Consider the following 176643-nt stretch of genomic DNA (forward strand, 5'->3'; position numbering starts at 1 on the left):
TGGCTGGTATTGTTGAACATGTCACTTTAGTTGAGTTTGATACTAAGCTGCGTGCTGACCAAGTATTACAAGACAAACTTAACAGCTTGCCTAACACGACTGTCATCAAAAATGCGTTGTCTACAGAAGTAGTCGGTGATGGCAAACAAGTGACTGCACTGAAATACAAAGACCGTGCGACGGATGAAGAACACACAGTCGAATTGGCGGGGATCTTCGTACAAATCGGTTTGTTACCCAACACGGATTTCTTAAAAGAAACTCAAGTTGAATTAACCAACCGTGGTGAGATTGTGATTAACGATCGCAACGAAACCAATGTAAAAGGTGTATTTGCTGCGGGTGACTGTACAACAGTACCTTATAAACAAATCATCATTGCCACTGGTGAAGGCGCGAAAGCATCACTGTCAGCGTTTGATTACATCATTCGTTCTGGACAGTAATTTCAGCCTTAATATACCGCATTAAAGTGTAGCCCTGAGAAAACTCTTTCTCGGGGCGTTTTTATAAGCCAATATTATCTTTACAATTTTTGAATAAAACTTTATTTAAAATCTGCTTATATTGTTCTCATCCATGCTACTTGGATACTCATTGAATTAAAAAAGGAAGATAAAATGAATAAGATTCTTGTTGCTTTAGGTCTTGCTGCTACAGTTGCTTTGGTTGGGTGTAATAAGGATAAAGCTCCTGAAACTGGCGCGACAACTGGTGAACATTTAGAAAATGCCGCTGAACAAGCAGGTGCAGATATTCAGAATGCGACTGAAGATGCAGCTCAATCAACTGCAACTGCAGTCGACAATGCTGCTGATGCGACAGCGCAAGCTGCAGATAATGCTGCTGCACATGCTGAAAATGCTGCGCACAACGCTTCAGAAGCGGCTAAAGAAGCAACTGCTAATGCAGCAGCAGCTGTAGAAGAAGGTGCAGCGAATGTAAAAGAAAAAGCTCAACAATAATTTGAGTTCTACCAATTAAAGCCTCTTTAGAGGCTTTAATTTTTTCTCTAACAGAGCAATTTTACAGCCCCAAGATACGAATCAAGCCTATACTGTATGAATAACAACTCTTTTTTGAATAACATTTTCAGATAATAAGACAAAATCCTATGAGCTATTCACATCATACAGAACCACATTATATACATCGCACAGGTTGGTTAAGAGCTGCTGTTCTTGGTGCCAACGACGGTATAATTTCAGTCACTAGTTTAATCATGGGGATGGCAGCAAGTGGCGCGAATCAACATACCCTTTTAATCACTTGTATTGCTGGTTTGATTGCAGGCGCAACGTCCATGGCAGCTGGTGAATATATTTCGGTAAAATCTCAGTCTGATATTGAAGAAGCTGATCTAAAGTTTGAAGCAAGTGAGTTAGCACGCAATCCACAAATCGAACTGAAAGAATTAACGCATATTTATGTACAAAGAGGATTATCACCCGAACTTGCTCATCAAGTTGCTATACAACTGAGCGAGCATGATGCGTTAGCTGCACATGCACGCGATGAAATTGGTATTCATGAAAATACAACAGCTCAACCTTTTCAAGCCGCTTGGTCTTCTGCCACCGCCTTTTCAATAGGTGCAGCTTGCCCTATGATCGCTATACTGATCAGTCCTCCTGCATATCTAGAATACAGTGTTGCCTTTTTTTGCATTTTAGCGTTATTTATTCTAGGGGCTTTATCTGGATATTTTGCTGGAACGTCTAAAGTAAAATCTGCATTGCGAATTACGCTTTGGGGAATCGCAGCGATGGCATTTTCAAGTTGGATTGGCTCACTGTTTAATGTACATGTCGGCTAACATATAAGAATTACAAATATATAAAATCAATATTACTCAGCAGCATTTAATGCATAAATGCAGTGTAGGACTATCAACCCACAATCAATCAATTAAAATACTGATGTGTTTTATCAGCTTTTCTTATCTTCATGTCCATTATTGCAGCTCAATCTGACCGATCACACTCATCGGTCTGGATCGCTATTGTTTTATTGATTGTAGGCACCCTTGGTGCTTATCAAATTGTGGGAATTAATCAAGCCCTGTTATTCCTTATTGGTGGTGCGTTTGGTATGACGCTCTACCATGCATCATTTGGTTTTACATCGAGCTGGCGCGTTTTTATTAAAGAACGCAAAGGTCGTGGTTTACGTGCACAAATGATTATGCTCGCACTGGCAGTGCTGCTCTTCTTCCCAGCTTTAGGTGCAGGTGAATTATTTGGTCAACCCGTTAAAGGCAACGTCAATCCCGTATCGATGTCCGTGATGATTGGTGCATTTATTTTCGGAATTGGCATGCAACTGGGTGGTGGTTGCGCATCTGGGACACTCTATACAGTCGGTGGTGGTAGCTCACGTATGCTGATCACTCTATTCTTTTTCTGTTTAGGCTCACTGATCGCTACTTCACATATTGAATGGTGGTTTGCACTGCCACACTTAGCCCCTATTTCAGTAGTACAAAGCTTTGGTGTTATTCCAGCGCTAATACTCAATTTCGTGCTATTTGGTTTGATCGCATTAGCAACAGTCTACTTCGAGAAAAAACGCCACGGTCAGCTTGAACAAGAACCTGTTGCAGCACATCAAGGCTGGAAACGTTTCTTAAAGGGACCATGGCCTTTAATTTGGGGTGGTATTATTCTCACCCTGCTTAATTTCGCCACGCTTGCATTGGCTGGTCGCCCATGGGGTGTCACATCTGCACTCGCAGTATGGGCAGCGAAAGGTGCAACATTAGTCGGAATTGATGTAACAGCTTGGGACTATTGGCAACAACCTGGAAATGCTAAAGCTTTAGCAAATTCGTTGTGGTTTGATATCACCTCTATGATGAATTTTGGCATCATACTCGGCGCTTTACTTGCAGCAGGTCTCGCTGGAAAATTTGCACCGAATCTCAATATCCCTAAACGCTCAATTCTAGCAGCTGTCATTGGGGGGATCATGTTGGGTTATGGCGCTCGATTAGCATACGGTTGTAACATCGGTGCTTATTTCAGCGGCATTGCATCAGGCAGTCTACATGGGTGGTTATGGCTGATTTTCGCTTTTATTGGTAATGGTATAGGTGTGAAACTTCGTCCACTATTTTTCCCGAATGAAAAGCCTCAGCCTGAAAAAATTACAGGTTGCTAATCAGCAAATATCGATATTTGAGAACGCCTAATTTCAATTGGGCGTTTTTATCTTTCTATAGTGCAATTACAACCACTTAATAGAATAAGAAAAAGAAAGGAGTATTAAATTTCAGCCGATTGAAATCAGCTAAGTCACCAAAGTTTGTTCTTATAATAAGTCTTTATGTGCTTACTTTGAGTTTGTTAAATGCTGCATCATCTATATAAAAACCCATCCTAAGATGGGCTTAAGATTTAGATATTAAAAGTGAAGTCAAGCCTCTACTTTCTTTTTCAAAGTTGCATCTAATTGTTCTTTATCTAATGCATTATCCCAACGTGCTACAACGATTGCTGCACAAGCATTGCCAACAAGATTAGTTAATGCGCGGCATTCAGACATGAAACGATCGATACCTAAAATAAGTGCCATCCCTGCAACAGGTAATGCTGGAACGACGGATAATGTAGCTGCCAGAGTAATAAAGCCCGCACCCGTTACACCTGCAGCCCCTTTTGAACTAATCATCGCAACCAACAAAATTGTGATCTGTTCCCAAATGGTCAAATCGATATTACAGGCTTGAGCAATAAAAAGAGCAGCCATCGTCATATAGATATTTGTACCATCTAAATTAAATGAATATCCAGTTGGAATGACCAAACCAACGACCGACTTTTCACAACCCGCTTTTTCCATTTTATTCATCAGCGTTGGCAGTGCAGCTTCAGAAGAGCTCGTGCCTAATACTAACCATAATTCATCTTTGATATAGCGGATGAGATCAATGATAGAAAATCCATTGTATCGTGCAACTGCTCCCAGAATAAGCAGAACAAATAAAAGTGAAGTAATATAGAACGTTACGATTAATAATAGTAAATTTCCAATACTCGAAATACCGAAAGCACCAATCGTATACGCCATCGCACCAAATGCACCAATTGGAGCTAGTTTCATCAACATACCGACAAGGTAAAATACCGGAGCGGTCAGTGTCGTTAAGAAGTCTGTAACTGGTTTCCCTTTTTCACCCACCGCTGCAAGCGCTAAACCAAATAGAACAGCAACAAATAAAACCTGAAGAATCTCACCACCCGCCAAAGGACTGATTAAAGTCTTTGGTATGATATTCATGAAGAAGTCAACAATAGAGGCATCCTGAGCTTTTTCAACATAAGTTGAAACTTTGTCACCTTCTAAAGCAGCAGGATCGATATTAAGACCTTTACCCGGCTGAATAAGATTGGCAACAATCATGCCCACAATCAGCGCAAGCGTAGAGAAAGTTAAAAAGTAAGCCATTGCTTTACCCGTCACTCGCCCCACTGCGCCCATATTCGTCATACCAGCAATACCCGTGACCACAGTCAAGAAAATAACGGGTGCAATGATCATTTTGACGATTTTAATAAAAGCATCGCCAAGAGGTTTTAAACTTGCCCCCAACTCCGGCATAAAATGTCCAAGTGTGACACCCGCAATAATTGCAAAGATGACTTGAACATATAAAATTTGATAAAACTTTTGCTTCTTAGGTGGTTGAGATTGCTCATCAACGTGAATATCCATGGAAGACCCTTCTAATTCAAAAAAGTGAATCCATTGTTAAATGCAATAAATTTCACACTCAAAAATGAATTGCGCGTTAAATAATTTCAAAGGTCGAAATTCTAGTGACATTCACTTTTTGAATGAAAAAGTCGGGCTTAACTATTAGTCTAAGAAAAAAAGATCTATAGAGTTCAATTGGGCTGAGATGACTAAATATGAATCGTCATAAAAATTAACTCATATAAAATTAAGTTTTGATATTTTTAGAAAAAAAATGAAAATTAAAAATTCATAAGTTAATTTTGAATATTAAAAATACAAATAATTTTATTTTATGACCCAATATATACCTATAAAGTATAATTAAATTTCAATGCAATCTAAGAACAATATATATAAATATATAATTCAGTATCTTATGTAAATAACCCTTAAAGAAATATAATCAAAAAATATTAATCATTTTAGTAGTATAAATTTAAAACACTCTTACAAAATTGTTTTTATTATATTTTATCAAATAAATTCAATAACTTATTTTTAAAAAATCGTACTAAACCTGCTTTTCATTCATATATCTCCAATACCTTTTAGGTACGTATTGAACATGCAACTTAGGATTATCACGTGCCACTATATTTACACTCTTAAAATAATCCTTCCAAAGTTGATCATATAGCTCTTCTTGATCATCGAGTTCAATCATGAATGATTGACTAGAACCTATATGGATATTTTGATCAATTTCGGCTGCATTCAAATTAACTTGATGGACTTGCTTCAAATCATAGTAAATTCCGTAGCGTCGCTTTTCATCATAAATTAACCAACGCTGGTCTTGATAACGTGCTTTGAAATGCTTAGAGATTAAAGGCAGAACATTAAAATCTGGTCTTACTAATGATAAAAATAAACCATCCTTACACTTTTTAAAGCGAACAAATGCCTCCATTCGGTGCTTTTCACGACCAACTTGTTTAGCCCATTGTGCAAGCGCTAAAACATCACGATGACCGAAATTTTTTTCAACGGCATATTGGTGCTTAAAGATATAAATGGAATAATCAAATAGATGTTGATATGCCACTTCCTGCTCAGACAAAAAAGTAAAATACCAATTACGCAAACTTGAAGCAGAAATTTTAGATTTTAAACCTTGCCAGACTCGTTCAGCTTGCTTTTCTTCACTGTAAACTCGGACTGACTCATCAAATAAATTCTGGTGAGCGTTTCCTTCAGTTTGAACTTTTACGTCGAACTCTTTGAATTGAAAAGCTCTAAAAACACAGCACAGCAACCCAGTCCTGGTACCATCAAAAACATACACAGCCATTTAAAACCCAAATCCTAGTTGAGGTGACAGTTGTTTCACATATTTTGATTGCCCACTTTGTAAAATTTGCTGGCGGATCTGATGAGCGTGCTGTTCTCTTTTAAACTTAGGTGTATCAGCACATCGAATAAAATGTTGAGCACGATTATAAGCAACGCCTAAGCGCTTTAACTGATCGATATGAATTTTTCCAAAACGGCGAGCCTGTACAATTTTCTTAGCAGATCTCACACCAATGCCAGGAACACGTAAAATCATTTTATATTCAGCAGTATTAATATCCACTGGAAACTGCTCTGGATGTCTTAAAGCCCAACCTAATTTAGGATCAACCTCTAAATCTAAATTGGGATGTGCTTCATCCACAATTTCGTTGGCTTCAAATCCATAAAAACGCATTAACCAATCTGATTGATATAAGCGATTTTCTCGCAATAACGGCGGTGCAGAACCTACAGCAGGTAAAGCAGACTCTTCTGGATTGATAGGTATATATCCTGAGTAATACACCCGTTTTAATTTAAAATCTTTATAGTGCTTGTCAGCCATCAAGATTACATCACGATCTGTTTCGTGATGCGCACCGACCACCATTTGTGTTGTCTGACCAGCAGGCACAAATTTAGGAACCGACTTGATTAGTTTTCTCTCATCTTTCAATTCAATCAAACGGTCTCTCACAATACCTAAATCTTTCTGCACTTCTGCATGCGACTTTTCAGGTGCAAATTTCACCAAGCCTTCTTCTGTCGGCATTTCTAAGTTAATGCTCATCCGATCGACATACAGTCCAGCCTCATGAATAATTTCTTGCGAAGCGCCCGGAATAGTTTTGAGATGAATGTACCCATTAAAATTTTCTTCCAGTCTTAATTTTTTTACGACTTGAAGCATTCTCTCCATGGTGTAATCCGCGGATTTAAAAATTCCTGAACTTAAAAATAACCCTTCTATATAGTTTCGACGATAAAAATTAATGGTCAGATCTACCACTTCTTGGACGGTAAATGCTGCTCGCTTTACGTCATTTGAACGGCGAGAGATACAATACGCACAATCATAAATACAGACATTTGAGAATAAAATTTTTAATAATGAAACACAGCGACCATCTTCGGTATAACTATGGCAAATTCCGGAACCTGTATTACCAAGACCTTTATCTTTGTTCTTGCGGTTACTACCACTTGAGGAACAAGAAACATCATATTTGGCAGCATCAGCTAAAATCTGTAATTTTTCACGGATACGATCAGACATATATGTATGGGGAAGCAATGAGATTTCGAATATTATAATTGTTTATTTATTCTACTAAATGTCGCTGATCATTCATGCGACACAGTTTGACGCTTTGCATTTTCGCACTAAATAATGAATATAATTTGATTCTCCGATCATGATTGTGCAAAGTGAAATTAAATCATGGAGCTTGATTATGTCTTTACTCGAACAATTATCCATTCAGCATCCCATTTTTTTGGCGCCAATGGCTGGGGTATCCACACCAGAACTGGCAGCTGAAGTATCCAATCAAGGTGGTTTAGGGTCTCTTGGTTTAGGTGCTGCCAGTATCGAAAGTGCTCGACAACAAATTTTTGCAACTCAAAAATTAACAGATTTACCCTTTCAGGTGAATTTCTTTTGCCACAAACCAGCTCAACTTGATTCTGAACGTAATCAAAACTGGATAAATTATCTAAAACCCCACTTTGATAACTTTAATACTGAACCCCCCAAAGAATTAAAATGTATTTACCCCAGTTTTTTAGATAATGATGATTTTTTAGATTTAGTCTTAGAAACTCGACCTAAGGCGGTGAGTTTTCACTTTGGGATACCTCATGCACATCAAATAGCTGCCCTCAAAGAGGCTGGTATTATTACGATGGTATCAGCAACGAACTTAGCGGAAGCTAGAGCAATTGAAGACGCTGGGATTGATATCATCATTGCACAAGGTATTGAAGCGGGAGGACACCGTGGTATTTTTAATGAGCATTTTGACAGTGCAATCAAAACAGCAGATTTAATAAAATTACTTGTTCCTACCTGCAAGATACCTGTCGTAGCAGCTGGTGGAATCATGAATGGCTTTCAATCTAAATATATGATGAATCTCGGAGCTTCAGCCGTACAACTCGGTACTGCATTTGTACAATGCAAGAGTTCAGCTGCAAATGCAGCTTATCGTAATGCATTATTAAGTAAGCCTTTAACTCAAATTACATCAAGCATTTCTGGGCGACCAGCGAGAGGGATAATCAACAGTTGGTCAACTCTCGTAGATTTACCTCGGCGTGAGTTAGTTGCTCCCTACCCTTATGCATATGATTTAGGTAAACAACTAAATGCAGCAGCATTAACCAACAAAGATGAAAGTTTTGGTGCATTCTGGGCAGGAAGTAATGTAAATCAAATCAGAGTTTTAGAAGCACCTGATTTAATCAATCAAATCATATTAGAAATTGATCAATATGATGCTTAAATAATCGATAAAACCCATACCGAGCTGAAGTTTTTTTATTTACAATGAATTGTTAAATTATGTAGCGAAAAGTATGGGTTTTGTATTATTAGCACTTGTGGCGATTGGATTTGGAATAGACAGCTATTCACATGCTCAAGATAAAGATCAGTCCACTCAACATAATGTTGAGCAGTTAGATGCTCAAATTTTAAATCAAGATCAATAACAATCTCCTGAAGAGAAAAAATCGGATTCTCAAGTAAATTTACAACCTCTTGAATCTCAACAGTAGAATGTATGAATAACTTATCTCAGTTGAGTGCTGACATATTGAAACTCAACCTGATTTTAATAAATCCACAGATTCCACTTGAACATCACTCATAATTTGCCCTTCTGACAAAAGTAAATCGAAATAATTGGCTACGACTTTGGCTTGTTCCACTGTACTTTCTACTTTGTACATATTCTGACGAAATTCATTACTTGAGTGGAGACCTTTGGTGTACCACGCGATATGTTTACGTGCAATGCGACAGCCTGAATACTCACCGTAAAATTCATATAGCTCATTCAGATGTCCCAATAGAACTTCTTTCACTTCAGCAATCGATGGCGCTGCAAGTGGCTGTCCCGTTTTTAAATAATGAGCAATTTCTCTAAAAATCCATGGACGACCTTGTGCTGCTCGACCAATCATCACGGCATCAGCACCAGTATGATCTAATACATACTTGGCTTTTTCTGGGCTATCAATATCTCCATTTGCAATGACTGGAATAGAGATATTTTGCTTCACTTCTTTAATTAGATCATAACGTGCAGTATTTAAATACATATCTTCCCGTGTACGACCATGCAATGCTAAAGCTGCAATACCCGCTTGTTCTGCGCGCTTCGACACACGCATAATATTTTCATGTCCGTTTAAAAATCCTAAGCGCGTTTTAAGTGTTACAGGGACATCTACTGCCTCGACCACCGCATCTAAAATTCTGGCTACCAAGTCTTCATCTTGTAAGAGTGCAGAACCTGCTAATTTATTGCACACCTTTTTCGCTGGACAGCCCATATTGATGTCAACGATTTGAGCACCATTTGACACTTGATATCGTGCAGCTTCAGCTAAATCCCGTGGGTCTGATCCTGCTATTTGTGCTGAAATTGGAGCAATTTCACCATCAAAGTTGGCTCGGTAGAGACTTTTCTTGCTCATACGCAGCGTTTTGTCAGAAGTCATCATTTCACTAACTGCATGTCCTGCACCAAAATATTTACACAAGGTTCTAAATGGTCGATCCGTTACACCTGCCATGGGTGCTACAAAAACAGGAGTTGTTTTTTCGCGATCAAATAAATCACGGATCACAGGATGTTGAGACATGAATAATACCAATGATGATGAAACAGTTTCAGAATGCTTAACTTTTTAAATCTGCACTCATTGAGAGATTGAAATTAGATACAAGCATTAAATTATATAACGTTTGAAACTAAAAATATGTTTTATCTCATTTTGCTTGAATGTTAATGGATGAACTTAAGCTCAACACTTAGATTTATATTTGAAGCATGCTGCCATTATCTTGTATACATATAAGTTCTCACAAATCGTGAATGAAATAGTATACTTCGCTAGAATCTTTATCCCTGATACTTTGCATTTATGAAAAATAGCTTTCGCTCTAATGTAATTTTTAAAGCCTGTAGTGTTGCTACATTAAGTTTATTCATGAGTGCTTGTGGTGACTCATCATGGTGGAACACACAAGATAAAACGATTGATGCAGAACAAATCTCAAAACTCATTCCTGGCCGCGTTAATAATCGTGGTTCATGGGCCGAGGATATTTATAAAATAACCGAGCAACTCGGTATACCCCAAACGAAAGAAAATGTGTGTACCATTATTGCTGTAGTCGATCAAGAATCTAATTTTGTTGCAGATCCCCATGTACCCGGACTAGGTGCCAAAGCAGTTAAAGAAATTGAAGATCGTTTAGATGAAAAATTTAAAGATAAATTAGGAGATAGTATCGGAGGCACCGTTGCGGGGTATTTCCAAGAAGTCTTAAAAAATCAACCAACACCTGAAGACAATTATCTAAAACAAATGCGAAAAGTCTCCACCGAACGAGAATTAGATGAATTGTATCGTGAGATTTTTGCTCACATGGCAAAACACTACCATGTCAGTGCACTCACTGGTGCAGCTAAACTCGTTGGTCAAGATATTGGTGAAAAACTAAATCCCATTACCACTTTAGGCTCTATGCAAGTTCATATTAGCTATGCAAAAGATCATAAGCGCCAAGGTGGAAGTATCGCAGATCTAAGATCAGACCTTTATAGTCAATATGGCGGACTCTATTATGGTATTCACCGCCTGATGATGTATCCAGCAGATTATGATCAACCCATATATCGCTTTGCAGACTACAATTCAGGCATGTATTCAAGTCGTAACGCCGCTTTCCAAAGCATGCTCAATGAATTAACAGCAGCGGAGTTAACGCTTGATGGAGACTTATTACTGTACAATAAAAATGGCAATCCAAAAGCTGAAAAGAGTCAATCTGAACAAGAACTTATCAATGTATTTGCCGCAAATAATGTATTTATTACACCTCGTCAAATTCGAGCTGATTTAAAGAAAGAAAAAGAGAAAAAGTTTGAAGATACGCAAACCTATAAAGCTGTGACTGAGCTTTACGAAAAGAAAATTGGAAAAGAAAAATTTTATGCCATTATGCCTGAAGTGGTTATTTCAGGTCCTAAGCTTAGTCGCGACTACAATACCAACTGGTTTGCTACGCGAGTTAACGGTCGATATCAAACATGTATGCAGAAAGCAAAAAGAATCAAAACCTAGCGTTATTTGATTTTGATGGAACACTGTGTGAAAAAGATAGTTTTACGAGCTTTATCTTTTACGCCTTATCAAAACGACATATTGTTAAGCAAGGACTAAAAACCCTGCCTTGGATTCAAGCCTATTTTTTAAATATTTACCCCGCGCACGCAATGCGCCCTAAGCTATTCAAGGCAATGTTTACTGGATTTTCTAGGTCTGATGCAGATCCGATTGCACTTGAATACGCCCATTCATTACAACAACACTTAAACTCACCCATTTATGAACAATTGATCAAGCATCAACTCCGTGGTGACCGCATTGCGATTGTCTCTGCATCCATTGATATTTATTTAAAACCCATTTCTCAGATTTTAAATGTAGATTTGATTTGTACTGAAACTGAAGTGCTCAATCAGTTTTATACGGGTCATTATTCTTCTCCTGATTGTAGTGGCGAAGAAAAAAGACAGCGCATACTCAAGCAATATGATGTAGACCAATTTCAATCAATTTATGCTTATGGAAATTCTTATGAGGATCAAGCGATGTTGGATATGGCTGATTATCCTTATATGGTCGGATCATCTCATCAATTACCCGATCTTGACCCACAAAAAAAGCTCGCCTAAGCGAGCTTTTATTAAATAAGAAATTAATAGATCGCCATATGATTGCGATGGATCATTTCTAATGAACGTGCTTCACCTAGAACTTGGTGTACCTTATCTGAGGGTAAGCCTTTGACAATTTCAGCGCTACGTGAACTAAAGTTGACACGACCAACTGCGACGCGATGCCGTTGCTGATCCACACACTCCACCACATCACCACGCTCGAAATGCCCTTCAACTGCTTTCACACCTACAGGCAATAAACTCCGATGATTTTCTTTGATCGCTTTCACAGCACCATCATCAATCACCAATCGCCCTGCAGTCTGCAAATGCGCAGCTAACCATTGTTGGTGAGCAGTGATTCGATCATTATCAGTGATAAACAATGTACCTAGCATCTCACCCGACATTAATCGAGTTAACACATGATTACTGTCTCCACTGGCAATCAGTGTAGGACATCCTGATTTCGCAGCTAAACGAGCAGCACGTACTTTGGTCAGCATTCCACCTCGACCAAACTTACCACCACCACCTGCCATATCAAACAAACTTTCATCTAATGCGCGAACTGTATGAAACAACTTCGCATTAGGATTTGAGCGAGGATCTGAATCAAACATCCCCTCTTGGTCTGTCAAAATAATCAATAAATCAGCATGAACTTGGCCTGCAACCATTGCAGCTAAAGTATCATTGTCTCCGAATCGAATCTCATCAGTAGATACAGTGTCATTTTCATTAATCACTGGAATCACTTTCCAATCGATTAAATGTTGTAAAGCATCACAAGAATTCAAATAACGGCGACGGTCAGCCAAGTCATCATGAGTCAATAAAACTTGTGCAGACTGAATATTGTGATTCAACAATACACTAGACCAAGTTTGTATCAGCCCCATTTGACCAATGGCAGCACAAGCTTGAAGACTGGGTAGATCCGTGGGTCGATTCTCAAGTTTCATTCGAACCATACCTTCAGCCACAGCACCGGAAGACACGAGAATAATCTCATGCCCTGCATTGTGTAGATCTGCAATTTGCCCCGCCCAATGCGAGATTGCATCTATATCTAAACCTTTTCCGTTTGCTGTGAGTAAAGATGATCCGATTTTAACAACGATTCTTTTGCAACCCTTGAGCTGACGTTGCCCATCTACCACTTCTATCATCTTGTCCTCTGTCTCTTATATAAAGAGATTAACGTACGTAGTACACTTCCATTTCGCCATCATCTTCATCATCGTCAAAATCGTCATCCTCTTGACTGGCAAGACGTTGTTTACGACGCATTTCACGATAAGCCTCTTTAGCTGCAATGGTTTGTTCACGTGTTTCAGCTTCAAGCTGATCACGGAATGCTTGCATTTCTGCTGCATACTCTGGATCTTCAACTTCGCGTTCGCGCTGTTGTTCAATTTGATCCATTAAATAATAAACGACTTCTTTGGTTCCATCAGACATCAAGCCTGAAGTCTTAAATACTGGACCCTCCCATTTCAACTCTTCAAGGATGTGATTGCACCACTCATCTCTTGAGTCTTCAGGCAACTGATCTACTTTATTTAAAACCAACACCACTGGGAGTTTTGACAATGTTGGAGAGAACTTTAAAAGTTCATTTAAAATTGCCTTAGCATTATAAGCTGGATCTGATCCATCAATTGGCTGTACATCCACGATATGTAGAAGAATACGAGTACGCGCCAAATGTTTTAAGAAGCGAATACCAAGACCTGCACCTTCTGCAGCACCTTCGATCAAACCTGGAATATCAGCCATTACAAATGAACGGTGACGATCTGCATCTACAACACCAAGATTAGGTACCATAGTTGTAAATGGGTAATCAGCTACTTTTGGTTTTGCTGCAGAGACAGCACGAATAAATGTTGATTTGCCCGCATTTGGCATACCTAATAAGCCAACATCTGCCAAAACTTTCAGCTCTAGGCGAATTTCGCGGAACTCACCTTTGTTACCATGTGTACATTTACGTGGAGCACGGTTCGTTGATGACTTAAAGTGAGTGTTACCTAAACCACCGTCACCACCTTGAGCAACAAGAACACGTTGACCATTTTCAATTAAATCACCAATGATGTCGCCAGACTCAGTATCTACAATTGTTGTTCCTACTGGAACATATAGTGTTACGGATTCACCACCGCGACCTGCACAGTTTGCGCCAGCACCATTTTTACCACGTTCAGCACGAAATCTACGGGTATAACGATAATCTACAAGCGTACTGGTGTTGTCATCAGCTTGAATATATACGCTGCCACCACGACCACCATCACCACCATCTGGACCACCAAATGGTACGAATTTTTCACGGCGAAAACTGGCTACGCCATTGCCACCGTCGCCAGCCTCTACGGTAATGACTGCTTCATCAACAAAGCGCATAATGCCAATCCTCTAAAAACTTTAAAACCGCCTATTCTGCCATATTTTAAAGTATTTCTCGACTATATTTATGCTGGTTGAGAATAAGTTAGCGACTTTTTTCATAAATTGAGTCTTTAATATTTTGGTGTATCACTGCATTAAATTTGATTTATTCATTACTCATTGTTTTATCAAATAACATCATTGGTTTTATTTATTTCTGAAACCACAAAATAATGCCTATAGTGCATTAAATTGCACTCTAAGATTTTGACATGGATCGCTCTGCTACTCCTTTATCCTCACAATTCGTGCTTATTATGGCTTTGGCCTGTGGTGTCTGTGCAGGTTCAGCCTATTTCAATCAACCACTGATTTATTCAATCGAAAGAAGTTTAGAAATTTCGACCAGCCAAGCTGGATTTACCGTGGTTATCGCTCAAGTGGGTTATATGCTCGGACTCATGCTTTTGGTACCCCTTGGAGATTTTTTTAATAAACGAAAACTCATTGTGAGTTTAATGATATTTGCGGCAATTTCGCAGATCCTTTTGTCTTTCAGCTCAGATATTAGCACTTTATATATCTTTACCCTTTGTGCAACATTTGGAGCCATATCAGCACAAGTATTAATTCCATTTGCTTCTTCCATTAGCCCACCGGAATTAAGCTCGGCAGTTGTAGGTAAACTCATGAGCGGATTGGTCATGGGGATTATTTTATCTAGGACATTTGCCGGCTTTGTTTCAACTTATTGGTCTTGGGAAGGCGTTTATTTCATTAGTGGTATTTTGACTTTATGTTTTGCATATTTAATGTGGAAAAAACTCCCCAACACTCAACCTGCTTCGCATTTACAAGTCACCGATATTTACAAATCACTTTGGAGCATCGCAAAGCATAATCCGCATCTCATACGCCGTGCCTGCGCGGGTGCCCTAGGATTTGGCATTCTCTCAATGGTGTTTACATCGATGACTTTTGTTTTAGGGAGTGCCCCATATCAATTTACTGATTTTCAAATTGGTCTATTTGGTCTGCTAGGTATTATCGGAATTTATTCCTCGAGTTGGTCTGGTAAAACAGTTGGCAAAGGGAAAGAAGAATTTGTCGCTCAATTATGTATCACCTTGATGCTGTTCTCTTGTATTCCATTATATTTCGCGCAACAGAACATCTTCATTTATGCACTTGGCGTATTGATGAGCTATTTTGGTCTCACTGCATTTCATGTTTTAAATCAAAATCTAGTTTATCGTATTGATGGTCAAGCACGCTCACGAATTAATGCTGTATATATGACCATTTACTTTTCAGGCGCTGCATTAGGTTCTTTAGGTGCTGTCTATGCTTGGGAACATTATGCATGGATTGGTTGCGTTGCTTTGGGACTGTTTTTCTCAATTTTAATTTTATGTATTGATCGTTATGATTTTAAGATCATGAAAACCATATAAACATCTCGCTCAGTACACACTTTAAACTGAGCGATAACGAAATGATGAAATATAACTATCGCGTAATAATTGCCTTACTTTCCAAAATCTCGGGTAAATTTCGCTCAACCCAATGGATCAACTCATTTAATTTCATCGCTGCATTTGAACCCAATACAGTGAGTTGATACTCCACCTTTGGAGGAACTACTGGATAGACAGTGCGCAAAATAAAACCATCTTTTTCTAAGGTTTTTAGTGTCTGAGCCAACATTTTTTCGCTCACCCCCTCAATTCTTTGTTTTAGCTCACTAAAACGATGCACACCATCACTCAAGCAACTTAGGACGAGAACTGACCATTTACTGGTGAGATGCTCCAAAATTTCACGAGAAGGACATTCACTGGATAAAACTTGACCTAATAAATCACTATGCGCATATGTATTCATCATTTTTCTCTTAACAGTTAATAACTTACTTTTAGGTACGTACTTTCATTAAGTAAGTTAACAGATTAATATGCCTTCATCAAGTTTATTTTTTAGCCACAATGAGAGGAAATTAAAATGAAAATTGCGATTACAGGTGCAACTGGTGAATTAGGTCGTTTAGTTGTTCAAGAACTTAAAAAACTTCATAGCAAGCATGAAATTATTGCTTTAGTTCGCAACCCAGAAAAAGCTAAAATTTTATTTTCTGAAGATATTCAAGTACGCAAATTTGATTATGATCAGCCAGATGATCTCGCAAATTCCCTTCAGGATGTTGATAAACTCCTGCTCATTTCTGCCAATGAAATTGGTCGTCGCACTCCACAACACAAGGCTGTTATTGATGCTGCAATTAAAGCTAGAGTTCCTCACTTAATCTATACCAGCTTACTGAACGCAGATCATTCTCCGCTTGGCTTAGCCAATGAACATCGAGAAACGGAAAAATTAATACGTGAAAGTTCTATTACCTACACCTTTTTAAGAAATAATTGGTATAGCGAAAACTATTTATCTGCGCTCACCCATCAAATCGAGACAGGCATTGTGTACGGAGCGGCTCAAGATGGTTTAATTAGTTCAGCTTCTCGTTTGGATTATGCCACTGCTGCAGCTCAAGTATTAAATGATGAATCAGCTCAACATTTGAACAAAATTTACGAGCTTGCAGGTAGCGAAAGCTTTAGCTTAAATGATTTTGCGACCTTACTTTCTGAGTTTTCACAACAGCCTGTGAAATATCAAAACTTATCTCCAGAAGATTATCGTCAAGGATTAATTCAAGCTGGTTTACCACTAGGTCTCATTGACGTCATTGTAGATGCAGATCTTCACACCGCCCATGGTGCGATGTACAGTGAACACAAAGATCTTGAACATTTAATTGGTCGAAAAACCACATCGATTCGTGAAAGCATTCAGCAAGCCCTGAATGCTTAGAGGATAGACTCCCCTTAAAGGGGAGTTTTTACTTTTTAATATTGCGCAGAGGTAAATCCAAGTTCATATCTAAATTCGCCTTTGTTTCTCGCTCCAAGTTATACATTGTTGCTCTAAAACTAGATACATCCTTCATCAAAATTGGATCATTTAAATGCAATACCGGTGTGAAAACATGATCAATATCCACATCAAGCTGCTCATGCAAATCTAAATAGACAGGACCATCAAAATCAATCGTAATCGGAACCTGATAAGTACGCTTTAAATGAAATGGAACTTCAAGCTGAATAGGCAAATCTAAATTTAACGGAAATTTAGGTAAAAGTCGTGTTTTATACACCAAATCTGTTGTTGCACTAATTGGAATCGTTTGATCGATTTTTACTTTCGTTTGATAATCCACACTCACAGAAACAGGGACTTCGACTTTAAACTTGAGATTGGTTTTGTATTTACCCTGCAAATCTAAATCAATATTTTCCTGCACTTTAATTTGTGTATTTAGCGCACCAATCGCTTGTACCTCAAGATAATTCCCAACATCAATTTTTGTCGGCAATGATTCTGATAATTGTACACTTGCATTCTTCGCAGTGACTTGAATGGATGCTTGAATATTGAGATATAGCCAAAAACCTACGGCGACAATGCTTGCCACGATAATAAACAAGAGCGAACCATATCCCACGATTTTTTTAGCACTCATGCTTCTCGAGCTCACTGGGCTTTCACCGATTCAGCAGATTGATCATCCTTCTGAACTTTAATGGGTGATGCTGCTTCCACTTTTTGATTTTTTTGTAATGTTAAGGTATTGAGTGGGATAACCAACTCACCTTTTTGTATTTTAATTGGCAAAGTATTTTGTACGTTGACTGAAGCCTCTAACGCAGTTTTAATTGGTGCATTCAAATGACCTTGTACTGGTATATCCACATCTAAATCCTTATTTAATGGGATGCGTAGATTCTCTTTTAAATCCGCTTGAACAGGTGCTTGAAATTTCAAGTGAACCATTTGATCTAAGGGAACATCCATTTCAACAGGTACATCAAGTTTAATTGGAATCGTCCCTTTCAATGGCAGTGTAATATCTTTGCCCAAAATGCGAACCTTAACTTTAGTATCTACTGCTAAATTTTGATCCACAATCAAATTTTCACGGACTGGAATAACCGTTTTAATTGGTACTTGATTGTCGAAATGAACCATAGGATTCAATGTTTGTTGTACAGGAATAGAAAGATTTTCACGTATAGGAATGGTCGTTTTCACACGACCTGTCACATTCACATCCAAAGCATCATGGATTTGAACTTTCGCTTGCAATGGCTCTTGAAGATCAATATTCACGGCTTGATCTTCAAGTGGAATGTAAATTTTAAAATGTTGAAAAACCCATAAGGCAATTGCTATACCACTCGCGGCAGCCAAAGCAATCAGCACGAAGCCAATGACAAGATATTTGATGCGCAAAAATATAATCCTTTAACACTTATTTTTTTAATCACCTGCTCACAATCCATATTTTATGTGAACAAATACACAATTTTTCAATATTAAACCACTTATTTTGAAGAAACCATATTGCTCTAAAGTCTTAATTACGTAAATTTAGGCAAATAAAAAAGAGCCTCGAAAGAGGCTCTTTTTATGTCTTACAAATTATGCATTTGTTTCAGCAGGAACTTTTGGATAGCTTACGCCGCCCATTTGTTCAGCAATACGCAGAACTTGGCAGCTATAACCTACTTCGTTGTCGTACCATACATATGCTGTTAAACGGTTACCAGACGTAATTGTTGCTTGCGCATCAAAAACACCTGCAGTGCGTGAACCGATAAAGTCAGATGATACAACTTCAGTAGAGTTTGTATAACCAATTTGACCTTGTAGATTAGAGTTGATAGAAATTTGACGAATATATTCGTTCACTTCATCACGATCAACTTCTTTATCTAAAGTCAGATTAAGGATTGCTAAAGACACGTTAGGTGTTGGAACACGTACAGAGTTACCAGTTAATTTGCCTTTAAGCGCTGGAAGTGCTTTAGCAACTGCTTTAGCAGCACCCGTTTCAGTGATCACCATGTTCAACGTTGCAGCACGGCCACGACGGTCAGCTTTATGGTAGTTGTCGATCAAGTTTTGGTCATTCGTGAATGAGTGAACTGTTTCAACGTGACCATTAATCACTGTATATTTGTCATGAAGTACTTTCAACGTCGGTGTAATCGCGTTTGTAGTACAGCTTGCAGCAGAGATGATTGTATCTTCATCAAGAATGTCAGCTTGGTTAACACCAAACACAACGTTCTTCATATCACCTTTACCAGGTGCAGTTAAAATTACACGTGCAGCGCCTGGGCATTTAAGGTGCTGAGCAAGACCTTCAGCGTCACGCCATTTACCAGTGTTGTCAATCACCAATGCATTTTCAATACCATATGCAGTGTAATCCACTTCTGATGGATTAGATGCATAGATCACTTTGATGAATTGACCATTCGCAATAATTGCTTCGTTCTCTTCATCTACAGAAATCGTACCTGCAAATGGACCATGAATAGAGTCACGACGAAGTAAAGAAGCACGTTTCTCTAAATCACCATCAGATGATTTACGAACAACAATCGCTTTAAGATTTAGACCACGACCAAGACCAGACTGACCAATCATAAGACGTGCAAGGATACGACCAATACGACCAAAACCATAAAGCACAACATCTTTATGCTCAACAGATGCAGCATTGCCTTGTAGTGATTTAACAGCGTCAGCAACGAATGCATCTACATCGCCACCTTTTGCTTTAAATTCTACAGCAAGTTTGCCTAAATCGATTTCAGCTGTGCCGATATTTTGTACTTTAACCAATGCTTCGAGGATTGGGAAAGTATCTACAGCAGAAAGTTCAACGTCTAAAACACGTGTACGACGATGAGCTTTAAGAATTTGGATAACCGAGCGGTTAATTAAAGAGCGACCGTATACTGTAGCTACGATGTTTTTTTCACGGTATAACTGACCAACAAGGGCAATCATACGTTCCGCGAGTTCTTCACGGTTTTTCCAGCGACCTTGGTGCTCTGCATGTAGGGCAACGATAGTGTCTTTGCTCACAGATACGTCCTCTAATTAATTGTAAATCTAAGCATAAATTTCAAAACCCCATAATTGTAAAGGAATTAACTCAGAGTTGAAATGAAAACTCGTTTTATTTTTTACTAAAGCAATTTTCTCTTTGTAAAAAATATATTTTAGCAATTGAATTACAAAATAATTTTTTGGGTATATGATTTCATTTAGATATCAAATACTGATCATTAAGCCTACAAATCCAATTTCGTCACTGAGTTACATCCTGTTCAACTAAATACTGGTGAAGCCGAAATATCCTGACTCAACATCATATTTAAATCTTCTAAATTAAAATCTTCTAAGTTTTCTGGGAGTTTGACCAATACTGGAAGCTTAGTTAAACCATTTTGCCCCGAAGGGAATGCATAATGTCGTTCAAACTCACTTGTAGCTGAAAAACTTTCAAATTCAATAAATACACTATATTTTCGATAGTTTTTAGGCACACTTAAAATATCTAGATAAGCCTGCTTCTTGATTTTCACCATGGCCAATGAAGTTTGTTGAAGTTCTTTTTCTAACTTTTCTCCAGCCACCATTCTTTTTAAAAATGAGCCTTGAACTTCAGCATAATCTCGTTTCAAACGCATCGTATGAGACAGCATTTCTCGGTAATCTTGAATATGTTGGCTTAAATCTTCTTGTAATGCATTTAACGGTTTCTTGGAGCGCTCATGCATGACTCCACGCTCATACATATTCAATGGTACAAATATTTCATCTTTACGCTTTTCAAGTAGTTTTAAATAGGCTAACAACTTGTATTCAAACAATTGAACTGAGGAATTAAAAAATAAAGAAGGCTGTTGTTTAAAATCTTTATAATTCGCCAGAATATCTGAAAATATGCGATGCACACTTTTAAACAGATGCTCATATTCTTCAATATGTGATAAATGCTGTTCTAAAGCCACCACGAGAGGTTGTAGCAATTCGACAGTCAATGCTTGCTCAATCTTCCGTAAATGCTGTTTGGCTACAAAATCACTATTACTTCCAGCCATCCCTAAATTTTGTGTCAAAAGCGGTAATATCTTCTGTTCAGCAACATCTTCAAATTCTTGCACAATTTGAATGACATCTTTATGGACTTGATGCTGAATAGTAACCATCATCTGCACGTGTTCCATAAACTGTTTGATATACCCCTCTTCATTGTAACGGCGCATATCCAAAACCAACCCATTGAGATAAATTTGCTGGTTGTATTCCATTCGATCTTCAAATAAAAAACGACGAATCGAAAATGGATTTTGTTCAAACTGACTGGTTGGTGCGATGACGAATAGAAATTCAGAGGTTTTAACAATATCAAAGTGTCGAATGGACTGTTCTTTCAGCAACCATTGTGCAAAAAAAGGATGCTCCATGATCGATGAGCTTCTAGGTAGAAGGGGTTTAAACCAATACCCCAATAATTGTTGCTTAATAAATACCTCTATCATAAAGCTCTTAATCTGAGCTGAAGTTAACTGACGAGCTCCAACTGGTGTTTCAAGATTTAATTCACGAATTAACTTAGCAACATCTTGCAAAAAAACCCGACGCATTAACATTTTTTCGCGTTGTAATTTTAAATTGTCCTCAACAGCAATTAGGTCAATTTGATACAGCGCATTTTCTAAATAGTCTGCCACTTGTACGCAATCCGTCATCACCTTCAACCATTGGATAGATTGACATAACTTTGCTGCAATGGAGCGCATTCTTTCACTAGAAAAACTATGCTTTAAAATTCCCAGCGACGTCGTGACTTTATATTCGAATGTGTTATTCACACGATTCCAAAATATATCTTTAGGTTTGAGAATTTGACGATCAATTTCTTCGCGAACGTCACTATCTGAATGTTGAAATATACGCTCTAAGAGTCTTTGCCAGTTTAAATCCAGACTAGGCTCCATCTGTAATAATGCTGCTCTTGTTTGGTACTGAATCATGATTGTTAAATTAGAATTATTATTGATTTAACAAATTTACCACATTTTTATATTTTAGTTAATTGTGTCACAAATATTTTTAAAGAGTAAGTAATTATTCTTATCATTCAGTCAAAAACTCTTATGTACAACTCATGCTTATGTAACGATATGAAACTTAGTGCTCATCTTTTTGGGCTAGACGCGATTGTAGTTTATTATGTTGATATTGAAGTAACTTTTCATTTCTTCTTTGACGATAGAGATAAATTGTACCTTCCAAAATAAGGAGCAATACAGCAAACCAAATTGGAATATAAGTCAACCATTCTCCTGCTTCCACGCGTTCACCCATTGCTATTGATGCTCCTGCCAACAAAATTGGCTCTAAATAACTCAATAACCCAAAAATCACAAATGGAAGATATCTGCTCGCCAAGATGTAACTTCCAAGCCCTAAGGCACTTAAGCAACCTAGACCTAGTACGGCTAAAATGAGATATTTAAACTCAATAATCAGGGGCAATGTGTTTGAATAAAAAAATGCTAGAAAAATAGCAACTGGAATCACCAGCAATAAATCCCACCAGAATCCACCTAAATGATCTGTTCCAAATTTTCTTCTTAAAAAAAAGTAGATCGGATAAGCCACAGCAACATACATGGTCTCCCATGCCACAGTACCGATGCGCCAGATTTCATGGCTGACACCAAGAATTGCAAAAAACACTGCTGCAATTTGCCACTTTGAGAGCTTTTCTTTGTAAAGAACGCAACCAAAGAGAACCATCACCAGAGGCAACAAAAAATATCCTAAAGAAACCTCAAGCCCACGACCATTGATTGGTCCCCACAAAAATAACCAGAGTTGAGTTGTACACAAAAATGAACTGATCAAGAGCCAAATTAAAATAGAGGGTTGTTTGCAAATTTTATTATAAATTTCTCGAACATATTTTAGATCACCCGACCACCACATAAACAGCGTTAAGAAAGGTAACGTGGCTAACATTCGCCAAGCAAAGGTTTGCTCGCTGTCTAGTGGTCTAAGAAAATACGTATAAAAATATAGCACCCCAAATGTCACTGATGCCATAACTGACAATGCTATACCTTTTAACATATCTGAACCTAAATTTTACCAAACGATATTATAGCTAGAATTCGTAGTAATAGATGTTGATGCATAAAAAAACCACGCCTTAGCGTGGTTCTCATCATTTTCAACATTATTTTGTTGAACCAGGTGCTTGACCCGTTTGCTTTGTACGTATCACATCGCTTAAGTCATAACCAACGGATTTAGCATAATCAAGATACTCATTCACAACTGCTTGATCAGGATTATGCGTGCGAGAAAGCACCCACATATACTTACGTTTAGGCTCACCCACAAGTACAGTTTGATAATCCTCATCCAGTTTCAGCACCCAATAATCGCCACGACCAACTGGTAACCATCGAATAGCACTCGGCAAGAAACTAACTTTCAATTTTGTATTAAATGGCTGATTTTGTACAAATGCCTCACCCACTGACTGGGTAACTTTACCGTCAGCGGTAAAACAACGGTTATCAACAGTCACATTACCATTTTCATTTAATGTATATGTCGCAGTTACATCACGATCACACTTGTTTTGGAAATAAAGTGGCTTACGTGCTACTTCATACCAAACACCTAAGTATTTATCGAGTTCAACTTTTTCAACAGTATTGAGTGGCTTGTCCTGAGCATAAACCATCGTTGCTGCCCCTAAACCAACCAATAAGGCACCACCCAATACAATCTTGCTAACATTGAAACCAGCAGATGGGAGACTCTTGATCATCTAAATAACCCCTATTTATTGAATTTGTTTGTGAGTATTCATTTACTCTTCAACAATAACGGTTATTTTTCGGCTTAATGTTACGTTATGTGATGATTTTACAGTGTTTTCTGTAAATTAAATCACTGAATTAACTGTGCTTTTAAACGCACGATCTCATCACGGAAACGCGCTGCTTGCTCAAACTGAAGCTCTTTCGAAGCTTTGAGCATTTCCTTCTCTAATTTAGCCAAATGTTTTGCCAATAGTTTTGGATCGGAAACTATATGGCGCTCATCCGCACTTAATGCACGTGCTTGTCCCGATACACTCTCATCAATTGACTCATCATCATACTCTTCACCAGTATCAATTTCTTTGATGACTTGGCGGACTGCTGAACGCGGAGTGATGCCATGTTCTAAGTTAAAATTAATTTGTTTGGTACGGCGACGCTCCGTTTCATCAATTGCTTTTTGCATTGAATCCGTAATCCGATCTGCATATAAAATAGCCTTTCCTTCAACATTTCGAGCAGCACGACCAATGGTTTGGATAAGTGAACGTTCTGAGCGTAAAAAGCCTTCTTTGTCGGCATCTAAAATTGCGACTAAAGATACCTCAGGCATGTCTAAACCTTCACGGAGTAAGTTAATTCCAATCAATGCATCGTAGACACCTGTTCGTAATTCATGAATGATCTTCACACGTTCAACAGTATCGATATCAGAGTGCAGATAAGCCACTTTGATCCCGTACTCTTTTAAATATGACGTCAAATCTTCAGCCATGCGTTTGGTTAACGTTGTGACCAAGACACGTTCATTTTTATCTTTACGTTGATTAATCTCCGAAAGGACATCGTCCACCTGAGTCAATACTGGACGAATCTCAATAACGGGGTCAATCAAACCTGTTGGACGCACCACCTGCTCGGCAATTTGTTCTGATTTTTCTAATTCATAATTGGCAGGCGTCGCACTGACATAAATTGTAGTAGGAATAATACGTTCCCACTCTTCAAACTTCATTGGTCGATTATCCAATGCACTTGGCAAGCGGAAACCATAATTCACTAGATTTTCTTTACGTGATCGATCTCCTTTATACATCGCACCAATTTGAGGAACCGTAACATGCGATTCATCAATAATAAGTAATGCATCCTCAGGCAGGTAGTCGAAAAGCGTTGGCGGGGCCTCTCCAGCTGGTCGACCTGATAAATGTCTCGAGTAATTCTCAATACCATTGGTATAACCAAGCTGTTGCATCATCTCAAGGTCATATCGAGTACGCTGTTCGATACGTTGAGCTTCAAGCAATTTATCTTCAGCTCTGAAATATGCCAAGCGCTCTTTGAGTTCTTCACGAATCGTTTCGATGGCACGCTGTAAGTTATCTTTAGGCGTCACATAGTGACTTTTTGGATAAATCGTGATTCGTGGGACTTTACGAATCATTTTTCCAGTCAAAGGATCAAACCAGCGGATCGAATCCACTTCATCATCAAATAGCTCAATCCGCACTGCATTTTGTTCTGACTCTGCGGGGAAAATATCAAGAATTTCTCCACGAATTCGATAAGTACCTCGTAAAAATTCGAGTTCATTACGCGTATATTGCATTTCTACCAATCGACGAATCAACTCATCACGGCTGACTCGATCACCTGTCACAATATGTAAGAGCATATTCATATATGCGTTAGGATCACCTAAACCATAAATGGCGGACACCGAAGCAACGATAATGGCATCCTTACGCTCAAGCAAAGCACGCGTTGCGGACAACCGCATCTGATCGATGTGATCATTAATAGCAGAATCCTTTTCAATAAAAGTATCAGATGACGGTACGTATGCTTCTGGCTGATAGTAATCGTAATAACTTACAAAATACTCAACAGCATTATGTGGAAAAAAAGCTTTAAATTCTCCATAGAGTTGAGCCGCAAGGGTTTTGTTGTGTGCCATTACAATAGTAGGACGTTGTAATTGCATAATCACATTCGCCATCGTATAGGTCTTACCAGAGCCTGTTACCCCTAATAACAATTGATCCTTAAAACCTTGTTCTACTCCTTTAACAAGTTTCTCAATCGCTTGAGGTTGATCACCTGCAGGCTCGTAATTAGTTACTAATTCAAATGGACGACTGTCACTCACTCGATAATTCTCGCTATACAGATGATGAAAATATGCAATAACACTGGTAATGCATGGCTTGCTTGCTCAAATCTTTATGATTTACTCATCTGATGATGAGGGTGAAAACCATAAATTCAATCAATTTTACTTGACCCTTACAGCAATCAATTGCACCATGAACTTAAATTGCATGTTGATGTAAAAAACTATGACTTACCAATATCACGATGAAACGATTATCAACAGTTTAAATGAAGATACAGTATTTGTATTTGGTAGTAATTTAGCAGGCACTCATGCAGGTGGTGCTGCAAAAATTGCACTTCAACATTTCGGTGCGATTAAAGGTGCTGGCCGCGGATGGGCTGGACAGAGCTATGCAATACCCACCATGAATGAGCATTTGCAACAAATGCCTCTATCCCAGATTGAACACTACATCAATGATTTTAAGATCTATACAAAAAACCACCCCAAGATTAAGTATTTTATTACAGCCGTTGGTTGTGGTGTAGCAGGTTACAAAGTTGCTGAAATAGCCCCCATGTTCAAAGGTATATCAAAAAATGTGATTTTCCCGATTTCGTTTAAACCTTTCGTTGAACGAACCTTTCCTAAATTAAACCAACCTTTATTACATGCCATTTTTTCTTCCGAACTACTGTTCGCGGATTCTTTAGAAACGGCATTTGAGCAACTTAATTTAAATGAATCTGAAAAGAAACTAGCCAATATTTTGATTGAAACGCCGATGTTCCCCGTGGATAGTAATGGACGTGAACGCATATTTGAAATCGAAGATATCCTCTATCATCTAAAAGATCAAACCTTCCAATATGAACCGAAGTCCGATCGTGCATTCATGATGGGTGGTGTGGTATTGGCTTTACTTGAACTCTACCAAATTAATGAACAAGATTTTGTTGATGTTTGGCAAGGGCTTAAGTCAATTTCTGCGCCAAAACCTGAGCATCGAGCAAAAAAATCAGTTTAATAAGATGTTGATTTTATAAGATTCATTCACTTATATTGTATAAATGAATGAATTTTAAACACCAAGGCTCGCATCTATGGATCATTTAGATCTGACCATCTTTGATTTATCTCCAATTGCGATGTGGCTACAAGACTTCAGCGGTGTTAAACAAATTTTCGAACAATGGACTGCTGAAGGTATTGAAGATATTGAAGCATATTTAATGGAGGATCACAGTCGTCTCCACCTTTGCTTGAGTACGATTCATACCTTACGTGTTAACCAAAGTACGCTTAAACTGTATGAAGCAAAAAACTTAGAAGAAATTTTAGAAAGTTTTCAGAAGTTCCTTCATCCTGAAGTCAGCACTTTCCAAATCCAATTTTTTGTATCACTTTGGAAGAATACTGAACATCATATTCCAGTGATCAATTATACGACCAATGGAAAGCGTTTAGATGTTCAATTACGCGGTATGAAATTAAAAGGTTATGAGGATAATTGGAAATGCCTACTCATGACCACCGAAGATATTTCCCAATATCAAAAAGCACGTCATTTTGCCGAATCTTTATTTACTTATAATCCAACAGCACTATGGATCATGGATTTTAGCCAAATTAAAAAAAGATTTGAGCTGCTCCGTTTGCAAAACATTGAGAATTTAGACCAACACATTCATCAACATCCAGAATTTGTTGTGGAATGCTTTGAGCAAATAAATTTCATTGATGTCAATGAAGCGGCGCTCAAACTTTTTGCTGTGAAAGATAAATCTCAATTTTTACATCATTCTCATGATTTATTTGATATTAAACGTTTGGAAAATTTTAAAAGCCAGTTACTACAATTGTGGAATCATGAAGAATATCAACAGCGAGAAAGTAGTTTCTACAACGCGAATGGAGAACAAATCTTCGTTTTAGAACAATTAAATATTTTTCCACATAATTTAGATGATTGGGCGGTGATACAAGTCGCCCTTACAGATATCACTGAGCGAAAAAAATTAGAAAATCACTTACATTATTTGGGTCAACATGACATTTTAACTGATTTACATAACAGAACTTATTTTAATGAAGAAATTGAACGGATTGAGCAACTTGATCTCTATCCAGTGTCTTGTATTTACATTGACATGAACGGTTTAAAAATCATCAATGATCAGTTCGGACATGATGTCGGTGATCAGTATCTAAAAAACTTTGCCGAAATTCTTCAATTTGTCACTCACAAAAAAGATTTTTCAATTTCTAGAATAGGTGGCGATGAATTTGTATTATTGATGCCTCATGCCGATGTTGAGCAAGTTAAAATCCTTGTTCATGATCTTGAAACTCAAATACATCAACATAATCTAGATCACCCTCATCTTTCTATCAGCGTTTCACTCGGACATGCCACAAGACTTAAAGGCGAAACCTTAGAAGATATGTTACGCCGTGCAGATAAATGCATGTATATTAACAAGCATCATTTTTATCAAAATAAAAATCTAACGAATTGAGCTCAACGTTAGCTTAGCTTAGCTTAAAAAAGTGTCTTAAATCACGTAAATAATAAAAAATTTGAATTTTATATCAAAATAATTTAGTGCTATATTATCCACAATTTATTGTTTTAAAAGAAAAGTTCAAGGATAGTTATGGAGATACTTGATTCATCAATTTTTGATTTATCTCCTATCCCAATGTGGTTGGAAGATTTTAGTGCCATTCAAACCATCTTTAACCAATGGCGTAGTGATGGGGTTACTGATTTAGCTTTACATCTGCAGCAAAATCCAGATCTTGTGACTTTATGCGCACATCAAATTAAGATTGTTAAAGTAAATCAAAAAACACTCGATCTTTTTGAAGCACAAAGCCTTAAACATCTCACCCAAAATTTAAGCACCATTTTCCAACATCAAATGTTTGATGCACATGTAGCGGAATTAGTTGCACTTTGGAAGGGTGAATTAGAGTTTACAAGTACAACCACTAATTTCACCTTGAGTGGTCAACCCTTAGACATAAAACTGCGAGCTGTCGTTTTACCTGGTTCAGAACAAAGTTTAGACCGTATTTTGCTTACTACAGAAGATATTAGTGGTTATATGCAAGCTCGGCGTTTAGAAGAAAAAAATCGTCGATTAGCTGAAGCAAGATTTAGTTATTCACCCACATCATTATGGGTTGAAGACTTTAGTCGCATTAAATTAAGACTCGATCATCTTAAATCAATTGGTATTGATGATTTCAGAACTTTTTTAGATGTGCATCAAGATTTCGTACAACAATGCATTGAAGACATTGTATTACTAGATGTCAATCAAGCAACATTGGATTTATTCAAGGCATCGACTAAATCTGATTTATTTCAAAATCTAAAAAAGGTTTTCTCAAAAGAAATGCATCAAACTTTTAAGGAACAATTAATCGAACTATGGAATGGGAAAATTCATCATAGTCGTGAAGCAATCAACTACGCTTTGGATGGTTCAATTCGTTATGTTTTACTTCAATTCACTGTGTTTCCAGGTTATGAAGAAGATTGGGGACTTGTACAACTTGCCCTAACGGACATTACAGCGCGAAAAAAAGCTGAGAGCTATTTAGAATATTTAGGTAAACACGACGTTTTAACCAAACTCAAAAATCGCTCGTTCTACACTGAAGAAATCCACCGATTAGAACGCGCACTTATTCGCCCAGTTTCTGCAATTTTTCTTGATATGAATGGCCTTAAACCGATTAATGATCACTTTGGTCATGATGCAGGTGATGAGATTTTACGCAGAATGGGTAATATCTTAAGTAGAACGATTCACAATACCAGTTATACAGCCTCTCGAATTGGAGGTGATGAATTTGTTATCTTGATGCAAGGTGCAAATGAAACTACCGTTCAGTCGACGATTTTGACCATTCAAGAATTATTGAATATCGATAATCAATATTATTCTAACCATATCATCAGTGCATCAATGGGATTTGCTACAAGCCTTGAGAATGAAACAATTGAGGATATGTTAAAGCGTGCAGATCAATCCATGTATGATCATAAGAGACAATACTACAAATATTTATCCAATAAAAATCAATAGTTTATAATATTTATATTTTTAGATCATACATTTTATTTGCTCTTGAAACACTAGTCATTGCACTGGTGTTTTTTTTTTGAAAAAATCAATCTTATTCAGTTCTCATATAAGCTTTACTATATTTTTCATTAAATTATGACAAAAAATTCATGATCTTGTCTAACAAAAGCAATTGATTTTAAATTAATAAAATGTGATTCTCATCACACTTTAATCACGAATAATGATTAAAAACACTTTATTTTTATAAGAGACTATAACAATGGCTTTGTTCAATTATAAATCATTCGATTACTTACCTAACTTTAAATTAAGTTCAGTTCTCTCAATTCCAGCTCAACTCGTTGGTAATGGTCTAATCGCTGCCACCAATGCTGTGAATACTGTTCTTGATGTAGTTTCTCCTATTGGTTTAGCAGGTAATGCTTTACTTGGCAAACCCTTCGAAGCAGTGCACGAACTTGGTGATAAAATTATTGATGCAGCTTCAGATGCAGTGAATTCAGTGGGTAAAGCACTTGGTGCAACCATCGAACCGAATGACACTCATCATAAAAATGAGTGGGAAGACAAAGAACTCAGCTTAGATAACATTTTAAGCCTTCCTGGGGATTTAATTGGAAACACCATTATCGGTGCAACCAATATTGCCAATGATATTCTTGATGCTGCTGCACCGATTGCTATTGCAGGAAATGCGCTAATCCCTGGTTTTGATGTTGTTCATAAAGCAGGTGATACGATTATTGATGCTGTCTCTGATGTGGCTCATGACATTGGCTCAGCGATTGGCGGGACTATTGAACCTAAAGATACGCATTATGATAATGAATGGTCTCAAGAGCTTCCATCAGCTACTGAAAACCTAAAATCAATTGTGAATACAGTTGCAAATCAAGTTGAAAATGCACTTGAACCTATTTTCGATTATGTTCCTGATTTCAAATTTAGCTCAGTACTTTCTATTCCAGCTCAGTTACTAGGTAATGGTTTAGTCACAACAGCAAATTTAGTCAATACAGTTTTAGATGTGGCTTCTCCTATTGGCCTTGCAGGTAATGCTCTACTTGGTAAACCATTTGAAGTTGTTCATGAGTTAGGTGACCGCATTATCAATGCAGCATCGAATTTACTCAGTGGTGCTGGTGAAGCCCTCGGCTCAAATGTAGAAGCAAAAGATACACACCACAAAAATGAATGGAAAGATGGCGAACTTAGCCTTGATTCAATTTTAAAAATTCCAAGTGAGCTGGTTGGAAATTTGATTATCGGCAAAGATGGCATCGTGAATGATTTATTAGATAGCGTTGCGCCATTGGTTAAAGTTGGTGATAAATTCATTCCTGGTTTCGAAGAAATTCATAAAGCCGGTGATGCAATCATTGATCAAATTTCAGACATTATCGTAAATATTGGTAAGGATATTGGTGCCACTCTTCCACCTTCAGACTCACATTTTGATCGAGAATGGGGGCAACCAAAACAACCAGATCAATCTAATCCATCAGATGACGGTCGTCCTAAATTCTACAAAATTGACAATCAATTCAGTTACCGCGTAAGTGAATCTGCATTTAAACAAGTTCAAGAACTATATAACAAGTTTATCTCATCTGGTTCTTTACAAGGTAAAAATTTCTGGCGCCCTATTTATACCGTGATCAAAGAAGATTTAGCATCAAATGACGCAGTTGATCAGGGTACTAAAAACTGGTTAAAAGTTGCTGAAGCTGTTGCAATAGCTGATCCTCAGAGCTTCCTTTATCAATATGTTCGCTTAGGAACAGGTAAATCACTTGCAGATAAAGGCATCTATATTACGGATGAACAATTCTGGCAAGCATCAAATGTATTGATCAAAACTTTAGCTGACAATTTCTTGAATGGCGTTAAAAATGCTGATGGCGAGACTGTTGTTCCAGCAGGATATTTACCAAGCTCTGATGGTAAGTTTGGATTGGTACTTATGGATGCAACGCAAGCTCTTGAAAACTTGGGTGGCGAGCTAGGTGATTGGACAGGTATCACACCATTAAGTATTCTTGATCACTATTTAGGTGTTGATACTTCACAATTGAATGGTGGTGATAGCCGTCCGTTTACTTGGTATTTAGAGCTATTGGGTGATGTAGTTAAAGCCAACTTAAAAGCTGGTGCGAGTATCTTTGATGTTGTGAATCAGATCGTGACTGAGGGCTTAAACTTCGTTGGACAATTCATCAAAGGTGAAATATTTGATGATGGCTTCTCTTCACGTGATCAACTTGTAAATACATTGACTCAACTTGCTTACGCATATGCAGGTGATTTGGCTGGTTCTGTAGCTGTAGCGACAAACTTATTTAATCCTAACACCAACATTATTACCACTTACTCAGTTTTCGGACGTACCTTAAACGGTAAAGATGGTAATGACATCATAAAAGGCGGTGTCGGCAACGATACGCTTGTAGGTGGTAAAGGTGATGACTTGCTCTTTGGTGGTTGGGGCAATGACATTCTAAAAGGTGGTGAAGGTATCAATGTCCTCGTAGGTGGTCGTGGTGACGATACCTATTATGTACAATCAAAATATGACTTCGTACTTGAACACAACTATGAAGGTACAGACACTGTCATTAGTTCTGCAGATCAGTATCAATTAACCGAAAATATTGAAAACCTTACGCTGATCAATCCAATCAAAGAACTTTTGATTGCTGGATCAGAAATTCAACAAAGTGGTACGGGTAACCAATCTGACAACATTATCACAGGTAGCAAATTCGTAAATAACGAATTAAAAGGCCTCGCTGGAGATGACACCTTAATCGCAAACGGGGGTCTAATTAACATCTTAAATGGTGGTATTGGTAACGACAAATTGTATGGCGATCTTGGTAACGAGACATACTATTTTGATCAAGGCTTTGGAGTAGATACAATCTATGAAAAAGGTGGTCAAAATACCATTCAATTTGGTGCTGGTATCTCAATTGATGATTTACTCGTTCAAGACTCTGGGAATGATCGTATCATCAAACTTAAAGATTCAGCTGATCAAATCACTATTAAAGATTGGGCAAAAGGTGAAGCACATCAAGTTGAATCAATCGTATTTAAAGACGGTTCTACATTCAACTTACTGACTCTAGATCAAAACTTAAGTTACGTGTAATTCTTAACCGCAAAAAAATAGGTGCTTAAAGCACCTATTTTTTATCTTTTACCCATTGAGCGACGTGTACCACGTGGCGGCATCCATGTGCGATCAGCATAGCGCTGAGGCTTTGGACGTAGATCTTCGATTTCTTCATCAGCTTGCTTTGCGTCATTCACTTGCTTGATAGGAAATGGAAGATTCACTACAGGCTTCTTTTTGGGAGAATTTTCCGAACTCATTTGAGACTACTCATTTCAATCTAACGCTATTGTACGGAAATTTGTTTTTTTATGCGACCCACGTTGTTTAATGTGGATATGTATCATTGCATTAAAATTCGGTGAATTTCGTGATTTTTTGCTAATTTGCCTAGATATTGGACGACTAAAACATTCAATTTAAGCTAAGATAGTGTGCTTTTTATTTTTTAATCCCTATAAGAAGGAATACTGCCGTGGACGTACGTCTCTCTGATCGTGTCAATGCCATCAAACCGTCCCCAACGCTTGCTGTGACCAATAAAGCTGCAGAACTTAAAGCTGCTGGTAAAAACGTTATTGGTTTAGGTGCAGGCGAACCGGATTTCGATACACCACAACACATCAAAGATGCAGCAATTGCAGCGATTAACAACGGTTTTACTAAATACACCGCAGTTGACGGTACGCCAGGTCTTAAAAAAGCAATTATCGCTAAATTAAAACGTGATAATAACCTTGATTATGCTGCTAACCAGATTCTCGTTTCTTGTGGCGGTAAGCAATCATTCTTTAACCTTGCGCTTGCATTGTTAAATAAAGGCGATGAAGTAATCATCCCTGCTCCATTCTGGGTAAGCTATCCAGATATGGTGATCATCGCAGAAGGTGTGCCAGTTATTGTTAAATGTGGTGAAGAACAACGTTTCAAAATCACACCAGCTCAATTAGAAGCTGCAATTACTGATAAAACTCGCCTAGTTGTTTTAAACAGCCCTTCTAACCCAACAGGTATGATTTATACCAAAGAAGAATTAGAAGCATTAGCTGAAGTTCTTCGTAAATATCCTGAAGTATATGTTGCTTCTGATGATATGTACGAACCAATTCGTTGGGACGACGAGTTTTATAACATTGCTACAGTTGCACCAGATCTTTACGATCGCGTAATCGTTCTCAACGGTGTATCTAAAGCTTATGCAATGACAGGTTGGCGTATCGGCTATGCAGCAGGTCCTGCTAAATTAATCGGCGCAATGAAGAAAATTCAATCACAATCTACTTCTAACCCAACTTCAATTTCGCAAGTTGCGGCAGAAGCTGCATTGAATGGTCCTCAAGACGTACTTAAACCAATGATTGAAGCTTTCAAACGCCGTCATGATTTGGTTGTTAATGGCTTGAATGATATCAAAGGCATTACATGTTTACCTGCTGACGGTGCATTCTATGCTTATGCAAACATTCGTCCATTGATCCGTGCAAAAGGTTTAAAATCTTGCACAGAATTCTCTGCATGGTTATTGGAAGAAACTGGTGTTGCGGTTGTTCCTGGTGATGCATTCGGCTTAGGCGGTTATATGCGTATTTCATATGCAACAGCAGATGAAGTATTAGTTGATGCGCTTGCACGTATCAAAAAAGCGGCTGACTCAATCGAAGGCGTAGATGCAGCAATTGCCTCTATCGCAGCTGAAAAATAATCTGATAAATTAATCAGTTCAAAAACCCGCGATTTTCGCGGGTTTTTTTTGCTTAAATCTAAACCCCTTCATGCACCTACATAACCCAATACTCAACATAAAACCTTTTGGTTAATACGCTCGTTCACTGAATCGAACAAAGTGTGCTTTTAGGATTGGATAAACGTCGGAGGTTTTTTTAAAGCTATCCAAACATGATCCATCAGTGATCCAAATAGAATATTGAAAATATTGAAATTTAAACACTATTCATAGTATCGATAGCTCATTCTGAAAGATCATATTTATCACTGAAAAATCCCATTTATAGATATGCTTTGCACCATCATATAGAAGATAAAACCGATCTAAGCAACCACAATATAGGATTTAATTAATAAAAAAAACTTCTAGAAACACCAATTCACCCTACTAAAGAAGATAAAATGACACAGGCTAACTTGGACTATATTTAAAAAAAATCAATTCATTCAACAATTTCAGATTTGACTTGTGAAAATTTGCCTAAACTGCAAGCTGTTTATTAAACAAATGCTTTGAAGGACGAGAACAACTTAGGCATTCAACATAATATTTAAGTGGTGACTTTAATAAAATCTCGCTCACCGCATTCGACTCATTTACCCAAGCAAACGATTTATTCGTGCCAAGAATGGCATTCCCTTTTATGGAATAGATATAGAGTTTATTTACGTTAGGTGTTAAGTCATTTGCTGCCAAATCTTGTTCAAGCGTGCATGGTTGATCGTAATCAACAGACCATTTTTCAGAAAACCACAGCTGTAATAGCTCCCCCAAAACCAGATGAAGTTTTTTAAAAGGAAATACATCAATTACCGCGCCCTCTACTTCAATGAAATAAGAACTAGGCGAATTTAAGATAGACAGGTAATTTTGTTTATAAAATTCAAGATTAGAAAAGATCTGAGAAATGGTAAGCGTATTCATTCGCTTTCTCCTATTTTAGCCATTTAGTGCTGGCAAGTTGGTATAAATCCACACTGCTTAAAACTCTGTTTCAAGCGCTCTGTTGTTAAATAAATCTAACAAGCTCATTCTAAATTAGCAAGTAAATTAAAAAAAAACATTTTATTTGAGCAAATAAACAACATGCGGCTCAAAAGTGACAATTGTATGGCAATTTACACTTGACCCAATCTTAAATCCCCTTATAATCGCATTCAGATTCTCCAATAGCTCAGTCGGTAGAGCGACGGACTGTTAATCCGCAGGTCCCTGGTTCGAGCCCAGGTTGGAGAGCCAAATACTAAAAAGCCCAAGCATTTAAGATTTGGGCTTTTTTTTATGCCAAAAAAATCCCCCATTTGGGAGGATTTTCTCAACCATATTTTAAGCTGCTTTTACTGGAACTCCACTGTGAAAACGGAAGGTTTCATCAGGTGTTAAGATGAGTTGCTTTTCAACTTCACGAATGTGCTCTATACGACTTTGAATATCCTCCTCAGGATCTTTCAATTTCGCAGTCTTAGCCACATCTAGAGCTAGAGCCAAATAATCCTCGTAATGGCGTGATTCAGATTTTAGTAAGTAGCGATAATAGCGCCCTAATTCCTCATCGACTCTAGGCGCTAATGCATAAAAACGTTCACATGAGCGTGCTTCCACAAACGCACCAATAATTAAAACATCAATCAACGCTTCTGGTTCATACGTTCGAATTTCTTTGCGTAAGCCACCCGCATAACGCCCAGCACTTAAACCAACCCATTGCTGCCCGCGCTTATTCATAAACTCTAAAACCTGCTCATAATGCAGCATTTCCTCACGCACTAATTGAGCGAGCTTGACTTGTAAATCTACAAAAAAGCTGTATCTAAACATGAGATTCATGGCTGTACTGGCTGCTTTCTTTTCACAGTTTGCATGATCTTGCATCAAAATATCAAGATTATTTACAGCCTCATCTAACCAAGCTTGTGGAGTTTCACAACCAAGGAAGCCTATGACAGGCTTCATTAATTCATCATAATCAATATTTGACATAGTACTCATCAATCTTATCGTGCAGCTTTAATTGCTACTTTCATATCTTGAACTGCTTGCGTAAGTCCTTTAAAAACAGCATCGGCAATCAGAGCATGTCCAATATTCAATTCGTGTATTTGAGGAATTGCTGCAATAGGAGCAACATTGTCAAGATTGAGTCCATGTCCAGCATTTACAACTAAGCCTTTAGCAGCAGCGTATTCTGCTCCACGGATAATACGTTGTAACTCTACCTGCTGTGCTTCTTCTGTTTCAGCATCTGCATAAGCACCTGTATGAATCTCAATAGTTGGCGCACCACAGGCAATTGCAGCATCAATTTGTTCAATATCAGCATCGATAAATAACGATACATCACATCCAATCGCTGCTAATTCCTGTGTAGCAGACTTAACAGCCTCAAAATTACCAACAACATCTAAGCCACCTTCGGTCGTGACTTCTTGACGCTTTTCAGGCACAAAACACACGTGATGCGGCTTTATTTCTTTAGCAAATGCCACCATCTCATCTGTCACTGCCATTTCAAGGTTCATGCGTGTTTTAAGTACAGGGCGCATGCGACGGACATCATCATCATGAATATGACGACGATCCTCACGTAAATGTAATGTAATGCCTTCAGCCCCTGCCTCTTCACAAATTAGTGCTGCCTGTACTGGATCCGGGTAGCGTGTGCCTCGAGCCTGTCTTAGAGTTGCAACATGATCAATGTTCACACCAAGCAATGCAGCCATAACATTTTCCTAATTTGATTTTGATTGAGCGTTTTGAATCCACAATTGACGACTTTTTAGTGGGCGATCACCCAATAATGAAGTAATCATTTGACGATATAATTTATTCAGTAATTGTAACTGTTCAGCGTTGAAATCTGTACCATTTTCATAATTTAACATGCTTCGAATTTGCTCACCTGTCAGTGTAGCGGCACTTGAATACTGAACTGGTATGAAGCCTTCGTTTAATTGAAATTGATATTTTTGTGAAGTTAAAATTTCATTTTGGTGTGCGTCTATCGAGTAATCAATCGCATAACCAAGCTCTTCTAGAAGTACATATTCAAATTGACGAAGAATTTGCTTCAAGAATTCGTTAGGATTTGAATGTTGAGCTAATTTTTGTAAACTTTCTAATGTCTTGTGGTACTGTGCAAAAGTATCTGGCATTACCTCTTCTAATGGGCATAATCTCAATAAGATTTCATTTAAATAAAATCCTGAAAAGAATGCATCACCATGAAAAAAAATGGGATGATTAACAATTTCTAATTTTGTGAAATTTTTTAATTCAGACTTTCCTGTCGCTTGAAGTGCGATAGGCTGATACTGCGGTGGTGGAGGTTGTCTTAGTATGCCGTCAACTCGTCCATACTCTTCAGTGAATAAATGGACAATATGACTCCGCTCTCGATACTTTCGATGATGGATTAAGTATCCATGCAAAAGTTCATTTCGCATCGACTAATCTTATTATTTATCTTTCTTTAGTTCTTCTTCTTCATCATCATTACCATCGGGAATAACGGCCCCAACTACTGCTGCAGTACCTTTGACGACTCCTTTGGTGGTTTTATACGCAACTTTTACAGGAACTGTGACAACTTTATGAATGCAACCTTGTAAAACCAAAGCACATACAATTATCGCAACCATCTTCATCATCATCAGCTCCTATAACCGTTTAATCCTTAGATATCACTATACCCTAGGCTTTTTAATGCACGCTCATCATCAGACCAACCGCCTTTGACTTTAACCCAAAGGGTGAGCATGATCTTTTCTTCGAACATTTTTTCCATATCAGCACGAGCATCCATACCAATTTTTTTCAACTTTGATCCTTTTTCACCGATGACAATGGCTTTTTGCCCAGGGCGATCAACAAAAATCGTAGCATCAATATAGGTACAAGCAGGCTTCATACGACCAGTTTTCTCATTTAAAGTCGCTTCTTCTGTTTTAAACGATTCAATTTGAACCGTTAAATCATATGGAAGCTCTTCACCCAGTTGACGCATGATTTTTTCACGAATAATTTCAGAAGCTAAGAAGCGTTCAGAACGATCTGTGAGTTGATCTAGTGCATACAATGGTGGTTGAAACGGTAAGTATTTTTCGATCGTATCTCGAAGATGATCAAGGTTAGCGCCACGCAATGCCGATACCGGAACGATCTCAGCAAAATTCATTAATTTAGTACGTTCTTGAATTAGTGGTAATGCCTGGTTTTTATTCTCAAATGTGTCCAATTTATTAATGACCAAGATGACAGGCATTTCGGCATTTTTGAGCTTCTCAAGGACTAATTCATCATTTTGAGTCCATTTGTCAGCGTCTACAACAAACAGTACAAGATTTACATCACGCAAGGCTGAATGAGCTGCACGATTCATCATTTTATTGATAGCACGGACTTCTTTCTTATGCATTCCAGGGGTGTCAACAAATACTGCCTGAGATTTCTCACGCGTATCAATACCCACAATCTTGTGTCGAGTTGTTTGAGGCTTACGAGACGTAATCGAAAGCTTCTGACCCAAAATATGGTTCATTAATGTAGATTTACCTACATTCGGACGACCTACAATTGCTACAAAGCCACTTTTGTAGTCTGAGGGAATTGTAGTTCCTTGAGAACTAAAAAATTGATTGATTAAATCATTGCCGCTGTCTTGCGACTCGTGATCAGCATCGATGTGATCGGAATGAGTAGTCATGAAGACTTTTGCTCCAAAAATTTTAAAATTTCCGCCGCTACTGCTTGCTCAGCAAAACGACGACTTGAACCCTCACCCATACATTTTGGCAAGCCTTCAACCATACATTCCACTTTAAAATGTTGGTTTGGTGCATCACCCTGAATATCAACAACCTCATACACTGGGAGAGGTTTTTTACGAGCTTGAAGATACTCTTGTAAACGGGACTTAGGATCTTTCAATTGATCTGTTGGTTCAATATGATCTAAATAAGGTTCATACCATTTCAACACAATTGATTCTAACAACTTTAAATCTTGGCTATCAGTATAGATTGCACCAATAATCGCTTCGACTGTGTCAGCGAGTATCGACTCTCTATGATGACCACCAGATTTTAATTCACCAGTACTGAGTATTAAACTCTGACTAAGTTTCAAATCTGTTGCAATTTTGCCTAACGCTTCTTGTCGAACCAAAGTAGCTCGCATACGTGTCAGACGACCTTCGTTTTCATGTGGATAAGCATGATAAAGGTAATTGGCAATAATCATACCTAACAATGAATCGCCTAGAAACTCTAGGCGTTCATAGTTATGTTTATGGCTAACCGATCGGTGTGTCAACGCAAGTTGAAGTAATTCAATTTTCTTAAACTGATAACCGATGCGACTCAGTAAGCGAGAATCACTTACTTTGAACTGACCTTTGATCAAAACTTTTCTCGAATGTGAGGACTAAATCAATATTAAATAAGAATGGCTTTCTTACTTCATATTTCTTTGTCACTTGTAAACCTTGTTTAGATTTGACAGTCGCAATATCTTTGAACTCAATGTCACGGATATTGTTCATGCTAAACTTCTGCCCCATTGTTGAAGCAAACTGTTGTGGTGTTGTCGCCTTTGAGCTGATTGCAACTTGTTCTTCAATCAATTGATTGATTAGTCGGTCATCCCAATAAGGCTGCCACAATGTTACGAGCACTTTAAGTCCAAATGCCGCAACAATTACCCCTAATAAAATCGCTGTATACGATGCACCACGTTGAGTGTTACGCATTTTTTATTATCCATATATTTAAAGATTACTGAATTTGACCATTACGACTGAATGATGGCAATTTCAAACCAGCTTCTTTATGCATCCATACATAAATTGCTTGTCCTGTTAAATTTGCCTCAGGTACGAATCCCCAGATTCGACTATCAGCACTCTGATCACGGTTGTCACCCATGGCAAAGTAATATCCTTTCGGAACAGTTACTTCCCAGCTTTGACCATTTGTTCTCACAAAGCGATCATTCGCAGTGGCAACATAAGGAAGATCTTGTTTGGTTTGTGCATAATTGAAATGCGCAATAATCGGGTTTTGACCTTCCAAATTACGAACCAAATACTTATGATCACCTAAAGTTTCATAATGATAAATTGAATTTGGCGTGTCTGAAACATCTTTTTCACGATTAAATTCAGCCGATTCCGTTACAACTTTTTCACCATTGATGGTTAATTGATTATTCTCAAAAACGATATGATCACCAGGTAAACCAATAATACGCTTAATATAGCTAATTGATGGGTTTGGTGGATATCTAAATACCGCCACATCACCACGTTCAGGCTCATTGACATTCAACACTTTGGTGTTGCTAATCGGTAAACGAACACCATATTGATATTTGTTCACCAAGATATAATCACCCGTTTCCAATGCCGGAACCATGGATTCAGATGGAATATTATAAGGTTCAAAGAAGAATGAACGCAGCACTAACACAACTGCAAGTACAGGCCAAAAATCATATGCCCATGTAATAATGAAATTTTCATTCCCTTTTCCTTTGGTTGCTCTTTGTTTGAGCACCAATTTATCCAGCAACCACAATCCAAAAAAGATTAGGGTTGCAGGTACGAGAATGAGGTTAAAATCAAAATCCATGGGATATTCCTTGTTGTTATCGCTCTACTTTTAACACAGCTAAGAACGCTTCTTGTGGGATTTCTACACTACCCACCTGCTTCATACGTTTCTTACCTTCTTTCTGTTTAGCGAGAAGTTTCTTCTTACGTGAAACGTCACCACCATAACATTTTGCCAATACGTTCTTACGCATTGCTTTTACTGTTGAGCGCGCGATAATTTGAGCACCAATCGCAGCTTGAATTGCCACATCAAACATTTGGCGCGGAATCAAATCTTTCATTTTTTCTACAAGTGCAATACCACGATGTCGCGCATCTTGACGGTGACAAATCATTGCCAATGCATCGACTTTTTCACCATTGATCAAGACATCTACTTTTACAAGAGAAGAAGACTCAAAACGGACGAAGTTGTAATCTAATGATGCAAAACCACGTGAACATGATTTCAATTTATCGAAGAAATCCATCACGACTTCAGCCATTGGTATCTCAAATGTAATGGCTACTTGGTTTGCCATAAACTTCATATCTTTTTGAACACCGCGTCGTTCAACACACAACGTCATTACATTACCAAGATATTCTTGTGGCACAAGGATATTACATTCTGCGATCGGTTCACGAAGATCTTCTACAGTAGATCCATCTGGCATTTTTGATGGACTGTCGATATAAACTGTCTCACCACTCTTCATGACAGCTTCGTAAATTACAGTCGGTGCCGATGAAATCAGGTCTAGATCATATTCACGCTCTAAACGCTCTTGAACAATCTCCATGTGCAGCATACCCAAGAAACCGCAACGGAAACCAAATCCTAATGCATCTGAACTTTCAGGTTCAAAGAATAATGCTGAATCGTTAATTTGCAGTTTTTGTAATGCTTCACGGAAAGGTTCAAATTCACTCGAATCAATTGGGAATAAACCAGCATATACCTGTGGTTTAACTTTTTTGAATCCAGGTAAAGTTTCTACTTCTGGCGTTGTAGCAAGTGTAATCGTATCTCCAACTGGCGCACCAAAAATATCCTTGATACCAGCAATCACAAAGCCAACTTCACCTGCTTCTAAAATATCAGTTTCTGTATGTTTAGGATTAAAAATACCGACAGAGGTAATGATGTGCGTTTGACCTGTTGATTTCATCAACATTTTATCACCTTTACGCACCCGACCTTGCTTAATACGAACTAAGGATACAACACCTAAATAGTTGTCAAACCATGAGTCAATAATTAAAGCTTGAAGCGGCGCTTCACGATCACCCGTCGGAGCAGGAATGGTATTCACAAGTGTTTCTAAAACACCTTCGATTCCTAATCCAGTTTTAGCTGAACACGTAGGTGCTTCAGTTGCTTCAATTCCGATAATGTCTTCAATTTCTTGAATAACACGCTCTGGTTCAGCTTGAGGTAAATCAATTTTATTAAGTACTGGAAGAACCTCAAGACCTTGCTCAATAGCTGTATAACAGTTTGCAACTGACTGAGCTTCAACACCCTGAGCTGCGTCAACAACTAAAAGTGCACCTTCACAAGCAGCAAGCGAGCGCGAAACCTCATATGAGAAGTCAACGTGCCCAGGTGTATCAATAAAGTTCAGTTGATATTCTTCGCCATTAGGGTGTGTATAATAAAGCGTCACAGATGCAGCTTTAATGGTAATCCCGCGCTCACGCTCAAGCTCCATTGAGTCTAGAACTTGCGCTTGCATTTCGCGATCTTGCAAACCACCACAGGTCTGAATAAAACGGTCAGCTAAAGTTGACTTCCCGTGATCAATGTGAGCAATGATCGAAAAGTTACGTATATTTTTGATATTTACGGATTTTTTAGCTTGCGCCATGGGTTACCTTGAACAATAAATTGCGCTATGCATGAAATAAAAACTACATAGCAAAAGCTGTTTAACAAATTGCGGACGATTATAGCAGATGGATTTTTCAAAGTATTCATAATAATGAACACCATGTGGTGAAATATTTAATTCGTCCGACTCAAGCAATTCTTTAGTTAGCGGGTAAAGAATAATCTTGAGTGAAATCCAAAGGATTTAATACCTCAGAAATAGGCTGATAAGCTTGAGTAAATGTTGGCGATAATCGTTTAGGTCTGCCTGTCGCAATCTCTACACAGGCCCATTTGGTATTTCCCACAAATAATAATGATTGGTCTGAAGGTCTAAAAAAAGCGTACTGACGGAATGAATACATCGCATTCAAATCATTAAGCCAAGTTCTTAAAATAATTTCATCATTTTCAAAACACGCCTTTCTGTAATTCATGTGATGCTCAACAGCAACCATGGCATGTTTGAGTTCTAGATATTGCTCAACCCCCAAACCCAGTTGTTGAATATGTGCTGTTGCAACATCTTGCATCCATTTTACATACACCACATTATTCACATGACCTAAAATATCAATGTCTTGTGCTGTTGCTTTTATTTTAAGGTCAAAGATTGTACTCACTGTATTCCCTTGTATTGCGTATTCATCATCAACATTCGAAAAGAGTTTAATATAATTTTAGGGTTAAATAAAAAAGACCTTGCTGTCGCAAGGCCTTTTATTCAATTTATGTTTATTTGATTCTTAATCCGATCATGGCATTTCGCCCTTCACGGATGATACCCACTCGTGCAACTGTATTCGTTTTAAGATTAGCCACCGCTTCCACAAAATCTTGTGTTGTACTTACATTCTTACCATTAATCGAGGTGATCACATCACCAGCCATAATACGAGATTGTGCCGCCAAACCTCCGCGTACAACCTCTTGAATGTAGACACCACCTTTAACACCAAGGCGTGTTTTTTCAACAGGTGCAAGTTCGCGTATCGCAACACCTAATGTAGGTCCGCGTTTTTTAGCTTCACTTACATTTTGCGCTTGTGCAGGTGTTTCATCTGGTGCTGATGCAAGTGTTGCTGAAATCGTACGTACACGTTCATCGCGCAAGATTTCTAACTGAATTTTTTGATTTGGCTGTGTTCTATTTAAGTAATTTAATAGCTCACTCGTTCTTGAAATTGCAGTTCCGTTGAATTTCAAAATAATATCATTTTGCTTTAAGCCAGCGCGCTCTGCTGGGGAATTTGGCGCAATTTCTGTGATTAAAGCACCTTCAGGTTTCGGTAACTTATAAGCTTCTGCAAGGTTACGATCAATCTCTTGTAAATGAACACCAAGATATGAGCGACTGACTTTACCATTTTTCTTTAATTGATCCGCCACATCCATGGCTACATCGATTGGAATGGAGAAAGACAATCCCATATATCCGCCAGTACCACTGAAAATACGAGAGTTCACACCAATCACTTGACCTTGTTGATTAAACAATGGCCCGCCAGAGTTACCAGGGTTTAGTGCGACATCAGTTTGAATAAACGGAACTGATGTTTCACCCAACATATTTCTTGATTTGGCACTGACAATCCCCGCAGATGCCGAGTATTCAAAACCAAACGGTGAGCCAATGGCAAGAACAGGTTCTCCAACTCTTAATTGGTCGATATTCCCAGTCGAAAGTGCTGGGTAATTCGTACCTTCAACTTTCAGTAATGCCACATCAGTACGTTCATCACTACCAATAACTTTGGCATCAATCTCGCGACGATCATTTAACATGATGGTGATTTGTGAAGCATTTTCTACAACATGATGATTGGTAATCAGGTAACCATCACGGCTAATAAAAAATGCACTTCCAAAACCCGTTTTCTCTTGAGGAGCTTGGCGCTGCGGAATAATAATTTGATTGCCGAAGAATCGTTTCAGTAGTTCAGGTACTTGTTGTTGAAGAATTTCTTCTTGTGTCATTTTCTTAACAACATTCACGCTGACGACACCCGGACTTACTCGCTCTACAAGATTTGAAAAGTCAACAGTAGCCGCCGCTTGAGTTTGCACTGCCGCAGTAAAGACTGCAGCAAAAAGTCCTGATGCTATAACGCGATTTTTCATGTTAAGTGAACTCTCATTTATGATTCTTGGATAAAATAATTTTTAGCACAATCAAAATTCGCTGTGCGTAAATAAATGTTTCTATATTAATAGAAAACAATACTTTACTTAAAATATGATTAAAAACTAATAGTTCAAGTGCATAAAAAAAAAATTGATCAATCAAACTCTTGAATTTTGCTTTGAAAAAGAGCCATATTAACGCACTTTTAAAATTCAGTTTGCGAATGGAAATGCCGAAAAATACAAGTACACATCAATTTGATGTGATTATTGTGGGCAGTGGCGGTGCGGGTTTAAGTCTAGCACTCTCATTACCTGATCATTTTAATATCGCAGTGTTAGCAAAATCTCATTTGAAAGATGCCAGCACGTATTATGCACAAGGAGGCGTTGCAGCTGTTCTTGATGAGGCTGATTCTATTCAACAACATATTGATGACACGCTCATTGCAGGTGCTTATCTCTGTGAAAAACAAGCTGTTCAACACACGGTTGAAGGAGGAAAACCCTCTGTTGATTTTTTACTGAAACAAGGTGTTAAATTCACACTAGATGATGAAGATAACTTACATCTCACACGTGAAGGTGGGCATTCTCAGCGCCGCATTATTCATTCCGCAGATGCAACAGGGAAAGCAATTTCAACCACTTTAGTTGAACGGGCACAAGAAAAAAACAATATTCACATCTTTGAAAATTACATTGCGATTGACCTCATTACAGCGCATAAGCTGGGGCATTTGAATCAGGAAAATCGTGCTTTGGGCTTATATGCTTTAGATGAGCAAACCGAGCAAGTGCATACTTTCTTAGCACCATTTACTGCACTGGCATGTGGCGGTGCCATGAAAGCATATTTATATACCTCTAACCCTGATATCGCTACAGGCGATGGTATTGCAATGGCATATCGTGCTGGATGCCGCGTCGCCAATATGGAATTTAATCAATTCCACCCAACCTGTTTATATCATCCTCAAGCACGTTCCTTCTTAATTACTGAAGCAATGCGTGGTGAAGGCGCTTATCTTCGTTTACCTGACGGCGAACGCTTCATGCTTCGTTTCGATGAACGTGCAGAGTTAGCACCACGTGATATTGTAGCTCGAGCTATCGACTACGAAATTAAAAGATTGGGTATACGACATGTATGGCTAGATATTACCCACAAAACCCCTGAGTTCATTAAAGAGCACTTCCCCACGTTGTATGCTCGTCTACTCGAGCTGGGTATTGATATTACCAAAGATATGATCCCAGTTGTGCCAGCAGCGCACTACACCTGTGGTGGTGTCGTAGTCGATGAACATAGTCAAACGGACATTCAAGGTCTATATGCGATTGGTGAGACGTCTTATACAGGTTTACACGGCGCTAACCGTATGGCAAGTAACTCACTTTTAGAATGTTTTGTATATGGCATGAGTGCAGCAAAGCATATTCAAGATCAACATCAAAATATTATAGATCACTATGAAGTCCCTGAATGGGATGCTTCTCAAGTCATGAATCCTGATGAAGACGTTGTCATTTTACAAAACTGGGATGAGTTACGTCAGACCATGTGGAACTATGTAGGTATTGTACGAACGACCAAACGTTTAGAACGTGCATTACACCGCGTTGAAATGCTGAAACATGAAATTACCGAATATTATCAAGATTATTATGTCAGTAAAAATCTAATTGAGCTTCGTAACCTTGTGCTCGTTTCTGAAATGATTATTCGTTGTGCGATGCAAAGAAAAGAATCACGCGGATTACATTACACTTTGGACTATCCTGAGCCTTCGCAAGAATTACGAAAAACCGTACTCACCCCACCAAATTTTGAAGTGGAAACACCTTTAGTTGAGGTTTAAGTTCAAAATAAAAAAAGCGAGTTCATACTCGCTTTTTTATGCCCTTTTGGGAGGAATTGAGTAAGTTCCAGTAACGTGAGCTATCGGCTCATCATTCCCAACAGAGTACAAGTAAACCTCTCCGACAACTAGAGTTTTGCCAACTTTCATTAATTTACAAACACCTTTGATGTCACAACCACCTTTCGGTTTTTTAAGAAAGTTTATATTCATATTGGTCGTCACTGTAAGACCTACAATACCAATTTCTCCCAGTATTGCGATATACAATCCATAATCGGCTGCTGTCATCATGGTCGGACCTGAAACTGTCCCTCCAGGTCTTAAATCATTTTCATCAACATGATAAATGACTGTTGCACCACGTGGCTCTACTGACACTATTTCACATTTTTGGAGACTTTGTGGAAATTCGGTTTGTAGGAATTTGAATATTTCTTCTTTATTACTGATCATATTGAGTCTAATCGTTTTTCCATAAACAATGACTCAATATAAATCAAATTTGCTTTTTTAATTAGCATTTATGCTCAGCTTTCCATGAACTAATTCGTTCAATTGCATCATTAAATACTTGCTCAGGACTTCGTGTTGCATCAATACGCTTAACACGATTGGGTTCTAACTGATGTAATTCAGCAAATCCTGCGCGTACTTTTTCAAAAAAAGCTGCTTTTTCTTGTTCAAACCGATCCAATGCTCCACGCGCACGCGCTCGTTGCATTCCGAGTTCAGTCGGAGCATCCAACCAAAATGTCAGGTCAGGCATTTTTAGAACAAAGTTTTGGTTTAAAAGCGCTAATTTTTCACGGCTTAACCCACGACCTGCACACTGATACGCGAAACTGCTATCACAAAAACGGTCGCATAACACGATCGAACTATTTTCAAGTGCAGGCATTATAACTTGTTGCAGATGTTGCGCTCGAGCTGCGTACATTAATAATAGTTCAGTATCATTACTCATTCTTTCTTCATGATTCACTGTCAGAAGTACGGAACGAATTTGCTCAGCGAGCGGAGTACCACCTGGTTCACGAGTTAGAACAACTTGCTTTGATTGCTCAAGGAAGTAGTCACGAATTTTATGAATCAATGTCGTTTTACCAACACCTTCTGTGCCTTCAAAGCTAATAAACACGTCTATTTTACCCCTTACTTTTTAGATCGAATCACAGCAAGATATTCTTGAACAGCGCGATTATGGTCATCTAGATTGGTACTGAATTTGTGACCTCCATTTCCAGTCGCCACAAAATAAATATAGTCAGAATGATCTGGATGCATTGCCGCTTCGATCGCTTTATCACTTGGTAATGCGATCGGTGTTGGTGGCAATCCGTAATTCGTATAAGTGTTATATGGTGTTGGCGTTCTTAAATCTTTACGGGTAATGTTACCCGTATATTTATCGCCCATACCGTAAATGACGGTTGGATCAGTTTGTAAACGCATACCAATTTTTAATCGACGAACGAATACGCCCGAGACTTTATCTAACTCATAATCAACATTGGTTTCTTTCTCAATAATTGATGCCATGATGAGCGCTTCATATTTATTTTTATACGGCAAATCAGAAGCTCGATTTTCCCAGGCTTTATCTAGCGCCTTCATCTGGTGTTGATACAAATCAGTTAAAATTTTACGATCTGTTTCACCCTTTGCAAAAAAATAAGTATTTGGCGCAAACAATCCTTCTGGATGTGAAAATGGAATATTCAATTCCTTTAATATTTCTGCATCGCTCAAATGAACCAGCTCTTTCGTCACCAATTCATCATTCTTAAGTGCATTTTTTAACTGCTTAAATGTTGTACCCTCAATGACCAAAATTCGATTCAATTGTGCATTTTCAGAATTCGAAATCATGTCTAGAACTTGACGGACACTCATTCCCTCTTTAACTTCATAAACTCCAGCTTTCATGCTGTCATGAATCATCAATCGTTGATAAATCTTTAAAATAATGGGAAATGAAACTTGTTTATTTTGAGCTAAACGATCAATAAATTGTGAGTAAGTATCACCATGATTAATCGCGAGCATTTGCTTTTTACCCTCTACAGGATAATCCTTCCATAGACTTGCAGATAGAATCATGGTTGCAAGCAACATTAGGCCTGCAATAATGAGTAAAAGCGCTTTAGGTTTAAAGGATGTCTTGCTGTTCTTTTTCTTTGTTGATTTCTGAGGAGAGGACATAAGCTTTAAATCTGATTAAGTTGAAGGTGGTGAAAAAGATCAATACACGCTTGTGTATCTAATCGACGATCATCAAGGCAAGAGGCGATTTTCATTGGGTGGAGCGCATTACAATAAAATACACTTTGAATGTGAAGAAGTTCATTCAAATCAATTACTCTTTTTTGGAACGTTATACAATAATGATTCATACGCTCCAAAATTTCAGCACGCATCACCCCATGAACGCCATTATAACGAAGTTCAGGACAAATCCACGTATCATTCAATCGTATAAAGCAGTTACTGCTGATTCCTTCAACAATATAGCCTTGAACATCTATAACTAAAGCTTCTTGAAAACCCTTCTCATCGGCTTCCTGCTTTAGTAACACTTGTTCTAACCGATTCAGTGATTTAATTCCCACCAATTGTGGCATGGTTAAACCCATTACTCGCTCAAGTAAACCACTCTCAATGACTTCATAGTGATGATCAGTCACGTTTTGCGGATAATAATACAACCAAAGATCTGCTGAATGATGAGGTAAACTGTATCCTCGTTGCCCCTCGCCTCGACTCAGTACAATTTTAATCGTCCCGTTTAATTGCTCATATTCTTGCTGTAAATACTGGATAGACTCAGCAATATAGTCAAGATTAGCTTGAAGTGACAATCGCTCAATGGCGGTATTCAATCTTTTTAAATGACGTTCAAATAATTCAATTTTATTATTTCGAATTCTTGCCGTGGTAAAACAGCCATCCCCATAATGGAAGCCACGATCCAAAATAGTTATTGCATCCATTGGCTTGGCATTTTTTAAACAGATCATTTCAAGCAACCTCATTCCTTTCTCATAGTGTAAAAAGTCACTCACAAAATGAATAGCTGTTTTGATCATAACTTTTTCATTTCTTCTTATTTTTTTATTTTAAAAAATTTCCCTATGCTCAAATCATCAAAAAACGACAAACACATAGGAATAATGATGCGTTCTTTTAAAATTGGGGTCTTTGCAGCTTTACTTTCAGTCACTTCTGTTTCCACACTCGCAAAAGATTTTTTAAATGTTTCATATGATCCAACTCGCGAACTTTATTACAACTTTAATAAAGAGTTTGGAGCATATTGGAAAAAGCAGACTGGTCAAGATTTGAATTTTAAACAATCTCATGGTGAATCTGGTAAACAAGCCCGTGCGGTCATTGATGGCCTAGATGCAGATGTCGTGACTCTCGCACTCGCAGCAGATATTGATGCGATTGCTGAAAAAACCAATTTATTACCAAAAGACTGGCAGAAAAAATTCCCACAGAACTCTACACCCTATACCTCAACCATCGTGTTTTTAGTCAAAAAAGGCAATCCCAAAGGGATCAAAGACTGGGGAGACTTGATTAAAAAAGATGTTGGAATTATTACGCCAAACCCTAAGACGTCAGGTGGTGCGCGTTGGAATTACTTAGCAGCATGGGCTTGGGCAAAACACCAACCCGGCGGTAACGATGCTAAAGCACAAGAATTTGTACGACAAATTTATAAAAATACTAAAGTGCTAGACTCTGGTGCACGTGGTGCAACAACAACTTTTGCAGAGCGTGGCATTGGAGATGTACTCCTGGCTTGGGAGAATGAAGCACATTTAGCTCTTCGTGAACAACCTGGAAAATTTGAAATCATTACACCAACACTTTCCATTCTTGCTGAGCCCCCTGCAGCAATTGTTGAGAAAAATGCGCAAAAAGATGGCAACCTCAATGTCGCAAAAGCTTATTTGAATTATCTGTATTCTCCAGCTGGTCAAACCATTGCTGCCAAAAACTTTTATCGACCACGAAATGCAACGGTACTTTCAAAATATCAATCCGTGTTTAAACCTTTGAAATTAGTCACGATTGATAAAGAGTTTGGAGGTTGGACAAAAGTCCAAAAACAACATTTTGATAATGGCGGGATATTCGATCAAATTGTCAAAGCAAACAGTAATAAATAAAATTAAGATTTAAGCTTTAACTTATGACGTACCGATCATATTCATGATCGGTATTTTTTTAACAATACATCTAAATCTTTTTTTTTCATATAAAATTCATTTTTAATTATTTTTTATGCATAAAGGTTAGATTTATTCTAGTGCCATGTAACAGAATATTTTCTTTTGAGGTTGCCATGCGCTTTTCAGCTAAATTAAAACTTGGGGTTCTCGCAGCTTTTGTTTCGGCTGCTTCGCTTAGCGCTTCCGCTAAAGATTTATTAAACGTCTCTTACGATCCTACTCGTGAACTCTACGTAGAAGTAAATAAAGAATTTGGTGCGTATTGGAAATCTCGGACTGGGCAAAACGTCAACTTTCGTCAGTCACATGGCGGTTCAGGTAAACAAGCGCGTGCAGTCATTGATGGTTTAAATGCAGATGTCGTGACTCTCGCACTCGCAGCTGACATTGATGCGATTGCTGAAAGAACCAATTTATTACCAAAAGATTGGCAGAAAAAATTCCCTCATAATTCCACACCCTACACTTCCACAATCGTTTTCCTCGTCAAAAAAGGAAATCCAAAAAATATTAAAGACTGGGGTGATTTAGTAAAACCGGGTGTGGAAATTATTACACCAAACCCTAAGACGTCAGGTGGCGCACGTTGGAATTATTTAGCGGCTTGGGCATGGGCTAAACACCAACCAGGTGGAAATGACGCCAAAGCACAACAATTTGTTCAACAAATTTATAAACAAACCAAGGTCTTAGATTCTGGCGCTCGTGGCTCAACTACAACTTTTGCTGAACGCGGTATTGGCGATGTTTTGCTTGCTTGGGAAAATGAAGCTCATTTAGCACTGCGTGAACAACCAGGTAAATTTGAAATTGTGACGCCAACACTTTCTATACTTGCTGAACCACCTGTAGCGATCGTTGAAAAAAATGCAGAAAAATCAGGCAATAAATATTTGGCGCAAGGTTATTTGAATTTCCTTTACTCGCCTAAAGGACAACATATTGCCGCAAAGAATTTCTATCGTCCGCGTAATCAAACTGTATTAAAACAATATTCATCAACATTTAAGCCACTGAAATTGGTCACAATTGATCAAGAGTTTGGTGGCTGGGCGAAAGTACAAAAAGCTCATTTTGAGAATAATGGTATTTTTGACCAAATTACCAAAGCAAATAACACAAAAAAATAACCAATGGAGCATGACATGATACATACACTCATTGTACCCGGCGTCGGCGGAAGTGATGAAAATCATTGGCAATCATGGTTGCAACGTCAAGTCATGCCATGCTCACGTGTTCAACTAGATGATTGGAACTTTCCTTTACTCTCAGATTGGATCCATCGTTTTGTAGAAAAAATTTCGCAGATAGATGCACCCGTACAGATTGTTGCACATAGTTTTGGCTGTTTAACGTCTGTCGCTGCTCTGCATCAGCACCCAGAAATAGCACAGAAAGTTAAACAACTGGTTTTAGTTGCACCAGCCAATCCAAGTCGTTTTGGTGAGAATGGTTTTGCTCGTTTGAGTTTGACTGATTATAGTTTTTACTTTCATCAAATTAAGATTAGCGTTCCCACAAAAATGCTCATCAGTGAAAATGATCCGTGGTTAGGTTTTGAGGATGCAAAAAAACTAGCAAAATCATGGGGTGTAAAACCGATTAACTTAGGTCAAGTTGGTCATATTAATGTTGATTCAGGATTTGGACCATTTCCAGAGATCTTCGATTTTTTGATTCATGATAAGCTGTCGAACTATATCAATAGTATTGATAATGGCAAGTTGTATTACAAATTTGCAATTTAAAGTTCGCCACTTATTCTTGATAAATTTTTTAATTCAATTGCTTATTGATTTCGGTAAGCTTTTTCTCTCATTTGAGGAGTAGTCATGTCGCAGCGATCCCGAGTGCTGCCAGGATTTGGTCTATCTCTAGGCTTTACCCTAGCGTATTTATCTTTAATTGTGCTCATACCCTTGTCGGCTGTTTTTATTAAGTCTTTAGGTATTGGCTGGGAAGGTTTATGGGAGATTTTAAGTTCTGAGCGTATCTTAAAATCATTACAACTAAGTTTCAGTGCTGCACTCATTGCTGCCTTCATTAATGTTGTATTTGGCTTATTACTCGCTTGGTGTCTCGTGCGCTATAGTTTCCCTGGTAAACGAATTGTTGATGCATTGGTTGATTTACCCTTTGCGTTACCAACAGCTGTTGCTGGGATTGCATTAACATCTTTATATGCTCCCACAGGCTGGATTGGTCAATATCTTGAACCCTTAGGAATTCAAGTCGCTTATAGCCCTATTGGGATTACATTAGCCCTGATATTTATTGGCTTACCTTTTGTGGTTCGTACAGTACAACCTGTACTAAGTGACTTAGAGACTGAACTTGAGGAAGCAGCGTCAGCATTGGGTGCAAATCGACTACAAATTGTAGCCAAAGTGATTTTACCGATTCTTTTCCCTGCATTAATCACAGGATTTGCTCTCGCATTTGCCCGTGGCGTGGGTGAATATGGTTCGGTCATCTTTATCGCAGGTAATCAACCCTTCGAAACTGAAATTGCGCCATTAATGATTATTTCTCGATTGGAAGAATATGACTATGCAGGTGCAACGACGATCGCCGTTGTCATGCTCCTTATTTCATTCGCTATCTTGTTCTTGATTAACTTGTTACAAGCATGGGCGAGTCGTCGTACAGGGAGAACTGCACAATGAGTTTGAATACAAATAGCAATGCTTTAGCGGAAAAATTGCAATCTCGTGATGCGACGCGAGAACCGACTTGGGTTCGTTATACACTCATTGTCATTGCCATGATTTTCTTCCTCAATTGCTTAATCCTGCCTTTGATTTTAGTTTTTGTTGAAGCATTCAAACAGGGTATCGGCGTTTATGCGCAAGCTTTAGTTCATCCAGATACATTGTCGGCTGTAAAGCTCACCTTACTGACAGCTACAATTGCTGTACCGCTCAACGTAGTATTTGGTGTGGCGGCAGCTTGGTCTGTTGCGAAATTTAATTTCCGTGGTAAATCCATATTGACCACGATTATTGATATGCCTTTCTCAGTATCTCCCGTAATCGCAGGTCTGATGTTGGTATTGATGTTTGGTACGCAAGGTTGGTTCGGTGGGTGGCTGATGGATAACGACATTAAGATTCTATATGCCGTTCCAGCAATTGTACTAGCAACCATCTTTATTACAGTTCCTTTTGTGGCGCGTGAGCTCATTCCACTGATGGAAGCTCAAGGTACAGAAGAAGAGGAAGCGGCAATCGTTTTAGGAGCTTCAGGCTGGCAAACTTTTTGGAAAATCACGATTCCAAATATTAAATGGGGCTTGATATACGGGGTTATTCTTTGTAACGCACGTGCAATGGGTGAATTCGGGGCAGTCTCTGTAGTATCGGGTCATATTCGTGGAGAGACCAATACATTGCCACTGCATGTAGAGATTCTCTACAACGAATATACCTTTAGTGCAGCATTTGCTGTTTCATCCCTCTTGGCTTTATTGGCGATTGTGACCTTGATTCTTAAAACATGGGTCGAAATTCGCCAAGAGAAATTAAGCAAACGTAACGAAGATTCTACAGTTTAAAGGAAGTATCCGATGAGTATTCAAGTTAAAAATATTGAAAAACACTTTGGTGCTTTCCATGCACTAAACAATATCTCCCTAGATTTTCCTGATGGCCAACTCGTAGCATTATTAGGACCTTCAGGCTGCGGTAAAACAACTCTACTTCGCATTATTGCTGGTCTTGAATCTGCCGACAGCGGTCAAGTGATCCTCGAAGGTCAAGATTCAACGAATGTTCATGTCCGTGAACGTCAAGTTGGCTTCGTATTCCAACATTATGCTTTATTCCGTCATATGACAGTATTTGACAATATTGCTTTTGGTTTACGTGTTCGTCCACGTTCTACACGCCCCTCAGAATCTGAAATAAAAAAACGGGTTACACGACTACTCGATTTAGTTCAATTAGGATTCTTAGCAGATCGTTATCCAGCACAATTGTCTGGTGGACAGCGTCAACGTATTGCACTTGCACGTGCGCTTGCAGTTGAACCTCGTGTACTACTTCTGGATGAGCCATTTGGCGCACTTGATGCAAAAGTTCGTAAAGAGTTACGTCGCTGGCTGAGAACTTTACATGATGAACTCCACATCACCTCGATTTTTGTAACCCACGATCAAGAAGAAGCGCTTGAAGTTGCAGATCAAATCATTGTAATGAATAAAGGTAATGTTGAACAAATTGGCTCACCTCGTGAAGTTTATGAAAAACCAGCAACGCCTTTTGTATTTGACTTCTTAGGTCAAGCCAATAAGTTCGAAGGTCATAATCAAGCGGGAATCGTACAGATAGGAAATGATCGCATTCAACTGCCTTTAGCTAAAGATGCCCCTGAAGGTAAAGTGATTGCCTTCATTCGACCAGATGAGTTCCAAATTCACGCTCAACCTACAGACAATGCAATTCAAGCAACGTTCTTACGTGAAGTTTGGATTGCAGGAAAAGTGGTTGCCGAACTTCAAGGTCAAGATGGCAATCTCATCGAAATTCTACTTACTCCAGATGAAGCTAAACTGCATGAATTCCGCCCAAATCAATCGGTTTGGTTAACGACTAATACATTGCACTTATTTGCACAAGAAAACGCATAAAAATGTGTAGATGGGGCTTTTATATAGCCCCATCATTTTAAAGGTAACAAAGACTATGAACTTTCAACAATTAAGAATTATTCGAGAAACCGTCAGACAAAATTTTAATTTAACGGAAGCTTCCGCTGCCCTTTACACGTCTCAATCAGGCGTAAGTAAACATATTAAAGATTTAGAAGATGAATTAGGTGTTCAACTATTTATCCGAAAAGGTAAACGCTTATTAGGGTTAACTGAACCTGGTCAAGCTTTGCTCGGTATTGTGGAGCGCATGCTGGTCGATGCAGACAATATTAAAAGATTAGCCGATGATTTTAATCGTGTAGATGAAGGTACATTAACCATCGCAACCACTCATACTCAAGCGCGATATGTATTACCACCAATCGTAAATTCATTCAAAAAATTATTTCCGAAAGTCCATTTGATTTTGCAACAAGCAAGTCCAACTGAAATCACTGAAATGTTACTTTTAGGCGATGCAGATATTGGTATTGCTACTGAGAATCTGACTACTGAAGAAAACTTAGCAAGTGTTCCTTTTTATAACTGGAAACACAGTATTATTACGCCTCAAGGTCATCCACTTACTCAAATAGCATCACGAGAGATTAGCTTAGAACATTTGGCAGAGTATCCGATTATTACCTATCACGGTGGTTTTACGGGACGTTCAAAGATTGATAAAGCCTTTGAAGACTCAGGACTTGATGTTGATTTAGTGATGTCTGCGCTTGATGCTGATGTAATCAAAACTTATGTTGAATTAGGTATGGGTGTCGGGATTGTCAACGATGTAGCATACGATACAGAACGAGATCATCGCTTAAAACAAATTGATACTGATTTATTTGGGGTAAATACCACTTGGATTGCTGTTCGTAAAGGTCATTTATTACGTGGATACGGTTACGAGTTTATTTCGCTATGTGCACCTAGTGCTGATATCAAAGCGTTAAAGCGTGTGGCTTATCCTGAAGATTAACAAGCTACAAATAATAAAGGCGCCTATAGCGCCTTTATTATTTGCATTAACTTGCATAAAAAAACGAGCCGAAGCTCGTTTTTTTAATTGGATCTTACCAGTGGAAGCTCACACCCACTTTACCAACTGGAAGCCATTCGTATTTGTCATCATTACGGATTTTATTTTCTTCAGCTCGTAAGTCAGCTGAAGCATTACCACCCGCTGCATTTACGAATGTTCCATCTTTATCCAATTGCACGTTCGGATTACCGGTATAGAACGCACCAACTTCACCAAAGACACCTATATTTTTAGTAATTTTTGGCGCAAAGCCAAAACCTACATAAGGAGCGATATCATTTTGATAATCAAGTTTACCATTTACAGAACCATTGTAAGAATAATTAGTTCCGTTTATTTCAATAGTGCCGTCAGATGAACGTTTAGTTAAATCGTATTTTGTATCGACATAACCTACACCCGCTGCCATATATAACCCTTGAGCCCAAGGATTTTCACTCGCACCCCAAGGACGAATTTCAGCGTTTAAATAAGCAACGTTATTATCCATATCTAGATCATATTTCGTACCATCAATAGACAAATCATCAGTCCAAGAAATATCACCACCGTTGTAACCTAAAGCAAGACCAACGTATGGGTTAGCAGTCCAAAGTAATGCACCACCGTAACCAGTTGTACCAACTTCAGCACGAACACCAGTAGGGATTAATTGATTAGCTTCAAATACATTACCTGTACGTACAACTTGAGTGTCCGCCATAGCGAAGCCTGAAACAGATAATGCTGTTGTAACAGCGAGTAATTTTAACACTTTCATTTTTTTCTCCTCAAAGAAATGAGTTGTTCTTTAATCATTAATGTGTTCGACTCGGAAGCATCTTAATGGAGATTTCAAAGCTGGTTAATATTCAAATTGATGCTTTTTTGTTATTTTTTGATACAATTTTGATTTAGTTGTTGTTTTATAAATAATTTGCACTTAAGTCTTTTATTAACTTTTATTAACATACTTATAAAGAATAGTCATTATTGTCGGACATTTTTTCAGGATTAATTGTAATTTTTATAATCAATTTAGTGTAAAATCTTTGAAATTTTTTTTGGAAGAGAAGATTATGTCTCAGCTTTCGTCAATCATCGAACAAGCGTTTGAAGATCGTGCAAACTTCACAGCTACAGATTGCCCTGCTGAAATTCGCCAAGCAGTCGAGGAAGCAATTGCTGGCTTAGATAATGGTTCATTACGTGTTGCTGAAAAGATTAATGGTGAATGGGTTGTTCATCAATGGTTAAAAAAAGCTGTTCTATTGTCATTCAAACTTAATGATAATAAACCAATCGAATCATGCGATCTCCAATTCTATGACAAAGTAGACACTAAATTTACAGGTTGGACTGAAGAGCAATTTAAAGCAGCTGGTGTACGTGTTGTACCGCCTGCAGTTGCACGCAAAGGTTCTTATCAAGCTAAGAATGTTGTACTTATGCCATCTTATGTCAACATTGGTGCTTATGTTGATGAAGGTACAATGGTTGATACATGGGCGACTGTAGGTTCATGTGCGCAAATTGGTAAAAATGTTCACCTTTCTGGTGGTGTTGGGATTGGCGGTGTACTTGAGCCTCTTCAAGCGAACCCTACGATCATTGAAGACAATTGTTTTATCGGTGCACGTTCTGAAATCGTTGAAGGTGTAATCGTTGAAGAAGGCTCAGTGATTTCAATGGGTGTTTACATTGGTCAATCAACTAAGATTTATGACCGTGAAACAGGTGAAATTCACTACGGTCGTGTTCCAGCAGGTTCAGTGGTAGTTTCTGGTAGCCTTCCTTCTAAATGCGGTAAATACAGCTTGTATGCTGCAATCATTGTGAAAAAAGTCGATGCTCAGACTCGTGCTAAAACAAGTTTGAACGACTTATTACGCGCTGACTAATTTTTTTATACTTTATAGTATTTGGAGTTACACTCCACATCTCTACGGTTAGTAATAATCGTAGAGATTTTTCTTTTATATAATCTCTATTTTAGTTTGGTTTTGTCGATATGAGTAATTTGCGATCTTCCGCTATTCCTGTTTCTGATCCGTCTGCGGGGTTACGTATTACGGAGATCTTCTATTCATTACAAGGTGAAGCCAACACTTCAGGCTTACCTACAGTGTTTATACGCTTAACAGGTTGTCCACTGCGTTGTACTTATTGTGATACCACCTACTCTTTTGAAGGCGGTGAACGTCAGTCTTTAGAGGATATTATCCAGACCACGCTTGATTTTAAAACACCTTATATTTGTGTTACTGGTGGTGAACCATTAGCCCAACCCAATGCATTACCGCTCATGGAGCGTCTAGCAGATTTAGGCTGTGAAGTTTCACTTGAAACGAGTGGAGCGCTAGATGTTTCAAAAGTGGATCGTAGAGTTTCTAAAGTCTTAGATTTAAAAACACCAACTTCAGGTGAAGACTCACGTAATTTAATGAGTAATTTAGACCATTTAACTCAACATGATCAGATTAAATTTGTCATATGCAATCGTGAAGATTATGAATGGTCTAAACAACAAGTGAATCAATATGAATTGCACAAGCGTGTAAGTACCGTTTGGTTCTCACCTGCGTTTGCTGTAGAAAAAGGTGCTGCAAAGTTACCGCAACTTGCGCGTGATTTAGCACAATGGATCTTAGAGGATCACTTACCAGTTCGTTTCCAGCTTCAATTACATAAGTTGCTCTGGAATGACGAAACAGGTCGTTAAAACGTAAAAAAATAGCTCAAATTAAAACAGTACAGCACTTTTCTGTACTGTTGTTTGAGACAAAATGATCTTTTAGTGTGCTGACACTTTAATGGTCGTGCCATTCAAATTAATCCCTTTCATTGAAATATCCCCAATCTTATTATTTATTGTTGATGCATCCCCAACGCCTACCCCCCATAACATGGCATTAAAACCATTTTGATCTCCAAGACGATTTATTTTGAGTTCCAGTCCATCTGTACGTATCGAACCTGCAACATCGAAATCAAGATTATTGATGCCGAAACGCCCTGGTTGAGTATTTTTTAAATTAATAAATTCTATTCCGAATGCGCCACCACCATCATGATCGTGGACTTTGAAGCCCTCTAAACGTAAGCCGTCTTTAAATATTCCATTCAGTTTTAAAAGACTGCCTTGAGGTGCTGAACCGAGCTGAATATTGGTAGAGAGATTGGATACATAAAATTTCATATTATCCATTATTTTAACGGGGTCACTATAGCCTCGTCCTGTTGGACTAACTTGACCCGATTTACCCACCCAAATATCACCGGTATTAATAATAATATCTTCAGGAACAAATACACCTAAATTCAGAAAAGGGCCTGTAGTACTACTCCCTCCTTGAGCATCGATTTTTAAGGTAATACTAATATCTGCCGAACCAGAAGAAAGTGATAATGGATTCTTACTACGACCATTCGCTGTACCGAAAATTAAGGCACCTGCTTTTGTGTTTCCTTCGTTGTAATCTGGCCCGAATCCACTGTTATCGTGCCAAATCAAATCAGCTTGAATGGGTCCACCTGGTAAAAGGCTAATCGTAATACCATCTTGTGCTGCATATGTTGACAATTCTTGATCTGAAAGCTCCTCAAATGCAAAAGAATTTGTACTGATCAACGCAGCAGTGGTTAAAATTAAAGTATTAATTTGATTCATTTTCATTCCGTAAAAATTATTTTTGTAAGTTTTAATCAAGTATTTGTTAAATTATATTTAATATTTAAACAAAAACAACAACTGTTTAAACTTTATTCGACTCAAAAGAGAGTTTTATCTCATCTTCTAAAACGAACATTTCGTGTTCTTTATAATGATCTCATTTAGTTTTGTGACTTATGCAGATCTATATATTCAAAAAATTTATACCCCATTATTCTTTATATAATCAGTTATAATTCATTTTTTATTTACTTTAATTTTTTGGAGTTCTCCTATGCGCCCTCGTGCCATTGTATTGTTATCAGGTGGTTTAGACTCAACGACTTGCTTGGCTTGGGCGCAAGCACGCTATGAATGTATCGCTTTAAGTTTTATGTATGGTCAACGCTCAACAACTGAATTGGATGCTGCACGTAAACTGACACAACAAGCAGGCGTTGAACATCGCGTGATTAATATAGATTTGGGTAATTTAGGTGGTTCTGCATTAACTGATCATTCCATTGATGTTCCTGATCAAGAACAAGAAGGCATCCCTGTCACTTATGTTCCAGCACGTAATACGATTTTCCTGTCTTATGCACTTGCAGCAGCAGAAGTGTTTGACGCAGAAGCCATCGTAATTGGAATTAATGCGGTAGATTATTCGGGTTATCCAGATTGTCGACCAGAATTTATTGAAGCATTTGCCAATATGGCAAGATTAGCGACAAAAGTAGGTGTGGAAGGAAAACCTCTTAAATTTGAAACACCTTTACTACAATTATCCAAAGCAAATATTATTCGCTTAGGCATCGAACATGGCGTAGACTACAGTCAAACGGTGTCATGCTATCAAGCAGATGACCAAGGACGAGCTTGTGGAAAATGCGACAGCTGTCGTTTGCGTAAACAAGGTTTTGCAGATGCAGGTGTTGAAGACCCAACTCGTTATATACCGTAATAACAGGGTGCCATATATGAAAAATTTAAAATCAAACATTATTCTTTCAGCCATTGTTTCTGCTGCAGCACTTTTTGGTTCTGCTGCTCAAGCAAATGAGCCGAATAATAAAATGCAGCAAGCCTACAAAAGTACTAACGTAAAATCTGCACTGATTAATGTTTGTAAGGAAGAAACTGCTAAAGGGAATAAGCTTTCTGCTGCTGAAGTCAGCAAATATTGTACTTGTGCAATTGAAGCAGACGGGAAGCTCACTAATGCTCAAAAATGGGAAATCCAAAGTGCGATTAACCAAAAGAAAAGCCCTTCTACCTTAGCTATCGTGAAGAAACAGAACGCTGATCTTCAAGCATGCTTCGGTCCACAGTTAACGTCTAAGCTACAGTCGTTAACAGAGGAAGCAATGAAAGCAGCACAAGCTAAAAAATAATCGCAGTTAACATAAGATAGCCACCTCGTGTGGCTATTTTTTTTGAATTCCCCTATAAATGTAGTGACAAATTTTGAGGAAAATATAATGTCTACGGAAACGATTAGTTTACCCAATCAAACATTCCCAACGACTACAGGTTCTGTGAATTTAACTGAGTTGAATGCAGATTGGCTCATCATTTATTTTTATCCAAAAGATTCAACGCCTGGGTGTACAACGCAAGCTGTTGGTTTTTCATGTTTGAAAGATCAGTTTGATGCGCTTCATACCACTATTTTCGGTGTTTCTAGAGACTCAGTAAAAGCCCATCAAAACTTCACCGAAAAGCAAGCTTTAACAATCGATTTGATTAGCGATAAAGAAGAAGTGCTTTGCCAACACTTTGATGTGATTAAAGAGAAAAATATGTATGGAAAAAAAGTGATGGGAATTGAGCGTTCAACTTTTATTTTTCATCGAGGCGAACTCGTTAAAGAATATCGTAAAGTCAAAGCTGCAGGGCATGCTGAACAAGTGCTTGAAGATTTAAAAGCTTTGCAAAACTAATAAAAAAACCCACGATTGACGTGGGTTTCATCTACTTATAATTTTTTTTTAACTACAATTAGAAATCAAAGCTTACGCCAAGTTTATAGGTACGTCCTGCACCCAATGTGGTAAAGCCACTGTTAAATACACCCGCCCAATATTTTTCATCTGTGACATTGTCAATATTGGCACGGAAAGTCGTATCTACACCGCCAAGATTGGTTGTGTATTTCGCACCGATATCGAGTAACGTATAGTCAGGAAGTTCGAGCGTATTAGTATTGTTGAGATATTGGCTATCTACATAGTTAGCACGTGCATTCACACTTAAACCATCCACCGGGAGTTTATACTCAATGCCAAGCCCTGCTGTGAACTCAGGTTGACCTTCTACTGTATTTCCCGAAAGCTCAACTTTTCCACTCATACCTTTGGTATATTCAGCATCAATATAAGCCAAGTTACCCCAAATAATCACATCATCTGTGACATTGCCTGAGAATCCATACTCAAGTCCTTTCGAGGTAGTTTCACCACCATCGGTCGTAATCTGAGTCGATCCATTGATCGGGGTGGCATAAACCTCTGTAATTGTACTTGGTTTTTCAATTTGATATGCAGCAAGGGTATGTAACCAAGAACCATGTTGATATTTTGCGCCCACCTCATACTGTTTAGTTTGGAATGGTGTGAATGTTTTTCCAAAATTCACATCTGTTTCCGTCGTTACAGTATTGCCTTGAGACAACCCTTCTACATAACTTGCATAAAGCGAGATATCTTCACCCCAAGGTTTGACAACGATGCCTAAACTTGGCGATAGTTTATTTTCACTATAATTATTCTTCGGATTTGTTGGATTATTAATATCAATCTCTTGATAACGTGCACCTAGAATAAATTGCAGTTTATCATTTAGCATTGAGATCTGATCTGTCAATGAATAACTGATGTAGTCATTATCTGCGGTTTGAGAAATTGCAGGGACGCTGGGCATAAAACCTGCATTACTTGGATTATACAAGTTGGTGACAAACTTAGTTTCACCTGCTTTACTGTGCATATTCGTATCTCGATGCAAATAATCGGCTCTAAGACCGACAGTGTGGTGAATATCTCCTGTATAAAATGCGCCTTCCAAACCTAAGTTTGCAGTAGTATTTCGTTGGTTCATTTTCACATGATAGTACTGAGAATTTGCATTGCCAGTTTCATCTGTAACAACCAAACGCGTCCCAAATAAATGTCCTTGATACTTCTGTTCAGCAGTGCCAATCCCTGCAATAGCTTTTAGATTTTCAAGTAATTTATATTCACTTGATAAGCCCACGTAATTCGCAGATTGTTTACCCCAAAGATTGGGTAAATAGTTACTACGTCCATCAGGTGCATCCAATACTTTACCTAACGTGGCAAATGAGACCATAGCGGGCGAGCCACCTTTACGATCGTCTTTAGTAGAATAAGCATCTAAGTTAATTTTTGCTTTATCGGTTGTCCAATCTAGACCCAAGACCGCTGAAATTGTTTCATCTTCTAGGCCATCCACCACATGCTCACCTTGACCATAATTGGCACTTAGACGTGCGCCAAATTCTTGATCTTGGCCAAAGCGGTGTGCAACATCGAAACCAGACTTATAAAAGCCTTCCTCTTCAAAATTCGCGGTTACACGAGTTAATTCTTTTTCTGCACGCTTAGTATTAGCGATAATCACACCACCGACACTACCGCCCGGTGCCATACCAGCAATTAATGCATTCGGCCCTTTTAGTACCGTAACTGAACTCAAAATATCAGTAGATACTCGACCTGAAGGCGCCATACCATAAGCCCCATTTAAATTCAGATCATCCCAATTGACATTGAAACCACGGATATTAAAGTTTTCATTGAGATGCCCACTATTGGTCGTGGTACGAACACTTGGGTCGATCTTTAGGACATCCATAATGGTATGCGCGTGTGCATCTTGAATGGCTTGATCGCTGTAGTTACGGATGGTAAACGGCGTGTCTAACACATCCTTTTCACCTAAAATATTCAGTGTAGCTTTTTTTTTCAGTTTACCTGTGACATCGGTTTCTTGTGAGTCTGCTTTTACTACAATAGTTGCCAATTGTGTTGGTTCTTGCGCAACTGCAAAACATGGTATAGAAACTAAAGACAAAAATAATAGATTTCTTTTCACGTGGTTGCCCTCTTATATACGGTTTTGGGCACATCATACACAATTTAAATGATAATGATTTTTATTTATAATTATTTTATCATTAATATTTACTTTTGTTTTTAGCTAATTCACAGTTATATTCGATCATATTACAACCTTAGAAAAGTAACTCGTCCAACTTATTCAGAGCGACTTAGTTTGAAAATTTAAGTAAGCATAAATATCAAGTTATCGATCGAAGAACATTGAATCTAGCCATGAATAATCTAAGACAGTATTAATTAAAATTTTAAATATGATCAAAAATTATGAAGTGGTTCTTAGAGTTACAGATGCTGCGATCAAATATTTGGAAAATAAAAGTTGTCTTTTAAAATGTTTTTTGCACAACTCCATGCTTTAATTTCTAGTTAACTAATTAAGTTATAGGCGATGTACCACATAATTAGAGCAATCAAAATATCCAAGACTTGCCATGCGCGGGGATTGTGAAAGTAAGCTGATAGATAATGCGCACCAAAACCCAAACTAAAGAAAAATAACCATGATGCCGTGATCGCACCGATAGCAAACGATAATAAGTGATCTTCAAATTGCGTTGATATCGCACCTACAAGCACGACAGTATCTAGATACACATGGGGATTCAGCCATGTGAATGCCAAGCAAACGAGAATAATTTTAAACCATGAAACAGCCGTATGATGATCAAGACTCATCGTTTTTTTGGGCGAAAATGCTTGATAAAAATGATGGACACCATATATCACTAGAAATGCAGCGCCACCCCATTGTGCATATGTCATCACTTGTGGATGGTCTGAGATAAACTGCCCAAATCCAAATACTCCAGCCAAAATTAAAAGTGAGTCTGAAAAGGCGCAAATGAGGCAAATAGACAGAACATATTCTTTTTTTAAGCCCTGTTTAAGCACAAAAGCATTCTGAGCACCTATCGCCATAATCAAACTTAAACTCGTTACAAAGCCATTAAACAGTACGGATAAAGACATAAAACACCTAATATCTATCATTAGGCGGATTATGAACAATTCAATCTTAAATTGAGTATTATTAAATTAATATTAAGTTCATTAAGTTTTATTAAATCATGATGTTCAATTATAAAGACTGTGTCGCGTTTATCACCGTGGCGGAAACTGGAAGTTTTGATCTGGCTGCTAAAAAGCTTTGTCTCTCTGCGGCTGCAATTACTCTTCGAATCCAACAATTAGAACGGCAGATTGGGCAAACATTAATCCTGAGAGAACGACCTTGTCGTGTGACACATTCAGGTGAAATATTGCTTGAACATTTATTAAGGCAAAAGCGTCAAGAAGAAAATGTTCTGCAGCTTATTCAGGGAAAAAGTCAAAATTCTGAGTTTTATAAAATTAACATTGGAACGAATGCAGATTCATTAGAAACTTGGCTTTTGCCTGCGATTGCTGAAAAGTTAATAGAGCATAAAATCACAATACAACTTCGAATAGATGATCAGGATCATACGCATCAATTAATGGAATCAGGCTATGTAAATGCATGTATAAGCGCTGAATCCCAACCCATGACAGGTTGCCACTCAGAATTTTTGTTCACGATGCGTTATCAAATGGTGTGTACGCCAGAATTCAAATTAGCATGGTTTAAAAACGGACTAAATCGCGATTACTTTCGCCGAGCGCCTGCGGTCATCTTTAATGATAAAGATCATTTACATGAAACTGTTCTACTGAATCAATTTGGATTACCGCAATCTAGTTATCCATATCATTATGTCCCCTCCTCAAAGTCATTTGTCGATGCAATCCAACTCGGCTTAGGCTATGGCATGGTGCCTGAACTGCAAGTTCAAGACTTACTCGACCAAGGACTATTGATTTGTTTGTTGCCTGAGGCAACACAAGACGTTGATCTATATTGGCATCATTGGAAACAGCAGTCCCCACAACTCAAACATATTACTGACATACTCATGACATTAAAAAAGCAGTGAGTGAATCACTGCTTTCTTTTCATCGATTTAGTTGGCTTTCCACTGCCCTTCAAGCTTGATATTCACTTTTTCGCCAATTCCACCAATCGCTTTGCGCATACCGAAATCACTACGGTTGATGACTGTTGAAGATTGTACATTCAACACATTTGGATTCGATGCATTTGGAGTTAAAGTTGTATCAAATGAAACTGGGCGTGTCACACCACGCATGGTGAGTTGTCCATCAAATTTGTATTTATTATTTCCTAAAGCACGAATTTGATTACTTTGAAAGGTCACAGTTTTATATTTGCTTGCATGAAAGAAACTGTCACCAAAGACCATATCCTTTAAAGAGTTTTTGCTCAGTTTAAGGCTATTCACATCCATCACAAATTTAGCTGAACCTTGATTAGGCTGTGCCGGATCAAAATTCATCTGTGATTGATACTTTTGAAATTGCCCATTTACAATCGACATTCCTGCAGATCGGATATCAAAGCTGATCTTACTGCTAGGTGATAGTGTCCATGTTTGCGCTTGAGCAAAAACAGAAGCAGACAATAGCACTGTGGCCAAACTCATTTGTGTAATAGTACGCACGATTTCCCTCGGTTTTCTTGTGTTAAACACAATCATTCAATTGATTCACTCAAACTTGTACTGTCTTGACGTTGGTATTTAGTTTTCAGTTGTTGGTAAATTTCTAAATTTTGAAACGCTTGTAAAAATTGAATGGTTCCGTGGGGAAGTTCTTTTTCCATAATTTCCCCCCGATAGTATGCTTCACGAAGTGGTGTTGCAGAAATTGCACCTTTTAAACTATCGAGTTCCAACATCTCCCATTCTGGGAAAAATTTTAGATAATAGGATGAGTCATCTTTAAAGTGACCGATTAATCCGACTTGATCACTTGGCTGTACTACATCCGCCACTAAAGATTTGACCAATTTTTGCCATTTTTCATCATTATAAACATCAATGACGTGTACAAATTTGATTCTTGCCTGTTGATCAGGAGAAAAGTTAGACAAAATCATCTGTTCACGTTCAATGGCTAAAAATGGATTTTTTATATTCCGCTCTAATTGAGCAGAACCAAGCGCTAAAATAACGTTCTGGCTATGCGTCAGCGCAATTTTAATGGTTTCCATATGTGCCAAATGAAAAGGCTGAAAACGTCCGATATAAACCAAATAATCAAATTTATAATTCATCGCCAAGTCACGTTTATGAACTGATCAGTTATGTCACTCTTCGCCAGAATACGACATAATAGATTTCATAAAATCTATATTAATTGAAAGCAAGGATAGTACGATGTCATTAAGTTGTATTCAACAACCTCATGAGCATTTAAATGCAAAATTAGAAGAAGGTGTGCTGACCTTGGCGATTAATCGTCCTAAAGCCAAAAATGCATTATACGGCGAATTATACCTCTGGATCGCCAAAGCCCTTGATGAAGCAGACAAAGATCAAGCTGTTCGTGTGGTCATTTTACGTGGCGAAGATGCGGATTTCAGTGCTGGTAATGATATGCAAGACTTCATGAAATCTGCGGCGATGAAAGATCAAATTCGTCCAGAAGATGGTCCTCCTTTTGTGCTTTTAAAATCTGCTGCTAAATTTTCTAAACCACTGATTGCTGCGGTACGTGGTGTCGCAATTGGTATTGGCGTAACGATCTTATTGCATTGTGACTTAGTTTATGCAGATAACACTGCTTTGTTCCAAATTCCATTTGTAAGCTTAGGTCTTTCACCTGAAGGCGCATCTAGTAAATTACTAGCACGTCAAGCAGGTCATGTGAAAGCAGCAGAACTTTTATTAACTGCTGATAAATTCGACAGTGAAAAAGCATTGGCTGCAAACTTGATCAACAGTATTGAATCTGACGTTTATGCAATTGCCGCTCAAAAAGCCACTCAACTGGCTTCACTACCACTTGCTTCTCTAGTGCAATCTAAAGCCTTAATGAAACATGATGTTGATGAGATCGTGTCCTGGATTGATCATGAAGCAGTAATCTTTATGGGGCGCGTCGGTTCTCCAGAAATGATGGAAGCTGTACAAGCTTTTATGCAAAAACGTAAACCTGATTTCACACAATTTAATTAAGCTAAAAGATCCGAGTCTCACGACTCGTTGAATACTCTCTATCTAAGGAATGGATCATGACGACTGAAAAAAAACGCTACTACGAACCTGCACCACAAGGCATTGATGTTGAAAATTTCAAAAAGGTCGTGACCAGTCGTCGATCTGTTCGGAAGTTTACAGAAAAACCTATACCGTCTGATATCCTCGATCAATGTTTAGATTTAGCACTCTTGGCCCCTAATTCATCTAACTTACAACCTTGGACTTTTTATGTTGTCCAAAATCCTGAAAAGAAACAAAAGATTGTAAAAGCGTGTCTAAATCAATGGGCTGCGCGCACAGCGGCTGAATTGATTGTCTGTGTCGCACGTACAGATCGAATTAATGAAATGGCAAAGCTGAATATTCAAGAATTTCCATTTCCTGAGATTCCTCCACTCGTCAAAAAATATTACACCTATATTCCACTGAATTATAAAACGGGTTACTTAAATGCAATTGGTAACTTTAAGAAAGTAACTTTCAAAGTAGCACGTACTTTTGACAAACAAATGCCTGTTACCGCTTTTACACCTGCGGATGCCAAACTTTGGGCAGCGAAGACAACAGCTTTAGCCTGCGAAAATCTTGTACTCGCGCTCAGAGCTTATGGATTCGACAGTTGTATGATGGAAGGTTTTGACGAACCTTTAGTATGTAAAACATTGGGGCTCAATGCTAAAGAGTTTCCAATTATGGTCATTGGTGCGGGAGAGCGTGCTGAAGATGGTGTGTTCTTCCCACAATATCGTTTCGATCGAGACTTATTTATTCAAAAAGTTTAAATGTAATATCACACATTTTTGATGACTTATTTTTCGTGTTGACACTTCAAACAATTGCTTACTGTTTGTAGTGTCAATTTTTTTCTTTTATCTCGATTTATATTTTTGATTGTATTTTTCCAAAAATGATTTTAAGCCAAAATATTAATTGAGAATAAGATGAAAATTAAACTTCCCTCAAGCATTGTTAAACATATAGATCATTCAGCTCTAGTAAATGGTCAAGCTTTTGATGCAAACACTGCGATCCACACACCTCTCGGAAAATATACCTGTGTACACTACGGGATCATGATTCCCAATCTACCTGCCCCATTCAACTTCTTAAATATGATTGTGGTTGCAGGACAACCTCTCGTTAAAATATTCAGAAATTCTCATTTAATAAAAACTTCAGATTTAGATACCGCAAATCTATTAATTGGTACTGCTGCAACGCAGCCTAATTTATTTTCTGGATATAGTATACAGCATGAATGTTTACTGGCGACTAATGGTCAATATCTCAAATTCGGTAATGACTTAGTTATAGAGGTTAACTACCCAGACATTAAAGCAACTCGCCAAGGTCATGCTTTCAATTATGAACTTAAATTAAAAGCGACTGATAAAATCGCACATTTCGTTAAACTCGCCGGAAGCATGTATGAACATTGGTCACTGCTTTGTGAGTACCAAGGATATTTAGAACTCGATGGGCAGAAAACTCAGGTTCAAGGTCTATGCACCTTCGAATATGCACGTGGTGTCAATATCAACATTCCCATTCGATTTTTTACTTATCAAATCTTAAATATTAATAACCACACTCAAGTCTTATTTGTGGACACTCATGGTCCAATGGGTTTAGTTTTGCAAAGTCGTGTTTACGTTCGTTCTATAGATCATCATGGAGGAATATACGAACGAGGGCTTAAATCTGTCGTGCATGAATATGAGCCTGAACCTGTAACTACACCAAATGGCATTAAAATGCGTTTACCTCGAGTCTTTGAATGGCAAGTCAATGATGATCAAGGCAATCTTTTGATTTCTATTTATGGCAAGGCCAATGGCGACTTTAAATATGGTATGGCTGGCGGTTATGCAGGTAGTTACCAATATTCAGGTCAATTCAAAGGTCAGCATATTCAGGGTCGAGGTTATATTGAGTATATTGATCCTATAAGCAATTAAGCGCTTCAAAATAAATTTTCAATAATTAAGCCTCATGAGATGGGGCTTTGACATTTAAAGACATGTTCATTCATTCAAATTATTTCTAAACTCATTTCAACATTATAATTTCAGCATTTTAAACTGAGGATAGAGCATCCTTAGTTTTTCCAATGCATGACTTGAGTCTTGAATATCGGTATGAGCGCAAGAAAAAGTAAAATCAGAACCGATGCTGGTATTTTTCCAAGCATGGTATACGAGACACTGCAAAATATGGGCGTTGATGTGGATTTAATATTTTCGCAATTAAATGCGTTACAACATCCAATCGACTATCCTCAACGCGATTTAAGATATGACAATCGTGTTCAAAAAAAATTCTGGGAACTCACAGAAGTTATTACACAAAATTCCAATATTGGTTTAACTGTCGGTCACCATCTCCCCACTTTTCGTGGTCAACTTTTTGAATACATTTTTTTAAGTAGTGCAAATTTTGGTGATGCATTAAAAATAGCAATGAAATACTATCAATATTTCACTACAGGATTGGATATTGAACTTCACATAGAAGATGACACCGTTACCCTAAAAGGTTTTCATCACCCTGTCCGCCATTATTTAGAATGTACGATTACCATTGTTTTATCTTTTTTTGATTATATCAGTCAGGGAAAATTTCAAGCACAAGAAATTTGGCTCAGCTACGACAATACAGAATTTCAGGACTTATATCATGAGCTATGGCATTGCCCAGTTTATTTTAATCAGCCTTATGGTTGTATAAAATTCAAAGCAGAAATTCTAGAATATGCCTCTCCGTCTGCTCAGCCTGATTTATTTCTGTTACATCAAGCTATCATTGAGAAGCACATTGAACTTGTAGATAAACATGAACTAGTCATTCAAATTGAAGAGGCTTTAAGCGAACAACTAAAATTAAGACAATTCGCTCTAGAAGATATCGCAAGAATTCTTAAACTCTCCCCGCGTAAAATCCAAATTTCACTCAAAGATATTGGAACGAATTACGAGAATGTTCTAACGTCATTCAGACAAAAACTTGCTCGTCAGTTACTAGCGAAAACCGCACTCAAACATGATGAAATTGTCTATTTAACAGGGTTTTCAGAGCCATCAGCCTTTTCTCGAGCCTTCAAATATTGGACAGGAGAATCTCCATCCTCGTATCGTCAGCGCATACAAAATTCAACCGATCATGGGTCAATAGAAATAATGTGTAAGAATTCAAAAGCTGGTTCTTCATAAGGATGACTGGCTTTTAATGCACGTGCCACTTCTATGGCTTTATCTTCAGGCACAATAGTTTCTACACGCCACTCTTCAACTTGTTCAAGCTCTCCGACTTGACCTATAAATGGTTGAGCCCCATTGACAGGTTTAAATTGACCTAAGCCCTTGACCTGCCAAGCGCATTGCTCATAATCACCGATCCCGCCTGCACCTGCTTCAAATACTGCCTGTTTCGTCAACTCTAGATGTGATTCTGGTACAAAATAGATCAGTTTAAGCATGAATAACCTCTTCCACTCTTTTCCGCTCTGTTGTCATTTGCATAAGGGCTTCAGTAATCATTTTCAATGCAATATTGTTTGAATGACGATGATAATTCGCATATAGACCAAGCTGTGGTAATTGCTCATCTGTTTTCACAATTTTGATATTATGATTTAAAAACTTCAGGAGGTATTCGGGAGCAAAACTAAAGCCCATTCCCAAATTAATCAGATTGATATGCTGTAATACATTAGTCACCCACAGCATTTGATCATCCATCTTTTCGAAGGGAACTAGAACATTTAATTTGTCATAGAATATTGGTGAAGCATTTTGTTCACACATAATGACTGATGAATTTTTTAATTCTTGTAGTTTCAATGTCCGTTCTGAAGGATGAAGATTGTCTGCAGCCACCAAATAAATTTGTTCTGTCAAAATATGGATATCTTCATAATCTGAATGATCCATTTTGTATCGAGTAAAACATATATCAAGTTCAGCATTTCTAAGTTTTTGTATTTGCTCAGTACAAGTCAAACTGTGTAAATGAATTTTAAGATTAGGAATATTCTTTCTTAACTGCGCCAGAATGCTAGGCATCAGTTTCAGTTCAGCCACATTCAAAAATCCAATGTGAATCTGATTATTCTTTTGCTGAGCGACCTGTCTAGCTGCAGCTACAGCTTGCTTGGCATTGTCCAGCGTCAAAGCTGCGTATTTTAAAAATGCTTCCCCCTCATCAGTCAGTTTGACTTTACGAGTGGTCCGATCAAATAAAGTAACACCGACTTCGTGTTCAAGATCTTTAATTTGCTGACTGAGTGATGGTTGTGCGGTATAGAGCTTTTCGGCAGCTTTAGTAAAGCTTTGCTCTTGAGCAACAGTCATAAAATACCGTAAATGTCGTAATTCCATATCTCAATCAGCCCATCGTGCATAAGTGCACTTTCATTACTTTGAATTTTATATAGATCGATAGTTTATATGAATACGACTATAGATCACTGCACTTTTTTTCTAGACTGACTCAATTCAAAAACTCTCCCCATGTATTCAATTCATTTAGGAAAAAGCATGTCTCAACATTTTGACACTGATGTTCTTGTCATTGGTACTGGTCCTGCTGGTTCAACTCTGGGGCTTGCCCTTACCAATTATGGCGTCAAAGTTCAATTGTTTACCCAGTTTAATTGGTTAGCCAACAGTCCTCGTGCACATATTACTAATCAACGTGCCATGGAAGTCCTCCGTGATTTAGGTATCGAAGAACAGGTGAAGGAAATCGCAACACCTTGGGAACACATGGGTGAAAGCCTGATCACAACCAGTTTAGTCGGAGAAGAAATTGCCCGTATCAGTGCTTGGGGCACAGGTGATGAGCGTCATGGCGATTATATCAAAGGAAGTCCATGCCCTTTAGTGGATCTTATCCAACCTAAAATGGAAGCGCTGCTCGTTAAAAATGCGGCAGAGCGTGGCGCTATTTTTAACTTCAATACTGAATATTTATCTCACGTACAAGATGAACACGGCGTGACTGCAACATTCCTCAATCATATTACCAATACCGAATTTAGTTTACGTGCAAAATACTTGGTGGGAATGGACGGTGCACGTTCAAAAGTTGTCGAACAATTGGGATTACCACTTGAAGGCGTTATGGCGCGAGCTGGTACAGTGTATGTGACCTTTAAGGCGGACTTATCTAAATATGTTCAGCACCGCCCTGCGATTTTGCAATGGATAGTCAATCCTGAAGCAAGTTTTGGTGATTTAGGTATGGGGCTATTGCGTGCCATCACCCCATGGAATGAGTGGATTATGGGTTGGGGCTTCGATATTTCTAAGGGCGAGCCTCAAGTGACTGCAGAGCAAGTTCATGCACGTTTAGATGCTTTCGTTGGTGAGCATGTTGAAGATGTTGAAATTCAAAAATTGTCTTATTGGTACGTGAACCAAACATGGGCAACTGAATATTCGAAAGGTCGTGTATTCTGTGGTGGTGATGCAGTGCATCGTCACCCACCATCAAGTGGTCTAGGCTCAAACACCTGCATGCAAGATGCCTTTAATCTCGGTTGGAAACTTGCATATGCAGTTAAAGGTTGGTCTCAACCTACGCTTCTCGATTCTTATACCGTTGAACGTGCGCCTGTAGGTAAGCAAATTGTTGCACGTGCCAACCAATCACGATTTGATTATAAACACCTCAAAGAAGTTTTTGGTTTTGATCAAGGTGTAACAACCCAAAAGCAAATGCTGGAGCGTATTTTTGCTGAAAATGAACAAGGCGCTGAAATACGTACAAAACTCTACAATGCATTAGCAATTAAAAATTTTGAATTTAATGCTCAAGGTGTTGAACTGAATCAGCGTTATAGCTCAAATGCGGTCATCTCTGAATCAGAACCTGAAGTATTTAAACAAGATGATCAACTTTACCTACAAGCCACTACACGCCCTGGAGCAAAAGTACCGCATACTTGGCTCATCAATGCTAAAGGTCAAAAAGTTTCAACTTTAGATATTACGGGCAAAGGTCGTTTTACCTTACTCACTGGCCTGTCAGGCAAAGGCTGGAAACAAGCTGCTGAACAGCTTAATCTTGAGTATTTAGATGTCATTCAAATCGGTTCAAGAGATTATCGTGATGTCTATGGTACATGGAATGCGAAGTCTGAAATTCATGAATCTGGTGCTGTTTTAGTACGTCCAGATGGCTATGTCGCTTGGCGTTATCAAGACAGTACCAATGAATCTTTTGATTATGAAAATACTCTGAGAGCAGTTCTAAAACAGATTCAACTTACTGTTTAAATAATAAAAGCCACCTTAAGGTGGCTTTTTTTTACGCAGTTAAGAAATAACCTGCAATTAAAAATAGGATTTGAAGACTGGTCACAAAAGCGAATAGCTTCCAGCCTTTATGCCTCAACTCGTGTTTGTTCAGTATCATCATTGTTTTGGTCATATCGTCACCTCATACCTGAGTTAAAAACGAACCGCATTAAATTCTTACTTATTATGGTTAGCTATATGTCCAATAAACACACTTGTCCTAACCTCTATATAAAAGCAAAAACCAAACCAAGTCCAGTGGGAGAAAGATTTTGAAACCAAATCTATAAAAACAAAAAACCACCAAAATGGTGGCTGAATAAGCTCATGTTAGCGAATCTAAATTTATTTTTCCATAAGGTAAATTTAAGATACTATTTAACAATGTTTTTTATTAATAAATTTATTCATTATTTTCTTTTAAGCTCCACGTTGAAAATAAAAAAACTGACATTGTTCCAGCTAAATTGACTGCCAATTCAGCATGACGCGATGCAGGCTTAAAATTCTTTTTGCCCTAACCATGTGCATCCCCTACTTTGTTTCTCAATGATCCTAAGCCTTCAATCACTGTACTACATCTTTCAAGAATCTGTTTAAAAGTTTGTTCTTTGTGTTGAGAAGGCGCTAAATTTAATTTTTTACTGACTAATCTATACAGTTGATTAATATCAGGATCAGTTACTTTCCGCTCTAGTGATTTCTGCCATATTTGATGAATATAATCAGAACTTAATTCTCAACTCCACTACTTGATCTTAGGGAGAAGTATTTCGTCTTTCTAAAACACTCAATAACTCTTTAAATTCTGAATAAATATAATTCTCACGTTCCACATAAGATTTAAAATCCCATTTAATTCTCGCTTCAAACTCATCTAAGGTATTTGTATCTTTAACAATAAATGGAATATATCCATAAAATGTTTTTTTATCATCAATTCTTTTCTAAGCTCTTTAAATGCCTCTGAGGCACCTTTTTCATAACTATCTGTAGCCCTAGCTATTAGCAATTCACGCAAGTGTAATACTTTTTCAATTAAACCAGACATTTGAGAACTCTTTATTTGTTTTCAACTCAATTCTACATCTTCAAAACAATAATTTACTTATGAAAAAGCCACCTTATGGTGGCTTTTTCAATCTATTGATTTAATCAACCAATAAACTTACGAGCATTACGGAACATACGTAACCATGCACCATCTTGATCCCAATCTTCAGGTTTCCAAGAGTGCTGAATCGCACGGAAGTTACGCTCTGGATGAGGCATCATAATCGTTGCACGACCATCAGTTGAAGTCACACCTGTAATTGCTTCAGGTGAGCCGTTCGGGTTCAATGGGTAATGTTGAGTTGGATTACCTTGGCTATCAACATAACGTAAAGTCACTTGATTACCCGCATTCAATGCAGCAATAGAGCTGTCCGCTGCAACAACGCGACCTTCACCATGCGCCACAGCAATTGGTAAAATCGAACCTTCCATACCTTCTAACAGTACAGATTTAGATTTTTCAACACGAACGTTTACAGCTCGCGCTTCAAACATTTCTGATACGTTACGATGGAAACGTGGCCAGTTTTCAGCACCTGGAATGAGTGGAGCCAATTGAGACAACATTTGGCAACCGTTACAGATCCCGAGTGAGAACGTTTCATGACGGTTAAAGAATTTCTCAAATTGATCACGAAGTTTAGGATTGAACAATACTGACTTCGCCCAACCACCACCAGCGCCTAATACGTCACCGTAAGAGAAACCACCACATGCCACTAAACCTTCAAATTCATCAAGGCTTACACGACCAGCAAGTAGGTCACTCATATGGACATCAATCGTATTGAAACCGACTTTGTCGAATGCAGCTGCCATCTCGACATGACCGTTTACACCCTGCTCACGCAAGATTGCCATATTCGGACGACGTGTATTGATATACGGTGCTTCAATTTCTTCATTCAAATCGAATGTCGCTTTTGCAATAAGACCTTTATGATCTTTATTCGCAATTAAACTATATTCTTGATCTGCAGTATCCACGTTGTCACGTAAACGTTGAATCTGATGTGAGACTTCAGTCCACGCTTGTTGCAGTTCAACACGATCAAGCGTTAAACCATTGATCGTTAACGTATCAGTAGTATTCACTGTACCAACGACACTGATCGCATCTTTTAAACTTGATGCTGCAACTTCAGCCTGTAGTGCATCCCAGTCTGCTTTAGCAATTTGTAATACCGCACCAATTTCTTCAGCAAATAAGCTTGCTACAGACTGATCTTCTAAAGCCACACCTAAACGTGAAGCGAACATCATCTCTGCAACAGTTGCGATTAAACCACCATCACCGATGTCATGGTAAGCTTTAATTAAACCACGGTTATTCCAATCTTGTACCAATGCAAAGAATGCTTTGAAGTCATCGAAGCTATCTACATCTGGTGTAACCGAACCAATTGCTTTATACACTTGCGCCAAGATCGAACCACCTAGACGGAATTGACCCTTAGATAAATCAATACGTACAAGTACTGAATCTAAGTTTTTCAATTCTGGTGTTAATGTCTTACGCACATCAGTCACTGGTGCAAATGCTGTGATCACACCTGACATTGGAGAAGTTACAGACTTATCTTCACCTTCGTCATTCCAAGTAGTACGCATCGATAAAGAATCTTTACCTACAGGAATTGCGATGCCAAGCGCAGGACACATTTCCATACCGATGGCTTTTACACCTTCAAATAATGCTTGGTCTTCGCCTACTTGACCTGCTGCAGCCATCCAGTTCGCAGACAATTTAATGTCGCTGATTTTCTCGATTTTTGCAGACATGATGTTCGTGATTGACTCAGCCACTGCTAAACGCGCAGATGCCGCAGGATTTAACAATGCTACAGGTGGACGTTCACCCATTGCCATTGCTTCACCTGTGTAGCCCACTAAACTTGTTGTTGTTACCGCAGCATCCGCTACAGGCACTTGCCATGGACCAACCATTTGGTCACGTGCAACCATACCTGTAATTGAACGGTCACCAATGGTAATTAAGAATGATTTAGACGCAACTGTTGGGTTCTTAATCACACGGTAAATCGCATCTTTAAGATCAGTCACTTTAGCCGCATCAAAGTCATCACCGTGACGTTCGATACAGTCATACGCACGGCTCATACGTGGCGTACCACCTAAGATCACTTGCATTGGTACATCAACTGGGTTGTTACCAAACAATGGATCTTCAACCGTTAAATGACGCGCTTCAGTCGCTTCACCTAATACGGCAAACGGACAACGTTCACGCGCACAGATTGATTCAAATAATTCTAATGAAGATGGACGGATCGCCAATACATAACGCTCTTGTGCTTCATTTGACCAAATTTCCATTGGCGCCATACCTGGCTCCAATGATGGTACTTTACGAAGATCAAGTTTTGCACCTAATTCGTGGTCATTTACCAGTTCAGGCATGGCATTTGAAATACCACCAGCACCTACGTCATGTACAGACACGATTGGGTTGTGGTCTTCCATACGCCAGCAAGTATCAATGACTTCTTGGCAACGGCGTTCCATTTCTGGGTTTTCACGTTGTACAGAAGCAAAGTCTAAGCTTTCGCCCATTGTACCGCTATCTACAGAAGAAGCAGCGCCACCACCAAGACCGATGAGCATTGCCGGACCACCAAGCACGATCAATAAATCGCCCGGTTGGATCGCATCTTTTTCAACGTGGTCAGGACGGATGTTACCGTAACCACCAGCAATCATAATTGGCTTATGGAAACCTTTTACATCACCATTTACATTTTGCTCGAATGTACGGAAGTAACCATTTAACGCAGGACGACCAAATTCGTTGTTAAATGCAGCACCACCCAATGGACCTTCAATCATAATTTGAAGTGGAGATGCCATACGAGATGGTTTACCGTAGTTTTCTTCCCATGGCTGTTCGAAGCCTGGAATATTCAAGTTAGATGTAGTGAAACCTGTTAAGCCTGCTTTTGGCTTACCACCACGACCTGTTGCACCTTCATCACGGATTTCACCGCCCGAACCTGTTGCCGCACCTGCAAATGGTGCAATCGCTGTAGGATGGTTGTGGGTTTCCACTTTCATTAAGATGTGGGCAGCTTGGCTCTTATATTTATAAACATAATGGCCGTTTTCATCTTTTTTCGGATAAAAACGTTGCGTATCAAAACCAACAATCACTGAAGCATTGTCTTTATATGCTGACAATACATCTGTAGGCGATTCTTTATAGGTATTTTTAATCATTTGGAACAATGACAATGGTTGAACTTCACCATCGATTGTCCATTCTGAACCAAAGATTTTATGACGACAATGCTCAGAGTTCGCTTGTGCAAACATCATGAGTTCAATGTCATGTGGATTGCGACCTAACTTGATAAATGCATCAGTTAAGTAATCAATTTCTTCATCCGATAAAGCAAAACCAAATTCAGAGTTTGCTTTTACGAGCGCTTCTTTACCGTGACCTAGAATATCAATCGAGTTCAGCGGTTTTGGCTCAGTTTCAGTGAATAAAGCAGCAGCATCGTCAATTTGATTGAAAACACTTTCTGTCATTCGGTCATGCAGAATTTGCTTAATTTCATTTGAAACGTCTTTTACACCCTTCAAAGTAAACAAAACACCGCGTTCAAGACGATGAACCGGTGTGTTGCAGTTCGCGAAAATATCGGTCGCTTTTGAAGACCACGGCGAAATTGTGCCTACGCGTGGAGTGACTAAGATTTGAATCTCATCTGTGGCTGCTTGGCGTAATTCAAATGACGCACCATCATTTAGAAGCTGTAAAGCGGATTGCTGTTGTTGCTCGTTGAGCGCTTGGTCGAATAAATAAACCCATTGACTTTCTATTGATTGAACCGAACTAATTGACTGTAAACGAGTTAATAGTTGCGTTTGCTTAAAAGAAGAGTGTGCTGGTGCACCGGCCACGATAAACATGCTGATTTTGGCTCCACGGGATGGTCTTTTGAACCATGCCACAATGTGACTTGAAGAGAGCGCATATTCTACTGTGTATTGCAAAATTCAGCTAGATAGCAAAACTGCTTTAAGACATATTTTCGATCGAGTTTACGAATAAATCTTTTTTATTCAGTAAAAAAAATTGAATTGCACCCTATGATGCAATTCAAATGAGATACGCCTAAATAATTCTTCAGTCATCTCAACTATTGAGTGTTGGTGACTTTTAACAGATGTTGAATCGCCTCTAGAGCCATAATCATAGATTTTGGATCAACTAAATCCTTGGTATCACAAGCTTGGTGATAACATGGCGCAAAATCTAAAATTATCTCCCCCTCGTTTGCACCTAGACGTTCTTGTTCATTAAATAAAATGATCGATGTGACCGGCACTTTTCCTAGAAATGGTGATGTGTCGCTTGCTGTTAAAGTGGTGATGTCTTCTTTGATCGTTAAGTTCTTTGCTTTAAAGAATGATTTTAAATGTTCTTCAAGCGCAGTATCTTCTGGATGACTAGGTAAAGACTTTAAGCCATCAATCATTGGTTTATAGTCAGATTCAGATAATCCAGCAGACTTAAATTGGGCTTCTAAATCTTTTAATGAAGATTTATCTACATCAGCAACCAAAATATTCGGATTTTTTGTACCGACCATATCAACATTGATATAAGCCTTTATTCCCTTCAGCTGTTCAGGTGTCATTTTAGCAACAAAATCTTGCGAACCTCCGATACCATCTTCTTCAGAATCCCAAAATGCAAGGTAAATTGTATTTTGAGGATGATTTTCAGATTTTGAATAATGTTGTAATAGCTCTAATAGAACGGCTACACCTGTACCATTATCATTGATCCCAGGCCCTGTGGTCACAGAATCATAATGCGCACCGATTATCGTAGCTAAATCAGGATTTTTACCTTTGATTTCGATAATAATATTCTGACCTACAATCTTATTGCGATTTTCAAACGGTAACATCTGAGCGTGCAAACCAGCTTTTTTTGCCTCTTCAATAATATAGGTTGCAGTTGTCTTACCACCATCCGTTCCAACTGCGCGATTACCGCCATGAGCTGATGCAATATCTTCTAAGGCACTAAGATGACTCATGAGACGTTGTTCGATCAAATTCGAACTATTGATTTGCGTGGTTACTTGTTGATTTTGATTTGGTGTATGTGAGCAAGCACTCAACATAAAAATACTGGTCATTAATGCTGTTAAACAAGGTATTTTTTTCATTGTCATCTGGATATCAGTTTATTAAGAATTCCATTTTAGGGAATAACCTTATTTCATCCACAGATTTTTGTAATAAAAAAAGAGCCCGAAGACTCTTTTTATTTATGTTTCTAAATTTTTAATTAACCAAATCGACCCGTAATATATGCCTCAGTCAATTGATGATCAGGTTGAGTAAATACTTTTTCTGTCGAATTCACTTCAATCAAATCACCTAAATGGAAATAGGCAGTACGGTCTGATACACGTGCAGCTTGTTGCATTGAGTGCGTAACAATTGCAATAGTATATTGTGTTGAAAGCTCAGCGATTAACTCTTCAACTTTAGCCGTAGCAATTGGGTCAAGTGCTGAACAAGGTTCGTCCATTAAAATCACTTCTGGCGAAACTGCAATAGTTCGAGCAATACATAGACGTTGCTGTTGACCGCCTGATAAACCAGTTCCAGGCTGATTCAAACGATCCTTAACTTCATCCCACAAGCCCGCTTTACGTAAACTATTTTCAACGATCTCTTCTAAATCATATTTGTCACGTGCTAAACCATGGAGTTTAGGTCCGTATGCAACGTTTTCAAAAATTGATTTTGGGAATGGGTTTGGCTTTTGGAACACCATACCCACTTGCGCACGAAGTAGTACTACGTCGAGATTAGGATCATAAATGTCTTGATTATCCAACATGACTTTACCCGTTACCCGACAACTATCTATCGTGTCGTTCATACGATTTAAAGTACGTAGGAATGTTGACTTACCACATCCAGATGGACCAATAAAAGCAATCACTTCATTTTGGTAAATATTAAGATCAATGCCTTTAATCGCTTCAGATTCACCATAATAAACATGAACATCAGTTGTACTCAGTTTTACAACATCCGATTTTGCTTCTTTTTTATTTTCGCTTTGCGTGTCAAATTGTGAAACAAACGAAGTTGACGTTTTTTGATTTGCATCTTGAGATGTAAATTGTGTTTGATCTGAATTCACTGATTGATCCTTTTTTAAGGAATTTTGAGTTACTTGCGAAGTTACTGTATTCATATTTTGCTCCGACTACCAACGGACTTCAAATTTCTTACGTAACCAGATCGCTAAACTATTTAAGCTAATCATCATCGCAAGGAGAACAATAATGGCTGCAGCAGTACGACCTTCAAAGAAGTTACGAAGTTCATTACCCTGCCACAAGAAAATCTGTACAGGCAGCGCTGTAGATTGATCGAATGGGCTTGCTGGAACACTAGCTACAAAAGCACTCATACCAATCAGCAACAATGGCGCTGTCTCACCCAATGCTTGAGCCACACCAATAATCGCACCTGTTAAAATACCTGGTAATGCCAAAGGCAGGACGTGATGAAAAACAGTTTGCAGTCTTGATGCACCCAATCCTAATGCAGCTTGGCGAATCGAAGGTGGAACGGCTTTTAAAGAAGCCCGTGTCGTAATAATCACCGTTGGCAATGTCATTAAACTTAACACAAGACCACCCACCAAAGGGGCAGATAATGGTAAATGCATCCAACCAATAAAAATTGCAGCACCAAGCAAACCAAATACAATCGATGGAACAGCAGCCAAATTATTGATGTTGACTTCTACAATATCTGTAATCCAGTTCTTTGGTGCGAACTCTTCAAGATAGATCGCAGATGCAACGCCGATTGGAATCGAAATAAAGATTACAATCAACATCATGAACAATGAGCCCATGAATGCACCAGCTAAACCAGATGTCGCTGGTGAACTACGAGAGTCAGGACTCGTGAAAATATTCGTGTTAAATGAATTTTCGATGACACCTTTAACCTTGAGTTCATCAGCAATTTGACGAATCTCAGGACTAAGTTGTTGCTGTTCATCTGGCAAAGAACGATCAATATTACCTGCAAGCCACACATCAATATTTGCATCAGCAAGGACTTTTACATCGACTATTTTACCAACCAAGCTTGGATCATTCATCACCATATCACGGATACGATATGCTTCAGAGCTCGTATAGATATAGCTTAAATCATCACGTTGTGCTTCAAGTTGAGGATCTTGTTTGATCATTGCATTGATGATCAATGCATCCCAATCCACCATGCCAACTTCAGTCTGCCACTCAATAAAGCGTTCTTCATACTGAGCTGGATTCTCACCTTCAGCCAGTACAGGTTTTGGACCAACTTCAATAATTTTTGGATCGAAATAGATTGGCAAATTCATGCTACTTTGCCAAAAAGCAGGCAAGCCTTTCGCTAAAATACTACCGAATAGCAATACTACGAAGAATAAGCCAGCAATCACTGCTGAAAAACCGAAGAAACGGAACGTCTTTTCTTTACGATGACGTTTAGCTAAAGAATTCTGAATAGTCTTCTTACGCTTTTCTCTAAGCTGCTCAGCTGTTGCTGAATCAACTGTCTCGAGAGTATTAGGATTAGAAGTACTCATTAGTCGTATTGCTCACGGTATTTACGCACGATGTAAAGTGCAACAATGTTCAAACCTAAAGTAATCACAAACAATGTAAGTCCTAGTGCGAAAGCGACTAATGCTTGCGGACTTGCAAAGTCAGTATCACCTGTTAATTGATTAACAATCGTAATCGTTACGGTCGAAACAGCTTCTAATGGATTTGCGTGTAAAAGAGGACTGTTACCAGCTGCTAGAACTACGATCATAGTTTCGCCAATTGCACGGGAAGCAGCCAATAAAAATGCACCAATAATGCCAGGCAACGCTGCTGGAATGACCACTTTACGAATCGTTTCAGATTTGGTCGCCCCTAATCCTAAAGATCCATCACGTAATGCTCGAGGCACTTGAGTAATAATGTCATCAGATAAAGAAGACACAAAAGGAATGATCATGATTCCCATGACAAAACCTGCAGTGAGCGCACTCGTTGCGTTGATATCAATACCAACCATTGCCCCTACAGTTTTAATAAATGGGCCAATAATCATGAGTGCAAATACACCATAAACGATCGTTGGAATACCAGCTAAAACTTCAATGGTCGGTTTTGCCCAAGAACGGAAGCGAGGAGAAGCATATTCAGCCAAATAAATCGCGATCATTAAACCTACTGGTACAGCAACCAATAGTGCGATCCCACTGACCATAAGCGTACCCCACAACAATGGAAGTAAACCATAGCTTCCTTCTGCACTTCCCGAAGTACTGAAACCCGGGTTCCACTCTGTTCCAAAGAAGAAATCAAAAGGATTAACAAAGCTGAAGAAGCGCATCGCTTCTCCAAACATCGACATTACAATTCCAAGTGTTGTAAGAATTGCGACACCAGAACATAAAGCTAAGCCAACATTGATGACTTTCTCGACCTGATTACGCGCTCTAAAATCTTGGCTAATTCTTTTTTTTGCCCATACTAAACCTGCCAATGCAGCGCAAATGACAACTGCTAATTTTGCAAAAGAGCCAATAGTTGAAAATTTACTCAGTTGCTCTGCAGCTGCAACTTCATAGGACGTTGCTGTATCACTGACACCAAATCCGGATGCAATCGCTTGAACACGGTCAACAACTACGTTTAGGCTTGCTGGATCTAGACTTGCTTTAATATCCTGTGGCAAATGATTAAGCACCACCTGCTCCAAGATCGTTGGCTCAACCAAGTTCCAAACAATCAAAATTAAAAATGCAGGGATACCACACCACAACGCAACTAATGCCCCATAGTAACCAGGACGTGAATGCAAAGCGGCAGAGTTATTTCCCTGACCTGCTAAGTTACGGCTTTTGCGTAATCCGATTTGATAGGCAATGGCGATGATCGCCAGTAACACACCTATAAGTAGCAGATTCATGTATTCTCCACTGTCTTTTCAATTTTCATGGTTTGAAAAAACTTTTTTCAATGAAAAAACCAATGGCAGGATAATTCCTGCCATTAGTTTGTCGTTTGATTACTTAACAGCTTTACCTGCTTTAAAGTTTGCCAAAATTGATGCGCGTTCTTTGTCAGAGAGTGAAATTAAGCCCGCTTTTTCTAACTTAGAACCTTTACCTGAAACACGCTTGTTTAAGAAATATTCAGTAAACTGTGGTAAACCTTTGATTGATTTCAAGTGTTCACCTTTTACATAGAAGAATAATGGGCGTGATACAGGGTAAGAACCATTTAAAATCGTGTTTTCAGACGGTGCCACATTGTTCACAGTTGCAACGCGTAAACGGTCACGGTTTTGATCATAGAAACCTAAACCAAACACACCAACAGCACTTGGAGAAGTCTTTAAGCGTGCAAGTGTTTCTGTATAGTCACCCGCAATTTCCACAACACGACCATCTTTACGGAACGTTGTGCAAGCTTTCTTTTTGGCATCTTTATCTAAAGCTTTAATAGCAGCATACGATTCACAACCAGCGTCCACCATTTTCTCCTGGAAGACTTCACGTGTACCATGATTCGAAGCTGGGATTACAAGCGTGATTGGCTCATTTGGTAATGATTTATCAATTTGATTCCAACGTGTATATGGGTTTTTTACCATTTTACCGTTTGAAGGCAATTCAGCTGCCAAAGCTGCAAATACATGTTGTGGACGTAATTTATAAGCTGCTTTGTTAGCATTTGAAGCAAATACGATACCGTCGTAACCGATTTTAATTTCTAATACTTGGTTAACGCCATTTTTCTTACATTCAGCCAATTCGCTCGATTTAATTGCACGAGATGAGTTAGCAATATCGATCGTATTGTCGCCAACACCATTACAAAATTGTTTTAAACCACCCGACGAACCGCCTGAACCAACTACTGGTGTTTTAAATTGAGGGAAGTTATTACCGAATTCTTCAGCCACAATACTTGCATATGGCAATACTGTAGAAGAACCCGCAATTTGAATTGTGTCACGTGCTGCATTTGCGGTTGTTGCTACAGCTGCCCCAGAAAGTGCTAATGCAATTGCAATATTTGTAAAGCGCATCATGTTATCTCTCAATTTATGCAAATTTGGAGTACGCTACTTTTTATTGAAGTATTGTACTTATTTCGATACATGCATTTTGATTTGATAATATGACAATAAGGTTACAGCTTTATTACGATTTTATTATTTTTATTACACCAACCTGCTTATTTATTTTATAATTATATTTCAACGATTTATAATAATTACGGTTAAATACTGATATTTTTATTACCTACTTATTCTTTAATAATTATCCCCCCTAATTCCGCATAAAGATTTCTTCAATCATGATCTAAAAATATGTCAAAGTTATGAATTTTGAGTATCAAAAAAGCGCTCAATTGAGCGCTTTTTTCAAAAAACAATCTATTAATCGATTGGTGGCGTATATGTACCATCAGCAATTGAAGCTTTGATGCGATCAGACTCAGCCAGTACAAGCGCAAGCAAGTTCTTCACATTGTCTAAAGTTGCTACTGGACTTAAAGTTGTCATTTTCAATGATTGAACCTGACCGACTTTAGTCACACCAATATTCGCTTCACCACGTGCAAACAATTCATCCGCAACGTTTTGGTTCAGTGTATCGAGTAATTCTGTTGGGTAACCTTCAGGAATTACACGGAATAAGACTGATGCAAATTGTGGCTCAACCAATAACTCTAAACCATCTGTTGCTTTAATATAATCTGCAACATCACGCGTTAAAGTAACACCATGGTCAATCATAGAGCCGTAAAGCTCTTCACCGAGTGCTTCAATCGTCATCCACAATTTCAACGCATCAAAACGACGTGTTGTTTGTAGCGATTTAGACACTAAGTTTGGTACACCATGCTCTTCATCATAAGCAGAGTTTAAGTATTCCGCTTCATAATGCATAAAGCGATAGTTCGCTTCATCTTTAAGTAAGAATGCACCACAAGAAATCGTTTGGAAGTAATGCTTATGGAAATCAAGTGTGATTGAATCAGAAAGCTCGATACCATCTAACAAATCACGGTGATTATTAGATAGGATTAAAGCACCGCCCCATGCTGCATCGATATGCATCCACGCGCCGTACTTGTTGGTGATTTCACGGACTTTCTTTAAAGGATCAATTGCACCCGCATCGGTAGTACCTGCAGTTGCAACCACACATGCCACAATTTTGCCTTCATTTTGAAGGTGTGCCATGGTTTTCTCTAGTGCATCCATGTCCATACGCGCATTTTCGTCGACAGGCACAGTCACTACAGATTGGAAGCCCATTCCCATCATCGCCATGTTCTTTTGCACAGAGAAGTGAGCATTTTCAGAACAAATGACTTTAACGTTTCGCATCGCTTCCGCAGGTACGCCATCACGCTGAACAGACCACGGATTGCCGTTTTCGTCTTTCCAGTTTTTCGCGATACATGCATCACGTGCAAGCAATACACCCATCAAGTTTGACTGCGTACCGCCAGAGGTGAACACACCTGCTTGACCTGCACCATAACCAACTTTTTGACGAAGCCAATCGATCAACTGAACTTCCATCAATGAACCTGCAGGGCTTTGATCCCATGAGTCCATCGATTGGTTAGTTGCGTTAATGAGTACTTCTGCGATTTGGCTAGTCACCATAGTAGGACAATGCAAATGCGCTAAAGAATGAGGATGATGTACTTTTAAGCTCTTATTAAGGAATAGCTCAACCATACGCTCTAATGACTTTTCCACACCCAATCCTTCTTTAGAAGGATTAAATGCAATTGCACTGCGAAGCTCTTTAATGCTACCGCCTGTGTACATTTTGTCATTTTTTAACCAAGCTGCTACTGCTTGAGTTGCCTGATCCATTGCTGACGTATAGTCAGCAATGGATGCAGCATCATTACAGAGCAAAGCTTTACGGTGTTCTGCAAAATCTACCATGAATTAAGCGCCTCGTACCGCAACTAATGCTTCAGAAATTGCTTTCTTAAAGCGCACAATTACTTCTTCACATTCAGCTTGGTTAATAATTAATGGGCAAAGTAGACGAATCACTGTACCGTTACGTCCACCCTTTTCTAACAACAATTTGTTGTTGAAACACGCTGCTTGGATTGCAGCAGCCAATTGACCATCTGCAGGAAGTGAACCCATATGGTCAGCAGGTTTACGCTCATCAACGATTTCGATACCGATCATTAAACCGCGGCCACGTACATTACCGATACATGGGAATTCTGCAGCTAATTTCTTCAATTCAGCTTGAAGGAAATCACCGCGCTCTTGTGCGTTTTGCGCAAGATTTTGTTCTTTAATCGTTTTGATCGTAGCAAGACCAGTACCCATAGCCAATTGGTTACCACGGAAAGTACCTGTGTGACCTGCAGGCTGCCAAGCATCAAACTTACGCTTAATACCAAGTACTGCAAGTGGTAAGCTTCCACCTACTGCTTTCGACATCACTACAACATCAGGTTCGATACCCGCATGTTCAAAGGCAAACATTTTTCCTGAACGCGCGAAACCAGCTTGTACTTCATCAAGAATTAAAACGATGTTGTGCTTTTCAGTCACTTCACGAATTTTTTTCAACCATTTCACAGGTGCTGTAACCACACCGCCCTCGCCTTGAATCGCTTCAAGGATAACTGCAGCAGGCTTAGTCACACCGCTTTCAACATCTTCGATGAAGTTTTCAAAGAAATAAGTAAGCGCGTCAACACCCGCTTCACCGCCTAAACCTAGTGGGCAACGGTATTCATGTGGATACGGCATGAATTGAACGCCTGGCATTAAACCATTAACAGCGTTTTTAGCAGACAAATTACCTGTCATTGCTAATGAGCCGTGAGTCATACCATGGTAGCCACCAGAGAAGCTGATCACAGTGCCACGACCAGTATATGTTTTTGCAAGTTTAATTGCTGCTTCTGTACCATCTGCACCAGATGGACCACAGAACTGTAGGCAGTACTCTTCTTTACCACCCGGTAATTCAGCAAGTAAAGCTTCAGTAAAAGCATCTTTTAAAGGTGTCGTTAAATCCAAAGTATGTAATGGAAGACCACTCGCTAAAGTGTCTTGAATACTTTGAATGACCGCAGGATGATTATGGCCCAAAGCCAATGTTCCTGCCCCAGCTAAACAATCGAGGTACTCTGTACCTTCAACATCAGTAACCCAGCAACCTTGTGCTTTTGCTATCGCTAAAGGCAATTTACGTGGATAGCTACGAACATTAGATTCCATCTGACTTTGGCGAGTCAAATAGTATTCGTTAGTAGAATTAGGTGCAGGATTTACAGAAGAAACGCTCATATCGAATTACCATCTCTGATATGGGTTAATAGAAATAAGTCGGGTGACTTGCGGTCCTTTGACTCGGTGCTTTATAGAGTTCTAGTTAGCCTATTGTGTAGAGTTATAACTAGAGGGCGCGATGATAACGAATTTTGAAATAAAATAAATAGATTTCTATCGTTTTCACCAGCAGATTCTAAAATATTAATGTGACAAATTGATAACTTGTATAGATTTCAAACTGTACCACTTCTATTTTAGATAAGTTTGAACTTGAGCTAAAGTAAAACAGTCCAAATTATGCAAAAAATGTTCAACTTTTTTTGCTGATTTGAACTGACTTTTTCAGTATTCCTAAATTCGAGCTTGGGCTAAAGCATAGTTTTGTAACATTATGAATCTTATATATTCATGTAGTTGTACGTGTGTGATTAAAACCACTTTTTTCACTCATTTTTTTAAGAATAGTTTCAAGAGCTCTCGATTAAAATACATCAGCAACCCCATCATCACAACGACAATCCCCCACAAGGCTTCATTATGAATAATTTCATTATTTAAGGATGCCCCCAAAACTAGGGCGATGACTGGCGTCATGACATTACTCAAAGACACTGTCGACGCTGCTAAGCGGCGGATTAACCAAAAATAGCACAGCATCGCAACAATTGATGACATGATCATTGTAAACAAAAAACCCACCATCGCTTGCGTACTTGGTAGCACAGTTGGGATTTGTTGCCAAATGAATGGAATGATTAAGAGTGATCCTAAAGCTGAAAAGATTAATGAACCTGTCGCCTGACTCATGGGGCTTAAAGGTGCATTAATTTGTTTGACCCAAAAAATCGAACTGATATACGACACCATACTGATCAGCATCAGAACCACACCCCAAGGATTGACTCGCTCATCTGCAGATTCTGCAAAAACAAATGTGAGACCCAATACGGCAATGACCATTCCACTCCATTGTAAAATAGACAACTTATGTGTTTTTAGGATGAGATGTCCAATGAGACCTGCAATTAATGGCGAAAATCCGAAGATCAGTGCCATTAAGCCTGACGTTAAATAATTTGCTGCTAAGTAGATAAATAACTGCGCACCTATTAAATTTAGGCTACCAGCCACATAACTTTTCAGCGATACATGATCAAACGGGAGTGGATCACGCATCATTTTGAGCAACGCCAAAGCAATTATAGATGCACCAAAGTATCGAATGATGAGCACCCACATTGGATGAATTTCTGCAACACTCCATACAATGGCAAGTGGTGTTGCAGCCCATATCAATACCAATAAGGCATATATACTCGCAACGACCATTATATTTGAGGAACTAGAATTCATAATTTGCTCAAAATTAAATCAATATTTTCTTAGGCACATAAAAAACAGACCTAAGTTACCCTAGGTCTGTTGCACAATCTCACCAAGTTTACTTCACAAGTTTACGAAGGTCTTGGCTAAGATCTAAATATTTATCTGCTTCAAATGCAGCTTGTTTGCTAATCAATTTTTTAAGATGACGCATTTCTTTAGCCGCATTTACCGTAATACCACCAACAATAATACCGTCAGTTACACCGAACAATACAAATGAAGATTCTGCACGTAGCTCAGGATTGATTTCACCACGAACGAGCCATTCAGCCGCTGCCATATCACCTACGAATTGGTAGTTAATGTCCAACTGATCTGTCCAGAACCATGCTGGATTAGGAGTAGGATGTTCTACACCCATTACATGGCGTGCAAAGATACCTGCTTGAAGATTAGCATTTTCCCAAGTCTCAACACGACGGTGGTTACCACAGTCACGAAGTTGAGTTGCCACATCACCTGCCGCATAAATATCAGCATTCGAGGTTTGGCAATTTTCGTTTACTTTGATCGCGAGATCAACGTCAAGACCAGCGTCAACTGCCAACTGCGCATTTGGCACAATACCGATACCATAAACCACAGCATCCGCACGAAGTTCTTGGCCATCAGCCAAAGTCACTACGATTTCTTCGCCATCAAGCTTGCACTCTGCAATTGAGGTTGAAAGACGGACATCCACACCTGCCAATTTTTGCTGTTCAAGCAAGAATTCACTCAAGATGCGTGGCGATGAACGGCCCATCACCATTGGACCCATTTCAATGACAGTGACTTCACATTCTTTGAAACGTGCAGATGATGCAAGCTCAAGACCGATTACACCACCACCAATAAGGATGATACGTTGACCTTTTTGTAACACTGGTACAAGGGCTTGTGAATCTTCAAGATTACGCAGCGTGTAAACATGTTTGCCAAGTGCATCGAAGTTTGGAAGACGACGTGCTGCACCGCCAGTTGCAATCAGCAATTTGTCATAAGCAACAACATCACCATTTTGAAGTTCGACAGTTTTGGCTTCAGCGTTGATTTTCACGACACCATTACCACGAATTGCTGTCACACCAAGATCTGCTAATTTTTCTTCAGATAAAATTTCAATCTTGGTTTCTTCAGGTTTTAAAATCACGTCTTTAGAAAGTGGTGGACGCTCATAAGGAAGATGCGTTTCATCACCAATTAATGTGATTTTACCTTCATATTTGTTTGCACGAAGCTCAAGGATCGCACTTGCGCCTGCTTGACCTGCACCAACGATGACGATGTTGTTTACATTGCTCATGGGATTAACCTTTTAATTCCGCAGATACGATACCGAAGCCCGCAATCCACTCACTAATATCTTCATAGCAGTGAGTTATCATTTCATACTCACCAACTTCGCTCAGTGCAGCAAATGCTGCCATCCAGCAACGCACTTCTTGACCACCACGACCACCTTCGACACGAATTTCTGCCTCAGTCATCGCTTCCATTGCAGCAAAATCTGCTTGTTTAAATTTCTCAAGCAATGCGATATCCCACTCAGGGCTCAGCGGTACTGCAACTGATGTATCTCCAGCAGCAAGTTTCTGACCAACTGCAATAATTTTCGCTTGACGCGCATTACGTGCTTCTTCAGTTGGATTACGGCCAGCAATTAAAAACTCTTCAACTTCTGGTGGCACTGAACCCATTTGAGGTGTTGGTGGATCATGAGACAAACCACCTGTACCCAATACAAGTACACGCTCATTTTCAAGATTAAGTGACTTAATATATTGTCCAACCGCACGGCCTAAAGCAATGGTACGCTTTGTGGTTGGCATTGGTGCGGCAGCGCCATTAATAAATATTGGAATCGTTTTATAACGATCAAGTTTTCCATCACAAAGGAAGTGTAATGGTTGAGTCACACCATGGTCAGCCTGCATACGATATGAGTATGCAACATCAACACCTTCATCTAGAACTTGACGCACAAGTGCCAAAGCCTTGTCTTCAGGAACATCGATTTTATTGTCAATTTTACCGTAATCCCAGTCACCAGCAGCCGTAGCACGGATACCGACACAGAAACTTGGCATAAGGTCGTAGAAAAAACCGTTAAAATGGTCTGGACCAAAAGTAATGATCAGTGTTGGATCGTAAGCTTTTACTTCAGCAGATAATTGTTCAAAAGCAGCACGTACTTTTTGCTCTTTTGACTGATCTTGAGGTGAAGCAAATTCCATTAAAGGACTGTGCGAAGCACAAATAAGTTTAACGGCCATGAGAGACTCCTTAAAAGGAAGGCAGCCTTAGAACAGGCTGCCGATAAGTCCATTTTTTAGACTAGATTTTATTCGTCAAAGAAACCAGCACGTGGTTGACGTAGACCACGAATACCCAAACCACATTCTGCATTGATCAGAACACCAGTTAAAGGTCGGTTATTTTGACGAGATGCCAAGAGCACATAAGAACCTGTCATTTCTTCAGGCTCAGGTAAGAAGTTCAACGGCATACCACGCGCGATTTTCTCAGGATCACGCGCATCTAAAAGACCTAGATTTTCTTGGCCTAATGATGCAGCACCTTTAATGTTTACATTCATACCTGACGGCGCAACAGCATTCACACGAACTTTGGGTGCAAGCTCGTACGCCAATTCCTTCATGATGCCTACGCCAGCATGCTTAGATGCTGTGTAAACTGGACCACCACCCGCAGAATATAATGCTGAGTTAGATAGTGTGAAGATTATCGAACCTTCAGATTTTACTAACTCATCAAGTGCAGCTTTAGCACCTAGAATTAATGCTTTCGTATTAATTCCCATGATTTCGTCAAACGCTTTATCAAGTTGCTCACCTGAAGTATTGACGATATCTGCGTAGTGATCCCAGATTCCTGCATTACCAATAAAGCAATCAAGCTTACCAAAACGCTCAACAGTTGCTTTTACAGCACGGACATTGTCTTCATAGTTGGCAACATCACCAGCGATTGCAACAATTTGATCACCAAAGCGTTCTTTTAAAGCATCGACTTTAGATTGTGAACGTTGTAACACACCAACGTGCGCACCTTCTTCAAGGAAGCGTTCAACTAAAGCCCAACCTAAACCAGAACCACCACCTGTGATCAGTGCAACTTCGCCTTTAAGCCAACCCATGATTACTCTCCTGCCATCTCAACGTATAACGCACCATCTTCAACAATCACTGGGAAAGTTTGAATTGGATCTGTCGCTGGTAAACATAATGCTTGACCGGTTTTTAAACAGAAGCGAGCTGAATGCAATGGGCATTCGACAGTGCCATCGTCTTCAAGATAACCTTCTGACATTGAAGCATTACCATGAGAACAACGGTCATTCATTGCGAAGAACTCACCACCATTGTTAAACACTGCAAGCGCATCGATACCATTAACGCCGCAATCTACTTTCAACGCTTCGCCTTCGTCTAATTCGTCAACTTGGCAAACAAAAATCTTATTCATTAGAAGAACACACTCAGGTTGTGAGAGTTATAGGTAACTTGATCAAGCGTGATCTTACGGTTGAAAATTTGGAAGCCTAAGCCACCTTCAACTTTACGGATCTTGTCATGACGTTTACCACAGTAAATCGTGACATCTTTCTCTTTTTGTGTACGGTACAAAAGATATGTAACGTATACATCGTATTCGCCTTCAACTTCAGTAGCTTCTACGATCACGTTACTCACCATATGAGTTGTACGTGATGGAGGCTCTTCAGCCCAAGCCATACCTGTTTCAAGACGAGCAACACGACGCTCTAAAAGATCTTTCGTATCATTGAACACCCAAGTTGTAGGTGGTTCAATTGAACGACGACGATCACGCGTTTGAGCATTTGGTGTTGTACGTAGCGTGTAAGAAATATCTTCAGCTAACGTATCTAACCAGTCGCGGAATTTCCAATCGTCAAGCAATTTCGCTTCACGATAGAGGAATTGGCTAATTTGATGGTGAAGTTCTAAACTCACTTGACTCATTTCATAAGCTCCTTCTCATATTCGTCAGCTGCTTTCTCAACATCTTCCCATTTTTCATGGATTAGCAAGTCTGCCCAACGACGGTACATGCCGCGTGCCGCAGTTTCTGAGAAAATGTAGTTGGTGATACCAGGGATACCATCTTCACGAATTTTCTCGTTACCAAGACCCATTTCCATAATGAGTTTGTTTTGACGCGCTTTGTAACCACGTAATACTTTTTGAATTTCGATCCAGTTTTCAGAGTCATCTTGCTCTAAGAAACCAGCTGGACCAAATGCACGTGTCGCAGAACGTTCAAACGCTTCTTTCACTTCTTGTGACGCTTCAGCATCCGCAATACAGAACGCCCATACTTCAGTTTTGTTTGGACCACGTGGGTGCCATACGCGAAGTGTTGCTGTACCGTTTAACCAAGACAATGTTGGGAACATAGTGTTATGACCAGCAAGACGTAACGCACGAATTTCACCAAGACGCTCTTTAACTTCTTCGTAAGTTTCGCGGAAATAGTTCGCTACTTCACCATCAACCCATACGTTTGCATCTGGTTTCTCTGTAAAGAAGAAGCCTGAACCGTGACCACGTGAACCATATTGGATCGCGTCTTTCGCAGTTTCCCATACAGGACGTGCAGTTTGCGCAGCACCTAATTTCTTAGTAGATTCGTCATCAGGTTTAGCACCTAATACTTGAATCGCAGATGCGTGAGAGAACAATGCATGATATTGGTCAGATGCAAACTGTTCAGCCGCAAATTTCCAGTTACATTCGATTTCCCACTTATGAACACCACCGATGATCTCAGTACCACCTGGACGACGATCTAATACGCCATCTAAGTACCAAGCGATATCACCCATGTATTCTTCAAGGTCTGGAGTTGTTTCATCCCAACAACCGAAGATTAAGCCTTTATAAGACTTCACACGGTTTACTTCGATCAAACTCCACTTCTCTTTACATGCGCCTTGAGGGAATGCACGATCTTCAAGAGGAATATCTTTAAGAGAGCCGTCTACGCCATAAGACCAACCGTGGTATGGACATGTAAATGCACGAGTGTTACCGCAGTCAGCAAAGCTCACGCGCATTGAACGGTGACGACATTGGTTTAACAATGCTTTGATTGAACCGTCTTTTTGACGTACCACGATGATCGGATCTTCACCCATATAGGTATTGAAGAAATCACCAGCCTTTGGAATTTGGCTTTCATGGCAAAGGAATAACCATGTACGACCGAACACACGTTCAAGTTCTAGTTCATAGATATCTGGATCTGTATAAATAGATGGCGTGATACGTCCATTTTGTGCATCGACTAAAGCATCGATTTCGCGCACATCAATTTTCCCACTCATGAAAAGCTCTCCTGTGACTAAATTAGACACAAACTAATAGACTCAACTTTGCAGAGATAATGAGTTTTGAACGAGTTTTGGGGAAATATTTTTTTTGTTTGAATCAAGATGTTTTATCGATAAATTAATCAATTGCTGAATACGTGAATTTTACCATATTTTAATAATAACGTTGATATTTCAATATGCTCAGCCCCACTTCACCGAATATCCATTTGTGAACTATACTCGCACTTGATCATATTTAGACATTATATGAATCAATCTTTGGATGATTTTTTATGGAACTACGACACCTACGATATTTCATTGCTGTGGCAGAAGAACTCAACTTCACCAAAGCAGCCTTGCGCCTTTATACTGCTCAGCCATCATTGAGCCAGCAGATTAAAGATCTTGAAGATGAAATTGGCGTCCCTTTGCTTTATCGTACAAAACGTAAGGTAGAACTCACTGAGGAGGGTCAAGTCTTCCTTGAACAAGCTCGCCTCACGATAGCCCAAGCAGACAAAGCAGTCGCAATGACTCGTCAGATTGCCAAATCTAAACAGCAATTGTTACGTATCGGCTTTGTTCCTGTAGTTGAAATGAAAATTTTTCCTTACGTTCTCCCTAATCTTCGTGTTCAAAACCGGGATTTAAAGATTGAATTGTTAAGCTTAAACAACTCCGATCAGTCAAAAATGTTAAAAAAAGGCGAAATTGATATCGCTTTTACTCGTCAAAATCTATTTAGTGATGAAATCGAAAGTCAATTTGTTTTACGAGAACCTTTGATTTTCTTACTCCCCAAAGATCATCCACTCGCTAAATACGATCGCATTCCAGTAAAAGAGCTCGATGGAATCGATTTCATTATTCCTTCTGAACAGCAATCTCAAACCCTAAATAAGATCATTCTAGATTTTGCAAAATACCATCAAATCAATTTAAATATTGTTCAAACTGCAGACAATATCCTCTTTAACATTAATTCTATTGGCATGAACCTGGGCTGTACTTTTCTACCTGGATATATCGCACCACTGACGATGAACAACACCGTGATTCGCCCGCTAGACGTGGAATTACCTTCAATCGATTTATTTGCAAGCTATAGAAAAAGTACTAACTCAGAAGGCGTCAAAAAATTTATGGACTTATTGAGCTCTGTTTTTTACCTTGATATTAATCGTCATTAATTAATTTTTTTTCAAATTAATGATCACCGTTAAACATAGCGGTGATTTTTATTTTTTATTTCAACCATCAGTCTTAGACTTTAGTCTAATAAAGTTTTACGAATATCATCATAAATTGTATGAATTCAGGCTTTAGAATAGACTAATTTTTAAACAACCCATTAACTAACTAGACTTGCTCTACCACTTAAGTCTAATGAATTAAAACAGATCAATGCTCAATATTGATTATCAATATGCAGATTTAAACGTATTAAACACATGTTCTGTATTTTCAGTTTTAAAAAAGAGGATGATTAAATCATCCTCTTTTTTAGTTTTTTAGGATCTGAAATTATTTAACACCATGAACTGCTAGATAATTTTTGATCACCGTATTAAATTCTTCTGCTTTTTCAACTTGTGACCAGTGACCGCACTGACTGAAAATATGTGCATCAGCATTAGGAACGATATTTAAAATGTCCCAAGTACGAGACACAGGAATCACCACATCTTGAGTACCATGAATCAATAATACAGGAACTGTAATATCTTTCATTTTTTCAAAGTCTAATGGGAACTCGAAACGATCACGGTCACGCGCACCCACAACATCCATTAAACGATCAGATGCATAGTCATTCGCCGCAGAATCAAAACGTACTTTTACCAGCTCATCTGTAATTAAGTCTTTATTTACAACGAACATTGAAAGTGTCTTACGAATACCTTCTTCTGTTAAAACTGGGTTTGCATGCGCTTTTAGGGCTGCAGTTTGTTTTGCACCACCTGTACCCATTGAAACAATACCGAGTACACGCTCTGGATAATCAAGTGCCAATTGGAATGCTAACCAACCACCTAGCGAATTACCTACTAACCATGTTTTTTCAATACCAAGTGCATCAAGAGTACGAATTGCATGATCAACCCATGCACGGATACCGTATTGAGTTCCTGGTGCAACGACAGTTTGACCATAACCAATGGTATCAATTGCGATACAACGCGCTTGCTCACCAATTGCAGGTAAATTCAACCACCAGTTAGCAGCTGCTGATACACCAGTACCAGAACCATGAAGGAATAAAATAGGCGTGCCTTCACCAATTTCATGATAATGGGTTAACTCACCTTCAGCAGTTTCGATCCATTTATCTTCTAAACCAAAGAATGAATCCGTTTTATATTCTGGAATTTGAACAGTGCTCATCATAGTCCTCTAACTGTCTATAACTGATCATATATTTGTGAAACAATCATCAGTTGATGTTTACAAATGATAGTTTTACAGTCTTATATTAACTGCTCTGTACCTTTCAACTGATACAAATTTACGATTGCATCCATCTTTTTACCAATTAAATAAATTACTGTTTTTTCTTATTTTTTTAAAATCAATATTCACCCTCTAATATGACTTGATAAGATCTCGATATGATCCTTGCTCATCATATCGAGATCAATTTCATTTTTTAGAATTTATAACTATAACTTAACGCCACACGATGCTCTTCTAAATCACTCAAGGTACCTGGAACATTGATGTTGTTATAATTAGTATCAATGAACATATAGTTGAAACCAAGACCTTTATACTTACCTTCTGGCACAACATAGTTCACGATGATGTTATTTTCATTCTCGCGACCTCGACCTGGTGTTGCCGTATCAATATTCCAACCTTGGAAATGACGTACAGTGGCAGATAATCCTGGTACACCCATTTCTTTAAAATTATAGGTATAACCTACACTCCAAGATTTCTCATCCTTACGGATAAAACTCGCGACTGACCAGTTATCTAAATAAGGTTGTGGCACCCAACCACCCAATGTTGGGAATAGTGTCGCTTTATCTCCATGCTCGCCAAACATCTCTTGATAACCCAATTGAACAGTATGCATACCATGATTGACTTTCGCCCCCATAGAAATTGCTTGGCTATCAATTTCACCAAAAAGTTTATCGCCAGTTTCACTGTTATCGAAGTAACGAATATGTGCATCTAAATTCGTTTTTTCATCAAGTTTAGTTTTATAGCTTGCAGCAACATAATGTTGCTTGAAGATGTCAGTTAAATCAGCGAACCAATAACTACCACCAATCTTTGATGTAAACTGGTGATCAACACCAACAATATACATTCCATCATCAGTTGTGAGACCTTGAGCTTCTGCCTTCGCAAAATCATTGTTTGGGAATAAGGTCAAATCTTGATACTGATTATCGTAACGCGCATTAATACCATCAATATAAGCTAAGGTTAATTTAGTATCCTGAATATCTTTCGACTCTAACCATGCACCACTATAAGTAGTTAATAATTGGCGTGATGGATCGAAGAAAATAACTGGTGACATCGGCAATAAATCACCTACTTTAAGTTCAGTTTCAGAAACTTTAACTTTTAAAGTCGCGCCGAATTTAGCATTATCGCGTTCTGTACGACTTTGACTGTTATCATATGGCATATGAATGTCATTTACAGAATCACGCGATTTCAATCCAATTGCATATTGAGCCAAGAGATCTGCACCAACTTGAATGCCTGCACCAATATCGTGATAACCCGATTTAGCATCTAAAGTGATTGCTTGCGTCCAGTTACCATAATCTAGATTTGGTGCTGTATCGTAATTACGTTCTAAATAGAAATTTTTAAATTTAAGCTGAACATTTGAATCAGCCACAAAATTCGCGTGAGCAGCAGTTGTCCCTAGAGTTGTTGCAGCAATCATTGCTAGCCATAATTTTTGATGACGCATGGCTTCATCCTATACTCAAATCAGCGTTGATGAGCATATTGCTAAATTGTGCACTCTGAAGAAATCAGACTAGAGTCTAAAAAAAATTTAGACTTTTCCGATGAAAAACAATACTTTAAAAACTCTCATTGTTATAAACAATTAATAATAGCTCAGTAACTAAGCAAATTAACTTTTACTATGGATAATTTATTATATTTTAATATCTTACAAATTAACCCAGAAGCATTTTGCCATTTTATTTAATAGTTTTTAAGTTTAACAATGACGATACGCTCTACACCAAATCACTCAATATAAGCACCCAAACATCTCACGCAATTGTTTTTTTATATGTATATTTTCTAAATTCATAAAAAAAGCACTCCTAAGAGTGCTCTTTCAAATCAATTTTAAATTATGCGTTAAGTTCTTTTGCTTTCGCCATAGTCAAAGCTAGATCTTCAATCATGTCTTCCTGACCACCAACCGTACCACGGCGACCAAGCTCCATTAAGATTTCACGCGCAGATACGCCATATTTCGCTTCAGCACGTTTAGCAAACAATAGGAATGAAGAGTAAACACCCGCATAACCCAAAGTTGCCGCATCACGGTCTGCACGAATTGGGTTGTGCATCATTGGAATCACGAGATCTTCAGCAACGTCTTGTACTTTGAACAAGTCAACGCCAGTGTCCATACCCATACGGTTAGCAACAGCAATAAACAATTCAAGTGGCGTGTTACCTGCACCAGCACCAAGACCAGCAGATGCTAAATCCACACGCACTGCACCAGCTTCAACAGCAGCAACAGTATTTGATACACCCATACCTAAGTTGTGGTGACCGTGGAAACCCAACTCAATGCTTGGGTCCAAGTGTTGACGTAAGTGACCAACGCGATCAATTACATCTTGAGGAAGCATGTAACCTGCTGAGTCAGTCACATAAATACAGTTTGCACCGTAAGACACCATCTTCTTCGCTTCTTCTAAAAGACGCTCTGGAGATGCCATGTGAGCCAACATTAAGAAGCCCACTGTGTCCATTTCTAATTTACGCGCAGCGGTGATGTGCTGTTCAGAACAGTCAGCTTCAGTACAGTGAGTTGCAACACGAATCGTTGATACACCGATTTCATGTGCCATTTTCAAGTGGTCAACCGTACCGATACCAGGAAGAAGAAGTGCAGAAACTTTTGCATTCTTCATACGCGGTACAACAGCAGACAAGTATTCTTCGTCAGTCGCTGCAGCAAAACCGTAGTTTACTGATGAACCACCAAGGCCGTCACCGTGAGTGACTTCAATTAATGGTACGCCTGCATCATCAAGTGCTGTTGAAATTGCAATCATTTGCTCAACAGTCGTTTGATGGCGCTGCGGATGCATACCATCACGTAAAGTCATATCATGAACAATAATCTTAGACATGCGGTTGCTCCTTAAGCTTCTTCTTTGTTGAATACGTGTTCAGCAAACATTTCTGCTGTACGAGCAGCTGCAGCTGTCATAATGTCGAGGTTACCTGCATATTTCGGCAAGAAATCACCCAAACCTTCTACTTCCAAGAAGATAGAAACACGGTTACCATCAAAAATTGGACCATTTACAAGTTTGTAACCTGGTACATATTTTTGCACTTCTTTAATCATCGCGTGAACTGATTCAGTGATCGCAGCTTGATCTGGCTCACCTTCAACAAGACAGTGTACTGTGTCACGCATCATAAGTGGTGGCTCAGCAGGGTTAATGATGATGATCGCTTTACCTTTTTTCGCACCACCAACTTTCTCAATAGCACCCGCAGTTGTACGTGTGAATTCGTCGATGTTTTTACGTGTACCAGGACCTACAGATTTTGTAGACACAGTCGCGATGATCTCACCATATTCAACAGGTTGAACACGTGAAACTGCTGCAACCATAGGAATTGTCGCCTGACCACCACACGTTACCATATTCACGTTAGGCACTTCACCTTCTGCAAGTAAAGCTTCTAAGTTCACAGGTGGAACACAGAAAGGACCAATTGCAGCAGGTGTTAAGTCAATCATCAGTACACCAAGTTCATTTAACTTGCGGCTGTTTTCAGCATGTACATATGCAGACGTTGCATCAAAAGCAATTTTGATATCATCTTCAATGACGTGAGGAAGAAGACCATCAACCCCTTCTGCAGTGGTTTTTAAACCCATTTTCGCAGCACGAGCAAGACCTTCAGAAGTAGGATCGATACCCACCATCCAAACTGGCTCTAACCATTCGCTACGTTGAAGTTTGTAAAGCAAATCAGTACCAATGTTACCTGGTCCGATCATTGCACATTTAATCTTTTTCATTAACGTACTCTCTCAAAATTCCGACTTATTCAGCAGCGAAAGCAGCAGTCACTGAACCAAAGCCTTCAATCTCAACTTTGAATTCATCACCTGGGTTTGCTACAACCATAGGGCCTAATGCACCTGTTAAAATAATGTCACCAGCTAACAATGGACGACCACGACGTACCATTTCATCAGCAAGCCAGACAGCTGCATTTAAAGGGTTTGCTAAGCAAGCCTTACCAACACCTTGAGACACGACTTCTTCACCACGTGTCATGATCATTTTACAATTCACTAGATCAAGGTTATCGAGTTTTACAGGACGTGAACCCAATACAAATGCAGCTGAAGATGCATTATCTGCGACAGTGTCAATCAAACTGATCTTCCAGTTTTCAATTCGACTATCCACCACCTCAACAGCAGGAAGTGCATAATCAGTCGCGCTGATAATGTCAGCATAAGTGTGTTTTTCTTTCGTTAAATCTTGTTTGATCACCAAAGCGATTTCCGCTTCTACTTTAGGTTGGATCAATAGACCTGCAGGAATCGCCTCTCCATCACCATAAGCCATGTCTGCAAACAGCATACCGAAGTCAGGTTGATCTACACCGAGTTGTGCTTGAACCACTTTTGATGTCAAACCGATTTTACGCCCAACTAAACGACGACCTTCTGATAAGGCACGCGCTGTATTCACTTCTTGTACAGCGTAAGCGATATCTACATCAGCAGCTTCACCACCCAACGTTGGGCGAATTGGTGCGATTGCACTTTGTGATAATTCAGCAGTTCGTAACGCTTGTGCTACTGATTCAACTACAGCAGAATTAGACATCAAGACTTCCTTCAACTTCATTCGATGATCTATTTGACCTTAGGAAATTGCTTGAAAACAACCTTCTAAAGGACAAATTCTTTTAGAGAGATACCTGCATCTCTGATGAGAGCTAGAATGGAAAAATCTTGACCTATATGCCAATACTTATTTTCTTTATGACAATAGTTTCAGACTATAAATAATTTATCAAATCAAGACACTATCTTATTGTTTTACATGTTTTTAAAAATTTATTATTTAAATATACAGAATGTTTAATCTATTTCTAATACTACTTATTAGACCATTGATAATAGAATTATCCATGAATTACAAATTATTAATGCACTAATCCAAAGACAAGTTATATTCTTTTATTGTTCAACTACAATTCAATTAAAATACATTTTAAAAGCCTTGTTAAGGCGACTTAAGTCGTAAAATCGGTGTTGAATATTACAATTGCTACTATCTCATCACCAAATAATCACATTTTCTCTCCATCAAAAAAGATTAGAATATTCTGTAGAATATTCATCAGGTGAAGATACAGAGATAACAATGAAATTATTAAAACTGCCACTATTGATCTTAGCTACCGGGATTAGCTTTTCGGTACTTGCTGACACAGAACCTAAAACTAATATTATTAATCTTCAAGCAGACGCTTCTAAACAAGTCTCTAATGATGAAATGCACGCCATTCTATTTATTGAAAAAAGTAATAAACAGCCTGCACAACTTTCAACACAAATGACTCAATTGATGAATCAGGCCATCAACATCAGTAAAAAATACCCCCAAGTTAAGGTCGAAACAGGTTCTCAGACCACTTACCCTGTCTATGACAACAACAATTCAACAAAACTGAAGGAATGGCGCGGCCGCGCTGAAGTGAATATTGAAAGCAAAGATTTTAAAGCAGCGAGCCAGTTAATTAGCGAGTTACAACAAGATTTTCAAACACAATCGATTAATTTCACTGTTTCCACTGAAAAACGAAAGCAGGTTGAAAATGAGTTATTGACAGAAGCCACGCAAAATTTCCAACAGCGCGCTCAGGTTCTCACTAAAGCTTGGAATCGTTCTAGTTATAACTTGGTTAACTTGAATATGAACACCAATAATTATTCACCAAGACCATTAGCCATGGCACGTGCCGCAATGGTTGTAGAGAGTGCACCCGCTGCAGACTCACAAAATATGGCTGCTGGAGAATCCACAATCACAGTCAATGCAAATGGATCAATTCAATTAAAATAGTTCGCTATTAAAGTTCAAAAAGCCACTCAATAAGTGGCTTTTTTTGTTTCTTACTTTTTAAATGGGAAGGCATATTTCACAATACGTCCCAAAACCTGACCATATTGTTTAAATAAACTCGCATTATTGTAATTCAAGCCGTATTTTTCACACACCGCTTTCACTTTAGGCCCCATTTGACGGTAACGTCGAGCAGGAATATCTGGATAAAGATGATGCTCAATCTGATGACTCAGATGCCCCGTCAGAATATGGAATCCTTCTGAACCTGTGAGGTTAGAAGACCCACGAATTTGACGCATATACCAATGGCCACGGCTTTCATTTTCTAAAACTGACTTCGGGAAAACTTCCACATCTTTGGTGAAATGACCGCAGAAAATAATACTGAATGTCCAAATATTACGAATACCATTAGCGACTAAATTACCTGTTAAAACGGGTAATGCTGCAGGACCAGCGATGAGTGGGAAGAAAACATAATCTTTAAATAACTGTTTCCCCATTTTCTTTTTCATCGGGTTCAAACGTTGTTGAAATTCTTCTTTGGTCATGCGCCCTTTTAAGCGCTTACCAATTTCTAAGTTCTGAATCGCTACACCCCACTGGAATAACAAACAGAATGGAATACTGTAAAGTGGTTGTAATAAATATCCTTTTTTCCAGCGTTGCTCTGGGAACAAACGAAGAATTCCATAACCAATATCATCATCCATACCTTTAATATTGGTATAGGTATGGTGTTTGTAGTTGTGGGTTTGGCGCCAATCATCAGATGTGCCGACGATATCCCATTCGTAAGTTGTCCCTTTAAATTTAGGGTCGTTCATCCAATCATATTGACCATGCATCACATTATGGCCCAACTCCATGTTTTCCATGATTTTGGCAAAACCAAGCAAGCCTGTGCCTAAAAGCCATGCTGGAGGAAACCAGCCAGCAAATAAGCATGCACGTCCAAGGATTGAACTGTAGCGAATCGCTGCATACACTCGCTTAATATACTTTTCGTCTTTTTCACCTAAATCATCAAGAACTTCCTGCTTAATTGCATCAAGTTCACGTGCGAGTTCATCAAGTTGTGCATCAGTGAGTTCACGATTTTTTGGGTTTTTGAAATATTGTGCTTGAACTGGCATATTCATGATTATTCTCGCTTATAGGTCGATAGTGAGATCAGACTGAGCTGAATTGATACAGATTTTGAGCAGATTTCCAGGCTCAGTATTTTCTGCACCATTGACGAGGTTTTTAGTTGCACCTTGCGCTTTATGGCATGCACATTTATTACATACCCCCATGCGGCAACCGTGCTGTGGGCGAATATTTTGTTGCTCTAAACTTGCAAGTATTGATTGTCCCTTTGGAATCGTGACGACCTTATTTGATTTCGTAAGTGTGACCTGAACAAAACCAGTCTCATCACTAATGAATGGTTCAACACTGAATGCTTCACCTTTAAATTTATGAACACGAGTATCAGTTAGTTGTTCAGCAACTTGCACAAATCCTGCTGGACCGCATGCATAAACCGTATATTGATCTAAGGATTCGATAGCAGTTAAATGCGAATCTTCTAAACGGGAATCAGCCACTTCATCTTGAGTGGTAAAAAATTCAACATTAAAATTTGAGTGTTGATTCGCCAAAGCAATCAACTCTGTTTGAAATGCTAAATCTTTTGTTTTTTTTGCCCAGTACATCAATTTAACTGACTGAACTAATTTTTTTTCTTGCTGCAATAATGCCTTGATCAAGCTGTACATTGGAGTAATACCACTCCCTGCGGCCAGCATTAATAGAGGTGTATTTACACTTCCAAGTGTCATATCTCCATAGGGTGCACCAAACTCAACAATATCGCCTACCTCAGCAATATCGTTAATCCAAGAACTGACTACACCCTCATCGACTTTCTTAGCAGTCAACAATACATGTTGAGTGTCGATTTTGGTCAAACTATAGGTACGTTCAAAACAACGACCTCGTGTCGTGACAATAACTGGATGATGTTGCCCTGCTTCACCAAACTGAAATTTTCGATTAACCGCAATTTTTAAGCTGACCGTATCATTTGCAACTTGTGTACGTTCAACAATTTTGCCTAATGATTGATTCACCGACCAAATTGGATCGATCTTTTGCAACCAAAAATTGGCAGCATTCGGATCAAATACAGCATTTACTGCGGATCTAATCAAATTTTTAGGTGGCTTAACTGCTTGCATTATGGGCTCATCACAGTGGGTTTAGAATTATTATACACATGTATATATATTTGTATAGACACTTGTATATCATCTATTGATTTCCATATCCTGACACAGATCGATATAATGCAACTCTAACTGTAAACTTCTGATATTTATGAGCAGCTCTACGATTACTCTTTCTCCTCTACATGCCAGTGAATCCGCATCCATTTTGGAGCATCCAACTGCACGTACAGTCGGAAGAAAAGCCACAATCACGAAAGAAGAATTATTCCAAGCTGCTCTCAACCTTATCGGACCTCAAAAAAGCATCGCATCTTTAAGCTTGCGCGAAGTTGCCCGTGAAGCAGGAATTGCGCCAAACAGTTTTTATAGACATTTTAAAGATATCGACGAACTTGCCATTGAATTGATTGATCGCTCAGGTATTGTTTTACGTCAAATCTTGCATCAAGCTCGCTTAAAAGCAGTTCGCAATTCAAGTATTGTGCGTAGTTCAGTTGAAGTATTTATTGAACAGTTAGATGCTGACGAAGGTAATCTGAGCCTGTTGTTACGTGAAGGTTATACTGGTTCTGCCTCTTATAAAGAGGCGGTTGAAAAACAGCTCAATTACTTTCAGCAAGAACTCATGGATGATCTTGTTCGTCTTGAGCAAAATAACCCTCATAAAATCAAGCATCCAGAATTGGCTGCAAAAGCGATTACTCAATTGGTATTCACTATGGGTGCTAAATTAATCAACATGCCACACGATGAAAGAAAAGTTGTAGCTGAACAAACGATGACGATGATCCGAATGATTTTAGAAGGCGCACGTCATCTGAAAGAATAAATACTGAGTGTAAAAAAAGCCCTTCAGTTGAAGGGCTTTTTTATTACTTTTCCCAAATAACTTCTTTATTTTGAGCAACCCAAGTTGGAATAAGGGCTTCGTACTTCGCCTCAATTTTATTACGCTTAATCTTCATAGTCGGCGTCAACATATCGTTATCCATCGTCCACAAATCCATGATGACCACAAAGAATGCAATTTTTTCATGCGGTTCAAGCTTTTCATTAATTTCATTCTTTAACTCAATTAATTTTGCTTCGATATCATCACGTTTATTATCTTGCTGTAATTTATTGCGAATTTCTTCTGCCAACATCACAAAGGCGATCGGCTGTTTATGGCTTGCACCACCAACACAGACAGATTCAATCATTTGGTTATTACCAATCTTTTGTTCAATTGGTACAGGCATTACATACTTACCTTTCTGAGTTTTAAAGATGTCCTTTACACGTCCAGTAATTTTTAGACGGCCAGTCGCATCAATTTCACCCATGTCACCTGTTCTTAAATAACCATCTTCAGTCAAATCTTCAGCTGTTTTTTCTGGGTTTTTGTAATAACCCAACATTGTTCCTGGGCTTCTGACTAAAATCTCACCATTCTCATCAATCTTGCAGTCTACTCGTGCTTGAACATGTCCGACATATCCACTCATATATTCACCCATACGTGTGATATGCGAGTATCCACAGTTTTCTGTCATTCCATAAACTTCAAGCAACTCTAAGCCCAAATTACGATACCATTTAATAATATCTACGGGTAAAGGTGCAGAACCCGTTAAAGCATAACGAACATGATTCAAACCCAATTTTGCCAAGAGTTTTTGCTTAATCTTATTGCCCAAGAATGGGATTTTAAACAACACGTTTTGTACATTCAGTGGAATTTTTTCATTGATCCCCAAATAAAATTTAGTCCATAAACGTGGCACAGAAAAGAAGATCGTTGGTTTTGCACGATTAAGATCTTCAATAAATGTATCTAATGAATTGGCAAAATAAACGGTAAAACCACAAATCATCACGGATGATTGAATAAATACACGCTCTGCAACATGAGCTAGCGGCAAGTAAGATAAAGCACGATCTTTTTCTGAAACACCAAACGTAGATTTCAGCTCACTCGCAGGTGAGAGCAAGGTCTTATAACTTTGCATAACACCCTTAGGTAGACCTGTACTGCCCGAGGTATAAATAATGGTCGCAAGCTCATCCTCATTTGGAAAATAAGGCTCACTGGTTGGTGCTGTTTTCGCAGTGATTTCATCCCATGTTGGCGCATTATAGTCAGGTGCCAATGGCAATTTAATACAATGCATATCTTGCGGGATGATTTGTTTCACATCGTTCCAACTGTCGCCAATACCATCCAATTTACCGATAAACAAAGCCTTAGTTTCACTATGATCTAGAACATATTTGGTTCCTTCACCATTGAGAGTCGTATATAAAGGAACCGACACATGACCTGCCATCCAAATTGCAAGATCTGCCATAATCCAATGCGCACTATTCTTACCAAAAATTGCAATCTGAGAACGACCAGGCAGATTCAAAGATTGTAAATAAGCAGCCATTTTTTTGACTTGACTGGCCACTTCTCCCCAAGTGTATTTAATCACCTGACCATTTGGTAAAGGCTGAACCAAGAAATCTTGGTTTGGCGATTTCTTTTCCCAATACATTAAATAGTGAATATGAGTCGGTAAAAACTCAAATTGGTTGTTGTTCTGATTTACTTCCATGTGTAATGACTCCCAATAACGCATCATTGTTGTTATGTAATGACTCATAACCGAAAGCTGATTTAATCGTTTTAAACTCGTCCTGAGTTCCTGATTGCCGAGTAAAAACTACAGCTTTACGATTTAAATTTTCGAATTATTTTCTATTTTCTATCATGAATTCTGATCAAAATCCAACCATTATTTTGCTCAATTTAATTGCGCTATATTTTTGATAAAATTGTAATTTAAGACCAATGTGTTGATGATTATCGCCAATGTACTTGGACAATGATTATCCTATAACTAAATCAAACTCATGGATAGAGATTGATCATTATGGCTCAGATTGCCACTATTTTACGTGCAAAAACTCAACTCATGGCTGTCAAAGCCCTCACCCTTGCAATCCCAGTATCACATCCTCTCGTATTTGCGGGTGAAGATTCATCAATGCAATTGTGTGGCAATATTGCTCAGCTCGGCATGAAAAAAGTGATGATTGTGACTGATGCAGTATTGGTCAAATTAGGTGTCATACAACCCATTCAAGATCAATTACAGCACAATGGGATTGAAGTTGTTATTTTCTCTGATGTAAAACCTGATCCAACTTGTGAAATTGTCGAAAAATCTCTAGCACTGTTTAAAAATACCGCATGCGATAGCGTATTGGGTATAGGGGGTGGTTCGACGATTGATACAGCAAAAGTATTAGCGCTCGCAGCCGCAAACCATAAATCGCCTAAACAACTTTTTGGAATTTTAAAAAGCCGTAAACCTGCATATCCATTGTTCGTGATTCCGACCACCGCAGGTACAGGTTCTGAAGTTACCATTGCCGCAGTTATTTCAGACAGTGAAACTCATATTAAAGGCTTAGTTATTGATCCCAAAGTCGTTCCATTAGCAACTGCTTTAGATCCCGTCATCATGAAAGGCATGCCACCTGCTATCACTGCTGACACTGGCATTGATGCCCTTACTCATGCAATTGAATCGTGGGTAAGCGGATTCGCCAACAAACAATCAGATTATTACGCCAGTGCAGCCATGAAATTGATCATGGAGAATTTAAAAAAAGCATTTGAAGATGGTCAGAATATTGCAGCACGTGAAGCAATGGCGCTCGGTTCTCATTATGCTGGTTTGGCAATGAATAGTGCTGGAATTGGCTATGTACATGCTTTGGCGCATCAATTAGGGACTCAATATCAAATCCCACACGGACGCGCTAATGCCATTATCTTGCCTCATGTTCTAGAATTTAATCGTAAAGCATCAGAAAAACGCTTAGCACTAGCAGCGAAGAAAATTGGTTTAAGCTCGTCACACACTTCGGATGAACAAGCCGCAAATATATTCATTCAAAGCGTAAAGCAATTACTCAAAGATTTGAAAATCAATACTGAGATTCCGAATTTAAAAAAGCAAGATTTCCCAGAGATGATTAAATCTGCTTTTACTGAAGCCCATGGAATTTATGCCGTACCAAAATACATGAATTATTCAGATGCTGAGCAAATTTTAAATCGACTTTAATGCCAATAAGGCACGAATAAAAGCTCAGTATACAATCGTGTCTACTGAGCTTTTTTAATTTGCGACAAGGAATGCCGCCATGTTAAAAAATTTAGATTCACTAAACCCCTTTATTCATGTCACGATTGAGAATAGAATCCTGACCATCAAAATTGATCACCCCGAGCAAAAAAATGCTTTAACTGGGGAAATGTACAATGACATTGCAAAAATATTGGATGCGGCAGATCAATCTCAACAAGTGAATGTTGTGATTTTACAGGGTAACGAACATGATTTTACCGCAGGAAATGATCTGAAAGATTTTATGTCTGCCGCTCAAAAATATGTTGGTTTAGCCGCTGATGCTACACCACCATTTGTCTTCCTAAAAGCGATCGCAAGATTTTCTAAACCTATTATTGCTGCGGTACGTGGCTGCACTATAGGCGTTGGCGTCACTATGCTATTTCACTGTGACATGGTATACGCTCACCCCGATACAGAATTTCAAATTCCATTTGTAAGTTTGGGATTATCTGTAGAAGGTGGCACCAGCCTTCTTTTCACTGAGTTGGCTGGTTATCATATGGCTGCCGAATTATTGCTCACAGGTCGAAAATTTTCAGCGGAAGAGGCGCTAAAATGTCGAATCATCAATCAGATTTGCGAGCAACCTGAACAATTAGCTTTGCAGCGAGCTCAACAGATGAGTCAACTGCCAATGACCACGCTAAAAATTATTAAAAAACAAATTCGACCCGAGCAAGATCAAATTCTGAATTGTATTGTTCAGGAAGCTGAGGTTGTTGCAGAACGTTTAACATCACCTGAAATGATTGAAGCCGTGATGGCTTTCTTACAAAAAAGAAAACCTGACTTCAATCAATTTCTGCAGTCCTAAAAAAAGCACCCTAGGGTGCTTTTTTTATTTTATGGCTTTACCACCACCAAGACTCGAATCGCTTCAGGCGTTACAGCTAAACCTTCTAAAAGGCTTAAGCCTTCTTTTTGAAGCTTCTGCAAACGTGCAATTTCATCTTCGCGAATACTTGGGTTAAATTGTTTCAAATAACTTAAACGATCAATTTCATATTGCCATTTATTGCTATAGATTTCTTTCGCTTGCTGTTTTAATTCAGGCAAAGCACCTTTTGCAATGTCTAAAGCTTGTGCATAACGTTGTTCAACGACATCACGACGTGCTTTCACCACTTGGCGACAACTATTACCGTCAAGATGATGTAAGTATGGTTTCAAAATATCTGGTGCAATTTTAGCTGATAAATCTTGGCCTTTTTCACTTAATAACACACGAATCAATTGTGTTGGTAAACTCGCTGGCAAGTTCAATGCTTTCGGTGCAATCACATCCACTTTGAACCACACCTCAACTAAAACTGAACCTTGTGGTAAAGCTGCAGATTTCAATAACGCCACATTGGTACTACCAAACGATTGCGTATTGATCATTTCCATGACACTTTCAGTGAAAGGATGCTCAAGCGTTATGTATTGCGCATCTTCACGGATCTGAGCCTGATCACGATAGAACGTCACGGTCATGCCTTCCTCATCCAAAGTCAGACCTTGGACTTGCATTTGATCAGTAGGCTTAATAATCACCGTGCCATTACTTTGCTCATCAAAATCAATATTGGTTGACGCCATGAAGCGTTTCATAAACATTGGCAAAGTCGTATTGTCATCATACTCTTCAAGCGCTTGCACAATTTCTTGCGCAACCATTGGGCGACAAGAATTGTATTCCAATAAACGATCACGTCCTGCTTGTAGCTCTTGCTCTAAAGCTTCACGTTGCACACTCACGGCTTCAAGCAAATCTTCAAAGGCTTGACCTTTATCAGCCAACAAGCAATCTTTAAGATCAACAATAAAATTTTCTTGTAAGGTTTGCGCAGTTGGAGAAATATTGCTGAAAATATTTAATGCTTCATTGTACCAACGGAACATACGCTCTTGTGCAGTGCCCACTAAATATGGCACATGAATCTGAATACGGTTTTCTTGACCAATACGATCAAGTCGACCAATACGCTGTTCAAGAACATCAGGGTTCGCTGGCAAATCAAATAGGATTAAATCTGAAGCAAACTGGAAGTTACGACCTTCTGAACCAATTTCTGAACACAATAAAATCTGAGCACCATATGAATCTTCTGCAAAATAAGCAGCTGCTTGGTCACGCTCTAATAGACTCATGCCTTCATGGAACATTGCTGTACGGATCCCTGCATGGATACGTAATGCATTTTCTAAAGCTTCAACTACTGGCCCACTACGTGCAATAAGTAAGACTTTTTTATGCTTTAACTGAGTACGGAGCATTTCCATAATCCACGTTACACGTGGGTCAGTTTCCATCCAAGCACCGTCTAATTGCGCTTCTTCTGGCCACATTTGTTCACGAAGTTTACCATCCATCGACCATCCTTCTGGCGCAGGTAATGGTGCAGGCTGACAATCGCGACCAGGGAAGCCTTGTATCGCTTCACGTGTATTACGGAATAGTACACGCCCCGTACCGTGACGATCTAACAATTCATGAATTGCACGGAAACGCTGTTCTGGCTCATCTTCAATCTTGTGACCCAGTAACTGCTCAATTGCTTGGAAATGATCAGCTTCAAGGGGTTGATCCGACATCAGCACTTCCGCAATTTGAGCAGTTTGCTGATATTTTTCCTCTTCATCTAAGAAACGATCAAGTGAACTGAAACGTTGCGGATCGAGTAAACGTAAACGAGCAAAATGGGACTCAACACCTAACTGTTCCGGCGTTGCAGTCAGCAAAAGTACCCCTGCTGTTTTTTCAGCAAATTCTTCAACAAGGTCATAGCGGTCATTACCACCTTCTTCTTCTGACCACATCAAGTGATGTGCTTCATCCACCACAAGCAAATCAAAACCTGCTTCGAGCGCTTGCACACGTAAATCTTCATGGTCGATCATAAGATCAACAGACGCAATGATGCACTGTTCAGTTAAGAACGGATTCAATTCTGGATCATGTTCTTTGATCGAAGCAGTACGCGTTAAATCAAATAGCGAGAAATTCAAATTGAAACGGCGACGCATTTCAATCATCCACTGATATTGCAGCGAATCAGGCACTAAAACGAGGATGCGTTCAGAACGTCCTGTTTTAAGTTGCTGGTGTATGATTAAACCTGCTTCAATAGTTTTACCTAGACCAACTTCATCCGCCAATAAGACACGTGGAGCAAAGCGCTTACCTACTTCATGCGCGATATAAAATTGGTGAGGTATCAATCCAACACGAGCACCCACCATGCCACGTAATGGACTATTTTGCATATTAGCTTGCATTTGTAATGCTTCAATACGCAGGTCATACCATTCTTTATAATCAATTTGGCTTGCCAGTAAACGATCAAGTGGTTTAGACAATTGAATCGTCGCACCAACACGAGTTTCATTTAATGATTTACGTTCATCAGTACCATCTTGTAACTGACGAATGACGTTGTAACGAATAACGCCACCACGCTCTTCTAATGATTCGACTTTCCAGACGATGCCCTCTTGGTCTTGAAGCTCATCATTCACATTGAACACAATTCGAGATAAAGGTGCGTTACTACGTGCATAGACACGGGTTTCGTCACTTTTAGGAAAGAGGATACTAATTGATCGTTCATTTACATCAATCAAAACCCCTAAACCTAACTCTGTCTCTGTGTCTGATAACCAACGTTGACCAATAGCAAACTGCTGCAATTTTTCCACCTTATCTCAAGTTAGGACTGAAAACTTATGCTCAAACAGGAGATGATTTGAGCAAAATTTAACGTCTATAAGCAATATATTTTGACATAAAGCCCACCAAAAAGTGAGCAATATTTAGCACCGATCTATTTAATTGATCATATCCAAGATTTCATCATGATCAGATCATAAAATATTCGTATGCTGATTTAAAAATGTGTATTTAGAACGGCACTGGACAATGAAAGTTCAATCGTTCACCGGTAACAGGATGATTGAAACTTAACTGCTCTGCATGCAAACAGAGTCGATCTTTCAAAGCTTGTTGCGCTGGTGTTGCATACAAAGTATCCCCTACGATGGGATGCCCTAAATGCTGCATATGAACGCGAAGTTGATGTGCTCGACCTGTGATTGGCGTTAATTTTACGCGTGTCACCCACTGATCTTGAATTTGAAATTGTTCAACTGCTTCCCAATGCGTTAACGCTGCTTTATTGTGATGCGCATCTACGATATGCAATGGCGGACGCGATGGGTCGTAAATCACGGGGATGTCTACAGTTCCTTGACCTTTTACACATCCCGCGACTAGTGCTTGATAAGTTTTATCCGTTTCACGTTCTTGAAATTGGCGCGAGATCGATTTTTGACCTGCTTTGCTGAGTCCAAACACCAATAAGCCTGATGTATCACGATCTAAACGATGAATCAAAAGCGTACGCGGTTCTTCTTGAAGAAGACGATTGATAACGCAATCTTGAAGGTCAGGCGTTTTGCCCGGAACAGAAAGTAATCCAGCTGGTTTGTGAATCACCATAAAATCTTGATCACGATGAATGAGATGTTCCTGAAGAAAATGACTCAAATTTCTATTCCTAGCAGATCGTGAAAACAAGGCGGCAATAATAGAAAGCTTAGCGATAAATTACAATCTTGAAATCGACAAACAGTGATGATTTTTCCGATATCTGATACAAATTAAATCAATCTAACGATTCAAATGAATTAAGTTTTATTTTTGACATCTAGCAGTCTTTTCTCAGGATAGGAAGCAATTGAGAAAGTGTGCAATTTTGCACAAATGATTCAAAATCTATATGTGCGCCATTGGCTCTCCACAAGCCAATCAAACTCACCATTGCGACTGAATCTAAGCCATAGTTCCGTAAATCTTGAAATGGATCAATTTCTAAAATATCGAATTCGAGGTATTCAGCAATAGACAATAATATGCCCTTTTCAGAAAGAATAAATGAAGTCGGCGCACTTAATTCCAGCATTCGAATCATGGCAGAGGTATTCATATGATGAATACCTTGTTCTACATAGTTCTCAATCCACTGTAAATGTTGGCTCTTCGTTTCTAGATGAACAGCATCGTTCACCACACAAATTTGAGGAGTAATCGAAATGATATGCTGTAAAAGTTGTTTTATAGGTGAATTGATCATGCCAGAGACAATGAGTTGTTTCTTTTCTGCGAGTAATTCACCCAACTGCGCTACTTTAGAAAATGATTGCTGCTCTTCAATTTCAATCACTTCAATATCTAAAGCCTGAGCTTTTTTAATTAAGCGATTTAAATGAATTAATAATTCTTGATGTTGGTCATTGCTATATTCAGCTAAACGTTGAAATCCAAAAACCACCAAGACGCATTGTTCAGCTTGAATGGACCACTTTGCCAAACTCGCGCTGAGTTCAATTTTTTTGGGTGGTGTATAAAAATATGACATTGCCACTTTAATCAGCTAAAGCCAAGAAAACTTCAATGGCATGCAGCGCAATTTCAGCATCTTCAAAAGATTTAGCACCTGAAACTCCCACGGCTCCCACCAATTGCCCTTGATAAATAATGGGTTCCGCACCTTCTAACATTCCCGACAATGAGTGAACAGTCAGAAAACCCAATTGCCCATCTTTGATCAGCTCTTCAAAAATTTGAGATGGGTGGCGGCTCAAAGCTGAACATTTTGCTTTTTCAGCTGACAAATTCGCAGTCATCGGAGAGGCACCATCCATACGTTTCATTGCAAGTAAACTTCCAGTTTCATCTACAACAGAAATACTGACATTCAACTTTTTATCAATCGCATATTGTTGCGCACGCGTCAGTAAAAACTCCGCGTCTTCTAAAGTTAAATAATGTTTTAATTTCATTTCTATTTTAAGTCCGTGAATTTTATACGTGCAAAAAAGCCTACAGTATTTACACTGTAGGCTTATGTTAATAGATTTTCAAAAAAATTCTATTTTAAACGCGCAAATACATTCTTAGCTGCTTGAATAGTGAACGCAATATCCTCATCGGAATGCGCACTTGAGATAAAACCGGCTTCAAAAGCAGAAGGCGCTAAATTTACACCTTCATCCAACATGCCATGGAAGAATTTACGGAACATTTCAACATCGCATTTCAACATTGAATCAAAGCTTGTGATATCTTCTTGATCAGTGAAATACAATCCAAACATACCTCCAACCTGTTGAGTCTTAAATGGTATACCTGCTTCATCAGCGGCAGTCTGTAAACCAATCAATAACTTTTCGAGCTGTGCGGTTAGATTTTCATAGAAACCTGGTTGACGAAGATGTTTAAACATCTCAATCCCAGCTCTCATTGCCAGCGGATTACCTGACAAAGTTCCCGCTTGATAAACTTTACCTAGAGGTGCAATACATTCCATCACTTCGCGCTTACCACCAAATGCGCCTACAGGAAGACCTGCACCAATAATTTTACCTAGCGTAGTTAAATCAGGTGTAACGCCGTAGTGTGCTTGAGCTCCACCTAATCCCACACGGAATCCAGTCATCACTTCATCAATAATGAATACTGAACCATGCTCATCACACACATCTCGAATGGCTTGCAAGAATCCATCAATTGGTTTGACCAAGTTCATGTTACCTGCAACAGGTTCAACAATAACACCCGCAATTTCGGAACCAAACTTAGCAAAACATTCTTTTAAAGTCGCAATATCATTGTATGGAAGCGTTAATGTATGTTTTGCAAAATCAGCAGGAACACCCGCAGATGTCGCCTCGCCTTCACCACTTGTGAGTAGACCAGAACCTGCTTTCACTAAAAGTGAATCTGAGTGACCATGGTAACAGCCCTCAAACTTAACAATCTTGTCACGACCTGTATACCCACGTGCAAGTCGAATCGCAGTCATTGTTGCTTCTGTCCCTGAGTTGGTCATACGTACCAATTCAATTGACGGCATAATTTCACAGATAATATCTGCCAATGTCGTTTCATGCACCGTAGGTGCACCAAAACTTAGACCATCAACAGCGGCGTCTTGAACAGCTTTAATAATCGCAGGGTGTGCATGTCCTAAAATCATTGGTCCCCATGAACCCACATAATCTACATAGCGTTTGCCATCTACATCATACAGGTAGGCACCTTGAGCTTTTTCAATAAATACCGGCGTACCGCCTACACCATTAAAAGCACGTACTGGTGAATTCACACCACCAGGAATATGTTTGCTGGCTTGTTTAAATAGTTGTTCTTGCTTAGGAGATAAACTCATGAAAATCACTCAACTCAAAAAAGTAAAAAATTTAAGCTTGTTTAGCAAATAGCTCTGACCAGTCGTAAACACGTTGACCAACAGTTGACATAGACCGACCCAATACATCGCTAATGACAGCACAAAGATCTGCTCCGGCAGCAATCACTTCAGCGCCATTTTCAACCGTCAAACCTCCAATCGCGCAAATAGGTACATTTAATTTTGCTTTTGCAGCTTTTAATGTTTCTAAACCAATATTACCTGCTTCAGGTTTGCTTTGTGTCGCATAAATTGCGCCAAATGCTACATAATTTGCGCCGTCTGCGATCGCTTGCTCAGCTAGTTCAATAGAATTATTACAACTACGTCCAATTAAGACGTTTTTTGGCAATCTTTCCACAGCCTCTTGGATTGAACCATCATCTTGACCAAGATGCACACCCACGCCATATTTGACTGCGGCCTCTAAATCATCATTGATGACAAAAGGAACCTTATATTGATTACACATATTCTTCATGTATTCAATTTCATAAGCTTGATCTTCTTTCGCAACGTTTTTACGACGATACTGAAGTACTGCAACTTCATAAGTTGCCATCGCTCCTTCAAGCTTTGCTAATAGAAGTTCAATAGGATCATCGTTGGTGATTAAATACAAACCGCGCATAAAGAATAACTCTAGGCAAATACTAAAAATTTAAAACATTATAGGACAAAGCCTTGGAAGAACACATTGATAAAATGTAGAAATTAACAGGCTCTATTGTTGACTAAGCGTGTTCAAGATATTGATTGAAATGAATTTGAGAAATTTAATCCAAGAAAAATTGGCTCCAATACGCTTGAATATATTCCATCTAGTTCTTCGAAAGACATACTTAAGTACATAAAGGAAATTTGCGAAAAAAGAGATATGTTGCCTGCGAAGGAGCCTATACCTGGCATTAGTTATAAACGAATCAGTATGAAAACACCTTTTAGCATGTCATGCACAGCAAATGCTTAAGGGATTCCCTCTTCCATTAAAGTACAGTCAATAATTTTGTATAATCTCAATTATGTTAAATAGATGCGTTTAATTATTTGATTCAGTACTTAATTCATAATGTTTGATAACTTCATCAATAATCAATCGTAAAACTTGCCGGCAACTAATGGACATAAATAGCTTCGTCAGAAAGTTTTTTAAAATTAACAATTTGATTGTTTTCTCTTTCAGAGATCTACTGAGGGTAACTCAGATTAAGCCTTTAATTTTCCTATTTTTATTTGTTTACTTAAAGCGCTCGGATAGTATCAAAATGAGTGAAGCACCAATATTATCAATACATTTTCTTAACTCATTCAACTATATAAAACGTTTTCATATAAATTAATTTTATCATTCATCATTAGCCCCCATTATTTATTCTATTGATGGCTCGCTCTAATTCATCATAATGATGAATACTCTCATCTGTAATTGCTTGTTTTAGTATTTTATTTGGGTGAAAAAAAATAGTTTTCATACCAACATTTTTTGCACCTTCTATATCTGCTTTAGGATTATCACCAATAAAAATACAATCAGAAGGTGTACAATTTAACTGGTTACAAGCGTAAGCAAATATTTTTTTATCGGGCTTTCTCAAGCCAATCGCTTCTGAAACTATGATAGTCGAGAAATATTCGGTAAGACCTAAAGCATAAAAATTATGTTCCTGAAATGGGCTTTTTCCATTGGAGACTAACCCAATCTTATATCCCTTTTGATAAAGATCTGAAATGACTTTTTGGACGTCATCAAAACCAATTGAAAATTTATTGAAATCAGTAATGTAAGAATTAAGTAATTCATCAACAGTAAATTTTTTTATATTAAAATCTTTGATTAATTGACTGTAAACGATATCTTTCCAAACATTTCCATTATCATCCAATTCAATAAATTTTTTTATAAATGCATCTTTTAGTTCTTGTGGTACTAATTGGAAAAAATTTACTTGCCAACTTATAAAACGAATAAGTGACTCATTCCTATTCAAAATAGTTTGATCCAAATCAAACAGAAGTATGTTTCGCATTAAAAATACTCACTCTCATAATAAAAGTTCTATATATAGTTCATCTTCTTTTTTTTTCAGTATTATTTAAATTAACATAATATACATTATATGCGTTTTATCAGAATAATACCGTTAACTCATCTAACTGAATACGTTAATTTTTTTATTTAATCCCAATATTTATAATTTGGATTTATTCATTGGATCTTAAGCCTTTCCAGCTATCATATAATCATATTTTTGTGTAGCTTTCTTAAAACATTTCATGACAAAAAAGCCCAGAATCTGCTGAGCTTTTTTAACAATATATAAATTTAGCTATCAATTTTATCAAATTTACGATCTTTCAAACTTAAGTTTCCGCGCAAAATATCCGATAACATTCTCCAGTCTGAAATAAAGCTATACAACGGTTGTTTAAAGCTTGCTGGCTTATTTTTTTCAAAAACAAAATGCCCCACCCACGCGCATGCGTAGCCTGAAACTAATCCGTAGACCAGATATTTAGCTTTACGCTGACGAATCGCTTGAGTAAAAAAATAAATACCGATTGAGCTACCTGCTGCATGTAAACGACGACTCATAATGCTGCGGTGTTCAGTCAAATAAAAACGATAAAATTCTGAGTAATTCTTGATGGGTAATTGAAGTTTAGCTTCTTCTTGCGATGAAGACGGCTCTACATAAGCATTCATTGTTGTATTCCTGTCCTTTTTTTGACCACCATAATTCAAAAAATCGCACTTGAAAAGCTTATCTTACAAATATTGTGATTAATCATTCATTCAATTAAATGTAAGTGAATTTTCAAGATTGTGGTTCTAACTGAATCAGTTACAATCCCCTTTAAATTAAAAGGCAATCAAATGTCTTACTTCTATGAAAATGATTGATCAATTAGGAAAATCACATGCTTGAAATTGAATTAAAGTTTCAGATCCCAGAAGCTCGACGGAATGCGATTTTAAAAGCAATCGATCCAAAAAAGTCTGAACTCATTCAAATGCAAGCAAAGTACTATGACACTCCTGATCGCCTACTCTCTCAGCATGGGATAGCCATTCGACAACGTCTTGAAAATACCAATTGGGTTCAAACCTTAAAAGCGACGAAAAGTAAAAGTCATTTACACCGTTTCGAACATAATCATGATTTAGGTAATCTTGAGGCTGCACCGAATTTAGATCTATCTATTTATTCGGATGATTCCGAAGCTTATGAGGTCTTAAATGACGCATTAAAAGGTGATTTTGACCAATTAGTCTTGCAGTTTGAAACAGACATTCAACGTACAGTTCGAGTGATTAGCTTTGAAGATGCCGAGATTGAAGTGAGTCTAGATATTGGCGTTGTACGATCAGATGATCGAGAACATGAGATTCATGAAGTAGAGTTTGAACTCAAACAAGGAAAAGTTGAAACATTACTAGCGTTTAGTTTTGAGTGGGTCAAAAAATATCAACTTTGGCTAGACGTTCGCAGTAAGGCTGAGTTTGGTAATTTATTGGTTTCAAATTTAGTTGTAAGCCCAGCGCGAACTGAAAAAGAATGGATCGTTGCAAAAAAAGAAAGCGCAGAAAAAACGATTCGAATGATGATCGGTCATCATATGCAACATTTGCTGCCGAATATTGCTGCGATTTCTGCGGAAGTGGCTGAACAGGAACACATCGAACAAGCACATATTGCTTTGAACTATTTGTTTTTAAGTCTATCTATTTTTAAAGACTGGACATCAAAGAGCACAGATAAATGGGCACATCAGTTATCTGCATTTAAAAGTCATTTTGAAAACCTAAAACATTATGAGCATATGCAACACACCTTAGGTGCTATTCTGCAAAACCCTAAAACTGCTGAAATGCTCAGCAAAGATGTGCTCTACGCCCGAGAAAAATTAAACAACTTAGTCAAATCTACCCAAAACGTTCAACACTATCTTGAACTTTTGAGTTTTAGTTTAGGCAATTCCAAGAAGGTGCAAACCCAAGACCTCAAAAACTATGCTCAAAATACGCTTCAACAGCAGTATAAAGTTTTACAGGAATGTCTGAATGAAGCTGATCCTTCTAACTTTGAAAGTCTTGACCAATTGGCAATACATTTAAGTGAATTAAAATTCAGTTTCCCAGTCTTAACACAAATTTTTGATGTGAAGAATTTACAAAAATACGGCAAGGCGCTTAATGATGCACATTATGCAGCTGAACAATATCAAGTATTGTCCTCCTCATCATCCTACTTACAGCAAACAGAATTAGAAGCCAGTGACTGGTTCGCCTTAGGTTGGTTGACGGCAAAGCAAGAAATTTACGCTGAAAAACTTTTGGAAGCGACTGAACAATTCCTAGTCAGTCGAAAATTTATCAAGTCATAAAATTTAAGTCAGAACTTTTCGTCAGTGAGAAGTTCTGACTCAAAAATGATCCCAAGTTTGCATCGCCATGTGTACAACGCTTTCTAATTGTTCAAAAGTTGCACCATCACGTGCTTGTAAGCTTAGTCCTTGCAAAATCGTCATAAAATAATCTGTCATTGCCTGAATATTAGTTTGTGCACTAATTTCACCTGAGGCTTGGGCAGCTAATAATTTTTCTAGTAAATTCGATTTAGATAGCTGTCTTTTTTCCGAAATTGATTGTTGTATTTGTTGATTTTGAATCGAACAGTTCATTGTCGACACGACCAACATACATCCTTTTGGTTTGTCTTCTTGCACCAGTCGTTTTAGATTTTCAATCAAATAGAGTTCCAATGCTAATTTTATGGAATATGCCTGTTTAAAAATCATTTCCATCGAGCATGATTCGTGCTTGAGATAATAGTCAATGCAACGATTAAAGAGCTCAGATTTATCACCATATGTACTATAAAGACTAGGTGCAGTGATTCCCATGGCGATTGTTAAGTCACTCATTGATGTGGCTTCATAACCGTATCTCCAAAATAGTGTCATGGCTTTTTCAAGTGCTTGTTCTTCATTAAAACACTTAGGACGTCCACGCCCCTTAGATATTGATTTGGCACTATCCATTTGATTTATTGGCTTTGAACTTTCATGCATATTCAACCCAATTAATTTTATAATGATCATTAATAAATTAATTGACCCAGATCTTAAATTCAAATATTTTATTTTTATAACAATCATTATGAAATTATTTTCAAGGAGCGTTGGTCAATGAAATCTAAATCTCATATGACTGAAACCGCTGTTCATTCTCCATCTCCTACAGAAAATCAAGGAAATTGGTTTGCTGTTATTACACTTTCCATCACCGCTTTTATATTAGTGACCAGTGAGTTTCTCCCTATTGGTGTACTCAATGCAATCGCACTAGATCTCAATATTTCTGTCGGTACTGCTGGCCTGTTCATTACCCTTCCAGGCGTAATGGGAGCTTTCGCAGCACCGCTTATCTCGGTCTGGGTGAAGCAACTTGATCGACGCTATTTATTAATCGCACTCACAGCGGTCATGGTCATTGCAAATTTCATTACGAGCTATTCAGAAAGTTTCACTTGGATTCTATTGAGTCGCTTTTTCTTGGGTATCGCGATAGGCGGTTTCTGGGCAACTGCAATCGCCTTAAGTGGTCGTGTTGCACCTCCTCACCTGCCCATCTCCAAAGCAACAGCTATCGTCATGGCTGGCGTGACTCTGGCAACTGTGCTGGGTGTTCCGGTTGGAACATGGCTAAGTGAAATTTACGGTTGGCGTAATGCTTTTATGATCACCTCGGTAATAGGTGCCATTATTCTTTTATTTGAAATTAAATTCCTACCGAAACTACCGCCGACTTCAGCTATTCAATATAGTGATCTACCCGCATTGTTTCGAGATTCAAAAGCTCGTAAAGGATTAATCATTGTTTTATTTATCGGATTAGCGCATTTTTCAACGTACAGTTACTTGGCGCCTTTCTATAAAAATGAAGCAGGATTTGATGGTTCAACCATCAGTTCTTTACTTCTTATTTATGGAGCAGCAGGCTTTTTAGGCAATGCATTCTCTGGTTATAGCAGCAATATCAACGTCCGCTATACGCTTTTTGCTGTTGCATCATGTTTAGCGATCGTATTCCTTACATTCCCGGTTTATGCCAAATTCTTAACTGGTGCATATATTCTTACAGCATTATGGGGTTTTGCTTTTGGTGCCTTTCCTACGACAGCCAATATCTGGATGTTTTTACATGCGCCACATGCGGTTGAAAAAGGGATGCCTCTTTTTGTCAGTATGTTTCAAATCATGATCGCAGCAGGCGCTTTATTTGGTGGTTTTATGGTAGATCATTTCAATACCAGCACCTTAATTTATAGTGTATTGATTTTTATCTCTTTAGCTGTAATTGCTGTATTCACACATAGTCGAGGATTAAATAATCCTAAAGCTCAGCAATGTACATCAATTAATTGAGTTGAGTTGAGTTGAGTTGAGTTGAGTTGAGTTGAGTTGAGTTGAGTTGAGTTGAGTTGAGTTGAGTTGAGTTGAGTTGAGTTGAGTTGAGCGTAATTTTTTACGCTCAATCCTTCAATAATTCTATGAGATTTAAACTCACTTCGTTGGGTGAAATTAATTTAAGGAATTAACGCACTCAATTCTCAACCATCATTCAACTCGATCAATGCACCAATCTGGTGACATTTGCACAAAAATAACGAATCTTTTTCATGAAAAATCCATTAATTATCTTGTCATACTATTAACCTCACTTAAATTATATATTTATCATTATTTATTAGTTGGCATATAAAATGCATTCATTATGATGAGTCTATCGTTTAACGCTAGTTATTCGATTGACTTGAAAATAAAATCAAACATGAATGGTGAATACAATGAATAATTCAAATCCAACAACTTTAAAAGAACTTACATTAGATGAAATTGAAGCAGTATCTGGTGCAGGTTTAGTGACTAATTTGCTTGGTACTGTCGGCTCTCTTGTAGGATTAAAAGATCCTTTAGTGAAAATTGGCACTGGCGTAAATGAAACACTCAATGGAACAATTGATTCATTAGGATTAGGTGTATTAAAAGGCGTTGTAGACACGCTGGTTTAATTTAAAAAAAAATTCCTATGATCAATAGATTTTTTAATCTTTCAAATCACTCATCAAAAGGCTCATGAATGAGCCTTTTGATTGATATCCTACAAGATTTTGAACTAGAATGCTCTATACATGGATTGTTCAGCAATACAATAATTTTCCTCTATTCATGGCATCTAAGTTCGGGGTTAATGTGAATTCTTCCGATGAGAAGCTTACTCAACCATAAGATTGGTAAATTCTGCTGCTAAACTTATATACATTCATCCCTAAAAATACACATCAAAAGCTGAACTTTTCTCACTTTGATTAAGTCATTATTTTAAAAAGTAGCAATTTCATACTCGATAATTTTCATTATATTGATTAATTAAATATTTAATTTTTAAAGGTGCGAACTTGAAAACAATTGGTTTATTAGGTGGAATGAGTTGGGAGTCGACTGATTTGTACTATCAACAAATCAATAAGATGGTTCAAACGAAACTTGGCAAGTTACACTCTGCTAAGGTTATTCTTATTAGCGTTGATTTCGCTGAAATTGAGGAGTTACAACGCAAAGGATTATGGGAAGATGCAGGAATCTATTTAAGAGATCAAGCCATACAATTAGAAAAAGCAGGTGCAGATGGCATAGTACTTTGTACAAATACAATGCACAAAGTAGCAACTTATATTGAGGAATCAACCAACGTACCATTTATTCATATAGCAGATGCGACAGCCATGGAAATCATGAGCCAGAAAATTACAAAAATTGGGCTGCTTGGTACTGCATTTACGATGGAACAAGATTTTTATAAAAGCAGATTGGAGGAAAAAGGACTTAAAGTAATAACACCTAATAAAGCGAGTAGAAAAATTGTTCATGATATTATTTACAACGAATTATGTTTAGGCATAATTAGCGAAGCTTCGCAAAAGAAATATATTCATATTGTCGAAGAATTAATATCTTCTGGCGCTGAAGGAATCATTTTAGGATGCACTGAGATTTGTATGCTTATAGGAGATCTAAAATTCTCAGTCCCTCTATTTGATACAACTTCTATTCATGCGCAAGCAGCTGTAGATTTTGTATTATCATAAATATTTCATAGCATAAAAATCATTCAGCTCATGCTAAAAAATATTTAACTGACATCAAAATCGATCATCAAGTACATGAATCGTTGCTCAAGACTAAATTTAATCAAATAAATACATATTTTAAAAAACACTTTTTTTGATTGATATTCATGCCACAACAATCATCATTTAATCCTCATCGATAGAATTTAGAATGATGTTGAAATCAATAATTTCATCTGCGATTTCTGTCGCCATACGTTCATGAGAAATCATAATGACCGTTTCAACTCGCTCTTGAATAATTTTTAAAATTTTCGAACTTGTTTTCTCATCTAAGGCTGCTGTAGGTTCATCTAAGATCAGAAGCTCTGGTTTTTTTAATAATGCACGAATGATGTTTAATCGTTGTTTTTCACCACCAGAGAAGTTTTTATAAATTTCTTGTATATCATCGTCTAACTCAATTTGATTTTTTTCCAGCAAATGGAGTAAATCGAACTCTTTTAGCCAATGTTTAAGCTCCTCATCAGAATATTTGATCTCAGTATTTTGAATCAAATTTTGTCTTAATGAGGTTGAATAAACGATCGGAGTTTGGCTGACCACAGCAATCTGATCAAATATCTTTTCTGAAAATACTGAAGTGATCTCTAAATTTCTAAAGAATAGTCGTCCAGATTTGATCTTTTCTATTCCCACCAAATAATTGAGGAAACTTGATTTTCCAATACCTGTTCGACCTTGAATTAAATATATTTTTCCACACACGATGTCTAAATTAAAATTTTCAATCGTCTGCTGACCTAGATCAAATGTCACATTTTGAAACGAATACGCCACCGCACTTTCTTTCTGTTCCTCAGCTGTTAGATCATTCGTACTGAATGACTCATGTTCCAATTCAAAATATTCTAGGTACTGATCAATAGCCACAATATGACCTTTCAAATGAATGATATTTTGAGACATCATCATTAAAGGAATGGTTAAACCTATAATATAGGTACTGACTAAAACAAAATCACCTGAACTAAAACTTTGATATTCAAACATATAGACTGATAAAACCATGAATACCAAAAGAAAAAATGACACAAATAACAGTTGATATATCATGAGATACTGAAGTTTTTTATAGGTATCCTGAGTCTTTATTTTATAGTCATCGATTCTGCGGCTAAACTCTTCAAATTCGTAATATTTCGAATGACTGAGTTTGATATCATAACTTTGTTGGAGTTTTTCAATCACAAATTGATTCAGTTGATTTCGAGCACCATACATAATCGTAAAGATATCTTGTGTCTTAAAGGTAATGATGAGCGATAAAGCAACTGTACAAGCTGAGAATACGAAAAAATACACACCAAATTCTAGATTGATCGTATTTCCGAGCACATACACCATACCTAAGATTTTAAATACCGTAGGAACAATAACAAAAAATATAGTAAAAATAATTGTACCAAGTGCTTCGCTGCCACGAATTAAATTTGCATTAAATACACCGATATCTTGTTGACGTTGATCTTTTAATTTCAAATCTAGAAAATTAAATACACCAGCTTTAAGCATGGATGCATCAACATTTCTGATCATCATAGACATGGCAAAATTATTTACATTCTTCATCCCCTCATTGAAAAACCAAGCGAGTGCATAAGCAACGGCGAATAAATAGAGTAGATGAATTTGAAAAAAGTCTTGAATCGAATAGTAATGATCAGGTTCACTGGTCTGGTCAATCAGCAGCTTAAACAAATACGGTAAACCAACACTCGTACCAATAATTAAAATTTGAAGTATGGCTAAAACGAAGAATACACTTAATCCATTTTCATCATGTTGACGGAATAACATCCACGCCTTTTTAAATTGTTTAATCTTTTCAGTCATCATTCTTTAAATTAGTTATTTTTTGTGATGACTATTTTAAACAATACTAATCAATAAGTTTGGATATTGATCGTAGAAGCTTTGTACTTATAAAGTAGCTAATCATTGATTCTAATGTCTAAAAAATAAGTTCAATCAGCTCAACTAACGATATTTACCATAAATACGCCACGTGTTGTTATCCGCCAATGGATCGCTATATGAGTCATTTCGTTGCTTACGTGGTTTATCGCGAGCATCAACCAACTCGAAATGAGGCTCAACACTTAAGACAATACCATTTACATAAAAACGTGTTCTCGTATATTCACTTTGCCCATGCTGAAATACATAAGTTCTTAAATCTATAAATTCGCGATGCGCAACTAATGCAGCAGTGTCATCATGATCCAACCAACGACTCATTGCCAAAACTTGTTCAGGTTCAAACTGTCCACACTTCTCTAATACACTAGCAATACCACGAAAAGTCTTTGATTCCTTTGCACGTGTTTTGTTAATGCGAATTCGGTCTACATGAAAATAAAACAGCGGTAAATTTAGATGACTCGGTAAATGAATGGCATCTAAAACCTCACCTTCCATAAAAGGTTGAAATAAATCTTGTGCCCTTTCGATTAGACCTGTCCACTGCTGGTAATAAGCAGCTACTTGCTCTTTGCTTCCATAATAAATGGGAAGACCTTCGACATTCGCAAGATCAACAGGTGGCCAAATATTCTGTCTCAGTAACGCAATATCACTTTTTAAACTTTGAACTGCGATAGCATCTTGCATAGAAAAGCTCATAAAAAAATTACTTAGGCTATTTTTAGATTAAGTGAAAGGTTTAGTTTATGCAAGCCTTTGCCTATAATAGTGCTTGAATTAAGTTATTTATTAGGAACAATTCATGGTTCAAAAGATTCAAGCGACTGATGTCACTGAAGAAGAAGCATTGAATGCGATTTTCTTCGAACGTGCTGATGAATTTATTAAGCAAGCCAATGAATTTTGCCGTGTTGAAAAAGGTTCTACTGTTAAACCAGCCGATGCTCGTGGTCAAGTCAGTGCTGCGATGCTATTTGGTACTGCTCGTTTTAATACATGGGTTGCTGCCAATAACTTTAAAGATGGCAATGAAATGCGTGATGCTAAAGAACAAGTGATGTCTTATATCATGCAACAGTTTCATATGATGCTTGAAGATAATTATGACGAATACTGCGAACAGTTTGAGAACTACCTTCGCTTCCGTCGTAATGAAGAGTTTCATGCAAATAAACATGACCACGAACATTAAATAGATTTGCATTGTGTGCATTGGGCCTCCTTTAGGGGGCTTTTTTAATGCTTAAACTCTAATATTCAAACGAAAATGCAATTCAAAAATTGATCAATTTCTCGTATGTTATTCTTATTGATGACTCAACTAAGGATAGCGATGAATCAACTCAACTTTCCCATCGTCGATGCTCATATCCATCAATGGGATCCTTATCACACACCGCATGCTGCCGCTTTAGCTGTTAAGCTTTTTGGAAAACATCCAAAAATATTGGATAAAGTCGTTCGTCTCGTAAAACCTAAAGATTTAATTGATACAGTAGGACTTACAGATTACATCACAGCACCCTATTTACCAGCGGATTACCACAAAGACATTGGACACTATACTGTGAGCCGTGTTGTACATGTCGAAGCCAGCTGGCATCATCAAAAAGGGACTGGCGTTGTAGAAGAAACGCAATTTATTCAGCAGCTTCCTTTTTCTCAAGAAAACATCAAATTGGCTGGAATCGTTGCAACAGCTGATCCTCGTGAAAGTAATTTCAAAAAAATTCTTAAAATGCATAAAAAGGCATCTCCGCATTTTCGTGGTATTCGAAAAATGGCTGCACATCATGAAGATCCTGGAATTCATGCATGGAACGATGATCCCCACCTCTACACTGATCGAAAATTTTTAAAAGGTTTTGAAGCCTTAGCCCAGTACAATTTAAGCTTTGATGCTTGGGTTTATTCTAGCCAGCTTAAAGATGTTATTGCTTTGGCAAAACGTTTTCCTGAGACTTCGATTGTCTTAGACCATTTGGGCACACCAGCAGGTTTATTCGGCCCAGTAGGTAAACACACAGGAATCACCCAAACTGCGCGAGACAATATCTATTTCCACTGGAAAGAAGATCTTGCAGAATTAGCTCAATGTCCGAATGTATATACAAAAATGTCTGGACTCTTCATGCCTGTTTTAGGTCATCAATTTCATACACGACGAACACTAGCATCTAAACAACAAATCATTGAATTGGTCTCTCCTATGATTATTCATGCTTTACAATGTTTTGGGCCTTATCGTGTCATGTTTGCATCCAACTTCCCGATGGATAAAGTGAGCACATCACTCACAAATATCATTGATGCCTTTAGCGACATTGTCGCTACCTATAATTCAGATGTTGTTGAACAGATATTTTGTAAAAATGCGCAGCAATTTTATAAGCTTTAAAAAAAAAGGCTCATTCACGATCGAATGAGCCTTTTTGAATCGTACATTGTGGCTCTAAGTTTTAGGCTTTAAAATCATTTCAGGTTGTGGTTTACCATACTGATCTGCCATAACTTCAACCAAAAACTCAGGCTTAATATATTTTTTGATCACTGCATCTATATCTTGCTTCGTCAGTTTTGCAAATGCCTGATCTCGCTCTAGTCTTGAAAGCTGTGTTTTATTTTGCTCAAGCTGACTGTTCAATCCACGATGAATACGGCGCTCATCCTCTAAATTCGTGACACGCTGTTTCATAATATTGGCTTTAGCCGCTTCAAGCTCTTGCTCCGTCACACCATTCTTTAATAAGTCAGTGAATACTTTATGCACACCTTGAGAAACTTGAGCTGATTTTCCTGCTGCATAATTAGCACTTACACCTAGAGCACCAGCATTGATAAAATTATCCAAACTCAAACTACTTCCAAAGCTGTAAACCAACGCATTTTTTTCACGTAACTCCATGGCAAGGCGTGATGATAATTGTGACTCGCCTAGAATATGGCTCAACACATATAATGCTTCTGCATCAGGATGATTATTACCCACTGGAATGGCAATAACCGCTTGATAATTACCAAATTGACGCTGTTCAGCCAGCGCATGAACTTTTTGAGCAGGATAATCTATATGACTGCCCTGCAAACGTTGGTATGGTTCTTTTGTCTTAGACTGACCTAAAGATGAATTCAAATATTTCAGAATGGCTTTGTCATCAAAATCACCAGTCACCGATATTTGACCATTTTGAGTTGTAAAATACTTTTGGTACAAAGCTTTAATTTGATCATTGGTGATGGTTTCAATTTGCTGCTTTGCCAGCTTAGGTTCAAAATGATATCGCAAATCACCTGGTTCATATCGCTCTACGATTCTAGCGATAGTCAGTCCTGCAACAGTTTCAGGCTCTGTATATGGTCGATTTAATGACGACAATGTTTGCGATTTGATGAGGTCAAACTGACTTTGCTCAAATTTCGGATTATTCATAACGTCGACAATAAACTTGAAGAATTCTGTAAATTTTTCTTTCTTCGCAGATACGTTAATCACAATACCATTATCAACAGCTGAAGCAGATGCTCGACCACCCGCCTCGATTGATTTGTCTGCAATATCTTGCAGGCTATACTGCTCAGATGCTCTCAATAGCAAATAAGACATAAAGCCTAGTGCTTCACCTTGATGCTTGAGTGATTGTGCTGTCCCGAAATTTAAAGATATCGATGCGTAAGTTTTGTCATCGCGTGTTGACGTTGGGAATAGTGCATACTGCATCCCATTTTTCAAAGTACCACGCTTGATTTTTTTCTCTAACTTTTCAACATACTGTTTGGAATTTTTTAAGTGCTCAGCCACTTCAGCTTTATACACAGCTGGGTCTTTTAAAGGCTCTTCTTGAGTTGTCACTTGATCTAAAGTTTTTGATTCTTGCTCATGAGCGTCTAGCTCGAGTGCCTTTTTTTGATCCTCAGGCGTAGGTTGTATGTCTCCCGAAATACGATGCTCAGCAACCAAGAATTGATTTATTGCCTGATTAACCTGATCGACATTTAAACTTTGTATCTCTGCTTGGTCTTTAAAATATTTTGTCCAATCCCCATTGGATGAAACCACATAATCACTAATGAAACCACCCACAGAAGAGGCATTGGTCATCATGCTCTCTTGACCATTTTTAATCATGTTTTTGACACGATTTAATTCTGTTTCATTAAATTGATGCTTTTTCTCAATTCCTTTCTCTAGAGAAAGGGCAACTTTTTTCTCATCATGATTAGGAGCATACACTGCCCCCATAAAAACAAGATTAAAATCTGGTGTTAACCATGTCGTCGATTGAACCTGTGTAGCCGTACCTGTTTCTACAATATCTTTGTACAAGTGACCACTAGGTTGCATTGTAAATAAATAAGGTGCTAAAGCGAGTGCAGTCTGTGTTTTTTGCTGGGTGCCATTGAGATAAATATTGTATTTGCCTAAATCACTTCCCTTTTGCACGATAAATTGACGATCTTTGATCTTGGTCGAATCAAGCATTGGAACTTTGGTTGACTCAGGAATTTGACGCGCAGGAATTTGATTAAAATTTTTATCCACTGCTTTCAGGATATCCGTTTTATTAAATTTACCTGCAATCACTAGAACTGCATTATTCGGTGCATACCATTGTCGGTAAAATTGATTCAGTTCCTTCATGTTGATTGACTGAAGCTCAGTTAAATCACCAATCGGTAGACGACCTAGATACTGATTTCCGTAAGCAGATTTCCAAATTTGATCCATCAATACTGAAAAAGGTTGATCCATTCGAACCTCACGCTCTCGTTTTACGATTGCGATTTCTGACGGAACAAATTTTTCCTGAAGTACGAGCTTATCCATTCGCTCTGCCTCCAGATACAACATTTCATCAATGGCTTTTTTTTCTGGACGGATGACACTCATATACTGGGTAGAATAGTAGTCAGTCATCGCATTACTCATGAGCGTATGCTGATCTAGACGACGTTGAAACTCATCTCCTTTTACATTTTCTGTGCCTTTAAACGCGAGATGCTCAAGTAAATGTGCTAAACCACCTTTACCTTGTGGGTCATTCAAAGCTCCCGTTAGATACACCATATTCATAAAAATTTTATTTTCTTTAGGTATTGGTGCCAAAATTACCCGTAAACCATTTTCTAGTTTGTATTCTTCAATATTTTGTTCAGTCTTGACCAAAACAGGTTGTGCTAAACCGCTAGAACTGACCGCAACGATCATTAAAGTAAGTGAAAGTTTTTTAAAACGAGTTAGCATTGTTCTTCCAATTATTGATATAAAAAAATTGATCACACGCCTGACAAGGGTATGATCAATAGGGTTTATGCTTTAAAGGTAAATTTCAGCTTTCATATAAAGTTTGGCATAGCCAGAAATTTCAATTCTTTGATTCTCTTTAAGTTGGCAATACAACACGCCACCTCGTTCTGAGCTTTGAAAAGCAATAAGTTCTGTTTTATTCAATTTCTCAGCCCACAAGGGTGCTAATCCTGTATGCATAGAACCTGTTACAGGATCTTCATTGATGCCTTTATGTGGTGCAAAATAACGTGCCACATAATCATATTGTTCTGATGCTGCAGTTATAGCAATATCGGGATGATCGGATGCTGTAATACAAGTACTAACCTCATATGCTTCAGCAATTGCATTAATATTGGCAAAATTAGGTTTGGCATCAAGCACATCTTGTTCACTTTCCAAGACTAAAATATAAGCTTGTTGATTTAGATAAATTTCCTTGATTGGACGATCAACCACTTCTTTTAATAACTCAGGAAACTCTTCAGTTAAATGAGGGATTCGAACAGGGAAATTCATTGTAATTTTTCCATCATCTTGTCGAGTGATGGTAAAAATTCCTAAATTTTTGACATGAAATTTAATTTTTTTCGCTTGAGTATACTCATTAAAAAGTACATAACTGCTCGCTAAAGTGGCATGACCACAAAAATCGACTTCAACTTTAGGTGTAAACCAACGGATTTCATAATTTTCATCATCAATAATTTTAACAAAAGCCGTTTCAGCCAAATTATTTTCAAATGCAATATTTTGCATGAGTGATGTATCAAGCCATTCTTCACTGACCACTACAGCTGCAGGATTCCCCTTAAACAACGCTGTAGTAAAGGCATCAACTTGATACATTTTCATAAATACACCCTAATATTTCCAAACTTCTAATTGAGAATAATAATCTTTTATCATTTCAAATCATAGATTAATTTCAATCTTGACTATAAATTATTGCTTCACAAAGATTCGTTCATAAACTGTATATTTCTAATGATCTTCCATAAAAAAACCCTCACATGAGGGTCTTTTGCTATTTACGCTTTTTGAGCGCTTTCTTTAAATCTTTTAACTTAGATTCATGCTTAGAAATTTTCTTAAGTCTCGATTTAATTTGATCTTTTAAATCTTTAATTTTTAACTTGGACTTATTCGCCATATCTTATCTTCCTCGTGTCATTCACTTTAAATTGTTAATGCTTGAATTTACTGACAAGAATGGGCATTCATCCCTAAATTCCCATTCAATTCATGATTAATGGATTAACGATTTTGTTGATCTAAATCAGATTGCTGTTGTGATTGTTGACGGGACTGTTGCTGATTCTGCTGCTGTTGATCTTGTTGCTGTTGCTGCTGATTGGGTTGCTGTTGATGTGGCTGTTGACCTTGTTGACGTTGCTGGTGATTTTGTTGCTGTTGCTCATTTTGATCTTGATTGTATTGATTACTCATTTCATATCTCCATGATTATCAGATTTTGATACTGATCTTGAATTCTTTTTCACTTGAATTAGACCAATACAAATAACCATAACCCTTTTGCACGAAACTGCGAGCATAGAGCTGTATCAAAATACTGCATCGTAACTTCCATTGTGTAAGCTATTTAAATTTCAGAGGATTAAAATTGATATATGTTACGAGGCTTACAAGGCTCTCTCATTTGTTTACTTGTATTAACGAGACTTATTCCTCTGGTTTTAAATCTGGGTTTAAATATGGATATGGATTTGTAGCACCACTCGTTAAATAAATCCCATAATGTAAATGTGGAGGTGTATTGATCGCATTGCCAGTATTTCCCACATATCCTAATACTTCACCGACTTCAACCCAGTCACCTTCTTGGATGTGTGCTGCATATTCATCTAAATGTGCATAGTAATGGCGACTTAACTGAGGTCCTACCACCCAGATGACTTTACCTCCCAAACTATTTGTGCCGATACGACTTACAATTCCTTGTGTTGTACTCAATACAGGCGTACCTCGTTTGGCAAAAATATCAATTCCTTGATGTGTACGACCATTTGAACGTGCTGCCCCCCAAGTATCTGCTATTTGAGTTACTTTGACTCCTTCAACGGGTATCGCCAACGGCTCTGTCAACGCTTGCTGTTGAAGTTTCCAGTATAAATATGGATATTGTATTCCTGCTGTTGCGCCTGAATTTGGGGGCTGACAAGCAGTAAGCATCCAACTGATTGCAATGAGTGATCCGATAATCCTTTTTTTCATATACAACCTAACATCTTAAATTGAGTTAAATTTTAGCGTCTGATCGACGTTTGCATTGTATTGTTTAAATTAAAAGCACTTGTCAGCAACCAATAAAAGCCTGCTTATACCGATTAAATCGTCAGAATTACATATTTTTTTTGATCAATACGATACTTTCTTTTTTGAATCACGCATAATAGTCACCAATTCCCCGATTTATTTTGTTTGACTTCAATGATCGAATCCTCAGATCAATTCAGGATGTTCATAAATTCTTGATAAGTCAGACCTTTCACTATTTGCACATTATTGAAGTTTTTATATGAAAATCGTCATTCTCAATAAACCTTATGGCGTTCTCTCCCAGTTTCGTAAAGACGAAGCGCATATGACAATGTCTGATTTCGTTGACGATCCGACTTTACGTCTTGCTGGACGTTTAGACATGGACTCTGAAGGTCTAGTGTTTTTAACCGACCATGGTGGTTTAAATCAGTACATTACCAACCCTGCCAATAAGAAATTTAAAACTTATTTGGTTCAAGTCGATGGTGATGTGACTGAAGAGGCTTTAGAACAGCTTCGTAAAGGTGTAGAGCTTAAAGACGGTATGACTCTACCCGCAAAAGCTGTAAAAGTTGAACAGCCTGAGTGGTTATGGGATCGTGATCCTCCTGTTCGTTTCCGTGCTTCTGTACCTACTTCTTGGGTTGAAATTTCGATTTGCGAAGGTCGTAACCGCCAAGTTCGACGTATGACTGCAGCAGTGGGTTTCCCAACTTTACGTCTTATTCGCACTAAAATTGGATCAATAGACTTAGTACAGATGGGTCTTGAATCTGGCGAAACTAGAGAAATTGAACCATTACTTTATCCTGACTTTCAAAATGTTCCTGCCGAAGAGCCATACCGCTCACGCTCTTATGTGAAGAAACCAGGCGGTACAGGTGGCAAGCCGATTAATAAGAAAGTCAATAAAGATGGTACTAAGAAAAAATCGGGTACTAAACGTATTTGGCAAATGGAAGAACATGAGAAACCACGTCGTAAGACCAATGGTACTACTCGCCCAAATACAAAAGCTCCACGTGGACGCGCACGCTAAGCTCAAGCTATTGTAAAAAAAGTAAAAAGGATGCGATTGCATCCTTTTTTTATACATAAATTAACTTAAATAATCTCTCATTATAAGTACACTTTTTTCAATTATTTGCTTACTGTGAGTTGATACTTATGAAAAAATTTACGCTTGCTCTTTCAGGTTTTGCATTTTCAACATTCACTTTGGCAAATCCTTTAAGTGTTCATGTGCTTAATCAAGAAACTGGTCTTCCATCTTCTAATATTGCAGTTACACTTGAAGCGCAGCAGGGTGAAAAATGGGTAAAGCTCAACGAAGCTAAAACGGATGAAAATGGTCGTATCAAGGCTCTATATCCAGCCGAAACAGATCTTCAAAAAGGTGTTTACAGAGTAACTTTTAAAACTGGCGACTGGTTTAAGGCAAACAACAAGCGTACTTTCTTCCCAGAAGTGCCAGTGGTTTTTGTAATTGATGGTAGTTTAGATCATTACCATATTCCGTTGTTACTAAGTTCATATGGTTATTCAACCTATCGAGGGAACTAATGTTTTTTGTTAATCATTTATGACACAAATTTAGCTCACATTATGTGAGCTTTTTTTTCTTTATTAATTTTAAAAGTTTAATTATCCTATTCAAAAGAATAAGGATTTCTTATGAACATAAAAAAAGCTTTCCTAAAGGCTATTACGCTTCTTTTATTTTTATCAATTCTTTACTACTTCTTTTATGCATTGAATGAAAACAAGTTATCGCACTATTGTGATAACTATATTTGTCTTGAAATCTTATCTTTAGCTGAATTTCTTGGGATAATCACAGCTTGGATCAGCCTATATTTCGTAATGAAGTCCCTAGAATCATGGAAAGATGCCTATAAATTCCATAGAACAATTGAAACTTTATCCAAGTTTGAAGAACTCAAGATTATTTCAAATCAATATCACACCATCTTATACCAATTAAAAAACTCACTCATCCGCGCTAAAGGTCATGAATTACACAGCTCATTTAATTTAGAAGAGCAAAAATACGAAGATAAATTCAATAATCTGTATTACTACGACAAATTAATAAATCTTCAACAGTGGCTTAATCAAGAAAAAAATTTGAACAAGCATAAAGATTTTAAAGAAGTTCTAATAACTTTTGAAACTGCTATAGATTCTGCTCATAGACTTGTTTCAGAAGCTCATTTGAGTGAGGTAAATTATGGTCAAAATTACGCTACAGAAACCGACGTAAACAGAAGAAAAGAATCTATAAAAAAGGTTCAAATTGCTTTTGAAAAATACTCAAAAGACAAAACAATATTTGATAAGCGTTTGGAATATCTAAGACGAAAACTGGAGTCATGAAAAACCCATAGCTAAGCATGGGTTTTTCATGAATTTTATAACCTAGGCAAATTAAGCTTTAAGCCATTTATCAACTTTAGATTGATCTGTAACCTTAAGTTCCACTTCAGTGAGTTCACTACCACCTGATTGAACTTCAAATTGCATTAATTCATCACGACGGAAAGCATGTACATTAAAAGTAACTTCCAATTTTGCATACTTGTCGAGTTGCTTAGTGGTCGCCTTTAAACCATCAATTGCGATGATAATATCATGAGCAGAAAGCCCAGCTTTAACACCAGCGCCATCACGACGAGCAGACTGAATTAATACACCTTCAGGTTTATCTACAAGTTTTAAACCAAATGGTAAAGATTTATCATGCTTTAAAACATAGTCTAAGCCAAATTCAGGGAACAACTGATCAAGCGGTAACTCATCCGTGGTATTAATCAAATGGTTAATTTGTTCAGACCAATCATCACCTGTTAGTTCTTGGCATAGTTCATAGATGGTACGTTCATGAACCTGTATACCCTGTTGCGCATTTTCATACAGCTTACGCATCAATGCATCAAGACTTGAACCTCTTAAACGTAAACCTAAATCTAGACACAGCGCTACTAAGCAACCCTTGTTATAGTAACTTGTGCCAGCATTGTTAGAGTTTTCGTCTTGACGATAGAATTTGACCCATGCATCAAAACTTGACTCTGCAACAGTTTGAACAAAACGACCTGGATTTTGCAAATAACGATCGATCTGCGCCTTTAACAACTTCAAGTAAGATTCCTGAGAAATCACACCACTACGAAGTAGAATTAAATCATCATAGTAGGACGTAAAGCCTTCAAAAATCCATAACAAAGAGGTATAGCCTTCTTTGTCTAAATCATAATTCACAAAATTTTCAGGGCGAATATATTTCACCAACCATGAATGAAAATATTCATGGCTACATAAACCTAAGAAACGCTGATAATCAGCGGAAGGTTCAACAGGCTCATTGGACTTAGGTAGATCATCACGTGGAGAAATCAAACTGGTTGAGTTCGGGTGCTCTAAACCACCATAACTGTTACCCGTCGCGATGGTCATAAAAGTGTAGTTTTCAAATGGTGCTGAACCAAACATGGATATTTCTGTCGCACAGATTTTCTCAATGTCTTGTTTCATACGTTGGACATTCATCGCATGTTTGCCAGAAACCACAAACTCATGTGGAATACCATTTGCTTCAAAAGCAAAACGAGTTTGATCTGCAAGCTCAAATGGTGCATCAATCAATTCAGCGTAGTTTTTTGCCTTAAGGGTATAGCGACCACGCACTAAACTTTTAGATGCCAATCCTGTAGCGAGTTGGAAATGTTTCAATTCATCTGGCAAAAATAACTCAACTTCTACCGCTTTATCTTCTTGTCCTTCTAAACCTAAACATGCACAAGCAGGATTCACATATAAGCGTGTTTCATCAACATAAGCACCACGTACTGAGAGGTCGTATGCATAGACGTCGTACTCAACCGTAATCAGCTCAAAATCAGTATTAAATAACTGCCACTTATTTTTTTCATTTTTACGAATCTTGAGTATTCGACCATCTTCATCATAGGCACGAACAGACTCAATATGTTTTGAAAACTCTCGAATGAGATAACTTCCTGGAATCCAAGTTGGCAAGCTCAATACTTGAGTTGGTTGAGCAACGAAACGAACAGTAACGTGAATGAGATGCTGACGAAAGTCGTCAAATTCGATCTGATAATGCAACATAATGTCTTAATTGAGAAACTATAGAACCAACTTGTATTTAGATTAGCATTTTTTTACTTGGAGTTGCGCGATTCGTATTAATTGTCTACAAATCTGACTAGAGTTTCAGAAAAAAAAGGCATAGCATGCGGTGTGCTTGATGATCTATGCCATTGGATTGGCTTATATAGGTAAACCCGTTGAAACTCTACTCTGCTCTACTCATAATTTTTAGTTTTTTTATTGTAAATATCACACATGCTTCCTTGTTCGAAGTTGCACCAGAAAGTTTAGAAGCTGAAGCATGGACTGTCTTAGATCCACAATCAGGTCAAGTCATTACTGAACACAATAGCCATGTCCAACGTGCACCAGCTTCGTTAACCAAAATGATGGTGGCATACATCGTTCTGAAAGACATTCAAGCAGGTAAAATTAACAAAAATGAAGTTGTTACTGCCACACCAGTCGTCAATGTAGTTCAATGGGATGAGTCTCAGATGTATCTGAAACCGACTCAACAAATTACGATTGATCAACTTTTGGCAGGCTTAATTATCATGTCTGCCAACGATGCTGCTGTCACATTGGCTGAACGAATTTCAGGATCTGTACCTGCATTTGTGCAACGCATGAATCAAGAAGCCAAAGCACTTGGCATGAAAGATACAAACTTTGCCAATCCCGCGGGCATTACAATGGATATGCACTATTCAACAGCGCATGATTTAGCCGTGCTCGCACAAGCACTCACCAATGAAACACCCGATTACCTTGACTACTCGAAACAGCAAAGTTTTACTTACAATCAGCATTTTCATCGTGCAACAAATATTCTACTAAAACAAGATGCCACTGTTGATGGTTTAAAAACAGGGTTTACTCGTGCTGCAGGCTATAACCTTGCACTTACAGCCAACCGACCAACTCAACAATTTGACCTCAATCAAAGGAGACTTATTGTTGTGGTACTCGGTGCTCAAAGTGGCTTTAAACGCGCTGAAATCGCACATCAACTTTTAAACCTATCCTATGCCTATACACGCAATGAAATTGCAATTAAAAATAAGCAACTAATTGCTGAACTCCCTGTAGTCGCATCTACCTTAAAAAGGTTCAAAGTCGAAACTAAAAAGCCAAGTATCGTGACGACCTCTTTGTATAACGCGAATCAAATGATTGATATGCGTAATTTTGACAATCAAACTCATCGTTTGATTCAAGCAGATGCTTTTGGATTCACTTCAGCTCTTGAGCCTTTACAGCAAACTCAAACGCATGTGAACGTCGAGCTACTAACACAATCATTAACTGCACCTATCGCGCAAATTCAGCAGTTGGCACGTATTCATATCTATCAAAATAACAGACTCATTCAAACGGTATTGATTGAAGATGAACTTCAAATTGATGAAGCATCATGGTTTGAAAGTATTTTGAATTGGTTTAAACAATTATTTAGTTTTGGATCTAGCAGTACAAATCAAGCAAAAATCTATCCTTTAAACTGATTGCAGTTTTTTATTGTAAATCTGTAACTTGTAATACAAAAAGAACAATTCTTTTAAAAAAGAGATGGCATATTAACCCCATCTCTTTTTTATTTATGACGCTATAAAAATAGGAATATTAAATGTCGAATCTTCATCATATTGTCATTGTGGGTGGTGGTGCTGGTGGCTTAGAACTAGCAACACAACTGGGTGACACGCTGGGCAAATCGAAAAAAGCAAAAATTACATTAGTGGACCAAAAGCTCACACATATCTGGAAACCACTTTTACACGAAATTGCAGCAGGTACGTTGAGCCCTAGTGATGAAGAAACAAATTATTTTGGTCATGCTGCGAAGCATCATTATGAGTTTGTATTGGGTAAATTCGAACAATTAGATCGTGAAGCCAAGACCATTCAATTGCTCAAACCTGTTGCATCGACCTATGACCAATCGACTGATCATTTAACGCTAAGTTATGACACTCTTATTCTGGCGGTTGGTTCGGTTTCCAATGATTTCAATACTTCAGGTGTGCAAGAACATTGTCACTATTTAGATAATCCAAAACAGGCTGAACAGTTCCAGCAGCATCTACTTCATCTTTATATCGAAGCTCAAAATAATAATGACCATCGTGAGCTGCATATTGGCATTATAGGTGCAGGTGCAACTGGCGTTGAGCTTGCAGCGGAATTAGTTCAAGCCAAACAAAACTTCTTTAAATATGGACTTAATAAAATTGATCCTAAAAACGTCAAAATTTCACTAATTGAAGGCGCGGATCGTATTCTACCGGCTCTTTCTGAAAAAATGTCAGACCACAGCACTAAGCAGCTTAAGCGCATGAATGTGGATATTTTAACGTCTAAGCGTGTCGAAAAAGTGGATGCTGATCAAATTTACTTTAATGATGGAAGTTCAATTCCAGCACAATTAAAAGTTTGGGCTGCAGGCATTAAAACTCCAGCAGTGATTCAAAACCTAGAAAGCTTCGAAAAAGATCGTATGGGTCGCTTACACGTATTTGCAACACTCCAAACAAAAGCAGATCCGAATGTTTTTGCATTCGGTGATTGCGCATACTGTATTCTAGATGCCCGTGAAACAGCTTTAGGACCGCGTGCGCAAGTTGCAAGTCAACAGGCTGCTTTCCTCGTTGATGCAATGAAAGCGCGAATTTCAGGGAAATCACAACCGATGTTCAATTTTTCTGACAAAGGCTCACTTGTATCTTTAAGTGAGAATAAAGCAGTTGGTGAATTACTTGGTCAGGTCAATGTTCAAGGATTTGTGGCGAAGTCGATGTATGTATCGCTTTACCGACTGCATCAAGCCACGATTTATGGTTATGCACAGGCAGGGTTACTCACAGCCAAAGATTTTGTGACCAGAAAAATAGCACCTAAAATCAAATTGCATTGAAAAATCTAAAAGACGCCCCAATGTAATATTTAAGCGTTATAAATTATCGAAACTGCATTTTTTTTAGAAAATTGTCTACAAAAATTGGTTTTCACTTTATGATGTACCCTTAAAATATTTGAATGGATCATTAACATGACAGTTATTGCAAATGACCTTGTGGTTTTATTTAACTATAAATTGACTAATGCAGAGGGTGAAACTCTCGATCAATCTCAAGGTGAACCACTTGCATATTTGCAAGGCGCTGGCAACATTATCCCTGGCTTAGAAAAAGCAATGTTAGGTAAAACGACTGGTGACAAATTTACAGTAACGATTCCTGCTGCTGAAGCTTATGGTGAGTACAACACTGATTTAGTTCAAGAAGTACCTAAACAAATGTTCCAAGGCGTAGACAACATCGAAGCTGGTATGCAATTCCAAGCGCAAACTGATGATGGCGTTCAAATTGTGACTGTTAAAGCGGTTGAAGGCGAAAACGTAATCGTTGATGCTAACTTCCCGCTTGCTGGTCAAGACTTAACATTTGATGTTGAAATCGTTGAAATCCGTGAAGCAACTCAAGAAGAGTTAGATCACGGTCACGTTCACGGTGTAGGTGGTCACCACCACTAAGATCTACGGATTTTAGGACAAAAAGGTGAAGCTTCTGCTTCGCCTTTTTTTTATGCAAAAAATTACAATGCTTAACGATTTAAATGATTCAAATTCTTATAATTTCCTGAGGATATTTGGATATTAATCATATGAATCTCATTTGGTTTCGTCAGGATTTAAGAGTTAGGGATAACACGGCGTTAATGGAGGCAAACCGGCATGGGAATACTTGTGCGGTGGTGATACTTTCGCCTCAACAATGGAAATTGCATGATGATGCAGTGATTAAAATTGACTTTTATCTTCGCCAACTTAAATCACTTGAAAGTGAGTTAAAGCAATTCAATATCCCACTTGTGGTGGAAATCGTTACCCAATGGGACGATGTACCAGCTAGATTATTAACTTTCGCAAATAAATATCAAATTACTGCGATACACGCCAACATTGAAATCGGCGTGAATGAGTTACATCGTGATGCGCAAGTCCAGACCTTATTAGAATCGCATCAAGTGACTGTCGAGTATTATCATGACCGCACAATTTTCCCACTTGGATCAATTCGCAATAAGAGTCGCCAGCCTTATCAAGTTTTTGGTGCTTATAAACGTGCATGCTATGAAATCTTGAATATCTCTGTTCCTCAACCACTCGCTGTACCGAAAGTACAGCCTCATGAGCTTATACAACGCTTTCATACTTCCAAAATTCCATCGATACATGATTTTTATCCTGATGCTCAGATTAAATATCAATGGCCTGTTGGAGAATCATATGCACTACAAATGCTCGAGAAATTTGTTGACGAGAATTTAGAGCCCTATAAACAACAACGCGACTTTCCAAACATTGATGCTACCAGTCAATTATCACCGTATTTAAATCTAGGAATTGTTTCGATTCGACAATGTTTGGCTGCAATTTTTAGTCGCTCAAATGGCAATTTTCATCTCTACTCTGATGGTCAACAAACTTGGTTAGATGAATTATTATGGCGAGAATTTTATCAACACATCCTGTTTGACTTTCCAAGATTATCGAAATATCAACCATTCAATTTAAATACATCTAATGTGCCATGGCGTGATGCACCCAATGAATTAAATGCTTGGAAGTTTGGACAAACGGGTATTCCAATTGTGGACGCTGGAATCCGTCAAATGCTTCAAACAGGATGGATGCACAATCGTGTCAGAATGATTGTCGCCATGTTCCTTAGTAAGAATTTGCTCATCGACTGGCGTAAAGGCGAACAATGGTTTATGCAACATTTGATAGATGGGGATTTAGCAGCAAATAATGGTGGCTGGCAATGGTGTGCTTCAACAGGTACAGATGCTGTACCTTATTTCCGTATTTTTAACCCCATTAGTCAATCACAAAAATTTGATAGTCAAGGTGATTATATTCGCAAATGGGTACCTGAATTAGCTCATCTTGATGCGAAAATCATTCATGAGCCTTATGCTAAAAATCCGAATCTTAAACTCAATTATCCAAAACCTATTATTGATTTAAAGATGAGTCGACAGCGCGCATTAGCTGCTTTCAAATCAGCTAACTAATGCTCGTTCTAAATTTTGTTTGGCTTGATTTTCTAAAGTGTCATGAAAATATGCTGTTTTATAAATGGATTCCATTTGATAAAAGCTATTAAGAACTTCATTTCGTTTTAATGTATAAATTTCAGAGGGTACCCAACTGAATTCTTGATGAATTTGCTGCTGATATTCTTCAAAACGTTTGGCGTTTGAACCGAGAATTGCAAGATCAATATCAAGTAAATAGTTAAGGTCTGAATCAACTGAAGCACGATGCTCTTTGGTCGCTAATATCCACTGATAAATTTTCTCACATCTCCTCATCTCCATGTGGGGAGATATGATGTTCAGCATCATATCAGCACTTTGTTGTTCATTATCGTGTGCCTTAGGCTCATATATGACATCATGAAACCAAAGAGTTATAGAGACTGATAAAGGATCTTTTAAATTTGGTAGAACCAATTGTAAGTGATCCATACATTCAACGATATGCTGCACTGTATGATAATGCCGATGAGGCTCACTGTAATGAACTTCTAATCTATCAAGAATAGATATGGAATCCTCTGAGGATAGTTCAAGCTGTTGTGCAGTAGCGGCCCAGTATCTTCTCAACTGTTTTAAATATGAATCAATCATCAGACACCTTGCCCCGCTACCGCCTATTTATTTTCAAGCAGCCTGCTCATCACGTTTAAATACGAGCTCACCTTTCAAAGAACTTTCAGCATCGAAATAATAGCCATCCGTATTGAATGATTTAAGATCATCCACAGTATTAGGTTTATTTTCGATAATATAACGTGCCATCAATCCACGCGCTTTTTTTGAATAGAAACTTATTACTTTATATTTTCCATTTTTCTGGTCTAAAAATACGGGCTTGATAATTTCAGCTTTAATTTTGCTTTCTTTCACCGATTTATAATATTCATCGGATGCGATATTGACCAATAAATCACTTTTGGCTTCTGATAAGTCTTGATTGATCAAGTGGGTAATTTCATCTCCCCAAAATTCATAAAGATTGTGACCTCGTGGATTTGTTAATTTCGTGCCCATTTCTAAACGATAAGGCATCATTAAATCCAGTGGTCGGAGTAATCCATAGAGACCTGATAGCATTCTTAAATGGCGTTGAGCATATTCTAAATCAGCTTGCGTAAGCGAATACGCATCCAGACCTGTATAAACATCGCCCTTAAAGGCAAATATTGCTTGGCGTGAATTTGATAAATCAAAGTCTGATTGCCAATCTCTAAAGCGTTCCACGTTCAGATTCGCAATTTTTTCACTCACACTCATTAATTTGGCGATTTCTGAAGCAGACAGTTTACGACTTACGTCTATAAGCTGTTGTGAGTGGTCAAGCAATCTTGGTAAAGTATGTTCATCAGTTGGAAGTGTAGATTCATAATCTAATGTCTTAGCAGGAGAAATTAAGGCAAACATAGAAACCTGATCAAAAAACAATTAATCAAACTATAACAGTAGACTTATTTTATTTCCAATTGTGTTTTTTTTAATTATTGACGTTAAAATATACGATTCTCCTGCACGTTAATCGGTATTTTTATGTCTGAACAAATGTTCATTCAAGGCCCTGTTGGCAAAATTGAGGTTTTTGTAGATTATCCTCAGTCTGAAGTAAAAGGATTTGCGGTCGTTTGTCACCCTCACCCGCTTCAAGGTGGTACTCCTCAGCACAAAGTTCCCACTCTGTTAGCTCAAATGTTCCTTGAGCGTGGTTATATCGTTTATCGTCCAAGTTTCCGTGGATCAGGTCAAAGTGAAGGGGTTCACGATGAAGGATTTGGTGAAACAGAAGATATTTTAGAAGTCATTCGTCAAGTACGTGCAAAACACCTTACATTGCCTTTCTATGTTGGAGGCTTTAGTTTTGGTGCACATGTTATGGCGAAGGCATATCATGCACTACCTCAAGAAATTCAACCTGAACAAGTCATTCTATGTGGTTTACCAACAGCCACAGTTGCTGGTATCCGTCACTATGTTACTCCAGCAATTAAAGGTGATATTCTGTTTATTCATGGTGAGGCAGATGAAGTCACTTTATTATCCGATTTAATTGAATGGGCAAAGCCTCAACGCCATATTATTACAGTGCTACCTGGTGCTAATCACTTCTTCACAGGTTATTTGAAGCAACTTCGCGTCGCGATCACTCGCTTCCTTACGGCTTAATATAAATATTACGTGTTTCAGAAAAACCCAGTGTAGATTCTTTACATTGGGTTTGTTTTATTCCTCGTTAGGATTTCCACTCTAGCGATTGGAACGACTCATCTTCTCTTAATGTCTGCTCTACTGCTTGCGCAAGTTGTTTAATCACACTCTGCGTCTCAATTTTTTGGAACCAATCCTGTTCCTCATCTGCATGCGCACTTATTTCACATACAAAATGTCCTTCGCCATCTGGTTGATTACAGTTCACCCCTAAAGCGATTGGGTGATCAGAGACACTGACTTCTAATTCATGCGGATTCGTAGTTTGAGTGTGAAATCCATGTTGCACCAACTGTTCAGATAACAATGCTGTAACGTAAGTTTGTGCATTATCATGAGAATGACTTGAATGAGCCTTAGCGTATTTCGTTTGATCAACTAAAAATTGTAATTTTTTCATTTCCTCATCCAAAGGCTTTTTAATTATATAGAATTAGAATAAGCAATATAAACAAAACAGCCAAGCTTTTGCTTGGCTGTTTGAAAAGAAATATACAAATCTTTGGTCGTATTATTCACTAACTTGAATAGATAAACCCGCTTGTTCAGTGAGTTGAGTAAAAGTTGGGAAACTTGTTGCAACGGTTTCAGTTCCCACAATTTTAATTAAGCCTGAAGTACGCAGACCCGCAATGGAGAAACTCATGGCAATACGATGATCATGATGTGACTCAATTTCACCACCTGTAAAGATAGCAGACCAATCACCAGACTTACCTTTACCTTCAATAATAATGCCGTCATCCGTAGGCGTACAATCAACACCCATGGTTTTCAATCCATCAGCCATCACTTGGATTCGATCAGACTCTTTTACACGAAGTTCAGCTGCACCAGTTAACACTGTTTGACCTTCAGCACAAGCTGCAGCAATAAATAATGCTGGGAATTCATCAATCGCTAAAGGTACTTGATCTTCAGGCATATGGATGCCTTTCAAAGTACGAGTGCCACGAATTCGAATATCAGCGATTGGTTCACCACCTGCAATTCGTTCATTCTCGACTGAAATATCAGCCCCCATTTGCTTCAAAATTTCGATCACACCAGTACGAGTAGGGTTAATACCCACTGCCTCAAGTGTTACATCTGAATTTTCAGTAATGGCAGCACCCACCATAAAGAACGCAGCAGATGAAATATCTGAAGGCACTTGAATATTCGTGCCAACTAACTTACCACCACCTTTTAAAGAAATACGGTTACCTTCAGTTTTCACATCATAACCAAATGCACGTAACATACGCTCAGAGTGATCACGTGTAGGTTCTGGCTCAGTCACCGACGTTACACCTTCTGCCCATAAACCAGCGAGCAAAATGCCAGACTTCACTTGTGCAGAAGCCATCGGTAAATCGTAATGAATACCTTTAAGTTGCTGATTACCTGTGATCGATACTGGCGGTGTGCCACGCTCACCTGTTGTTTGAATTTGAGCACCCATTTCACGGAGTGGCTTTGCAATACGTTCCATAGGACGTTTGCTCAACGATGCATCACCAGTCATTACTGAGTCAAATTTTTGCGCAGACAACATCCCTGACAGTAGACGCATCGAAGTCCCAGAGTTACCCATATAAAGCTCACTTGCTGGAGCTTTAAGGCCATACATTCCTACACCATGAATCGTGACTTCACCATTTTTTGGACCTTCAATATTTACACCCATATCACGGAATGCTTGAAGTGTTGCTAAGGCATCTTCACCTTCTAAGAAACCAGTAACATGTGTTGTACCTTCAGCGATCGCACCAAACATGATTGAACGGTGTGACACAGATTTGTCACCTGGCACGCTAAATTTTCCAGTAAATGATTTAGCACCCGGCAGAATAGTAAATTGCTGTGTCACAGTTTTGTTCTCCATTAAAGGTTTCTTGGCAAGCATATGGTTAAAATGTTGGCGTGCTGCTTGAGCATGTCCAAGCAATCCCATGAGTGCTTTTGAATCTTCGTTTTCAATGAGCTGTCGAATATGAGCCAATTGGTTCTCAAATCCATCAACAGCATTCAAAATCGCTTTTTTATTGGCAAAGAATATGTCATGCCACATTTGTGGATCACTCGCCGCAATGCGAGAAAAGTCTCTGAAACCACCTGCTGCATAACGGAAAATGTCCAGATTATCTTCACGATTTGCAAGTTGCTCAACCAAATTGAATGCCATTAAATGTGGCAGATGACTTGTATGCGCAAGCACCTCATCATGCTTTTCCACATCCATACAAATTACTTCAGCTTGAGCAGCTTGCCATAACTGAATCAGTTTTTGCACTGCCCACTCAGCACTTGTTGCTAACGGCGTTAATATCACTTTGTGGTTAGCAAATAAATCTACTTTACCTGCATGAACACCAGTATGTTCAGCACCAGCTATTGGATGCCCTGGAACAAAACCTGCGGGTAAATGCTCACCAAAAACCGCAATTGCAGCCTCAACCACATTGCCTTTGGTACTGCCCACATCTGTAATTATAGTATCAGGAGTAATCACAGATTTGATCGAGTTCAATACAGATTGTGTAGCTCTCACGGGTAAAGCAAGAACAATTAAATCTGCATCAACCACTGCATCTTTGGCATCAGCATATCCTTCACTAATCAAACCTAAAGCTTTAGCATCTTCTAACGTTTGAACAGATCGCGTAGATGCCACAACATTTTCAGCAAGACCATGTGCTTGAATGACACGTGCTAAACTTGATCCAATCAATCCTAGCCCAATAAATGCAACTTTTTTAAATAAAGGTTGAGACATATCTAAGTTTCAACTCTTTTTAAAGTACCGCAATTGGGTATGAACCAAGAACACGGATTTCTTTGACTAATGGACGAATTTCTTCGACAGCCGCACGTACGTTCTCTTGTTCGATATGCCCTTCTAAATCGATAAAGAATACATAAGCCCATTTTTCAGGCAAAGCAGGTCTTGTTTCGATACTGGTCAAGCTAATGTTATGTTTAGCGAACGGCGCTAAAATTTCTAATAACGCACCTGCACGGTCATGTGCAGAGATCAATAAAGAAGTTTTATCATTACCACTTTGTGGTACTTTTTCACGCCCAATAACTAAGAAGCGTGTTGTATTTTCTGGATTATCTTCAATATTGCTATGTAAGATTTCTAAATCATATAAGCTCGCAGCTGTTTCAGATGCGATTGCCGCAGAATGCCATTCATTACGGATACGGCGAGCAGCTTCAGCATTCGAACTCAAAGCCACACGTTCAACACCTGGATAATGAGCATCGAGCCAGCCACGACATTGAGCTAAAGTTTGTTGATGCGCATAGATTTGTTTAATGCTGTCTTTACGCGTATTTGAAGAAATCAAAAATTGATGATGAATACGTAATTCAACTTCACCAATCACATTTAAATGTGACGCTTTAAAACAATCAAGCGTGTGGTTAACCACACCTTCGGATGAGTTCTCAACAGGAACTAAACCATAATGTGCACTGCCTGCTTCGACTTCACGGAACACTTCATCAATTGTAGGAAGTGGGCGCACAACCGCATCATGTCCAAAATGCTTCAGTACTGCCGAATGGGTGTAAGTTCCTACTGGACCAAGGAAAGCAATGCTTTGTGGTGCTTCTAAAGCAAGACACGCAGACATAATTTCTCTAAACAAACGCGCCATCGTCACGTCAGATAAAGGACCTTCATTACGCTCCATCACATTACGCAAAACTTGTGCTTCACGCTCAGGACGATAAAACATTGGATTTTCTTCAGAAGCAAATTTTGCTTTTGCTACAGCTTCAGCAAGTCGTGCTCGACGGTTAATCAGTTGTTGGAGTTGTTGATCTACTGAGTCGATATCTTCGCGGATTTTAGCTAAGTCTAAAGAATTCGTCGTGTTTTGATCATCGTTGATCATTGTAATGTCGCCTTACAGAATCAGTTATGTAAACAGTATAACAATAGTTAGCTTTCAAATGTTAAGCAACCAAACTTTATGGCAATAAGACTTAAAAATATACAGTTGAAATAATCATCAATCCAATACGCGCTATAAATTAGAAAAAAGACAAGAACATTGAATATGATAGCTTTAATCTTTTTTTTAAAATCAGTTCGTTCTATAAGTTTTAAAATTGAAAACACATTCGAATACATCTCGCTTGTATTCCTCAAGCGAGATGTAAATACGGATAAAAATTAACGTCCTAGCATGCCACGTGCTACGATTTCTTTCATGATTTCGTTGGTTCCGCCGTAGATTCGTTGAATACGTGCATCCACAAAGAAGCGTGAAATAAGATATTCCGTCATATAGCCATAGCCACCAAAGAGTTGCAGTAGATTATCCGCCACTTTCATTTGCATATCTGTACTGAAACTTTTTAATGCAGCTGCTGTTTCAACATCCAATTTCCCTTCTTTATACAATGCTAGGTTTTGATTATAAAAAGCGGCTGTAGCCAGTTCATCGATTTTCGCTTGTGCTAAAACAAAACGAGAATTTTGGAATTGTCCAATTTTTTGACCAAAAGCCTGACGTTCTTGGACATATTGAACTGTCACATCAATTGAACCTCGAATTGCTCCTAATGCTGTCGCAGCAATCGCTGTCCGTTCACGTGGTAATTCTTGCATCAAATATGCAAATCCCTGACCCGCTTGACCTAAAAGCTGATCAGCTGGAACTTTGACATTGTCAAAAAAGAGTTCCGAAGTATCTTGCGAATGCAAACCGATTTTGTCGAGATTTGTGCCTTTTTTAAACCCTTCTAAATGAGTATCAACCAATAGAAGTGAGACGCCTTTAGCACGTGCCTGAGGATCTGTTTTAACGGCAAGCACAACCAAGTCTGCATGCTGACCATTTGAAATAAAAGTTTTAGAGCCATTCAAAACATAATGATTACCATTCAAAATGGCATTCGTACGGATGGCTTGTAAATCAGAACCAGCACCTGGCTCTGTCATTCCAATTGCCCCGACCACTTCACCAGAAACCATTTTTGGCAACCAGTATTTTTTTTGTTCTTCGTTCGCGATATGTAGAATATATGGTGCTGCAATTTCTGAGTGACATGAAATACCTGTCGATAATGCGCTATAACCTGCACGTGCCGACTCTTCAACCAACATTAAAGAATATTCTGTTGGAACACCATAACCACCATATTCTTCAGGAACATCTACGCACAAGAAGCCATTTTCACCAAGTGCATTCCACACTGAACGTGGCATTTTTCCTTCGCGTTCCCACTGCTCATAATAAGGAGCAACGTGCTCACTCATAAAACGTTTGAAATTATCACGGAATAATTCTAAATCTGCATCATATGCCAACATTCTTGTGTTCCTTACACTTCATTTTTTTATAAGTTTTCATGCTATCCCGTTTTTTTCCAGTTGTCATGGACAAAAGCGCTTGAAAATTCATACAATTTGGTCAGTCTCAAAAGCTAAAAATAATGCTTGATCATTGAATTTGATATTTAGCTTTTATTCGAAGCATCATTCCACGTTACAATGTCATTAAGAACATCCAACTGCATTGATCATGAATACAAAACGTAATTTATATAAAGACTTTGAACATCCATTTGCGCAATTTGTTCGTATTCTTGGCAAAGGAAAAAATGGTGCGCGATCACTGACCTATGAAGAAGCCTATCAAGCATTTGAGATGATTTTAAAAAATGAGGTATTAGACGTTCAGCTGGGTGCTTTTTTAATGCTTTTACGAGTGAAAGAAGAATCTGTAGATGAACTGGCTGGCTTTGTGCAAGCGACTCGTGATCAACTTAAATTTAGAGCTATTGATGTCGACCTAGACTGGTCTTCTTACGCGGGGAAACGCAAACACTATCCGTGGTTTATCTTATCGGCGTTAACCTTAGCAAAACATGGTCATCGTATTGTAATGCATGGGGCTTCTGGACATACCATCAATCGATTATATACAGAACAAGTTTTACAGTATTTAGGTTATACCATTTGTCAAAATGAAAACGAAGTGGCATCAGAACTGAATCAGCATAACTTTGCCTATATACCACTCGAAGTCATTTCACCTACCTTGAGTGATTTAATTGCATTACGCAATATCATGGGCTTACGCTCACCCATTCATACGCTTTCACGACTCATCAATCCCTTCAATGCCAAAGCCACTTTGCAAGCGATATTTCACCCTGCGTATCGCAGTTCTCATCAACAGACTGCTGCCAAATTAGGTTACGTTAACAGTGCGGTGATTAAAGGTGAAGGCGGTGAATTTGAACGAAACCCAGATGCAAAAACCTTAATTTGCGGTATACGAGACGGTGAACTGTATGAGCTTGAACTTCCGAAACTCACAGCTGATCGTTCAGCAATTGAAGAAGAGTTGAACTTAGATACTTTCAATGCCGTATGGTTAGGTGATGCCCACCATAGCTATGGAGAGGTGGCTGTTATTGAAACTATGGCAATCGCAATCTACACTATGAATGTGGCTGAAACATTTACACAAGCACAGACCTTGGCTCAAGAATACTGGCAGTCACGTCATCGAGTTTAAATTCGGATTAAAAAAAGACACTATCAGGTGTCTTTTTTAACATAGAAGATTATACAAAACGTATAGGTTGAAATTCTGGCTCTGGAACATGTGAATCACATTCATCACCTTCCTCTTTATGACCTTTATCAATATACCCTGATCTTTCTGTTTCTGGCAGATTTTTAGCTTCCCAAGCAATGACTGCTTGCATTGAAATCTGACGCTGCTCTTGAGTTAAAGCTACACCGTTTGGCCATTTACCGATTTCAACGGCAGTTCTTAAACGAGCAACGATGTCTGCATCCAAAACTGATAACATTTGTTCAATATTCATGTTTAGTCCTGCTGATGAAATGAATCGTAATCTTGATTCCATCCTAGTTTGGTACGACATGCCATATAAAAGTCGTATCCAGGTGGATGTAATAAAGTAAGTTTGAAAGGATGTTTGCGAATATGCAACCAATCACCTTCATTTAAAGAAACACTGTGTTGCCCATCAGCACTCACCATTGGCAACACTCGATTCTTACGAATTTGAATTTTAATTTCACTTTGACCACCCACCACAATCGGACGAGAAGAAAGCGTATGCGGGTGCATTGGCACTAGCGCGATCGCATCCATACTTGGGTGCAAAATTGGACCGCCACCAGAAAGTGCGTATGCTGTTGAACCCGTAGGTGTCGATACAATCAAACCATCACTGTGTTGGCGATAAACATATTGACCATCAATATGAAGATCAAACTCAATCATATGGACTGACTTACCTGAATGCAGAACCACATCATTCAATGCTATTGCATCATAAATCAGTTCATTTTTACTACGAACTTCGACTTCTAATAAAAAACGGCGATCTAGCTGAAACTCACCTTTCAAGACTTGATCTAATTTAAATAACACTTCTGTCGGTTTGATATCTGTTAGGAAACCTAAACGCCCACGGTTTACCCCGATGACGGGAGTATTGTATTTCACTAAAGATCTAGCCGCTTGAAGCAATGAACCATCACCACCTACGACAATCACCAAATCTGTAACTTCACCCAATAAAGCTCGACTGACCGTTTGCGAATTTTTATAAGGGACCAATTTAGCGGTTTCTGAATCAAAAACTGGATGCAAACCTAAACTAATCAAATGGTCATGAATTAGACTTAAAGTCTCAACCACAGATGATTTATCTGGTCGTCCAATTAATCCAATATTACGAAATGACTTTGCTGAAAGTTGCACGTATGCTACGGCTCCAGATGAATTGTTGAGTATCATATCATCATCATTCTGTGACTTACATATTTCAAGCCTGTTTCATGTTATGAATTTCACGAATAATTTCACATTTCCCCAACTTAAAATCTTAATTTTCTCCTTAATATTGAATTAGATAAATCATTACATTTATCTAAAAAAGGCATAAATTCACAGTTTAATTATTGCAAATTATAAAAAAGCTTCGCATGATGAGCGCAATAAAACAGGGTTTTGCTTTTTGATCTATGAAGTTTGAACGTGGTATTGGCTTAATTGCATTGATTTTCTCAGTGCTGGTGATTTCTGCATTTGTGGCTTTTAGTATTTATCTAATCCGTTTAGATAATATTATTCGCGATAAATTTGAAGGCAATCGTTGGGATATTCCAGCGAAAGTATATGCACGCCCCTTGGAAGTTTATGCTAATGCACCCGTTGAGCAACAAAACTTCATTCAAGAGCTAGGTCTGTTGGGTTATAAAAACGCTGAAGACTATACCAAGCCAGGTAATTTTTTGGTTCAAGGCAATACTATATATGTCCACACGCGTGGCTTCGATTTTGGTGATAGTGTAGAACCAGAACAAATCCTCCAAGTCAGTTTTGGCGCTAGTCAAATTTCAGAGATTAAAGCAACAAAACCATCGAGTACGGGGATTGCCCGTCTAGAACCAATGTTAGTTGGGGGAATCTACCCTCAACACAACGAGGACCGTGTTCTCATTAAACTCAATCGTGTTCCTAAACCTTTAATTCAAGCGCTTATTGCGACTGAAGACCGCAACTTCTATCATCATCACGGCGTCTCGTTTCGTGGTACAGCACGCGCAGTTGTAAGCAACGTTACTGGTGGTAAGCGTCAAGGTGGTTCTACACTCACACAGCAATTGGTTAAAAACTTTTATTTGACCCCTGAACGTACAATCAAACGTAAAGTGAATGAAGCCTTTATGGCGTTGTTGCTTGAGTTTCATTATGACAAAGATGAAATTCTGGAAGCATATTTGAATGAAGTTAATTTAGGACAAAATGGTAATTACTCGATCAATGGCTATGGTTTAGCGTCTCAATTTTATTTTGGTTTACCACTTAGAGAATTGAGTATAGCGCAACAGGCTTTCCTTGTCGGACTCGTTCAAGGTCCTAGCTTATACAATCCTTGGAGAAATCCTGAAAGTGCATTAAAACGCCGTAATGTTGTTCTAAACAATATGTTAGTCATGGGATATTTGACTGAAGAGCAATATGAAACTGAGTCAGCTAAACCTTTAAACGTGATTAAAAAACCGACTTTAGGCCCAGCTCGCTTCCCTGATTTCCTAGACATCGTTCGTCGTCAACTCAAAACAGAATACCAAGAAAGCGATTTAACGAAACAAGGTCTTCGAATTTTCACCACATTAGATCCAATCGCACAAATCAAAGTACAAAAATCATTTACAGATTCAGTATCAAGACTGTCTAAGACCAATCCTGCACGCTTGAAAGAGCTTCAAGGCGCGGTATTAGTTTCTCACCCTGAAAATGGTGAATTGATTGCAGCCGTAGGTTCAGTATCTGACTTCACAGGTTTTAACCGCGCAGTTGATGCAAAACGTCAGGTAGGCTCATTATTAAAACCTGTTATTTTCCTATCTGCTTTGGAATCTGGTCGTTATAACTGGGCGACGGCAATCGAAGACTCGCCAATTAGTGTGCCAGTCGATCGCAATCAGACTTGGACACCCAAAAATTATAGCGGAACTTCGTATGGTTACGTCCCAATGGTTCAAGCTTTAGCCAATTCGTATAACCTATCTACAGTTCGCTTAGGACAAGAATTTGGACTTTCTTCATTTACCAATCATTTAATGAAGTTTGGCGTGACTTCACCTATTCCAAATTACCCATCGATTTTCTTAGGGGCTGTTGAAATGTCGCCTATGGAAATCATGAATATTTATGGCAACTTTGCAACTGGAGGGTTTAAATATCCTACAAAATCTATCCGAACAGTTGTTGATACCAATGGGCAGCTCATTAATCGCTACAGTTTAAATGTTCAACAAACGATCGACCCATCGGCTGCTTATATTTTAAATTACGGATTACAACGTGTGATGTCGGCAGGTACAGGACGTGCTGCTTATAACGGCCTCGCTCCGAATCTAAATCTAGCGGGTAAATCAGGTACGACCAATGATACAAGGGACTCGTGGTTCGCGGGGTATTCAGGTAATCATTTGGCAGTTGTCTGGCTTGGATTAGATGACAATAAAGTCACAGGCTTAACGGGCTCATCTGGCGCTTTACCCGTGTGGACCAACGTAATGAAGCAACTGAAGCAAAAACCTGTCAATTTACGTCAACCTGATGAAGTACAGTGGCATTGGATTGACTCAAATAGCGGCGAGCTTTCAGCACAAGGTTGTCAAGGTGCGCTCTATGTACCGATACTTAAATATACTGTTCCACGTCGCGCAACAGCATGTGGCTTACCACACTACCAAGTAGAGCCGACTTACGTTCCTGAAACGAATGCAGAAGAAATTACAGCAGAAGACAGCATCGACCAATATATTCGTGAGAGCGAAACAGAAATGGAACGGGATTTAAATACGAATGCCACTCGAGTACTTTCGAGTGGAAGTTATAATCCTTAAAATAAGTTTAGGAGGAGTTAAGGTTAATGAAAAAACTGAATTTTAGCGTAGTATTCACCAGCATATTACTCTTAGGCGGTTGCCAAACTTTAACCTCCCCTCAAAACTCACAACCGTCTCAGAAACCTAAACAAGCTGAGACTAAAACAACACCATCTCAAAAAGATGCCGATGGTATTAAAATTACGCCTTATGATCGACCCGAGATTAAACGGGAACAATTACAAATTGTTATTCCTGAACAGAAAAGCTCAACTCAAAAATTCGATGATGGCCGCCAACTTCCCGCATTTAAAAATCTAATGCAACAAACCCATCATGCATTTCGTCAAGCAAAATGGAGTGAAGCTGAGAAAGCCGCACTCCAAGCACAAAGACTTGCCCCTCAATCTGCAGAGACCTATATGTATCTCGCGATGATTGCCAATCAAAAAAATGAGGCAAAAAATGCTGAATCGTTGGCAAAACGAGGTCTCAGTTATGCTCAAACAGCAACGATGAAGCGACAACTTTGGCAAATTATTTTGAAATCAGGTCAACTCCAAAAAAATCAAAAACTCATCCAAGAAGCACAAAACCAAATCAAGAAATTTTGATTTAAGCATGAGTTTTACTTTTTAATGCCTTTAAAAAGCACGAATACCAGCAATTCCATAAGCTCCATGTTGTATGGCCTGATCTAATAATTCAGGCTTCATACCGCCTAGCGCATAAACTGGTATATGTATATCTTTTGATAACAATTCAAACTGCGTCCAACCTAAGGGTGCTTGCTGAGGATGCGATGTTGTACACAGTACTGGACTTAAAAATATTGCATCAAAACCTAACGCTACAGCTCGACTGACACTAGAATGGTCATGACAGGATGCGATGCGTTTAATGCCCTTCCATTCCTCCATAAATGAATCAGAATTTAATTGCATCAATTGATCATGTTTAAATTGTACGGCAAATACTTTTTTCTGATTTGATTCTGATAATCCTATCCACACATCACGATTGATAATGAGCTGATCCAGTTGATTATACTGGTTGAGTTGCAGCGCAAAATCTAAAGCATTTTCAGTTCTCAAATAGCTAACTCGATTAAGATCAATGGTTGTATCGAGACGATCTATATTTTTTATTGCAATTTTATTCGGCCAGAGTAGTCGTTTAACAATGGCATCATTAGCTTTAGGAAAATTCAAAATTGTTAGTGCTGAACGATCATGCCATGTCCAAGGACTTTGAATATGATCTAGTAGAGACTGATCAACATAAGCCTGATAAATGTTCAATTTTACGATTAGATCTTCATATTCATGCGTAATAAGATCAAATAAATAGACATGATCTAGAAAAATTCCCACCTCTTCTTGAACTTCACGCTGGCAAGCTTGTTCAGGAGTTTCTCCTAACTCGACTTTCCCTCCAGGAAACTCAGCTTTCCCCCCCTGATGTAAAGAGGCTTCTCTCCACCCTACAAGAACTTGATTTTTATGGAATAACAACGCTATAGAAACATTAATCGTTTTTTTTGACATGATTATCTTTCAAAAAATGAGTACTTAATTGTAAGCATTTTATGTTTTTTTATAAATGAGAAAAATTACCGTTGACAGCTCCATTCGATAATGATTATCATTTAAATCGTTCACCACATACCACGGAGTCCAAGGAATGAACGCACCATTTAGCTTATTCACACGTAATAACGAAAACCACCAAGCATTACCAATGCTTCACTCAAATAATCTATTTGCTCTAGGCAGAGAAATTCGCATTATACATGCAGGAGAAGAATATCGCCTTCGTCTCACACGAAATAATCGACTCATTTTGACAAAATAAAAATTCTAAAATTTGATAATAATAATCGTGGAACTAAGCAGTATGAATCAGCGCATACTGCTTCTTTAATTTTATTTCTTCAACTTTATAGACAATTGGTTTTAATGAAATTTTATTTCAACTTTTAAACCACCTAACTCTGATTTCTTAAATACAATCTCGGCTTGATGTAATTCGACAATTTTACGGCAAATTGATAATCCTAATCCTGAGCCCGTTGTACGTGTGCCTAACTGACGATAAAATCTTTCTCCCAGCCGATCAATCACTGTTTGCTCAATGCCGTGACCTTCATTTTCAATCACAAATAGAATTTCATTATTATTTTGTTTGATTAAAATATCAACGATTCCATTCTGTGGCGTATAGCGGATTGCATTATCGACTAAATTTCGAATGCAGCTAAACATTAACTCAGGATTTGCCTTAATCGCATGATTTCCTAACTCAGTTTTAAACTGAATATTTTTTTCTTGGCTCAAAGGTTGTACTGAATGTAAAACCTCTTTCGTCAAACGGTCTAAATCTATGGACTGTATCGGTACATCTTGCGTTGAAGACGGATCAAGTCTGGCCAACAAAAGTAAATTTTCTAAAATATTTGAGCCCCTACTCACATCTTTTAGAATCTGCTCTAAGTCTTGTGACAAATCCTCATGATCAGACTGGTATTTTCGTTTTAAAAGTTGTAACCGCATTTGAATCGCAGAAAGTGGCGACCTTAATTCATGGGATGCATCAGCTGTAAAACGTTGTTCCGCGGTAATTGCCCGATCTAAACGCTCCATCATTTGGTTTATTTGACTCACAATAGGTTGCAGTTCTTTTAGTTCTGGTTTTGAAGGTGTAATCGGTGATAAATCCTTAACAGTCTTTTGGGAAATTAATTTTGAAAGTTGGTGAATAGATCTAAACTGACGTCGTATAATAAAGTGTAGAATAAACCATTGAATGCCCCATAAAATAATGAGAACACCACCGTAGCCCAGCAAACTTTTGAATAACTGATCAACACGCGCTGACATGGGTTGAAGCATAGTTAGAATTTGCTGATCACTTTGCTCACTGTAATAACGAAATAATCGTCCTTCTAGCCAAACAAAACCAAAGTGATCATTTTGAAAAAACACCTTGGAACCAATTTGATTGAAAGCAAGGTCTTGGGATTCAATCAAAATAAGTTCATCGAGCTTTAATTCATATTTGATATCAAATTGTTCACTTAAATCATCTAACTCATTTCCCACATGACTTGAAATATCACTGACCAAAATCAAATCGGCGATTTCATCCATCATATTGTCATGGGTCTGCATGTTTTGGTAAAGCGAGATCACCAATAAAAGAATTAATGCGATAACGCCCGCCAACATCGAACTGAGCATTGAAGACTTAACAAGACGATGTTGTAAAGATATAGGGTGCTGATGCAACGCTGTTCTACCTTAAGCCTGATCTAAATTCATTCGATAACCTAATCCACGAATCGTTTTAATCATGGTTGAGCCTATTTTTTTCCGAATCTGATAAATAAAAACTTCAACTGCATTACTTTCGATTTCATCACCCCAAGCATATAAGGACTCTTCTAGTTGTTCACGTGTCACAACACGTTCAGGATGTTGCATCAACTTATATAAAATTTGGTACTCTTTCGCTGTGAGATTGACAATTTCTGAATTCAATTTAACAACTTTGGTTTGGGGGTCCAAACTCACGGATCCATACATTAGGATTTGAGACGTGCCTTTGTGCTGAGTACGTAATTGTGCTCTCACTCTCGCCGAGAGCTCATCTAAACTGAATGGTTTAACTAGATAATCATTAGCCCCCAAATCAAGTCCTCCAACACGATCTTGGATACTGTCTTGGGCTGTAATAAAAATAACTGGTGTATTGTGTTGGTGTTTTCTTAAATGTGTCAGAATGTCATCACCAGTTGCTTTCGGTAATCCACGATCAAGTAATAAACAATCATATTGATGCTGCTCAATTGCTAATATCGCATGATCTCCACGCTCGACCCAATCAACACTATATCCATCCATTTCTAACCAAGCTTTGATACTTTCAGCTTGTGACACATCATCTTCTGCTAACAATATACGCATGTCTCTCTTCACTAAGCCACAATTCATTCACTATAAAGTTTTTCAAAAAAAGATGCATAAAAAAACCACATTTCTGGAGAATGTGGTTTTTTTGGTTTGAGTACTTAAAAGCCATAAATCAAATACTCAATTCAGTAGATAGCTCATTAAAATTGAACTTGATCTACATCAATTTCTACACGCTTAGCAGGCTTATAATCAATATCCACTTCACCAATTAATACAACAGGTGTTTTTGCAGAGATTGGTTTACCTTGCCAAAGTTCATCATCAATATCCACAGTGATCACACCCGTGCTATCGCGGAATTGATATTTTTCATCACCAGTTGCCTTAACAATATAGCCTTTTAATTTCACTGGGGTATCATCTTTGGCAGTTAAAGCATTTTTAACAGTCGTAATTGCTTGTGGTGCAATGGCTGCATGATTAACAGCACTTTGGTTCACTGCCGTATTAGCCATTGCAAATGTAGTTGCACCGACTAAAACTGTCGCGATTAAAGCTTGATTAAACATTTTCATTTTCTATACCTTTTCAAGTGATGTTTGTTTCGATGAAGCTATTAAAACAAACAAAGCTGAAGCGAATCTTAAGAAATATGAATATTTATTAATCTTTGACAATTAACTTAGTGGTACGACTCTTAGCACCTCTTCTAATGTCGTTACCCCTTCAAGGACTTTTCGAGCACCCGCAATACGCAACGGCTCTACACCTTCTTTTTTTGCGTGAGCACGTAATTCATCTAAATTAAGATTAGCACTGATTTTTTGTTTTGTTTCTAGAGACACAGGCATAAACTCATATATACCCACCCGCCCCTTATACCCTGTGTGACGACAATGTTCACAGCCTTTGGCATGATACACTTGAGCAGGCATCTTTACTAAATACCCATAGGTCAGATGCTCCCATTCTTGAGCATTAATTTCCCGTTTTTCTTTACAATGAGAACATAATTTTCTGACTAACCTTTGCGCCAATACCCCTAAGATTGTTGCCGCTGTTAAAAATGGCTGCACCCCTAGATCATGTAAACGAGTCAAGCTTGAAGGTGCATCATTTGTATGAAGTGTTGAAAGTACGAGATGACCTGTTAATGCAGCTTGAATCGCCATATTTGCTGTATCTTGGTCTCGGATTTCCCCAACCATGATAATGTCTGGATCTTGGCGCATAAGGGCACGTACACCATCGGCGAAATGAAGATCAATTGCAGGGTTTACCTGCATCTGATTGAAGCTCGGCTCTATCATCTCAATAGGATCTTCAATCGTACAAACATTTAATTGCTCAGTCGCAAGTTGTTTCATTGATGAATACAGGGTTGTGGTTTTACCTGAACCAGTTGGACCTGTCACTAAAATGATGCCGTGACTATTTTTGGTAATGGCATTCCATTGCTCTAGCAGTTTTCCTTCAAAACCCAGTTGTTGGAAACTCCTCACTAATACTTCAGGATCAAAAATTCGCATTACCATTTTTTCGCCTGCCGCAGTAGGCAGAGTTGATAAACGTAGTTCAGTTTCTTGCCCCTTAGGTGTACGCGTTTTTAATCGCCCATCCTGAGGACGTCGTTTTTCTGCAACGTTCATACGACCCAGAATTTTAATACGAGAAATTACTGCCGTGAGTGTATTGCTAGGCATGTTATAAATCGTGTGCAGCACACCATCGATACGGAATCTAACGCGTCCTTTCTCCGCACGAGGCTCAAGATGAATATCACTCGCACCCTGTTCAAAGGCAAATTGAAGCAACCAGTCGACTAATTTTACGATGTGCTGATCGTTGGCATCAGGATTTTGACTATCACCCAATTGTAAAAGGGATTCAACACCTCGGCTCTGTCGGTCGTAAGCTCCTGAATATTGAGAAGAGTTTACTGCTCGGCTCACTTGATAATATTCAATCAAGTAACGTTGTAACTGCTCTGGATTCAGTAAAACCTTAACAATTTTTTTAGGACTTAAGCTCTTTTCTAAATTCTTAACCCAATCATCCAAGAATGGTTGATCTGTACCAATTAAGATCTGATCAGGATGCACCTCCACCGCTAGAATTTTATTTTTGAATGCATATTCTTGTGACATGACCTGAGTGAGTGCTGCAACATCTGCTTTAAGCGGGTCGATCACATAATATTGGAGTTGTGTTTTTAATGCTAACCATTCACATAAGCGTTGCAATGTTAACTTATGTTGAGGTTGAACTTGATCAACCAATTCAAAATGTGCAATCCACTGCAATGGATGCCATTTAAATTGATCTTTTTGACGGTGTCGGGTTTGTATGAGCAACTTATCTCGCTCTAAAATACGACCATCTTTTAGTAGTTGTTCTAAACACCATGTTGTATCAATTTCAAAATTAAAATTCATTCAAATTGCCCCATTCCTTGAGCCCAACTATAGCAAATTCTTTATTCAACATTAGCCTTTAGCCTATTCAGAATTTACAATTAAATTCATTAGATCAAATTCAGCTTTAAATACATCAGTCCAACAATTTATTCGTTTGAACAAAGTTCCAGTGCAACGATCTCAACCTCAGTATCCACTTTAAATTTGACATTTAAGGGGCCGAAACTTAGCCCATAAATTCGCTCAGGATCATTTTGATAAGATGGTCTTGGATCAAATGACAAAACTTGTTCCAATTCCTTGATTAAACTTTCAGCGACACATTGTTGATCCAACAGTTGATTTCGCTGAATTTCAGCAGTTTTTGACCAAACAACTTTTTTTTGAATTGGCTTATCCTGTGCATAACCGCTCGTCGCCTCAACCACGGCATCAGAATATTGAATATATGGTTTGATATCGATAACGGGTGTTCCATCTAGTAAATCACTGCCAGACACATACAATCTCAAAGAATCACCTTCTTTAACAAGTTTTTTGAATTGTACGACTGACATACCGATAGGTGCTGGACGGTACATGCTTCTTGTCGCAAAGACCCCCACTTTTTTATTTCCACCTAAACGTGGTGGTCTGACTTGAGGCTTAAATTTTTGATTATTCTGATTTTTATTATCGTGAAACTGCCAAATCAGCCATAAGTGACTGAAATCATGTATACCTTCAAAAGCCAATTCATCATTATATGGCGCCAATAGTTCAATATAACTTTCAACATTTACTAAATTTGGCTGACGTGGAATACCAAACTTTTCTTTGTAGGGAGATCTCATTATACCAATCACAGGTAAAGTCAGCTCATTCATAATCACTTTTTTTGATAAGCTCAATTAAATATATTCAGTTTATCGAGAATGGTTTTAGTTTAGAATAGCAAGCTGTTCTAATTTGATAATTTATTGAGACCTTTAATGGCTGCTTTTAACGTCGAAAAGATTACTCACGTACACCACTGGAATGACACATTATTCAGTTTTAAAACGACTCGCGATACAGCATTGCGTTTTAAAAATGGTCAATTTGTGATGATTGGTTTAGAAGTCAATGGCAAGCCTTTAATGCGTGCATATTCGATTGCTAGCGCGAACTATGAAGAAGAACTTGAGTTTTTCTCTATTAAAGTTCCAGATGGTCCTTTGACATCAATCCTACAAAAAGTAAAAGTTGGTGATGAAATTTTAGTTTCTAAAAAACCGACTGGTACACTTGTTCTTGATGATTTAAATCCTGGTAAAAACTTGTATCTTTTATCATCAGGTACTGGTTTAGCTCCTTTCCTTTCGACTATCCGTGATCCAGAAACTTATGAGCGTTTTGAGAAAATCATCGTTGTACACGGTACACGCTATATCTCAGAATTGGCGTATCAAGACCTTATTCAAAATGAAATTCCAAACCATGAGTTCTTTGGGGAACTTGGTGCGAAAGAAAAGTTAATTTATTACCCAACAGTTACACGTGAAGACTTCCATACTCAAGGTCGTGTTACAACTGCGATTGAAACTGGTGCTCTTTTCGAGAAAATTGGCTTACCTCGTTTTAATCCTGAAACTGACCGTGCAATGTTATGTGGTTCTCCTGCATTCCTTGACGATGTAGCTGCACTTCTTGACCAACATGGCTTAAAAGAATCTCCACGTATGGGTGTTCTTGGTGATTATGTGATTGAACGTGCTTTTGTTGAAAAATAAAATTACGTACAATAAAAAAACCGAGCTTTTTTGCTCGGTTTTTTTATTGAGTGTTATATTTACCCTATTATTTAAATCGATTTAATCTTGATTTAACTCTGTAGCAACTTTATTCAGCAATGTTGAACTAGAAGCAATATCGTCATTTCAAATATTCAACATTCACAGTAATCACTAACACTTAGTTTCTAATGTATTAACTTTAATACTAGTAAACAATAGGGTTCTTTCATAAATCATTTTTTACTCAGTTCTAAATTATAAATCCCTGCGATTAAACTGAATCTTAATCCCAATCTTTTGCCTCGATTACGGTATCGCTCAGCAAGGATTCTAAAGGTCTTCAAAGTCCCAAATACATGCTCAATCCCAATTCTTCTTTTATTGATTTCTTGATTGTAAACTTTTAGCTCAGGTTCTAGTTTACAGTGCTTTTTTGCTTTTAATGGCAATAGACTATTTGGATACACCGTATAAATCCTTTGATAGCCTTTATCTGCAAGGATAAAAGACCCTTTAGGAATTTGATTCAGGTTGCGTTTGAAGAGCTCGAAATCATGTACTGCACCACAACTCGTGCATAAACTCAGAACTTGCTGTGTTCTATAATGGATAAGGGCTTGTACTTTGAAAGTATGAGCTTTCTTCTTACCACTATAGCTTTTCTTCTGTTTTTTTAGGTCTTTGTATTGGAATTTCTGTGGCATCTACGATCACCACATTCCAGTCGATACCTTCACCTTCAGGCAAACTCTTGGGTAAGTTAAATAGATTGGACTTGATCAGGCAATCCTCTACGTGGCGGACGATTCTTGAAGCAGTAGGCTCTGACACACCATAACTCGTTGCGACATGAAACAATGTTCGATATTCACGCCAATAACTTAAGCACAGAAGGATTTGATCTTCTACACTTAACTTAGATGGTCTACCTTTAGCAGGTACAAGCATTTTTAGCTGTTTAGCCATTAAATCAAAGGTTGACCATGAGATGCCTGTATATCGCTTAAACTGTGCTTCTGAAAGCTTCTTTGAGTCGATGTATTTCGTTCGCAAATTATGCATGAATATTTAAAATTATTCGTAACAAATAATCAGCAAGGGATAGATCTTTTTTTGATTTATGAAAGAGATCTAATATGATCCTGGTGGTATTGGTTTTTCGTAATTATTTCCATTAGCGTTAAATACTCCCTCTTGACTAATATGACCACCAGTGAAAGCACCTATCCTCATTGATTCTTTCGTATCAACATCTGTAATAATCATTGTATTATTTTTACTACTAAATCCTATTCCAACTTGCACCCCTTTGGATCGACCCACTGATTCGGATCACTTACATAAGCCGAAGTATTAATACCCCCCAGTAGTCCAATCGGGTCTTTTGATATATAACGTGCACTATTAATATCTGTAACGGTTGTAATGTAATCCTGTTTCCTCATCGTAATATTGCCCTTGGAAACGGATATCACTTTGTTCTAATGGGTTCTCTTGGTGCTTCAGTTTGATCTATTGTGTTTGTCCCCATGTATTCAGTGTTAACTCCCAAATACATTCGCCTTGTTCATTACTTAAGGATTGAGGTGTTCCTACTTGGTCACAGTAGTAAAACGCAATTCGTTCTAACTCTGCTCTATTTTTTCTTGTGTCTGTTCGCCAAACAGGGTCTTTATGAATTGAGTATGACTCTGTTTTAAATCTTTCTTAATTCGATGTTTCTATCAGTTGGATAAAAAAGTGTTGAAACCCTGCTTTAAATAACGTTACAAAGCTATTCGGCTCATAGATATAGTGTTTGGTATAGCTTTGCTTCTTTGTTCTGTGTTGTTTTTATCTAATGATTGCTCAGTTATATGTAGGCCAATTGGTTGTGCGGTAGATTTTGTGTGTAAACTTCTTCATTTGAAAATTATATGGCTGAAGAAGCCCTTAAGAATAGCTTTGTGCAACAAAGCCATAAACACAATAAAAATTCTAGCCTACTATTTCATTTTTTTAAAATAAAATATCAATAGGCTTTAAATTTACTAATTTTGATTTAAAACATCTAGTCTTTCTAAGTTTTCTTTAGCTAATAAAAATCCATTACTCAACGAGAGTTTATACCAATATTTAGCTTTAACCATATTTTTTTCGACACCTTCTCCATGCTCATACATCCAAGCTAAATTATTTTGTGCTAATGAATCATTCATATTAGCAGCCAGTTGAAAATAATGGAACGCCTTATTATTATCTTTCCGAATTATCTTTCCATCGTAATATTGTACTCCAAGCTCAGTAATTGATGGCAAGAAATCGTTTTCAACTGAAAACTCTAAATTTTCCAACATTTTATTACTATCATTTTGATCTCTATAAATTAAAGCTAATTGATAAGCCCCTAAACTATCTCCCAAGTTTTTGGCAGACAAAAACCACTTCTTAGCTTTTTCAACCTCATTTTTTTCTAGATACAAAAAACCTAAGGAATAATGTGCCGGCGAAAAACAATATTTAGCTGACTCTATTAAAAAAATCTCAGCCTTTTCATAATCTACTAGAACATTATTCCCAACCAAATAAGAATAACCATAATAATAACTTTTATAAAAATTATCATTCATTTTGTTAATATTATACTTAACTTTCTTATTATTTCCCTGTAAATTATATAAACTATTCTCCATAACTTTATCCGCTATAGAATAATCAATATCAATACAGTTTGCATATACAAAAAAAGGGGAAAATAAAAATATAAACAAAAATTTAATCAAAGATCACCTCAACATAACAAATATAGAAATTAAAAACATGATCAAAAATACTATTTGCACTATATAAAAAAATTTTATTTTTTCACTATAATAACCACCACCCCCTCCTTTAAATAAAATTTTTTTTATATATACAATATGATTTATACTTTTTAAGTTAAAATCAATATAACTGTCAACCTCTCCTTTTTCTAAAAGATATTTATACAAATAAAACCGAACCAAACAAAAACTTATTATAAAAAAAAGCAAACTCAAAATAAAAATTAAAACAATTAAACCATCAGTCATTATCTTAGCCCCCCGAAATCTAAAGGTTTTGTTGGAAGCATTCTTTGATTTTGCCTAATTTGATCATAATCAATTTTTGTTTCAGGAGCCAAGGCATCTTTTGATCTTTTCTCCCCACTTACTCCACTTACAGCTGCTCCTAATCCCACACCCACTGAAGCATTTCCATAAACCCCTCCCCCCCTTGAATAACCAACACAAGTTTGTACTGCTAATCCTAGTCCTGCGCTAGCACACAATTCATAATATTTACCATCTGTTTGCGTACCCGCATTAATAACTTCTCTTGTTGAAGTAACTTCCAAAGCAACTCCGTATGCATTTCCGCCTCTAACATTATACTTCCCATTACCATCATAGCCTGCAGATGCTGTTACACCAACTAAAGCTGCAGCAGTAGCGTTTACATTCATACCAGTTAGTACCCTATCAGTCATTTGATATAGTTCTGGTGCATCCTTAAGTCTAGTTGGTATTTTTGCTCCAGGAATGCGTTCAACAAATGCCTCTCTCATAGCGCTACCAAGAGTTTCATCCAACCCCAACGGATCGATCCACTGATTTGGATCACTCACATAAGCAAAGTTATTTAAACCACCTAATAGACCGATCGGATCTTTACTTATATACCGTGCACTAAATGGTTCGTAGTATCTGTAACGGTTGTAATGTAGTCCTGTTTCCTCATCATGATATTGCCCTTGGAAACGGATATCACTTTGTTCTAATGGGTTCTCTTGGTTCTTTGTTTTGATCTGTTGTGTTTGTCCCCATGTATTCAGGGTTAACTCCCAAATACATTCGCCTTGTTCATTACTTAAGGCTTGAGGTGTTCCTACTTGGTCACAGTGGTAAAACGCAATCCGTTCTAACTCTGCTCTATTCTTTCTTGTATCTGTTCTCCATACTGGATCTTTATGGCTGGAATACTGTTCCGTTTTAAATCTTTCGTAATTCGGTGTTTCTATCAGTTGTATAAACTGTTGATACCCTGCTTGTAATAGCGGTACAAAGCTATTCGGCTCATAGATATAGTGTTTGGTATAACTTTGACTATTTTGTTCTGTGTTATTTTTATCTGTTAATTTTGAACTGGTTTTTGATTCCCAGATCATTAAATCCCCATCCCAACCAAATAAGGTCAGGCTGTTATTTGCTTTGTTGGCTTTATACAGGCGTCGCCCAAAGACATCGTAGCCATATTCAGTGATTTGCCCGTTGTGGTCGCTTTCGATTAAGCGATTTAAGTTGTCCCACTTCAGTTTCAACTGTTGGTCTGCCTGCTGGGTTTCAATCACATTACCTTGGGCATCGTATTTGTAGTGTTTGCCTTGATAGTGTTTCACCAAGTTGTTTTTGATTTCTGCACTTTGCGTTGCAATTGGGTCTATTAAGTTGCCCGCTGGGTCAAAATGGTAACGTTCGGTTTGCTTTGAGCTTTGCGCTTGTATTAAGCGACCAATCGCATCGTAGTGACAACTAAGTTTACCTTTTTGACTATCTTGAACTTGAGTCAACAAATAGTTCGCATCATAAGTGTATTGGCGTTGTGCCTGATGTTGTATTCTATTGGCTATTTCTTGTTCTACATATATGCGCTGTGCAATCAGTAATCCAACGTCGTTGTATTGGTTGCTTTGGATTAATCCATTGGCAAGGTAGCGTTCTGTTTCTCGGTGTAGGTCATCACGTTTAAAACCCACCATGTCTTTTTTATTTAGGGCAAGACCATAGATGTGTCCTGATCCATAAGTTAAGTGGCTAATTTCCTGACCATCCGGACGAACAGTTTTGATGAGATTGCCGAGTTCATCGTATTCATAGCGTAGTACTGCAGTCATTGGTTTCAGATTTGGCACTTGGTAGTGTTGGTGTTCTCTAACCAATTGTCCTATCGCATTATGGTAGAAGTCGTTTTGGCTCTGTTGGTTCTTTGCTTGAATTAACTGGCTATTCAGATTGTAAGTAAACTCTTCTGTTTGTTGTTGTTTACTTTCGCGGTGAATGTAGGTTTTTGACGCAATTTGTCCGCCTTCATAGTAGCCAAATTGTGTGATGATATTCGGTTGTTGAATGTGGCTAAGTCGACCAAGCTCATCGTAACTATAGTGTTTTTCTTCACCATCAAAGGCTTGTTCGCGTGTGAGATAACCATAACTGTTGTATTCGAATACATATTCTGCATGGTTTTGGTTGATAAGTTTCTGTATACGCCCTTGTTTATCCCATTGATAAGCAATTTGGTGTTTGTTGGCATCAAGGCGTTTTTCTAATAGCCCCACTGCATTGTAGTGATATTGAGTCACCAGTCCTTTGGTATCAATGTGTTTGAGAAGGCGTCCTTCTTGGTCATGTTCAAAGTGTTCTTTTTGTTCATCTGGGTAAATGATCGTTTTGAGTTGGCCTTTGTCTATACCTTGATCACTATAGATGTATTGCACACCTGTTTGATCTGCGGCTTGTTGTTGCTTAAGTAGCCCTTCCTCATCATATTGCCAAGCACTTTCTTTACCCGAACAATCGATATAGGAGATCATTTGTCCAAAGTCGTTGTATTGGATTTTCTTAACACCACCTTTGGCATCAGTAATTTCAATCAATTGACCTTCGGCATTGTAATTATATTGTGTTGTGTGACCCAATGGATTGATTTCTTTGGTCATCAAGCCATCTGCATTGTATTCGCGTTTCCAAATATGACCTTCAGGATCTTTTATTTCAGTTAGATTTTTATATTCATCATAAGCAAATCGAATCACTCCGCCATTTGGTTGAATGATTTTACTCAGCTGACCTTCTTCATTGTATTGCTGTTGAGTTTCACGACCACTGTAATCAATCTCTCGAGTGATACGTTTATGTTGATCACGTGAATACCATTTTTCACGACCATCTGCTAATCGAATACGATAAGTAAAACCATCTAAATCAAAGTAGTAATAAGTCGGCACGTTGTAAGCATCATACACAGCGACTTGGCGCAGACGAGGATGCCATTTTAAAGTTGTTTTAAAGCTTCCATCATCCGACCATTCTTCAATGGCTTTTGCATTTGGTTCATTCGAATCATAACGAATATTTTGACCACGACCTGATCGATCGGTATAACGTGTTAATTGATGATACGCATTATATGAATACTGACGAGCGTGACCATTCTCATCATATGCTTCTACTAAATTTCCGTCATGATCGTACCCATAACGAGCAAGAGGTTGTTCTTGATCATCCACAAATATGGCGATAATTTTTGCTTCATCATTGTAAGCAAATTTCAAAATTTGCTGAGTCTTCTTAAAATTAAAATGGACGGTTTGTAAATAAGCTTTGCTATTTAGCAATATATAACGAAGATCAACTTGTTCTTGAGTTGATGAATTTTTCTCTTGTGTAAGCTGATAACTTTGACCTTGATCGAATGTACTAAATTGATAATCCCATTCTGTTCCAAAATTTAGGACTAATTCACCCTGTTCATTTAGACGCGTTGTAATACCTTGGAATGGAACTTCATAGGATTCACTCATAATGATCGATGGCAATTGTTGTTTTCTGCCTTTTGCATCAATAAACAAATAACCCTTTTCATTTGGAACAATCAAATTAGAAAAAGGCATTAACCAACGAGCACCCAAAGCACCGTTATCGAATTCCGCCATTTGGGAGTTATAAAGTCGATTGAATACTAATCCCAGCTTAGGTAGGCTGAAGTCTACATGGGAAACTCGTTCAGCACCTATAGAATAGCTAATACTATGAGCAGTATTGGTTTCAGCACTTGTTGTTGGTTCAGCTGGATTCAAACATGGAGGATCCATTAATGCATCTGCTTGCAAACTGACAAATTCAAGGATATCGCCATCAGTTTGACGCTCAAACTCACCAGTTTGATTAATCGGAACACTGGCATTTCCCTTATTTTGATTATCTTGAATAGCCTTAAGTGTTTGTTGAATGAGCCAACCAAGACTGTATTGCAAGCTTGGGTTTGTCTGATTCTGCAAATCGTTACTAATCGAAGTAATCGCCTCTACAAGTAAAGTTTCAAAATGACTCGGAGTTGATTCAATTTTAGGCGTTAAATCTGCTCGAGGCTCAACACTGAGTAAATCTATTAATGGTATTGCCCAATTTTGAAATTGTAAATTTGGATCTCTTTTTTCAGCTGATGCGCTCGATGTTATTTCCGTTACAACAGACGATAATGAAGATGATTGAAGAGATTTTAGAATCTGAACAGCCAAGGCATTTGCATTCGTTAATAAGTCCGCTAATTTAGCTTGTGTCTCTTTTAGATAGGTCTCTAAATTCCCTGCCATTCTTGCATTAAGATGTAATTCCATACGTCGAATGTCAGTTGACTTAATTTTACCATTTTCAGGATATAGACATTCAGCCATTAATCCTAAAATGGGACGTAAACCCATCCTTGCATGTGCTTCATGTTTAGGCTCTGCAAACAATCCAATTAAATTCGCACCAAGTAAAGCATTTCGTTGTATTGAAAGCACTTCTGTTTGAGGAGACATTGCATACAACAATAAATCAAGCACACTTCCACTTAAAGCATATATATTAGCTACAGTAGTTATATGGGCATTTGCTTTGACTTTAAGTAATGATGTTTGGCCACAGACCACAAGGAAATTTTCAATTTGATTAGCAATAACTTGTAAGTCCGCTACACTACTCACACTGTCTAAATTAAATACAGCAAGTTCAACACTCGATTGTGCCTTATTAGAAACTTGTTCGTTTTCAGTTGCCATGACTAACCTATATATTTTTAATCTTTTAAATTTTTCGCGTTATATTGTTCTAAATCAGGACGATCATTACTCGTTTTTAATCGAGTTGTTTCCGTATATTTAATGCCGCCAGATTGATAATATTTTTGTGAAATAAACTGATCATCTACTGATGTTGAATTCTTTGTACTCACATCTACTTTATTCACTTGTATAGGCTTATTAACCTCAACAGTCTTTTGATTTGTTAACAATGGAGCTGGATTCGATTTCGTACTGATTCTTGTTGTTTCGGTATACGTTAATCCGCCAGATTGATAATATTTCTGTGCAATGTAGTCATCAGTTACAATGACCTTTTCAGATTGATTCGTAATATTTTCCTGATCCAATACTGTATCAAAATTTGTATTTGGCATAAACCCAGTTGAATTCATAAAATTCGGAATCAACTTCGATGTGGCCTGCTGAGTTATAAAATCAACGCCTTGCGTACGAATCATATCTAGTGATTGAGAAGGATTTACTGCCATTTGGCTTATAGTCTTCAATTGATCAGGACTTAAACCTAAATTTAATTTTTCTGAAATTCCACCTAAGGTTGAACTTGCCACTTGATTTTTGAGTTGGCCAACAGTTTGGTCTGCTAGACCTTTTAAAGCATTCTTGCCTATATCCTTTAAATTCATACTATCAAGTTGAGTCAAATTATTTTTAACTTGAGCCATTAAATTCTGACCCAGCTGATTTAAGCTCGAGTTCACAAAATTAGATGCACCAGGAATTACTGCATCTGCCCAATCATAACTTCGCGAAAAATGACTTGATAATGCCCAAGGACTTCGCTCATCTTTATCAAAAATGACTTGTGCACCACCAGGAGCAATTCCTGTTACTTGAGCAAAACCATTCGCATCTAATTTCCCTGTTATTGTCTTACCAAGAGAGTCAATAACTTTATATCCAGCTCCTTTAAAGAATTCACTTCCACCATAACTTCTTAAAAGATTCAATGCGCCTTTTAACGGTTGCATTGTTGGCAATTGAGCTGAAGTACTTACACTCGCTCCCGGCTTAAATAAATGTTGTCCAGCCTTGACTTCAAACTTACCAGCTGTGGTCGGTAAAACTCCCGAACTGCTAATTTCAATCTGTGAGCCGCCACCGATCAACACTATTTTTTTTGCCGCTTTAATTTCAATTCGATCTTCCGTCGAAATAATCTGCACCCCCTTTCTTGCAATCAGGTCAGCACCATCCCCTTGAGCTTGAATCTCAATCTTACCTTTACCTGCATACAGTCGTGCCCCTTCTTGCGCTGCAAATAAGCTGATCTTTTTGCTGGCATGTCCGATGATGCTGTCTTGCGTACTGGTGTTAATGCTTCCTTGTGCAATTTGGTTGATCTGCCCATCTGCACTGAGGTGGATGTCTTCGTTACTTTCTACGGCAATTGAACTTGGTGAAGCCAAGAGCATGATCGCTTGTTTAAAAGCCGCGGCTTTGCTTTGGTCTTCGCTCTCTAAGTTCTTGAGATAGCCCTGTAGGTTTTCGAGTAAGCTCAGTGGATCAGTTTGTTGATTTTTTGCCACTTCACTCAAAGCTTTGGCGTTGTTTAAGCTACTTTCGAGTTGTTGTTTGGCTTCGCTTGCATCTAAATGGTTTGCTTTGGCTTCTTCTTGTTTGTAGGTGGAGATGAGTATGCCTTCGCCTGCTCGTACTGCACCCCATTGGTCAGTTCTGAGTTCGAAGCCTTCACCTCGTCCTTCACTTTCTGCGGTTGCTTTGGGATGACTGAGATTCCCTAGGTTGAGTTGGCTCGCCCCGTGGGTGTTTTGCAGTTGGGTGGAGATTTGTCCTGTGGTGTCATCAAAGCGGAGTTGTCCATAACCTTCGCCTTGGACTTCTTTACTTTTAATCCCTGCGAGTTTTTTTGTGTCCGGCAGTTGGCCTTGACTGTCAAATCGGGTTGGGCTGCGTTGGGCTTCATGTAGGCGGCCCACCACAAAGGGGCGGTCGATGTTGCCGTCAAAGAAGTCGATAACCACGATTTCATTGATTCGAGGAAGGAAGCGTGCGCCATAGCCTTCGCCTGCCCATGGGGTCAGTACATCGACCCAAGCTGAATCGGTATCGTTGTTGTTACTGCCGGCACCACCATCAAATTGGTGGTCTTCTGCTCGGGTAAACAGAAAGCGTACTTTGATGCGTCCCCATTCATCGACATGGATTTCTTCTCCTGCAGGTCCCACCACTTTGGCGCGTTGCGGATGGGTGCTGGGTCGATGTTGTAAGGGGTTGTATTCGGGTACGGTTTTGATGTTGCGTCGTTGTAGAATGAGTTCGCTGGCTTGGCGTTCTTGGTCCTTGTGGGTTGCTTGGTTGGTGTCTGTCTTGTGTTTTGGTGTCCATTGGCTGCGTTGTAGCA

At 38.3% G+C, this 176643-nt stretch carries 159 protein-coding genes, 1 tRNA gene and 1 pseudogene; 59 read left to right on the top strand and 102 right to left on the bottom strand.

The window, feature by feature from the left end; genetic code table 11:
- From AC1M9A_RS06145 to AC1M9A_RS06160, 4 genes are all read left to right on the top strand, one after another.
- On the top strand, positions 1 to 446 hold a 446-nt coding region (locus tag AC1M9A_RS06145), incomplete at its 5' end, for an FAD-dependent oxidoreductase (protein WP_481609860.1).
- Positions 447 to 620: 174 nt separating this feature from the next.
- Complete coding sequence (locus AC1M9A_RS06150) at positions 621 to 965, top strand: hypothetical protein (RefSeq protein WP_035265393.1); 345 nt, start codon at positions 621 to 623, stop codon at positions 963 to 965.
- A 149-nt stretch (positions 966 to 1114) separates the two neighbouring features.
- Positions 1115 to 1816 carry a VIT1/CCC1 transporter family protein gene (locus AC1M9A_RS06155; protein WP_180028406.1) on the top strand — a complete coding sequence of 234 codons (702 nt, stop codon included), beginning with the start codon at positions 1115 to 1117 and terminating at the stop codon, positions 1814 to 1816.
- A gap of 131 nt (positions 1817 to 1947) precedes the next feature.
- Entirely contained in the window at positions 1948 to 3159 is a 1212-nt protein-coding gene (locus tag AC1M9A_RS06160; RefSeq protein WP_481597342.1) for a YeeE/YedE family protein, read from the top strand.
- A gap of 255 nt (positions 3160 to 3414) precedes the next feature.
- Here the strand turns inward: AC1M9A_RS06160 and AC1M9A_RS06165 are convergent, their stop codons facing one another.
- The 3 genes from AC1M9A_RS06165 to AC1M9A_RS06175 form a co-directional block, all read right to left on the bottom strand.
- The gene (locus AC1M9A_RS06165) at positions 3415 to 4713 is read right to left on the bottom strand and encodes a dicarboxylate/amino acid:cation symporter (protein ID WP_481597343.1); all 1299 of its coding nucleotides are present in this window, start codon (positions 4711 to 4713) and stop codon (positions 3415 to 3417) included.
- Between the two features lie 535 nt (positions 4714 to 5248).
- Positions 5249 to 6028, bottom strand: a complete 780-nt coding sequence (locus AC1M9A_RS06170; protein ID WP_481609861.1) for a TIGR03915 family putative DNA repair protein — start codon at positions 6026 to 6028, stop codon at positions 5249 to 5251.
- On the bottom strand, positions 6029 to 7288 hold the full coding sequence (locus tag AC1M9A_RS06175; RefSeq protein ID WP_481609862.1) for a putative DNA modification/repair radical SAM protein: 1260 nt from the start codon (positions 7286 to 7288) through the stop codon (positions 6029 to 6031).
- Between the two features lie 178 nt (positions 7289 to 7466).
- On the opposite strand from AC1M9A_RS06175, the gene AC1M9A_RS06180 reads away from it, so the two are divergent.
- Both AC1M9A_RS06180 and AC1M9A_RS06185 read left to right on the top strand, forming a co-directional pair.
- Positions 7467 to 8516 (top strand): NAD(P)H-dependent flavin oxidoreductase, encoded by a 1050-nt coding sequence (locus AC1M9A_RS06180; protein WP_481609863.1) that lies wholly within the window; start codon positions 7467 to 7469, stop codon positions 8514 to 8516.
- Between the two features lie 73 nt (positions 8517 to 8589).
- The gene (locus tag AC1M9A_RS06185) at positions 8590 to 8724 is read left to right on the top strand and encodes a hypothetical protein (RefSeq protein WP_481609864.1); all 135 of its coding nucleotides are present in this window, start codon (positions 8590 to 8592) and stop codon (positions 8722 to 8724) included.
- A gap of 111 nt (positions 8725 to 8835) precedes the next feature.
- Here AC1M9A_RS06185 and dusB read toward each other — a convergent pair whose 3' ends face one another.
- Positions 8836 to 9882, bottom strand: a complete 1047-nt coding sequence (gene dusB, locus AC1M9A_RS06190; RefSeq protein ID WP_481608845.1) for a tRNA dihydrouridine synthase DusB — start codon at positions 9880 to 9882, stop codon at positions 8836 to 8838.
- Between the two features lie 282 nt (positions 9883 to 10164).
- Between dusB and AC1M9A_RS06195 the strand changes: the two genes are divergently transcribed.
- Together AC1M9A_RS06195 and AC1M9A_RS06200 are read left to right on the top strand one after the other, a co-directional pair.
- On the top strand, positions 10165 to 11370 hold the full coding sequence (locus tag AC1M9A_RS06195; protein ID WP_035265483.1) for a DUF1615 domain-containing protein: 1206 nt from the start codon (positions 10165 to 10167) through the stop codon (positions 11368 to 11370).
- Positions 11337 to 11984: an HAD-IB family hydrolase gene (locus AC1M9A_RS06200; RefSeq protein WP_481587802.1), complete on the top strand. Its 648-nt coding sequence runs from the start codon at positions 11337 to 11339 to the stop codon at positions 11982 to 11984. Before AC1M9A_RS06195 ends, AC1M9A_RS06200 begins: the two co-directional genes overlap by 34 nt.
- 23 nt (positions 11985 to 12007) lie before the next feature.
- On the opposite strand, the gene proB is transcribed toward AC1M9A_RS06200, so the two are convergent.
- Together proB and cgtA are read right to left on the bottom strand one after the other, a co-directional pair.
- Entirely contained in the window at positions 12008 to 13141 is a 1134-nt protein-coding gene (proB, locus tag AC1M9A_RS06205) for a glutamate 5-kinase (protein WP_035265485.1), read from the bottom strand.
- Between the two features lie 28 nt (positions 13142 to 13169).
- Positions 13170 to 14381 (bottom strand): Obg family GTPase CgtA, encoded by a 1212-nt coding sequence (cgtA, locus tag AC1M9A_RS06210; RefSeq protein ID WP_481609865.1) that lies wholly within the window; start codon positions 14379 to 14381, stop codon positions 13170 to 13172.
- Between the two features lie 257 nt (positions 14382 to 14638).
- On the opposite strand from cgtA, the gene AC1M9A_RS06215 reads away from it, so the two are divergent.
- Complete coding sequence (locus AC1M9A_RS06215; protein ID WP_481609866.1) at positions 14639 to 15820, top strand: MFS transporter; 1182 nt, start codon at positions 14639 to 14641, stop codon at positions 15818 to 15820.
- A gap of 55 nt (positions 15821 to 15875) precedes the next feature.
- On the opposite strand, the gene AC1M9A_RS06220 is transcribed toward AC1M9A_RS06215, so the two are convergent.
- Positions 15876 to 16250, bottom strand: coding sequence for a winged helix-turn-helix transcriptional regulator (locus AC1M9A_RS06220; protein ID WP_481609867.1), 375 nt, complete (start codon positions 16248 to 16250; stop codon positions 15876 to 15878).
- Positions 16251 to 16367: 117 nt separating this feature from the next.
- Between AC1M9A_RS06220 and AC1M9A_RS06225 the strand changes: the two genes are divergently transcribed.
- Positions 16368 to 17231: an SDR family oxidoreductase gene (locus AC1M9A_RS06225; protein WP_481609868.1), complete on the top strand. Its 864-nt coding sequence runs from the start codon at positions 16368 to 16370 to the stop codon at positions 17229 to 17231.
- 28 nt (positions 17232 to 17259) lie between these two features.
- On the opposite strand, the gene AC1M9A_RS06230 is transcribed toward AC1M9A_RS06225, so the two are convergent.
- The 7 genes from AC1M9A_RS06230 to uvrB all read right to left on the bottom strand — a co-directional run bounded on the left by AC1M9A_RS06230 (position 17260) and on the right by uvrB (position 26270).
- Complete coding sequence (locus AC1M9A_RS06230; protein WP_481609869.1) at positions 17260 to 17940, bottom strand: hypothetical protein; 681 nt, start codon at positions 17938 to 17940, stop codon at positions 17260 to 17262.
- 11 nt (positions 17941 to 17951) lie between these two features.
- Positions 17952 to 18710 (bottom strand): MFS transporter, encoded by a 759-nt coding sequence (locus AC1M9A_RS06235; protein ID WP_481597352.1) that lies wholly within the window; start codon positions 18708 to 18710, stop codon positions 17952 to 17954.
- Positions 18711 to 18899: 189 nt separating this feature from the next.
- A complete protein-coding gene (locus AC1M9A_RS06240) occupies positions 18900 to 20357 on the bottom strand; it encodes a glyceraldehyde-3-phosphate dehydrogenase (protein ID WP_180028420.1) in 1458 nt (485 codons plus the stop codon).
- Positions 20358 to 20602: 245 nt separating this feature from the next.
- Entirely contained in the window at positions 20603 to 22315 is a 1713-nt protein-coding gene (locus AC1M9A_RS06245; RefSeq protein ID WP_481609870.1) for a hypothetical protein, read from the bottom strand.
- A 157-nt stretch (positions 22316 to 22472) separates the two neighbouring features.
- Positions 22473 to 23417: an EamA family transporter RarD gene (rarD, locus tag AC1M9A_RS06250; protein ID WP_481609871.1), complete on the bottom strand. Its 945-nt coding sequence runs from the start codon at positions 23415 to 23417 to the stop codon at positions 22473 to 22475.
- 106 nt (positions 23418 to 23523) lie between these two features.
- Positions 23524 to 24126: a lipocalin family protein gene (locus AC1M9A_RS06255; RefSeq protein ID WP_180028423.1), complete on the bottom strand. Its 603-nt coding sequence runs from the start codon at positions 24124 to 24126 to the stop codon at positions 23524 to 23526.
- 122 nt (positions 24127 to 24248) lie between these two features.
- Positions 24249 to 26270 (bottom strand): excinuclease ABC subunit UvrB, encoded by a 2022-nt coding sequence (gene uvrB / locus AC1M9A_RS06260; RefSeq protein ID WP_180028424.1) that lies wholly within the window; start codon positions 26268 to 26270, stop codon positions 24249 to 24251.
- A gap of 190 nt (positions 26271 to 26460) precedes the next feature.
- Here uvrB and AC1M9A_RS06265 point away from each other — a divergent pair, with 190 nt between their 5' ends.
- The 4 genes from AC1M9A_RS06265 (at position 26461) to AC1M9A_RS06280 (ending at position 33476) form a co-directional block, all read left to right on the top strand.
- On the top strand, positions 26461 to 27246 hold the full coding sequence (locus AC1M9A_RS06265) for an A1S_2505 family phage non-structural protein (protein WP_092767050.1): 786 nt from the start codon (positions 26461 to 26463) through the stop codon (positions 27244 to 27246).
- A gap of 76 nt (positions 27247 to 27322) precedes the next feature.
- On the top strand, positions 27323 to 28738 hold the full coding sequence (locus AC1M9A_RS06270; RefSeq protein WP_092767051.1) for a sensor domain-containing diguanylate cyclase: 1416 nt from the start codon (positions 27323 to 27325) through the stop codon (positions 28736 to 28738).
- Between the two features lie 138 nt (positions 28739 to 28876).
- Positions 28877 to 30319 (top strand): sensor domain-containing diguanylate cyclase, encoded by a 1443-nt coding sequence (locus tag AC1M9A_RS06275; RefSeq protein WP_481590307.1) that lies wholly within the window; start codon positions 28877 to 28879, stop codon positions 30317 to 30319.
- Positions 30320 to 30581: 262 nt separating this feature from the next.
- Positions 30582 to 33476, top strand: coding sequence for a calcium-binding protein (locus tag AC1M9A_RS06280; protein WP_481609872.1), 2895 nt, complete (start codon positions 30582 to 30584; stop codon positions 33474 to 33476).
- Positions 33477 to 33517: 41 nt separating this feature from the next.
- On the opposite strand, the gene AC1M9A_RS06285 is transcribed toward AC1M9A_RS06280, so the two are convergent.
- Positions 33518 to 33700, bottom strand: a complete 183-nt coding sequence (locus tag AC1M9A_RS06285; protein ID WP_179997905.1) for a hypothetical protein — start codon at positions 33698 to 33700, stop codon at positions 33518 to 33520.
- Positions 33701 to 33915: 215 nt separating this feature from the next.
- On the opposite strand from AC1M9A_RS06285, the gene AC1M9A_RS06290 reads away from it, so the two are divergent.
- Positions 33916 to 35142, top strand: coding sequence for a pyridoxal phosphate-dependent aminotransferase (locus AC1M9A_RS06290; RefSeq protein ID WP_035265512.1), 1227 nt, complete (start codon positions 33916 to 33918; stop codon positions 35140 to 35142).
- Between the two features lie 504 nt (positions 35143 to 35646).
- Here AC1M9A_RS06290 and AC1M9A_RS06295 read toward each other — a convergent pair.
- Positions 35647 to 36090, bottom strand: coding sequence for a hypothetical protein (locus tag AC1M9A_RS06295; RefSeq protein WP_481609873.1), 444 nt, complete (start codon positions 36088 to 36090; stop codon positions 35647 to 35649).
- Positions 36091 to 36329: 239 nt separating this feature from the next.
- Here AC1M9A_RS06295 and AC1M9A_RS06300 point away from each other — a divergent pair.
- A tRNA-Asn gene (locus AC1M9A_RS06300) sits at positions 36330 to 36405 on the top strand.
- A gap of 87 nt (positions 36406 to 36492) precedes the next feature.
- Here AC1M9A_RS06300 and AC1M9A_RS06305 read toward each other — a convergent pair.
- The 11 genes from AC1M9A_RS06305 to AC1M9A_RS06355 form a co-directional block, all read right to left on the bottom strand.
- A complete protein-coding gene (locus AC1M9A_RS06305; protein WP_481591422.1) occupies positions 36493 to 37146 on the bottom strand; it encodes a MiaE family protein in 654 nt (217 codons plus the stop codon).
- A 14-nt stretch (positions 37147 to 37160) separates the two neighbouring features.
- A complete protein-coding gene (pdxJ, locus tag AC1M9A_RS06310) occupies positions 37161 to 37886 on the bottom strand; it encodes a pyridoxine 5'-phosphate synthase (protein ID WP_481591421.1) in 726 nt (241 codons plus the stop codon).
- A gap of 9 nt (positions 37887 to 37895) precedes the next feature.
- A complete protein-coding gene (gene recO, locus AC1M9A_RS06315) occupies positions 37896 to 38609 on the bottom strand; it encodes a DNA repair protein RecO (protein ID WP_481609874.1) in 714 nt (237 codons plus the stop codon).
- Between the two features lie 12 nt (positions 38610 to 38621).
- Positions 38622 to 38813, bottom strand: coding sequence for an NF038104 family lipoprotein (locus tag AC1M9A_RS06320; RefSeq protein ID WP_481595973.1), 192 nt, complete (start codon positions 38811 to 38813; stop codon positions 38622 to 38624).
- 26 nt (positions 38814 to 38839) lie between these two features.
- The gene (gene era, locus AC1M9A_RS06325) at positions 38840 to 39868 is read right to left on the bottom strand and encodes a GTPase Era (protein WP_035267178.1); all 1029 of its coding nucleotides are present in this window, start codon (positions 39866 to 39868) and stop codon (positions 38840 to 38842) included.
- The gene (gene rnc, locus AC1M9A_RS06330; RefSeq protein WP_035267179.1) at positions 39865 to 40566 is read right to left on the bottom strand and encodes a ribonuclease III; all 702 of its coding nucleotides are present in this window, start codon (positions 40564 to 40566) and stop codon (positions 39865 to 39867) included. The genes era and rnc overlap by 4 nt, the downstream gene beginning before the upstream one ends.
- Positions 40538 to 40912 (bottom strand): DUF4845 domain-containing protein, encoded by a 375-nt coding sequence (locus tag AC1M9A_RS06335; RefSeq protein WP_481609875.1) that lies wholly within the window; start codon positions 40910 to 40912, stop codon positions 40538 to 40540. Before AC1M9A_RS06335 ends, rnc begins: the two co-directional genes overlap by 29 nt.
- A 25-nt stretch (positions 40913 to 40937) precedes the next feature.
- Positions 40938 to 41792 carry a signal peptidase I gene (lepB, locus tag AC1M9A_RS06340; RefSeq protein WP_035267182.1) on the bottom strand — a complete coding sequence of 285 codons (855 nt, stop codon included), beginning with the start codon at positions 41790 to 41792 and terminating at the stop codon, positions 40938 to 40940.
- A 16-nt stretch (positions 41793 to 41808) separates the two neighbouring features.
- Complete coding sequence (gene lepA / locus AC1M9A_RS06345; protein ID WP_180028436.1) at positions 41809 to 43626, bottom strand: translation elongation factor 4; 1818 nt, start codon at positions 43624 to 43626, stop codon at positions 41809 to 41811.
- 163 nt (positions 43627 to 43789) lie between these two features.
- Positions 43790 to 44251 carry an acyl-CoA thioesterase gene (locus AC1M9A_RS06350; protein WP_481590304.1) on the bottom strand — a complete coding sequence of 154 codons (462 nt, stop codon included), beginning with the start codon at positions 44249 to 44251 and terminating at the stop codon, positions 43790 to 43792.
- 112 nt (positions 44252 to 44363) lie between these two features.
- A complete protein-coding gene (locus tag AC1M9A_RS06355; protein WP_481609876.1) occupies positions 44364 to 45749 on the bottom strand; it encodes a Do family serine endopeptidase in 1386 nt (461 codons plus the stop codon).
- A 233-nt stretch (positions 45750 to 45982) separates the two neighbouring features.
- Here AC1M9A_RS06355 and nadB point away from each other — a divergent pair, with 233 nt between their 5' ends.
- Positions 45983 to 47614, top strand: coding sequence for an L-aspartate oxidase (nadB, locus tag AC1M9A_RS06360; RefSeq protein ID WP_481609877.1), 1632 nt, complete (start codon positions 45983 to 45985; stop codon positions 47612 to 47614).
- A 36-nt stretch (positions 47615 to 47650) separates the two neighbouring features.
- On the opposite strand, the gene AC1M9A_RS06365 is transcribed toward nadB, so the two are convergent.
- The 4 genes from AC1M9A_RS06365 to pabC all read right to left on the bottom strand — a co-directional run bounded on the left by AC1M9A_RS06365 (position 47651) and on the right by pabC (position 50634).
- Positions 47651 to 48070 (bottom strand): PaaI family thioesterase, encoded by a 420-nt coding sequence (locus AC1M9A_RS06365; RefSeq protein ID WP_481595969.1) that lies wholly within the window; start codon positions 48068 to 48070, stop codon positions 47651 to 47653.
- Between the two features lie 61 nt (positions 48071 to 48131).
- Positions 48132 to 48755 carry a dTMP kinase gene (gene tmk, locus AC1M9A_RS06370; RefSeq protein ID WP_481597363.1) on the bottom strand — a complete coding sequence of 208 codons (624 nt, stop codon included), beginning with the start codon at positions 48753 to 48755 and terminating at the stop codon, positions 48132 to 48134.
- Positions 48756 to 48769: 14 nt separating this feature from the next.
- Positions 48770 to 49819, bottom strand: coding sequence for an endolytic transglycosylase MltG (mltG, locus tag AC1M9A_RS06375; RefSeq protein WP_481609878.1), 1050 nt, complete (start codon positions 49817 to 49819; stop codon positions 48770 to 48772).
- A 5-nt stretch (positions 49820 to 49824) separates the two neighbouring features.
- Positions 49825 to 50634, bottom strand: coding sequence for an aminodeoxychorismate lyase (gene pabC, locus AC1M9A_RS06380; RefSeq protein ID WP_481609924.1), 810 nt, complete (start codon positions 50632 to 50634; stop codon positions 49825 to 49827).
- 153 nt (positions 50635 to 50787) lie between these two features.
- Between pabC and AC1M9A_RS06385 the strand changes: the two genes are divergently transcribed.
- The 7 genes from AC1M9A_RS06385 to AC1M9A_RS06415 all read left to right on the top strand — a co-directional run bounded on the left by AC1M9A_RS06385 (position 50788) and on the right by AC1M9A_RS06415 (position 57473).
- Positions 50788 to 51795: a sulfate ABC transporter substrate-binding protein gene (locus tag AC1M9A_RS06385; protein ID WP_481609879.1), complete on the top strand. Its 1008-nt coding sequence runs from the start codon at positions 50788 to 50790 to the stop codon at positions 51793 to 51795.
- A 176-nt stretch (positions 51796 to 51971) separates the two neighbouring features.
- Positions 51972 to 52988, top strand: coding sequence for a sulfate ABC transporter substrate-binding protein (locus tag AC1M9A_RS06390; protein WP_481609880.1), 1017 nt, complete (start codon positions 51972 to 51974; stop codon positions 52986 to 52988).
- Between the two features lie 15 nt (positions 52989 to 53003).
- Entirely contained in the window at positions 53004 to 53609 is a 606-nt protein-coding gene (locus AC1M9A_RS06395) for an alpha/beta hydrolase (protein WP_481591413.1), read from the top strand.
- Positions 53610 to 53693: 84 nt separating this feature from the next.
- On the top strand, positions 53694 to 54527 hold the full coding sequence (gene cysT / locus AC1M9A_RS06400; protein WP_481609881.1) for a sulfate ABC transporter permease subunit CysT: 834 nt from the start codon (positions 53694 to 53696) through the stop codon (positions 54525 to 54527).
- Positions 54524 to 55414 carry a sulfate ABC transporter permease subunit CysW gene (gene cysW / locus AC1M9A_RS06405; RefSeq protein ID WP_481609882.1) on the top strand — a complete coding sequence of 297 codons (891 nt, stop codon included), beginning with the start codon at positions 54524 to 54526 and terminating at the stop codon, positions 55412 to 55414. Before cysT ends, cysW begins: the two co-directional genes overlap by 4 nt.
- 12 nt (positions 55415 to 55426) lie before the next feature.
- A complete protein-coding gene (locus tag AC1M9A_RS06410) occupies positions 55427 to 56488 on the top strand; it encodes a sulfate/molybdate ABC transporter ATP-binding protein (RefSeq protein ID WP_481609883.1) in 1062 nt (353 codons plus the stop codon).
- A gap of 55 nt (positions 56489 to 56543) precedes the next feature.
- On the top strand, positions 56544 to 57473 hold the full coding sequence (locus AC1M9A_RS06415; RefSeq protein WP_481591412.1) for a CysB family HTH-type transcriptional regulator: 930 nt from the start codon (positions 56544 to 56546) through the stop codon (positions 57471 to 57473).
- A 94-nt stretch (positions 57474 to 57567) separates the two neighbouring features.
- On the opposite strand, the gene carO is transcribed toward AC1M9A_RS06415, so the two are convergent.
- Positions 57568 to 58296, bottom strand: coding sequence for an ornithine uptake porin CarO (carO, locus tag AC1M9A_RS06420; protein ID WP_481609884.1), 729 nt, complete (start codon positions 58294 to 58296; stop codon positions 57568 to 57570).
- 298 nt (positions 58297 to 58594) lie between these two features.
- Between carO and dapD the strand changes: the two genes are divergently transcribed.
- On the top strand, positions 58595 to 59416 hold the full coding sequence (dapD, locus tag AC1M9A_RS06425) for a 2,3,4,5-tetrahydropyridine-2,6-dicarboxylate N-succinyltransferase (protein ID WP_035267212.1): 822 nt from the start codon (positions 58595 to 58597) through the stop codon (positions 59414 to 59416).
- A 110-nt stretch (positions 59417 to 59526) separates the two neighbouring features.
- A complete protein-coding gene (queE, locus tag AC1M9A_RS06430; protein ID WP_092767073.1) occupies positions 59527 to 60237 on the top strand; it encodes a 7-carboxy-7-deazaguanine synthase QueE in 711 nt (236 codons plus the stop codon).
- Positions 60238 to 60309: 72 nt separating this feature from the next.
- Here the strand turns inward: queE and filA are convergent, their stop codons facing one another.
- Entirely contained in the window at positions 60310 to 61185 is an 876-nt protein-coding gene (gene filA / locus AC1M9A_RS06435) for a putative pilus system protein FilA (protein ID WP_481587782.1), read from the bottom strand.
- Positions 61186 to 61462: 277 nt separating this feature from the next.
- Here filA and queC point away from each other — a divergent pair, with 277 nt between their 5' ends.
- From queC to AC1M9A_RS06450, 3 genes are all read left to right on the top strand, one after another.
- Positions 61463 to 62131 (top strand): 7-cyano-7-deazaguanine synthase QueC, encoded by a 669-nt coding sequence (queC, locus tag AC1M9A_RS06440; RefSeq protein ID WP_180028449.1) that lies wholly within the window; start codon positions 61463 to 61465, stop codon positions 62129 to 62131.
- A 16-nt stretch (positions 62132 to 62147) separates the two neighbouring features.
- The gene (locus AC1M9A_RS06445) at positions 62148 to 62561 is read left to right on the top strand and encodes a hypothetical protein (RefSeq protein WP_035267219.1); all 414 of its coding nucleotides are present in this window, start codon (positions 62148 to 62150) and stop codon (positions 62559 to 62561) included.
- A gap of 87 nt (positions 62562 to 62648) precedes the next feature.
- Positions 62649 to 63110 carry a peroxiredoxin gene (locus AC1M9A_RS06450; protein WP_481609885.1) on the top strand — a complete coding sequence of 154 codons (462 nt, stop codon included), beginning with the start codon at positions 62649 to 62651 and terminating at the stop codon, positions 63108 to 63110.
- Positions 63111 to 63168: 58 nt separating this feature from the next.
- Here AC1M9A_RS06450 and AC1M9A_RS06455 read toward each other — a convergent pair whose 3' ends face one another.
- Together AC1M9A_RS06455 and AC1M9A_RS06460 are read right to left on the bottom strand one after the other, a co-directional pair.
- Positions 63169 to 65283, bottom strand: a complete 2115-nt coding sequence (locus tag AC1M9A_RS06455) for a TonB-dependent receptor (RefSeq protein ID WP_481609886.1) — start codon at positions 65281 to 65283, stop codon at positions 63169 to 63171.
- A gap of 392 nt (positions 65284 to 65675) precedes the next feature.
- The gene (locus AC1M9A_RS06460; RefSeq protein WP_481609887.1) at positions 65676 to 66278 is read right to left on the bottom strand and encodes a LysE/ArgO family amino acid transporter; all 603 of its coding nucleotides are present in this window, start codon (positions 66276 to 66278) and stop codon (positions 65676 to 65678) included.
- 101 nt (positions 66279 to 66379) lie between these two features.
- Between AC1M9A_RS06460 and AC1M9A_RS06465 the strand changes: the two genes are divergently transcribed.
- Positions 66380 to 67261, top strand: coding sequence for a LysR family transcriptional regulator ArgP (locus AC1M9A_RS06465; RefSeq protein WP_481609925.1), 882 nt, complete (start codon positions 66380 to 66382; stop codon positions 67259 to 67261).
- A gap of 27 nt (positions 67262 to 67288) precedes the next feature.
- On the opposite strand, the gene AC1M9A_RS06470 is transcribed toward AC1M9A_RS06465, so the two are convergent.
- On the bottom strand, positions 67289 to 67846 hold the full coding sequence (locus AC1M9A_RS06470; protein WP_228143107.1) for a YceI family protein: 558 nt from the start codon (positions 67844 to 67846) through the stop codon (positions 67289 to 67291).
- A 32-nt stretch (positions 67847 to 67878) separates the two neighbouring features.
- On the bottom strand, positions 67879 to 68460 hold the full coding sequence (locus tag AC1M9A_RS06475; protein ID WP_481591405.1) for a nicotinate-nicotinamide nucleotide adenylyltransferase: 582 nt from the start codon (positions 68458 to 68460) through the stop codon (positions 67879 to 67881).
- 103 nt (positions 68461 to 68563) lie between these two features.
- On the opposite strand from AC1M9A_RS06475, the gene AC1M9A_RS06480 reads away from it, so the two are divergent.
- The 4 genes from AC1M9A_RS06480 to AC1M9A_RS06495 all read left to right on the top strand — a co-directional run bounded on the left by AC1M9A_RS06480 (position 68564) and on the right by AC1M9A_RS06495 (position 72597).
- Positions 68564 to 69364, top strand: a complete 801-nt coding sequence (locus tag AC1M9A_RS06480) for an enoyl-CoA hydratase-related protein (protein WP_481591404.1) — start codon at positions 68564 to 68566, stop codon at positions 69362 to 69364.
- A gap of 56 nt (positions 69365 to 69420) precedes the next feature.
- The gene (locus tag AC1M9A_RS06485; protein WP_481589018.1) at positions 69421 to 70170 is read left to right on the top strand and encodes a nitroreductase family protein; all 750 of its coding nucleotides are present in this window, start codon (positions 69421 to 69423) and stop codon (positions 70168 to 70170) included.
- A 159-nt stretch (positions 70171 to 70329) separates the two neighbouring features.
- Positions 70330 to 71346 (top strand): DUF6670 family protein, encoded by a 1017-nt coding sequence (locus AC1M9A_RS06490; RefSeq protein ID WP_481609888.1) that lies wholly within the window; start codon positions 70330 to 70332, stop codon positions 71344 to 71346.
- Positions 71347 to 71514: 168 nt separating this feature from the next.
- Positions 71515 to 72597 (top strand): helix-turn-helix domain-containing protein, encoded by a 1083-nt coding sequence (locus AC1M9A_RS06495; protein ID WP_481609889.1) that lies wholly within the window; start codon positions 71515 to 71517, stop codon positions 72595 to 72597.
- On the opposite strand, the gene AC1M9A_RS06500 is transcribed toward AC1M9A_RS06495, so the two are convergent.
- Positions 72546 to 72863: a YqfO family protein gene (locus AC1M9A_RS06500; protein WP_092767083.1), complete on the bottom strand. Its 318-nt coding sequence runs from the start codon at positions 72861 to 72863 to the stop codon at positions 72546 to 72548. The genes AC1M9A_RS06495 and AC1M9A_RS06500 overlap by 52 nt on opposite strands.
- Positions 72856 to 73764: a LysR family transcriptional regulator gene (locus AC1M9A_RS06505; RefSeq protein WP_481593463.1), complete on the bottom strand. Its 909-nt coding sequence runs from the start codon at positions 73762 to 73764 to the stop codon at positions 72856 to 72858. The genes AC1M9A_RS06500 and AC1M9A_RS06505 overlap by 8 nt, the downstream gene beginning before the upstream one ends.
- A 159-nt stretch (positions 73765 to 73923) precedes the next feature.
- Here AC1M9A_RS06505 and AC1M9A_RS06510 point away from each other — a divergent pair, with 159 nt between their 5' ends.
- Complete coding sequence (locus AC1M9A_RS06510) at positions 73924 to 75666, top strand: FAD-dependent monooxygenase (protein WP_481609890.1); 1743 nt, start codon at positions 73924 to 73926, stop codon at positions 75664 to 75666.
- A gap of 31 nt (positions 75667 to 75697) precedes the next feature.
- Here AC1M9A_RS06510 and AC1M9A_RS06515 read toward each other — a convergent pair whose 3' ends face one another.
- The 18 genes from AC1M9A_RS06515 to hcaE form a co-directional block, all read right to left on the bottom strand.
- On the bottom strand, positions 75698 to 75820 hold the full coding sequence (locus tag AC1M9A_RS06515; RefSeq protein ID WP_306669938.1) for a KGW motif small protein: 123 nt from the start codon (positions 75818 to 75820) through the stop codon (positions 75698 to 75700).
- A gap of 384 nt (positions 75821 to 76204) precedes the next feature.
- Positions 76205 to 76408, bottom strand: coding sequence for an abortive infection family protein (locus AC1M9A_RS06520; RefSeq protein WP_481609926.1), 204 nt, complete (start codon positions 76406 to 76408; stop codon positions 76205 to 76207).
- 156 nt (positions 76409 to 76564) lie between these two features.
- Complete coding sequence (locus AC1M9A_RS06525) at positions 76565 to 76738, bottom strand: hypothetical protein (RefSeq protein ID WP_481609891.1); 174 nt, start codon at positions 76736 to 76738, stop codon at positions 76565 to 76567.
- 104 nt (positions 76739 to 76842) lie between these two features.
- Positions 76843 to 80676, bottom strand: a complete 3834-nt coding sequence (gene purL, locus AC1M9A_RS06530) for a phosphoribosylformylglycinamidine synthase (protein WP_481609892.1) — start codon at positions 80674 to 80676, stop codon at positions 76843 to 76845.
- Positions 80677 to 80906: 230 nt separating this feature from the next.
- Positions 80907 to 81953, bottom strand: a complete 1047-nt coding sequence (locus tag AC1M9A_RS06535; protein ID WP_481609893.1) for a M20/M25/M40 family metallo-hydrolase — start codon at positions 81951 to 81953, stop codon at positions 80907 to 80909.
- A gap of 116 nt (positions 81954 to 82069) precedes the next feature.
- The gene (gene pstB / locus AC1M9A_RS06540; RefSeq protein WP_035267112.1) at positions 82070 to 82993 is read right to left on the bottom strand and encodes a phosphate ABC transporter ATP-binding protein PstB; all 924 of its coding nucleotides are present in this window, start codon (positions 82991 to 82993) and stop codon (positions 82070 to 82072) included.
- Between the two features lie 12 nt (positions 82994 to 83005).
- On the bottom strand, positions 83006 to 84394 hold the full coding sequence (gene pstA, locus AC1M9A_RS06545; RefSeq protein WP_481609894.1) for a phosphate ABC transporter permease PstA: 1389 nt from the start codon (positions 84392 to 84394) through the stop codon (positions 83006 to 83008).
- The gene (gene pstC / locus AC1M9A_RS06550) at positions 84394 to 85773 is read right to left on the bottom strand and encodes a phosphate ABC transporter permease subunit PstC (protein ID WP_092767091.1); all 1380 of its coding nucleotides are present in this window, start codon (positions 85771 to 85773) and stop codon (positions 84394 to 84396) included. Before pstC ends, pstA begins: the two co-directional genes overlap by 1 nt.
- A gap of 99 nt (positions 85774 to 85872) precedes the next feature.
- Positions 85873 to 86898 (bottom strand): substrate-binding domain-containing protein, encoded by a 1026-nt coding sequence (locus tag AC1M9A_RS06555; RefSeq protein WP_179997953.1) that lies wholly within the window; start codon positions 86896 to 86898, stop codon positions 85873 to 85875.
- Between the two features lie 354 nt (positions 86899 to 87252).
- Entirely contained in the window at positions 87253 to 88785 is a 1533-nt protein-coding gene (locus tag AC1M9A_RS06560; protein ID WP_481609895.1) for a pyridoxal phosphate-dependent decarboxylase family protein, read from the bottom strand.
- A 3-nt stretch (positions 88786 to 88788) separates the two neighbouring features.
- On the bottom strand, positions 88789 to 90162 hold the full coding sequence (locus AC1M9A_RS06565; protein WP_035267118.1) for a diaminobutyrate--2-oxoglutarate transaminase: 1374 nt from the start codon (positions 90160 to 90162) through the stop codon (positions 88789 to 88791).
- A gap of 432 nt (positions 90163 to 90594) precedes the next feature.
- A complete protein-coding gene (locus tag AC1M9A_RS06570) occupies positions 90595 to 91500 on the bottom strand; it encodes a DMT family transporter (RefSeq protein ID WP_481607657.1) in 906 nt (301 codons plus the stop codon).
- Between the two features lie 88 nt (positions 91501 to 91588).
- A complete protein-coding gene (gene hcaD / locus AC1M9A_RS06575; protein WP_481609896.1) occupies positions 91589 to 92818 on the bottom strand; it encodes a 3-phenylpropionate/cinnamic acid dioxygenase ferredoxin--NAD(+) reductase subunit in 1230 nt (409 codons plus the stop codon).
- Positions 92819 to 92822: 4 nt separating this feature from the next.
- Complete coding sequence (locus AC1M9A_RS06580; protein ID WP_481609897.1) at positions 92823 to 93788, bottom strand: 3-carboxyethylcatechol 2,3-dioxygenase; 966 nt, start codon at positions 93786 to 93788, stop codon at positions 92823 to 92825.
- A 68-nt stretch (positions 93789 to 93856) separates the two neighbouring features.
- Complete coding sequence (gene hcaB, locus AC1M9A_RS06585; protein ID WP_035267124.1) at positions 93857 to 94672, bottom strand: 3-phenylpropionate-dihydrodiol/cinnamic acid-dihydrodiol dehydrogenase; 816 nt, start codon at positions 94670 to 94672, stop codon at positions 93857 to 93859.
- Between the two features lie 2 nt (positions 94673 to 94674).
- A complete protein-coding gene (gene hcaC / locus AC1M9A_RS06590; RefSeq protein WP_005181999.1) occupies positions 94675 to 95001 on the bottom strand; it encodes a 3-phenylpropionate/cinnamic acid dioxygenase ferredoxin subunit in 327 nt (108 codons plus the stop codon).
- A complete protein-coding gene (hcaF, locus tag AC1M9A_RS06595; RefSeq protein ID WP_035267127.1) occupies positions 95001 to 95519 on the bottom strand; it encodes a 3-phenylpropionate/cinnamic acid dioxygenase subunit beta in 519 nt (172 codons plus the stop codon). The genes hcaC and hcaF overlap by 1 nt, the downstream gene beginning before the upstream one ends.
- Positions 95516 to 96883, bottom strand: coding sequence for a 3-phenylpropionate/cinnamic acid dioxygenase subunit alpha (gene hcaE / locus AC1M9A_RS06600; protein WP_092767097.1), 1368 nt, complete (start codon positions 96881 to 96883; stop codon positions 95516 to 95518). The genes hcaF and hcaE overlap by 4 nt, the downstream gene beginning before the upstream one ends.
- A 281-nt stretch (positions 96884 to 97164) precedes the next feature.
- Here hcaE and hcaR point away from each other — a divergent pair, with 281 nt between their 5' ends.
- The gene (gene hcaR / locus AC1M9A_RS06605) at positions 97165 to 98064 is read left to right on the top strand and encodes a DNA-binding transcriptional regulator HcaR (RefSeq protein WP_481595945.1); all 900 of its coding nucleotides are present in this window, start codon (positions 97165 to 97167) and stop codon (positions 98062 to 98064) included.
- A gap of 334 nt (positions 98065 to 98398) precedes the next feature.
- On the opposite strand, the gene AC1M9A_RS06610 is transcribed toward hcaR, so the two are convergent.
- The 5 genes from AC1M9A_RS06610 to AC1M9A_RS06630 form a co-directional block, all read right to left on the bottom strand.
- Positions 98399 to 99259, bottom strand: coding sequence for an alpha/beta fold hydrolase (locus AC1M9A_RS06610; protein WP_035267132.1), 861 nt, complete (start codon positions 99257 to 99259; stop codon positions 98399 to 98401).
- A gap of 262 nt (positions 99260 to 99521) precedes the next feature.
- On the bottom strand, positions 99522 to 100814 hold the full coding sequence (locus tag AC1M9A_RS06615) for an OprD family outer membrane porin (RefSeq protein WP_481609898.1): 1293 nt from the start codon (positions 100812 to 100814) through the stop codon (positions 99522 to 99524).
- Between the two features lie 397 nt (positions 100815 to 101211).
- Positions 101212 to 102231, bottom strand: a complete 1020-nt coding sequence (dmpG, locus tag AC1M9A_RS06620; protein WP_092767099.1) for a 4-hydroxy-2-oxovalerate aldolase — start codon at positions 102229 to 102231, stop codon at positions 101212 to 101214.
- 11 nt (positions 102232 to 102242) lie between these two features.
- Complete coding sequence (locus AC1M9A_RS06625; protein WP_035267137.1) at positions 102243 to 103139, bottom strand: acetaldehyde dehydrogenase (acetylating); 897 nt, start codon at positions 103137 to 103139, stop codon at positions 102243 to 102245.
- A gap of 25 nt (positions 103140 to 103164) precedes the next feature.
- Complete coding sequence (locus tag AC1M9A_RS06630; protein WP_180028836.1) at positions 103165 to 103962, bottom strand: 2-keto-4-pentenoate hydratase; 798 nt, start codon at positions 103960 to 103962, stop codon at positions 103165 to 103167.
- A gap of 543 nt (positions 103963 to 104505) precedes the next feature.
- Between AC1M9A_RS06630 and AC1M9A_RS06635 the strand changes: the two genes are divergently transcribed.
- A complete protein-coding gene (locus AC1M9A_RS06635; protein WP_180028835.1) occupies positions 104506 to 105207 on the top strand; it encodes an SIMPL domain-containing protein in 702 nt (233 codons plus the stop codon).
- 50 nt (positions 105208 to 105257) lie between these two features.
- On the opposite strand, the gene AC1M9A_RS06640 is transcribed toward AC1M9A_RS06635, so the two are convergent.
- Together AC1M9A_RS06640 and AC1M9A_RS06645 are read right to left on the bottom strand one after the other, a co-directional pair.
- Positions 105258 to 106352 carry a fatty acid desaturase family protein gene (locus tag AC1M9A_RS06640; RefSeq protein ID WP_179997864.1) on the bottom strand — a complete coding sequence of 365 codons (1095 nt, stop codon included), beginning with the start codon at positions 106350 to 106352 and terminating at the stop codon, positions 105258 to 105260.
- Between the two features lie 12 nt (positions 106353 to 106364).
- Entirely contained in the window at positions 106365 to 107435 is a 1071-nt protein-coding gene (locus AC1M9A_RS06645; protein ID WP_481609899.1) for a flavin reductase family protein, read from the bottom strand.
- Between the two features lie 139 nt (positions 107436 to 107574).
- Here AC1M9A_RS06645 and fabR point away from each other — a divergent pair, with 139 nt between their 5' ends.
- Positions 107575 to 108255 (top strand): HTH-type transcriptional repressor FabR, encoded by a 681-nt coding sequence (fabR, locus tag AC1M9A_RS06650; RefSeq protein ID WP_035267148.1) that lies wholly within the window; start codon positions 107575 to 107577, stop codon positions 108253 to 108255.
- Positions 108256 to 108298: 43 nt separating this feature from the next.
- On the opposite strand, the gene AC1M9A_RS06655 is transcribed toward fabR, so the two are convergent.
- Complete coding sequence (locus AC1M9A_RS06655; protein WP_035267149.1) at positions 108299 to 110005, bottom strand: AMP-binding protein; 1707 nt, start codon at positions 110003 to 110005, stop codon at positions 108299 to 108301.
- A 318-nt stretch (positions 110006 to 110323) separates the two neighbouring features.
- On the opposite strand from AC1M9A_RS06655, the gene AC1M9A_RS06660 reads away from it, so the two are divergent.
- Entirely contained in the window at positions 110324 to 111526 is a 1203-nt protein-coding gene (locus tag AC1M9A_RS06660; protein ID WP_481597387.1) for an iron-containing alcohol dehydrogenase, read from the top strand.
- Between the two features lie 79 nt (positions 111527 to 111605).
- The gene (locus tag AC1M9A_RS06665; protein ID WP_481597388.1) at positions 111606 to 112409 is read left to right on the top strand and encodes an enoyl-CoA hydratase-related protein; all 804 of its coding nucleotides are present in this window, start codon (positions 111606 to 111608) and stop codon (positions 112407 to 112409) included.
- 29 nt (positions 112410 to 112438) lie between these two features.
- Here AC1M9A_RS06665 and rapA read toward each other — a convergent pair whose 3' ends face one another.
- From rapA to AC1M9A_RS06705, 8 genes are all read right to left on the bottom strand, one after another.
- Positions 112439 to 115276, bottom strand: a complete 2838-nt coding sequence (gene rapA, locus AC1M9A_RS06670; RefSeq protein ID WP_481607663.1) for an RNA polymerase-associated protein RapA — start codon at positions 115274 to 115276, stop codon at positions 112439 to 112441.
- A 202-nt stretch (positions 115277 to 115478) separates the two neighbouring features.
- A complete protein-coding gene (locus tag AC1M9A_RS06675; protein ID WP_481595937.1) occupies positions 115479 to 116123 on the bottom strand; it encodes an RluA family pseudouridine synthase in 645 nt (214 codons plus the stop codon).
- Between the two features lie 160 nt (positions 116124 to 116283).
- Positions 116284 to 116994 (bottom strand): phosphopantetheine-binding protein, encoded by a 711-nt coding sequence (locus AC1M9A_RS06680; protein WP_481607698.1) that lies wholly within the window; start codon positions 116992 to 116994, stop codon positions 116284 to 116286.
- A 7-nt stretch (positions 116995 to 117001) separates the two neighbouring features.
- Positions 117002 to 117418 (bottom strand): GlcG/HbpS family heme-binding protein, encoded by a 417-nt coding sequence (locus AC1M9A_RS06685; protein WP_035267160.1) that lies wholly within the window; start codon positions 117416 to 117418, stop codon positions 117002 to 117004.
- 89 nt (positions 117419 to 117507) lie between these two features.
- Entirely contained in the window at positions 117508 to 118806 is a 1299-nt protein-coding gene (gene hemL, locus AC1M9A_RS06690) for a glutamate-1-semialdehyde 2,1-aminomutase (RefSeq protein ID WP_481607665.1), read from the bottom strand.
- 31 nt (positions 118807 to 118837) lie between these two features.
- Entirely contained in the window at positions 118838 to 119458 is a 621-nt protein-coding gene (thiE, locus tag AC1M9A_RS06695; RefSeq protein ID WP_481586403.1) for a thiamine phosphate synthase, read from the bottom strand.
- A gap of 724 nt (positions 119459 to 120182) precedes the next feature.
- Positions 120183 to 120854: an HAD family hydrolase gene (locus AC1M9A_RS06700; RefSeq protein ID WP_481609900.1), complete on the bottom strand. Its 672-nt coding sequence runs from the start codon at positions 120852 to 120854 to the stop codon at positions 120183 to 120185.
- Between the two features lie 296 nt (positions 120855 to 121150).
- The gene (locus AC1M9A_RS06705; protein ID WP_035268687.1) at positions 121151 to 121531 is read right to left on the bottom strand and encodes an Mpo1-like protein; all 381 of its coding nucleotides are present in this window, start codon (positions 121529 to 121531) and stop codon (positions 121151 to 121153) included.
- A 215-nt stretch (positions 121532 to 121746) separates the two neighbouring features.
- On the opposite strand from AC1M9A_RS06705, the gene AC1M9A_RS06710 reads away from it, so the two are divergent.
- The gene (locus tag AC1M9A_RS06710; RefSeq protein WP_481609901.1) at positions 121747 to 123213 is read left to right on the top strand and encodes a CYTH domain-containing protein; all 1467 of its coding nucleotides are present in this window, start codon (positions 121747 to 121749) and stop codon (positions 123211 to 123213) included.
- A 39-nt stretch (positions 123214 to 123252) separates the two neighbouring features.
- Here AC1M9A_RS06710 and AC1M9A_RS06715 read toward each other — a convergent pair whose 3' ends face one another.
- A complete protein-coding gene (locus AC1M9A_RS06715; RefSeq protein WP_481609902.1) occupies positions 123253 to 123900 on the bottom strand; it encodes a TetR/AcrR family transcriptional regulator in 648 nt (215 codons plus the stop codon).
- 135 nt (positions 123901 to 124035) lie between these two features.
- On the opposite strand from AC1M9A_RS06715, the gene AC1M9A_RS06720 reads away from it, so the two are divergent.
- From AC1M9A_RS06720 to AC1M9A_RS06730, 3 genes are all read left to right on the top strand, one after another.
- The gene (locus AC1M9A_RS06720) at positions 124036 to 125256 is read left to right on the top strand and encodes an MFS transporter (protein ID WP_481609927.1); all 1221 of its coding nucleotides are present in this window, start codon (positions 124036 to 124038) and stop codon (positions 125254 to 125256) included.
- Positions 125257 to 125678: 422 nt separating this feature from the next.
- Positions 125679 to 125903: a hypothetical protein gene (locus AC1M9A_RS06725; protein ID WP_092767121.1), complete on the top strand. Its 225-nt coding sequence runs from the start codon at positions 125679 to 125681 to the stop codon at positions 125901 to 125903.
- Between the two features lie 387 nt (positions 125904 to 126290).
- Positions 126291 to 126980, top strand: a complete 690-nt coding sequence (locus AC1M9A_RS06730; protein WP_180028590.1) for an aspartate/glutamate racemase family protein — start codon at positions 126291 to 126293, stop codon at positions 126978 to 126980.
- A gap of 168 nt (positions 126981 to 127148) precedes the next feature.
- Here AC1M9A_RS06730 and AC1M9A_RS06735 read toward each other — a convergent pair whose 3' ends face one another.
- Together AC1M9A_RS06735 and AC1M9A_RS06740 are read right to left on the bottom strand one after the other, a co-directional pair.
- Complete coding sequence (locus AC1M9A_RS06735) at positions 127149 to 128858, bottom strand: ATP-binding cassette domain-containing protein (RefSeq protein WP_481609903.1); 1710 nt, start codon at positions 128856 to 128858, stop codon at positions 127149 to 127151.
- 144 nt (positions 128859 to 129002) lie between these two features.
- Positions 129003 to 129635: a hypothetical protein gene (locus AC1M9A_RS06740; protein ID WP_481609904.1), complete on the bottom strand. Its 633-nt coding sequence runs from the start codon at positions 129633 to 129635 to the stop codon at positions 129003 to 129005.
- 115 nt (positions 129636 to 129750) lie between these two features.
- Between AC1M9A_RS06740 and AC1M9A_RS06745 the strand changes: the two genes are divergently transcribed.
- Together AC1M9A_RS06745 and AC1M9A_RS06750 are read left to right on the top strand one after the other, a co-directional pair.
- Positions 129751 to 130140 (top strand): DUF3144 domain-containing protein, encoded by a 390-nt coding sequence (locus tag AC1M9A_RS06745; protein WP_092767127.1) that lies wholly within the window; start codon positions 129751 to 129753, stop codon positions 130138 to 130140.
- A 141-nt stretch (positions 130141 to 130281) separates the two neighbouring features.
- Positions 130282 to 131346 (top strand): amidohydrolase family protein, encoded by a 1065-nt coding sequence (locus tag AC1M9A_RS06750; RefSeq protein ID WP_481588990.1) that lies wholly within the window; start codon positions 130282 to 130284, stop codon positions 131344 to 131346.
- Positions 131347 to 131400: 54 nt separating this feature from the next.
- Here the strand turns inward: AC1M9A_RS06750 and AC1M9A_RS06755 are convergent, their stop codons facing one another.
- From AC1M9A_RS06755 to AC1M9A_RS06775, 5 genes are all read right to left on the bottom strand, one after another.
- On the bottom strand, positions 131401 to 134190 hold the full coding sequence (locus AC1M9A_RS06755) for a M16 family metallopeptidase (RefSeq protein ID WP_481609905.1): 2790 nt from the start codon (positions 134188 to 134190) through the stop codon (positions 131401 to 131403).
- A gap of 72 nt (positions 134191 to 134262) precedes the next feature.
- Entirely contained in the window at positions 134263 to 135090 is an 828-nt protein-coding gene (locus AC1M9A_RS06760; protein WP_481609906.1) for a PhzF family phenazine biosynthesis protein, read from the bottom strand.
- 172 nt (positions 135091 to 135262) lie between these two features.
- Complete coding sequence (locus tag AC1M9A_RS06765) at positions 135263 to 135388, bottom strand: hypothetical protein (RefSeq protein ID WP_257219857.1); 126 nt, start codon at positions 135386 to 135388, stop codon at positions 135263 to 135265.
- A gap of 104 nt (positions 135389 to 135492) precedes the next feature.
- Positions 135493 to 135684: a hypothetical protein gene (locus AC1M9A_RS06770; protein ID WP_035268717.1), complete on the bottom strand. Its 192-nt coding sequence runs from the start codon at positions 135682 to 135684 to the stop codon at positions 135493 to 135495.
- A gap of 234 nt (positions 135685 to 135918) precedes the next feature.
- A complete protein-coding gene (locus AC1M9A_RS06775) occupies positions 135919 to 136470 on the bottom strand; it encodes a M23 family metallopeptidase (protein ID WP_481609907.1) in 552 nt (183 codons plus the stop codon).
- A gap of 304 nt (positions 136471 to 136774) precedes the next feature.
- On the opposite strand from AC1M9A_RS06775, the gene AC1M9A_RS06780 reads away from it, so the two are divergent.
- The 3 genes from AC1M9A_RS06780 (at position 136775) to AC1M9A_RS06790 (ending at position 138894) form a co-directional block, all read left to right on the top strand.
- Complete coding sequence (locus tag AC1M9A_RS06780) at positions 136775 to 137557, top strand: rRNA large subunit pseudouridine synthase E (RefSeq protein WP_035268720.1); 783 nt, start codon at positions 136775 to 136777, stop codon at positions 137555 to 137557.
- A 128-nt stretch (positions 137558 to 137685) separates the two neighbouring features.
- The gene (gene uraH / locus AC1M9A_RS06785; RefSeq protein ID WP_481591371.1) at positions 137686 to 138081 is read left to right on the top strand and encodes a hydroxyisourate hydrolase; all 396 of its coding nucleotides are present in this window, start codon (positions 137686 to 137688) and stop codon (positions 138079 to 138081) included.
- A gap of 111 nt (positions 138082 to 138192) precedes the next feature.
- Positions 138193 to 138894, top strand: coding sequence for a hypothetical protein (locus tag AC1M9A_RS06790; protein WP_481609908.1), 702 nt, complete (start codon positions 138193 to 138195; stop codon positions 138892 to 138894).
- Between the two features lie 51 nt (positions 138895 to 138945).
- On the opposite strand, the gene AC1M9A_RS06795 is transcribed toward AC1M9A_RS06790, so the two are convergent.
- Entirely contained in the window at positions 138946 to 140649 is a 1704-nt protein-coding gene (locus tag AC1M9A_RS06795; RefSeq protein ID WP_481609909.1) for a M61 family metallopeptidase, read from the bottom strand.
- A gap of 179 nt (positions 140650 to 140828) precedes the next feature.
- Here AC1M9A_RS06795 and AC1M9A_RS06800 point away from each other — a divergent pair, with 179 nt between their 5' ends.
- The 4 genes from AC1M9A_RS06800 (at position 140829) to AC1M9A_RS06815 (ending at position 145713) form a co-directional block, all read left to right on the top strand.
- Entirely contained in the window at positions 140829 to 142139 is a 1311-nt protein-coding gene (locus tag AC1M9A_RS06800; RefSeq protein WP_481609910.1) for a D-alanyl-D-alanine carboxypeptidase family protein, read from the top strand.
- Between the two features lie 122 nt (positions 142140 to 142261).
- Positions 142262 to 143548, top strand: coding sequence for an NAD(P)/FAD-dependent oxidoreductase (locus AC1M9A_RS06805; protein WP_481609911.1), 1287 nt, complete (start codon positions 142262 to 142264; stop codon positions 143546 to 143548).
- 135 nt (positions 143549 to 143683) lie between these two features.
- Positions 143684 to 144166 (top strand): FKBP-type peptidyl-prolyl cis-trans isomerase, encoded by a 483-nt coding sequence (locus tag AC1M9A_RS06810; protein ID WP_092767151.1) that lies wholly within the window; start codon positions 143684 to 143686, stop codon positions 144164 to 144166.
- A 131-nt stretch (positions 144167 to 144297) separates the two neighbouring features.
- Positions 144298 to 145713: a cryptochrome/photolyase family protein gene (locus tag AC1M9A_RS06815; RefSeq protein WP_481609912.1), complete on the top strand. Its 1416-nt coding sequence runs from the start codon at positions 144298 to 144300 to the stop codon at positions 145711 to 145713.
- Here the strand turns inward: AC1M9A_RS06815 and AC1M9A_RS06820 are convergent.
- Both AC1M9A_RS06820 and yaaA read right to left on the bottom strand, forming a co-directional pair.
- A complete protein-coding gene (locus tag AC1M9A_RS06820) occupies positions 145702 to 146331 on the bottom strand; it encodes an HD domain-containing protein (RefSeq protein ID WP_481586422.1) in 630 nt (209 codons plus the stop codon). The genes AC1M9A_RS06815 and AC1M9A_RS06820 overlap by 12 nt on opposite strands.
- 33 nt (positions 146332 to 146364) lie before the next feature.
- Positions 146365 to 147144 (bottom strand): peroxide stress protein YaaA, encoded by a 780-nt coding sequence (yaaA, locus tag AC1M9A_RS06825; RefSeq protein WP_481609913.1) that lies wholly within the window; start codon positions 147142 to 147144, stop codon positions 146365 to 146367.
- A gap of 123 nt (positions 147145 to 147267) precedes the next feature.
- On the opposite strand from yaaA, the gene AC1M9A_RS06830 reads away from it, so the two are divergent.
- Positions 147268 to 147897: an alpha/beta hydrolase gene (locus tag AC1M9A_RS06830; protein WP_035267316.1), complete on the top strand. Its 630-nt coding sequence runs from the start codon at positions 147268 to 147270 to the stop codon at positions 147895 to 147897.
- A 67-nt stretch (positions 147898 to 147964) separates the two neighbouring features.
- Here the strand turns inward: AC1M9A_RS06830 and AC1M9A_RS06835 are convergent, their stop codons facing one another.
- From AC1M9A_RS06835 to AC1M9A_RS06850, 4 genes are all read right to left on the bottom strand, one after another.
- A complete protein-coding gene (locus AC1M9A_RS06835) occupies positions 147965 to 148339 on the bottom strand; it encodes a hypothetical protein (RefSeq protein WP_092767159.1) in 375 nt (124 codons plus the stop codon).
- A 111-nt stretch (positions 148340 to 148450) separates the two neighbouring features.
- Entirely contained in the window at positions 148451 to 150697 is a 2247-nt protein-coding gene (locus AC1M9A_RS06840) for a bifunctional prephenate dehydrogenase/3-phosphoshikimate 1-carboxyvinyltransferase (protein WP_481586424.1), read from the bottom strand.
- Between the two features lie 19 nt (positions 150698 to 150716).
- Entirely contained in the window at positions 150717 to 151826 is a 1110-nt protein-coding gene (gene pheA, locus AC1M9A_RS06845; protein WP_035267321.1) for a prephenate dehydratase, read from the bottom strand.
- A gap of 281 nt (positions 151827 to 152107) precedes the next feature.
- Positions 152108 to 153250 (bottom strand): acyl-CoA dehydrogenase family protein, encoded by a 1143-nt coding sequence (locus tag AC1M9A_RS06850; RefSeq protein WP_481609914.1) that lies wholly within the window; start codon positions 153248 to 153250, stop codon positions 152108 to 152110.
- Between the two features lie 211 nt (positions 153251 to 153461).
- On the opposite strand from AC1M9A_RS06850, the gene AC1M9A_RS06855 reads away from it, so the two are divergent.
- The gene (locus AC1M9A_RS06855) at positions 153462 to 154463 is read left to right on the top strand and encodes a glycosyl transferase family protein (RefSeq protein ID WP_180028570.1); all 1002 of its coding nucleotides are present in this window, start codon (positions 153462 to 153464) and stop codon (positions 154461 to 154463) included.
- A gap of 49 nt (positions 154464 to 154512) precedes the next feature.
- On the opposite strand, the gene AC1M9A_RS06860 is transcribed toward AC1M9A_RS06855, so the two are convergent.
- The gene (locus AC1M9A_RS06860) at positions 154513 to 154779 is read right to left on the bottom strand and encodes a YeaC family protein (RefSeq protein WP_035267325.1); all 267 of its coding nucleotides are present in this window, start codon (positions 154777 to 154779) and stop codon (positions 154513 to 154515) included.
- A gap of 2 nt (positions 154780 to 154781) precedes the next feature.
- The gene (locus AC1M9A_RS06865; protein WP_092767167.1) at positions 154782 to 155723 is read right to left on the bottom strand and encodes an NAD(+) kinase; all 942 of its coding nucleotides are present in this window, start codon (positions 155721 to 155723) and stop codon (positions 154782 to 154784) included.
- 227 nt (positions 155724 to 155950) lie between these two features.
- Between AC1M9A_RS06865 and mrcB the strand changes: the two genes are divergently transcribed.
- Entirely contained in the window at positions 155951 to 158347 is a 2397-nt protein-coding gene (gene mrcB / locus AC1M9A_RS06870) for a penicillin-binding protein 1B (protein ID WP_481609915.1), read from the top strand.
- A gap of 26 nt (positions 158348 to 158373) precedes the next feature.
- Entirely contained in the window at positions 158374 to 158943 is a 570-nt protein-coding gene (locus AC1M9A_RS06875; protein ID WP_481593028.1) for a tetratricopeptide repeat protein, read from the top strand.
- 30 nt (positions 158944 to 158973) lie between these two features.
- On the opposite strand, the gene AC1M9A_RS06880 is transcribed toward AC1M9A_RS06875, so the two are convergent.
- Positions 158974 to 159876, bottom strand: a complete 903-nt coding sequence (locus AC1M9A_RS06880) for a thiamine phosphate synthase (RefSeq protein WP_481609916.1) — start codon at positions 159874 to 159876, stop codon at positions 158974 to 158976.
- A 136-nt stretch (positions 159877 to 160012) separates the two neighbouring features.
- Here AC1M9A_RS06880 and hemP point away from each other — a divergent pair, with 136 nt between their 5' ends.
- Positions 160013 to 160183 carry a hemin uptake protein HemP gene (gene hemP / locus AC1M9A_RS06885; RefSeq protein WP_481609917.1) on the top strand — a complete coding sequence of 57 codons (171 nt, stop codon included), beginning with the start codon at positions 160013 to 160015 and terminating at the stop codon, positions 160181 to 160183.
- 101 nt (positions 160184 to 160284) lie between these two features.
- On the opposite strand, the gene AC1M9A_RS06890 is transcribed toward hemP, so the two are convergent.
- The 5 genes from AC1M9A_RS06890 to tsaA all read right to left on the bottom strand — a co-directional run bounded on the left by AC1M9A_RS06890 (position 160285) and on the right by tsaA (position 165526).
- Positions 160285 to 161616 carry a sensor histidine kinase gene (locus AC1M9A_RS06890; protein WP_481609918.1) on the bottom strand — a complete coding sequence of 444 codons (1332 nt, stop codon included), beginning with the start codon at positions 161614 to 161616 and terminating at the stop codon, positions 160285 to 160287.
- Positions 161617 to 161628: 12 nt separating this feature from the next.
- Entirely contained in the window at positions 161629 to 162294 is a 666-nt protein-coding gene (locus AC1M9A_RS06895) for a response regulator transcription factor (protein ID WP_481591355.1), read from the bottom strand.
- A gap of 146 nt (positions 162295 to 162440) precedes the next feature.
- A complete protein-coding gene (locus AC1M9A_RS06900) occupies positions 162441 to 162812 on the bottom strand; it encodes a NirD/YgiW/YdeI family stress tolerance protein (protein ID WP_481609928.1) in 372 nt (123 codons plus the stop codon).
- Positions 162813 to 162920: 108 nt separating this feature from the next.
- Positions 162921 to 164678 (bottom strand): type IV pilus assembly ATPase TfpB, encoded by a 1758-nt coding sequence (tfpB, locus tag AC1M9A_RS06905; protein ID WP_035267342.1) that lies wholly within the window; start codon positions 164676 to 164678, stop codon positions 162921 to 162923.
- Between the two features lie 128 nt (positions 164679 to 164806).
- On the bottom strand, positions 164807 to 165526 hold the full coding sequence (tsaA, locus tag AC1M9A_RS06910) for a tRNA (N6-threonylcarbamoyladenosine(37)-N6)-methyltransferase TrmO (RefSeq protein ID WP_481609919.1): 720 nt from the start codon (positions 165524 to 165526) through the stop codon (positions 164807 to 164809).
- Positions 165527 to 165631: 105 nt separating this feature from the next.
- Between tsaA and AC1M9A_RS06915 the strand changes: the two genes are divergently transcribed.
- A complete protein-coding gene (locus AC1M9A_RS06915) occupies positions 165632 to 166411 on the top strand; it encodes a ferredoxin--NADP reductase (RefSeq protein WP_035267346.1) in 780 nt (259 codons plus the stop codon).
- Positions 166412 to 166647: 236 nt separating this feature from the next.
- Here the strand turns inward: AC1M9A_RS06915 and AC1M9A_RS06920 are convergent, their stop codons facing one another.
- The 6 genes and pseudogenes from AC1M9A_RS06920 to AC1M9A_RS06945 all read right to left on the bottom strand — a co-directional run.
- Positions 166648 to 167118, bottom strand: coding sequence for a transposase (locus tag AC1M9A_RS06920; RefSeq protein WP_481609920.1), 471 nt, complete (start codon positions 167116 to 167118; stop codon positions 166648 to 166650).
- The gene (locus AC1M9A_RS06925) at positions 167066 to 167476 is read right to left on the bottom strand and encodes a transposase family protein (RefSeq protein WP_218947400.1); all 411 of its coding nucleotides are present in this window, start codon (positions 167474 to 167476) and stop codon (positions 167066 to 167068) included. The genes AC1M9A_RS06920 and AC1M9A_RS06925 overlap by 53 nt, the downstream gene beginning before the upstream one ends.
- Before the next feature lie 242 nt (positions 167477 to 167718).
- A pseudogene (locus AC1M9A_RS06930) lies at positions 167719 to 168238 on the bottom strand (RHS repeat domain-containing protein); the annotation flags it as partial.
- A gap of 206 nt (positions 168239 to 168444) precedes the next feature.
- Positions 168445 to 169086, bottom strand: coding sequence for a tetratricopeptide repeat protein (locus tag AC1M9A_RS06935; RefSeq protein WP_481609921.1), 642 nt, complete (start codon positions 169084 to 169086; stop codon positions 168445 to 168447).
- 380 nt (positions 169087 to 169466) lie between these two features.
- A complete protein-coding gene (locus AC1M9A_RS06940; RefSeq protein ID WP_481609922.1) occupies positions 169467 to 174236 on the bottom strand; it encodes an RHS repeat-associated core domain-containing protein in 4770 nt (1589 codons plus the stop codon).
- Positions 174237 to 174253: 17 nt separating this feature from the next.
- The coding region (locus tag AC1M9A_RS06945; RefSeq protein WP_481609923.1) for a DUF2345 domain-containing protein at positions 174254 to 176643 on the bottom strand (2390 nt) is incomplete at its 5' end.

Source organism: Acinetobacter sp. ANC_7634 (assembly GCF_056779875.1).

Bases quoted from the DNA above. Each gene is read 5' to 3' on its own strand.
- AC1M9A_RS06150 (WP_035265393.1), top strand. From the start codon at position 621: ATGAATAAGATTCTTGTTGCTTTAGGTCTTGCTGCTACAGTTGCTTTG.
- AC1M9A_RS06155 (WP_180028406.1), top strand. From the start codon at position 1,115: ATGAGCTATTCACATCATACAGAACCACATTATATACATCGCACAGGT.
- AC1M9A_RS06160 (WP_481597342.1), top strand. From the start codon at position 1,948: ATGTCCATTATTGCAGCTCAATCTGACCGATCACACTCATCGGTCTGG.
- AC1M9A_RS06165 (WP_481597343.1), bottom strand. From the start codon at position 4,713: ATGGATATTCACGTTGATGAGCAATCTCAACCACCTAAGAAGCAAAAG.
- AC1M9A_RS06170 (WP_481609861.1), bottom strand. From the start codon at position 6,028: ATGGCTGTGTATGTTTTTGATGGTACCAGGACTGGGTTGCTGTGCTGT.
- AC1M9A_RS06175 (WP_481609862.1), bottom strand. From the start codon at position 7,288: ATGTCTGATCGTATCCGTGAAAAATTACAGATTTTAGCTGATGCTGCC.
- AC1M9A_RS06180 (WP_481609863.1), top strand. From the start codon at position 7,467: ATGTCTTTACTCGAACAATTATCCATTCAGCATCCCATTTTTTTGGCG.
- AC1M9A_RS06185 (WP_481609864.1), top strand. From the start codon at position 8,590: ATGGGTTTTGTATTATTAGCACTTGTGGCGATTGGATTTGGAATAGAC.
- dusB (WP_481608845.1), bottom strand. From the start codon at position 9,882: ATGTCTCAACATCCTGTGATCCGTGATTTATTTGATCGCGAAAAAACA.
- AC1M9A_RS06195 (WP_035265483.1), top strand. From the start codon at position 10,165: ATGAAAAATAGCTTTCGCTCTAATGTAATTTTTAAAGCCTGTAGTGTT.
- AC1M9A_RS06200 (WP_481587802.1), top strand. From the start codon at position 11,337: ATGTATGCAGAAAGCAAAAAGAATCAAAACCTAGCGTTATTTGATTTT.
- proB (WP_035265485.1), bottom strand. From the start codon at position 13,141: ATGATAGAAGTGGTAGATGGGCAACGTCAGCTCAAGGGTTGCAAAAGA.
- cgtA (WP_481609865.1), bottom strand. From the start codon at position 14,381: ATGCGCTTTGTTGATGAAGCAGTCATTACCGTAGAGGCTGGCGACGGT.
- AC1M9A_RS06215 (WP_481609866.1), top strand. From the start codon at position 14,639: ATGGATCGCTCTGCTACTCCTTTATCCTCACAATTCGTGCTTATTATG.
- AC1M9A_RS06220 (WP_481609867.1), bottom strand. From the start codon at position 16,250: ATGAATACATATGCGCATAGTGATTTATTAGGTCAAGTTTTATCCAGT.
- AC1M9A_RS06225 (WP_481609868.1), top strand. From the start codon at position 16,368: ATGAAAATTGCGATTACAGGTGCAACTGGTGAATTAGGTCGTTTAGTT.
- AC1M9A_RS06230 (WP_481609869.1), bottom strand. From the start codon at position 17,940: ATGAGTGCTAAAAAAATCGTGGGATATGGTTCGCTCTTGTTTATTATC.
- AC1M9A_RS06245 (WP_481609870.1), bottom strand. From the start codon at position 22,315: ATGATTCAGTACCAAACAAGAGCAGCATTATTACAGATGGAGCCTAGT.
- rarD (WP_481609871.1), bottom strand. From the start codon at position 23,417: ATGTTAAAAGGTATAGCATTGTCAGTTATGGCATCAGTGACATTTGGG.
- AC1M9A_RS06255 (WP_180028423.1), bottom strand. From the start codon at position 24,126: ATGATCAAGAGTCTCCCATCTGCTGGTTTCAATGTTAGCAAGATTGTA.
- AC1M9A_RS06265 (WP_092767050.1), top strand. From the start codon at position 26,461: ATGACTTACCAATATCACGATGAAACGATTATCAACAGTTTAAATGAA.
- AC1M9A_RS06270 (WP_092767051.1), top strand. From the start codon at position 27,323: ATGGATCATTTAGATCTGACCATCTTTGATTTATCTCCAATTGCGATG.
- AC1M9A_RS06275 (WP_481590307.1), top strand. From the start codon at position 28,877: ATGGAGATACTTGATTCATCAATTTTTGATTTATCTCCTATCCCAATG.
- AC1M9A_RS06280 (WP_481609872.1), top strand. From the start codon at position 30,582: ATGGCTTTGTTCAATTATAAATCATTCGATTACTTACCTAACTTTAAA.
- AC1M9A_RS06285 (WP_179997905.1), bottom strand. From the start codon at position 33,700: ATGAGTTCGGAAAATTCTCCCAAAAAGAAGCCTGTAGTGAATCTTCCA.
- AC1M9A_RS06295 (WP_481609873.1), bottom strand. From the start codon at position 36,090: ATGAATACGCTTACCATTTCTCAGATCTTTTCTAATCTTGAATTTTAT.
- AC1M9A_RS06305 (WP_481591422.1), bottom strand. From the start codon at position 37,146: ATGTCAAATATTGATTATGATGAATTAATGAAGCCTGTCATAGGCTTC.
- pdxJ (WP_481591421.1), bottom strand. From the start codon at position 37,886: ATGGCTGCATTGCTTGGTGTGAACATTGATCATGTTGCAACTCTAAGA.
- recO (WP_481609874.1), bottom strand. From the start codon at position 38,609: ATGCGAAATGAACTTTTGCATGGATACTTAATCCATCATCGAAAGTAT.
- AC1M9A_RS06320 (WP_481595973.1), bottom strand. From the start codon at position 38,813: ATGATGAAGATGGTTGCGATAATTGTATGTGCTTTGGTTTTACAAGGT.
- era (WP_035267178.1), bottom strand. From the start codon at position 39,868: ATGACTACTCATTCCGATCACATCGATGCTGATCACGAGTCGCAAGAC.
- AC1M9A_RS06335 (WP_481609875.1), bottom strand. From the start codon at position 40,912: ATGCGTAACACTCAACGTGGTGCATCGTATACAGCGATTTTATTAGGG.
- lepB (WP_035267182.1), bottom strand. From the start codon at position 41,792: ATGGATTTTGATTTTAACCTCATTCTCGTACCTGCAACCCTAATCTTT.
- lepA (WP_180028436.1), bottom strand. From the start codon at position 43,626: ATGGCGCAAGCTAAAAAATCCGTAAATATCAAAAATATACGTAACTTT.
- AC1M9A_RS06355 (WP_481609876.1), bottom strand. From the start codon at position 45,749: ATGAAAAATCGCGTTATAGCATCAGGACTTTTTGCTGCAGTCTTTACT.
- nadB (WP_481609877.1), top strand. From the start codon at position 45,983: ATGCCGAAAAATACAAGTACACATCAATTTGATGTGATTATTGTGGGC.
- AC1M9A_RS06365 (WP_481595969.1), bottom strand. From the start codon at position 48,070: ATGATCAGTAATAAAGAAGAAATATTCAAATTCCTACAAACCGAATTT.
- mltG (WP_481609878.1), bottom strand. From the start codon at position 49,819: ATGTCCTCTCCTCAGAAATCAACAAAGAAAAAGAACAGCAAGACATCC.
- pabC (WP_481609924.1), bottom strand. From the start codon at position 50,634: ATGATCTGTTTAAAAAATGCCAAGCCAATGGATGCAATAACTATTTTG.
- AC1M9A_RS06385 (WP_481609879.1), top strand. From the start codon at position 50,788: ATGATGCGTTCTTTTAAAATTGGGGTCTTTGCAGCTTTACTTTCAGTC.
- AC1M9A_RS06390 (WP_481609880.1), top strand. From the start codon at position 51,972: ATGCGCTTTTCAGCTAAATTAAAACTTGGGGTTCTCGCAGCTTTTGTT.
- AC1M9A_RS06395 (WP_481591413.1), top strand. From the start codon at position 53,004: ATGATACATACACTCATTGTACCCGGCGTCGGCGGAAGTGATGAAAAT.
- cysT (WP_481609881.1), top strand. From the start codon at position 53,694: ATGTCGCAGCGATCCCGAGTGCTGCCAGGATTTGGTCTATCTCTAGGC.
- cysW (WP_481609882.1), top strand. From the start codon at position 54,524: ATGAGTTTGAATACAAATAGCAATGCTTTAGCGGAAAAATTGCAATCT.
- AC1M9A_RS06410 (WP_481609883.1), top strand. From the start codon at position 55,427: ATGAGTATTCAAGTTAAAAATATTGAAAAACACTTTGGTGCTTTCCAT.
- AC1M9A_RS06415 (WP_481591412.1), top strand. From the start codon at position 56,544: ATGAACTTTCAACAATTAAGAATTATTCGAGAAACCGTCAGACAAAAT.
- carO (WP_481609884.1), bottom strand. From the start codon at position 58,296: ATGAAAGTGTTAAAATTACTCGCTGTTACAACAGCATTATCTGTTTCA.
- dapD (WP_035267212.1), top strand. From the start codon at position 58,595: ATGTCTCAGCTTTCGTCAATCATCGAACAAGCGTTTGAAGATCGTGCA.
- queE (WP_092767073.1), top strand. From the start codon at position 59,527: ATGAGTAATTTGCGATCTTCCGCTATTCCTGTTTCTGATCCGTCTGCG.
- filA (WP_481587782.1), bottom strand. From the start codon at position 61,185: ATGAATCAAATTAATACTTTAATTTTAACCACTGCTGCGTTGATCAGT.
- queC (WP_180028449.1), top strand. From the start codon at position 61,463: ATGCGCCCTCGTGCCATTGTATTGTTATCAGGTGGTTTAGACTCAACG.
- AC1M9A_RS06445 (WP_035267219.1), top strand. From the start codon at position 62,148: ATGAAAAATTTAAAATCAAACATTATTCTTTCAGCCATTGTTTCTGCT.
- AC1M9A_RS06450 (WP_481609885.1), top strand. From the start codon at position 62,649: ATGTCTACGGAAACGATTAGTTTACCCAATCAAACATTCCCAACGACT.
- AC1M9A_RS06460 (WP_481609887.1), bottom strand. From the start codon at position 66,278: ATGTCTTTATCCGTACTGTTTAATGGCTTTGTAACGAGTTTAAGTTTG.
- AC1M9A_RS06465 (WP_481609925.1), top strand. From the start codon at position 66,380: ATGTTCAATTATAAAGACTGTGTCGCGTTTATCACCGTGGCGGAAACT.
- AC1M9A_RS06475 (WP_481591405.1), bottom strand. From the start codon at position 68,460: ATGAATTATAAATTTGATTATTTGGTTTATATCGGACGTTTTCAGCCT.
- AC1M9A_RS06480 (WP_481591404.1), top strand. From the start codon at position 68,564: ATGTCATTAAGTTGTATTCAACAACCTCATGAGCATTTAAATGCAAAA.
- AC1M9A_RS06485 (WP_481589018.1), top strand. From the start codon at position 69,421: ATGACGACTGAAAAAAAACGCTACTACGAACCTGCACCACAAGGCATT.
- AC1M9A_RS06490 (WP_481609888.1), top strand. From the start codon at position 70,330: ATGAAAATTAAACTTCCCTCAAGCATTGTTAAACATATAGATCATTCA.
- AC1M9A_RS06500 (WP_092767083.1), bottom strand. From the start codon at position 72,863: ATGCTTAAACTGATCTATTTTGTACCAGAATCACATCTAGAGTTGACG.
- AC1M9A_RS06505 (WP_481593463.1), bottom strand. From the start codon at position 73,764: ATGGAATTACGACATTTACGGTATTTTATGACTGTTGCTCAAGAGCAA.
- AC1M9A_RS06510 (WP_481609890.1), top strand. From the start codon at position 73,924: ATGTCTCAACATTTTGACACTGATGTTCTTGTCATTGGTACTGGTCCT.
- AC1M9A_RS06515 (WP_306669938.1), bottom strand. From the start codon at position 75,820: ATGACCAAAACAATGATGATACTGAACAAACACGAGTTGAGGCATAAA.
- AC1M9A_RS06525 (WP_481609891.1), bottom strand. From the start codon at position 76,738: ATGTCTGGTTTAATTGAAAAAGTATTACACTTGCGTGAATTGCTAATA.
- purL (WP_481609892.1), bottom strand. From the start codon at position 80,676: ATGTTTATCGTGGCCGGTGCACCAGCACACTCTTCTTTTAAGCAAACG.
- AC1M9A_RS06535 (WP_481609893.1), bottom strand. From the start codon at position 81,953: ATGACAATGAAAAAAATACCTTGTTTAACAGCATTAATGACCAGTATT.
- pstB (WP_035267112.1), bottom strand. From the start codon at position 82,993: ATGAATACAGTAACTTCGCAAGTAACTCAAAATTCCTTAAAAAAGGAT.
- pstA (WP_481609894.1), bottom strand. From the start codon at position 84,394: ATGAGTACTTCTAATCCTAATACTCTCGAGACAGTTGATTCAGCAACA.
- pstC (WP_092767091.1), bottom strand. From the start codon at position 85,773: ATGAATCTGCTACTTATAGGTGTGTTACTGGCGATCATCGCCATTGCC.
- AC1M9A_RS06555 (WP_179997953.1), bottom strand. From the start codon at position 86,898: ATGCGCTTTACAAATATTGCAATTGCATTAGCACTTTCTGGGGCAGCT.
- AC1M9A_RS06560 (WP_481609895.1), bottom strand. From the start codon at position 88,785: ATGGTAGATTTTGCAGAACACCGTAAAGCTTTGCTCTGTAATGATGCT.
- AC1M9A_RS06565 (WP_035267118.1), bottom strand. From the start codon at position 90,162: ATGAGCGTTTCTTCTGTAAATCCTGCACCTAATTCTACTAACGAATAC.
- AC1M9A_RS06570 (WP_481607657.1), bottom strand. From the start codon at position 91,500: ATGAATTCTAGTTCCTCAAATATAATGGTCGTTGCGAGTATATATGCC.
- hcaD (WP_481609896.1), bottom strand. From the start codon at position 92,818: ATGAGCAATGTAAACAACATCGTCATCGTTGGTGCAGGTCAAGCAGGC.
- AC1M9A_RS06580 (WP_481609897.1), bottom strand. From the start codon at position 93,788: ATGGCCGTTAAACTTATTTGTGCTTCGCACAGTCCTTTAATGGAATTT.
- hcaB (WP_035267124.1), bottom strand. From the start codon at position 94,672: ATGGGTTGGCTTAAAGGCGAAGTTGCACTGATCACAGGTGGTGGTTCT.
- hcaC (WP_005181999.1), bottom strand. From the start codon at position 95,001: ATGAATAAGATTTTTGTTTGCCAAGTTGACGAATTAGACGAAGGCGAA.
- hcaF (WP_035267127.1), bottom strand. From the start codon at position 95,519: ATGAGTCAAGTGAGTTTAGAACTTCACCATCAAATTAGCCAATTCCTC.
- hcaE (WP_092767097.1), bottom strand. From the start codon at position 96,883: ATGAGTGGGAAAATTGATGTGCGCGAAATCGATGCTTTAGTCGATGCA.
- hcaR (WP_481595945.1), top strand. From the start codon at position 97,165: ATGGAACTACGACACCTACGATATTTCATTGCTGTGGCAGAAGAACTC.
- AC1M9A_RS06610 (WP_035267132.1), bottom strand. From the start codon at position 99,259: ATGAGCACTGTTCAAATTCCAGAATATAAAACGGATTCATTCTTTGGT.
- AC1M9A_RS06615 (WP_481609898.1), bottom strand. From the start codon at position 100,814: ATGCGTCATCAAAAATTATGGCTAGCAATGATTGCTGCAACAACTCTA.
- dmpG (WP_092767099.1), bottom strand. From the start codon at position 102,231: ATGTCTAAGATTATTGTTCATGATATGACTTTACGTGATGGTATGCAT.
- AC1M9A_RS06625 (WP_035267137.1), bottom strand. From the start codon at position 103,139: ATGAAAAAGATTAAATGTGCAATGATCGGACCAGGTAACATTGGTACT.
- AC1M9A_RS06630 (WP_180028836.1), bottom strand. From the start codon at position 103,962: ATGTCTAATTCTGCTGTAGTTGAATCAGTAGCACAAGCGTTACGAACT.
- AC1M9A_RS06635 (WP_180028835.1), top strand. From the start codon at position 104,506: ATGAAATTATTAAAACTGCCACTATTGATCTTAGCTACCGGGATTAGC.
- AC1M9A_RS06640 (WP_179997864.1), bottom strand. From the start codon at position 106,352: ATGAATATGCCAGTTCAAGCACAATATTTCAAAAACCCAAAAAATCGT.
- AC1M9A_RS06645 (WP_481609899.1), bottom strand. From the start codon at position 107,435: ATGCAAGCAGTTAAGCCACCTAAAAATTTGATTAGATCCGCAGTAAAT.
- fabR (WP_035267148.1), top strand. From the start codon at position 107,575: ATGAGCAGCTCTACGATTACTCTTTCTCCTCTACATGCCAGTGAATCC.
- AC1M9A_RS06655 (WP_035267149.1), bottom strand. From the start codon at position 110,005: ATGGAAGTAAATCAGAACAACAACCAATTTGAGTTTTTACCGACTCAT.
- AC1M9A_RS06660 (WP_481597387.1), top strand. From the start codon at position 110,324: ATGGCTCAGATTGCCACTATTTTACGTGCAAAAACTCAACTCATGGCT.
- AC1M9A_RS06665 (WP_481597388.1), top strand. From the start codon at position 111,606: ATGTTAAAAAATTTAGATTCACTAAACCCCTTTATTCATGTCACGATT.
- AC1M9A_RS06680 (WP_481607698.1), bottom strand. From the start codon at position 116,994: ATGTCATATTTTTATACACCACCCAAAAAAATTGAACTCAGCGCGAGT.
- AC1M9A_RS06685 (WP_035267160.1), bottom strand. From the start codon at position 117,418: ATGAAATTAAAACATTATTTAACTTTAGAAGACGCGGAGTTTTTACTG.
- hemL (WP_481607665.1), bottom strand. From the start codon at position 118,806: ATGAGTTTATCTCCTAAGCAAGAACAACTATTTAAACAAGCCAGCAAA.
- thiE (WP_481586403.1), bottom strand. From the start codon at position 119,458: ATGCGCGGTTTGTATTTAATCACCAACGATGATCCTATTGAACTTCTA.
- AC1M9A_RS06700 (WP_481609900.1), bottom strand. From the start codon at position 120,854: ATGCGAAACATACTTCTGTTTGATTTGGATCAAACTATTTTGAATAGG.
- AC1M9A_RS06705 (WP_035268687.1), bottom strand. From the start codon at position 121,531: ATGAATGCTTATGTAGAGCCGTCTTCATCGCAAGAAGAAGCTAAACTT.
- AC1M9A_RS06710 (WP_481609901.1), top strand. From the start codon at position 121,747: ATGCTTGAAATTGAATTAAAGTTTCAGATCCCAGAAGCTCGACGGAAT.
- AC1M9A_RS06715 (WP_481609902.1), bottom strand. From the start codon at position 123,900: ATGCATGAAAGTTCAAAGCCAATAAATCAAATGGATAGTGCCAAATCA.
- AC1M9A_RS06720 (WP_481609927.1), top strand. From the start codon at position 124,036: ATGACTGAAACCGCTGTTCATTCTCCATCTCCTACAGAAAATCAAGGA.
- AC1M9A_RS06725 (WP_092767121.1), top strand. From the start codon at position 125,679: ATGAATAATTCAAATCCAACAACTTTAAAAGAACTTACATTAGATGAA.
- AC1M9A_RS06735 (WP_481609903.1), bottom strand. From the start codon at position 128,858: ATGACTGAAAAGATTAAACAATTTAAAAAGGCGTGGATGTTATTCCGT.
- AC1M9A_RS06740 (WP_481609904.1), bottom strand. From the start codon at position 129,635: ATGCAAGATGCTATCGCAGTTCAAAGTTTAAAAAGTGATATTGCGTTA.
- AC1M9A_RS06745 (WP_092767127.1), top strand. From the start codon at position 129,751: ATGGTTCAAAAGATTCAAGCGACTGATGTCACTGAAGAAGAAGCATTG.
- AC1M9A_RS06750 (WP_481588990.1), top strand. From the start codon at position 130,282: ATGAATCAACTCAACTTTCCCATCGTCGATGCTCATATCCATCAATGG.
- AC1M9A_RS06755 (WP_481609905.1), bottom strand. From the start codon at position 134,190: ATGCTAACTCGTTTTAAAAAACTTTCACTTACTTTAATGATCGTTGCG.
- AC1M9A_RS06760 (WP_481609906.1), bottom strand. From the start codon at position 135,090: ATGAAAATGTATCAAGTTGATGCCTTTACTACAGCGTTGTTTAAGGGG.
- AC1M9A_RS06765 (WP_257219857.1), bottom strand. From the start codon at position 135,388: ATGGCGAATAAGTCCAAGTTAAAAATTAAAGATTTAAAAGATCAAATT.
- AC1M9A_RS06770 (WP_035268717.1), bottom strand. From the start codon at position 135,684: ATGAGTAATCAATACAATCAAGATCAAAATGAGCAACAGCAACAAAAT.
- AC1M9A_RS06775 (WP_481609907.1), bottom strand. From the start codon at position 136,470: ATGAAAAAAAGGATTATCGGATCACTCATTGCAATCAGTTGGATGCTT.
- AC1M9A_RS06780 (WP_035268720.1), top strand. From the start codon at position 136,775: ATGAAAATCGTCATTCTCAATAAACCTTATGGCGTTCTCTCCCAGTTT.
- uraH (WP_481591371.1), top strand. From the start codon at position 137,686: ATGAAAAAATTTACGCTTGCTCTTTCAGGTTTTGCATTTTCAACATTC.
- AC1M9A_RS06790 (WP_481609908.1), top strand. From the start codon at position 138,193: ATGAACATAAAAAAAGCTTTCCTAAAGGCTATTACGCTTCTTTTATTT.
- AC1M9A_RS06795 (WP_481609909.1), bottom strand. From the start codon at position 140,649: ATGTTGCATTATCAGATCGAATTTGACGACTTTCGTCAGCATCTCATT.
- AC1M9A_RS06805 (WP_481609911.1), top strand. From the start codon at position 142,262: ATGTCGAATCTTCATCATATTGTCATTGTGGGTGGTGGTGCTGGTGGC.
- AC1M9A_RS06810 (WP_092767151.1), top strand. From the start codon at position 143,684: ATGACAGTTATTGCAAATGACCTTGTGGTTTTATTTAACTATAAATTG.
- AC1M9A_RS06815 (WP_481609912.1), top strand. From the start codon at position 144,298: ATGAATCTCATTTGGTTTCGTCAGGATTTAAGAGTTAGGGATAACACG.
- AC1M9A_RS06820 (WP_481586422.1), bottom strand. From the start codon at position 146,331: ATGATTGATTCATATTTAAAACAGTTGAGAAGATACTGGGCCGCTACT.
- yaaA (WP_481609913.1), bottom strand. From the start codon at position 147,144: ATGTTTGCCTTAATTTCTCCTGCTAAGACATTAGATTATGAATCTACA.
- AC1M9A_RS06830 (WP_035267316.1), top strand. From the start codon at position 147,268: ATGTCTGAACAAATGTTCATTCAAGGCCCTGTTGGCAAAATTGAGGTT.
- AC1M9A_RS06835 (WP_092767159.1), bottom strand. From the start codon at position 148,339: ATGAAAAAATTACAATTTTTAGTTGATCAAACGAAATACGCTAAGGCT.
- AC1M9A_RS06840 (WP_481586424.1), bottom strand. From the start codon at position 150,697: ATGTCTCAACCTTTATTTAAAAAAGTTGCATTTATTGGGCTAGGATTG.
- pheA (WP_035267321.1), bottom strand. From the start codon at position 151,826: ATGATCAACGATGATCAAAACACGACGAATTCTTTAGACTTAGCTAAA.
- AC1M9A_RS06850 (WP_481609914.1), bottom strand. From the start codon at position 153,250: ATGTTGGCATATGATGCAGATTTAGAATTATTCCGTGATAATTTCAAA.
- AC1M9A_RS06855 (WP_180028570.1), top strand. From the start codon at position 153,462: ATGAATACAAAACGTAATTTATATAAAGACTTTGAACATCCATTTGCG.
- AC1M9A_RS06860 (WP_035267325.1), bottom strand. From the start codon at position 154,779: ATGAATATTGAACAAATGTTATCAGTTTTGGATGCAGACATCGTTGCT.
- AC1M9A_RS06865 (WP_092767167.1), bottom strand. From the start codon at position 155,723: ATGATACTCAACAATTCATCTGGAGCCGTAGCATACGTGCAACTTTCA.
- mrcB (WP_481609915.1), top strand. From the start codon at position 155,951: ATGAAGTTTGAACGTGGTATTGGCTTAATTGCATTGATTTTCTCAGTG.
- AC1M9A_RS06875 (WP_481593028.1), top strand. From the start codon at position 158,374: ATGAAAAAACTGAATTTTAGCGTAGTATTCACCAGCATATTACTCTTA.
- AC1M9A_RS06880 (WP_481609916.1), bottom strand. From the start codon at position 159,876: ATGTCAAAAAAAACGATTAATGTTTCTATAGCGTTGTTATTCCATAAA.
- hemP (WP_481609917.1), top strand. From the start codon at position 160,013: ATGAACGCACCATTTAGCTTATTCACACGTAATAACGAAAACCACCAA.
- AC1M9A_RS06895 (WP_481591355.1), bottom strand. From the start codon at position 162,294: ATGCGTATATTGTTAGCAGAAGATGATGTGTCACAAGCTGAAAGTATC.
- AC1M9A_RS06900 (WP_481609928.1), bottom strand. From the start codon at position 162,812: ATGTTTAATCAAGCTTTAATCGCGACAGTTTTAGTCGGTGCAACTACA.
- tfpB (WP_035267342.1), bottom strand. From the start codon at position 164,678: ATGAATTTTAATTTTGAAATTGATACAACATGGTGTTTAGAACAACTA.
- tsaA (WP_481609919.1), bottom strand. From the start codon at position 165,526: ATGAATGAGCTGACTTTACCTGTGATTGGTATAATGAGATCTCCCTAC.
- AC1M9A_RS06915 (WP_035267346.1), top strand. From the start codon at position 165,632: ATGGCTGCTTTTAACGTCGAAAAGATTACTCACGTACACCACTGGAAT.
- AC1M9A_RS06920 (WP_481609920.1), bottom strand. From the start codon at position 167,118: ATGCCACAGAAATTCCAATACAAAGACCTAAAAAAACAGAAGAAAAGC.
- AC1M9A_RS06925 (WP_218947400.1), bottom strand. From the start codon at position 167,476: ATGCATAATTTGCGAACGAAATACATCGACTCAAAGAAGCTTTCAGAA.
- AC1M9A_RS06935 (WP_481609921.1), bottom strand. From the start codon at position 169,086: ATGGAGAATAGTTTATATAATTTACAGGGAAATAATAAGAAAGTTAAG.
- AC1M9A_RS06940 (WP_481609922.1), bottom strand. From the start codon at position 174,236: ATGGCAACTGAAAACGAACAAGTTTCTAATAAGGCACAATCGAGTGTT.